This is a genomic window from Priestia megaterium (assembly GCF_046599315.1).
In the GTDB taxonomy this organism is placed as follows: Bacteria; Bacillota; Bacilli; order Bacillales; family Bacillaceae_H; genus Priestia; species Priestia megaterium_F.
The window spans coordinates 394180-624865 of the sequence record NZ_JBKIKC010000001.1 but is presented as its reverse complement, the minus strand read 5'-3'; the positions used below and the strand labels follow the sequence as shown (position 1 = coordinate 624865).

General features: G+C 36.0%; 240 protein-coding genes, 11 pseudogenes and 1 riboswitch (2 of these 252 running past the window's edge). Of the genes and pseudogenes, 163 read left to right on the top strand and 88 right to left on the bottom strand.

Features of this window, described 5'->3' with window-relative positions:
• Window positions 1-233: the 5' portion of a squalene/phytoene synthase family protein gene (locus ACLHDF_RS03530; protein WP_413917636.1), read on the bottom strand. It extends 586 nt beyond the left edge of the window; 233 of the gene's 819 nt are visible here — the first part of the coding sequence; it begins with the start codon at window positions 231-233; its stop codon lies off the left edge, out of view.
• Between the two features lie 325 nt (window positions 234-558).
• Between ACLHDF_RS03530 and ACLHDF_RS03525 the strand changes: the two genes are divergently transcribed.
• From ACLHDF_RS03525 to ACLHDF_RS03500, 6 genes are all read left to right on the top strand, one after another.
• On the top strand, window positions 559-1230 hold the full coding sequence (locus ACLHDF_RS03525) for a response regulator transcription factor (RefSeq protein WP_413917635.1): 672 nt from the start codon (window positions 559-561) through the stop codon (window positions 1228-1230).
• 1 nt (window position 1231) lies between these two features.
• A complete protein-coding gene (locus ACLHDF_RS03520; RefSeq protein WP_413917634.1) occupies window positions 1232-2266 on the top strand; it encodes a sensor histidine kinase in 1035 nt (344 codons plus the stop codon).
• 87 nt (window positions 2267-2353) lie between these two features.
• Window positions 2354-2710, top strand: coding sequence for a YxeA family protein (locus ACLHDF_RS03515; protein ID WP_413917633.1), 357 nt, complete (start codon window positions 2354-2356; stop codon window positions 2708-2710).
• Window positions 2707-3474 carry an ABC transporter ATP-binding protein gene (locus ACLHDF_RS03510; protein WP_413917632.1) on the top strand — a complete coding sequence of 256 codons (768 nt, stop codon included), beginning with the start codon at window positions 2707-2709 and terminating at the stop codon, window positions 3472-3474. The genes ACLHDF_RS03515 and ACLHDF_RS03510 overlap by 4 nt, the downstream gene beginning before the upstream one ends.
• Window positions 3461-5371 (top strand): FtsX-like permease family protein, encoded by a 1911-nt coding sequence (locus ACLHDF_RS03505; RefSeq protein ID WP_413917631.1) that lies wholly within the window; start codon window positions 3461-3463, stop codon window positions 5369-5371. Before ACLHDF_RS03510 ends, ACLHDF_RS03505 begins: the two co-directional genes overlap by 14 nt.
• Window positions 5372-5500: 129 nt before the next feature.
• Window positions 5501-6433, top strand: coding sequence for a patatin-like phospholipase family protein (locus tag ACLHDF_RS03500; RefSeq protein WP_413917630.1), 933 nt, complete (start codon window positions 5501-5503; stop codon window positions 6431-6433).
• 11 nt (window positions 6434-6444) lie between these two features.
• On the opposite strand, the gene ACLHDF_RS03495 is transcribed toward ACLHDF_RS03500, so the two are convergent.
• Window positions 6445-6810: a DUF3221 domain-containing protein gene (locus tag ACLHDF_RS03495; protein WP_413917629.1), complete on the bottom strand. Its 366-nt coding sequence runs from the start codon at window positions 6808-6810 to the stop codon at window positions 6445-6447.
• A gap of 174 nt (window positions 6811-6984) precedes the next feature.
• Between ACLHDF_RS03495 and ACLHDF_RS03490 the strand changes: the two genes are divergently transcribed.
• The 3 genes from ACLHDF_RS03490 (at window position 6985) to ACLHDF_RS03480 (ending at window position 8605) form a co-directional block, all read left to right on the top strand.
• Window positions 6985-7593 (top strand): hypothetical protein, encoded by a 609-nt coding sequence (locus ACLHDF_RS03490; RefSeq protein WP_413917628.1) that lies wholly within the window; start codon window positions 6985-6987, stop codon window positions 7591-7593.
• Between the two features lie 136 nt (window positions 7594-7729).
• Window positions 7730-7990: a hypothetical protein gene (locus tag ACLHDF_RS03485; protein ID WP_413917627.1), complete on the top strand. Its 261-nt coding sequence runs from the start codon at window positions 7730-7732 to the stop codon at window positions 7988-7990.
• A 276-nt stretch (window positions 7991-8266) separates the two neighbouring features.
• A complete protein-coding gene (locus ACLHDF_RS03480; protein ID WP_413917626.1) occupies window positions 8267-8605 on the top strand; it encodes a hypothetical protein in 339 nt (112 codons plus the stop codon).
• Between the two features lie 41 nt (window positions 8606-8646).
• On the opposite strand, the gene ACLHDF_RS03475 is transcribed toward ACLHDF_RS03480, so the two are convergent.
• Window positions 8647-9096: a YtxH domain-containing protein gene (locus ACLHDF_RS03475; RefSeq protein WP_413917625.1), complete on the bottom strand. Its 450-nt coding sequence runs from the start codon at window positions 9094-9096 to the stop codon at window positions 8647-8649.
• 326 nt (window positions 9097-9422) lie between these two features.
• Between ACLHDF_RS03475 and ACLHDF_RS03470 the strand changes: the two genes are divergently transcribed.
• Window positions 9423-10898 (top strand): glycoside hydrolase family 32 protein, encoded by a 1476-nt coding sequence (locus tag ACLHDF_RS03470; RefSeq protein WP_413917624.1) that lies wholly within the window; start codon window positions 9423-9425, stop codon window positions 10896-10898.
• Between the two features lie 45 nt (window positions 10899-10943).
• On the opposite strand, the gene ACLHDF_RS03465 is transcribed toward ACLHDF_RS03470, so the two are convergent.
• Both ACLHDF_RS03465 and ACLHDF_RS03460 read right to left on the bottom strand, forming a co-directional pair.
• Window positions 10944-11225 carry a hypothetical protein gene (locus ACLHDF_RS03465; protein ID WP_413917623.1) on the bottom strand — a complete coding sequence of 94 codons (282 nt, stop codon included), beginning with the start codon at window positions 11223-11225 and terminating at the stop codon, window positions 10944-10946.
• Between the two features lie 86 nt (window positions 11226-11311).
• Entirely contained in the window at window positions 11312-11500 is a 189-nt protein-coding gene (locus tag ACLHDF_RS03460; protein ID WP_413917622.1) for a hypothetical protein, read from the bottom strand.
• Between the two features lie 124 nt (window positions 11501-11624).
• Here ACLHDF_RS03460 and ACLHDF_RS03455 point away from each other — a divergent pair, with 124 nt between their 5' ends.
• Window positions 11625-11786 (top strand): hypothetical protein, encoded by a 162-nt coding sequence (locus ACLHDF_RS03455; RefSeq protein WP_413917621.1) that lies wholly within the window; start codon window positions 11625-11627, stop codon window positions 11784-11786.
• 180 nt (window positions 11787-11966) lie between these two features.
• Here the strand turns inward: ACLHDF_RS03455 and ACLHDF_RS03450 are convergent, their stop codons facing one another.
• Genes ACLHDF_RS03450 through ACLHDF_RS03435 form a run of 4 tightly spaced genes read right to left on the bottom strand, consistent with a single transcriptional unit; the run spans window position 11967 to window position 13950 of the window.
• Window positions 11967-12302 carry an MFS transporter gene (locus ACLHDF_RS03450; protein ID WP_413918254.1) on the bottom strand — a complete coding sequence of 112 codons (336 nt, stop codon included), beginning with the start codon at window positions 12300-12302 and terminating at the stop codon, window positions 11967-11969.
• A complete protein-coding gene (locus ACLHDF_RS03445; RefSeq protein ID WP_413917620.1) occupies window positions 12257-13201 on the bottom strand; it encodes an MFS transporter in 945 nt (314 codons plus the stop codon). The genes ACLHDF_RS03450 and ACLHDF_RS03445 overlap by 46 nt, the downstream gene beginning before the upstream one ends.
• A gap of 5 nt (window positions 13202-13206) precedes the next feature.
• Window positions 13207-13494 carry a hypothetical protein gene (locus tag ACLHDF_RS03440; RefSeq protein WP_413917619.1) on the bottom strand — a complete coding sequence of 96 codons (288 nt, stop codon included), beginning with the start codon at window positions 13492-13494 and terminating at the stop codon, window positions 13207-13209.
• Between the two features lie 60 nt (window positions 13495-13554).
• Window positions 13555-13950, bottom strand: coding sequence for a MerR family transcriptional regulator (locus tag ACLHDF_RS03435; protein ID WP_413917618.1), 396 nt, complete (start codon window positions 13948-13950; stop codon window positions 13555-13557).
• Window positions 13951-14154: 204 nt separating this feature from the next.
• On the opposite strand from ACLHDF_RS03435, the gene ACLHDF_RS03430 reads away from it, so the two are divergent.
• From ACLHDF_RS03430 to ACLHDF_RS03410, 5 genes are all read left to right on the top strand, one after another.
• A complete protein-coding gene (locus ACLHDF_RS03430) occupies window positions 14155-14301 on the top strand; it encodes a hypothetical protein (RefSeq protein WP_413917617.1) in 147 nt (48 codons plus the stop codon).
• 59 nt (window positions 14302-14360) lie between these two features.
• Window positions 14361-14882 (top strand): hypothetical protein, encoded by a 522-nt coding sequence (locus tag ACLHDF_RS03425; protein ID WP_413917616.1) that lies wholly within the window; start codon window positions 14361-14363, stop codon window positions 14880-14882.
• A gap of 72 nt (window positions 14883-14954) precedes the next feature.
• Entirely contained in the window at window positions 14955-15461 is a 507-nt protein-coding gene (locus ACLHDF_RS03420; RefSeq protein ID WP_413917615.1) for an N-acetyltransferase family protein, read from the top strand.
• Between the two features lie 13 nt (window positions 15462-15474).
• The gene (locus ACLHDF_RS03415; RefSeq protein WP_413917614.1) at window positions 15475-15957 is read left to right on the top strand and encodes a DinB family protein; all 483 of its coding nucleotides are present in this window, start codon (window positions 15475-15477) and stop codon (window positions 15955-15957) included.
• On the top strand, window positions 15941-16108 hold the full coding sequence (locus ACLHDF_RS03410) for a hypothetical protein (protein ID WP_413917613.1): 168 nt from the start codon (window positions 15941-15943) through the stop codon (window positions 16106-16108). Before ACLHDF_RS03415 ends, ACLHDF_RS03410 begins: the two co-directional genes overlap by 17 nt.
• A 10-nt stretch (window positions 16109-16118) precedes the next feature.
• On the opposite strand, the gene ACLHDF_RS03405 is transcribed toward ACLHDF_RS03410, so the two are convergent.
• A complete protein-coding gene (locus tag ACLHDF_RS03405; RefSeq protein WP_413917612.1) occupies window positions 16119-16760 on the bottom strand; it encodes an MSMEG_1061 family FMN-dependent PPOX-type flavoprotein in 642 nt (213 codons plus the stop codon).
• A gap of 124 nt (window positions 16761-16884) precedes the next feature.
• Entirely contained in the window at window positions 16885-17130 is a 246-nt protein-coding gene (locus tag ACLHDF_RS03400) for a hypothetical protein (RefSeq protein WP_413917611.1), read from the bottom strand.
• A gap of 265 nt (window positions 17131-17395) precedes the next feature.
• Between ACLHDF_RS03400 and ACLHDF_RS03395 the strand changes: the two genes are divergently transcribed.
• The 3 genes from ACLHDF_RS03395 (at window position 17396) to ACLHDF_RS03385 (ending at window position 19580) form a co-directional block, all read left to right on the top strand.
• On the top strand, window positions 17396-18406 hold the full coding sequence (locus ACLHDF_RS03395; RefSeq protein ID WP_413917610.1) for an aldo/keto reductase: 1011 nt from the start codon (window positions 17396-17398) through the stop codon (window positions 18404-18406).
• Between the two features lie 386 nt (window positions 18407-18792).
• Window positions 18793-19215, top strand: coding sequence for a phosphate-starvation-inducible protein PsiE (locus ACLHDF_RS03390; protein WP_328233506.1), 423 nt, complete (start codon window positions 18793-18795; stop codon window positions 19213-19215).
• Window positions 19216-19217: 2 nt separating this feature from the next.
• Window positions 19218-19580, top strand: a complete 363-nt coding sequence (locus ACLHDF_RS03385) for a DUF2294 domain-containing protein (protein WP_413917609.1) — start codon at window positions 19218-19220, stop codon at window positions 19578-19580.
• Window positions 19581-19770: 190 nt separating this feature from the next.
• On the opposite strand, the pseudogene ACLHDF_RS03380 reads toward ACLHDF_RS03385, so the two are convergent.
• From ACLHDF_RS03380 to ACLHDF_RS03370, 3 genes and pseudogenes are all read right to left on the bottom strand, one after another.
• Window positions 19771-20844: pseudogene (locus ACLHDF_RS03380) on the bottom strand (carboxypeptidase M32).
• Window positions 20777-21052 (bottom strand): hypothetical protein, encoded by a 276-nt coding sequence (locus ACLHDF_RS03375; RefSeq protein WP_413917608.1) that lies wholly within the window; start codon window positions 21050-21052, stop codon window positions 20777-20779. The pseudogene ACLHDF_RS03380 and the gene ACLHDF_RS03375 overlap by 68 nt, the downstream one beginning before the upstream one ends.
• Entirely contained in the window at window positions 21030-21266 is a 237-nt protein-coding gene (locus ACLHDF_RS03370; RefSeq protein ID WP_413917607.1) for a hypothetical protein, read from the bottom strand. The genes ACLHDF_RS03375 and ACLHDF_RS03370 overlap by 23 nt, the downstream gene beginning before the upstream one ends.
• A 203-nt stretch (window positions 21267-21469) precedes the next feature.
• Between ACLHDF_RS03370 and ACLHDF_RS03365 the strand changes: the two genes are divergently transcribed.
• Window positions 21470-23020, top strand: a complete 1551-nt coding sequence (locus ACLHDF_RS03365; RefSeq protein WP_413917606.1) for an ABC transporter substrate-binding protein — start codon at window positions 21470-21472, stop codon at window positions 23018-23020.
• Window positions 23021-23103: 83 nt separating this feature from the next.
• Here the strand turns inward: ACLHDF_RS03365 and ACLHDF_RS03360 are convergent, their stop codons facing one another.
• The 3 genes from ACLHDF_RS03360 to ACLHDF_RS03350 all read right to left on the bottom strand — a co-directional run bounded on the left by ACLHDF_RS03360 (window position 23104) and on the right by ACLHDF_RS03350 (window position 25616).
• Window positions 23104-23838: a class I SAM-dependent DNA methyltransferase gene (locus ACLHDF_RS03360; protein WP_413917605.1), complete on the bottom strand. Its 735-nt coding sequence runs from the start codon at window positions 23836-23838 to the stop codon at window positions 23104-23106.
• 432 nt (window positions 23839-24270) lie between these two features.
• Entirely contained in the window at window positions 24271-24993 is a 723-nt protein-coding gene (locus ACLHDF_RS03355; protein ID WP_413917604.1) for an AbrB/MazE/SpoVT family DNA-binding domain-containing protein, read from the bottom strand.
• Between the two features lie 467 nt (window positions 24994-25460).
• Window positions 25461-25616 (bottom strand): hypothetical protein, encoded by a 156-nt coding sequence (locus ACLHDF_RS03350; protein ID WP_413917603.1) that lies wholly within the window; start codon window positions 25614-25616, stop codon window positions 25461-25463.
• A 305-nt stretch (window positions 25617-25921) separates the two neighbouring features.
• Between ACLHDF_RS03350 and pgaC the strand changes: the two genes are divergently transcribed.
• From pgaC to ACLHDF_RS03330, 4 genes are all read left to right on the top strand, one after another.
• The gene (pgaC, locus tag ACLHDF_RS03345; protein ID WP_413917602.1) at window positions 25922-27178 is read left to right on the top strand and encodes a poly-beta-1,6-N-acetyl-D-glucosamine synthase; all 1257 of its coding nucleotides are present in this window, start codon (window positions 25922-25924) and stop codon (window positions 27176-27178) included.
• Complete coding sequence (gene pgaD / locus ACLHDF_RS03340; RefSeq protein ID WP_413917601.1) at window positions 27136-27597, top strand: poly-beta-1,6-N-acetyl-D-glucosamine biosynthesis protein PgaD; 462 nt, start codon at window positions 27136-27138, stop codon at window positions 27595-27597. Before pgaC ends, pgaD begins: the two co-directional genes overlap by 43 nt.
• Window positions 27594-28460, top strand: a complete 867-nt coding sequence (locus ACLHDF_RS03335; RefSeq protein WP_413917600.1) for a polysaccharide deacetylase family protein — start codon at window positions 27594-27596, stop codon at window positions 28458-28460. Before pgaD ends, ACLHDF_RS03335 begins: the two co-directional genes overlap by 4 nt.
• 379 nt (window positions 28461-28839) lie before the next feature.
• On the top strand, window positions 28840-30555 hold the full coding sequence (locus ACLHDF_RS03330; protein WP_413917599.1) for a putative bifunctional diguanylate cyclase/phosphodiesterase: 1716 nt from the start codon (window positions 28840-28842) through the stop codon (window positions 30553-30555).
• 272 nt (window positions 30556-30827) lie between these two features.
• Here ACLHDF_RS03330 and spoIIP read toward each other — a convergent pair whose 3' ends face one another.
• Window positions 30828-32012: a stage II sporulation protein P gene (gene spoIIP, locus ACLHDF_RS03325; protein WP_413917598.1), complete on the bottom strand. Its 1185-nt coding sequence runs from the start codon at window positions 32010-32012 to the stop codon at window positions 30828-30830.
• A gap of 150 nt (window positions 32013-32162) precedes the next feature.
• Here spoIIP and ACLHDF_RS03320 point away from each other — a divergent pair.
• Window positions 32163-32339 (top strand): annotated as a pseudogene (locus tag ACLHDF_RS03320) (YcxB family protein); the annotation flags it as partial.
• Window positions 32340-32401: 62 nt separating this feature from the next.
• Here ACLHDF_RS03320 and ACLHDF_RS03315 read toward each other — a convergent pair.
• The 3 genes from ACLHDF_RS03315 to pruA all read right to left on the bottom strand — a co-directional run bounded on the left by ACLHDF_RS03315 (window position 32402) and on the right by pruA (window position 35933).
• Entirely contained in the window at window positions 32402-33205 is an 804-nt protein-coding gene (locus ACLHDF_RS03315) for a YwqG family protein (RefSeq protein WP_413917597.1), read from the bottom strand.
• A 172-nt stretch (window positions 33206-33377) separates the two neighbouring features.
• The gene (locus tag ACLHDF_RS03310; RefSeq protein ID WP_413917596.1) at window positions 33378-34292 is read right to left on the bottom strand and encodes a proline dehydrogenase family protein; all 915 of its coding nucleotides are present in this window, start codon (window positions 34290-34292) and stop codon (window positions 33378-33380) included.
• Between the two features lie 72 nt (window positions 34293-34364).
• Window positions 34365-35933 (bottom strand): L-glutamate gamma-semialdehyde dehydrogenase, encoded by a 1569-nt coding sequence (pruA, locus tag ACLHDF_RS03305; RefSeq protein WP_413917595.1) that lies wholly within the window; start codon window positions 35931-35933, stop codon window positions 34365-34367.
• A 521-nt stretch (window positions 35934-36454) separates the two neighbouring features.
• On the opposite strand from pruA, the gene ACLHDF_RS03300 reads away from it, so the two are divergent.
• From ACLHDF_RS03300 to ACLHDF_RS03290, 3 genes are all read left to right on the top strand, one after another.
• Window positions 36455-37849, top strand: a complete 1395-nt coding sequence (locus tag ACLHDF_RS03300; protein WP_098602543.1) for an amino acid permease — start codon at window positions 36455-36457, stop codon at window positions 37847-37849.
• A 40-nt stretch (window positions 37850-37889) separates the two neighbouring features.
• Entirely contained in the window at window positions 37890-39278 is a 1389-nt protein-coding gene (locus ACLHDF_RS03295) for an amino acid permease (RefSeq protein ID WP_413917594.1), read from the top strand.
• 244 nt (window positions 39279-39522) lie between these two features.
• The gene (locus ACLHDF_RS03290) at window positions 39523-39636 is read left to right on the top strand and encodes a YjcZ family sporulation protein (protein ID WP_013058504.1); all 114 of its coding nucleotides are present in this window, start codon (window positions 39523-39525) and stop codon (window positions 39634-39636) included.
• Window positions 39637-39677: 41 nt separating this feature from the next.
• Here the strand turns inward: ACLHDF_RS03290 and ACLHDF_RS03285 are convergent, their stop codons facing one another.
• Window positions 39678-40352, bottom strand: a complete 675-nt coding sequence (locus tag ACLHDF_RS03285) for a hypothetical protein (protein ID WP_413917593.1) — start codon at window positions 40350-40352, stop codon at window positions 39678-39680.
• 639 nt (window positions 40353-40991) lie between these two features.
• Here ACLHDF_RS03285 and ACLHDF_RS03280 point away from each other — a divergent pair.
• The 3 genes from ACLHDF_RS03280 to sigH all read left to right on the top strand — a co-directional run bounded on the left by ACLHDF_RS03280 (window position 40992) and on the right by sigH (window position 42460).
• Window positions 40992-41192 (top strand): cold-shock protein, encoded by a 201-nt coding sequence (locus ACLHDF_RS03280; protein WP_413917592.1) that lies wholly within the window; start codon window positions 40992-40994, stop codon window positions 41190-41192.
• A gap of 77 nt (window positions 41193-41269) precedes the next feature.
• The gene (locus tag ACLHDF_RS03275) at window positions 41270-41425 is read left to right on the top strand and encodes a DUF3934 family protein (protein WP_181170506.1); all 156 of its coding nucleotides are present in this window, start codon (window positions 41270-41272) and stop codon (window positions 41423-41425) included.
• A gap of 384 nt (window positions 41426-41809) precedes the next feature.
• Entirely contained in the window at window positions 41810-42460 is a 651-nt protein-coding gene (sigH, locus tag ACLHDF_RS03270; RefSeq protein WP_413917591.1) for an RNA polymerase sporulation sigma factor SigH, read from the top strand.
• Window positions 42461-42480: 20 nt separating this feature from the next.
• On the opposite strand, the gene ACLHDF_RS03265 is transcribed toward sigH, so the two are convergent.
• Window positions 42481-42909, bottom strand: a complete 429-nt coding sequence (locus ACLHDF_RS03265; RefSeq protein WP_413917590.1) for a hypothetical protein — start codon at window positions 42907-42909, stop codon at window positions 42481-42483.
• A gap of 247 nt (window positions 42910-43156) precedes the next feature.
• Here ACLHDF_RS03265 and ACLHDF_RS03260 point away from each other — a divergent pair, with 247 nt between their 5' ends.
• From ACLHDF_RS03260 to ACLHDF_RS03250, 3 genes are all read left to right on the top strand, one after another.
• Window positions 43157-43609, top strand: a complete 453-nt coding sequence (locus ACLHDF_RS03260; RefSeq protein ID WP_413917589.1) for a MarR family winged helix-turn-helix transcriptional regulator — start codon at window positions 43157-43159, stop codon at window positions 43607-43609.
• Entirely contained in the window at window positions 43578-44777 is a 1200-nt protein-coding gene (locus tag ACLHDF_RS03255; protein ID WP_413917588.1) for an MFS transporter, read from the top strand. Before ACLHDF_RS03260 ends, ACLHDF_RS03255 begins: the two co-directional genes overlap by 32 nt.
• 178 nt (window positions 44778-44955) lie before the next feature.
• Window positions 44956-46206: a C40 family peptidase gene (locus tag ACLHDF_RS03250; RefSeq protein WP_413917587.1), complete on the top strand. Its 1251-nt coding sequence runs from the start codon at window positions 44956-44958 to the stop codon at window positions 46204-46206.
• Window positions 46207-46245: 39 nt separating this feature from the next.
• On the opposite strand, the gene ACLHDF_RS03245 is transcribed toward ACLHDF_RS03250, so the two are convergent.
• On the bottom strand, window positions 46246-46785 hold the full coding sequence (locus ACLHDF_RS03245) for a DUF2199 domain-containing protein (RefSeq protein WP_413917586.1): 540 nt from the start codon (window positions 46783-46785) through the stop codon (window positions 46246-46248).
• Window positions 46786-46937: 152 nt separating this feature from the next.
• On the opposite strand from ACLHDF_RS03245, the gene ACLHDF_RS03240 reads away from it, so the two are divergent.
• The 3 genes from ACLHDF_RS03240 to ACLHDF_RS03230 all read left to right on the top strand — a co-directional run bounded on the left by ACLHDF_RS03240 (window position 46938) and on the right by ACLHDF_RS03230 (window position 49003).
• Window positions 46938-47603: a sigma-70 family RNA polymerase sigma factor gene (locus ACLHDF_RS03240; protein WP_413917585.1), complete on the top strand. Its 666-nt coding sequence runs from the start codon at window positions 46938-46940 to the stop codon at window positions 47601-47603.
• A 29-nt stretch (window positions 47604-47632) separates the two neighbouring features.
• Complete coding sequence (gene clpP, locus ACLHDF_RS03235) at window positions 47633-48214, top strand: ATP-dependent Clp endopeptidase proteolytic subunit ClpP (RefSeq protein WP_413917584.1); 582 nt, start codon at window positions 47633-47635, stop codon at window positions 48212-48214.
• Window positions 48215-48358: 144 nt separating this feature from the next.
• The gene (locus tag ACLHDF_RS03230) at window positions 48359-49003 is read left to right on the top strand and encodes a Bax inhibitor-1 family protein (protein ID WP_413917583.1); all 645 of its coding nucleotides are present in this window, start codon (window positions 48359-48361) and stop codon (window positions 49001-49003) included.
• Window positions 49004-49295: 292 nt separating this feature from the next.
• Here the strand turns inward: ACLHDF_RS03230 and ACLHDF_RS03225 are convergent, their stop codons facing one another.
• The gene (locus ACLHDF_RS03225; protein ID WP_413917582.1) at window positions 49296-49532 is read right to left on the bottom strand and encodes a hypothetical protein; all 237 of its coding nucleotides are present in this window, start codon (window positions 49530-49532) and stop codon (window positions 49296-49298) included.
• A gap of 158 nt (window positions 49533-49690) precedes the next feature.
• Here ACLHDF_RS03225 and ACLHDF_RS03220 point away from each other — a divergent pair, with 158 nt between their 5' ends.
• Window positions 49691-50377, top strand: a complete 687-nt coding sequence (locus ACLHDF_RS03220) for a hypothetical protein (RefSeq protein ID WP_413917581.1) — start codon at window positions 49691-49693, stop codon at window positions 50375-50377.
• A 130-nt stretch (window positions 50378-50507) separates the two neighbouring features.
• On the opposite strand, the gene ACLHDF_RS03215 is transcribed toward ACLHDF_RS03220, so the two are convergent.
• The 3 genes from ACLHDF_RS03215 to ACLHDF_RS03205 form a co-directional block, all read right to left on the bottom strand.
• Complete coding sequence (locus tag ACLHDF_RS03215) at window positions 50508-50669, bottom strand: hypothetical protein (RefSeq protein WP_413917580.1); 162 nt, start codon at window positions 50667-50669, stop codon at window positions 50508-50510.
• 59 nt (window positions 50670-50728) lie between these two features.
• Window positions 50729-52045, bottom strand: coding sequence for a CitMHS family transporter (locus tag ACLHDF_RS03210; protein ID WP_413917579.1), 1317 nt, complete (start codon window positions 52043-52045; stop codon window positions 50729-50731).
• A 295-nt stretch (window positions 52046-52340) separates the two neighbouring features.
• On the bottom strand, window positions 52341-53201 hold the full coding sequence (locus ACLHDF_RS03205) for a LysR family transcriptional regulator (RefSeq protein ID WP_413917578.1): 861 nt from the start codon (window positions 53199-53201) through the stop codon (window positions 52341-52343).
• A 184-nt stretch (window positions 53202-53385) separates the two neighbouring features.
• Between ACLHDF_RS03205 and ACLHDF_RS03200 the strand changes: the two genes are divergently transcribed.
• The 3 genes from ACLHDF_RS03200 to ACLHDF_RS03190 all read left to right on the top strand — a co-directional run bounded on the left by ACLHDF_RS03200 (window position 53386) and on the right by ACLHDF_RS03190 (window position 56111).
• A complete protein-coding gene (locus ACLHDF_RS03200) occupies window positions 53386-54513 on the top strand; it encodes a 2-methylaconitate cis-trans isomerase PrpF family protein (protein WP_413918253.1) in 1128 nt (375 codons plus the stop codon).
• A 93-nt stretch (window positions 54514-54606) separates the two neighbouring features.
• Window positions 54607-55272, top strand: a complete 666-nt coding sequence (locus tag ACLHDF_RS03195; protein ID WP_413917577.1) for a cyclase family protein — start codon at window positions 54607-54609, stop codon at window positions 55270-55272.
• Window positions 55269-56111 (top strand): GNAT family N-acetyltransferase, encoded by an 843-nt coding sequence (locus ACLHDF_RS03190; protein ID WP_413917576.1) that lies wholly within the window; start codon window positions 55269-55271, stop codon window positions 56109-56111. The genes ACLHDF_RS03195 and ACLHDF_RS03190 overlap by 4 nt, the downstream gene beginning before the upstream one ends.
• Window positions 56112-56138: 27 nt before the next feature.
• Here ACLHDF_RS03190 and ACLHDF_RS03185 read toward each other — a convergent pair whose 3' ends face one another.
• A complete protein-coding gene (locus tag ACLHDF_RS03185) occupies window positions 56139-56717 on the bottom strand; it encodes a YjgB family protein (protein ID WP_413917575.1) in 579 nt (192 codons plus the stop codon).
• A gap of 509 nt (window positions 56718-57226) precedes the next feature.
• Here ACLHDF_RS03185 and ACLHDF_RS03180 point away from each other — a divergent pair.
• Together ACLHDF_RS03180 and ACLHDF_RS03175 are read left to right on the top strand one after the other, a co-directional pair.
• On the top strand, window positions 57227-57556 hold the full coding sequence (locus tag ACLHDF_RS03180) for a hypothetical protein (RefSeq protein WP_413917574.1): 330 nt from the start codon (window positions 57227-57229) through the stop codon (window positions 57554-57556).
• A 144-nt stretch (window positions 57557-57700) separates the two neighbouring features.
• Window positions 57701-57807: riboswitch (SAM riboswitch) on the top strand.
• Between the two features lie 76 nt (window positions 57808-57883).
• Complete coding sequence (locus tag ACLHDF_RS03175) at window positions 57884-58546, top strand: sulfite oxidase-like oxidoreductase (protein ID WP_413917573.1); 663 nt, start codon at window positions 57884-57886, stop codon at window positions 58544-58546.
• Between the two features lie 33 nt (window positions 58547-58579).
• Here the strand turns inward: ACLHDF_RS03175 and ACLHDF_RS03170 are convergent, their stop codons facing one another.
• On the bottom strand, window positions 58580-59092 hold the full coding sequence (locus tag ACLHDF_RS03170; protein WP_413917572.1) for a MogA/MoaB family molybdenum cofactor biosynthesis protein: 513 nt from the start codon (window positions 59090-59092) through the stop codon (window positions 58580-58582).
• A 12-nt stretch (window positions 59093-59104) separates the two neighbouring features.
• Window positions 59105-59593, bottom strand: a complete 489-nt coding sequence (gene moaC / locus ACLHDF_RS03165) for a cyclic pyranopterin monophosphate synthase MoaC (RefSeq protein ID WP_413917571.1) — start codon at window positions 59591-59593, stop codon at window positions 59105-59107.
• Window positions 59594-59707: 114 nt separating this feature from the next.
• Between moaC and glp the strand changes: the two genes are divergently transcribed.
• Window positions 59708-60973 carry a gephyrin-like molybdotransferase Glp gene (glp, locus tag ACLHDF_RS03160; RefSeq protein WP_413917570.1) on the top strand — a complete coding sequence of 422 codons (1266 nt, stop codon included), beginning with the start codon at window positions 59708-59710 and terminating at the stop codon, window positions 60971-60973.
• Here glp and ACLHDF_RS03155 read toward each other — a convergent pair.
• Window positions 60857-61096, bottom strand: a complete 240-nt coding sequence (locus ACLHDF_RS03155) for a YvrJ family protein (protein WP_413918252.1) — start codon at window positions 61094-61096, stop codon at window positions 60857-60859. The two genes, glp and ACLHDF_RS03155, sit on opposite strands and share 117 nt — an antisense overlap.
• 298 nt (window positions 61097-61394) lie before the next feature.
• A complete protein-coding gene (locus ACLHDF_RS03150; protein WP_413917569.1) occupies window positions 61395-61826 on the bottom strand; it encodes a terpene synthase in 432 nt (143 codons plus the stop codon).
• A gap of 249 nt (window positions 61827-62075) precedes the next feature.
• Between ACLHDF_RS03150 and ACLHDF_RS03145 the strand changes: the two genes are divergently transcribed.
• The 3 genes from ACLHDF_RS03145 to ACLHDF_RS03135 all read left to right on the top strand — a co-directional run bounded on the left by ACLHDF_RS03145 (window position 62076) and on the right by ACLHDF_RS03135 (window position 64090).
• Window positions 62076-62318 carry a hypothetical protein gene (locus ACLHDF_RS03145; RefSeq protein WP_413917568.1) on the top strand — a complete coding sequence of 81 codons (243 nt, stop codon included), beginning with the start codon at window positions 62076-62078 and terminating at the stop codon, window positions 62316-62318.
• A 179-nt stretch (window positions 62319-62497) separates the two neighbouring features.
• The gene (locus tag ACLHDF_RS03140; RefSeq protein ID WP_413917567.1) at window positions 62498-63361 is read left to right on the top strand and encodes a pentapeptide repeat-containing protein; all 864 of its coding nucleotides are present in this window, start codon (window positions 62498-62500) and stop codon (window positions 63359-63361) included.
• A gap of 135 nt (window positions 63362-63496) precedes the next feature.
• Window positions 63497-64090, top strand: a complete 594-nt coding sequence (locus ACLHDF_RS03135) for a hypothetical protein (RefSeq protein ID WP_413917566.1) — start codon at window positions 63497-63499, stop codon at window positions 64088-64090.
• Between the two features lie 123 nt (window positions 64091-64213).
• On the opposite strand, the gene ACLHDF_RS03130 is transcribed toward ACLHDF_RS03135, so the two are convergent.
• A complete protein-coding gene (locus ACLHDF_RS03130; RefSeq protein WP_413917565.1) occupies window positions 64214-64591 on the bottom strand; it encodes a winged helix-turn-helix transcriptional regulator in 378 nt (125 codons plus the stop codon).
• A 118-nt stretch (window positions 64592-64709) separates the two neighbouring features.
• Here ACLHDF_RS03130 and ACLHDF_RS03125 point away from each other — a divergent pair, with 118 nt between their 5' ends.
• Complete coding sequence (locus ACLHDF_RS03125) at window positions 64710-65282, top strand: NAD(P)H-dependent oxidoreductase (protein WP_413917564.1); 573 nt, start codon at window positions 64710-64712, stop codon at window positions 65280-65282.
• A 178-nt stretch (window positions 65283-65460) separates the two neighbouring features.
• Here the strand turns inward: ACLHDF_RS03125 and ACLHDF_RS03120 are convergent, their stop codons facing one another.
• The gene (locus tag ACLHDF_RS03120) at window positions 65461-65811 is read right to left on the bottom strand and encodes a winged helix-turn-helix transcriptional regulator (protein WP_413917563.1); all 351 of its coding nucleotides are present in this window, start codon (window positions 65809-65811) and stop codon (window positions 65461-65463) included.
• Between the two features lie 149 nt (window positions 65812-65960).
• Between ACLHDF_RS03120 and ACLHDF_RS03115 the strand changes: the two genes are divergently transcribed.
• Entirely contained in the window at window positions 65961-66545 is a 585-nt protein-coding gene (locus ACLHDF_RS03115; protein WP_413917562.1) for an NAD(P)H-dependent oxidoreductase, read from the top strand.
• Window positions 66546-66729: 184 nt separating this feature from the next.
• Here the strand turns inward: ACLHDF_RS03115 and ACLHDF_RS03110 are convergent, their stop codons facing one another.
• Window positions 66730-67065: an SPW repeat protein gene (locus ACLHDF_RS03110; RefSeq protein ID WP_413917561.1), complete on the bottom strand. Its 336-nt coding sequence runs from the start codon at window positions 67063-67065 to the stop codon at window positions 66730-66732.
• Window positions 67066-67258: 193 nt separating this feature from the next.
• Here ACLHDF_RS03110 and ACLHDF_RS03105 point away from each other — a divergent pair, with 193 nt between their 5' ends.
• The gene (locus tag ACLHDF_RS03105; RefSeq protein WP_413917560.1) at window positions 67259-67531 is read left to right on the top strand and encodes a DUF3973 domain-containing protein; all 273 of its coding nucleotides are present in this window, start codon (window positions 67259-67261) and stop codon (window positions 67529-67531) included.
• Window positions 67532-67577: 46 nt separating this feature from the next.
• Here the strand turns inward: ACLHDF_RS03105 and ACLHDF_RS03100 are convergent, their stop codons facing one another.
• Window positions 67578-68219 carry a DUF1232 domain-containing protein gene (locus tag ACLHDF_RS03100; protein ID WP_413917559.1) on the bottom strand — a complete coding sequence of 214 codons (642 nt, stop codon included), beginning with the start codon at window positions 68217-68219 and terminating at the stop codon, window positions 67578-67580.
• A gap of 119 nt (window positions 68220-68338) precedes the next feature.
• Here ACLHDF_RS03100 and ACLHDF_RS03095 point away from each other — a divergent pair.
• The 5 genes and pseudogenes from ACLHDF_RS03095 (at window position 68339) to ACLHDF_RS03075 (ending at window position 72091) form a co-directional block, all read left to right on the top strand.
• Window positions 68339-68920 (top strand): annotated as a pseudogene (locus ACLHDF_RS03095) (manganese efflux pump).
• 448 nt (window positions 68921-69368) lie between these two features.
• Entirely contained in the window at window positions 69369-69938 is a 570-nt protein-coding gene (locus ACLHDF_RS03090) for an MEDS domain-containing protein (protein WP_413917558.1), read from the top strand.
• A 197-nt stretch (window positions 69939-70135) separates the two neighbouring features.
• Window positions 70136-70633 carry an ankyrin repeat domain-containing protein gene (locus tag ACLHDF_RS03085; protein WP_413917557.1) on the top strand — a complete coding sequence of 166 codons (498 nt, stop codon included), beginning with the start codon at window positions 70136-70138 and terminating at the stop codon, window positions 70631-70633.
• 107 nt (window positions 70634-70740) lie between these two features.
• Window positions 70741-71234: pseudogene (locus tag ACLHDF_RS03080) on the top strand (DUF3267 domain-containing protein).
• Between the two features lie 338 nt (window positions 71235-71572).
• A complete protein-coding gene (locus ACLHDF_RS03075; RefSeq protein ID WP_413917556.1) occupies window positions 71573-72091 on the top strand; it encodes a YfiT family bacillithiol transferase in 519 nt (172 codons plus the stop codon).
• 104 nt (window positions 72092-72195) lie between these two features.
• Here the strand turns inward: ACLHDF_RS03075 and ACLHDF_RS03070 are convergent, their stop codons facing one another.
• A complete protein-coding gene (locus ACLHDF_RS03070; RefSeq protein ID WP_413917555.1) occupies window positions 72196-72402 on the bottom strand; it encodes a small, acid-soluble spore protein, alpha/beta type in 207 nt (68 codons plus the stop codon).
• A gap of 1025 nt (window positions 72403-73427) precedes the next feature.
• On the opposite strand from ACLHDF_RS03070, the gene ACLHDF_RS03065 reads away from it, so the two are divergent.
• The 3 genes from ACLHDF_RS03065 to ACLHDF_RS03055 all read left to right on the top strand — a co-directional run bounded on the left by ACLHDF_RS03065 (window position 73428) and on the right by ACLHDF_RS03055 (window position 75071).
• Window positions 73428-73697: a DUF1292 domain-containing protein gene (locus ACLHDF_RS03065; protein WP_413917554.1), complete on the top strand. Its 270-nt coding sequence runs from the start codon at window positions 73428-73430 to the stop codon at window positions 73695-73697.
• A gap of 18 nt (window positions 73698-73715) precedes the next feature.
• Window positions 73716-74102: a hypothetical protein gene (locus ACLHDF_RS03060; protein ID WP_413917553.1), complete on the top strand. Its 387-nt coding sequence runs from the start codon at window positions 73716-73718 to the stop codon at window positions 74100-74102.
• A gap of 333 nt (window positions 74103-74435) precedes the next feature.
• Complete coding sequence (locus ACLHDF_RS03055; RefSeq protein WP_413917552.1) at window positions 74436-75071, top strand: esterase/lipase family protein; 636 nt, start codon at window positions 74436-74438, stop codon at window positions 75069-75071.
• A 179-nt stretch (window positions 75072-75250) separates the two neighbouring features.
• Here the strand turns inward: ACLHDF_RS03055 and ACLHDF_RS03050 are convergent, their stop codons facing one another.
• From ACLHDF_RS03050 to ACLHDF_RS03035, 4 genes are all read right to left on the bottom strand, one after another.
• Window positions 75251-75409 (bottom strand): hypothetical protein, encoded by a 159-nt coding sequence (locus ACLHDF_RS03050; protein WP_413917551.1) that lies wholly within the window; start codon window positions 75407-75409, stop codon window positions 75251-75253.
• A gap of 84 nt (window positions 75410-75493) precedes the next feature.
• Complete coding sequence (locus tag ACLHDF_RS03045) at window positions 75494-75703, bottom strand: alpha/beta-type small acid-soluble spore protein (protein ID WP_013084404.1); 210 nt, start codon at window positions 75701-75703, stop codon at window positions 75494-75496.
• Between the two features lie 314 nt (window positions 75704-76017).
• Entirely contained in the window at window positions 76018-76224 is a 207-nt protein-coding gene (locus ACLHDF_RS03040; protein WP_413917550.1) for a hypothetical protein, read from the bottom strand.
• 42 nt (window positions 76225-76266) lie between these two features.
• Complete coding sequence (locus ACLHDF_RS03035) at window positions 76267-76431, bottom strand: hypothetical protein (RefSeq protein ID WP_413917549.1); 165 nt, start codon at window positions 76429-76431, stop codon at window positions 76267-76269.
• Between the two features lie 187 nt (window positions 76432-76618).
• Here ACLHDF_RS03035 and ACLHDF_RS03030 point away from each other — a divergent pair, with 187 nt between their 5' ends.
• The 8 genes from ACLHDF_RS03030 to ACLHDF_RS02995 all read left to right on the top strand — a co-directional run bounded on the left by ACLHDF_RS03030 (window position 76619) and on the right by ACLHDF_RS02995 (window position 80009).
• Window positions 76619-76825 (top strand): hypothetical protein, encoded by a 207-nt coding sequence (locus ACLHDF_RS03030; RefSeq protein WP_413917548.1) that lies wholly within the window; start codon window positions 76619-76621, stop codon window positions 76823-76825.
• Between the two features lie 97 nt (window positions 76826-76922).
• Window positions 76923-77105, top strand: a complete 183-nt coding sequence (locus tag ACLHDF_RS03025; RefSeq protein WP_413917547.1) for a hypothetical protein — start codon at window positions 76923-76925, stop codon at window positions 77103-77105.
• Window positions 77106-77276: 171 nt separating this feature from the next.
• Window positions 77277-78020, top strand: coding sequence for an HAD family hydrolase (locus ACLHDF_RS03020; protein ID WP_413917546.1), 744 nt, complete (start codon window positions 77277-77279; stop codon window positions 78018-78020).
• Window positions 78021-78174: 154 nt separating this feature from the next.
• Complete coding sequence (locus ACLHDF_RS03015) at window positions 78175-78363, top strand: hypothetical protein (protein WP_413917545.1); 189 nt, start codon at window positions 78175-78177, stop codon at window positions 78361-78363.
• Window positions 78364-78500: 137 nt separating this feature from the next.
• Complete coding sequence (locus ACLHDF_RS03010; RefSeq protein ID WP_413917544.1) at window positions 78501-78656, top strand: CotD family spore coat protein; 156 nt, start codon at window positions 78501-78503, stop codon at window positions 78654-78656.
• Between the two features lie 199 nt (window positions 78657-78855).
• Entirely contained in the window at window positions 78856-78963 is a 108-nt protein-coding gene (locus ACLHDF_RS03005; protein ID WP_413917543.1) for a YjcZ family sporulation protein, read from the top strand.
• A 285-nt stretch (window positions 78964-79248) separates the two neighbouring features.
• Window positions 79249-79401, top strand: a complete 153-nt coding sequence (gene yjcZ, locus ACLHDF_RS03000) for a sporulation protein YjcZ (RefSeq protein ID WP_413917542.1) — start codon at window positions 79249-79251, stop codon at window positions 79399-79401.
• Window positions 79402-79592: 191 nt separating this feature from the next.
• Entirely contained in the window at window positions 79593-80009 is a 417-nt protein-coding gene (locus ACLHDF_RS02995) for a helix-turn-helix domain-containing protein (protein ID WP_413917541.1), read from the top strand.
• 172 nt (window positions 80010-80181) lie between these two features.
• On the opposite strand, the gene ACLHDF_RS02990 is transcribed toward ACLHDF_RS02995, so the two are convergent.
• Window positions 80182-80730 (bottom strand): TetR/AcrR family transcriptional regulator, encoded by a 549-nt coding sequence (locus ACLHDF_RS02990; RefSeq protein WP_413917540.1) that lies wholly within the window; start codon window positions 80728-80730, stop codon window positions 80182-80184.
• Between the two features lie 210 nt (window positions 80731-80940).
• On the opposite strand from ACLHDF_RS02990, the gene ACLHDF_RS02985 reads away from it, so the two are divergent.
• From ACLHDF_RS02985 to ACLHDF_RS02975, 3 genes are all read left to right on the top strand, one after another.
• Complete coding sequence (locus tag ACLHDF_RS02985; protein WP_413917539.1) at window positions 80941-81696, top strand: carboxymuconolactone decarboxylase family protein; 756 nt, start codon at window positions 80941-80943, stop codon at window positions 81694-81696.
• Between the two features lie 135 nt (window positions 81697-81831).
• Window positions 81832-82695 carry an aldo/keto reductase gene (locus ACLHDF_RS02980; protein ID WP_413917538.1) on the top strand — a complete coding sequence of 288 codons (864 nt, stop codon included), beginning with the start codon at window positions 81832-81834 and terminating at the stop codon, window positions 82693-82695.
• An 81-nt stretch (window positions 82696-82776) separates the two neighbouring features.
• Window positions 82777-83187 carry a cupin domain-containing protein gene (locus tag ACLHDF_RS02975; RefSeq protein ID WP_413917537.1) on the top strand — a complete coding sequence of 137 codons (411 nt, stop codon included), beginning with the start codon at window positions 82777-82779 and terminating at the stop codon, window positions 83185-83187.
• Between the two features lie 129 nt (window positions 83188-83316).
• Here the strand turns inward: ACLHDF_RS02975 and ACLHDF_RS02970 are convergent, their stop codons facing one another.
• The 3 genes from ACLHDF_RS02970 to ACLHDF_RS02960 all read right to left on the bottom strand — a co-directional run bounded on the left by ACLHDF_RS02970 (window position 83317) and on the right by ACLHDF_RS02960 (window position 86889).
• Window positions 83317-84024 (bottom strand): SDR family NAD(P)-dependent oxidoreductase, encoded by a 708-nt coding sequence (locus ACLHDF_RS02970; protein ID WP_413917536.1) that lies wholly within the window; start codon window positions 84022-84024, stop codon window positions 83317-83319.
• A gap of 132 nt (window positions 84025-84156) precedes the next feature.
• Window positions 84157-85326 (bottom strand): MFS transporter, encoded by a 1170-nt coding sequence (locus tag ACLHDF_RS02965; protein ID WP_413917535.1) that lies wholly within the window; start codon window positions 85324-85326, stop codon window positions 84157-84159.
• Between the two features lie 459 nt (window positions 85327-85785).
• A complete protein-coding gene (locus ACLHDF_RS02960; RefSeq protein ID WP_413917534.1) occupies window positions 85786-86889 on the bottom strand; it encodes an alpha/beta hydrolase in 1104 nt (367 codons plus the stop codon).
• A gap of 190 nt (window positions 86890-87079) precedes the next feature.
• On the opposite strand from ACLHDF_RS02960, the gene ACLHDF_RS02955 reads away from it, so the two are divergent.
• On the top strand, window positions 87080-87982 hold the full coding sequence (locus tag ACLHDF_RS02955; protein WP_413917533.1) for a LysR family transcriptional regulator: 903 nt from the start codon (window positions 87080-87082) through the stop codon (window positions 87980-87982).
• 383 nt (window positions 87983-88365) lie between these two features.
• Here the strand turns inward: ACLHDF_RS02955 and ACLHDF_RS02950 are convergent, their stop codons facing one another.
• Both ACLHDF_RS02950 and ACLHDF_RS02945 read right to left on the bottom strand, forming a co-directional pair.
• The gene (locus ACLHDF_RS02950; protein WP_413917532.1) at window positions 88366-90429 is read right to left on the bottom strand and encodes a cation:proton antiporter; all 2064 of its coding nucleotides are present in this window, start codon (window positions 90427-90429) and stop codon (window positions 88366-88368) included.
• Between the two features lie 376 nt (window positions 90430-90805).
• Window positions 90806-91465, bottom strand: a pseudogene (locus ACLHDF_RS02945) (glycosyltransferase).
• A 450-nt stretch (window positions 91466-91915) separates the two neighbouring features.
• Between ACLHDF_RS02945 and ACLHDF_RS02940 the strand changes: the two are divergent.
• Window positions 91916-93511: an acetolactate synthase large subunit gene (locus ACLHDF_RS02940; RefSeq protein WP_413917531.1), complete on the top strand. Its 1596-nt coding sequence runs from the start codon at window positions 91916-91918 to the stop codon at window positions 93509-93511.
• A gap of 330 nt (window positions 93512-93841) precedes the next feature.
• On the opposite strand, the gene ACLHDF_RS02935 is transcribed toward ACLHDF_RS02940, so the two are convergent.
• Window positions 93842-94405, bottom strand: a complete 564-nt coding sequence (locus ACLHDF_RS02935; protein ID WP_413917530.1) for a hypothetical protein — start codon at window positions 94403-94405, stop codon at window positions 93842-93844.
• A gap of 423 nt (window positions 94406-94828) precedes the next feature.
• On the bottom strand, window positions 94829-96259 hold the full coding sequence (locus tag ACLHDF_RS02930) for a PQQ-dependent sugar dehydrogenase (RefSeq protein WP_413917529.1): 1431 nt from the start codon (window positions 96257-96259) through the stop codon (window positions 94829-94831).
• Window positions 96260-96404: 145 nt separating this feature from the next.
• Between ACLHDF_RS02930 and ACLHDF_RS02925 the strand changes: the two genes are divergently transcribed.
• The 12 genes from ACLHDF_RS02925 (at window position 96405) to ACLHDF_RS02870 (ending at window position 107477) form a co-directional block, all read left to right on the top strand.
• The gene (locus ACLHDF_RS02925) at window positions 96405-96779 is read left to right on the top strand and encodes a cupredoxin domain-containing protein (RefSeq protein ID WP_413917528.1); all 375 of its coding nucleotides are present in this window, start codon (window positions 96405-96407) and stop codon (window positions 96777-96779) included.
• A 929-nt stretch (window positions 96780-97708) separates the two neighbouring features.
• The gene (locus tag ACLHDF_RS02920; protein ID WP_413917527.1) at window positions 97709-97999 is read left to right on the top strand and encodes a type II CAAX prenyl endopeptidase Rce1 family protein; all 291 of its coding nucleotides are present in this window, start codon (window positions 97709-97711) and stop codon (window positions 97997-97999) included.
• An 84-nt stretch (window positions 98000-98083) separates the two neighbouring features.
• Complete coding sequence (locus ACLHDF_RS02915) at window positions 98084-98230, top strand: hypothetical protein (RefSeq protein ID WP_413917526.1); 147 nt, start codon at window positions 98084-98086, stop codon at window positions 98228-98230.
• A gap of 337 nt (window positions 98231-98567) precedes the next feature.
• Window positions 98568-99467, top strand: coding sequence for an AraC family transcriptional regulator (locus ACLHDF_RS02910; protein WP_413917525.1), 900 nt, complete (start codon window positions 98568-98570; stop codon window positions 99465-99467).
• A 385-nt stretch (window positions 99468-99852) separates the two neighbouring features.
• Window positions 99853-100794, top strand: coding sequence for a sugar phosphate isomerase/epimerase family protein (locus ACLHDF_RS02905; RefSeq protein ID WP_413917524.1), 942 nt, complete (start codon window positions 99853-99855; stop codon window positions 100792-100794).
• A 117-nt stretch (window positions 100795-100911) separates the two neighbouring features.
• Window positions 100912-102126, top strand: a complete 1215-nt coding sequence (locus ACLHDF_RS02900) for a Gfo/Idh/MocA family protein (protein WP_413917523.1) — start codon at window positions 100912-100914, stop codon at window positions 102124-102126.
• A 172-nt stretch (window positions 102127-102298) separates the two neighbouring features.
• Window positions 102299-102430 (top strand): Spo0E family sporulation regulatory protein-aspartic acid phosphatase, encoded by a 132-nt coding sequence (locus tag ACLHDF_RS02895; protein ID WP_413917522.1) that lies wholly within the window; start codon window positions 102299-102301, stop codon window positions 102428-102430.
• A gap of 422 nt (window positions 102431-102852) precedes the next feature.
• Window positions 102853-104274 carry a sugar porter family MFS transporter gene (locus ACLHDF_RS02890; protein ID WP_413917521.1) on the top strand — a complete coding sequence of 474 codons (1422 nt, stop codon included), beginning with the start codon at window positions 102853-102855 and terminating at the stop codon, window positions 104272-104274.
• A 234-nt stretch (window positions 104275-104508) separates the two neighbouring features.
• The gene (locus tag ACLHDF_RS02885) at window positions 104509-105231 is read left to right on the top strand and encodes a Gfo/Idh/MocA family protein (protein WP_413917520.1); all 723 of its coding nucleotides are present in this window, start codon (window positions 104509-104511) and stop codon (window positions 105229-105231) included.
• Between the two features lie 327 nt (window positions 105232-105558).
• Entirely contained in the window at window positions 105559-106482 is a 924-nt protein-coding gene (locus tag ACLHDF_RS02880) for a sugar phosphate isomerase/epimerase family protein (protein ID WP_413917519.1), read from the top strand.
• 302 nt (window positions 106483-106784) lie between these two features.
• Window positions 106785-106982: a DeoR family transcriptional regulator gene (locus ACLHDF_RS02875; protein WP_413917518.1), complete on the top strand. Its 198-nt coding sequence runs from the start codon at window positions 106785-106787 to the stop codon at window positions 106980-106982.
• Between the two features lie 15 nt (window positions 106983-106997).
• The gene (locus tag ACLHDF_RS02870; protein WP_413918251.1) at window positions 106998-107477 is read left to right on the top strand and encodes a DeoR/GlpR family DNA-binding transcription regulator; all 480 of its coding nucleotides are present in this window, start codon (window positions 106998-107000) and stop codon (window positions 107475-107477) included.
• A 397-nt stretch (window positions 107478-107874) separates the two neighbouring features.
• On the opposite strand, the gene ACLHDF_RS02865 is transcribed toward ACLHDF_RS02870, so the two are convergent.
• Entirely contained in the window at window positions 107875-110400 is a 2526-nt protein-coding gene (locus tag ACLHDF_RS02865) for an NB-ARC domain-containing protein (protein ID WP_413917517.1), read from the bottom strand.
• Between the two features lie 301 nt (window positions 110401-110701).
• Here ACLHDF_RS02865 and ACLHDF_RS02860 point away from each other — a divergent pair, with 301 nt between their 5' ends.
• The 3 genes from ACLHDF_RS02860 (at window position 110702) to ACLHDF_RS02850 (ending at window position 114380) form a co-directional block, all read left to right on the top strand.
• Window positions 110702-111763, top strand: coding sequence for an NAD(P)-dependent alcohol dehydrogenase (locus tag ACLHDF_RS02860; protein ID WP_413917516.1), 1062 nt, complete (start codon window positions 110702-110704; stop codon window positions 111761-111763).
• Between the two features lie 201 nt (window positions 111764-111964).
• The gene (locus ACLHDF_RS02855; protein ID WP_413917515.1) at window positions 111965-113359 is read left to right on the top strand and encodes an MFS transporter; all 1395 of its coding nucleotides are present in this window, start codon (window positions 111965-111967) and stop codon (window positions 113357-113359) included.
• Between the two features lie 40 nt (window positions 113360-113399).
• Window positions 113400-114380: a carbohydrate kinase family protein gene (locus tag ACLHDF_RS02850; RefSeq protein ID WP_413917514.1), complete on the top strand. Its 981-nt coding sequence runs from the start codon at window positions 113400-113402 to the stop codon at window positions 114378-114380.
• Between the two features lie 436 nt (window positions 114381-114816).
• On the opposite strand, the gene ACLHDF_RS02845 is transcribed toward ACLHDF_RS02850, so the two are convergent.
• Window positions 114817-115554, bottom strand: coding sequence for a sulfite exporter TauE/SafE family protein (locus ACLHDF_RS02845; protein ID WP_413917513.1), 738 nt, complete (start codon window positions 115552-115554; stop codon window positions 114817-114819).
• A gap of 601 nt (window positions 115555-116155) precedes the next feature.
• On the opposite strand from ACLHDF_RS02845, the gene ACLHDF_RS02840 reads away from it, so the two are divergent.
• Both ACLHDF_RS02840 and ACLHDF_RS02835 read left to right on the top strand, forming a co-directional pair.
• Window positions 116156-116344 (top strand): hypothetical protein, encoded by a 189-nt coding sequence (locus tag ACLHDF_RS02840; protein ID WP_413917512.1) that lies wholly within the window; start codon window positions 116156-116158, stop codon window positions 116342-116344.
• Window positions 116345-116612: 268 nt separating this feature from the next.
• On the top strand, window positions 116613-117251 hold the full coding sequence (locus ACLHDF_RS02835; RefSeq protein WP_413918250.1) for a spore coat protein: 639 nt from the start codon (window positions 116613-116615) through the stop codon (window positions 117249-117251).
• 213 nt (window positions 117252-117464) lie between these two features.
• On the opposite strand, the gene ACLHDF_RS02830 is transcribed toward ACLHDF_RS02835, so the two are convergent.
• From ACLHDF_RS02830 to ACLHDF_RS02815, 4 genes are all read right to left on the bottom strand, one after another.
• On the bottom strand, window positions 117465-118265 hold the full coding sequence (locus ACLHDF_RS02830; RefSeq protein ID WP_413917511.1) for a DUF2935 domain-containing protein: 801 nt from the start codon (window positions 118263-118265) through the stop codon (window positions 117465-117467).
• 432 nt (window positions 118266-118697) lie between these two features.
• Entirely contained in the window at window positions 118698-119471 is a 774-nt protein-coding gene (locus tag ACLHDF_RS02825) for an alpha/beta fold hydrolase (RefSeq protein WP_413917510.1), read from the bottom strand.
• Between the two features lie 673 nt (window positions 119472-120144).
• Entirely contained in the window at window positions 120145-120582 is a 438-nt protein-coding gene (locus tag ACLHDF_RS02820; protein ID WP_413917509.1) for a helix-turn-helix transcriptional regulator, read from the bottom strand.
• A gap of 326 nt (window positions 120583-120908) precedes the next feature.
• Window positions 120909-121856, bottom strand: a complete 948-nt coding sequence (locus tag ACLHDF_RS02815; protein WP_413917508.1) for a DMT family transporter — start codon at window positions 121854-121856, stop codon at window positions 120909-120911.
• 157 nt (window positions 121857-122013) lie between these two features.
• On the opposite strand from ACLHDF_RS02815, the gene ACLHDF_RS02810 reads away from it, so the two are divergent.
• The 3 genes from ACLHDF_RS02810 (at window position 122014) to ACLHDF_RS02800 (ending at window position 124157) form a co-directional block, all read left to right on the top strand.
• A complete protein-coding gene (locus ACLHDF_RS02810) occupies window positions 122014-122856 on the top strand; it encodes a TrmB family transcriptional regulator (protein ID WP_413917507.1) in 843 nt (280 codons plus the stop codon).
• Between the two features lie 425 nt (window positions 122857-123281).
• Window positions 123282-123434 (top strand): hypothetical protein, encoded by a 153-nt coding sequence (locus tag ACLHDF_RS02805; RefSeq protein WP_413917506.1) that lies wholly within the window; start codon window positions 123282-123284, stop codon window positions 123432-123434.
• Between the two features lie 633 nt (window positions 123435-124067).
• Entirely contained in the window at window positions 124068-124157 is a 90-nt protein-coding gene (locus tag ACLHDF_RS02800; protein ID WP_413918249.1) for a PTS glucose transporter subunit IIA, read from the top strand.
• A gap of 801 nt (window positions 124158-124958) precedes the next feature.
• Here the strand turns inward: ACLHDF_RS02800 and ACLHDF_RS02795 are convergent.
• The 4 genes from ACLHDF_RS02795 to bioF form a co-directional block, all read right to left on the bottom strand.
• A complete protein-coding gene (locus tag ACLHDF_RS02795) occupies window positions 124959-125219 on the bottom strand; it encodes a YnfE family protein (RefSeq protein ID WP_413917505.1) in 261 nt (86 codons plus the stop codon).
• Between the two features lie 491 nt (window positions 125220-125710).
• Window positions 125711-126535 (bottom strand): malonyl-ACP O-methyltransferase BioC, encoded by an 825-nt coding sequence (gene bioC / locus ACLHDF_RS02790; RefSeq protein WP_413917504.1) that lies wholly within the window; start codon window positions 126533-126535, stop codon window positions 125711-125713.
• Entirely contained in the window at window positions 126528-127274 is a 747-nt protein-coding gene (locus tag ACLHDF_RS02785; protein WP_413917503.1) for an alpha/beta fold hydrolase, read from the bottom strand. Before ACLHDF_RS02785 ends, bioC begins: the two co-directional genes overlap by 8 nt.
• On the bottom strand, window positions 127271-128449 hold the full coding sequence (gene bioF / locus ACLHDF_RS02780) for an 8-amino-7-oxononanoate synthase (RefSeq protein WP_413917502.1): 1179 nt from the start codon (window positions 128447-128449) through the stop codon (window positions 127271-127273). The genes ACLHDF_RS02785 and bioF overlap by 4 nt, the downstream gene beginning before the upstream one ends.
• Window positions 128450-128754: 305 nt before the next feature.
• Between bioF and ACLHDF_RS02775 the strand changes: the two genes are divergently transcribed.
• Window positions 128755-129273 (top strand): DinB family protein, encoded by a 519-nt coding sequence (locus tag ACLHDF_RS02775; RefSeq protein WP_413917501.1) that lies wholly within the window; start codon window positions 128755-128757, stop codon window positions 129271-129273.
• A 422-nt stretch (window positions 129274-129695) separates the two neighbouring features.
• Here the strand turns inward: ACLHDF_RS02775 and ACLHDF_RS02770 are convergent, their stop codons facing one another.
• Both ACLHDF_RS02770 and ACLHDF_RS02765 read right to left on the bottom strand, forming a co-directional pair.
• Window positions 129696-129833 carry a hypothetical protein gene (locus tag ACLHDF_RS02770; RefSeq protein WP_413917500.1) on the bottom strand — a complete coding sequence of 46 codons (138 nt, stop codon included), beginning with the start codon at window positions 129831-129833 and terminating at the stop codon, window positions 129696-129698.
• 289 nt (window positions 129834-130122) lie between these two features.
• Window positions 130123-130602 (bottom strand): hypothetical protein, encoded by a 480-nt coding sequence (locus tag ACLHDF_RS02765; protein ID WP_413917499.1) that lies wholly within the window; start codon window positions 130600-130602, stop codon window positions 130123-130125.
• A 164-nt stretch (window positions 130603-130766) separates the two neighbouring features.
• Here ACLHDF_RS02765 and ACLHDF_RS02760 point away from each other — a divergent pair, with 164 nt between their 5' ends.
• From ACLHDF_RS02760 to ACLHDF_RS02750, 3 genes are all read left to right on the top strand, one after another.
• Window positions 130767-131582 (top strand): DUF2935 domain-containing protein, encoded by an 816-nt coding sequence (locus tag ACLHDF_RS02760; protein WP_413917498.1) that lies wholly within the window; start codon window positions 130767-130769, stop codon window positions 131580-131582.
• A gap of 536 nt (window positions 131583-132118) precedes the next feature.
• Window positions 132119-132751: a TetR/AcrR family transcriptional regulator C-terminal domain-containing protein gene (locus ACLHDF_RS02755; RefSeq protein WP_413917497.1), complete on the top strand. Its 633-nt coding sequence runs from the start codon at window positions 132119-132121 to the stop codon at window positions 132749-132751.
• A gap of 145 nt (window positions 132752-132896) precedes the next feature.
• Window positions 132897-134609: an MFS transporter gene (locus ACLHDF_RS02750; protein ID WP_413917496.1), complete on the top strand. Its 1713-nt coding sequence runs from the start codon at window positions 132897-132899 to the stop codon at window positions 134607-134609.
• Window positions 134610-134870: 261 nt separating this feature from the next.
• Here ACLHDF_RS02750 and ACLHDF_RS02745 read toward each other — a convergent pair whose 3' ends face one another.
• The 4 genes from ACLHDF_RS02745 to ACLHDF_RS02730 all read right to left on the bottom strand — a co-directional run bounded on the left by ACLHDF_RS02745 (window position 134871) and on the right by ACLHDF_RS02730 (window position 136430).
• Window positions 134871-135089 carry a helix-turn-helix domain-containing protein gene (locus ACLHDF_RS02745; RefSeq protein WP_251390358.1) on the bottom strand — a complete coding sequence of 73 codons (219 nt, stop codon included), beginning with the start codon at window positions 135087-135089 and terminating at the stop codon, window positions 134871-134873.
• 10 nt (window positions 135090-135099) lie between these two features.
• The gene (locus ACLHDF_RS02740; protein WP_413917495.1) at window positions 135100-135576 is read right to left on the bottom strand and encodes a DUF2975 domain-containing protein; all 477 of its coding nucleotides are present in this window, start codon (window positions 135574-135576) and stop codon (window positions 135100-135102) included.
• 379 nt (window positions 135577-135955) lie between these two features.
• Window positions 135956-136180, bottom strand: coding sequence for a GerAB/ArcD/ProY family transporter (locus tag ACLHDF_RS02735; protein WP_413917494.1), 225 nt, complete (start codon window positions 136178-136180; stop codon window positions 135956-135958).
• Window positions 136181-136211: 31 nt separating this feature from the next.
• Window positions 136212-136430, bottom strand: coding sequence for a hypothetical protein (locus tag ACLHDF_RS02730; protein WP_413917493.1), 219 nt, complete (start codon window positions 136428-136430; stop codon window positions 136212-136214).
• 1171 nt (window positions 136431-137601) lie between these two features.
• Here ACLHDF_RS02730 and ACLHDF_RS02725 point away from each other — a divergent pair.
• Window positions 137602-139047 (top strand): DHA2 family efflux MFS transporter permease subunit, encoded by a 1446-nt coding sequence (locus tag ACLHDF_RS02725; protein WP_413917492.1) that lies wholly within the window; start codon window positions 137602-137604, stop codon window positions 139045-139047.
• A gap of 252 nt (window positions 139048-139299) precedes the next feature.
• A pseudogene (locus tag ACLHDF_RS02720) lies at window positions 139300-139767 on the top strand (hypothetical protein).
• A 640-nt stretch (window positions 139768-140407) separates the two neighbouring features.
• Here ACLHDF_RS02720 and ACLHDF_RS02715 read toward each other — a convergent pair.
• A complete protein-coding gene (locus ACLHDF_RS02715) occupies window positions 140408-141637 on the bottom strand; it encodes an MFS transporter (protein ID WP_413917491.1) in 1230 nt (409 codons plus the stop codon).
• A 393-nt stretch (window positions 141638-142030) separates the two neighbouring features.
• Here ACLHDF_RS02715 and ACLHDF_RS02710 point away from each other — a divergent pair, with 393 nt between their 5' ends.
• The 3 genes from ACLHDF_RS02710 (at window position 142031) to ACLHDF_RS02700 (ending at window position 146633) form a co-directional block, all read left to right on the top strand.
• Window positions 142031-143023 (top strand): LacI family DNA-binding transcriptional regulator, encoded by a 993-nt coding sequence (locus tag ACLHDF_RS02710; protein ID WP_413917490.1) that lies wholly within the window; start codon window positions 142031-142033, stop codon window positions 143021-143023.
• A gap of 317 nt (window positions 143024-143340) precedes the next feature.
• Window positions 143341-145062 carry a glycoside hydrolase family 13 protein gene (locus tag ACLHDF_RS02705; RefSeq protein ID WP_413917489.1) on the top strand — a complete coding sequence of 574 codons (1722 nt, stop codon included), beginning with the start codon at window positions 143341-143343 and terminating at the stop codon, window positions 145060-145062.
• A gap of 53 nt (window positions 145063-145115) precedes the next feature.
• A complete protein-coding gene (locus tag ACLHDF_RS02700) occupies window positions 145116-146633 on the top strand; it encodes a glycoside hydrolase family 32 protein (RefSeq protein ID WP_413917488.1) in 1518 nt (505 codons plus the stop codon).
• A 347-nt stretch (window positions 146634-146980) separates the two neighbouring features.
• On the opposite strand, the gene ACLHDF_RS02695 is transcribed toward ACLHDF_RS02700, so the two are convergent.
• On the bottom strand, window positions 146981-148132 hold the full coding sequence (locus ACLHDF_RS02695) for a lysozyme inhibitor LprI family protein (RefSeq protein WP_413917487.1): 1152 nt from the start codon (window positions 148130-148132) through the stop codon (window positions 146981-146983).
• 980 nt (window positions 148133-149112) lie between these two features.
• Between ACLHDF_RS02695 and ACLHDF_RS02690 the strand changes: the two genes are divergently transcribed.
• The 25 genes from ACLHDF_RS02690 (at window position 149113) to ACLHDF_RS02570 (ending at window position 172212) form a co-directional block, all read left to right on the top strand.
• A complete protein-coding gene (locus ACLHDF_RS02690) occupies window positions 149113-150546 on the top strand; it encodes a histidine kinase N-terminal domain-containing protein (RefSeq protein WP_413917486.1) in 1434 nt (477 codons plus the stop codon).
• Window positions 150539-151111, top strand: a complete 573-nt coding sequence (locus ACLHDF_RS02685) for an ANTAR domain-containing response regulator (protein WP_413917485.1) — start codon at window positions 150539-150541, stop codon at window positions 151109-151111. The genes ACLHDF_RS02690 and ACLHDF_RS02685 overlap by 8 nt, the downstream gene beginning before the upstream one ends.
• Before the next feature lie 214 nt (window positions 151112-151325).
• Entirely contained in the window at window positions 151326-152615 is a 1290-nt protein-coding gene (eutH, locus tag ACLHDF_RS02680; RefSeq protein ID WP_413917484.1) for an ethanolamine utilization protein EutH, read from the top strand.
• 41 nt (window positions 152616-152656) lie between these two features.
• Entirely contained in the window at window positions 152657-152998 is a 342-nt protein-coding gene (gene eutS / locus ACLHDF_RS02675) for an ethanolamine utilization microcompartment protein EutS (protein ID WP_195782307.1), read from the top strand.
• 24 nt (window positions 152999-153022) lie between these two features.
• On the top strand, window positions 153023-153520 hold the full coding sequence (locus ACLHDF_RS02670) for a EutP/PduV family microcompartment system protein (protein WP_413917483.1): 498 nt from the start codon (window positions 153023-153025) through the stop codon (window positions 153518-153520).
• Window positions 153521-153729: 209 nt separating this feature from the next.
• A complete protein-coding gene (locus tag ACLHDF_RS02665) occupies window positions 153730-155175 on the top strand; it encodes an ethanolamine ammonia-lyase reactivating factor EutA (RefSeq protein WP_413917482.1) in 1446 nt (481 codons plus the stop codon).
• Between the two features lie 17 nt (window positions 155176-155192).
• The gene (gene eutB, locus ACLHDF_RS02660; protein WP_413917481.1) at window positions 155193-156557 is read left to right on the top strand and encodes an ethanolamine ammonia-lyase subunit EutB; all 1365 of its coding nucleotides are present in this window, start codon (window positions 155193-155195) and stop codon (window positions 156555-156557) included.
• Between the two features lie 12 nt (window positions 156558-156569).
• Window positions 156570-157595 carry an ethanolamine ammonia-lyase subunit EutC gene (gene eutC, locus ACLHDF_RS02655; protein ID WP_413917480.1) on the top strand — a complete coding sequence of 342 codons (1026 nt, stop codon included), beginning with the start codon at window positions 156570-156572 and terminating at the stop codon, window positions 157593-157595.
• A 12-nt stretch (window positions 157596-157607) separates the two neighbouring features.
• Window positions 157608-158261: an ethanolamine utilization microcompartment protein EutL gene (gene eutL, locus ACLHDF_RS02650; RefSeq protein WP_413917479.1), complete on the top strand. Its 654-nt coding sequence runs from the start codon at window positions 157608-157610 to the stop codon at window positions 158259-158261.
• Window positions 158262-158295: 34 nt separating this feature from the next.
• A complete protein-coding gene (locus tag ACLHDF_RS02645; RefSeq protein WP_413917478.1) occupies window positions 158296-159825 on the top strand; it encodes an aldehyde dehydrogenase family protein in 1530 nt (509 codons plus the stop codon).
• A gap of 16 nt (window positions 159826-159841) precedes the next feature.
• Window positions 159842-160135, top strand: coding sequence for an ethanolamine utilization microcompartment protein EutM (gene eutM / locus ACLHDF_RS02640; protein WP_013058365.1), 294 nt, complete (start codon window positions 159842-159844; stop codon window positions 160133-160135).
• Window positions 160136-160160: 25 nt separating this feature from the next.
• On the top strand, window positions 160161-160814 hold the full coding sequence (gene pduL / locus ACLHDF_RS02635; protein WP_413917477.1) for a phosphate propanoyltransferase: 654 nt from the start codon (window positions 160161-160163) through the stop codon (window positions 160812-160814).
• Window positions 160811-161476, top strand: a complete 666-nt coding sequence (locus tag ACLHDF_RS02630) for a hypothetical protein (protein WP_413917476.1) — start codon at window positions 160811-160813, stop codon at window positions 161474-161476. The genes pduL and ACLHDF_RS02630 overlap by 4 nt, the downstream gene beginning before the upstream one ends.
• Window positions 161473-161757: a EutN/CcmL family microcompartment protein gene (locus ACLHDF_RS02625; RefSeq protein ID WP_413917475.1), complete on the top strand. Its 285-nt coding sequence runs from the start codon at window positions 161473-161475 to the stop codon at window positions 161755-161757. Before ACLHDF_RS02630 ends, ACLHDF_RS02625 begins: the two co-directional genes overlap by 4 nt.
• Window positions 161750-162163 (top strand): BMC domain-containing protein, encoded by a 414-nt coding sequence (locus ACLHDF_RS02620; protein WP_413917474.1) that lies wholly within the window; start codon window positions 161750-161752, stop codon window positions 162161-162163. Before ACLHDF_RS02625 ends, ACLHDF_RS02620 begins: the two co-directional genes overlap by 8 nt.
• 41 nt (window positions 162164-162204) lie before the next feature.
• Window positions 162205-163161 (top strand): malate dehydrogenase, encoded by a 957-nt coding sequence (gene mdh, locus ACLHDF_RS02615; RefSeq protein WP_413917473.1) that lies wholly within the window; start codon window positions 162205-162207, stop codon window positions 163159-163161.
• 808 nt (window positions 163162-163969) lie between these two features.
• Window positions 163970-165016 carry an FUSC family protein gene (locus tag ACLHDF_RS02610; protein ID WP_413917472.1) on the top strand — a complete coding sequence of 349 codons (1047 nt, stop codon included), beginning with the start codon at window positions 163970-163972 and terminating at the stop codon, window positions 165014-165016.
• 368 nt (window positions 165017-165384) lie between these two features.
• Complete coding sequence (locus tag ACLHDF_RS02605) at window positions 165385-165783, top strand: DoxX family protein (RefSeq protein ID WP_413917471.1); 399 nt, start codon at window positions 165385-165387, stop codon at window positions 165781-165783.
• 150 nt (window positions 165784-165933) lie between these two features.
• Window positions 165934-166872 (top strand): ring-cleaving dioxygenase, encoded by a 939-nt coding sequence (locus ACLHDF_RS02600; protein ID WP_413917470.1) that lies wholly within the window; start codon window positions 165934-165936, stop codon window positions 166870-166872.
• Window positions 166873-167027: 155 nt separating this feature from the next.
• The gene (locus tag ACLHDF_RS02595) at window positions 167028-167594 is read left to right on the top strand and encodes an NADPH-dependent FMN reductase (protein WP_413917469.1); all 567 of its coding nucleotides are present in this window, start codon (window positions 167028-167030) and stop codon (window positions 167592-167594) included.
• A gap of 192 nt (window positions 167595-167786) precedes the next feature.
• Complete coding sequence (gene ycaC / locus ACLHDF_RS02590) at window positions 167787-168431, top strand: isochorismate family cysteine hydrolase YcaC (RefSeq protein WP_013058356.1); 645 nt, start codon at window positions 167787-167789, stop codon at window positions 168429-168431.
• A gap of 258 nt (window positions 168432-168689) precedes the next feature.
• A complete protein-coding gene (locus ACLHDF_RS02585; RefSeq protein ID WP_413917468.1) occupies window positions 168690-169781 on the top strand; it encodes a low temperature requirement protein A in 1092 nt (363 codons plus the stop codon).
• A gap of 36 nt (window positions 169782-169817) precedes the next feature.
• Window positions 169818-170654, top strand: coding sequence for an alpha/beta fold hydrolase (locus ACLHDF_RS02580; protein WP_413917467.1), 837 nt, complete (start codon window positions 169818-169820; stop codon window positions 170652-170654).
• A 359-nt stretch (window positions 170655-171013) separates the two neighbouring features.
• Window positions 171014-171565, top strand: coding sequence for a hypothetical protein (locus ACLHDF_RS02575; RefSeq protein ID WP_413917466.1), 552 nt, complete (start codon window positions 171014-171016; stop codon window positions 171563-171565).
• Between the two features lie 20 nt (window positions 171566-171585).
• The gene (locus ACLHDF_RS02570) at window positions 171586-172212 is read left to right on the top strand and encodes a hypothetical protein (protein ID WP_413917465.1); all 627 of its coding nucleotides are present in this window, start codon (window positions 171586-171588) and stop codon (window positions 172210-172212) included.
• A 116-nt stretch (window positions 172213-172328) separates the two neighbouring features.
• Here ACLHDF_RS02570 and ACLHDF_RS02565 read toward each other — a convergent pair whose 3' ends face one another.
• Window positions 172329-173204, bottom strand: coding sequence for a LysR substrate-binding domain-containing protein (locus ACLHDF_RS02565; protein ID WP_413917464.1), 876 nt, complete (start codon window positions 173202-173204; stop codon window positions 172329-172331).
• Window positions 173205-173310: 106 nt separating this feature from the next.
• On the opposite strand from ACLHDF_RS02565, the gene ACLHDF_RS02560 reads away from it, so the two are divergent.
• The 5 genes and pseudogenes from ACLHDF_RS02560 (at window position 173311) to nfsA (ending at window position 176359) form a co-directional block, all read left to right on the top strand.
• Window positions 173311-173724: a tautomerase family protein gene (locus tag ACLHDF_RS02560; protein ID WP_413917463.1), complete on the top strand. Its 414-nt coding sequence runs from the start codon at window positions 173311-173313 to the stop codon at window positions 173722-173724.
• A pseudogene (locus tag ACLHDF_RS02555) lies at window positions 173724-173807 on the top strand (carboxymuconolactone decarboxylase family protein); the annotation flags it as partial. The gene ACLHDF_RS02560 and the pseudogene ACLHDF_RS02555, both read left to right, overlap by 1 nt.
• Before the next feature lie 85 nt (window positions 173808-173892).
• A complete protein-coding gene (locus tag ACLHDF_RS02550; RefSeq protein ID WP_413917462.1) occupies window positions 173893-174165 on the top strand; it encodes a hypothetical protein in 273 nt (90 codons plus the stop codon).
• Between the two features lie 276 nt (window positions 174166-174441).
• Window positions 174442-174834, top strand: a complete 393-nt coding sequence (locus ACLHDF_RS02545) for a hypothetical protein (RefSeq protein ID WP_413917461.1) — start codon at window positions 174442-174444, stop codon at window positions 174832-174834.
• 781 nt (window positions 174835-175615) lie between these two features.
• Window positions 175616-176359: an oxygen-insensitive NADPH nitroreductase gene (gene nfsA, locus ACLHDF_RS02540; RefSeq protein WP_413917460.1), complete on the top strand. Its 744-nt coding sequence runs from the start codon at window positions 175616-175618 to the stop codon at window positions 176357-176359.
• Between the two features lie 224 nt (window positions 176360-176583).
• On the opposite strand, the gene ACLHDF_RS02535 is transcribed toward nfsA, so the two are convergent.
• Window positions 176584-176943 (bottom strand): winged helix-turn-helix transcriptional regulator, encoded by a 360-nt coding sequence (locus tag ACLHDF_RS02535; RefSeq protein WP_053488288.1) that lies wholly within the window; start codon window positions 176941-176943, stop codon window positions 176584-176586.
• 224 nt (window positions 176944-177167) lie between these two features.
• On the opposite strand from ACLHDF_RS02535, the gene ACLHDF_RS02530 reads away from it, so the two are divergent.
• Both ACLHDF_RS02530 and ACLHDF_RS02525 read left to right on the top strand, forming a co-directional pair.
• Window positions 177168-177902, top strand: coding sequence for an NADPH-dependent F420 reductase (locus tag ACLHDF_RS02530; protein ID WP_413917459.1), 735 nt, complete (start codon window positions 177168-177170; stop codon window positions 177900-177902).
• A 129-nt stretch (window positions 177903-178031) separates the two neighbouring features.
• On the top strand, window positions 178032-178928 hold the full coding sequence (locus ACLHDF_RS02525; RefSeq protein WP_413917458.1) for a DMT family transporter: 897 nt from the start codon (window positions 178032-178034) through the stop codon (window positions 178926-178928).
• A gap of 785 nt (window positions 178929-179713) precedes the next feature.
• Here ACLHDF_RS02525 and ACLHDF_RS02520 read toward each other — a convergent pair.
• Complete coding sequence (locus ACLHDF_RS02520; RefSeq protein WP_413917457.1) at window positions 179714-180226, bottom strand: DUF3231 family protein; 513 nt, start codon at window positions 180224-180226, stop codon at window positions 179714-179716.
• Window positions 180227-180585: 359 nt separating this feature from the next.
• Here ACLHDF_RS02520 and ACLHDF_RS02515 point away from each other — a divergent pair, with 359 nt between their 5' ends.
• Entirely contained in the window at window positions 180586-181440 is an 855-nt protein-coding gene (locus ACLHDF_RS02515; RefSeq protein ID WP_413917456.1) for a manganese catalase family protein, read from the top strand.
• A gap of 722 nt (window positions 181441-182162) precedes the next feature.
• Here the strand turns inward: ACLHDF_RS02515 and ACLHDF_RS02510 are convergent.
• Together ACLHDF_RS02510 and ACLHDF_RS02505 are read right to left on the bottom strand one after the other, a co-directional pair.
• Window positions 182163-182372 carry a small, acid-soluble spore protein, alpha/beta type gene (locus ACLHDF_RS02510; protein ID WP_413917455.1) on the bottom strand — a complete coding sequence of 70 codons (210 nt, stop codon included), beginning with the start codon at window positions 182370-182372 and terminating at the stop codon, window positions 182163-182165.
• Between the two features lie 377 nt (window positions 182373-182749).
• Complete coding sequence (locus ACLHDF_RS02505) at window positions 182750-182977, bottom strand: small, acid-soluble spore protein, alpha/beta type (RefSeq protein ID WP_413917454.1); 228 nt, start codon at window positions 182975-182977, stop codon at window positions 182750-182752.
• 333 nt (window positions 182978-183310) lie between these two features.
• Between ACLHDF_RS02505 and ACLHDF_RS02500 the strand changes: the two genes are divergently transcribed.
• Entirely contained in the window at window positions 183311-185374 is a 2064-nt protein-coding gene (locus ACLHDF_RS02500) for a thioredoxin domain-containing protein (protein WP_413917453.1), read from the top strand.
• Between the two features lie 686 nt (window positions 185375-186060).
• Here the strand turns inward: ACLHDF_RS02500 and ACLHDF_RS02495 are convergent.
• The gene (locus ACLHDF_RS02495; RefSeq protein ID WP_413917452.1) at window positions 186061-187251 is read right to left on the bottom strand and encodes a DHH family phosphoesterase; all 1191 of its coding nucleotides are present in this window, start codon (window positions 187249-187251) and stop codon (window positions 186061-186063) included.
• Window positions 187252-187542: 291 nt separating this feature from the next.
• Here ACLHDF_RS02495 and ACLHDF_RS02490 point away from each other — a divergent pair, with 291 nt between their 5' ends.
• Window positions 187543-187767 (top strand): hypothetical protein, encoded by a 225-nt coding sequence (locus tag ACLHDF_RS02490; RefSeq protein WP_413917451.1) that lies wholly within the window; start codon window positions 187543-187545, stop codon window positions 187765-187767.
• Between the two features lie 157 nt (window positions 187768-187924).
• On the top strand, window positions 187925-188524 hold the full coding sequence (locus ACLHDF_RS02485; RefSeq protein ID WP_413917450.1) for a nitroreductase family protein: 600 nt from the start codon (window positions 187925-187927) through the stop codon (window positions 188522-188524).
• Between the two features lie 1128 nt (window positions 188525-189652).
• Here the strand turns inward: ACLHDF_RS02485 and ACLHDF_RS02480 are convergent.
• Complete coding sequence (locus ACLHDF_RS02480; protein ID WP_413917449.1) at window positions 189653-191086, bottom strand: amino acid permease; 1434 nt, start codon at window positions 191084-191086, stop codon at window positions 189653-189655.
• A gap of 628 nt (window positions 191087-191714) precedes the next feature.
• On the opposite strand from ACLHDF_RS02480, the gene hutP reads away from it, so the two are divergent.
• From hutP to ACLHDF_RS02455, 5 genes are all read left to right on the top strand, one after another.
• On the top strand, window positions 191715-192179 hold the full coding sequence (hutP, locus tag ACLHDF_RS02475; RefSeq protein ID WP_251390162.1) for a hut operon transcriptional regulator HutP: 465 nt from the start codon (window positions 191715-191717) through the stop codon (window positions 192177-192179).
• Window positions 192180-192492: 313 nt separating this feature from the next.
• Complete coding sequence (gene hutH, locus ACLHDF_RS02470) at window positions 192493-194004, top strand: histidine ammonia-lyase (RefSeq protein ID WP_413917448.1); 1512 nt, start codon at window positions 192493-192495, stop codon at window positions 194002-194004.
• A 216-nt stretch (window positions 194005-194220) separates the two neighbouring features.
• Window positions 194221-195879, top strand: coding sequence for a urocanate hydratase (hutU, locus tag ACLHDF_RS02465; RefSeq protein ID WP_413917447.1), 1659 nt, complete (start codon window positions 194221-194223; stop codon window positions 195877-195879).
• Between the two features lie 19 nt (window positions 195880-195898).
• Entirely contained in the window at window positions 195899-197194 is a 1296-nt protein-coding gene (gene hutI / locus ACLHDF_RS02460) for an imidazolonepropionase (protein WP_413917446.1), read from the top strand.
• A complete protein-coding gene (locus ACLHDF_RS02455; protein WP_413917445.1) occupies window positions 197169-198149 on the top strand; it encodes an agmatinase family protein in 981 nt (326 codons plus the stop codon). Before hutI ends, ACLHDF_RS02455 begins: the two co-directional genes overlap by 26 nt.
• Here ACLHDF_RS02455 and ACLHDF_RS02450 read toward each other — a convergent pair.
• Window positions 198140-198247, bottom strand: a pseudogene (locus tag ACLHDF_RS02450) (chitinase); the annotation flags it as partial. The gene ACLHDF_RS02455 and the pseudogene ACLHDF_RS02450 sit on opposite strands and share 10 nt — an antisense overlap.
• A gap of 67 nt (window positions 198248-198314) precedes the next feature.
• Here ACLHDF_RS02450 and ACLHDF_RS02445 point away from each other — a divergent pair.
• Window positions 198315-198518 carry a hypothetical protein gene (locus ACLHDF_RS02445; RefSeq protein ID WP_413917444.1) on the top strand — a complete coding sequence of 68 codons (204 nt, stop codon included), beginning with the start codon at window positions 198315-198317 and terminating at the stop codon, window positions 198516-198518.
• Between the two features lie 20 nt (window positions 198519-198538).
• On the opposite strand, the gene ACLHDF_RS02440 is transcribed toward ACLHDF_RS02445, so the two are convergent.
• The 3 genes from ACLHDF_RS02440 to ACLHDF_RS02430 form a co-directional block, all read right to left on the bottom strand.
• Window positions 198539-198727 (bottom strand): hypothetical protein, encoded by a 189-nt coding sequence (locus tag ACLHDF_RS02440; RefSeq protein WP_413917443.1) that lies wholly within the window; start codon window positions 198725-198727, stop codon window positions 198539-198541.
• A 592-nt stretch (window positions 198728-199319) separates the two neighbouring features.
• Window positions 199320-199958, bottom strand: a complete 639-nt coding sequence (locus ACLHDF_RS02435; protein WP_413917442.1) for a MarC family protein — start codon at window positions 199956-199958, stop codon at window positions 199320-199322.
• 164 nt (window positions 199959-200122) lie between these two features.
• Window positions 200123-201103 carry an NADPH:quinone reductase gene (locus tag ACLHDF_RS02430; RefSeq protein ID WP_413917441.1) on the bottom strand — a complete coding sequence of 327 codons (981 nt, stop codon included), beginning with the start codon at window positions 201101-201103 and terminating at the stop codon, window positions 200123-200125.
• Between the two features lie 129 nt (window positions 201104-201232).
• Between ACLHDF_RS02430 and ACLHDF_RS02425 the strand changes: the two genes are divergently transcribed.
• From ACLHDF_RS02425 to ACLHDF_RS02415, 3 genes are all read left to right on the top strand, one after another.
• Window positions 201233-201427: a hypothetical protein gene (locus ACLHDF_RS02425; RefSeq protein WP_413917440.1), complete on the top strand. Its 195-nt coding sequence runs from the start codon at window positions 201233-201235 to the stop codon at window positions 201425-201427.
• A gap of 76 nt (window positions 201428-201503) precedes the next feature.
• Window positions 201504-201770, top strand: a complete 267-nt coding sequence (locus ACLHDF_RS02420) for a L,D-transpeptidase (protein WP_413917439.1) — start codon at window positions 201504-201506, stop codon at window positions 201768-201770.
• Window positions 201771-202097: 327 nt separating this feature from the next.
• A complete protein-coding gene (locus ACLHDF_RS02415) occupies window positions 202098-202220 on the top strand; it encodes a hypothetical protein (RefSeq protein WP_413917438.1) in 123 nt (40 codons plus the stop codon).
• 70 nt (window positions 202221-202290) lie between these two features.
• Here the strand turns inward: ACLHDF_RS02415 and ACLHDF_RS02410 are convergent, their stop codons facing one another.
• The 4 genes from ACLHDF_RS02410 to ACLHDF_RS02395 all read right to left on the bottom strand — a co-directional run bounded on the left by ACLHDF_RS02410 (window position 202291) and on the right by ACLHDF_RS02395 (window position 205509).
• Entirely contained in the window at window positions 202291-202470 is a 180-nt protein-coding gene (locus ACLHDF_RS02410) for a hypothetical protein (RefSeq protein WP_413917437.1), read from the bottom strand.
• Window positions 202471-203129: 659 nt separating this feature from the next.
• The gene (locus ACLHDF_RS02405) at window positions 203130-203252 is read right to left on the bottom strand and encodes a hypothetical protein (RefSeq protein ID WP_413917436.1); all 123 of its coding nucleotides are present in this window, start codon (window positions 203250-203252) and stop codon (window positions 203130-203132) included.
• A 280-nt stretch (window positions 203253-203532) separates the two neighbouring features.
• Complete coding sequence (locus tag ACLHDF_RS02400) at window positions 203533-204795, bottom strand: glycosyl hydrolase family 18 protein (RefSeq protein WP_413917435.1); 1263 nt, start codon at window positions 204793-204795, stop codon at window positions 203533-203535.
• Window positions 204796-205146: 351 nt separating this feature from the next.
• Window positions 205147-205509 carry a hypothetical protein gene (locus ACLHDF_RS02395; RefSeq protein WP_413917434.1) on the bottom strand — a complete coding sequence of 121 codons (363 nt, stop codon included), beginning with the start codon at window positions 205507-205509 and terminating at the stop codon, window positions 205147-205149.
• A 514-nt stretch (window positions 205510-206023) separates the two neighbouring features.
• Here ACLHDF_RS02395 and ACLHDF_RS02390 point away from each other — a divergent pair.
• From ACLHDF_RS02390 to ACLHDF_RS02340, 11 genes and pseudogenes are all read left to right on the top strand, one after another.
• Window positions 206024-206287 carry a hypothetical protein gene (locus tag ACLHDF_RS02390; protein WP_413917433.1) on the top strand — a complete coding sequence of 88 codons (264 nt, stop codon included), beginning with the start codon at window positions 206024-206026 and terminating at the stop codon, window positions 206285-206287.
• A gap of 357 nt (window positions 206288-206644) precedes the next feature.
• Window positions 206645-207076 carry a hypothetical protein gene (locus ACLHDF_RS02385; RefSeq protein WP_413917432.1) on the top strand — a complete coding sequence of 144 codons (432 nt, stop codon included), beginning with the start codon at window positions 206645-206647 and terminating at the stop codon, window positions 207074-207076.
• Window positions 207077-207110: 34 nt separating this feature from the next.
• The gene (locus ACLHDF_RS02380; RefSeq protein WP_413917431.1) at window positions 207111-207671 is read left to right on the top strand and encodes an SMI1/KNR4 family protein; all 561 of its coding nucleotides are present in this window, start codon (window positions 207111-207113) and stop codon (window positions 207669-207671) included.
• 282 nt (window positions 207672-207953) lie between these two features.
• Window positions 207954-208376, top strand: a pseudogene (locus ACLHDF_RS02375) (hypothetical protein); the annotation flags it as partial.
• A 1238-nt stretch (window positions 208377-209614) separates the two neighbouring features.
• Window positions 209615-210379: an IclR family transcriptional regulator gene (locus tag ACLHDF_RS02370; RefSeq protein ID WP_413917430.1), complete on the top strand. Its 765-nt coding sequence runs from the start codon at window positions 209615-209617 to the stop codon at window positions 210377-210379.
• 72 nt (window positions 210380-210451) lie between these two features.
• On the top strand, window positions 210452-211345 hold the full coding sequence (locus ACLHDF_RS02365) for a fumarylacetoacetate hydrolase family protein (protein WP_413917429.1): 894 nt from the start codon (window positions 210452-210454) through the stop codon (window positions 211343-211345).
• A 104-nt stretch (window positions 211346-211449) separates the two neighbouring features.
• A complete protein-coding gene (locus ACLHDF_RS02360; RefSeq protein ID WP_413917428.1) occupies window positions 211450-211821 on the top strand; it encodes an aldehyde dehydrogenase family protein in 372 nt (123 codons plus the stop codon).
• A complete protein-coding gene (locus tag ACLHDF_RS02355) occupies window positions 211740-212915 on the top strand; it encodes an aldehyde dehydrogenase family protein (RefSeq protein ID WP_413917427.1) in 1176 nt (391 codons plus the stop codon). The genes ACLHDF_RS02360 and ACLHDF_RS02355 overlap by 82 nt, the downstream gene beginning before the upstream one ends.
• 175 nt (window positions 212916-213090) lie before the next feature.
• Window positions 213091-214020: a dihydrodipicolinate synthase family protein gene (locus tag ACLHDF_RS02350; protein ID WP_413917426.1), complete on the top strand. Its 930-nt coding sequence runs from the start codon at window positions 213091-213093 to the stop codon at window positions 214018-214020.
• Window positions 214021-214131: 111 nt separating this feature from the next.
• Window positions 214132-216114, top strand: coding sequence for a YjhG/YagF family D-xylonate dehydratase (locus ACLHDF_RS02345; RefSeq protein WP_413917425.1), 1983 nt, complete (start codon window positions 214132-214134; stop codon window positions 216112-216114).
• A 192-nt stretch (window positions 216115-216306) separates the two neighbouring features.
• On the top strand, window positions 216307-217779 hold the full coding sequence (locus tag ACLHDF_RS02340; protein ID WP_413918248.1) for a GntP family permease: 1473 nt from the start codon (window positions 216307-216309) through the stop codon (window positions 217777-217779).
• 335 nt (window positions 217780-218114) lie between these two features.
• On the opposite strand, the gene ACLHDF_RS02335 is transcribed toward ACLHDF_RS02340, so the two are convergent.
• Complete coding sequence (locus tag ACLHDF_RS02335) at window positions 218115-218357, bottom strand: hypothetical protein (protein WP_413917424.1); 243 nt, start codon at window positions 218355-218357, stop codon at window positions 218115-218117.
• A 127-nt stretch (window positions 218358-218484) separates the two neighbouring features.
• Here ACLHDF_RS02335 and ACLHDF_RS02330 point away from each other — a divergent pair.
• The 7 genes and pseudogenes from ACLHDF_RS02330 to ACLHDF_RS02300 form a co-directional block, all read left to right on the top strand.
• Window positions 218485-219101: pseudogene (locus tag ACLHDF_RS02330) on the top strand (damage repair protein); the annotation flags it as partial.
• Between the two features lie 232 nt (window positions 219102-219333).
• A complete protein-coding gene (locus ACLHDF_RS02325; protein ID WP_413917423.1) occupies window positions 219334-220629 on the top strand; it encodes a hypothetical protein in 1296 nt (431 codons plus the stop codon).
• Window positions 220630-220685: 56 nt separating this feature from the next.
• A complete protein-coding gene (locus ACLHDF_RS02320) occupies window positions 220686-222308 on the top strand; it encodes an amidohydrolase (protein WP_413917422.1) in 1623 nt (540 codons plus the stop codon).
• A gap of 350 nt (window positions 222309-222658) precedes the next feature.
• Window positions 222659-222856 carry a DUF3311 domain-containing protein gene (locus ACLHDF_RS02315; RefSeq protein WP_413917421.1) on the top strand — a complete coding sequence of 66 codons (198 nt, stop codon included), beginning with the start codon at window positions 222659-222661 and terminating at the stop codon, window positions 222854-222856.
• Window positions 222856-224334 carry a sodium:solute symporter family protein gene (locus ACLHDF_RS02310; protein WP_413917420.1) on the top strand — a complete coding sequence of 493 codons (1479 nt, stop codon included), beginning with the start codon at window positions 222856-222858 and terminating at the stop codon, window positions 224332-224334. Before ACLHDF_RS02315 ends, ACLHDF_RS02310 begins: the two co-directional genes overlap by 1 nt.
• A 37-nt stretch (window positions 224335-224371) precedes the next feature.
• Entirely contained in the window at window positions 224372-225583 is a 1212-nt protein-coding gene (locus ACLHDF_RS02305) for an amidohydrolase (protein ID WP_413917419.1), read from the top strand.
• A gap of 24 nt (window positions 225584-225607) precedes the next feature.
• Window positions 225608-226753, top strand: coding sequence for a M42 family metallopeptidase (locus tag ACLHDF_RS02300; RefSeq protein ID WP_413917418.1), 1146 nt, complete (start codon window positions 225608-225610; stop codon window positions 226751-226753).
• Between the two features lie 296 nt (window positions 226754-227049).
• On the opposite strand, the pseudogene ACLHDF_RS02295 reads toward ACLHDF_RS02300, so the two are convergent.
• The 4 genes and pseudogenes from ACLHDF_RS02295 to ACLHDF_RS02280 form a co-directional block, all read right to left on the bottom strand.
• Window positions 227050-227238, bottom strand: a pseudogene (locus ACLHDF_RS02295) (hypothetical protein); the annotation flags it as partial.
• Between the two features lie 174 nt (window positions 227239-227412).
• Entirely contained in the window at window positions 227413-229611 is a 2199-nt protein-coding gene (locus tag ACLHDF_RS02290) for an MMPL family transporter (RefSeq protein WP_413917417.1), read from the bottom strand.
• Window positions 229612-229799: 188 nt separating this feature from the next.
• Complete coding sequence (locus tag ACLHDF_RS02285; RefSeq protein ID WP_413917416.1) at window positions 229800-230453, bottom strand: response regulator; 654 nt, start codon at window positions 230451-230453, stop codon at window positions 229800-229802.
• A 2-nt stretch (window positions 230454-230455) separates the two neighbouring features.
• Window positions 230456-230686, bottom strand: the final stretch of a protein-coding gene (locus ACLHDF_RS02280) for a sensor histidine kinase (protein ID WP_413917415.1). The gene runs 990 nt beyond the window's last position; 231 of the gene's 1221 nt are visible here — the last part of the coding sequence; its start codon lies beyond the right edge, outside the window; the stop codon is at window positions 230456-230458.

Below are 230686 nucleotides of genomic sequence, written 5' to 3'. Positions count from 1 at the left end.
TCGTTAAAAGGCTTTTTTAACAGGTCACTGATGGCGTAAAGCAAGCGGCTTTTTACACCGGCCTCTAGCTCAGGGTGATCTTCGATTTCATCAATTGCCCTCATACATAAGTAAGCAGATCCTACCGCATCTTGCAATTCTGCTGGTAAGTGGCTAATTGGAATAAAAAATGTTCGGCTTGTTTCTTTTAACATCACCATTGCGTCGTCGCGTAATTTGTTGGGTACACTCATTGATAACTAGCTCCTTTTTACATATCCACATGTCAAATTAGTTTAAGTTTTCATCTTATATACTATAGTAACAAAAAATGAGCATTTAATGGAGTTTAAAGATTACTTATTAACGATATTGTCATTATTTTGTAGTATTTGAACAGGGACACTTGTATCATGTACAAGTTTACATTACGATAATACTCGTTCATTCTTCGTTTTAAACGAATAAATGTTTTATCTTTAAGAAAATCACTGTCATACTGATGGATTAGATGAGCTTTTAAGAAAATACTCAACAGTCGGGTATACATAATATATAGGACAATGCAGAGGTGAATGTATGAAAATTTTAGCTGTAGAAGACGATGGTAAAATATATGAATTAGTGAAAGAGAAATTTGAACAGTGGTCATTTGAAGTGGTTGGAGTAGAAGATTTTCAAAAGGTAATGGAAGTATTTATTACAGAAAGCCCAGAGCTGGTCATTTTAGACGTGAATTTGCCTGTATATGACGGATTTTACTGGTGTCAGCAAATACGTACAGTTTCAAAAACTCCTATCGTATTTCTTTCCTCTCGTGAACATCCAATGGATATTGTTATGGCAATGAATGTGGGGGCGGATGACTACATTCAAAAGCCGTTTAACTTAGATGTTCTTGTTGCTAAAGTGCAGGCACTTCTGCGCAGAACGTATTCGTATGGAGATACGATTTCAGACGTTATCGAGTGGAACGGAGCGGTGCTAGATTTAAAAAAAGGAAGCTTGCATTATAACGACCAAGAAATTCATTTAACTAAAAACGAATTTTTTATTTTACGGCTTCTTTTGGAAGAGCGGGGCAAGATTGTATCGCGAGAAGAGCTCATGCGAAGGTTATGGGAAGATGAGAAATTTGTAAGTGACAATACGCTTTCTGTTAACATCACACGCATTCGTACCAAACTGGAGGATATTGGGCTGAACAGTAAAATTGTGACCAAAAAAGGTCAAGGGTATTTGGTGAATTAAGATGTGGAAAAGTTTTTTAAGAGAAAGGTTAAGCTGGATCTTATTTGTTTTTATATGGCTGAGTGTAATCGATGCTCTGCTTTTGTTGGAGTATGATATTAAGGTATCGTCAACTTCGTTTTGGTATTTGAATCTTTTAACACTGTGTCTGCTGATTCTGTTTCTTTTATGGAGAGGAGTAAAAGAAAGAAGATTCCTAAAAAAATTAAGCTTTATGCTGCGGCATGATGCGTACGATTTACAAGAAATGCATTCATACGTTGAAACGAAAGCAGATGAAGAAATGCTGAGCCTGCTGCAGCATATAGATCGTGTGTATCGCAAGCAAACTCATGCTCTTCATGTACAGCAGCGAGAGCAGCAGGAATATGTAACGACCTGGGTTCATGAGGCCAAGACGCCGCTTACTGCTATGAAGCTACTTATTAATGCTCATCGTACGGAGCTTTATAAATGGCCTTGGCTGAAAGATATTGAAGATGAATGGATGAAAATTGACGGGTTAGTGGATCAGAATTTATATGCCGCACGCCTGCAATACTTAGAAAAAGATTACCAGGTACAGGCAGTGTCGCTAAGTGAACTTGTTTTTCCAAACGTTGCGTACTTCTCAAAATGGTGTATCGAAAAAAAACTGCATATTGATGAAAAAAATCTAGGCACGGTGGTACACACTGATCCAAAGTGGATGCAGTTTGTTGTGAGGCAAGTGCTGTCTAACGCCATTAAATATAGTCCTCTAAAAGGGAAACTTTCTTTTTTTAGTGAAGAAACGCCAAAGTATGTGAAGTTATTTATCGCTGACCAAGGAGAAGGCATTCCAACACAAGACCTTCCGCGGGTGTTTGAAAAAGGATTCACAGGAAATGTTGGAAGAAAAACGAAAGGAGCTACGGGGCTAGGGCTGTATTTTTCAAAAAAAATCACAGATGCTCTTGGTCATCGAATAGAGGTGAATTCACATTTACAGGAAGGAACCACGGTGACTATCACCTTCTACAAACCGAATTCTTTCGATAACCTTTCAAAAATGTAAGATTGCATGCTGAGATTGTCATCTGCTTCAAACGAATCTTTCCTTGTTTCAAAGTAAGATAGAGCTATACACAAGGAGGGAACGTACATGAAACGAAAGTGGATTATTCTCTTAGCTCTGCTTTTTGTCGCGGGAGCAGGTATAGGAGGAGTAACGATTTATCAAAAAGTCGCAACGGAGCATCAATACGGGATCATCCCAAAAGAAGCAAAAAAAGTGGACAACTATGGACGAGTTCAATATACAATTTCAGTAATAAATGAAAAAGGAAAAACAACGTTTCAAACGTTTACAACGATTAAACAGTTAAAAGAAGGAACGGTTATTGACCTTTTTGTACGAGGTAATGAAGTTCGGAAGTATAACATTTTAACAAAAAATGAGCTGCCGCAGCGAGTGAAAAGCGTGTGGCCTACAAAAGAACGAAAGGAGGAAGAAAAGTGAGTATTGTTCTTGAAGGGAAAAGTGTAACCAAAACGTTTGGGTCAAGAGGAAACATATACGAAGCGCTAAAAGGAATTGATTTTACAATCGAAGAAGGAGAGTTTGTTGGTATTATGGGACCGTCTGGAGCGGGAAAAACGACGCTGATGAACATTCTTTCAACGATTGACCGCCCCACTGATGGCGAGGTATGGATTCAAGGAGAAAACGTAGCGCTTATGAAAGATAAGAAGCTGTCTGCTTTCAGACGCACTCATTTAGGATTTATTTTTCAAGATTATAATTTACTGGATACGTTAACGGTAAAGGAAAATATTCTTTTGCCGCTTACGGTTACAAAAATGTCCAAGCAAGAGATGGAAACGAAGCTTAAAGACACCGCGACGCGACTAGGTATCTATGAGCTGGCGGATAAGTATCCGTATGAGATTTCTGGCGGACAAAAACAGCGTGTTGCAGCCGCGAGAGCGATGATTACTAACCCAGCGGTTATTTTCGCAGATGAGCCCACCGGAGCTCTTGATTCCAAAGCTGCTTCAAGCCTACTTGAAAAGCTATCGCAATTAAATCAGGAAGACCGTGCCACCATTATTATGGTGACACATGATCCGCTGGCTTCAAGCTACTGCAGCCGCGTGCTGTTTATTAAAGACGGACAAATTTACACAGAGCTGTTTAAAGGCGAACAAACGAGACAAGCATTTTTCAAACGAATTATGAACATTCAAGGCGCATTAGGCGGTGAAGGCTATGACCGTATTTGATCTTGTTAAAAAGAATATGCGCAAAAATATTAGCCGGTACAGCCTTTATTTCTTTTCAATGATTTTTAGCATTATTGTGTACTATGTATTTGCTACGCTTCAGTACGACCAATCAATTTCAAAGGTCATTGGAAAAGAGATGAGGCTGCAGGGGGTTTTTAACGCTTCCAATTACGTTCTACTTACCTTTATTGTCGTATTTATTTGGTATACGAACTCATTTTTTATCAGGCAGCGTAAGAGAGAGCTTGGGCTGTATCATTTAGTCGGCATTGAAAAACGTACGATTGGGAAAATGATTTTCTATGAGAATATGCTGCTTGGAATTGTTTCTTTGCTGATAGGTATTTTACTAGGTACCGTTTTTTCAAGGCTGTTTGTACTGTTTTTACTAAAGCTGATGGGTCTGTCGCTTTCTATTACGCTCACATTTTCTCTTCAAGCGGTTTTAAAAACTGCCGTAGTATTTTTGATTGTTACCATTTTCATTTCGTTGCAAGGCTATTTCATTATGTACCGCTATACGCTATTAGATTTGTTTCAAGCGGAAAGCAAAAGCGAACGAGTCAATAAAATGAGTTCAAAGCGCTCAATTGTAGTTGGAGGACTTGGTATTTTACTCGTTGGCTATGGGTACTACCTTTCATCAGGAAACATTGTGACGCCTAAGTTTTTTTTAATTGTAGCAGTTGTACTGTTTTCGGTCATTTTCGGTACATTTTTAATTTTTAAAGCCACAATCGAGTGGCTGATGGGACTTTACCGAGAGCGTGCAAACGGATATTATTCGTTTGCTAATATGTTAAGCGTTTCTACGATGATGTATCGAATTAAAGCAAACGCACGGGTGTTAACATTAATTACGATCTTATCCGCTACTACACTTGTAGCAGTTGGTGTTACGTATTCTTCATACTATAATACAAAAGCCGACGCCAGAAGTATGCAGCCGTATGACTATACGCTGCACAGCCAAGGCGCAGCGCACGACTTTATGGATGTGCTGCGTGAGTTAGATATCCAATCAAATCAGCATGTCTATCATGTTGTAAAGCACTCTGCTGATTTATCTGACTTTCGATTTATTACATCTGGTTATTATGGGGACGGTGAACGAATTAGCTTTTTAGATGAAGAAGAAGTGCGGAAAAATGGCATCTCAATTCCTGTGTTAAGCGCAAACGAGACCGTTATTTTTGATTCGATGGCAAAAGGAAAAGTGTTTAAGCCTAGTACAGGTAAAACGGCAGCTGTGCAGCTGAAGAAATCAGAACAGCTTGCTTTAAAAGTCGTTGAATCAGAACCTTCTCTTATTCTTGATTCTGAAAGTGCCGGCTATCAGTTTGTGGTCAATCACGACACGTTTATGAAGCTTTCAAAAACTGGACAAAAGCAAGCGGTGTATGTATTTAACACGAATGATGGAAACAAACAAAATGAACTTACTAAGAAGTATCATCAGATCGCAAAAGAGGCTGGAGAAAGCCGCACTTCATACTATGATGCTTTTCAGGCAGGCTTAATGAGTAAAGGATTGTTAATTTTTATTGGAGGATTTTTAGGGCTTGTCTTTTTGATGGCAACGGGCAGTATTATTTATTTTAAACAAATCTCAGAAGCCGAACAAGAGCAGAAAAGATTTGAAGTTCTGCGTAAGCTTGGTTTTTCAGTGTCTCAAATGATGAGTGCCGTTCGAAAGCAGCAGCTGTTTACGTTTGGTTTGCCTTTATTAATTGGCATATTGCACAGTCTATTTGCGCTGAACGTCATTACTAATCTAACCGGTGAAAGCCTGATAATCCCTGTTTTAATAGCGGATGCAGTATACGGGGTTATTTATTTTCTTTTTTACTGGCTGACAATGAATTACTACCGAATGGTAATAAAGCGACTGTAAAGAAGAGACTGTTTCGATGAAAGAAACAGTCTTTTTTTGTTGGGAAAATAAAAGGTATGGAGTAGCGAAAACCTGAATATAAAAAAAGGGTATATAAAACGTAAAGTATCGTAGGGGGAGGGAAAAGATGTGAAAGCAGATGCTGTATTTGAAGGGGGAGGCGTTCGAGGAATTGCATTCACGGGTGCGATTGAAGCGATGGAAGAAAGTAATGTAGAATGGCAGCGTCTAGCGGGTACGTCAGCCGGAGCGTTGATTGCGACTCTTTTAGCGAGTGGCTATAAAAGTGATGAAATTCGCAAGGAGCTTCAAAACATGGACTATGCCAAGTTTCGCGGGAAAACAATCATTAACCGAATTCCTCTGATTGGGAACTTGATTGAATTAATGATTCATTTAGGTTTTTATAAAAATGATTATTTGGAAAAATGGGTGCACGGTTTGCTGCGTAAAAAAGGAATCGAAACGTTTGCGGATTTGCCGGCGGATAAGCTGAAAATTATTGCATCAGATATTTCGAACGGACAGATGCTTGTGTTGCCCGACGACTTGCCTCGCTACGGAATGCAGGCGAGTGATATGAAGATTTCACAAGCTGTGATGATGAGTGCGTCCATTCCTTTTTTCTTTCGTCCCGTCATCTGGAAATCCAAAGGGTTCAAGAGGTCATATATTGTAGACGGAGCGCTTTTAAGCAATTTTCCGATTTGGCTGTTTGATACGGAGCACCCGCGTTTCCCGACGTTTGGTTTTCGGTTTGTTAAAGAAGAAATTGATACAGCCGCTATTATTCCCACGCCGGTCCATTTATTTAAAAGTATGTTTACGACGATGCTACAAGCGCACGATATGCGGTATTTGAATGAGGAGACAAAAGAACGAACTGTACAAATTCCAACGGGTGTGATTACCGCAACGGATTTTGAATTAAAGGAAGAAGAAATTGAATTTTTATATGAATCTGGTTATACATCGGCAAAGCACTTTTTAGAAAAATGGGATTTTGAACAGCATAAAGTGAATCGAACCGAACGTCCGCTGACACGAAGAAAGCTCCCGTAATAGGAGCTTTTCTACGGCTGTTTTAAAATGCTGACTTCAACGGCCTCACCTTTTGCCGGAACGGAATACTGAATGCTTTTGTCTTTTTTTAGCCATGCTTTGACAAGCTGTCCTTTTTTGTATGTTTGATCATCTGAAACTTTTACATAAATGGGCTGTACATCGCTAGAACCAAGTATTTCTTTTGTTGTATAGTCAAGCGCGGTATCTCGCGGAATGACGTTTGCAATGAGAATTTCATCCTGTTTCACTTCTAAAATTCGCCCTTGAACTAAATAGCCGGCCGGCTTTTTTGATTGCTCGGCGTTATCAGAACAACCGCTTAAACAAATAAAAAAGAGAAGAAAAAGTGCAGTTGATTGAACGGTAAACTTCATAAAATCTCCTTTCCGTTTCAACATGACTACCATTATAACGTGTTTGACCATTTCTTTTCCAGTTTTCGGAGAGAGAAAGAGGTAATCGTTGACGTTATTTCAGCGCTCGTGATATCTTTTAACTCATAAACGCTATTTTTACTAAACGCTACGCTTAGTACGGGAGGTCCTTATATGGATGTTACCTTTTTAACCAATGTTATTCGACATATATTAGAACGAGATAATTTTGTCATTGACTTTGAAGAATCGGATGAACAAAATATTCACTTTTGGCATCGAGACGAGCCGTTTCGCCTTTTTATTTCAGAACAAACGGAGAATTATTTAGCATGGATCGTGTTTGAAAATGAAAAAGAACAGTGGAGCGGCAAAACATTTCTTCAAGAAGTGACGAATAAGTGTAAAGACTGCAGTGAGCCAATCGTGCACTGGATTTATAAAGACGGAGGTAAAGTAGGGTATTGCGATCAGTGTCTTCAAACGTTTGGCAATGCGTATTTTACAAATGCTGATGACATTAAGCAAAACCTTCATTTAATTGATGGTTCGATTTGTTTTATTACCGATGAAACCGGGAGCGATTGGTGGATTGCATATGAAGGATTCAAACGAGTAATTGCAAGACTAGAAGAAAATCCTGATCAGCCAGTCCAAATGTATAAGCCTGAGTATCCCGTCTTTAAATGGGAAATACATTTTCTAACGGAAAACAATTCTGCTAGTTTTAAGTTCAAAGATGACTTTGCATCTGGAATTGTACCCAAAGGAAGAATACTCTAACATCCTTGTTATAAGGGTGTTTTTTCTTATAATGGGAAGTTTTTTTAAAAAAATTAATTAATTTAGGTTAGAAAGAAGGAATTAAAGGGTAAAGAATAGAAGATATATCACTATAGGAAGAATGGGGGAAATAATTATGACAACTACAACAAATTTAACACTGGGATACAAAATGTACACGATTGATTTTAGCCGTCCAACGCAGTCTAACGAGGCGCTGCTTGATTTCTTTAAAGATGTGCAGCACAGACAGGGGAATAACGCAGAAAACTTTTCTAAAACATTAATGGAAATTGAAGAAATCAAAACGAAATATGTAGATCACGAAATTGTACAGCTGGCTAAATCGCTTGAACAGCAAATAAGCCGCTCAAATGCAGAAAAACTTGAGGTCTGATAATCACCAGAAATGGTCGATTTATCAGACCTTTTTTATATTTTTATCGATGTAGCACTTTAGCCAAGGATAAAGTGCTAGACCTAAGCGGAAGTTGCCCTCCCTTGCGGGCTGCTAACTTCCGCTTAGGTGAACCTTTTGGGGTGAAAACAAGGGGACTGGATATCTGGTAGTATAGTTTCTTAGGTCGGGAAGGGAATTCTGTACATGTCACCGGATGTTTGATTTTATCAAAAGTTGTAGATGAATAGACTATCAAGTCGTTGGAGGCGTTATATGGTTGGAATTTGCAGCTGGAAGTGTGCAGTGAGTGGAATAAGTATTGCTAGTGTCTACAGTAAGCAGCCGTCGTGGCAGCGAGAGTGTTATTTGGTGACACCTGATGAAGTTTATTATGAATCGTGCTATCAAGGGCACGGAGAGTTTGCGGGACTGGATATTTTTCGTTTAATGAGAGAAAGCGAAGCGGGGAAAGAAGATGATGAAGGCATCGCTGCTTTTAAACCTAAGATTGTGCTGGCAAAGTACTACCGGGGGGAGCATTATGAGGAACTGCCGGAATCAGAGCCGTGTCCGTACGGCGGCTATTTCTTTGAAGGGTGGAAAGAAGGATGACGAACACGCAAAAGCTGTAGAGGTATCTCTACAGCTCGTTATTAATGTCTTGTTTCATCGACGGATTGTTCTAGTTCATTTACTTCTTGCACCGCTTCAGCTTTAAGAACAGGATCTTGAACGATTTCTGTCGTTTCAAGCTCTTCTGCTGCAGCCGTTTCTGCAAGCGGCTCTTCTTTAGCAGTGCGAAGAGACTTTACTTTGTTAACAACTTGCGAAGACTGTTCGGAGACTTTTTGTGAAAGACGAGCCGTGCGCTGTTTGAGGTCTTGGCCTTTAGCATATACCGTTTCTTTCACTTGGCCTGTTTTAGCAAGTGCTTGATTCGCTCCGTCTTGAATAGAGGCTCGCAGCTCTTTTCCTGACTTTGGCGCTACTAGTAACGCTGTTGTGACACCCACTACGCTACCTACTAACGTGCCGACTAATAACTCCTTGCTCCCACCTTTTGTTTCTTTACCTACTGTTTCTTTTACGTTTTCTTTTGTCATGACATTTCCTCCTTTTATAATATGTAATATGAAGGGTTTACCATTTTGTTGAATACTTCCTGTAAAACGCAAATGATTCGCTAAAAAAATCTGCAAGTGCCGTCGGACGCTCGTACAGGCTGTGAAATTTGATTGTATATAGTATTCAACTACCTGACAGAAAAACCTTCTTTTCTGCTATAAAAACAGAAAAAAACTTATCTGTAAAATCCGACACAAGAAAACGACAACATTCGTTCTTTGGTAGCATTTTCACCTGAAATTTTATATCATAGAATGCAAGGAGAACACGTTCTCTTTTTTAAGATGCTGGAGGGATTGAAAGAATGGCTGAATCGAAGTACAGAACGATTTTAGAAGCAAAATCTGGAGAATTAGAAACACTAAAAGAGAAGGCAATCAAAGACAGCTGGCAGCCGATTTATCATATTCATCCACAGTATGGGCTGATGAATGATCCAAATGGATTGATTCAATTAAACGGCGAATATCACGTGTTTTATCAGTGGTATCCGTACGGTGCAATGCATGGAATGAAGCACTGGGCTCATGTGAAATCTACGGATTTGGTAACGTGGGAACGCCTTCCAGTTGCGCTAACGCCAACGGAAGAATATGAATCGCACGGTGCATACTCAGGCGGCGCGATTGAAAAAGATGGTCAAGGGCTGCTGTTTTATACGGGTAATGTAAAATACGAAGACGGCTCACGTTCAGCTAATCAATGTATCGCGATGCTAAACGAAGATGGAAGCGTGGAAAAGTACACGCATAATCCAGCGGTACGAGGTGTTCCTGATGGGTATACAGGACATGTGCGCGATCCGAAAGTATGGAAAGAAAATGATACATATTATATGCTGTTAGGCGCTCAGCGTGAAAACGAAACGGGCGCATTAATTATTTATGAATCAAGCGATGCGCTTCAGTGGTCATTTAAAGGCGAAGTCAAAACATCGCTTCCTGACTTTGGCTATATGTGGGAGTGTCCGGATTATTTTAAGCTGGACGGAAAAGATGTGTTTGTCTTTTCACCGCAAGGAATCAAAGCGGACGGCCACGATTTTCATAATATTTATAATGTAATTTACGCGGTAGGAACATTTGATGTGGAAAGCTTAACGTTTGAAATGGAGTATTACCGTGAAATTGATAAGGGATTTGACTTTTATGCACCGCAAACATTTCAAGATGAAAGCGGACGTCGCTTGCTATTTGCGTGGATTGGAAACCCGGACGTTGACTATCCATCAGACGAATACGGCTGGGCTCATGCGCTGACGCTTCCTCGTGAGCTTTCTCTTGAAGGAAATGAACTTGTTCAAAAGCCTGTAGAAGAGTTAAATAAGCTTCGAGATCAAGCGGTTCATTTTAGAGGAACGTTAAAAGATGAAGAAGTGATCATTGATGAAGCAACAAATAATGCATATGAAATCAATATGACGTTCCGTGAAGTGGCTGCCAAACAGTTTGGCTTAGAGCTGTTTAATAGTAAAGAAGAAGAGCTTCGGCTCGTGTTTGATACAGAAAAGCAAGAAGTGAGACTCGACCGATCTTCATTCCACCATCAATATGCAACGGAATACGGTGTTGTTCGCTCTGAAAAATGGACAGCGTCAAATGAAGTCAGTGTTCGCGTATTTGTTGACAAAAGCATCGTTGAAATTTATATAAATGGCGGCAAAATTGTCTTTACTTCCCGCGTATTTCCGAAAAAAGATTCCAAATCAGCGGTAAATGTATTTGCAGAAGGAACTGTAGATTACCGTATTGATTATTACGGTATGTCGCGCAGCATTTAATAAATGAAAAAAGCCAATGAATATCATTCATTGGCTTTTAGGTTTCTATAAAAATAAGATACAAATACAAGAAGCAACTAAATGAGGAACAGCTGCAATAATAAAGCGTTTCATCCATTTTGTATCCTCTCGCTGCCGAACCGGTGTGAAGTAAGGCCCTCTCGTTTCAAATCGAAATGCATCCAGTAAGGTAACAAGTGCAATTGCTGTAAGTAATATGCCAAAAGGACCTGAAATATAGTAAATATACTGCCAGTTGCCTGCTGTAATAGAAATTATAATCACAATAATTAAAGATATAATGCCAGATAGTAACCCCGTTTTCAAACTAAAAATCTCCTTACATCCAGTTTTTGCTTATCTATTTTACCATAACCGAATGAAGGTTTGTATATACGGCTCCGGACGGATATTTACTTTTTGGCCGCTCTTCTATGTAAGTATCTTCTCGTATAAAAAGAGTTTCCTAGTAAAAGCAGTGTCCCTAAAATCCAGCCAGCTGCAGGGGAATAAGGAAAGATATTTTTTAAAGCCATTCCGAAAGAAATAGAGGCTGCTCCGAGTATAAATAAAAGCAGCGTGATTCCTTGACGTTTTTTCATATGTACCACCTCTCTTACTAATTTTACCATAAACTGTGAGTATAGTAGAAGAATATGTGAAATAACATACAAAAAAGGAAGTATATGATAAATCATGAAAAGATATGGAGAAAAGAGGGAGTCAATGATTAAAAAAGGGTTTATAGCAGGTATCGTAACGGTTGCGATGGTTCTTACGTTTGCTGTTTTTAAAGGGAAATGGAGCTATCTTTATTTTGTTTCAGGTACGTTCGGAACGATATCACTAGTTTTAGCCTTGGCATACCTTATTGACGTGCCCTATTAGGAAGTGAAAGTACATTCTTTTCAGCATAAAAGACGCGCAACACGAGCCGGATTGAAGGTGCAAAACGCTTTGCGGCTATTGCAGCGCCGAATGTGGCAGCCGCTTTAATTTATGTAGGGGCTGGATGACAATAAGGAATTCATAAAGAAACGACTTGAGGCTTGAGCTCAAGCCGTTTCTCTATGCGTCAATTTGTATGTTTCTTTCCGCTTTATTCCCTAGCGGCATCAGCAAGCTCACAAATCCAACGCTCACTACGATCATTGCAGCCGTTAAAAAAGTAGCTTGAGCACCTGCAAGCTTTCCGATTATGCCTCCAAGAAGAGGAGCGGTAAGTAAAACGGCGCTCGTTAATGTGTTAATGAATCCATACACTTTTCCGAGGTGTTCTTTGTCGCTGTATTTTTGAACGATATAGTTAAACAGCAGCAAATTAAGTCCAACTCCGGCGCCTCCAATAGGTGCAGCAATCAAAATAAAATAGCGCGACATAACGGCTGGATTAAAGCAGCTGATAAAAAATAAAGCACCTTCAAATAGAAGCAGTCCAAGTGATAAAAGTTTAAACGGATGGTGAGCCTGTTTTTTCTATTAAGATACACTCCTGTTGCGAGTGCTCCCAGTCCTATTCCAGAAAGTAGCCAGCCGAGCATTTCCGGATGATGAGGCAGCACATCTCGAAGGAAGATGCTGATTTGAGCGTCAACAAGCATGACTACAAAATATGAAACGTGAAACAAAATAACGACACGTAAAAGAATCGAATGCTGAATAACGAGTTTCCAGCCGTTTGAGAGCGATTCTTTTGGATGATGGGGCGTAAGAGCGGCTTGCCTCGGGCTTTTGTTACCTGCTTTTTTAAGTGAAAACAGCACGCCGATAGAAATTATACAAGCTGCCGCATTAACTAAAATATATACTTTTGGCGTTGTAAACGTCAGCGCGGCGGCTCCAAGAAACGGCCCCACAACTTTGGCAATTTGAAACATGATGTTTTGTAAAGTAGAGGCCTGCAGCAGTTGCTCTTCTTTGACCACTTCTCGAACGTAAGCGAGCTGTGCAGGCACTTTCATAACGGAACTCATAGAGCGCAGCGTCAGCATCGCTAGTGCCGAAAGCGGTTCATTTGTGAAGAATAACAGACATGTGAACAGAAGGCGCACGAGTTCAGACAGAAACATCAGCTGTACTTTATCGTACCGGTCCGCTAAGTTACCTGCTGCTTGACTCAGCAGGATACTAGGCAAAGCGTACGCGACAGGAATAAGTGTAATCCATAGAGAATTTGCGTGCCACACGTATGTAAAAAGAGTCATCACCGCAAACATATCAAATAAATCTCCAAAGCTTGCTGCAGTGCTTGAAATAAATAATTTTTTATAAGAAGAATTTGCAAACAGCTGTTCTTTTTTCAATATCTTCATTCCTTTATAGATTGTTCGTAAAAGATAATCGCATCTTCAATAAATTGAAGAACTTCGCTGCTAATAGGATAGAGATTAAGTGAACTTGATGCTTCAGGAAATTTGCGAATATCCCAAAAAACTTTCTCTAAAGCAGTATGAGGGCCAAACAGTTCACTAGATAAAAGCAGAGTGTCTGCCGCAATCAGCTGCCCGTCTTCGGATTGAGGTGCACGCTCATACTTTAAGCAAAGCAGAATTCGTTTTATGATGCTAATCCATTTATCGGCACTCGTATTTTCCATTTTAGGCAGATTGTGCTGCAGAATCTCACTTTCTTCTATTGAAAGCGACAGCAGATCAGTTCAGCTGCTTTGTGTATTTGGCTGGTTGTGAACTAAAGGAAGGAGCTGCTCCCAGTTTAATTCACCTTCTATTTTGATACTGTTGCGAAGAGTGTGAGTATGTTCTAAAGTCTGTTGAATTTCTAAAGCTTTTTGCTGAAGTTTATTCTGATGAATCGCTAGAAGTTCGTCAATACTCACTTGATGAAGAATAAGTTTAATATCTTTCAAAGGAACAGCTAAGTTTTTTAAAAGAGTAATTTTCTCTAATGTGATTAAGTCTGTTTCTGAATAAGAGCGCTTTCCTTTTTCGGCTTTTGAGGATGGAAGAAGTAAGCCGATTTGATCGTAAGAGCGTAGCGTACGTACCGTGAGACCTAATTTTTTAGCGGCTTGTCCAGTAGAAAAACAAATCATTTTTAACTCCTCCAAAAAATGCTTGCAGGTAACATTATATAACCCTTTACACTGAATAGAATACTTGTTATTTTAAAAGCGGCTGCTTGATTTAATTCGATAACGAGTGAGCTATGATTTATCTTACCATATTATGTCTATTAGAGAAGTGAATTGTAAAAAAATAGGCGAAGTACATAACGTGTACTTGAAGGTGTAGGCGTCATGGTATACAGTCTGCTAGAGCGTAGTATGCTTGCAGGTAAAGATAAAACACCAAATGACGTGTCGCCAGAAAGCCTCGCTGCACATGGTGAAAAGCTCTTTTTCTTCAAAGAGCTTTTTTTATTAATAAAGAAAGTAATAGTTTAATTTTGTTATTAATAGTATAATTAACCATATTTATTTTGAACAGAAAGGTTGATGAAAAAGTGTCAACATTCTTTTTAGCCGGCATGGTACTTGTGCTGGTGATAACTATTTTTTCGCGTACGCTGTGGGTGCCCAGCGGAATGGTAGAACGTCTTAGCAAGAAAAAGTGGTTTCAAAACCATTGGCTGAGCGGAGGATATTTGTTTGGTATTAACGCTTTATATTTTGGTACTACGATGCTTTTACTCTATTTTCTTATGTTTACAGATATTCCTTATTTGCACCTTGTTCTTATGTTTTTAGCCACGATTGTAAGTATTTTCACGTGGAGCGTCGTTAGTACAGCGTGGACAGGATCATTTAGAAACCGTCTTAAAATGGCTTTGACGGGAAGCAGCTTTTACTTGATATTAGCATTAATTATGGTAATACAGTGGCTAAGTGTTAAGCCACTGTATCCGTATGAAGATACGTTTATGCGAGCTTTAGGGTGGATGCTTGGCTTTTTCGTTTCAGCCGTCGCTTTTAGCATATGTTTCATCTTCACTGCGTTTCTTGGAAAACGTTCAGCGCGTGTGTAATAGTATCATTCGTTTTCTAACGTTCTTTGCTGTTTAACTAGCTAACTACTATTTACGAAAGCAGGGGTAAACGTGATTCGAGAAATTTCAGCTTCCGATGCGGCCGCTTTTTTAACGTTAAATAAAGAGCTTGATCGAGAAACAGCATATATGCTGTACGAGGAAAATGAGCGAGCGACTACGCTTGAACAGCAGAAAAAAATGATTGCAACTTTTTTAAAGATGCCGAACTCGACAATTTTAGTAGCGGAACAAGACGGGCAGCTTGTCGGGCATTTATCTGTGCTTGGTGGAAGCGTTAACCGAAAAAAACACAGCGCATACTTGGCAGTTGGAGTACTGCGTTCCTATGGAAACCAGGGCATTGGGACTTCATTGTTTCAAGAAATGGAGAATTGGGCAGCGCATAGCGGCATCAAACGAGTGGAGCTAACGGTTATGACACATAATGAACCGGCTATTTCGCTGTATAAAAAGATGGGCTTTGAAATAGAAGGAAAAAAAGTGTGTTCACTCGTTGTAGATGGAAAATCGGTCGATGAATATTATATGGGAAAGGTTTTTAAAAAACGTGCTTAAAGGGGAAATAAACATGGAAACTACGGTTGTTCAGTTAAACGAATGGATTATAAAGCTTCCTAAAAAGCTTGAGGTATTTTCTGAAGCAGCGGCGTCAAACCGTCCTGCGCCTAAGAAATGGTCACCAAAAGAAATTATGGGACACTTATGTGACTCCGCTATTCACAATTTGCAGCGGTTTATCAACGTGCAACATGAAAAAAAGCCTTTTGTACTGACTCCTTATAAACAGGATGAATGGGTAGAACTACAGCGCTATCAAGATACGTCGATGGAAGAAGTAGTTGTCCTATGGAGAGGTTTAAATAAGCAAGTTGCTTCCGTTCTTTCGCATATACCAACAGAAAAGCATATGTATCAATTCGATATAGGAGATGGAAAGTTCGTTTCGCTTGAGTGGTTGGCTAAAGATTATATCGATCATTTAGAGCATCACATAAATCAAATTGACGCTCAAATGCCACTAGGAGGCAAAGTGGATGAAACAAGAACATAAAAAAGAAGAATCCCAGGTGAAAATCGATTTTAGAGCAGGCCGCTCCTATGGTGATCATGAATACATAGGAACTTCGAAAAGAGGCGTGTTTCTTGCTTTTTTACCGGTTCTAATCATTGCCGGAGGTATACTTTTTGTGATGGTTAAATGAAAAAGCCGCGTTATAGCGGCTTTTTTTCATAGAGGTAATCAACTTTACTTTCTTTCGGATTGTTGCGGATTTCTATGGCGGTAATACTTGCGTGTTCTGCTACTATTTTAGCCACGGAAGGGAGCGCTTCAACCGTTTCCCAAGATTCTGGATCCCACAGCTGTGATCGTTTGAACGCTTTGCTGCAGTGGAGAAAGCATTCTTGTACTTCGACGCCGATAGCGAGTAGCGGAGTTTCGTTGTCAACCGTCATTGTTTTAAGGATTGCTTTTTCTTTTATAATACAAGCTTTGCCGTTAATCCGAAGTGTTTCTCCGATGCCTGGAATCAAAAAAAGCAGTCCTATTTGAGGGTTAGATAAAATATTTTCCAGTGAATCTACTTTTTGATTGCTGGGCCTCTCTGGAATCAAGAGCTTTTTCTCATCGACTACTTGTACAAAACCAGCATGATCACCCCGCGGAGAACTGTCACAAATTCCTTTATGATTAGCTGTAGCGATGATGACAAAAGGGGAATGTTTAATAAATTCTCGGCAGTGTCGATCTAAATAAGGAATTATTTTTTGATGTGCCAATTTGTTAGGTGCGCCGACTATACGACGAAGCTCTTCTTTCGTTTTTACTCGTTGTTTATAGTGACAGTTTTCCATTCCTCGTTTCACTCCTACTGTTTGCGTATACTGAAAATACCATTTTTACATATGAAATACTATATTTTTAAATTTAAAAAACAGAAAAGTCAGTATATTTAAATGGAGTAGAAGCATCGTGACGCTAGCTTCGATCTTTTTTTAAGTTTTTGATTGCGTTATCAAATATGTCATTAACGGTCTTCATATGTTCGCTGACAAGGTGATCTGAGTCTTTTTCTCGCTGGCGCATGTCTTTCAACAAATCATCCATATCATTTAGCAAACTTTGAAAATATTCATCTTTTTCTTCTTTCGAGTCATCCATTTCATCAAACATATCGAATTTATCTTCAATTTTTTTGAAGTATTCATCTCTCAAGAATCTCACTCCTTTTATAAAGTAGCTTTCTGCTTATTGTATGCAAAATGTTTGTTTGCATGAGTAAGAAGTAGAAAGTATATTTTTAGTAGGTTACTTTTTAGTTCCCATATTACTTTAAAGTGCGTACTTTTTTTTCTTGTTTATGTGCTTCATAATGAATTTTGTCAGGAAATAACATGACATTTAATGAATCGATCAGTCGTTGGTTTTACCTTCTTACTAATCAATTTCTAAAATAGAGTTAAGACAAATTTAAGGAGGTTTTATAAATATGAGAGAGATACTGCAAGGAAAACTAGGTTTTGGTACTGCACCGTTGGGTAATATGTATCGTAATATTCCAGAAGAGGAAGCCATCGCAACGGTTGATGCTGCTTGGGAAAGCGGCATTCGTTACTTTGACGCGGCCCCTCTTTATGGAGCTGGTCTAGCAGAGATGCGCCTTGGTGAAGCACTGTCAAAAAGGAATCGTAATGACTATGTGCTAAGCACGAAAGTAGGTCGCGTCATTTCAGATGAATTGGAAGATTCATCCTCTCGTGACTTAGGAGAAAAAGGCGGACTTTTTGAATTCGGTCGTAAAAATAAAATTATTAATGACTACAGTGCGGATGCAACTCTTCGTTCAATTGAGCAAAGTTTAAATCGTTTAAAAACAGACCGCTTGGACTTCGTGTATATTCATGATGTTGCGCAAGATTTTTATGGAGATGAGTGGGTAGGACAATTTGAATCTGCTCGAACTGGCGCATTTCGTGTGCTTACACGCTTGCGTGAAGAAGGAGTTATTAAAGGATGGGGACTTGGAGTAAACCGAGTAGAACCAATTGAAATCATGCTGGATTTGGAAGAAGCAAAGCCGGATGTATCGTTGCTAGCGGGCCGATACACGTTATTAGATCATGAGCGTGCGCTACAGCGAGTAATGCCTGCAGCGGTAAAACATAATATGGATATTGTTATCGGTGGACCGTACAGCTCAGGTGTTCTTGCTGGAGGTACTCACTTTGAATATCAAAAGGCATCTTCAGACATTATGGCAAAGGTAGAAAAAATCAAAGCTATTGCAGATCGTCATCACATCAGTATTAAAGCCGCTGCTGTCCAATTCTCACTGGCTAATCCAGCGGTAGCTGCTGTTATTCCTGGCGCTAGTCGTCCAGAACGTATTGCAGAAGACAAAGCTGCATTAAACGCAGTGATTCCAGAAGCCTTCTGGGAAGAAATGCGCGAACAGAAGCTTGTAGCTACTTATGCACCGCTGCCAATCAACGTTAAATGAAAAAGTAGTTAAAAACTATATCAGTGCAAACGCTAAGTAAATCTTTATTTGAAGTTTTGACGTATTGCGCTATAATTAATTGTAAAGAAGCTTATTGATAGGAATTCATCACATATGTTTTTTTATCTTTGGTGACTTGACTATATGTAGATATATGGCGGGCTGGATAACAAGTATTGAAAAATGCTGAGTCATTAACCCATCATAAAGAAATTTGTACAACTATGCACAAATTTCTTTATGATGGGTTTTTTTTGTGGAGGAGTGGAGATGTTGGAGACAACTAAAAAAGCAGCAAGCTCTATAGCAGGCGAATAGCTTTTGAACGTTTTGCTAGCATGAATAGAATCAATGCAAGGAAGTTAGATAAAAGGAAGGGATACAAAGTGTTTAAACTATTTTTATGTAAAAAAAGGCAGTATCTAATTACGACATATCAATTTATTTTAAATGTCTCGCTCATTATCCTTGGTTTTATACTCGTTTATTTTCTATTGAGAGAGCTTTTTTATATTATGAATGATGCCTTAACAGGAAATAATAACGTTCATAAAATTCTCGGAAAAGTATTGGTTTTCTTTTTATATTTTGCTTTTGTTTCGATGATTATGACTTACTTTAAGGAAAGCTGCCATTTCCCGTTGAGTTATCTTTTATACATTGGAATTACCGCTACAATACGATTTATTATTGTGAACAACAATTATCAAATTGGAAGTTTATTTTTATCATTAGGAATTATTGCCTTAACTATTAGTTACTTAATGTTAACGAAAAAAAGATTAGAAGATAATGAAAGGAGAATTTGAATATGAGTAGAAATAGGGAGCATGAATTTAGTAATTTAGTGCGCGAAATCCGTAAAGAGCAGGTTGGAAACGGACCGAGAGAAATCACTACTCGTTTTGTAGATACATGGGCTGTCAGCGAAATGAAAGGCAATCTTACGAATGTAGAAAAATTTATGATAACTTCTCCTGAAGGCAAACGGATGGTTCATGAGGCACGTACAGCATTAGTAAAAAAAATTTATGATTGTTCAGATATACGAGATAAGTTTGAAAAGCTTGTCCATGCAAAAATTATAAGAGTTTTTTCAGACATTAATATTGAAGAAGACGTTGCGATGACTACTTTTGTTTTTGATAAAAAGTTAGATGATCCACTAAAATAAATTCTTTTGGGGAAGGAGGAGTGGAGCTGCGAGAAACAGCAGAGACATAGCGCATATTTGCTGTTATGGTTTGAATGGAAAGATTAGCATCACTTTAAGAGGAATACTGTTTATTCACCACAAAAGGAGCTGTCGCTAAGTCAAACTTTTGACTTAGCGACAGCTCCTTTAAGCTTTTAGCCAGAAAGAGTTAAAGGTTGTATAAACCTTGATATTTCTTCTTCAAATAATTAATTAAAGGCTGAGCATCAATCTTATCTATAGAAAGGCTAGTTAATATCTCTCTTGGCGTTTTTAGTTTTCCGTACTGGTGGATATGCTGTTTTTGCCAGTCTGCTATAAGCGATAAGTTTTGACTTGAAATGATTTCATCAAAGTCAGGATGGTCTTTAATCACGGCTTCTCTTAGCTGAGCTGCATAAATAAAACCTAGGTTGTAAGAAGGGAAGTAGCCAAATGCTCCTCCGTACCAGTGGCCGTCCTGCAATACCCCGTTGCGGTCTGTTTCCGGTTTAATCCCTAAGTACGCTTCATATTTTAAATTCCACGCCAAAGGAAGATCCGAGACGCGAAGTTTGTCTGTAAATAAATCTCTTTCTAACTCGTAGCGAATGATAATATGCAGCAGATACGTAAGGTCATCTGCTTACAAACGAATAAAAGAAGGCGTGACTTCATTTAAAGCAAAGTAAAGAGTCTCAAATGAAATATCACCGTAGATAGCAGGCTCTAACTCTTTAAATAAGTGGGCATGATTTTTCCAAAAACCTTCGTGTTTTCCGATTATACGTTCCCAAAAAAGAGACTGAGATTCATGTAGGCCCATAGAAGTGTATGCACCTAACCCCGTGTCAAGCAAGTCAGGACTGATCTGCTGGTTATAGATAGAATGTCCGTCTTCATGTAAAAACATAAAAGCCGCCAATTTTACATTGTGTTCGTCGTATCTCACTGCAAGCCTTGCGTCATGAGGGTGAATGCCTGCGCTAAACGGGTGGGTCGTGGTGCCAATTTGTCCAGACTTAAAGTTATAGCCAATCGCAGTTAGAAGGTGTCTTCCGAGCTTTTGCTGATTTTCTATCGGAAACGGCCTGTTGAGAAACGATGTATCATACTTAACCGAAGAGCGTTAGATTTTTGTCAGCAAAGGAAGAATAGTCTCTTTAATTTGTTGAAAAAGCGAATCAATGGTTTCACTATAAATTTCGGGCTCGTATTCTTCTAAAAGCTGTTCGTAAGCAGTGAGGATGGCGGTAATCCGCAAATCTTTTTTGTATATCAATCAGCTGCTTCAGGTTGTCTTCAACGAGCTTAAAGTTATTTTGCTCTCTAGCCTGTGACCAAAGAGCATGAGTAGAGGCTTTTAAAACGGAAAATTGATGGTAGTCTTCCAGTGGTATAGCGGAAAGTTTTTGATAGATGTTCCAATAGTGCTGCACTTGTTTTTGTTCAACCTGGCTTAAATTTTGCATTTGAAGCTGCTGCAATTCTTTTGCGAAGTTTGAATCTGTTTGCAGCAAGCAAGTAAAGCTCTTTGGCAAGCGTACCTTGAATGTTTGCATGCTGTTTTTGACTGTTAGCGGGGGCGGATATTTTTGCGTCCCAAGATAGAAGAGATAAAGCCTGCTTGTAGTGTTCAATCGTCGAAATATGTTTTTTAGTATGAAAGCGGCTAGTAGAATTCATAATATCCTCTTCGAAAAATAACTTTACCTATAAACATACTGGGAATTGAGAGCTGAAACAAGATAAATTGCATCAGTAATTGTGAAGGAATAGTTTGATTTTTCCAATTTAACAAACGAATGGAAAGGTGATAGGATGGTTAATATTCGTACTAATCTTACAAAAATAGTGGGTTTTAAAAAGCGATCTTAAACATTGGGGGAATGACGTTGAAACAGGTTAAGGTGAAATGGTTATTATTTATTGTAATTGCTTTGGTTGTCGCGGGATGCAGTAATAATCAAGCAAGCTCAGGCGATAAAAGCACCAGTGCAGCCCAAAAAGACGGAGGTACGCTAAACATTGCGTTTCAAAGCGAGCCAACGACTTTAGATCCTCAGATTACAGGGAATTCTTCGGTTAAAGATGCGGCGCGAAATATTTACGAAGGACTTGTTATTTTCGATAGCAAAGGCAATATGGAGCCTGATTTAGCAGAAAAAATTGACATAAGCGATGATAAAAAAGTCTACACGTTTCAGCTACGAAAAGGCGTAAAGTTTCATAATGGAAAGGAAATGACGGCGGATGATGTAGAAGCTTCAATTAACCGCTGGATTAAGCTTTCTTCACTTGGCAAAACAAACTTTGTTGGTGCACAAGTTAAGAAAACAGGAGACTATCAGGTTGAGCTTCATTTAAAAACACCGAATGTAAACACGCTGGCATTACTAGCAGATCCAATTCCAGCAGCCGCTATTTTCCCAAAAGAAATCGTCGAAAAAGCACCTGCTGAAGGAGCTACTGAGTTCGTTGGTACAGGACCATTTAAAGTAAAGGAATGGAAAAAGAATCAATATATCACGCTAGAGAGATTTAAAGATTATTCTTCAAAAGGACGCAAAATTAAAAAGACTCCTCACGTAGACGAAATTAAAATTAGCTTTTTAAGCGATGAATCTACTAGAATTTCAGGTATTACAGCTGGACAGTTTGACATTGCGTTAGGTGTTTCAAGCGATAATGCCGCTCAGATTGAAAGTACGCAAAATATTAAAAATAAGCTGGCTCCAGGCGGATTCATCGGCTTATTTTATAACACGCAAGAGGGTTTTTTTAGTGATTTAAACGCTAGAAAAGCCGTAAATGCCACGATTAATGCAAAAGACATTTTATCAAGTTCATACGGTGATTCAGATTATTATGAACTGACTTCATCAATTGTGAATAAAAAGTTTCCGAACTACTACAGTGAAGCAGGAAAAGATGAATACAATCAGCATGATAAAAAGAAAGCAAAAAGTTATTTGAAAAAGGCCGGATACAGCGGAGAGGAACTGCGTCTTTTAACGTCACGTGATTATCAAGATCAGTACAATACGGCTGTTATCGTGCAGCAAGAGCTTGAAAAAATCGGTGTGAAAGTAAAGCTAGAAGTGTATGATTGGGCGACGTTTACTGATAAAGTAAATGACCCTAAAGCATGGGATATTTACCCGGTAGACTGGGCAGCGCGTTCAACCATTTTCCAAGGATTTTGGACGTCAGGAGGAGCTCCGGTTGAAAAATCAACAAAATACTTAGATAAAATCAAAGCGGCTGCTTCTGTAAAGGATGCACGACCAGCGATTGATGCTACGCAGAAATACGTATGGGATGAGCTTCCGTTTACGCTAATTGGTCATAAAGTCAATATCAACGCGGTATCTACAAATGTAAGAGGCTATGATTTCAACTTAGGTCCTGTATTTTATAACGTCAGCGTGAATAAATAACACACGTTAAATTCGAATAAAAAGCGGTTTTTATTCGAAAAAGTTGCGAAAGACCCTTTGCCGACAAGCAAAGGGTCTTTCGTTTATCTGTTCTTCACACCGCTCATCAGCAAAAACAAAGGAATGCGCATTCGACGCTCGTAGGTTTCATAGCTGTCGAAGTGTTCTTTTTGAGGACATGCTTCTTTTAAATTTGTGACGGTAAATCCGCTTTGCTGCATTAAAGTAAAGTATTCTTCAAGCGTACGATGATATTTTTGAACGTATCCGCCCATCCAGTGCTGCTGGCGGAATCCCATTGAGAAATAGTTGTCTACGATCCAGTTTGTGCGTAGAGCAGAAGGCTGAAGAGTAGACGTAATGACTGGGTGTTCAACGGAAAAAATAAATCTTCCTTCAGGCTTGAGTGTTTGATTCACTTTGACGAAAATGGAGGCTAAGTCTTCCATATAGTGGAGAGACAGTCTTGCGGTAACTAAATCGTATTCAGCCCGGGGTGGAGTATAGTGCTCCATCGATTTATGAATAACTTTTGCATTTTGATAGTTTGAAAGCTGTTGGTGAGCTGCGTTTATCATATTGGTGGAGCCGTCCACTCCCGTATACGAGAAACACCCTTGTGCAAGAAGCTCCACGCCAAATCCAGCGTTTCCGCATCCCAAGTCTAAAACGTTTGCATCTGTAACATCACCTAGAAGCTGTAGAATAGCCGGTTTTTCAATCGTATCATTCGCATTTTCTTTCTGCTGCCGGCGTTTTGTATATGCTAAAAACGTCTCGTCATTATCGTAAAACTCAGCACCTGTTGAGATCTTCAACTAAATCAGCCTCTCTTTATCTATGCAAAGTATCTCATTATACGCATACATTCAGGTTATTTGCAATTATTTTGATAAATATAGAAAAAATGTTTTATTTTAGAGGGAGTGCTATCAGGAGGAGTAACCGGTTTGTACACGCTTATGGAAGGAATCATTGAGTATGATAAGAAGACTATTATTATATAGCGTTAATCGTTGACAGTGACAAAGTAAAATTCTACACGAATAATCCGGCATATCGAGGTAGTATCACACTCACAGTAAAAGAGTGGATGAGTCGTTTTAGCGATTATCCTGTAAAGACAACATATAAAGAAATAAAAAGGTAAGTCTAAAAGCTAAGAGTTGAGTATAGAAGTGTGAAACAGATGCTAAACTCTTAGCTTTTTTCTTGAAGTTATAGGGAAGCATTTGTTTCGAGAGTCGTTCTTATTTCGATAATTTTTCAACAATTGCCGAGTCTATTTGCTGAGACAATATACTGCTAATTTCTTTTTCATTCTCTACTTTTTCTAAGATGAGCTGCTTATTGCCCGTCTTTATTTTTAACATCGTACCTGAGTGGATAGAAAAATTGTCTCGCAGCTTTTTAGGAATGGTAAGTCGAAAACGGTCATCAATTTTTCGAGATTGAGCCGTAAACATTAAAGTCGTTTTTTTGCCAAAATTCATTTCATATTTTTGAATCACGATGTTCTTTTTTTGATTAATAAAAAATTGAACTTCCATGTTTGCATCCAATTCAACTGACGTTAAAAGTTCAGAAGTGAGCTGAATCTGCCGTCCGGCTAATGTTACATAATAAGGAATTGCTGCAGCTTTTTGTGAAAGCGCTATCGATTTTTCGTCTCTTTTTTTCATAACAATTTGCTGTTCTACCACGTATAGCTCTACATAATCAAAGAGCTTAAGTTCATAGTCATCTCGCAGGGATCTCGGAACGACTATTCTACCTGCATGGTCAATTGTTCGAATGAAGGCATGAGAAAGCATGGGTACATTTTCATTATGATGATCAATAATAATCCAATCATCGCAGCTCCGTAAAAAAACCTTGTCGTTCGCCTTGAGTTTCGTTAGTTGCATAAACAAAGAAGGAAGGGATACTCTTCCCATTTCATCAATAATACACTCTTCTTTTTTTGTACGCATCTTGCTACTTAATCCTTTCTAAAACATTTTAGATGGGGTATGTTACTTAAATTACACAGCATTTATTTCTTTGTCAAATGAAGCAAATGAGTATTTATTCATTGTAAAGATTGCGAAATACAGGAAGTTTAACCCGGTCTATTATACGCATAACTATTCTATATAAACATTAATAATTGAAGGGGATAGCCAATCTATTAATTGGAAAAATGGAGAATAGAAGCGTTTTTTTTCTTTAAATAAAAAAATTAGGAAAAGGCTTAAAAAGGCCCAGCATCTCTTTTCTAAACAGTAGGTTTAGATGTTTAATTAAAAAATTGAGCTATACTTAGTCTGAATGATGAATAGATTTATGCATATTAAGCGCAGAAAAAATTTTAAACGGTACTTTTTTTACTAGGTTTGGAGATTGGTTATAGTTGAAGGATAAAGAAAAAAGCTCAAAGCAATAAGCTTTGAACCAGTTTTTATCGCTTTTCAACCAGCAGCAAGCTGAAGGTAGCAATTGGTCCTAAAACAAGGGATAACAAGAACCAATTCAACCCGGTTCGGTTTTTACCTTGCGCTAATCCGGCATTAATTAAGGCCAGCGTTCCCCATCCTACAACGTATTGATTATCCATATGACACCCCGCTAATAATGGTTTCTTTGTTTGAACAACAAAACCTGTATTAGCATATATATCTATATTTTTGGTTGAGATTCCTGAATTAGGATAGAAAAAAGTGAATGTCTTTAAGAAGTTTCATTTTCCAACTTAGTGAAGAATGATGCTTCTTATTTATATTTATAAATTCATAATGTAGGAAGAAAAGTAGTTTAAAAGACTCTTTTTAAGATGGTTAAAATTACTATGTTCTATTTAATCAATTTAGTGATAAAATTGTCACTCTATGCAATTTTAATTGGTGTGAAGGAGTCAGAAAAATGAATATGCAACACGTCTTAATACCTGGATTCGAAAAGCTTGCGAGCTTTGTTTTCTGGTATCCATTTATCATGTCTTTATTTTGGATTGCTGGCACGCTTATTTACATACGCTATCGAGACCGAGATCCTAAAGTTGATTTTTCAACAATTGACTGGCCGTTAGTGAGCTTTTTAGTGCCTTGCTATAATGAAGAGGAGACGATTGAAGAAACGCTTAAGCACCTTTTGGCGTTAGATTATCCGTCTAAAGAAATCATCCTTATTAACGATGGAAGCACGGATGGAACAGCTGAAATATTAAAGCAGATCAGCAAGGATTATCCTGAAGTTCGTGTGGTTCAGCTTTATGAAAATAAAGGGAAAGCCAATGCGTTACATTTAGGTGCGCACGCATCTAAAGCCGAGTTTTTAATCTGCTTAGATTCCGACGCTATTTTAGATCAAAACGCTCCGTATTATCTAATTCATCATTTTCTTCATAAAGGGGAACGGCTGGGAGCCGTTACCGGAAATCCGCGCATTCGAAACCGTAATACGCTGCTGAGTCGCATTCAGCTAGTTGAGTATTCTTCTATTATCGGTTCTATTAAACGAACACAGCGAATTTTAGGGAAAGTAATGACGGTCTCAGGCGTAGTAGTGGCTTTTCGAAAGAAAGCACTTGTGGACGTCGGACTGTGGGATCGTGACATGATTACGGAAGATATCGCCGTAAGCTGGAAGCTGCAGCAGCGCTTTTGGGATATCCGCTATGAACCGAGAGCACTGTGCTGGATGCTCGTGCCCGAGACCTTAAAAGGAATTTGGAAGCAGCGAGTACGCTGGGCTCAAGGCGGCCAAGAGGTAATGCTTCGCCACTGGAAAGTATTATTGAAATGGAAGCAGCGCAGAATTTGGGTTGTATATCTAGAACAGTGGATCAGTACCTTTTGGTCATTCGCATGGCTGTTTGTAACTCTGCTGTTACTTGTTACGGCGGGCAGTCCTCAAGACATGCTGTTTTGGTTTACATTTACCTCGTTTTCCCTTGTGTTTATGAGCTTAATTCAGCTGTTTATTGCGCTGAAAATTGATTCGAAATATGACAGAGTGAAGCGATATTACGTATGGGCCGCATGGTACCCGGCGCTTTACTGGATTGTGAATACGGTTGTGGTAATAAGTGCATTTCCTCGCGCCATCAGATCTAGAGTGAAAGGAGGCTATGCCACATGGAGCAGTCCAGACCGCGGCTTAACCAAGAGCAAATCATGATTCAAGCCAAACAGCCTCTTGCTCGATTGGTGATAAGTATCGTTATTTCATCTGTTTTTTGGCTGTATAGTGCTATGGTTTTTTGGTTTTTTCTTTCAGCTGTTATCGGAGTAAATGACCGTTACAGCGGGGTATTGAAAATTACGTTCAAAACAACAAACGGCGAGATTCGAACGTTTTTAGTGATTGGGCTTGTTATTTTTTGTTTCTTTTTCCTATCTCTCTTTTTATGGAGATCCTACAACAAAAAGCGATTTGGAAGCTTAAACCGACGAAAAGAGCCGGCGTATACGAATATAAAAGATTTAGAGCGCCTTGAGCTTTTACCTAAGGATCAAATTCAAGAACTTCAGCGTGCGAATTATATCGAGTTTGACGTTAATCCGTTAAAACATATTGAGGAGAGGAAGCACGCATGAAGAAATATGTATTCTTCCTTTTGGTTGCGGCAGCGGTAGTTGGCTTTATTTCCTTTAAGGTAGTGAACTGGGAAGACAAGGCGAAAGGAACAACGACCGTAGAGCCAACGTTTGAGACGAACGGATGCTTAGGCTTAAATTATCATCGCGTGCGTAAGCATAATTGGTTTAATCGAATTGTCAGCTCAGTTACAAAGTCTGACGAACTGACAGAGTATAGTGTCTACAGCAATGAGTTGGAACATCAGTTAAAAAAGCTGAAGGAACTTGATGCTACGTTTGTTACGCCAAAAGATATTGAAACGTATCAGCAAAAAGGGACGTTTCCAAAACGCTGCGTTTGGATTTCATTTGATGATATTGACCGTACAGTGTATCAAAATGCGTTTCCGATTTTAAAAAAGGAAAACATTCCGTTTACCTTATACGTGATCGCAGGACAAGTGGGAGCAACTGATTTTCAAAATTTAAATATGGCTTCGTGGGATCAGCTAAAAGAAATGATGGACAGCGGCCTTGCGACCATTGGTTCGCATACATATGATATGCATCGTTTGGAAGAAGACAAGCCTTTATTTCTGACGCCTGCTAAATACAGCGCGTTTGCTGAAGATTTACGAAAAAGCAAAGAAACGATCAAGAACCATTTAGGAGTGGACCCCGTTTACTTTGCGTATCCATACGGTAATACAAATGATGATGTAGCTAAAATTGTGAAAGATGCTGGATTTCACCAGGCAGCTATTTTAGCGCCGCATGTCATTACAAAAGATAACGATCCGTATTATATTAACCGAATCGTTGTATACAACAAAACCTTTCAAAATTTGATCCTTCCGTGGCTGACACGTGCGAATTCATAAGAAGAAAGCGGAAAAAGCCTCTGTTGAAGCAGAGGCTTTTTTTCTATTCACGATCAAAAGGTATGGCAATTAAGTGAAGAAAGTACACTTTCATTTCTATAAAAATCATTTTAATGTTACCATAGAAAAGTTGTGATAAACGACTTGGATAAACGAAACTATCTATCAATTCTTTTACAAACTTCGTGTAAGAAGCTTGTAAAGGTAAAAAGAGGAAAAAAGCGATTGTACGCTTACCATTTTAATAATGTAAGGCAATTGGACAAATCAATTCGTTGTCCGGTGCTGATTAAATTGTATTCATTATTCACGATTCCTCTCTATCATTCCATTATGGGTTTTGTTTTATCGTTAAAATTTTGACAAAGGTGTATAGGCTATGGAAAACAGGCATTTTGAATATAAATTTAAAGAAGCGCTGAAGAAACTAAATGATATTGAGCTTGCGTTAAATGAATCATCGATTGTAGCTATTACAGATAGTCGCGGATTCATCAATCACGTGAACGATAAATTCTGTGAAATTTCTAAGTACGAAAGACAAGAGCTCCTAGGTGAAGATCATCGTATTATTAATTCAAAACATCACTCAAAACGGTTTTTTAAAGAGTTATGGAACACGATCAGGTCAGGGAAGGTATGGCACGGAGAAATAAAAAATAAAGCAAAAGACGGTTCGTATTACTGGGTAGATACAACTATCGTTCCTTTTTTAGACGAACGAGGCAAACCATATCAGTACGTATCAATTCGTAATGATATTACAAAGCGAAAAGCGTACGAAGAAAAAATTAAGCAAATGGCTTATTATGATCCTTTAACCAATTTGCCTAATCGCTACTGGTTAAACAAGCAGCTGAAAAAACTGCTTATAGATGAAGAATCTCTTGAACTGCTGGCCATTTTATTTTTAGATTTAGACCGCTTTAAATTAATAAATGATACGCTTGGCCATCATCACGGAGATGTGCTGCTGAGGCGGGTAGCAGAAAGGTTGAGAAAATCTATTCCTTCCTCGGATTTTATCTCACGGCACGGGGGCGATGAGTTCATTTTAGTGCTGCATTCTCTGAAGACTGTTGCAGAAATTGAGGAAATGACCGAGCGGATTGTAAAAGAAATGTCGCTGCCTTTTTATATAGACGGAGATAAAGTGTTAACTTCTACGAGCGTTGGCATAAGCCTATTTTCGAAGGAGTGTCGGCAGCATATTATTCCAAAAGAAGCAGATGAACTAATCGATCGGCTCATTAAGCAAGCCGATATTGCGATGTATGTGGCAAAACGAAATGGACGAAACACATATGAAATGAGTTCGTCTTCATCAAATGAACGAATGATTAAAAGAATCAGTATGGAGAATGAGTTGAAATATGCGCTCGAAAGAAATGAGTTTAAATTGGTTTATCAGCCGTTAATCGATTTAAAAACGTCTGATGTCATAGGGGCAGAAGCGCTCATCCGTTGGAATAGCGCAAAATTTGGTACCGTCTATCCAAATGAATTTTTGCCCATTTTAGAAGAAGTAGGTCTGATTGTGCCGGTCGGGAAGTGGGTGTTAGAAGAAGCGTGTAAGCAAATGAGAATATGGACAGAAATGAATTCAAAAGCTAGTAAAATAGGGGTAAACGTGTCACCGATTCAGCTGAAGTCCTCACGATTTGTAACCGATATGGAACAGATCTTGAAAGAAACAGGCCTTGAGCCGCACTTTCTTGAACTTGAAATCACTGAAAGCGTTATTCAAAACAGTCAAGAATCAAAAAAAGTGCTAAACCGCCTGCGGAGTCTAGGGATAAAAGTGGCGATGGATGATTTCGGAACGTGTTATTCTTCCCTTAGCTACCTTAAGTACTTGCCGATCAATACGTTGAAAATTGATAAATCATTTATTGACGACTTAGACGAAGTCGGAAAAGTGTTAGTAGAAACAATTATTCAAATGGGGAAAAAGCTTAACTTTGACTTAACTGCAGAAGGAATTGAAAATGAAAAACAGCTGCAGTTTGTGACGGAACAAGGCTGTCATATCGGTCAAGGCTATATATTTGATAAGCCGCTTTCTCCTGAGGAAATGAGCCGTCTGTTGAAATGAAGGAGAAACATGTGTAGGGAAAGAAGCTCTTTAATAGAGCTTTTTTATGGTTTTTAATACTATGTGAGGAGTGAGAAAGTCGTGAAAGAGTACGTAGGAACCTGCACGGTATGCGAGAAGAAAGTGTACTGTTTAGAAGGATTTTTGAACGGTGTGGTTGTTGAAGGAAAGCTGGTGTGCTTTGCGTGTGAAGAAAAGGCGAAGTGCGACTCTTGTAAAAACAAACACTAGCTATCTTGATAGCTAGTGTTTGTTTTTACACATATAATCATTTACTGCGCATTCACTTTTTCAGCTTGCCAGTAATACTCGCTGAACGCATCTGAAAAAGCTTTGACGGTATTTGTGAGTTCTTCCATGTTGTTATCGACTCCTCCTACTTCAATCAAAATGGAGCGATCGGATAAGTCTTGATTATACAAGCCGTTATTTCCGCTTGTTTTCTTTTTGCTTAACACTCCGCGGCTAAGACCCGGGTATTTTTCTTCAAGCTTTTCATGAAGAGCTTTGGCCATTTTAACATTTTCATCAAATTTTGGGTTCGCTTCACCTAATACAATCATCATTTTAGCGTATGATTTGCCGTTAATAGTAGCCGTTGTTTTGTCTTGGCGCAGTGAATCGCGGTGAATATCAATTAAATAATCTACGTCTTTGTTTTGCTGAAGGGCTGTTTCTACTACACTGCGAGACATCGTATAGGCTCGTCCTGTACCCCAGCCTTTTTCATTCAGTTTTTGAGTCATGTTGGTTGTATCTACTTCAGAGCCGATTCCATCCGCTTTTAATTCCATTCCTAGCATTTGACCAACGAGCGTAATATTGGTTTTGTTATCAACTGCTTTATTTTCATTTGCTTCACCTTGCATACTAAGTAAAGGAAAATAAGATTCCCAGCTGTGCGTGTGATAGATGTACACAACTTTTTTGTCTCCCGTGCTTTGCTTGGCCTGTATTTGAGATTTCTTTTTGCTTTCTTCATACGTTTTGCTTTCAGCAGGATCCAAATCACGTTCCCCTGAAATGCTTTCGAGCGGAGGAGCCGATTCATGAGGAATGGTTGTATAATCCGTTCCTTCACCGGCTAATAGAATATGAGAATCAAAAATAGAAAAGCCGGGCAGTTCGGATCCAAATAAACTTCGTGCATCCGCCACGCGAATATTGGTCGCAAGCTGCAAGGCGACAGAAGAAAGAGGAGGCGGAGAGAAGTCTTCTTCAAAGGCATTTGAAAAGTGGTGGTTTTCCGTATGCATCAAGTAAAACAAACTTTGAGCTTTATAATTTGATAATGCTTGATAGACAACGTTTGAGCGCAGCGTATGCTGAAGAGTTGAATAAGTGACGGCAAAAATAGCAACAGATGTTAAAAGAACAAATAGTATGGCTATAATCAATGATTTATAAGAAAGTATCCAAAAAAGCTTTTTAGGCTTTTCAGTAAACTTATTTTTCATAAAATGAACCTCCTCTAATGAAATTTTAAAATCAACAGGTGAGAACTCTAAGAGGAGAATCTTATGTATCTACTATTTACTCTATTAAAAAGAAAAAGAAATATGATAGAAACCGTGATATTTAACAAAACATAAAAAAGTTCAAGAGGAGAAATGAAGACTCCTTGGTCAAGCATTACTCAAATTAGAGAAACTGATGAACATATCTTTATACTTGTTAGTGCAATGAGCGGCTACGTTATTCCTACAAGCACATTTGCAGATGTAAAAGCGCTACGGCAGTTTAAAGAAACGCTCAATGCCGCAAGGGCCGGAAAAAAAGGTTGAGTGGTAAATAACAGTAATATAAAAAACTCCCTCTTAGAACTACATCTAAGAGGGAGTTTTTTTCAACAGCAGTCCCAGTTGTATAAAATATCTGTAAAGTTACGCTTGCGAAGGTCTTCTTCTTTGATGAAGAAATTTGCCACCCCCGCATCACCAAACATAATATCAGCTTCGTTATCCATGGCGAATTGAAGAAGCAGAATATTGTATGCGCGCAGTGCTTGATCGTATTCTCGTGGGTCAGTTTGAGCGAAAAAGGCATATCCGCCCATTTTATGATACTCGCCCGTAAGCTCATCCCAGTAGATTTCTTCGGTTTCTTCATCGTCAAATAAATTTGATTCTATATCGTTGTATTGATAATCAGTAGGGGAAACGGGTTCACTTCGTACTTCAAACTGTAAGCCTACTTCTTGAGGAATAGGGAACATATCTCGATCAATGTCTTCTAGATACGTGAAATCTGTTGTTAGCTTGTTTTCGTTGGTTGTTACGTCTTCGTAGAAAACGACGCGAAAGTCTTCTTGAGCCGTAGGATGGTCAAAATCAAGACCGTACACATCACCTGTGTTTTCATTATCGGCTCCGCAAATAAAAAATTGAAGCATGCCTTGTGATGGCATATTTTCATAGGCAGGCACGTCAGAAAAATTGATTTGTGCCATCATCAGCATTGGTTTACCCTTGGAATCGAGAGGATGACTTGCTTCTAGAGGAAGGTAGGGGTTGCCGCCAAACTTGCTTTCATATAATTTTGGACTGCTCATGACGGTATTAATATGGATGTAAGGCTTACATGTTTTTTCGATTTTTTTTCGGTAAGGCTCCAGTGCAGGAGGCAGTGCTAATTTTGATATAGGATTCATATGTACTCTCCTTTTTGTTTATAGTAAAGGAACGTTTGTTCGTAATGTTATTTTATCGTAATACATACTGAAAGGGAAGAGAAATAGTATAAAAAAACCCTTTATAGAAGCATCTACAAAGGGTACAAAGAAATGATAGCGTTTTCATTATGATACTTACTAAATAGATTGCTTATTTAGAAAAGAATCCTTTTAAAGCAAATGCTACGTTTTGCGGTCTTTCTGCTAAGCGACGCATAAAGTAACCAAACCAGTCGTTGCCAAATGGAACGTATACGCGCATTGTATAGCCTTCTTTTGCAAGACTAAGCTGCATATCTGTTCGGAATCCGTACAGCATTTGAAATTCAAACTGCGTGCGCGGGATGTTGTTTTTGTGAGCAAACTCTTTTACTTTTGCAATAATGTTATGGTCATGAGATGCAATGGCCGTGTATGTTCCGCTGAGCAGATGCTCTTCGATAATTCGCATATAGTTTTCATCAATTTGGGCTTTATCTTGAAACGCTACGGTTGGTGATTCTTGGTACGCGCCTTTTACCAAACGAAGAGGAATTCCTTTTAACTCTTTTACGTCTTGTTCAGCCCGGAACAGGTAAGCTTGAATAACCGTTCCGACATTATCAAACGTCTCGCGAAGCTCTCGTAAAATATCTAACGTCATTTGACAGTGAGCGTAGTCTTCCATGTCGATTCGGACAAAGTTATCATATTTCTTCGCCGTTTCAAGAATGCGGCGCATGTTCTCAACGCAAAAGCTGCGGTCGATATCCAAACCAAGCTGAGTCATTTTTACAGATAAGTTGCATGTTACACCAGCTTTGCCCATAGCTTCTAGTGTTCTGACGTTATATTGAGTCGCTTCGATGGCTTCTTCTCTGCTTGAAACAAATTCCCCTAAATGATCAAGCGTGCAAACAAGTCCTTTTTCATTCAGTTCTTGCACTTTTTTGATTGCATGTTCAATTGTGTCACCAGCTACCACTTGAGCTGCACCAAAGCGAAGGCCCCATTTTTTCGCCGCTTTATTTAGCGCTTTATTTTGGGAAGCGTGAAGAAACACATTTTTAGATACTTCTGCTAACATAAATATCTCCCCCTATAGAAAAAATCCCTTGTTGTTTTAAGATAGAGCAGCCTAGGGCTGCTCTACTGAGTATTAAAGCGTTGTGCTTGTTGTTTTTGCTTGTAAGTGCAGGATTAAGTAATCAGGACCGCCAGCTTTTGAATCTGTTCCTGACATATTAAATCCGCCAAACGGCTGGTACCCAACAATGGCACCTGTACAACCGCGGTTGAAGTAAAGGTTTCCGACATGGAACTCTTCTTTTGCACGCTCGATGTGTTCAGGCGTATTTGAAAGAAGGGCACCTGTTAAGCCGTAGTCTGTATTGTTAGCAATCTCCATCATATGATCGAAGTCGCGTGCTTTGCAGAATGCTACAACTGGGCCGAAGATTTCTTCTTGCATTAAACGTGCCTTTTCATCGACATCTGCAAAGATTGTAGGCTGAATGAAGTAGCCTTTTGAATCATCTGCTTCTCCGCCAGTCATTAAACGGCCTTCTTCTTTGCCGATTTCAATGTACTTTGTAATTTTGTTGAAAGAAGCCTGATCAATAACCGGTCCCATATAGGTATTCACATCTTCAGGGCTGCCCATTGTTAATGTTTTTGTAAGCGCAACTGCTTTTTCAAGAACGATATCGTATACGTCTTGGTGAACAACCGCACGAGAGCCTGCTGAACACTTTTGTCCAGAGAAACCAAATGCTGAATACACAATAGAAGAAGCAGCTAAATCTAAATCGGCGTCTCTATCTACAACGACCGTGTCTTTACCACCCATTTCAGCAATGACGCGTTTTAGCCAGATTTGACCAGGCTGTACTTTTGCTGCGCGTTCATAAATGCGGCAGCCTACTTCACGAGAACCTGTAAATGAAACGAAGCGTGTTTTTGGATGATCTACTAAATAGTCGCCAATCTCGCTTCCGCTTCCTGGTACGTAGTTTAATACGCCGTCTGGAAGGCCAGCTTCTTTCATTACTTCTACAAATTTTGCCGCAATCACCGGTGTGTTGTTAGCCGGTTTTAATAGAACTGTATTTCCTGCTACGATCGCTGCTGCAGCTGTTCCAGCCATGATCGCTAACGGGAAGTTAAACGGTGAAATAATAACGCCGACACCAAGCGGAATGTAATTAAACTTATTTTCTTCACCTTCACGGCTTTCAACAGGCGCGCCGTCTTTTAGCTGCACCATTTGACGAGCGTAGTATTCAAGGAAGTCAATCGCTTCTGCTGTATCAGCATCCGCTTCTTTCCACGGCTTTCCTGCTTCTTTTACAAGGTAAGCTGAAAATTCATGTTTGCGGCGTCGAATAATGTCTGCTGCGCGGAAAAGAATATCTGCTCGTGCTTCTGGCGCTTCTTTTTTCCACGTATTAAATGTAGAAAGTGCCGCTTGCATTGCTTTTTCAGCCAAGTCTTGATCCGCTTTTGAGACGCGGCCGATAACTTCTGCTTTATTTGCTGGGTTAATTGACTGAATTTGATCTTCTGTTGTAATTAATTCCCCGCCAATTACAAGAGGATAGTCCTTTCCAAGCTCTGATTGTACAAGTTCTAATGCAGCTTCAAATGCATCTTTGTTTTCTGCAACCGTAAAGTCAGTGAAAGGTTCGTGTTTGTAATTTTTGATCTCGCTAAGATTCATTGTGTTCATTTTCATTACCCCTTTTTTAGAAAATTTACAACATAATTAATATTCCAACACCCTATACCTGTATTATAATCACGTTATTATCGTTTTGTACATAGTTTTTTAACAAAAATGTTCAAAAAGTTTAAAAATAAACACTTTTGTTTAAAAAACCAATCGATCTATGTTTTTTATAGTGATTTTGAACAAAAAGAATATGGGTAAGTATATGGAAAGATGGTTTGAAGTAAAGAATTACGATAGTAGAAAGAGTTTATTGTTAGTAAGCTAAAATAATCTTCCTTTCAAAAAAAACAATAGACAAAGTTGTTCAAGATAAATTATCATATAATTCGAAAAGTAGTTTTTGTCGAATGAAGCTGGCTTTTGAGCCAAGTGAAGGCTTCATTTGAATGTGCAGATAGAGGGAGGGTAGAAAAACAGCAGTTATTTATCCACATTTTTGTAAGGGCTTACATATCTAACGCGCGATGCGAAGAACGTGTAATTCTTTAAATGACGGTTTTTATGAGGAGGATTTTAACATGAGTCATCAACCGCCTGAGTTAAAAAAAGAATTGAAAATTCGACACATAACCATGATTTCTCTAGGAGGAATTATTGGTGCCGGTTTGTTCATTGGAAGCGGATCGCTCATTAACGCAGCAGGTCCAGGCTCCATCTTTTCATACGCGTTTGCCGGTTTACTGGTGATTTTAGTTATGCGGATGCTGGGAGAAATGTCTACAGCTAATCCTTCAAGCGGCTCGTTCGCCACATATGCCAGAGAAGCGCTTGGGCCGTGGGCCGGCTACACAATTGGCTGGCTATACTGGTTTTTCTGGGTCATTGTTATTGCAGTTGAAGCGATTGCTGGTTCCACTATTATTCAATATTGGTTTCCGTCTTTACCGTCTTGGGGTGTGAGTCTGATCCTAACATTTTTATTAACTTTAACGAACTTATACTCCGTTAAATCATTTGGTGAATTTGAATATTGGTTTTCACTCATTAAAGTGGTTAGTTTAGTGCTGTTTTTACTTTTAGGAGGAGCGATTATCCTCGGTTTAATACCGGGAGTAGAGTCTCCGGGAGCGTCGAACCTTCTTCATAGAGGCGGATTTCTTCCAAACGGCATCAGCTCTGTCTTTTTAGGAGTGGCGATTGTAATGTTTTCTTTTATGGGAACGGAAATTGTCGCAACAGCGGCTGGAGAATCAGCTCAGCCTGAACGAGCGATCACCATCGCAACGAATACCGTTATTTATCGTATTTTAATTTTTTATCTTGGGTCAATTTTAATCTTGGTTACCATCCTTCCATGGGATTCTTCAAGCTTGATGAAAAGTCCGTTCGTTTCGATTTTAGAGCTGGTAAACGTACCGGCAGCGGCTCAAATTATGAACTTTATCGTACTGACTGCCGTTTTGTCTTGCTTAAATTCAGGTCTATACACGAGTTCTCGTATGCTGTACTCAATGGCGCAAAAAGGAGACGCGCCGCGCATGTTTTTGAAAGTGAATAAAAAAGGCATTCCGTTTAATGCCATTGTAGGGTGTACCGTGATTTCTTACATCAGCGTTGGTTTTAACTATCTTTCACCTGATAAAATCTTTTTATTTTTAGTAAACGCATCGGGAGGCGTAGCGCTTCTAGTGTACCTTGTTATTGCTTTTTCACAGCTGCGCATGAGAAAAAAATACGAAAAAGAAAAGCCGGAAGCTTTAAAAATCAGAATGTGGCTGTTTCCTTATTTAACATATGGAACGATTGCGGCGATCACAAGCATCTTTATTGCGATGGCATTTATTGATTCACTTCGCACTCAATTTTATCTCACGCTGCTAATTGCAGTATTTGTAGTGTGTTCGTACTTTTTTATGAAAAAGAAAAAAGATAATAGTTCCCTATCAGGACAAGGGAACAAAAGAATTTCTTAATAGAAGAGAAAACCATCACGAGTGGCTAGGGGGAAGTGAATTGGCAAACAAAGAGTTAAAAAGAGGGCTTGAGTCTCGTCATATTCAAATGATTGCCCTTGGAGGAACGATTGGGGTAGGATTGTTCATGGGTTCAGCAAGCACAATTAAATGGACGGGGCCATCCGTCCTGCTTGCGTATGCCATTTGCGGCGTCTTTATTTTCTTTATTATGCGTGCAATGGGTGAAATGCTGTATTTAGAACCGAGCACCGGTTCGTTTGCGACATTTGGTCATAAATATATTCATCCATTAGCTGGCTATATCACGGCTTGGAGCAACTGGTTTCAATGGGTGATTGTCGGCATGGCAGAAATTATTGCCGTCGGGGCTTATATGCAGTACTGGTTTCCGCATTTGCCGGCGTGGGTTCCGGGAATTGTCGCTATGATCATTCTCGGTGCGGCAAATTTAATTTCGGTGAAATCTTTTGGAGAATTTGAATTTTGGTTTGCGATGATTAAAATTGTTACCATTGTTCTGATGATTATCGCTGGTCTTGGCCTTATTTTCTTCGGTCTTGGAAACGGCGGAGAAGCGCTCGGACTGTCGAATTTATGGGCAAACGGCGGTTTCTTTACAGGCGGATGGTCGGGATTTTTCTTTGCTCTGTCGCTTGTTATCGCTGCATATCAAGGAGTAGAGCTTATTGGGATTACAGCAGGGGAAGCAAAGAATCCTAAAAAAACGTTAACAAGCGCGATTCAAAGCTTAATTTGGCGTATTTTAATTTTTTATATCGGCGCCATCTTTGTTATTGTAACGGTCTATCCGTGGAACGAGCTGGATTCACTCGGCAGTCCATTTGTTTCTACATTTGCTAAAGTAGGAATTACAGCAGCTGCGGGAATTATTAACTTCGTGGTTATCACAGCGGCAATGTCTGGATGCAATAGCGGAATTTTCAGCGCAGGACGTATGCTTTATACGTTAGGTGTGAACGGACAGGCTCCTGCATTCTTTACAAAGGTTTCTCGAAACGGTGTGCCTATTTATAGTACCGTTGCCGTGATGCTTGGCTTAGCTGCGGGCGTTGTCTTAAACTATATTGCGCCTCCAAACGTGTTTGTGTACGTGTACAGTGCGAGCGTGCTTCCTGGTATGATTCCGTGGTTTGTGATTCTCATTAGTCAGATTCGTTTTCGAAAAGCAAAAGGAGCAGCGATGGATCAACATCCATTTAAAATGCCTTTTGCGCCTGTGACGAACTACGTAACAATCGCTTTTTTACTGATGGTGCTTGTAGGTATGTGGTTTAACGACGAAACGCGCATATCGCTTATTGTCGGCATTATCTTTTTAGCTATTGTCGTGCTGAGTTACTATGTACTTGGTATCGGTAAGCGCGCGGAAATGCTGTCTTCTGAAAGTCGTAAGCTAGTGAAATAAATCATTTTTTAAAAGAGCCCTTATTGGAAATAAGGGCTCTTTTTAACGGGAGAGGAAGAGGTACCAGCGCCTTTCTTATGCAGTTTTCTTTCTTTAATAACGAAGTGGAGGATAGGGGGAATAAAGAAAAAGTAAAAAAACAGAGTCAAAACGGCGTGTTCAGGCATAAGATAATCCAACTCAAGCGAAATGCAAGCAGCATTTTCCTTGAGGAAAGAGTAACTAAAGAAAAGGAAGTGTTCGTATGTCTGGAAACGCTGGATATGGTCATGGATCTGGTTTTGCTTTATTAGTTGTATTATTTATTTTATTAGTGATTATCGGTTGCAGCTGCTACGGCGGAGGCTTTGGCTGGTAATTCACTCATTAAAAAAGCCCTATAAGGGCTTTTTTCAATACTTATAAATAGCGCTTCTTTCCGTTTTGATAAATGTTTACATGAAAGCCATTCATATCACCGTTATAGGTTTTCGTAGGTAAATCAGGTATTTTGACAGATGCAGTAATTTCTACAATTTGATACCCTTTTGATTCTAACGTAACGGTATGAGGTCTAGGTTTGTTCATCATACGTAAAAAATACTGTTCATCTTCAAATGGAAAGCGCTCATCGAGTGCTACTTCAAACGTAACAGGTTTTGAACGGTGATTTTCAAATGAAAGGTCACAGGTACCTGTTAATACGGTTTCTTTTTTATTCAGCTCAAATGTACAAATGCTGTTTTCAGCGTCGTAGGAAACGGCATATATTCCTGGCAATACGGTCTTTTGCATGGCTTCAACCATATATACAGGACCGGACGCAACGATCAATGCAGCCAAAATCGTTAATTTTACTCGGTGCCGGTTCAAACTTTTATAAAGTAAAAAAAGACTTATTAAAAGTATGATTGCCCATGCATTGTTAGCATAGTAAAATCCCGTCATTGTTGCTTCATTTCCATAAATGGGGAGTCCTAAAAAAGAAAAAATAGAATTAATGAGCGGCGGTGAGTTAGGGAAAGGGATATTTAAAATAAAAACAACTAGTAAAAGGATGAGTCCCTTTGTAAAAAGTGATCGTTCACGAATCATGTTGTTCCTCCTTAGCTATAAATCACGTATCATTATATACTATTATTATCTTTTTTTGTAATTAATGGTTATATTATTGTGTTAGGGAGGGAAGCTGAATAAAAACTTTTTTAGTAGTTAGGCATTGTGAAGCAGAAGGATAGGAAGAAAAAGCATCACTCACAGAACAAGGTGTACAGCAAGCTCAGCAGTTAATAAATTATTTGAACGAGCTAGATTATAACATGGTTGCGTTTAACGAACCCTGATGTGTATCGAAGCGATCTTGAAAAGAAGAACGTTTCTATTACACGGCTATGGAATGAGAAGAAAGTAAATTGATTAAATGAATGATTTTTTTGCAGATGATAAACTTTGCTCGATATAAAAGCTTTATGCCGCATCGCGATTTAGAAATTTTGTTAGCTTCAAGGCTTTCACAGAGGCTTTTAGCAGATACATAATGAATATAAAATCTGTTTTAGAACAGAAATTTGCTATTTGGAAATTGATATGTTACACTAAGGTTAATTATTTTTGTTCGGTATGAAATTGAAAGAAGAGAAATATTCTTCAATAGAAATTTTTATCTGGAAATAGTACGATTGAGCAAGGGTAGTAATATATGCGTGGAGTAATTCCACAACTGGAGGAAATAGTATGACTGAAGGTACAGTAAAATGGTTTAATGCAGAGAAAGGTTTCGGTTTCATCGAAATTGAAGGCGGAGACGATGTATTCGTACATTTCAGCGCGATTCAAGGCGAAGGATTCAAATCTTTAGAAGAAGGTCAAAAAGTGACTTTCGATATCGAGCAAGGTCAACGCGGTGCACAAGCTGCTAACGTTGTAAAAGCATAATTTTATGCAATCCAAAAAAGACTCCGACTTTGGACGGGGTCTTTTTTTATTGTAGCAAACACGCAGGTAACGGAGGAATACTTATGAGTAAAGCAAAAGGCAAAGGCGGTACAGGGCGAGGTACCGGCAAAAAAGGGTGGAACCGCTGGCAGGCAAGTGCAAAAAAGAAGAAAAATGCAAAGCCTTATAAAAGCAAAGGAACAAAAAATGCTGATAAGCCAGAAGGTAACTAATTATATATGAGCAGCATCATCTGCAACTTCGACTTACTCTGCTTGAGTAAGTTTATTTCATATGGAATGATTTTTTATTGATTTTTTTCCGGATTGCTGTCACTATATGAAATAATAAAGTAATTTGTGTGAATTTTCTATAAAAATTGATTTTTTTTGCAAGCACTTTCATATTTCGACAACCTTTTTGATTTTTATCGGTTATACTCTTTTATAATAGATTATAGAAAGATGCAGGGGAGCATAAAGTGAGAGAGGAAAGCGACAGTTTACTCTGTACGCTTTTTGCGTTTCTGGACCGTATTGCAGTAGCATCGTAACAAGTAGATCATGCATCAGTTTAGAACACATCAAAACTCAACTAAGTGTAACGGGGGGATATGAGTGAGCGTAGGCATCGTAATTGAAAAAGTTCAAAATTATGCTATGTTAGAGGATCATGTTTTGGTTGAAATGGTTCATAGTGGAGACGAAAAATCATTGGAGTATTTAATCAATAAGTATCAAAATCTTGTAAGGGGAAAAGCAAGAAAATACTTTTTGATTGGTGCTGAAAAAGAAGATATCGTCCAAGAAGGGATGATTGGGCTGTACAAAGCAATTCGCGACTTTAATGAAGACAAGTTAACATCTTTTAAAGGGTTTGCGGAGTTATGCATCACAAGACAAATCATTACGGCCATTAAAACGGCTACTCGTCAAAAGCACGGTCCATTAAATTCGTACATTTCGTTGGACAAGCCTCTGTATGATGAAGAATCAAATTATACGCTGATGGATATGATTCCTGGAGATCAAATCGCTAATCCGGAAGCGGTACTGATTCATCAAGAAAAAGTGGAAGACCGCGAGTTAAAAATTGCAGAAACACTTAGTGAATTAGAAAGAAAAGCACTGGCGCTGTATATGGACGGCCATTCATACGCTGAAATTTCGAAAGAACTAAATACGCATGTCAAGTCAATTGACAACGCGCTGCAGCGTATCAAAAGAAAGTTAGGCCGAGACGTAGAAAGCAGACAAGCTATTTCATAATAGGTAAAAAAAAGCCGGAATCAAAGGGGTTCCGGCTTTTTTTCACGGTCTTTTAAAATGTCTTGAATAATTTCAATATGAACAGAAGCCCAGGATTGTTCACGGAAATGAAGAAACACGCTTGGAATGAGAATAAAAACATACAGCAGCACAAAAATAATCCAAAGCCAGCTGCCGTCTCGAAATAAAAATTGCTGCAGCCGCTGAGAAAATAAAAAAAAGAGCCAAGGCAAGGCAGAAACGAGAATGGGAATAACGCCGGAGCCGTTTTTTTCTTTGGTCATTCGGTAATAAACCTTCCGTAAAGTAGGGCTGTCTAGCGTAAGGTAAAGCTGCCAAATTTCTTCCATTTCCGCTAATTCATCAATTTCTTCTGCAGGTTGGTTGTGATGAGCCGCTTTTTTTAATTTAAGGTAGACTTTATGAGCATCGCCGCGCAGTGAAAACATATACCAGCCTCCCGCATAGTGTTTCGTCTTCTTTAACAGAGTTTGCAGGCGCATGTAAATATATACAAAAAGTTTCGTGCTACGAAAGAATAAGAAAATAGAAGTGAAAGCGTAAATCATTAGTAGAAATAAAGAGAAAATAGCTGTTTTTTGCTCTTTTTGGCCGTCTTTACACATTGAGCAGTAGCACATATACTAATAAAAGAGCAATTAGTTACCTAGGTAAATAAAATGCGAGGTGAGAAAAGTGAAGAATTTGGTGTTTCATGAGCTTCATCAAAAGTCGAGATTGTCTATTAAAGAAGTAAATGAAGTGTTAAAAGCGTACGGGCTATACAGCTCACAGTATTCGATTCTATTTTGTTTGAAGCGATTCGGCTCGATGACGCAAACAGAGATTTGGCAGTATTTAAATGTCGAGGCGCCAACGGTTACGCGCACGTTAACAAGGCTTGAAAAAAGCGGGTGGATTGTTCGGAAGGCAGGCAGTGATAAACGAGAGCGCATCGTTTATTTATCTCCTCAAGCGGAGAAAAAGCTTCCGGGAATTCAGCAAGAAATTGAATGTTTAGAAGAAAATCTGCTGATTCGTTTATCCGAAAGCGAACAGGATCAGCTTATTTCGTTATTAAAGAAAATTTGTAAATCTACAGAAAAGGGTGAAATGAATGACGAACCAGCAGGAGCCAATCTGGACTAAAAGCTTTATCAGCATTGCAATTACCAACTTTTTTATTTTTGTGGTGTTTTATGCATTGCTCACGCTGCTGCCGATTTATGTATTAGATGCCTTAGACGGCACAAGTACGCAGGCAGGGCTTGTTGTTACGATCTTTTTATTATCTGCGATTATTGTTAGACCGTTTTCAGGGAAAATCATTGAACAAATCGGAAAGAAAAAAACGCTTGTATTTAGTACCCTCATTTTTGCGCTTTCTTCCTTCTTATATATGCTCATCCACCATTTTAACGTGCTGCTATTACTGCGCTTCTTTCAAGGAATTTCATTCAGCTTAGCAACAACCGTCACGGGAGCGATTGCAGCGGATTTAGTGCCAGCTAAAAGACGAGGAGAAGGACTTGGCTACTTCGGAATGTCCATGAACTTAGCCGTTGTTGCAGGGCCGTTTTTAGCACTAACGCTTCATCAGTATATGACATATAACATTATTTTCCTCATATTTGGCGTGATTATGCTAGTTGGCTGGCTGTGCGGCATGCTTGTTAAAAATCTTCAAGAAAACGCTGCTCCGTCAGTAAAAAGATCATTTTCATTGAACGATTTATTTGAAAAGAAATCAATGCCGATTTCATCTGTGGGTATTCTTGTTTCCTTTTCGTATGCAAGTATTATTTCTTTTATTTCTGTGTACGCACAGTCGCTTGGATTGATTAAAACCGCAAGCTTTTTCTTTGTCGTGTTCGCAGCTGCGATGCTGATTTCACGACCGTTTACGGGAAGATTATTTGATAAAGCTGGTCCAAACATCGTGATTATTCCATCATGTATTGTCTTTGCAATTGGATTATTCAGCTTAAGCTTTACGCATTCTTCTTGGATGCTGCTATTTTCCGGTGCGTTAGTAGGACTAGGCTACGGTACTTTGCTTCCAAGTTTTCAAACGCTTGCGATTCAAGCGGCACCTACTCATCGAAGTGCATACGCAACCGCTACGTTCTTTACGTTCTATGATAGTGGTATTGCGGTTGGTTCATTTGTATTAGGAATTGCAGCAGGCGCTTTAGGATACTCAAAACTGTACTTTGCGCTAGGGATCTTTGTTCTCTTGATTACGCTTTACTACAAGTGGATTGCAAATTTACGTCAAAAACAACAAGCAGCGAATATCCAAGTGGGCATGAAATAAAAAAGCTCGGCGCCATAAGCGCCGAGTTTTTTTTCTGGATTTTTTACAGGACTTTGGAAGCTAAGTATATTTAAGCCAAAAGATACTAGCAAATTCCTATCCATCTGCATCATACTTTAACAGGAACCATCTACATATAAAACTTCTTGGGTGAAATAAAAAACAAAGGAGAGCAAATATGAAAGTAATGAAACCTCTTATGGTCACAGCGTTAGGGCTTAGTCTTGCTGCTTTTTATGAAGGCGCTTTTCCTGTAGAAAATGCGGTGCACGTACAAGCTGAAATGAATGACAGTGTGATTGCAGAAAAAGCAAAAACGTATGAAGGTGCAGATTATACGCCTGGAGGGGAGACGCAAAGCGAAGGTTTTGACAGCTCTGGCTTCGTTCAATATGTATTTAAGCAAGCGCTTGATACCATGCTTCCTCGTTCGGTGAAAGAACAGTCAGAGCTTGGAACAGAAATCGGAAAAAATGAGCTGCAGGCAGGCGATGTATTGTTTTTTGACACCAATGGAGATGGTGAAGTGAACATAGCCGCGATTTTTATCGGAAACGATGAGATGATTTATGCATCTTCTTCGGACGGAAAAGTCGTTGTTAAAAACCTTTCAAGCAGCGTGTATTGGTCATCACATTTTACAAAAGCAAAGCGTATTACAGGAGCACCGGAAATTGCAAAAGATAATGAAGTCATTGCAGAAGCGCTAAAACATCTCGGTACGCCGTATGTATTCGGAGGCGAGTCGCCAACGGACGGTTTTGACTGTTCCGCATTTGTTGCGTATGTATTTCAGCACGCATCAGATGTCTATCTTCCGAGATCAACCGATCAGCAGTGGCAAGTTGGAGAAGAAGTTGCCCGCGCAGATTTAAAGCCAGGAGACGTTATCTTTTTTAAAGATACGTATCGTGAAGGTATTTCACATGTAGGTATCTATGCAGGAGGCAATCAGTTTATTCATGCTAAGCGCAGTGAAAACGTGACGGTGGATTACCTCACGAGCAGCTATTGGACGTCTAAGTATGCAGGAGCAAGGCGCTACGATGACTTAGCGCTGTCAAAAGACAATCCATTTGTGACGGAATCTCTTAAATATGTTGGAGAAGTGCCTTACGCACAAGATGGGATGAGTCCTTCTACAGGCTTTGATACAGCTGGTTTCGTTCAATACATTTACAAAGAAGCAGCAGGAAAAGACATTCCGCGCTATGCGAGTCAGCAGTGGGAAAAAGGAGAAACCATTTCAAAATCTGACTTACAGCCGGGAGATCTCGTCTTTTTTGAAGGAAGTTCGCTTATTCCATCTATTTATATTGGAAATGACTATGTCGTTCACGTATCCACATCTGAGGGTGTAAAAATTACAAATTATAAAGTGGACAGCTACTGGGCGCCTAAATATTACGGAGCAAAGCGCATGCCATAAAGGTGAAAAACCAAGACAGTCTGAGGCTGTCTTGGTTTTTTAATACGTAGCTAATTGTTTTTGTATTTCTTTGATTCGTTCTAGAGTTAGCCCTTCCCGCTGCTCGACGGCTAAAGGGTGATCCGTCGGCTCTAACTCGATGAGCGGCCGTGTTCCAACGGATCTTGTATGCACATTTGTTTTTAAATTTAGGGTTTCAGGATACCCTGGTATTGAAACTGAAAACCAGCCGAAATAAGGTGGTTCATGTTCTCTTTCTTCACTTTCCCCTAAATCTATCATTCGGTGAAAATTTTCTTCGCTTAAAGAAACCCAGATGTTCCACATGAAAGGACTTTGTTCATTAAGAACAGGAATTTCAACACAGCCTCTAATGAAAAAATGTTCTTGATTCATGATACAAATTTCTGAATATAGTTCAAAATCGTTTTGTTTTTCATCTTCTGACGCGTCATAATAGTAAAAAGGGGCGTCACTTGTATAGCTCATAGGCAAAGCGGACTGAGGGTGTTCACAGGTCAAGTCTCTATAATGCAGTTTGTTCGTTTTCTTCTTACCGTATAATCTTCTTCTTCGCATATTATTTTAGACTCCTCAGATAAAAGTATCTTCATTATAATACAAAGAAACAGCTGCTTAAGCATATAATGTGTAAAAAAGTTTGATCCCCCGTATCTTTTGAGCTTCCTTTAATCGTTTACTAAATAGAGAGTGCAAAAGGAGTGAAAATCATGTCACATTCAAAAAAAATCGAAAAACAAAAAGAAAGCTTTGACGATGTATGCTGGAACGAGCATTACCCAAAATTGCAGCAGTACTGCCGCTTTTTAGCACAAAATGTGTGGGACGGAGACGATATTGCGCAAGAAACATTTTTAAAGGCTCAACGATATAAAGGTGAAGAGCACAAGCTGTCTTCCGCGCTGTTAAATAAAATCGCGTATCATCACTGGATTGACCTGCTGCGAAAACGAAAGCGTGAAGGAGTAGCTGAAGAAAAAGCTTTGGAACAACAAGCTGAAAAGCATACGTTTGATAATAAAGGACATTCTGTCGAACTGCTGCTTAGTCAATTTACGCCGAAGCAAGCAGTTATCTTTTTCTTAAAAGAAGGATTTCGCTATCAGCTGAAAGAAATAGCTTCGATTTTACAAATGTCAGAAACAGCGGTAAAAAGCAATTTACATCGTGCCAAGCAGCGGTTAGAAAAAGGCGGTGAGCCGTTTTCCACAGATTTTTTTTGGGATGAAAAAGAACAAAAAGAGCTGTCAGAGCTTTTTTATAAAGCGTTAGAAACGCAGGATCCCGCTTTTTTGATTCATGCACTTCCTTCATTAAAAAGCGTTATCCAAAAACCAACTTATACTCCGACATGCACTCTCTGCATGGCTGCATAGCCATATTACGTGTTGTAAGGAGGATATATATGAGTACCATTCCATATGTAATTGAACAAAGTAACCGCGGTGAACGTTCATATGATATTTATTCTAGGCTGTTAAAAGATCGAATTATCTTAATTGGAGACGAAATAAATGATCATATTGCCAACAGTGTGGTCGCGCAGCTGTTATTTCTCGCAGCAGATGATCCTAAAAAAGATATTTCACTTTATATTAACAGTCCCGGGGGCTCGACTTCAGCAGGGTTTGCCATTTATGATACGATGCAGTATATCGAGCCGGACGTTCAAACGATTTGCACGGGCATGGCCGCTTCCTTTGGCGCACTGCTTCTGTTAGCCGGAACAAAAGGAAAGCGCTATGCACTTCCTAATAGTGAAATTATGATTCACCAGCCGCTAGGAGGGGCTAGAGGGCAGGCAACTGAAATTGAGATTAGTGCCCGCCGAATTTTAAAGCTGAAGCAGCATATCAATGAAATCATATCACAACGAACGGGGCAGCCGGTTGAAAAAGTGGCGAATGATACGGAACGAGATTATTTTATGAGTGCTGAAGAAGCAAAGTCATACGGAATTATCGACGGAATTCTCTTGCCGAAATAAAGGTGTAAAAAGCAAGCATAGACGACGTCGTCTATGCTTGCTTTTCTATAAAATAAGAAAAAAGACCTTGGTATTATCTTTATTTTTCTTGAAAAGGTAGGTATTATATAAAATATAACAGATTTTAGAAAGAAGGTTTTACACATGCAAGAAGTGATTGGAGTAGAGCAGCGGTCTCTGTTTCAAAAAGTATTAGTAACATTTATTTTTTCGTTGTTTATTTCAACAGTTGGCTTATACGTGGGGCAATATGTGCCGCCGGCTTATTTTATTCCTTTAGCGATTGCTGAACTTGTTATGCTGATTGCGGCATTTATGTTAAGAAAGAAAAAAAGCGTAGGATACGGTTTTACATATGCGTTTTCATTTATATCAGGCATCACCTTGTTCCCGATTGTTAGCCACTATGCATCAGTAGCGGGCGCACAAGTTGTTCTTTATGCGTTTGGGAGCACGTTCGTTATTTTTACAGTGATGGGTGTGGTTGGCGCAAAAACGAAAAAAGATCTAGGTTTTTTAGGCAGCTTTTTATTAGTAGCGCTGTTAGCATTAGTGTGCATCAGCATTTTCTCGCTGTTTAGTCCTCTAACAACGCCTGCACTTATGGCATTTTCAGTAATTGGCACGATCGTTTTCTCACTTTATGTGCTGTATGATTTTAACCAAATGAAGCACGGTGAAATTACAGAAGAGCTTGTTCCGATGCTGGCACTATCGTTGTATTTAGATTTTATTAATCTATTCATCAACTTGCTTCGCTTTTTTGGTATTTTAGGAAGCGATGATTAATACGAAAGAGGCTGGGACAAAAGTGTTTTAGCTGAAGGAAGATCCGAACGGGGAAGATTCTTGATGGAGAATCAACTTCGTTCGGATTTTTTTATTGGTAGGGTGAAGGTAGGTTTAATCTATTTAGGTGCTTCTAGCTTTTGATTGGAGGGCAAGGCGGAGACTCCCGCGGAAAGCGAAGTCCTGCACGGAAATCAACAGCGGTGTAATAAGCAGTTCAGCTCATGTATCCAATTTGTTCGTCTTTAGATTGGATTGATGCAGCTATGTCTCAATCTCTTTTTTGTTTTAGTTATTCACCGCCGTCTCCATCCTCGCTAACGTCATTCTCTGTTTTTTCGTAGTTTGGACCGGTAGCGTAGGTCTCTTTAAAAAACTTGTCAAGCCACGTAGAACTCGTCGCAACTGCTCCGTTTTTAGCGTGAATAAATTCACTGACTGTATATATTTCAACGACTTGCTTGCGGTATTTCCGAAATAAAAATGCGCTGGCAACAACGCCAATGCTGATCATTACATACGTATTCATAAAGACCTCCTTATAAAAGGGTTAGTGTTATGTATGAAGGTTATAAAAAAGATATGCTTGAACCTAAAAAAGTTCGTTTAGTGGTGTAAGTCTTTGAAAAAATGATAGTATAGAGCATGTTTGGTACACAGAGAACGTAAACTTTTTTGGAAGGATGCATGTTAATAGTGAATTTTAAAGAGTTTTTTACTATTTCTTCATATGAAGTAATTGAACATTGGAGTCGAAAAAAAAACGAAAAGAATATAGATGAATATGAAGTGATGATGTATAACGAAAACATTAGTCAAACAGAAAATGTGATGATTAAATTTAAAAAGATTAACGATGAAATGATAGTTGAAAAGGTACAAACGCTCTCTTATTTTGATAAACAGCGTCCTAAACACCCCTGTAATATTTGCGGTAGCGAAGTGATGGTAAAAGAGAACAGCAATGAAGAACTAGAAGTTTACGTACATGATTGTTCATTTAACTACGAAGAAATAGAGTACTGTTTAAGGAAACTACTCGAAAATGAACTTTTACAGGATCAATTTACTCAAGAAGAATTTGAACGGAATTATGGAGTTAATTACCGTGATGACACTAATAAAGAATATGGCTTTTACGATGCGCAGCAAAGGGATACTTTTTACACCATCTTTAACGATACTGTCTATCACACATCCTATGCAGGGCCACAAGAGCTGCGCTGTAAGTTTTGTGGAATGGATGAAGAGCTGCTTGTTGTAGACGGAGCCTTCTATCAAAAATGCTCTGTGTTGACTCCCCATATAAACCGAATTATTCATATGATTGAAGCAAGGAAACAAAATGAACCAGACTTAATAAAAGGCTCATGAGAGGAAAGGTGCTAGCAGCTGTTCCATAATCCGCTTGGCCAGAGTGTACAAAAAACATAAAAAAAGAAGCTTCCTTTTGAGCGAAAGGAAGCTTATCAAGTTTGTACCTATAGGGTTGAGTAATACGTAATTAAATAGCTATCGGAACAACCGATAAATCATTAAAGTAAACAACTTCTGAAAGAATTGTGCAGCCCTTCAGCCTTTTTAGCTGAGAAAGCGCTTCTTCTTTACTGTCAAACTCGTACATTTTTATTTCACCTTTTTTTACATAACACGTAATTACATACATTTAAAAGGTTCCTCCAACCATATTTATTAATAAAAAGCCATAACAGCTTTTATTTCCTATTAAAATAACGTAAGTGCGCCTGTTACAATAGCAAGGACAATCAAAACAAGAGAGGTTAAAACCGCCCATTTAAATGCAAAGCGCTGATGTTCACCAAGATCAACACCTACCATACCTACAAGTAAGAAGGTAGACGCAACGAGTGGACTTAGCAGATGAACAGGTTGTCCGAGTACCGAAGCTCGTGCAATTTCCAGCGGGTTAATTCCGTAAGAAGCAGCGGTTTCAGAAAATATTGGTAAAACACCAAAGTAATAGGCGTCGTTGCTCATCACAAATGTAAACGGCATGCTTGTTAAAGCGACGATTGTCGGTAAAAATGAACCGAGTGAATCAGGAACTAAATGAATTAACAGGCTGGCCATTTCATCGACCATTTTAGTGCCGGATAAAATTCCTGTGAAAATACCCGCTGCAAAGACAAGCGCTGCAACGGTTAACGCGTTGCCTGCATGAGCCATTAAACGTTCTTTTTGATCCTCAAGTTTTGGATAGTTAATCATAAGAGCAAGTGCAAAACCAATCATAAATAAAACAGAAACAGACCAAATACCAGAGACCAATACGACCATTAGTACAATTGTTAGAGCTAAGTTAATCCAGATTTTTTTTGGCTGTGTAATATCTTCTTGAGAAGTTAAGGACGCGTCTTCAGCAAAAGCAAGTGAGCTTTTTAATTCAAACTGCTCGATGTCAATCGCACCAAGTCGTCTGCGCTCTTTTTTTCCAAGGATATAGCCTGTAAAGATAACCCATAAAGCGCCGCCAATTAATGTTGGAAGAAGCGGAATAAAGAACTCTGATGCATCGAGGTGAAGGGCAACAATCGCGCGAGTAGCCGGGCCTCCCCAAGGCGTCATGCTGCTCATAATACTAAGAGAAAGCATCGCAACTGTCGTTAACACTAACGGGCTCATATTCAGGCGTTTATAAAGTGGAAGAAGAGCAGAAACCGTAATCATATAAGTGGTTGTACCATCTCCGTCTAGTGCAACTAAAAGCGATAGAAGAGCCGTTCCAATCACGATTTTAAGCGGATCGCCTTTTACGATTTTTAACAGCTGTTTGATTAATGGATCAAACAGGCCGGCATCGATCATAACGCCGAAATATAAAATGGCAAACAGCAGCATCGCAGCTGACGGGGCTACTTGTTTTAACCCTTCTAGCATCATGTCTCCAACGCCTTTACCAAATCCTCCAATCACGGCAAAAAGAAGCGGAATGACCATTAAAGCTACGATAGGAGACATCCTTTTTGACATAATCAGATACGTAAAGACAATGATCATTGTAAAACCTAGTAGTGCTAGCATTCAAACAACCTCCTTTATTTTCCCTCTTTCCTTTGAAAGCGTTTACTTTTAGAGTAAAAAAACGTGACTAACAACTCTCATCCCCAAGTATGAGCAGTAGTTTGATTATTAAGAATTTTTAAAGCCGCTCTTTACTCCCGCTGATGTTTCTTGTTTTTATGTTAGTACATTTTAAAAAATAAAGGAAATATAGGTTTTTTTAGAAAGTTCATAAAAAATTTTTATAATGGTAGTCTGGAAAAAGCTTGGTCCAAAAGAGAGATTCTCTAAAGGCACAAACTTTTTAACGATTGTTTTACTTTTCACTTAGCTTCAAAAAATCAATAAATGCCTTAACAACAGATAGATTTAAGTAAGAGGGATCATACATGAGCCACGTGTTTCGAAGCAGAGGTGATTCATCCCGGTATGAAAGTCCATATGTATATAAGTTGTCGCTAGAGTGAAGGCAAATTTCAGGTAAAATCGCAAAGCCTAAATCATTTTTGACCATTTCTTTGGCTGTTTCTTGCCGGTCAACTTCCATTGCCACAAACGGAGGTTCTGAAAACTTGTCATGCCACCAGTCTTGAATGAGATCTTTTAGTGACGTATCGGTTTTATAGTTAATATAAGGTAAATTCGGCAGGTCATCGATGGCAATTTCTTTTTTAGAAATTAAGCAGAGCCGTTCTTTCGTCAGCAGTGATTTTTCTCCGTTCCACGGATAATTGCCTCGTAAAATACCAACGTGAACACGCGAAGAGTCCAATAGATTCATGACTTGCGTACTCCAGCCAGTATTAACGCTGAACTGCACGTTTGGGTAGTGAAGAGAGAACTGCTTTAAAATTTTAGGAAGCTTATGCTGTGCAAAGTTACTCGATACCCCTAAGCGAAGCGTTCCCGTAACGGTTTCGCTCATATTACGCATGCTGTCTTTTGTTTCTTGCAGCTGCTTCCACATATTTTCTGCATAGCGAACAAGGTGCTCACCTTCAGATGTAAACTCAATTCCTTTTTTTGTTTTAAAAAACAGCGTCACGCCAAACTCTTCTTCAAGGTTTTTAAGGCGGTAGCTTAAAGAAGGCTGCGATACATAGAGCCTTTCAGCCGTTCGCGTAATGTTCTTTTCCTCGTGAAGCGTTTTAATTAATTTCCAATCTTTTTGATCCATCCCAATTCCCCCTTGTATTTAGATTATAAAAAAATTTTTAAAAAGACAATAAATTTTATGTATTTTACTTATGACCACCTCTATTATACGATAAATGGCAAATGAACCGGTTCTAAATAGTAAAAAAATAAAATGCTTTGATGAACGCCTCGGCGTTTGTTAGTAGGAGAGAAAGGTGATTAATATGACGCGTATTCCTGTAACGGTTATGAGAGGTGGAACGAGTAAAGGAGTTTTTATCAATCATGAAGAAATGCCTGTGAACAAATCGGATTGGGAACCGTTTTTGCTAGATATAATGGGAAGTCCGGATCACCGTCAAATCGACGGGTTAGGCGGTGCCAATTCGCTGACGAGTAAAATTGCGATTATTAAAAAGTCAGATTTAGAAGAAGCTGACGTGGACTACACGTTTGCGCAGGTCAGCATCAGCGAATCTCTCGTTGATTTTAAAGGGAACTGCGGCAATATCTCTTCAGCAGTCGGACCTTATGCAATCGAACAAGGACTTGTCAAAGCTGTGGAACCGGTAACCAAAGTACGGATTTATAACACGAATACAAAAAAAGTAATCGTAGCGGAAGTAGAAGTAGAAAACGGAACGGTAAAAACAGAAGGGTCATGTATGATTCCTGGAGTGCCAGGTACAGGTTCACCTATTTATCTTTCATTTGAAAACGGAGAAGGAGCCGTTACCGGAAAACTGCTGCCGACGGGAAATGCTATTGATTTGCTGCACACATCCATTGGAAAGATAAAAGCATCAATTGTTGATGTAGGAAATCCGCTTGTATTTGTTGAAGCAGCGGATATTGGCCTAACAGGAACGGAACTTCCGCATGAATACACGGAAAAACAGCTAATGTTACTTGAAGAAATACGCTCAATTGCAGCGGAAAAAGCGGGACTCGCACCTCAAGACAAAGCAACTAAACTATCACCAGCCGTTCCTAAAATGACGATTATTGCTCCTCCTATGAACCACCGCGACGGAACTGGAAGAGAAAGAGCAGCTTCTCAAATGGATCTATTAATTCGGATGATGTCTATGCAAAAGCCGCATCAAACGCTTGCCATTACCGGAGCAATTTGTACAACAGCGGCGATTTATACAAAAGGCACGCTGCTGTCAGAAATGGTTCAGCTAAAAGGCGATACGGTTCGTCTTGCGCATCCAATGGGAATTATGGAAACCAGTGCAGATTTAAAAAATGGACAGGTTAAGGGAATCAAAGTAGTGCGTACAGCTCGCCTTATTTTTGAAGGCTTTGTTTATACAAAGCACACGTACGATGTGTGTTTATCAAGTTAGTAGCGTTCTCTAAAAAACCTCTTTCTATGAAACTAGGAAGAGGTTTTTTGTGTTAGAATATTTTTACTGAATATTTAAAAAGTAGGTGAAGGTATGAAAAAAAGAACGTATATTGATCTAAGTCACGTAATTGAAGATGGAGTTATCACACATAAAGGCTTGCCGGCACCAATTATTTGCGACTATTTAAGCCGAGAAACGTCTAAGAAGCTTTATGAACCAGGGACTGAATTTCAAATCGGTAAAATTGAAATGGTCACGAATACCGGTACATATATTGACGTGCCGTTTCACAGATACAAAGATGGAACCGATTTAGCTCAAACGGCTATTGATAAGACAGCCGGGTTAGAAGGAATAGTCGTTTCAGTTGACCCGAATTTAACGGCTATTGATGAATCCCATTTTCAACATGTAGACGTAAAAGGCAAAGCGGTATTAATTTATACGGGATGGGATCGCTACTGGAATACAGACGATTACTTAGAAAATCATCCATACTTAACAGAAAGCGCAGCAGCTTATTTAGTGTCTCGACAGCCGGCTCTTGTTGGGATTGATTCGATGAATATTGATGACACAAAAGGGAAAGCAAGACCAGCTCATACGCTGCTGTTAGGGGCGGATATTGTGATTGCTGAACACTTATGTCACTTAGATCAACTAACAGAGCCATTTTTATTTTACGCAGTGCCTCCTAAAATAAAAGGAGCCGGAACATTTCCAGTAAGAGCATTTGCGGAGGTACAAAGAAAATGATCCAGTTACATAGATATAGAGAAGTGCAGGAGTTTAAAAACCAAGTAGAGCCGCTTTTATCAAAGAATGAAGTTCTTCATAACTTAGCGCTTGGCATTTTACACAGCTTAAATGAAAGCATCAAGCCGAATTTTATGGGTGTTTTTTTGAAAAATAACCATGCTGCGCTTGTTTTGCTGCAAACGCATCCTCAGCAAATTATACTGTCTCAAATACAGCAGCTAACGGATCTTGAACTGAACGAAGCGGCTGAGCTATTACAAGAAATCGAAATACCCGGATTAGTTGGAGAGAGACAAACGGTTTTATATCTTTCTCAACAACTAGCAAACTTAAAAAATCAAGAAGCTTCTTTAAAAATGGATCAGCGCATTTATCGGTTAGACAAAGTGAAAAAAGCTTCGGATACTGACGGAGTGCTAGTAAAAGCAAGGTTGAAGCAACTTCCGCTAGTGACGGAATGGATAGAAAAGTTTATGGAGAACATTGGGGAGCCTGTGTCAAAAGAACAAGCTGCAAAAGCAGGAGAAGCCTTTATTGAAGCGGGAGGGTTGTTTCTATGGGAAGTAAACGGGAAGTATGTATCCATGGCAAATGCCACGCGTCCAACAGCCCATAACATTACGATTAACTATGTGTACACGCCCCGTGAAGAGCGTAAAAAAGGCTATGCATCAAGCTGTGTGTCCACGCTTTCGCAGCTTATGCTAGACAGCGGTTTTCAAACAACAAGCTTATACACAGACGTTACAAACCCTACGTCTAATAAGATTTACATAGACATTGGCTACGAACACGTAGCTGATTCAGCATTAGTTTTATTCCATGAAAAAAAGTAGCAGATTTTCTGCTACTTTTTCTATTACTCAAGGTTTTGCAACTAAGTTTACATGATTTAACGTTTTGGCATCATCAAAGATAAATTCAAGATCATAAGCGCCGGCGTGATACGTGTACTTTGTTTGAGTAGTACCATCACCTTTTACTTTGCTTGTAAAGTTCGGCTGACCTAATTCTTTCTTTAAGTTAGCTTGCGTGATGGAGCCTAGATTTGTTTGACGCTCTACATTTGTACCAAAATAGCGGATTTCGTTAATCACGTTATTTTGGTCATAGCCAAATGCATATCCAGGGTGACCCATTTCCGCATGATAGTAGTCAAAGTTGTTTGATGAACCTTCAGGCGGTGGGCCGAACTGATCACGGACATCTTGACGAAGGTTTTTGCCGATTTTTAAGTCTGCCGTTAAGCGTGGCACTTCACCTTGCACCGCCGCATTATAAATTTCATTAATGTTTTTTACAGCTGTTTGACTGCTTGTTTCTTGAGATACAGCTGCATGTGCTGGTGTATCAAACTGAGCGACAGGAGCAAATCCAAATGCAGCAATTCCTGTAATGGTTGCAGTGGCTGCTACTTTTGATAATCGTTGTTTCACTTTCATAATTTTTTCCTCCTTTATATATACATCGATTTATCACCCCTGACATACCAAAAGAGCAGGCATGTCGGGGGTGATAGACCTAAGCGTCTGCAGCCCCCCTTGCGGGGTAGGCAGCATCCGCATAGGTAAACCCTTGGGAGAGTAGTCAAGGAGTCTTAATTTCTATTTAGAATAAAAAGCTGTCGAGTTAGTAACTGTTATATATATAATTTAACACGCCTTTTAAAATGTAAACGTCAGTCGAAGTAAAAAGTAAAAAAACGATTCGTTTCTCATAGGCGAAACGATTTGTTTATATTCCTTTATTATGTAAAAAAAAGTAATATAGGAAGAATACTAAGTCTTTATAAAAAAGTAGATAATAATTGTAATTATAGGACAACAAATCAATTATTTGTTAAAAAGGTAATGTGAATTGCAGCCGTGTATCTAGGACTTGGGGTAAAAACAAGTTTAGGGCAATCTGTTGTGTTAAATAGAAGAAAAAGAATGTAAAGGAGAGAAAGGTAGTGTCGAAACGGTTCCTACTAACCGTAGCAGCTGGAGGATGTATAATACTCTGTGGCGCGCTGCTTCTATTAAATTGGGAAAAGGTGTTTGGGGATTACCGTCCCATTCAAACCGCAAAAGCCGTATATAAATTAGAAGTGCAAAGTCAAGATGTAGCAAAGACTACGGATCGAGATGATGCCCTCCATTATATGGTGAAAAAAGGCCATGTGTTAAAAGAAAAAGATATTGATCATAACCAGCTTGTTTTTAATGATGGACAAGGGAATCAACAAATTTACTATAAGCGCTTTGCCAGGAAGTATACGATGATTGATGGAGAAGGGTAAAAGTCTTAGTTTGTATTTTAGTAGATTAAAACCTTGTAACCCTGTCTGTTTTTAAAGTTTTTATGTGAAAAAGAAAAATAATATTGACAATTTTGAAAAAAAGCTTAATACTGACTTTATTACATAAAACAAATACAATTTGTTTCCTTATCAAGAGAGGTGGAGGGACTGGCCCTGTGAAACCCGGCAACCGCTGTCTATGACAGAATGGTGCCAAATCCTTAAGAGCGCGCTGCTCTTAGAGATAAGGAAGAAGCTGAAACGAAGCTCTTCCTTAACGATTTAAGGAAGGGCTTTTTTATGTAGAAAAAACAAAGAGGTGATATTTTGAACAAAGCAGACCGTATTAAACGAATGAAAATACCAGAAATTGATCCAAAATATGAAGGACGAGTGCCTCCGGGTCAGGTAGTGACGGAGCGCTTTCCCATTTTACATGAAGGCGACGTGCCGAAGTACAACCTAGAGGAGTGGACGCTTCGCGTGTTTGGGCTAGTAGACAAAGAAGTGACGCGTTCATATCAAGATATATTGGACATGCCGCAAACGACGGTGAAATGTGATATTCACTGCGTAACGAGATGGACGAGGCTTGATAATGAATTTACGGGCGTGCTGTTTACAGACTTTTTAAAAGCAATTGGCGTGGAGTTAAAAAGTAAATACATCATGCTGCACGGAGACAATGACTATACGTCAAACATTGAGGTGGAAGATTTACTCAGAGATGATATTCTTCTTGCCCATTCCTTTAACGGAGAGCCGCTTACGGCTAAGCATGGATATCCGTTAAGATTGATTGTTCCGCATCTGTACTTTTGGAAAAGTGTCAAATGGCTTCGAGGCTTTGAAGCCATTGATGAAAACCATCCTGGCTTTTGGGAGCAAAACGGCTTTCACCTTAGAGGAGATCCGTTTAAAGAAGAACGTTTTTCTGGAGAAGATTTAGGGATTCCAGAAGATGAGTGGGTACATAAAGACTATGATTAATAAAAATGCCTATGCGTGTGCATAGGCATTTTGTTAACGCTGGCGGTTTAGCTCCCACACAACGTGGCGTAGCTCAGGCAAAATCAGCTTGGTCATAGCTAGACGAACAGCACCGCTTGATCCCGGTGTAGAAAAAACGGCTTTTTCGTTAATCGTCCCAGCAATTGCTCGGCTCATAATCGCTGCGCTGCCAATATCTTCAGTGTAGCTCAGCATACGAAACAGCTCGCCAAACCCGACGATTTCTTTATGAATCAGCGCTTGAACGGCTTCAATCGTGACGTCTCGTTTTGTGATGCCTGTCCCGCCGTTTGTGAGGACAACGTCAATTCTGTCATCACTGCATCCGGTAAGTATCGCTTGTTGAATCGACGTTTGGTCGTCTTTTACAATTTCATATGAAGCGACTTGCATGTCGTGTTCTTTCAGAAGTTCAATCATTAGCGCGCCGCTTTTATCAGTTTCTTTTGTACGCGTATCTGATACCGTAATGACTTTACAGCGAACGGGCTGAGTTGCTTTTGATTTATGTTCGTGTACGCTCATTGTGTCCCTCCTTTAAGCTTCTGTGCGCTTGTAGTCACCGTTTTTGCCGCCTGATTTTTCAAGTAAATACGTTTCGCCGATAATCATGCCTTTATCAATGGCTTTGCACATATCATAGACAGTTAATGCACAGGCAGAAGCGGCGGTTAAAGCTTCCATTTCAACGCCCGTTGAGCCTTCTGTTTTAACAGTTGCTTCTATTAATAAACGGTATTGATCATTGCTTGTATCCCAGTCAAATGAAAGGTTCACGCCTTTTAATAGAAGAGGGTGGCACATTGGAATAATGTCAGACGTACGTTTTGCCGCCATGATTCCCGCTACTTGTGCAACAGCAAGGACGTCGCCTTTTCCAATTTTATGTTCTATAATGGCTTCGTGAATTTCTTTGTTAACAAGTATGCTTGAACGAGCTGTTGCAATGCGGCGAGTGATAGATTTTTCGCTGATATCGACCATATTGGCACGGCCTTGGTCATTAAAATGTGTAAAAGAAGACATCAGTGTTTTCATCCTTTTTCAGTAAATTTTGTTGTATGATAGAAATAGTGAGATATGCTATGATTTTACACCATAGCGCAAAAAGTGAACAGATGTAAAGGAAGTGAAGAATGTATGTTAGAAAGCAGAACACCTATTTCAATTCCTGAAGCAATTGAAAAAGTCATGGCATATAAAAGAAAAGGCAGCATCGAACGCGTATCGATCACTGAAAGCTACGGACGTTATTTAGGAGAAGATATTATCGCTGATCAAAACGTCCCTCATTTTAATAAATCGCTTTATGACGGCTTTGCGGTTCGAGCACAAGACTGCGTAGAAGTCTCAAGTGAACATCCTGTGGAGTTCGAAGTTGTAGGTGAAATCGGCGCCGGCTCTGTCTTTGAAGAAGAAGTAAAGCCGTTTCAAGCGGTGCGTATTATGACAGGAGCACAGGTGCCTCATTCGTGTGATGCAGTTGTGATGCTTGAAGTAACGAAGTCGTATGAAAAAGAAGGCAAGACGTATATGGCGTTAAGCCGACGGGCTTCAAAGTGGGAGCACATTGCGTTAAAAGGAGAAGAAACAAAAAAAGGAGACGTGCTGGTTTCACAAGGAACGCGCATTAATCCTGGAATCACGGCTTTTTTAGCGACGTTTGGCTATGCGGATGTGGCTGTAGTGAAGCAGCCGGTTGTCGGTGTGCTAACAACGGGAAGCGAACTGCTTGATGTAAATGAACCGTTAGAACCAGGGAAAATTCGCAACAGCAACTCTTATATGGTACTCGCGCAAATCGTAAGAAGCGGCGGGATTCCGAAACACCTAGGTAAGCTTGAAGACAACTTTGATCGCTGCTATGAAGCGGTAGAAAAAGCGCTTGAAGAAGTGGATATTTTACTGACAACCGGCGGCGTATCGGTTGGCGACTATGATTATTTACCGGCTATTTACGAAAAACTAGGCGTGAATGTGCTGTTTAACAAAATTGCGATGCGACCAGGAAGCGTCACAACAGTCGCGGAACGAAACGGACAGCTGCTGTTTGGGTTATCTGGAAACCCATCTGCTTGCTATGTTGGGTTTGAGCTGTTTGTTCGTCCGATTGTTCGTAGCTTTTTGCATTCACCGGCGCCTCATTTACATAAAACAACAGCCGTATTAAACGGCCGTTTCAAAGAACCTAATGCATTTACGAGAATGGTGCGAGGAGAAATTACAGACGAAGGCGGAAAGCTTGTTGTAACGCCAGTTGGAATGGACAAGTCAGGCGCTATTTCCTCTTTAGCTGCCGCGAGTGGCTTGATTGTTCTTCCAGGTGGAGATCATGGATATGATAAGGGAATAGAAGTGAACGTGCTGCATCTTGAAAAAGAAGGTACGAATTCGCTTTGGGTATAAAAACAGAAGTTGCTTATTGCTTGTCCTTTTTTCAATAAGAATTTGAAGCAGTTCTGTAATTCTATCTAATTTGCTTTCAATACGAACAAGTAAATAAAAAGATAGTGCAATTGGAAAGCCCAAATCTTTAATATAATTAACCAAGTCTCCTATAATAGTATACCTCGCTCAATTAGAAGGTACATTATGATATGCGATTTCTAAGTATTTGTTCGCAGGGAATACACCCATTTTTAAGACAAAAGTCCTTGTGAAATAAGAAAAAGCAGCCTCGGCATTGGCAAGCGAGGCTGCTTTTTGTAAGGGTTCATTCACACGCATTAAGCATGAACGATTATTGGAGCTAAACTATAACATATTTTTTGAGATAAATACTATTTTGGATGCGTTTTAATAGGTGTATAAAAGTATAGTTTATATTTTAATCTTGAGATAAATAAATCCAATTTATTTCATCAAATTCTTCAATAATATAATTTGAACCTATATTCTTTAAAATTTTATTGAAAAATTTTATATTAACTTCATGACCATACAAATCTTCTTGAATATACTCTATAATAATAAAGTTTGTTAAATTTGTATTATTAACAAAATCTGAAAAGAACGATCTTAGAAAGGTTGAATCTTCTTCATTTAATTTTTCATCATTAATTATTGAAATCCTAAAGACATTTAAAATCGCGTTAATATCTTCTTCATCCATATAACATAATGGATCTAGTTTTTTATCTTCTTCTGTAAATGGATTTCTAGTGTCTTCAATGACTGCAAAAGATATGATTTCTCCATTTCTTGCTACTTGGAAAATTTCTAAATCACGCAATTTTAAAATTCTATGAAGCGATAGCATAAGTTCCTCCTATTCAAATATTAATTTACGATATTTTAATAAATTACATACTGTTAAGCCTAAAGAGTATAGTATTCAGTTTACAGTAAGATAATCTTGTGTGCTGTTAATTAACAAATATATAACCATAAAAAGGAATCTATAACTATAGATTCCTTTTACTTTTCTGATATTTAACATTATGGCAACTAAGTTATTTCACCTAAACTATTCCTTTAATGTTATTTTTAATAATAGGGAGAGTGAGATATGAATTTGAAAAAGAGCCAGTCTTATATTGATTTGACGGTAAGAAATTGGGATAACACAGAGTTTGGCAGTACATTGAGGGAAATGTGTGAAGCAGCTAGAGAGTATGAAAATGATCATGTTGAAGTCCATCAAGTAGTGAATTTAGGGAAACGTAAAGGAGAATGGCATTACTTAATTATCTTAAATATCAGTCAAGATTTAGATAATTTAGGGACACCGGTAGAAAGTAATTATAGGTGATTAAAACTCTATCGTCTTATATAAGATAATGAAATTTTTGGTTCCTGTACAGCTGATTATGGTAACAAAATCCGGATCTTACACACTGAATATAACCTGAAAATTACCTTTATTTTCTCTTTAACTATTATTAATATAATAGTATATTGTGGTATTTAACATGGGAGGAATGGGTTGTTTTGTCTAATAAAGCAGAAATAGATAATGATACTCGAAATAATTTGCGTTCCGACTGTTCAAAGTGTTTTGGTTTGTGCTGCGTAGCCTTACCTTATGCAAGATCTGCTGATTTTGCGTTTGATAAAGATGGTGGCACTCCTTGCCGTCATTTACAGTCAAATTATTCATGTTCAATTCATAAAAACCTCATAACTACAGGATTTAAAGGTTGTGTGGGATATGAATGTTTTGGGGCAGGTCAAAGGGTTTCTCAAATTATTTATGAAGGAAATAGTTGGAGAGATAACAAAACGAGGGCTAAGGAAATGTTTGATGTGTTTCCAATTATTCAACAGTTGCATGAAATGCTTTGGTATTTAAGTGAGGCACTTGATTTCCAAGCAACGAAACCGATTCACAATGATTTAAAAATTACCTTTGAAGAAACTGAACATCTAATCGAACAAAGTCCACAGGATATTTTGAAAATTGATGTACATGAACATAGAATGAAAGTGAATGGCTTGCTTTTACGTACAAGTGAATTAGTACGCCCTAAAACAGCTACTAAAAAGTTAGGAAAGAAACTTAAGCGTAGCTGTGATTATATTGGTGCTAATCTAAGAAAAGCTAATCTCAGAGGAGCTAATTTAAGGGGAGCATTATTTATAGCTGCCGATCTTAGAGAGGCTGATCTACGATTAACAGACCTTATTGGTGCAGACTTTAGGGATGCTGATTTAAGTGGTGCGGACCTTGCAGGGAGTATTTTTCTTACTCAAGCACAGATGAATGCGGCAAAGGGCAATGTACATACAAAGTTGCCAGCTAATTTAGCTATCCCAAGACATTGGGGAAAAGAAGCTCAAGGGCTAGTTCGATAGTTCTTGAGCTTCTTTTTTGTGCCGAGAATTAACATTATGGTAACTAATTATGTATGAAGTATAAATACGTTTTTATAGGGATTTTGATATATAATTAAGGTTAAAGAAAGAATTATTTCAGGAAGAGGAAAGTGTGTGAAACGTAATCGATTGTTGCTTTTATCGTTAATTAGTAGTTTATTAGTTATTCTAGTGTCCTTTTTTCAGTGGAATCTGGTTGATATTGTAACGGAATTTTTAATGTTACCTATTTGGTTATTTGTATATGCTTTCTTTATCATAATGACTGTATGGGCACTGATTCATCTTTTTAAAAGTAGAAATTGGCAACCATTTTTTATTCAACTTATTACTATCGCATTATGGCTCTTCTTTCCCTTCAATCAAGTCAATTTAGATCTGAACTTTAAAATTCATCAAGATAAGAGAGAAGAGGTTGCAGCTAAAATAGAAAATGGTGTCATTAACCCTAATGTATCTGATAATCCATCACTTATTCAATTACCTAAAGAGTATACTCAGTTGTCTAAAGGTGGAGGAGCCATTGTATTAGAAACAAAAGGAAAGGCTAAATCAATTCTTTTCTTTACATACCGTGGGATGCTAGACAATTTCTCAGGGTTTGTATATGACCCAAACGATAATAAACCTTCAAAAAGCGATTTTGATGGGGATTTTAAACAAATAGAAAAAGTACATAAAAACTGGTATTATGTATCTTCTTATTAAAAAAGGGCTTTTAATTCTAATTAAAAGCCCTTTTTGAGGTTTCTGAGAACGTTGATTACGGTAAATGCTCGTGCATAGGTCATACATGAAATACACTAATCTATTAATAAATGTATTTCATGTTCAAATTTCTTCTTTTTCTATTGTTCTGGCAGTAGTAATTCTGTTTTTATGCTTTTCTCCCCAGTCTTTCATCAGTAAAATGATTGGTTCTAGAGATCTTCCGAATTCTGTTAAAGAGTACTCTACTTTTGGAGGGATTTCTTTATAAATTTCACGGTGAACAATCCCGTCTTTTTCTAATTCCCTTAATTGTAAAGTCAGCATCCGCTGTGTAATGCCAGGATAAAGTTTTCGGAACTCATTAAAACGTTTCTTTCCGTCAATGAGATGATAGAGTATAATTCCTTTCCATTTCCCGCCTATTACATCTAATGTGGTTTCAACTGGGCACCCGACTTTACTGGGTGAATAATTAAATCCTACTTTTTTGTTTCTCATCCATTTCCCTCCCTATAGTATACAGTTTTATACTATGTTTAATTAATGTGCGTACTTCCTCTAATTTATTACAAAATATACAATATAATCATATCAAAAATAACAAGGAGGTACATAAATGAAAACATTAGTGCTCATTGCACATCCAAATATTGAATCTTCTCGAGTAAATAAAATGTGGAAGGAAGCTGTTTTGAGTCAAACAGATTTAACTGTTCATGATCTCTATGACAAATATGATGATCAACCCATTGATGTGGAATTTGAACAACAACTACTTCTTGCCCATGATCGTATTGTTTTTCAGTTTCCACTGTATTGGTATAGTAGTCCTCCGCTTTTAAAACAGTGGTTTGATGAAGTGTTTACCTTTGGCTGGGCCCATGGTCCTGGCGGAACGAAGCTGACCGGAAAGGAGTGGGTATTGGCTATTTCTATCGGTTCGCCTGAACATTCTTATCAAGCGGGCGGTTATAATTTATTTTCAGTAAGCGAATTAACAAAGCCGTTCCAGGCATCTGCTAGTTTAGTTGGCATGATCTATCTTCCTCCTTTTGTTGAATATCGGTCAAATAAAATTAGTGACTATGATATCATGCAAAGTGCAATTCGATACGTAAAGCATATTACAAATACCGAATTAAATCCGAAAATTCGTCTTCGTAACTATTTAAAACAACTGGCTGAATAAAATATTGGAAACTGGCTTTGAAAAATTAGGATAAATAATTTAATATTATCGGGAATTTCTTTAAGGGACTAGTTTTTATATAGAAATTAAAGAGCACCCTATAGAATAGCAGGGTGCTCTTTAGCTTATTCCTATAAGGCACATCACGGTAACTCAACGTGCACTAAGAAATAGAAGCTTATTTTGATTGCCTTTTTAAATGCTTTTTGCTCCATTCACCCATACTATACAAAATAGGGATAAAGCTTTGTCCTAAAGGGGTTAAAGAGTATTCCACTTTCGGAGGAACTTCTTTATATACTTCCCTATGAACCATATTATCTTTTTCCAATTCCCTTAATTGACGTGTTAAGATTCCTTTTGAAATAGTAGGTAACAGCCTTTGAAGTTCATTAAACCTTCTTGTTTTTATACTTAAATGCCATAGAAGAATGATTTTCCATTTTCCTGCAATAATATCTTGTGTTTGGGTAACAGGACAAACTTCTTTATGTTCTTCTGGAGGATCACTAAAAAAAGCTCTTGCCACTATAAATCCCTCCCTTTCTCAATAGTACTATTTTTGTGACTATGTCATAAAAAAATGCCTACTTTTAAAAAAATGTCTAAAATTATACTATTAGATTAAAGCTAATAGGTAAATGAAAATTAAAAAGTTATAGATGGAGGTTCTTCATTATGAAACATCTTATTGTATATGCACATCCTAATCCTGAAAGTTTAAATCATGCTATTTTAGATACAGCAGTTAATACTTTAAAGAAAAATGGACACGAAGTTGTTGTACGCGATTTGTATAAACTTGACTTTCAACCTGTTTTAAAGCCGGAAGATACAGAAGCTATGAAGGCAGGGAAAATACCTAATGATATTAAAGTAGAACAAGAATTTATTTCTGAAGCGGATATCATCACCTTTATTTATCCTATTTGGTGGACAGGACTTCCTGCCATCCTTAAAGGTTATGTCGATCGAGTATTCGCATATGAGTTTGCCTATGCTTCTGAAGAAGAAGGAATTGTGAAGCTATTAAAAGGCAAAAAAGGGCTCATTATTAACACTCATGGTACCCCTAATGAAGTTTACGACAGCATTGGTATGACTGCAGGCCTGAAAGTGACATCTGACATTGGAATATTTGATTTTACAGGAATTGAGACGGTAGACCATTTACTATTTGGAAGTATTGGATACCTTGATAAGGAAGCGTATAAAGATATGTTAAGAAAAGTTGAAGATAAAATTCATTATCACTTCTCATAACCTAGAAAAAAGACTGCCAAATTAGGCAGTCTTTTTGAATTTATATTTTATAACGTTCCTCAAAGTTTTGTTGTATTGAATAGAACAATGTAGGCTTTTCTGCTACAAGAATTGCTTATCACATAGGTCGATGCGTTGCGGCATCATGAATAGTTTAAGTAAATGATGGAATATTATTCACTCTTTAACTGACAGCTTTTAGTTTTGATTTAGAGCTCAAGCTCCATAAGCTAAATATTACTGTCATTAACCCAAGTATGATGCTAGACCAAAGTACCCCATCTGTTAATGAATAAATAAAGGGAAAAAGGATAAACAACAATCCAGTAATGAGTGAAATCCAGTTTTGCCATGAATTCCATCCAGGTTTATTAGCTCCCCAAGAGGACATGATAACTTGAAGAATTCCAAATACAATACTTGATGAAGTAGCTCCTGCATCGTATGAAAACCCAAGCATCCAAGGGGCTAAAATAAACCAGATACCAATTACAGCGTTCACAAAACCTCTTGTTTTCATCATTATCCCTCCTCAAAGTATGCCACTCTTCATGCTGTCATTATTAAACTATATGTTTGTAAATGACGTGTGTTGAGTATTTTTCAACGTTTGATGAGGTTTTTTCAAATTTTAATGTAGGAACAAGCACTTCTTTTGATGAGTTCTCATAAGATGTTTCAAAATCAAGTATAAGAAAGAGAGTGGAAAACAAATGTACTATTGTGTAACTTGCTGCAGATTGCAAAATGAGAAATTTATTAAGAGTAAGTTGTTTGAAAATGGATTTTATATAGATCCATTTTTAGGAGAGAAAATCCCTTTAGGTATGTGTGCGCATAGGTGTAATCATAATCAATGCAAACCATGTGAAAAAGAAAAAGTTGTAGAAAAGATCATTCCAAAAGAATTATCTAAAGTAAAGAAAGCAATAGAATATTTACCCGCCCATCGTCGTGACCAAGAGAAAGTTCCATTTTCACACTAAATATAGATAACTACGCCGCCTTCAATTCACTTAACATCAGGCAGTTTTATTCTGTAAGTTGATTCATTACCAGCTGTACAGCTATTGCATCGTCTAAATAGCCGATTGGAAAGACATAGTCTGGAATGATATCGGTAGGCAAAATAAAATATAATAGCGCACTTCCTAATATAGAGCGCTTAGCAGCTGAGGTTTCTTCATGACAATATTCAAGATACATTTGCTTTAATTGGTCAATGAAGGTACCAACACTGCCTACTTGCTCTATTTTGGTTTGAAAGTTATTACAAATCATGTTGTGTCCTTCATCTGTCTGTGCATATTGCTTATATTTTGTTAGTTCTTGTTTTACACGTTCAATCGTAAAGTTTGTATCCACAATATTAAAAGATTTAAGTATTTCTTGAATTTTATCAATAGAGTAATAAATGTCTGTTTCTAACTCATTTTCTCGATTGTTTGAAGAAACTCCAGCAGGGTCAATTAATGCTTCAAGAGGAGTATTTAAATAATGCGCAAATTGCTTTAAATGATGTAGATTTGCCTGCTGCTTTCCATTTATAATCCGTGAAATAGTTGCCGTATCAATCCCCGTAAGTGAGCTAAGTTTCCTCATGGATAAAGAATTTTCCTTTAGTAAAGACCTTAATAACAAACCAAGACTTTGTTCATTTTGGATGTTAGACATCACTATTCACCTCTTTATATTTTTCAATGCGTAGTAATCATTTTATTGAAGGTTTATCAACAATATATGCAGAAAGTAAGCAAATTTCCTCAACATTATCATCAAAAGGAGAATGTAAAATGCAATGGTTATTCATATTAGGTTTTGCAATATCGTCAAGCGTAGATAATTTTGGCGTAGGAATATCTTATGGAGTGCGAAAGATAAGAATAAAGTGGCTTTCTAATTTACTGATCGCAACTATTTGTTTCCTGTTTAGCATGATGGGGATTATATTTGGAAGGTAGATTTCAACGATTTTACCAGGAGTGTTCCATGTTATTGTAGCCGTCGTATTATTAACGCTAATTGGGATTCGAATTATTTTATTAGTTGGATCTCAAAGAAATAACGGAATTGATGAATTAGGTAGTACGGGTCAAGAAAAAGTACGATATATTGGATGGATCGAAAGCAGTGTCCTGGGTGTTGCACTTTCAGCGAATGCACTTACGAATGGTCTAGGGGCTGGTTTACTTGGTTTATCACCTTTAGCTATTTCGCTTACATCAGCATTTGGTAGTTTTATAACAGTATGGTTAGGAGTAATGGTGGGGCAAAAAGCAGCAAATGTTCAAATTGGAAAGTTTACATTAGGTCAATTTGGAACGTTAATAAGCGGGATTACGATTTTAATCGTAGCCTTTACTCAAGTTTTCTAAAAGAAGAGACGCCGCTTATTAAAGTAAGTGGCGTTTTTTCGTAACTAGTTTCGCATAGGCTATACAAACTAAAAAATAGATATCTAATCTTCTTATTTATACATAGGAAGTAATGCTACATGAGAATTTATTTAATGAAAGGATAGGTAAACTTAATTTCGTAATCCTTTCTTGTTAGGGTTTAATCGTATTTGAAAATGGGTATGGTATTCCTTAGTAATGATAATCGGCTTGGTAGCGTACATGACGAACCGACTAAACTTTATACCATTTGCAATAAAATTGATACACGATTCTAAAAGAGAGCCGTCTACCCCAAAACAGAGTGGAAAACATCCAGTTTTGACAGACAAGAATGCAAAGCATAGAATTGTTCTAACGAATAGACACTTCACTATTTTAAGAGTCTTAAAATTTAGGTTGATTTTATATAAGGGAGCGTACACACTTGAAAAATCAGTTTGCTCAATTAATAGAGAAAAATGAAAGCGTTCATATTTACTATAATATTGACGATATGAGAAGTTACTTAGACAATCTTGTGTCTTATATTGGTTCAGGGATTGAACAGGAGAGACATACTTTAGTTATAGAAAGTGAAAGACTAATTCCGTTGATTTTTAAAAAATTAGAGGGAGTTCTAACTAAAGACCAATTAACATATATACATACCATTAATAATTTTGATTATTACTGTTCAAGTGGAAGTTTTCAGCCTGCTATAATTTTCGAACACCTTTCTAAAAATTTAGGGCTTTTCTATAAAAACAATATATCCTTTCAAATATGGGCTCATGTAGAATGGGGACAACAAGAAGGAATTATACCTATTTTAGAAGAGTTTGAAAATGAAGCAGACAAATTAGTAAATAAAGGCGGATTATATTTAGTATGCGCTTATGATGAAGAAAGAGTACCAGAAGTTCTTAAACTTGCTTTAATGAAATGTCATCCATACTTAATTTTAGAAAAAAAAATTACTCCATCCAGTTTATATATAACGACAGACGCAGTGTAATTAATATGGTGCCTAGCATTTACTTTTAAAAAGCAAATGTAAATAGAGAACAAATAAAAGAGCCTTTTTCAAGGCTCTTTTATTTGTTGGTTTCCAAACGGTGATTATGGTAACTAAGGGTGTATATCGTATTTATTCACTAACCTATGATAAAATGGAAATATAACGAAATTATTTCCATATATTGGGGGTGTGAAATGGAATATATTGATCAAATAACAAATGCTGCAGTGAATGGAGAGAGTAAAGAGATAAGAATTTTGTTAAATAAAGAGCCATCTTTACTTAACGCTTTTAATTCAGATGGATGGACGCCTTTACATTTAGCTTGTTATTTTGGACAAATGGATAGTGCCAGGTTATTGTTGTCATTGGGGGCTGATATTCATGCTAAAGCTAAAAATTCTAATGAAAACATGCCGCTTCATGCAGCAGTAGCAAATAAGCAAATTCAAGCTGTAGATTTGTTGCTTACAAAAGGTGCAGATGTAAATGCAAAACAAAGCGGAGGATGGACTAGCCTTCACGAGGCCTCTTTACTAGGAGATGAAGGTATGATTAAACTTCTTATAGAAAATGGGGCAGATATCAAAATACAAAAAGATGATGGTAAAACACCTTTAGAGGTTGCATTAGAGAAAAAACAAGAAAGCACAGTTCATTTACTTACTCAGTATTTAAATAACAAAGCTTAATATATTAGGAGATTTTATGTTAAAACAAACGTGAAATTAGCTGAAGTTTACATGAGGGAGGATGAACCCTTATCATTATTTGGTTTTGCCACTGACCACAAATAAATATGGACTTTTCTGAATGGACGCCTTTTATACAGAATACGTGATATCGAAAACATTATATGAAGTTTGTATATTTACTTCAAATTATTATTCTACTGATACCCTATTTCTTTGGAGCAAGCTTCACTCACATCAATCTATTTTATCTCATCGTAATAGGGGTTTTTGTCTTCATTATCCACGAATGTCTGCACATTTAGTCATACATAACAAAGGTGATACCAGCTTAACATTTAGCGGAATATTTTTCTGGTTAAATACAAATGCCATTCTATCCAAAACGAGATATTGGATCTTTATGAGTTTGCCTTTTATTGTAATATCGGTAGTCCCTGCTGTTATGTCACTCTATATATCAGGAAATGCTAAATCAATCCTATTATTTATATGTTGGATAAACGGATTCATTTCTGCTTCAGACATCTATAATTCATTTTTAATTGCCATTAAACCGAAGAACTCCGTTTTTTGCAGAGGTTATTATCAAGTAAAGTAGTAGTAAATGGGGTTATCTATAAATTTATATTAGCACCTAAGAAAAGGAGCTCTGATAAGTAAATAGATGCTCTTTTTGTAGAAATAGCTTTTATAATCACTGCTCATTGTACTCACCTCAACTTAATTTTACGGCAAGTTTATCTATATGTTTATTGTTTGAATTAAAAGTTCTATTGATTTAGAGAAATATTTATATGATAGATTTTATAGTAAAGATAAGATTTTTTACTTTATTTGTAACATTTTATTCGAATAGAAAATTATGAATACTTGGATTTATATATAACTAAACTTGCTATAATAGATATTAATACAAATAGAAAGGGATGAGGAAATATGTTTAATCAATATCCTATTGGGAAATTTATAGCGAAAGAAAATATTCAGAAAGACGATATTCAAGACTGGATTCGTGACATTGGAGATGCACCAAACCAATTAGCTGATGCTGTAGAAGGGCTGACAAACGAGCAATTAGCTACACCTTATCGAGAAGGCGGTTGGAAATTAAGTCAAGTTGTCCATCATTTAGCTGACTCCCATTTAAACGCTTATACCCGTTTTAAATTAGGTTTAACAGAGCAAGCGCCTACTATTAAGGCATATGATGAAGTGGCTTGGTCAACTCTATCTGATAATGATTTATCTATAGAAGTCTCTCTCCAACTTTTTGCGGCTTTACATAAGCGTCTTCATAAATTGTTAAGCTCGCTTAATGAAAAAGATTTGAAGAAAATGATCTACCATCCTGAAAACGGGGAAGTGACGATTGAGCAATTGATAGCTACTTATGCTTGGCATGGGAAGCACCATATTGCTCATATTACGACATTAAGAAATCAAAGAGGATGGTAGAAGCGCATCCAACGTATGCGACATTAAAAAAACTACGGAATTCTTTATGTGTAAAAGGAAGAATGGATACCCACTCTTCCTTCAGCCATTATTATAAAATTGTCTTAGAAACGTCCGCCGCCAAGTTGTTGCTCAGCCATTTGTACAAGACGTTTTGTGATTTCGCCACCTACTGATCCGTTTGCACGTGCAGTTGTATCAGCGCCAAGGTTTACACCAAATTCGCTCGCGATTTCATACTTCATTTGATCGATTGCTTGTTCAGCACCGTATACTAATAATTCATTGTTATTACCGCTGTTATTTGACATATTCTTTCACCTCCCCTGATTGTATGCCATTATCATGTGTATTAAGCAAAATCACATACAAGGAAAGTATTGACTGAATAAAAGATATTTCAATTGTAATAATAAAGACAGTAGTGATGGATATATTTCTCTCCACAAATTATCGAAATACCTCCTTCATTTCCTTGTTATCTAATATATAGCTGCCATGTGGAAAGAGGATTGCAATTGCAATCCTCTTTTTAGAAAAAATTAACTTATTAATTAAAAGATGATGGCCTCTACTTATGAAAGAGTACCTTCTTGTAATAAAAAAAGTTAAAATTCACAATTAAATCCAAGCTAAATATGGATGGGAATATTAATGAAAAAGCAAATTATTTACTTTATAAGGTACCATTTTATCTCTTTCAACATGCGTATAACTCTGCTCTTGGGGGAAAGGGGCATTTAAAAAACTAAAATAGAGAATAAACCTGTTTTAGTCAGTATAGGTTCATTTTATACTTGTGAAGACCATGCTCACCAGAAGCTAACCATAGCTATTCAACAAGGTGTTAAAGATTACCATAAACGAAAAGTGAAACAATCAATACAAGGAAATATATTAATGTTTATTTCTATACGGAGCATAAAATTAAAAAATGCAAGAGAGGAAGAGGTTGTATTGTCAAAGAAACGTCAGAAAAAAGAATATTGTAAAAAGTGTAGAAAAGAAACTATACATACTCTTACAGAAGATGCTTTAGAAATTAATTGTTATTGCCATGAATGTCATTCACAACAAGATATTATAAAAACGTTTTTTTAATCATTTCTTACAGTTGTACTCTCCAATAGACGAATAAATACCTATTTTCAGCTCTTTAAAAAAGTGACTTTATGCGGAGAAGAAAAGGAGATGATTTTTAAGAGATCTCCTTTTAGATATAGCATTAACGTAACCCAATACTCTCTTTTTGCTATTAAATCTCATTTTTATACTTATAGAAGCGAAAAAGAATGGATAAAGTAATCGGGAAGATTTTGATGGAGGTGAGTGAAAAGTGAACAGTAGGGAAAGAGACTATATAACAATTGAAGATGAAAAAGGTATTGAAAAACAATATGCGGTTGAGGCTTTATTTAACATGAGAGATCGGAATTATGCTTTGTTACAATCGAATGAGGATGAGGAAGCGCTGTTAATGCGTGTTGAAGATGATGATGGTGAACAATATCTTGTTGGACTGAATGATTCCGAGGAACGTGAATCCATTTTAGATGCTTACCAAATCGCCGTAGAGGCTACACCTGCTGATAAAGAATTTCGCTAATTTTATGAGGAGTACTTTATGAAAAAGAAAATTGTAGATGCAACTCATTTAGAGCAAAAAATGCAGATTGAAAAAGTTATCAACGGAATGACTTTTACGAAGAATTTTCGATCTGCTACAGCAGAAGAATGGTACGTATTTCTTCCAGGTTATGAAGATCCAAGAACGAGTGGAGCAGCAGGAAAAGCAATGATTCATTATAACCTTTATGGAAATAGAGATGTGTTTATTAACACCACAGTTATTTTAGATGATCCAGCACTGTTTAGAGCAGAAACCCATTCTCTTGTTTATGCAATTGCAGATGAGCTGGTCAATAGGCTTGTTGGCTATGCTGACACCTTGCTGTCGGTTCATGCAGGTGAAAACTCTTTTGATGCAGAGTATAAACAAAACAATAATTAACCTTAATTGCTTCAATAGATGTTTGGACGTAATCATTTTATTTGCAATGCTCATACATTTTATATTAATAAGTGCGATAAGGTTTTTTACAGGTTAATTTATAGTACGGATCTCTCAGAATTATTTCTGAGGGATTTTTTTATGCAATTATAAAAAGAAGCTAACATAATAGAAGTGGGCGTTGCTTTTTGTTATATAAACTATAAAAAATACTCGTAGATAACACATCGATATGGATATAAATAACCGAAAAGTATAAGTTTTTCATATTGAGGTTTGTATATATAATCTATAGATGTTGTTAATGACATATTTGTGAGGAGGAAATAAGAAATGAAGAAAACGTTTGTCTCGTTCATTTTTGCTTTATCCTTAATTGTATCGGCTTTAGGAATTCAGCCTTCGAGTGCTAAAGCTGAATCAACAAGCCATAATCCGGTTATTCTTGTTCATGGAATAAGCGGTGCGTCCTATAACTTTATTGCCATTAAAAACTATTTAATCGCTCAAGGATGGGATCGCAATAATCTTTATGCCATTGATTTTGCAGATAAGACAGGCAATAATTTTAATAATGGACCTCAGCTTGCTCGATATATTGATCAAGTTTTGAAAGAGACAGGAGCTAAGAAGATAGATATCGTTGCTCATAGCATGGGAGGAGCGAACACGCTGTACTATATTAAATATTTAGGGGGAGGAGATAAGATTGAAAATGTCGTGACGTTAGGAGGAGCAAATGGTTTAGTTTCTTCTACTGCACTCCCAGGTACAGATCCCAATCAAAAAATTCTTTATACGTCGATCTACAGCATAAATGATCAAATTGTTGTTAATAGTCTCTCTAGGTTGCAAGGAGCAAGAAATATTCAGCTTTATGGCATTGGCCATATTGGACTGCTTTCAAATAGTCAGGTTAACACATACATAAAAGAAGGGCTGAACGGCGGGGGACAAAATACAAACTAACTATTTTCTAGGTGTACAAGATAGGTTCGATTTTATATAGTAGACTTTTGGATTTTATTTTTCAAAAGCAGGTCTCGCATCGAATAGACTAGATTGCTAAAAGTACCTCGGTTAATCGGGGTACTTTTTTTAGGTTCTTGTATAAAAATTTCATGATTAAAAACCGCTCAAATTGGTTTTTAATCGCGCATTGCGCCCGCCTCTCGAGAAGTCATTGCGCCTTGTCCTTCACTTACATCTTTTTGGATTTCCTGTTTTACTTTTTGTGCATCTGTTTCAGAAGCTGCTGATTTTTCATTAAAACCTACATTTCCTTTAGCTGACTGATTCCCCTGCATATAATCTCTCCTTCCTTTTTTATTCGTACAAAAAGGAAGAATGGAAATCCATTCTTCCTTCAGCCATCACGTTATAAAGTTGTCTTAGAAACGTCCGCCGCCAAGTTGTTGCTCAGCCATTTGTACAAGACGTTTTGTGATTTCGCCACCTACTGATCCGTTTGCGCGTGCAGTTGTATCAGCACCAAGGTTTACACCAAATTCGCTCGCGATTTCGTATTTCATTTGATCGATTGCTTGCTCAGCACCGTATACTAATAATTCGTTGTTGTTGCTGCTTTTGTTGTTTGCCATGTTGTGTCACCTCCTTTTTTTTCTTAAGATTCCTATTGTGGAAGAAATATATTCATGGTAAATAGTGGATGTATATTTCTTTACTTCATTGGCATATTAATCTTTAGAAACAACCGACACTGTAAAAAGTGGGATTAGATGTTTCATTTCCTTGTGCTTAAAAACTAAACACTTGCCATGTGTAGAAGAGAGGATGACAGTTCGTTTGTCATTCTTTTTTCATGTTCATGTGTCTACTATTTGAATGACAAAAGACTAACTCTTTAAAGAGTTAGTCTTTGGCTTAATAAAAATGATTGCTTTTTATAGCTATTTTAAGAATTGTGTTTATTTATTCTACCCATTGCTTCTTGAACTGCATTTACAACAAATGGATCTTTTTCTTTCAAATCATTCACGCTAATTTCACCTGATTGTAAACCTCTGCAAATTTCATGGATGTCTTCTTCAATTGTAATCGGCAGCTTATTCTCTGTAAGCATGTTACTTAATTCATTTGCTAGCATTTTTTGTTGATCCATGGGACGTCCTCCTCGTCATATAAAAGTATAAAGTGATCAAACTTATTTATTTTCTCTTCCGTCTTGTTGATTCTGTACTTTTTCAATCCCAGTGTTTGATTCAAATCCGACTCTATAAGTTCCGGGCTTATGCTGCTTTACTGACTCTGGCATTTGATACTGCTTTAAATCATCCTGAAACTGTCGTGTGCTTGGATTTCCTTCCACTAATATTCCTCCTCTTTAAATTAGATTTTGACGGTTTAGTTTCCCCATTTAGTAAAACAATTAAGCATTTTAAATATGTCTCCCTTGTAACAAATATCTAATTAATTCGGATGAAATAAAAATATAACTTAACCTTCCACTTATTTTCTCTTCAAACTTTCGAATAATAGGACTAGGAGGTGTTTTTATGCCAAAGAAAGACTTTGAAGGCGTTGATAATTCAGGAAGTCTAGAAAGAGTTGATTATAACAACTATAAAAATAAAGATAGCAATAATAATCCTACACTTAATCGTATTGTCGAAGAAGATGGTCGCGCTCTTGATCCGCGAGAAACATTAGAAAATTTTTTTACGGACCTTGAAGGTGAAGATCCACAAGAAATTACAACCTAATAAAGACACAGGGAACGTATATATTTTCATTAGAGAACTTGCTGTTAACGAGTTGAAATAATTAAAAAAATGAATGCTATTAGTAGAGGTGCAGTTAATGTTGCATACAAAAAATGAACAAACAACGTATATGTATGATCCGTTCACTATACAAGGTCTTGAAATGACTATATCTAAAGAAGACGAAGACACCGAGTCACTAATAAATCGTTCAGGATTAAGTACTTCTACGTTCAAAACAAATATGAATAGAGAACATTTTGAACGATATATTTACTAGCAGGAATATCCTGTAGCTTTTTATTTTATAAAAAGATCCTTCTATTTTATATGCTAGAAGGGTCTTTCCCCTAAAATTTCACTTTAGTTTTAGGTATGGATAGTCAATAAAAATCGTTATTATTTTTTGCATATACTGCTTCGACATCAATTATAGAAAGGATTCAAAGAAATGCAGAGGCAAACATTAATTTTTAATTTAGACGATACGCTTGTTCACTGTAATAAATATTTTAGAGATACAATAAATCATTTCGTGGCTCAATTGCAGGAATGGTTTGAGAATCTAACTAAAGAAGAAATAAAGAAAAAGCAATTAGAGATAGATCTAAAAAGCATCGAAACATATGGCCTTCATTCTTCACGTTTTCCAGAATCATTAGTAGCTACTTATTTATTTTTTAGTGAACAAACTAATCAAGATATTCGTGAAGATAGAGTGGAAAAGGTCAAAAAAATTGGTCAAAGTGTATTTGAAGTGCCGGTAGAACCTTTACCAGATATGTATGAAGTATTAGATAATCTTAAAGAACAAGGCCATAATCTCTATTTACACACAGGTGGCGACGAGGAAAATCAGAGCAGAAAAATCGTTCAGCTAGAGCTGGCTAAATACTTTGAAAAAAGGGTGTTTATTTCTGAACACAAAAATACGCCTGCACTAAAAGAAATACTAAACCAAATTAATTACGACCCCAAAAAGACTTGGATGATCGGAAATTCATTAAAAACGGATATAAGACCAGCGGTGGAAGTGGGGATACATGCGATTCACGTACCTTCTGAACTAGAGTGGAGTTACAACCAAGTTGAAATTGATATTAAGCCAAAAGGCAATTTGATAACCGTTAATTCATTGATGGAGGTTCCAGAAATCATCCAAAAGCATGCTCAAAAAACGGTTTTGTCCACATAAGATTACGTAATATTTCAATAAAATGTGCGTGAGCAGTTAACCGATGATTTACAAGCACTTGGTACAATAGTAAGGAGACAGATTAAGATTATACGGAGAAAGTTCTTATTTTTTTTCTATACAAATCACATAATATACGGAGGAGGTGATTGATATGGCAGATCAATCCAAAAAGTCAGAAAAAATGATATGTGAAGATCATAGTTCTCCAGTGGATGAAAGAAGCTACGATCTATACGAAGCTACGCGTAATTCACTTTTACGGAATGAATTAGATGACCGAAATAAAAACATTTTAAATAATATAGATAACGCAGCGATTGATGTTAATCTTAAGGAATAATTGACATCGGAAAATCCTTTACTCCTGTCAGAGTGAACCAAAAAGCACCTCATTTTTACTATTACAGAGCATCTTAAAAAGGTTATAGTGCTCTTCCTTAATAAAATACATCATCTTTTATTGGTCAAGATGTATTGGTGCCAGTGGTGTACCCTAGTCATACTACAAATGTTTATCAAAAAAATTATAAATATATGCACTCATTCCCGCCTACAGAACCTGTTGTATGTCAAGAAACACATCAACATTTTTTTGCTCCAAGCTGTTACCCTAGACCTTGCCCTTGGTGCTGATAGTCAAAAAACCCTTCATTTTAACAATGAAGGGTTCTTAATAGTTCAAAGTCATTGTGTTATTTAGATATCGCTAAACAAAGCAGCCCATTTTAAGCTTAAATCCAATCGATATCAGTTATCCATACATATAATATCTCAACCCATGTATATTCAAAGTTTTTTCCTTTAGTTAAATACAAAGAAAGGAAGTGTTTATATGTCTAGTTATGGTGGATTTGGTTCTGGTTTTGCTTTATTAGTTGTTCTATTTATTCTTCTTGTCATTATTGGATGCAGCTGTTGCGGCCGCGGATTTGGCTATTAATAACAATAAAAAAGTGTTTCTCTAATTTGAGAAACACTTTTTTATTCTAGGTTGTGTAGGGGGCTTTTATACGCAATAGAACTGATTGGGTGGATTCGAACAGTCTATTGCAGAGGGAGTAAAGTTCATCTATGGGATCTGAGGATGCTTCATTGTATGTAAAAGAAACTAAAAGGTTATTATTTTTTTATTTATATTGATGTAAAACCTATTCTATTTACTTCATGGAGCAAATTTTTTTTTTTATCATATGCTACATGTATGAAGGGTAAGGAGGTGGAGTTTATGTTCTTTGGCGGTTATGGCGGAGGTTGTGGCTATGGTTATGGTGGCGGCTGCGGTTACGGCGGAGGCAGTGGTTTTGCTTTAATCATCGTGCTGTTTATCTTATTAATCATTATCGGCTGTGTTTGTTGGGGAGGATTTGGCGGCTGCTAATTATTAGACTGCCTTTATCTCTAACTTAAAAAAGTTAGCTTTATGCTAGCTTTTTTTATTTGTTAATGGTGTACATATACAGCGATTATTACTTATATCAGCTATGTTAACCAATAGTTTACATCTTGTTACTAAGCGTTTATGGAATTTTTTACATGTTTATTGTAAGCTAAGCCTTAGAGGTGATGAAGGTGAATTTAGGGGAACAGTTACAGAAGTTAAGAGAAGAGAAACAGATATCGAGGGAAGAGTTAGCTGGGGAAATGAATGTATCAAGACAAGCCGTATATAAGTGGGAGAACAATAAAGGGTATCCTGATATTGAGAACCTTATTAAATTAAGTGAGCTATATAATGTGACGTTAGATGAACTAATTAAGGGAGATCAATCTTTTCAAAGCAAAATAGCAATTGACCGAAAAAAGAGTGAGGATTTATCAGATCCTGGTTTTGTTATTGGAATCATCCTTGTATTTGCAGGACTATTTTTTGATTTGGGTACATTTTCAGCTGGTGTTACCATACTAGGTTTTCTAACGATGTTTTTTTATGATGATTTAAAGAAAACCATTTGGAGTGTAAAGAAGGATTTTAAGGAAGAAAGGTAAGTGAAAAGGCTTTAAGAAATCTTAAAGCCTTTTTTTATGCCTATAATTTTTGTGTTGGTAACGAAAAACATTGTAAATGGTCATCATTTTCTTTTAGAGCATTTATTAATATACACTAGCTTTATACTGCGAGGGAATTGTCATTTATGTGTACCTGTAAAAACACAGTAAATTATTCTAAATTCCGGTCTAGCAATATCCCAGTTTGCTCGGCTATTACATCGGTTGGAACGTGCATGCCATTTTTAAACCACCATTCTACTGTCCCTACAACAGCTGAGGAAAAAAATTGAACAACAACCTCTTTGCGTAATCCTTTATTTTCTCCTCCAGTTGTATCAACTTCAGGGCTATACTCTTGGATGACTAACTTGAGAAAACGACTGCGAAAATAATGAGCGCCTTTACTTTCTAACATGGTGGAAAAGAATAAGTGGTGACGCTCAAAATATTCAAACCAAATATAATTTCCTTCTTGAAACGTCATATCAGCAGCCGAATGGCATAGGTCTCTAAGGTTATTCATATGCTCTTCAATCATCTTATCCAATAAATCGTATTTATCCACGTAGTGAAGATAAATAGTTCCTCGATTAACATTTGCTCTGTCAGCAATATCCTGAATGGTAATGTCATCAAATCGTTTTTGGGTCATTAATTCAGTAACTGCTTTTTTTATAGCCTCTTGGCTTTTGAGTATTCTTCTATCCACTTTAGCCACTTTAAAAACCTCACTTTTTTTAAAGATATTCAACAATATATCTTCATTTGTTGAGTAATCAACGAATCGCCTTCAATTAACGATTGAAAGGATCTTATTTACTTTTATAATTATAGACAGTTGTTGATTAATCAATCAATATTGATTTTCAGCAGACAGATAGATATTTTCAAAATTGTAGAAAAATGAAATTCAATAGGAGGAATGTTTATGGACCGTATTGACAAGAGTATAGAAAAATACAAGCAGCTGTTTGGGGATAGTGTTCCAGCTACACATGTTACCGATCCGGATTTTCAGGACATTCTGAGCCATTTTATTTTTGGAGAAGTTTTTTATCAAGGTGATCTAGATGACAAGCAGCGCGAGCTAATTACATTGGTAGTTCTGGCTATTAACCAGACGCTGCCTCAATTAAAAGCACATGTTAGCGCAGCACTGAATGTTGGGCTAACACCTGTAGAAATTAAAGAGGCTGTTTACCAGTGTGCACCATATATTGGATTTCCAAAAACGTTAAATGCCATCAATGAAGTTAATGAAGCTTTTAAAGCGAAGAATATCGCTTTACCGCTTGAAAGCCAAAAGACGGTAGATGAAAATAATCGTTTGCAAAAAGGACTTGCTACTCAAGTAGAGATTTTTGGAGATGTTATAAAAAAAATGCAGGAGACTGCTCCATTGAATCAAAAGCATATACAGGAATATCTTTCTGCTTTTTGCTTCGGAGATTTCTACACTCGCAGTGGACTTGATTTGAAAACAAGAGAGCTATTAACTCTCTGTATTGTAAGTGCGTTAGGCGGTGCTGAAGGTCAAGTGAAGGCACATGTACAGGGTAACCTGAACGTGGGAAATGACAAGGAAAGGTTGATTGATGCAATCACTCACTGTCTTCCATATATGGGCTTTCCAAGAACACTGAATGCATTAACTTGTATTAATGAAATTATTCTTGAAAACTAAAAAGAGATAGTAAATAGAGTAGGGGAGTCAAGACTCTCTGTTTTGTGTGAAAAATTTCCTGATAAGAAATGGGAAACCAAAGTATATAGGACAAGTTACTATAAAAAATAGAACGATTTAAAGGAGATAAAAAACATGTTTAACGAAACTTATAAATTATCAAACGGTATAGAAATTCCGCTATTAGGTCTTGGTACTTGGCTGCTTGATGATGAACAGGCAGCACAGGCAGTGCGTGATGCGGTATCTTTGGGATATCGCCATATTGATACTGCTAAAGCTTATATGAATGAAGCTGGTATAGGCGAAGGGATCCGTTCCTGCGGTGTTGCAAGAGAAGAACTTTTCCTTACAACAAAGGTTGCGGCAGAAGCGAAGACCTATGATGCAGTTACCGAGTCCATTGACGAGTCTTTAACAAAGATGGGGCTGGATTACATTGATCTTCTGATTATCCACAGTCCACAGCCTTGGAAGGAGTTCAGGGAAGAAAATCGTTATTTCGAAGAAAACAAAGAAGCATGGAAAGCAGTGGAGGACGCTTATAAGACAGGAAAGGTAAAAGCAATCGGCCTTTCTAACTTCCTTCAGGATGATATAGAGAATATTCTTTCAAGCTGTGAAATCAAGCCTATGGTCAATCAGATATTGGCACATGTGAGCAATACGCCTTTGGAATTAATTGAATTCTGTCAGAAGAAGGGCATCCTGGTAGAAGCATATTCACCAATTGCGCACGGTGCGGTTCTTGATAATGAAGAAGTTAAGGTAATAGCTGATAAGTACGGAGTATCTGTTGCTCAGCTTTGCCTACGCTATGATATTCAGCTTGATCTTGCAGTAATTCCTAAGACGGCAAATCCAGATCACATGAAAATCAATGCAGATCTTAATTTTGTTATCAGCGATGCAGATATGGAGATTTTGAAAAATGTAGAGCCCATTCAAGATTATGGTGAGCATAGCTACTTCCCGGTATTTGGTGGGAAATTAAAATAAACAAGTAACGAATGGGGACTTTTTATAGCAATGAATGAGCCAAAGAATACAACTATTAATAGTATTATTGGAGGAATCAAAATGGCAAAACATGAAGAAGTAAAAAATGGCGTTATTTTCCCAGTAGGCGAAAAAAATGAAGCATATGCACAATTTTTTGTAGGACAAAGTTATCTTCAAACATTAATCGCAGATCCTAAAGTGAATGTTGGAGTTGGAAATGTGACCTTTGAACCTGGATGCCGCAATAACTGGCATATTCATCGTGATGGATTTCAGCTTTTATTAGTAACAGGTGGCGAAGGTTGGTACCAAGAAGAAGGAAAACCTGCACAATTCTTAAAAGCTGGAGATGTTATTGTCACGCATGATGGTGTAAAACATTGGCATGGTGCTACGAAAGACAGCTGGTTTGAACACATTGCCATCACTGCAGGTACGCCGGAATGGTTAGAGCCCGTAAGCGATGAGGAATATAACAACATAAAATAATTGATTATATATATCTTAACAAAAAACCTACTGCCCAATGGGCAGTAGGTTTTTTGTTGTAAAATTAAGGTGTCATAAGAGATAATCTAACGTTTTTGTAGACGGGAATACCTTTAACTCTATAAAAATTCACCAATCGATTTGTTTTCCATCTTTAAAAAAGCCTCCGGAAGGTCCTTCAGGTCCAATCGTTGCTAACCAAAGGATAGAACTAGCAGCTTGCTGTGGATTTCTTGGAGCCGATGGTCCACCCATATCTGAGCTTACCCATCCCGGATCGACCGCGTTTATTTTGATATTATTATTACTTTCTGCAGCCACCAATTGTGTTAAGCCATTTAGAATAAGCTTAGACAACTTATAAGCGCCTACTCCTGGAGAAGACATTTCGCTCATAGCCCCGTATTCTGAGGAAACATTAATAATTCTTCCGTAGGCTTGCTGTTCCATAAGGGGCATAAAGGAACGGATCACATGGTAAGCACCAAAGAAATTCGTTGCCAGCGTTTTCTCTAGAACAGAAGGATCCATATTCACTAATTTTGTATGTTCATCGAGATATATGCCCGCATTATTAATCAATACATCTAATCTTCCGTATCGTTCACTTACTGTATTCACAGCTTGGAGGATACTTGTTTGATTATTTACATCCATCATCACAAACGAAACATTAAGATTAGATTCCTTCAGTTTTTGTGCGGCTTCATGACCAGTTTCTGAATTGCGACTTGTCAAAATGACTTTAAAACCATCCAACGCCAATTGCTTCACCAATTCATATCCAATACCGCGATTTCCGCCGGTGACCAGTGCAACTTTAGTGTGTTTTTCCATTTCAAATCCTCCATTTTTTATTTATTAATCCTGTAAGCATTGACTAGAACAGATTTCTGCTCTTCGTACATGTAATAAAAGAAAACAAAGGGATCCTTATTAGGGATCCCGAAAGAAAGTTGCGTTGATGTCTTATTTTGAAAGTTGACTCACAGGACGTTGCATGTAATTTCTTAGTAAAATAAATAATACGCTTAATACTAATGACAATATCCCAACTAGTACAACGTATTGTGTACCCATTTCTGATATAAATAATCCACCTACAGCTGTACCAATCGTTGTTCCTAAGTTAACGGATGATAAAAATAATCCATTGGCGAAATCAGGAGCTTCTGGAGCTGCAGATGAAATCCAATATTGATTAATATTCGTTCCTATACCAGCAAAGATTCCCCAAACTAAAGTCATGATAGCCATAGGCCAAGTAAACTGTCCTGTAAAGAATAAAATGATGTAAACGACTCCTAATGCAAAAGGAAAAACTACTACAGTTTTGATGGCATTTTTCGTAAGTAACTTCCCTGCGATAATGTTTCCAATAATATTTGCCACACCGAATAGAATTAACATGAAACTAATTAATTTTCCAGAAATATTCGTAACGGTTTTAAGATACTCGGCAAGATAACTATATACCCCGAATACTGCTGAATTCAATAAAAGGACAGCAATAATGGAAAGCCAAGTAACGGGTTTTTTTAATACGATTAACTGTGCTCCGTATGAAAGTCTTTCTTTAACAGGCATAGAAGGGAAGAATATCCATGTAGCAATAAATACTATAGCGTTAATGATAGCAAAAAACGTCATTGATATTTGAAACGAGACTGTACTTGCAAGAAAACTTGCGATTGGTACACCAAGTACCATACCTGCAGATACTCCAATAAAGACTTTGGAAACAGCTTTTGGAGCATCTTCCTTGCTAACTGAGTTAGCAGCCATTGTAAAAGCTGCTGAAAAATAGATTGGATGAAAGATGGCTGGAATCACACGCGCAATTATGGCAATGGCAAAGTTAGAAGTAAATATAGAGATGATGTTACCTAGAACGAAAATACCAAGTACAAGTAACATTGCCTTCTTACGATTGATTCCCAAAAATAATAACGGCATAGTTGGACCGGATATTGACACAGTAAGTGCAAAGAGACTCACCAGCCAACCGGCCTTCGATACACTGATATGAAAGTGATCAGCAATGTAGGGTAATATCCCTATAACTCCCATTTCAGCATTTATAATACCGAAAGCCCCTAAGGTTAGGACAAATATAAGGAACGTATTTTGTTTACACATAAAATAAATTTCCCTCTTTCTAAAAAGTGTTGTGTTCTAGTTGCTTTAAAGTGGGCTGTTTAAAGAGCTATTGTAATGTTTTCACTTAGTCACTTTTTCAATTGTAACTGTAAAATCACCATGAATATTTTCAAAGTTTTCTTTCCCTGATTCAATTTGACTTAGGATGATAAGATCATTTGTAGCATCCTCAAAACCATTATTAGTTGATTAACGTTAGTCTATTATTTCTAACTAGATACATAGCTGGGTAGAAGAATACCCGAAATCCAAGAAACCACTACAATATTTTTATTAAAATGACGAATGAAAATAAAATCCAAAAATTTATTTGAGCGGCTTTATCTTTAAAGTTTCGGATTCTATTTAGAAAAAAAGTATGAACCCCGACCATATAGGCCGGAATTCACACAAAGTACTATTAGCATGCAATGCTCTTTACAATCTTTAATACCAGATTTATTTTTTCTTCAGATTCTCTTTGAAGAAGGATTCAAGCTTGTCAAAAGGAATTAAATTCACTCGATCATACAAGTCCACATGACCTGCGCCTGGAACAATATAGAGCTCCTTCGGTTGGCCTGCTAGCTTGTAGGCGTCTTCACTGAACTCTCTAGAATGAGCATTTTCACCCGCGATGAACAGCATTGGACGAGGAGAAATCGTCTCTATGTCTTCGAACGGGTAAAAATTCATGAATTTAACGTTGCTGGTAAGTGTCGGATGAGTCGTAAGTTTTGGCGACGAACCTTTAGGCGTGTATTCACCTCTTGGAGTACGATAAAAATCATAAAACTCACGTTCAACGTCCGTAGAGTTTTCATTTAATTCATGTACCGTACCACTGGTGTATTTGGTTTTACCGCCGTTAAATTCCACATAGCGTTGCTCTGCTGCCTTTTCAAGAATCTTCTTTCTCTGCTCGACAGTCTGAGAGTGTTTAAGCCCGTTACGGTTAGCAGCCCCCATGTCGTACATGCTGACTGTCGCAATGGCTTTCATACGCGGGTCGAGCTTAGCTGCGCTAATGGCAAAGCTCCCACTGCCACAAATACCGAGAACACCAATTCTATCTCTATCAACAAATTTCCGGGTGCCTAGGAAATCCACTGCAGCACTGAAATCCTCTGCATAGATATCTGGTGAGACAGCGTTGCGAGGCTGGCCTTCACTTTCTCCCCAGAAGGATAAATCTAATGATAAAGTAACGAATCCTTTTTCAGCCATCTTCTGTGCATACAAATTTGCACTTTGTTCTTTCACTGCACCCATAGGATGTCCGACAATGATTGTAGGGTTTCTCGTTTTTTTATTAAGACCTTTTGGAATAAAAAGATTCCCTGCAACTTTCATGTTGTATTGATTTTCAAACGAAACCTTCTTTTTGATTACCTTCTTGCTTTTGTAAAAATTGTCTGCTCCATTGGACATATCTGGTTTATACGCAGCGGCGGTCTTCGATGCAGCGCTAACGTCGGTCTTTGATGAAACAATGGTCGCGGATACAAGCAAGCACAGGGCTATGACTTTGAATACACGTGTAATCATAGATTTTTTTTTCATTTTAAGCTCCTTTCAACTTTGAATAATTAAAGGCTTGGCTTTGGTGGTATAAGTCACCAAATAAACTCCTTTGTTGTTTATTCTAACTGTTCCTTTTGGGTATAAAAAATACTTATATCTTATAGCGTGATATGCTTGTTAAGCATTTCTAGAACATATACACTAAAACTTATGAAAGGAGGAAGGTTACATGGAATTTCGAGTTTTGCGGTATTTTCTTACGGTTGCAAGAGAAGGAAACATCACGAAGGCTGCTGATTTTTTACACGTTACACAGCCAACCTTGTCGAGACAATTAAAAGACCTTGAACAAGAGTTAGGTAAAAAATTATTTGTTCGCAGTAGTCACAGTGTCATTCTTACAGATGAAGGAATGCTTCTGAGAAACAGGGCAGAAGAAATCGTTAATATGGTCGATAAATTAGAGGCAGAATTTAGTTCCATGGAAGAAACAATAGGTGGTGATGTCTATATAGGTGGTGGGGAAACAGAAGCAATGAAACACATTGCACGAGTAGCAAAAGATGTACAGTTACGTTATCCCACTATACGATATCACCTCTACAGTGGAAACGAAGAAGATATAACGGAACGGCTTGACAAGGGGCTGCTTGACTTTGGTATTTTAATTCAACCAGCTGATATTTCAAAATACAATTATCTTAATATCCCTGCTAAAGATGTTTGGGGCGTTGTTATGAGAAGAGACAGTCATCTTGCCGTCAAAGAAAGCATTCAAGCTGCGGATTTATTAAAAGTTCCACTAATCTGTTCACGACAGGCAATGAAACAGACATTTTCAAAAAATGAATTTGCGGATTGGTTTGGTGAAGACTTTCATAAATTAAATATCGTCACTACATACAATCTTGCATATAATGCTGCTATTATGGTTGAAGAAGGCATTGGGTATGCAATAACACTTGATAAGATAGTAAATACATCTAATAGTAGTAAGCTTTGTTTCAGACCGTTAAAGCCAAGACTGGAATCAGGCTTAAATATTGTGTGGAAAAAGCATCATTTTCTTTCAGCTGCTGCTGATACGTTTTTAAAAGAACTGCAGGCAGAATTTTCACACTCTCCAAACTGACAGCAGCATCCGTCTCTGTTGGGTCAGTAATTTCCATTTTTACGTAGCAGAAACAAACATAATCAGTCTCTGGCTCAAATATATAGATTTAAAGCAGCTCCCACCTGAGACATTTTAAAGAGAGTTAATGTTGAAAACCGAGGACAGTAAAAGTATCTGCTCAATTAAAAAGGAATGTGAGGTTGAGGATTCTTTTAACTGTCTGCTAAATAGAGGGACTGGCATCTTTTAATGACTTATTATAAATCAAGTACCTTTTTTGTCCCTTAATAGCATAATCACGTATAGCAGAAATAAAAACCCTAGCCACAGATGTTGATGTGACAAGGGTTTTTGTTTTTAATTCAGTCTAATTTTTCAAGAATACATTAGACCCAATATTATTAGTCCTCATAATCACTTTTAAAAAGTAATTCTTTCGGGATTTCTGTACCACGTGAGCCTCGAATATCTGTTTCCTTCATTTCCGTGGGGTAGAACACGATGAAGTTCTCAAGATTCATTGAAGCTAATTTTTTCGGTGAAGTTTCTAATTCTGGGTGCCATGCCACAGTTCCTTTTCTAGCACTTAATAAAATCACAAGATCAGTGGACTTAATATTATTCAAAGCATTTTTATAAATGGAATTCCAGCAATCAATGGATTGGAACTCGACTTGGACATTAGGATGTACCTGTTCCGAAGCCTTTCTATAAGCTTCCAGGTCATCACGAATAACAAGGCCTTGAATGGTCGCATTGAGTTGGGATGCAATCCCTTTAATAATTGAAAGTGAATCTTCAAAACCCGGTTTGTGTACGATATTATTTGGCAGAATAAGAATCACTCGTTCCATCGTATTCAACGGCTGCTTGATCGTTGTTATAAGTGAGCGTTGATAGGTATGTTCAAGGAAATTATCAATAACTCTACCGAAGACCTTTTGACTTCCTTTACCTGAGCCATCCCATCCCACGATAATTGTTGTGATTCGTTCTTCTGTAGCAGCACGTTCAATGCCCCAGCCAATATTATGATCTACCCGTGTCAATAACTTAACGGGAATATCGGCCCCTGATGCATACGTAAGAGCGTGTCCAAGCATTCTTTCAGCTTGTGCTACGTCATTACCTGCTTGTTTTAAATCCTTTTGAACGACTGTTAAGGGATAAATCGGTTCTTCTGTCTTTTTCGCTTTTTTAAGAACAAATCCTAAATCAAGTAAAGATTCCATTGTATTGGAATTCGTAATTGTGATTAATATACGTTCCGGAAGCGTGTCGTTCAGTACTTCTTTATCCTGTGAAACAGCCAATTTTCTTCCATATTTTTCACACAGATAGGGTCCCAGAATACAAGTAACTAAAATAACAATAATTACAGCATTTATGATTTGCTGGTCAAATAATCCAAATTGATACCCAACCAACGTTATGGCTAATGTTGCTGCTGCATGTGTAGTGGAAAGTCCAAATATTACCTTGCTTTCAGTCTTAGAATAACCATATACTTTACTCGTAACCCAACTCGCAAGTAGTTTACTTCCGATTGCTACAATTGTAATTAATACAATAGTTAATAATGCTTTAGGGTTCGAAATAAGAACACTAAGATCCATTAACATGCCTACAGATAATAAGAAAAATGGAATAAATAAGGCATTTCCCGTAAAACGAATTCGATTCATTAATGGCCCATGATCGTAAATGTACCGATTTAAGGCTAGACCGGCTAAAAATGCACCGATGATTGGTTCTAATCCTACAAATAAGGAGATTGCTCCTGCAACGAATAAAATGGCCAGAACGAAATTAAATTCTGTTGTTCCTTCATTATTAGAACGTTTAAAGAACCACTTTGTCAGATAAGGGGTTAAAAGTAGAACAACTACAGCAAAAAGGGCAGTTGCAATAATCAAGTATACAAAAAAGCCAACTGTTAAATGGCCTTCAGAGGCACCTGTTATTACCGCAAGGAAAAGTAATGCCAAGCTATCTGTTAACAATGTACCGCCAACTGCTGTGGTGACAGCCTGGTTTTTCGCAACGCCAAGTCGGCTGATGGCAGGATATCCTAAAAGCGTATGTGTAGAGAAAATACTACCGAATAGAATCGCTGATAGCATACTGAGATCAAGCCATAATCCTACTAGTATCCCAAGAATTAAGGGGATTAAAAACGAGAGGAGGCCAAATAAAATACTGCGATTTCGGTATTTTTTGAAACCATCAAGGTCTAACTCAAGCCCTGCTATAAACATAATAAATAATAATCCAACTGTCCCAAGCAATTGAATAGTTGAATCTCGTGCTAATATTTCTAGCCCATTTGGTCCGACGATAATACCTGCAATAATGGGACCAATAATAGCAGGTATCCTCAGTTTCCCCATGAGTATAGGGAATAACAAAAAGATTAATACAGCAAAACCAAATATGAGAACTGGTTCTTTTAGAGGGAAGTGCATAGATATCCCAACCTCGCTTTCTACTCGCTAATTTTAGCATGAGTTTTTTTGCAAACGTCAATGGTACTATATATAATTTAAAAATTCTAGTCTCAAAACCTATTTGATAAACATTCCTTTTTTCTTTTTAAAATATCCTAAAAGGATAATTTTATTTATAAAATGAAGTATCTTGAGCAAACCACTCAAGACACCGTGAGGCATCATATTGTTATTTCTTCAGGCTCCTTACGAGAAAAGAAAGAAGCTGTATGTAATATATACTCTTAGTTCACATCATATTGCCTTCCGGAACACATGAAAAAGAACCCTTCTGCTAAAGGGTTCTCATACTGACTTTTTAAAAGAGCATCTTTAAAAAGTTCCTCGTCTTCTACTAGATATTCCTAAGGTTACTGAGTGAATTTCCCTGAAACTGCTTCACAACTCCTGCAGATATAGTATTTGCCATTAAGATGATATGTGAGACTCCTTCATCAATTGCAACGATTCTGGCTTCCCAATCTTTTGCTAAGCTTGTAGATAAATCATTTGTCACTAATTTTAGATGCATATATAGCAATTTTTTCAGATCTTCATTTTTTAAATAAGGGTTAGCCTGGCTAAGGAACGCTGCTATATCATCAGCATTTCGATACCATTCTTTGTTTAACTGATTTACCAAGGCTTTCTTTCCCGCTTTAGCTGCGTCTACAATCTTACCTGCAATCACGATATGTTCCTTAAGCAAATCCGTAAGTTTGTTCCCGGCTTTTTCTCCGTATATCGGCTTCACAGCATTTCCAATATCATCTTGATTTTTTAATAATCTTGTCAATACCTGTTTTTGGTCTTCTGATCCTGCTGTTGTTGCACTTGTAATATAATTACTTGTCCACAATACATGATCAATTCAAAGTCTCCTGAATTCATTTTCAAACTTTACCTGAGACTGACTAATACGATGTTCTTGTGCTTCAGCGCGAACAATATTTGGTCCAGCCAGCATATTTAGCGAAAATAACAAAATAAATCCCATCGATAATAATTTTTTTATGAAAACTGCTCCTTCCAATTTAAACGAGTGTCGGCTTTATTATTTATAGATGGAATTTTTTACATTCCGGAAAATGTTACTTTCTGATAGTAATTTTTATAGGGTACTTCTACACTTCCAATCAGCCAGATTGGGCGCAGGGTTACAGAGGGTACTTCTCTATAAAGGTATAGTAGAGAAAATGAAGACTTTTTTGTTAACTAACAAAGAAACAGGTAATGAGGAGTACTTTCATTACAATTTTTTTGAACCATCTAATTATTTATATGTTCTCTAAAAAATGTACTTAACATAGGAGGCTAATGGTAACACTATAAACAATCATTAGTGAGTATTGTTTATATTTAGGATTTTGGTTAGTTAAAACTAGAAAAGAACGAGATAAAGTTTAATAAGCTATTCCTTTTACATAAGCTTGGCACAATACTATCTAGAGAGGGGTCGAATAATATGAAAGTAACGGATACACTTGTTCAATGTTTAGAAAATGAGGGGGTTGAATATATTTTCGGAATACCTGGTAAAGAGACCTTGGATTTTGTTGATTCTTTATCTGACTCTAAACAGATTCAATTTGTGAATGTTCGGCATGAGCAAGGAGCTGCTTTTATGGCAGATGTATACGGAAGGTTAACAAACAAAGTAGGAGTATGTTTATCAACATTAGGCCCTGGAGCTACTAATTTATTGACAGGTATATCTAGTGCAAAGCTAGACCATTCCCCAATTGTAGCATTAACCGGACAGGCTGCTTTGGGAAGGCAGCATAAAGATTCGCATCAGTATATCGACATTATCAAAATGGTGGAACCGGCAACGAAGTGGCGTGTTCAGATAAAAGATTCACAAACGCTTCCTGAGGTTATTCGAAAAGCATTTAAAATTGCACAAATGGAAAAGCCAGGACCCGTAGTAGTAGAGTTGCCAGAAGACTTAGCAACTCAAATCGTTCCACTTAAACCTATTACACCTACACCTATACCAGTAAGCGTACCTCTAATGGAGTCAATTCAGGCTGCCAATACTCTTATTAAGCAGTATGAGAGACCTTTTGTTGTTGTCGGCAACGGCGTTGTTAGACAGGGAGCCGTGGATGAGCTTCAAACATTTATTAAATATCTTCAATCACCTGTTACACATAGTTATATGGCCAAAGGTATATTATCTAAGCATCATCCACAAAATTTCTTTACGTTTGGGTTTAATGAGAAAGATGAAGTGTTAGCAGGTATAAAGGAAGCTGACCTACTTATTGTAATTGGGTTTGATTTGGTCGAAAAGTTACCCAAAGAATGGAATGCGAAAAAAACATCAATCTTACATATAGATACTTTACCGGCAGAAATAGATGAGTATTATCCAGTGAAGGTAGAATTGGTAGGAAATATAAAGGAAACCCTAAGACTGTTCAATCAACTTGATATCCCACCTAAATCATGGGTTCCTTCTAAAAGTCTTCGGAGTCAAATTAAACAAGTTTATAACATTCAAGAAAAAAAGATAGATAGTAGTTTGCTGCCTTTAACAATCGAGAATATCTTGCATATTATTGACAAGCTATCTTCAGAGGAAACCATTGTGATTTCAGATGTGGGAGCTCATAAAGTATCTATAGCCCGAACTCATCAACCTAAAAACCCTAACAAGCTCATTATATCAAATGGCCTGGCTTCCATGGGTATTTCCTTACCAGGCTCAATTGGAGCTAAACTAGCCTGCCCTAATGGTCCAGTTATTTGTATTACTGGAGATGGAGGAGCTTTAATGAATTTTGCTGAACTAGAAACAGCTAAGCGCTTAGGGCTTTCATTCATCGTGGTTGTTTTAAATGACTCTACATTAAAAATAGAGCAGGAAATGATGAACAAAATGTTTGATAAGAGCTATGGAGTAACTTTTACAAACCCAGATTTTGTCCAATTGGCAGCCAGCTTTGGAATTAAAGGAGAACGGGCAAATAGTTTAGTCGAATTTGAAAATATAATAAAAGGAGCCTTAAAACATTCAGATGAGATTGTCCTAATTGACGTTCTTCTAAACAGCTGATTGCGATTTTTCCGTTATTTTAAAGAGGATTGGAATGGGAATTTTCTTTTAAGAGTAAGTAAAAATAAAGACATTTACTAGATACAACAGGTGGCAAGCTTACATTAAAAGTAGGTCACTGTGTATCTAGGAGTAATCCTAAAACGGGAAAGATTACGTAACTTATTATAAAAGAGACAGAGCTTATTGATTTTACAACAGAAGGGGATGTATTAAGACGCCAATTGATGTTAGCTTTTGAAAATAAAATGGATATTATTTACTCTTGAACCTATAAATCAACTGGAAGAACTAAACGAGTTATTTCTGTTACAGGATTGATTTGGAGATTTACAATGAAATAAATATTTTCAACCTTTTAAAATAAGCTAAGCTGAGTTCAACCCAGATCCAACTATAAAGGAAAGCAAATAAAAAAAGAAAGCAAGTAGTAGAAAGAGAAAAATTTTTGGAAATCATGGGACCTAATACTGGGAATTTGAAAACGTATAATAAGGTAATAATCCCAATAGTTAATAGAATGGCACCACTTATAATAATGTACAATCTCTGTTTAAAAAAGTAAAAAGCAACTCCTATGCCTATTCCCAATATCCCTGTTGTAAAAGGAAAAATAATAAGTTCACTTGGCTGGATAATCAGAAGAGTCAAATTTGTTAGGATATAGGTAATAATCCCTAGAGGGAGCGAAAGTATAAAACAAAAAAGAATAGGTGCGGTAGATAATGGACTAATGAAAATTCCTATTCCGGGTAAGAAACCTCCTGCTGACTGGAAGAGGGCTGCTAAGCTAGTAAAAAGAGCGCCTAATACAAGCTGCCTAGTTTTAGATAATTTCTTAAAAAAAAGCTGCCCAGATTTTACTTCATTCGAAATAGATTTTAAAAAGTACATGAATTTCACCTCGGTTTATTGTTTTTACATTATAGAGGGTTAAAAAGAGATTTAGACCATTGCCGAGATGTTAATTCTTACATGCGATATATCTATATGATTCTTTTTAAATATACGAGGAAAGTAAGTAGGAGGACTAATAAGTGCCTTTTACTTTTACAGAAATAGGTTATCCTAACCAACAAAATGATTATCTTAGTGCTATCCACAGTGAATTAGAAAAGGGGTGGCTCATAAATAGGTCAGATCCGTTAAAGTGAATCTCTTTATCTTGCTAAAGATCCATACTGCAGCCCATAAAATGAATTATTTTATGGGCTTTATTAATTAAATAAGTTTTATTTTCTAGAAAATTTATTTGCTCATCTCTATAAAAATAGCCGTTGAAAAAATCAATATCCAGTCGAATTTTATAAATATAAATCAGGGAACAATTTCAAAAACAGTACCCTGGTTAGAATCAGACACTTTCATAGAGCCATATACTCCTAAATAAAGCCTGGTTTGGTCCATGTTTGTTCCCAAACTAACATAATAAGCTGATTGAGACCCAAAATCATAATCAATTTCAACAACACTAAAATCATTTAATTTACAACCTGTACCTGATCTTGTATAAGCTAAAACTCCTCTAACTGGGGATTGAGATTCCTTAATCTGAGCAATATCGGTAAATATAACGCTTCCTGTTAAGTTTGGGATTCTATCTCCCATATATGATTGAACTCCTGTAAGTGAGGTTCCTTCAAATTTATCCGGTCGGGAATCTTTGTGAAAATAACTAATTAAAGGCTGAATGCGCTTTACCGAAGTTTTTACTGCTTCATTGTAATAAGCAATTGTTTTCTCTTCCAAGGTCGGGTTTTCAGGGCACCGTCTTATAAATGAAGTAGGGAAATTCCCTTCCCAGCCCCGCCAGCCGAGGTTAATAAATCCTTCCTGGCGAAGTTTAGATCTCATTAAAGAAGCCTGAATAATTTGAGTAACAGGTATTGGTTTATAATGAACGAATGAAAAAATCGACTCTACCAAATCTTGTCCAACATTCCCCACATATTTGATATATTGATTATAAAATCTTTGAAATGAAATGCCCGTTATATTACGAACTCCTTTAGCAATAATTGTAAGCGTCTCCTGAATAGGTCGTGGAAGCTCACTAAACCGTGTGATTACGGGGGGATTATTAATGAATGTATTCTTACTTACATCAATTTCAATTATTTTCCCGTAAATCTCCATATCATTCTGGCTTAAATTAAATGGATCATATCCTGATCCACCATCCCCGGTTGTTAAGACAAGTTTTCCAGTTTCAGGTGAAAAGTTTAAGCTGTTAACGCCATTATGATTAAAAAATGGTCTTCTTAAGTTGAGCAATGTCCTTCTTTTTTGAGATTGTCCATTTGATTGTAAAATCCATTCTTCTACTGTATCAATATGATCATATTTAGTTTCTCTATTTAGCCACTTTAGGTTTAAGGTTTTAGGATCACAGGAATTAGGCTTAAAATGCTCAGAAAGAGCACCTGGTCCTTGTGATCCAGCTACGGAGTAATGAAGGTAAAACAGACCGTTATAGTAAAATTCTGGATGAAACGCTAACCCTAGCAAACCTCGTTCATCATATCCCCCGCGAGAAACACCTGGTTCAGAGGTACCTAATTTTATGACTCGTGAGCGAATATCTAAAAAAGTCTTTATATATCCGTTTCTTATATAAAAGATCTCTCCTACTTGGGTTGCAATAAATAAGCTCTCAAATGAGTCACCGGGAAGTATAGTTGTTTTCAAAACAGTAGGTAAATTTATTTTATTAACAATGGGTTGCAGACTAACCTTAGCTTTTATCAACTAATTTTACACTCCTTTTTAGTGTTTTCTCTTATAAAAATATGATTAGAAATGTTCTATTAGTATCAATACTATTTCACAAAAAAATATGGATATTATTTTATGTATTGGAAAAGAATATTTCTTAGGAAAGGAGTGATTGCAAATGTCTGTGAAAAAGTGTTTAACGGGATTGGTCGTTTTATTCACGATGGTTATGGTTGTGATAATTCCAGGTTCTCTCGATGTTCTGGCTGAATCTGATGTGGTAACACGGGAAACGATTGAGGTTAAGTTGAACGATGATTACTTCAACCCGGAAGTCATCACTATCCCGAGTGGAACAATGACAACATTGATATTGAAAAATGAAGGTCAGAAAGAGCATACCTTCACAGTGGAAAAGCTCGGAATTGATGCTGAAGTCCAACCGGGAAAAGAAAAAAACATTACTGTGAAACCACAAAATCCAGGTACATATGAACTGGTGTGTAGGTACCATTTCAACAAAGGAATGGTAGGAAAAGTGATAGTCAAATAACAAGCAGGGACAATCGGTCTCTGCTCTTTTTATAGGTAATTACTCCAGTAAGTTTGCTTGTCTACTCAAAAAAGTACAATTACTTCAGTAGACGACCATTAGGTGGTCATGGAATATGTGCTCTTTTTTATATACTTACCGTAGTAAGGATTCTAAACGGGGCACTTTTATACAATCTAAAGATTCTGATACAATGCGCATTTACATGAATAATATTAAATTAGCGATTTTATCTATTTTCCTAGCTGCTTCATATTGATTATCCTATTTTTCTTAGTTATAATGTTATTGTTACATTTGTAACAATAATGTAATGATTTTGTAACTTATATACATTTTTAGAGTGTTATATAAGTTGTTGGCTAATTTAAAAACTGAAAAGTTGTTTATAGATAAACTTTTAGGTGTTGTGGTAACAGCAATGAGGGTAAAAGTTTGAATAAAAAGGTGAGGAAAATGTGGAAAAAAATATTTATTTTAGTCGTTCTAGGATATATATTCTTGAGTAGCAAGTACTTTCTTCAGAATTATGTTTATGCTGCCACAGCTGAGCAAAACATAACTGTGAGAGATGACTCGCTTTCTAGTCATCTCTCAGAAAAAGATAATTTTTAACGGTTTTTATAACGAACGGTATTGATTAAGAGAAGAAGAAAGAAGCTTAAGTAAAGGGTAAGAGAATAGCTATGCTTTACAGGCATTATAAGTTCCTTTAGTTTTATCTCCTAATCCAGCAGCATTTGAAAAAGGCTAAGCCAAAGGTAAAAAACAAAAATAAGCGGTATTTGAAATATTTTAAGGCTTCTCATTTTAAAGATTGAAGTAGGTATACACCTATACATTATTCGGGCAAAAAAAAAAATAGAGAAGAAGTGTTTGGTTTAGAAAAGAACACCGAGGGGTTAAGAATGAAATGAAGAGCTATTTAGATGTGGAAGAAAGAAAAAAATGGCTGGAAGCATTATTTAAGCCCAAAAATACTGGCTTCTGCGCTCATGCTACTAGGATCGATTATTTATAGTGTAGCTGGGTTTGCTCTTACTTATATCGCCATTAAAACAAAAAGTTTAGAAACTACCATTGGAGCACATGCAGCCAATAATATGTTTTTGGCTCTACACCAAGTTTGTTTAAGGTGGTCAACGGTGAACCAAGAGCTAACCTTATTTGGCCGATTATTACCCTTATTGTTTTTAATATCTTATATAGAGGGAAAATAAAAAAAGAGGAAGTAGCTAACAAAGATCAGCTTATTGCTTAAATTAGTGGAATCAATAACTATATAGGATAGGAGATGTAACATAGTGAGCGGAAATAGAGATGAAAAGCAGCCATTGACTCGGGCAGAAATGAAGCAAAACCACTTAGCTACCCAACATCGTATTTTAAATGTACTTATAGTTCTTGTATCGATTGCTGTAGTGTACCTAGCTATAAAAACTATATTTTAAAAGAGCAACCTTAAGAGTTGTTCTTTTTATTTCTTGATATAACTCTATTTATATTATTTGGGGAAGTTTGGAGGGATTCAACTTTAACATTAAAAGAAAGAAGTTTTAAGAAGGGATTTCTCTGGAGTTATAAAAAACTAATCTTCCCCCAGATCTCATACAATAACTTACACACATTAAAAGATTTCTACTTAGCTTTTTATTTAAACCTTCTTCAATTTATTGTTTTATCGCTCCTTACTTTCATTTAGAGCCTTTATAGACAAATTTTTTTATTTAAATTATAGTGTGTATTAATAATTAATGAATAAGTTTTCTAAAAGGGAGGGGCGTTTTGTTGGATAAGTTTGTCTCGGGGAAAATCACTTTAAATGAATATATTCAGCGTACAGAAAGCAATGGAGTAGCTTTTTATATTCACTACTGGGGAGTTATGCCCCAGCATTATAATAATTTACTTCATAAACATTCATTCTTTGAGGTGTGTTACGTTTTAGAAGGAGAAGGAACTTATATAGACCAGGGATGTACATATCAAATAAAAGAAAATACAATGTTCCTTTCAAGACCCGATATTTTGCACCAAATAAAAAGCGACACAGGACTTTTTCTCTTATATGTGGGGTTTGAACTAATTGAATCAGATTCAAGTGAAAAGTGGGTAACACTAATTGAAGAGGCAAAACAATGTTCGGAAGTAGTCATAGAAGTAAAAGAAGATGAAGCTGCACCGTTAATGTGGAAGTCTCTTTTGATTCAAGCAGCAAAAAGTGAAAGCGCTCTTTTTGAGGAAATACTATCAAATTTAGCTCATTCCCTTATTCTTTTATTAATACAAAACTTTGTTGCGACTTCGAATTATCATAGTCAGAAGACTGTTCAGAAAAAGTCTTCTTTAGTTCTTACCCTTGCGAAATTATATATTAAAGATAATCTATCAAATTCTATTAAACTTACGGATACAGCCACTTATTTACATCTATCGAGCCGACACCTCTCTCGGCTATTTAAAGCTGAATTAGGTATAAGCTACTCAGAATATGTACAAAATGAAAGGATTCAAAAAGCTGCTACATTACTCAAAACTACCGATTTATCTATTAGAGATATTGCGCAAGAAACAGGATTTCCAGACGTTCACTACTTTACACGTGTTTTTACCGCTTCAATGCATAGTTCACCAGGACGTTTTCGCGCTCTATATACAAAGTTAAAAACAGTTATATATAAAGATTAGTTAACTCTTCTCTACTTAATGTCATTTATGAAAAAGTAGAGAGGGGTTATTTTTATTAAATAAAATTAGTAATGTTTCGATAAAATTGTCCTTAAAAGATAAAAAGTAGTCCTCTTAAAACAAAGACGATTAAGGTTTTATATTTTATACTATTTACTATAGAAACGAAATTTATTGAATACTCAATTAAATAAAAGCGTTTCCAATCACTTGTTTTTCAACATATTAAGATTATCTTATAAAAATGGATAAGTTTAGTTAACCAACAACGATATCGCTAAGTTATAAACAAAGTTGTAAAGTGATAAAAATTGTTGAAAAGATTTGTCTTATAATTATAATCTTAATGAGTGATTTTAGACAGATTTTTTAGGAGGAGAAAATCATGAAATTATCTTATGTAACAGACAGTTTAGGACATTTACCTTTTGAAGAAATGTTAGACGTGATAGCAGAGATGGGAATCGATACGATCGAAATGACTACAGGAGGTTGGTCACCAGCGCCTCACTTGAGATTAAATGAACTTTTAGAAAGCGATTACAAAAGAGCTGAATTTTTAAATGAATTGGAAAAACGCAATATTAAACTTTGTGCATTAAATTGTTCCGGGAATCCACTGGACCCAGGTGAGTTGGGCAAAGAGCATCGAGAGGTGACAGATAAAACATTCGAACTAGCCAAATTGTTAGGTGTAAAAAAAGTAATTATGATGAGTGGATTACCAGCTGGAAGCCCTGAAGATAAAATTCCAAACTGGATTACCTATACGGTAAGCTGGCCTCCAGTGTTAAAAGATATTTTAGATTATCAATGGAATGAAGTAGCTATACCTTACTGGAAAGAACTAGTTAAGAAAGCGGAATCCTGCGGTATTGAAAAAATCGCTCTTGAAAACTTCAGTTCTCAATTAGTCTATAATCCTGAAACGTTATTTAAATTGCGTAATGCGGTAGGGCCTATTGTGGGACTGAATTTAGATCCAAGCCACTTAATCTGGATGGGCGCAGACCCAATTTTGTCAGCTAGAGAATTAGGGGCAGCTATCCACCATGTTCATGGAAAAGACGTGCGCCTTGAGAGACATCTATCAGGAGTTAACGGAGTAATGGAAACAAAAGAAGTGACGGATGTAGCAAATAGAGCTTGGAACTATGTAGCAGTAGGCTGTGGACAAGATTTACAGTGGTGGAAAGAATTTTTCTCTGTTGTTAAGATGATGGGCTATGATGAGGAAGTTTCTTTAGAAATGGAAGATTTAACAATGTCGGTTGAAGAGGGGGTTCAAACTTCAATTGATGCATTAAAACAAACACTTAGCTTTTAATTAAAAGAGCTGATTGCTTTGGATAATTGAAGTTATTTATTTCTGAATATTTAAATTATTTTTACTGAAATCAGAACTAACTAAAATAAATACTACGTGAAAGAGAGGAATTCTACTATGTTAAATGGAGAGAAAAAAATTGCAAGACCGTTACGGTGGGGTATGGTTGGTGGAGGGAGACTAGGGCAGGTAGGCTATAAGCATCGAATTGGGGCACTTAGAGATAACACGGCTTTTCAACTGGTAGCTGGGGCATTCGATATTGATCCTGCTAGAGGAAAAGACTTTGGTGTGAATATTGGAGTATCTGAGGAGCGTTGTTATCCAAATTATGAAACGATGTTTGCAGAAGAAGCGAAGCGAAAAGATGGCCTTGAAGTTGTATCAATTGCTACGCCTAATGGTACTCATTATGAAATTTGTAAGGCGGCATTACACGCAGGTTTACACGTAATTTGCGAAAAGCCTTTGTTTTTTACAAGTGATGAGGTGTTAGAGATTAAAGCATTAGCTGAAGAAAAAGGGAAAATCATTGGGGTAACGTATGGATTCTCTGGTAATCAGCTGCTGCTTCAAATGAGGGCAATGGTTGAAAAAGGAGAAATAGGCGATGTACGAGTAGTTGAATTACAGTATACGCATGGATTTAATGCTACTGATGACGGAGACAAAGTAAATGCTGCACAAAAGTGGCGCGTGGATCCAAAGATTGCAGGACCAAGCTATGTGTTAGGCGATCTTTCTACCCATACGTACTATATGTCACAGTTAATCATGCCACAAATGAAAATTAAAAAGTTATTATGTGATCGCCAGAGCTTTATAGGCAGTCGTGCTCCCCTAGAAGACAATGCTTACGTTTTAATGCACTATGAAAATGGAGCGGTAGGTAGACTGTGGACATCTTCTATTGATGCGGGTTGTATGGATGGTCATCGAATTCGCATTGTGGGTTCAAAAGCAAGCTTGGAATGGTGGGACAGCAAGCCAAATGAATTACGATATGAAGTGCAAGGACAGCCAATCCAAACGTTAATTCGATCAATGCCTTACTTAGATGAAAGCTGTAATGCGGATGAGCGTTTAGGCGCTTTACACCAGGAAGGACTTTCAGAGGCATGGTCAAATATTTACCTGAAGTTTGCGATTGCAATTGATGCAAAAATGCGCGGTGATCAAAAAACGTTAGATACACTTGTTTACCCAGACATTAATGCAGGACTGGAAGGCGTTCGCTGGATCGAAAATTGTGTACGTTCAGCAGATCAAGGATCCGTATGGGTAGATTTTGAGAGTAACAAAGAAGCTACATTGGTAGGAAAAACTCTTTAAAGTTAGGCGGGGTTGAAGGCGATTAAAAACACAAAAATAGTGATGAAAGCCGTGGGATTGGTTTTGAAAGCTAATGTCACGGCTTTTAATAAAAGGATATATAAAAGAATCATGAATTTTTTAGTGTTTTAAAGAAAATAGCGAATTAAAATAGTAGAAGGAAAGAGTCCTGATGATTTTGAGGGAAGTACTAGATTTAAGTAAAAGCATAGCAAACTATCGTGTGGATATGCACGAACTAGCAAAGAATAAAGGTTTCTCTGATCCAGATGTATTAAAAATCAACCAACAGTTGGATTTTTAAATTCAGAATATTGAAAATATAATAAAGAGATAATCATTCGTTCTACACATATACCCTCGGTTAAAGAGACAAAAAACATAATTAAATCTTGAAACTATGACTTCAAAGAGCTTAACAAAATAAATGTATATATTCTGTTCTATATTGGAAATTAAGCTAACAATATTATCTTTCAGACCAATATTTCATAGGTTAAAGTGTAGTCGAAGAGTAAAATGAAAGCGTTTTAAAGGTGCTGGTAAATCGAGAAAAGGATTTTATTTACAATATATCTCGGTTGATGGTTTTTATTTAAATGTAAGAACATTTGTTATCAATGTTTGTTAAAAGAGAGGTATTTCTTTTGTACTTATATTTAGTAAAAAGCTTAATAGATAAGGATTTTGTTAGAAGAAATACAATGAATAAAGGGGGAATTTAACGTGGAAAATCTCAAATTGCCTAGTGAGTACTCAGCCCAAACGGAACAGGTAAAGGAAAAGGACTCAAAAAAGTTCTTGAAATTAGTCACCATTGTGTCAACGTTTGGCGGGCTATTATTTGGATATGATACAGGGGTTATTAATGGTGCGCTTCCATTTATGGCTCGTCCTGATCAATTAAACTTAAATCCTTTTACGGAAGGTTTAGTAGCAAGTTCTTTAGTATTAGGTGCGGCTTTTGGTTCGATATTTGGTGGACGCTTATCTGATAACAAAGGACGAAGGAAGGTTATTTTGTACCTTGCGATATTATTTTTCTTTTCCGCAGTTGGTTGTGTTATAGCGCCAAATACAACTATAGTGGTTGTTTTCCGCTTTCTGTTAGGACTTGCTGTTGGCGGTTCTTCTGTGGTCATCCCCTCTTATCTTGCTGAAATAGCGCCAACAGACAGGCGCGGCATTTTGGTTACACAAAATGAATTGATGATTGTTACTGGACAGTTCCTTGCTTATATATTTAATGCAGTTATTGGTAATGTTTTTGGGGATGCAGGACATGCATGGCGTTATATGTTAGTGATTGCGACATTGCCAGCCCTGGCGCTTTGGATTGGAGTGCTCATTTTACCTGAAAGTCCTCGATGGTTGGCATCAAAAGGAAAAATGGCCGACGCATTGAAGATTCTTCAAAAGATTCGTAGCGAAAGTATCGCTCAACAAGAATTAAAGGATATAAAAGCACATATTTCAGAAGAGCAAAAAATAGAAAAAATGAGCTTCAAAGATTTGAGAACTCCTTGGATTCGCCGGATTGTGGTTCTTGGTATTTTTATTGGCTCAATCTCACAACTAGTGGGTATCAACTCTATCATGTATTATGGAACACAAATTCTTGAAAACGCTGGTTTTGGAACAAAAACAGCGTTAATTGCAAACGTAGCAAACGGATTAATTGCTGTTGTAGCAGTTATTGTTGGTATGTCACTACTAAATAAAGTGAACAGAAGACCTATGTTGCTTACAGGTTTAACAGGTGTTACAGTCGCACTTCTCACGATTGGTATTTCTGCTCTACTACTTACAGGATCTCCGGTGCTGCCATATGTAGTATTATCAATGACGGTAGTATACTTAGCCTTTTTCCAAGGAGCTATTGGTCCAATGTCATGGCTCATACTTGCTGAAATCTTCCCTGTTCGTTTACGCGGTATTGGTATGGGATTAGCTGTATTATTTTTATGGCTTTGCAATTTTTTAGTAGGATTATTCTTCCCTCTTCTACTAGATGTAATAGGTTTATCATCAACATTTTTCCTATTCGCCGTGTTTGGTATTGCAGGAATAATATATGTGGCAAAATTCTTACCGGAAACTAGAGGGCTGTCATTGGAACAGATAGAGACTAACTTTAAAAAGAGTTAATTTACTAAATGTGTAGAGCTTTCACAGTTTGAATCCAGTTTCAACTAATTAGATATACTTCACTTAATCCTGTGAAAGCTTGCCCTTACAGTGAGTAGAGTTTGACTTATATATAGATAAAAAAATAATAGTCAAAGGAGTTGGAATAAGTGAACACTTACGTACGGTGGGGAATCTTAAGTACCGTGCAAATTGCATGAAATGAATTACTGCCTGCTTATATGAAGGCTATGAATGCAGAAGTATGACTCCTACGATAGATTATTGGAAGATCCAGACATCGATGCTGTTTATATTCCAATACCAAATGCACTTCATTCACATTGGGTAAAGAAAGCTGCAAAAAAAGGGAAGCACGTACTTTGTGAAAAGCCAGCAGCATTAACTTTCAAAAAAGCTGAGGAAATGATTGAGATATGCAAGGAAAATGGCGTTATGTTTATGGCAGCACTTATGTATCAGTTTCATTCACAGCATCAAAGAGTAAGAGAAATTATAGATTCCGGAGAAATTGGAGAGTTAAAAATGATGAAGGCAAGTCTTTCATCCTATCTTGAAAACCAGGATGGAAATATTCGTATGAATGGTGAATTAGGTGGGGGTAGCTTATATAATATGGGCTGCTACTGTATTCATGCGATTCAAACTCTATTAAGCTCGAATCCTAAGAAAGTTTTTTCTTCTATGCGGAAAGATCACGATGGTCAAGTAGGTATTTCTGTAACTTGGGTGTTGGAATTTAATAATGGTATCACAGCTATATTTGATGCTGCCATGGACCGTACGCGAATAGATTATTACGAAATTATTGGAACAAAAGGTAGTATTCGAGTGCCAAGAGCCCTTGCACCGCAATTGTTTAATGGCGAGGCTCTTATTTTGACATATACAGAGAAGAAAAGGTCTTTGGAGAGCAGTATAAGCTTCAAGTTGAATATTTCTCTCGTTGTATATTAGAAAGGAAAATACCTACCTATTTTGCATAAAATACGAGCTATAACATGAAAGTTATTGATGCCTGCTTTAAATCTGTTGAAAAGGGATCTTTTGTAGACATTTCATCAGAGGATTTAAAGGTTTCTCATTAAACAACCAATTGAACGAAACGAAAATATGTTAAAGTGTGTTTTCCAAATCCCATCGCTTATATATTGGTTTTTACATAAGGAAAGTATGTTCCTTACAGTTGGATTAGAAGGAATAAAACATCGAATTATTTCAATGGCCGTTTTTTTAATTCATTGAGAATTATCTATTTTATTATGGGAGCTAGGAGTGTTGTAGATGAGTATAAAAATTTCAGGAGCGCCCTGTTGCTGGGGCGTTGATAATCCCGAAAATCCTTATCTACCACCTTGGGAAAGGGTTTTACATGAAGCCTCACAAGCTGGTTATAAAGGGATTGAGTTAGGTCCTTATGGATATATACCTATGAATATTGAAAGAGTGCAAGCAGAGCTATCTGAAAATGATTTAACGATAATAGCAGGGACAATTTTTGATGATTTAGTATCAGAGTCTAATTTAGAAAACTTACTGCATCAAGTAGATGATATTTGTTCATTAATAACAAAGCTGCCTTCAACTCTTCAAGAAAAAGGACAAAAATTTCCAACTCCTTATTTAGTAATTATTGATTGGGGACATGATAAGAGAGATTATGATGCAGGGCATCCGGAGAAAGCGGTACGATTGTCTAAAAGAGACTGGGACAATATGATGGCTCATATTCGTGCTCTAGCAGTAAGGGCATGGGAAAAATATGGAGTGCGCTCGGTTATTCATCCGCATGCGGGCGGTTACATTGAATTTGAAGACGAAATTGAAAAACTTTTAGAAGATATACCTTATGAAATGGCTGGCCTTTGCTTAGATACAGGGCATTTATATTATTCAAAAATGGATCCAATAAAGTGGCTTCAAAAGTGTGCAAATCGACTAGATTACATTCACTTTAAAGATATTAACCCCAATGTATATAAACAAGTAATGGAAGAACGTATTCGCTTTTTCGATGCTTGCGGTAAAGGGGTTATGTGCCCGATTGGAAAAGGTATTATTGACTATAATTCGATTCATAAACTATTAAAAGAAATCGATTACCATGGATACATCACAATTGAGCAAGAGCGAGATCCTAGAAACTCTGACACAAGTTTACGTGATGTTAAACAAAGCGTTGATTATTTAAAGAGCGTCGGCTATTAATCAGAATTTACGCTTAAAAAGTAAGTTTGAATCTCGTTTGATGATTAAACAAATGATAAGTAACAATGTCTAACTGTGCTTTACTTCAACTAAGAGGTAAAGCACTTTTTAATCTTTTATTCTTTGGAAAAACTGAGCATTAACCTCACCACTCGTTTTCCCTAAGTTACAAAACTGCCATGTTAAATAATAAAAGTTAGAGGCCTTCAGCAAATTTAACGAGAGATTCATTCCAAGAAAGGTTTGAAATTTACAAGTTAAGGATGAGGATGGGAATGTTAAAAGTAAAGTGAATTCAACAAATGCAGGAATATGTCTTCAAACACCAATCTGTCTCGTTAGACGATCTCGGTACCGTTTTTGGTGTCTCTAAGACCACAGTAAGACCTGATATTCAAAAGCTTATTAATAAAGGGACTATTAAAAAGGGATATGGCGGAGCAGCTATAAATAATCATGCAGAACTTAAATCATTTAACGAGGGAAAAACAAGAAATTAGTTTCAAAATCATTTAATTGCTAAAGCTGCAGCTAATTATGTAGAAAATGGAGACGTAATATTTATAGATTCAGGAACAATCACATTAGAAATGATTACATTTCTAAAAAACAAACACGTAACTATCATTACCAATAGCTTAGATATTATAGTTCAAGCCTTGCCTTTTGAAAATTCAAACGTGATTTCAACTGATGGTGTACTTGAACGTGACACGAAATCATTTTCCACTTATAATAAACAAAATTCATTTGGAAAATATAATTTTGATAAGGTATTTATTGCTTCCACGGATGTTTCAATATTAAACGGAGTCACGAATTCATCACCTATCGAAAGTGGAATTAAAGAAACAATAGTAAAAGGAAATGCAGAGGTTTTTTTATTAGTAGACCATACTAGATTTGAAAAATATGCTATGTTCACTTATTGCGGATTGAAAGAGATTGATTATTTAATAACAGATGATTTCCTGAATGAAAGTTATCAAGATTAGGCTACAAAAAATAATATTGAAATCGTCATTGTTAATCATTGTGTAGCAAGAAAGCAAAAGTTTCTAGAACGCTGAACTTTAAATTTGCATTGGGTGACCAGTTATCAAGAATAATTTCCTTAGAGAGTGTTTCTCTACCTATTTAATCAGTATAATTGATTTTTTTCTTCATGAAACGAGTTGATTTTCATTTAATAAACAAATTGTGTCTTGCCCATTCGCCGCTATGCCAGAGCAATATGGGATTACAAAAACTAATAAATAAGCAAGCGGCAGTATCTCAACCTCTCTTAACAGAAGAGTAAATGGAACAGGTTCATTTTACCTTGATTGAAGCAACATATACAAACAAAAAGCCACTTTTTTCATTCAAGTGGCTTTTTGCTACTTAATTCTTTCAAATATTATGTTTAATGACGTCATTGAATTCTTCTACTTCTTTTCGAATACTAATGGTTGGTCCCCAAGAATCGATAAGGTTGATAGCTTTTTGGCTTGATTGTAAAGCCTCCATATGCTCTCCTCTTCGTAATAACAATTGGGCCATCCCATAGTGGTAATATATTAATTCAATTTGGTTGGCTTTATCTTTTTGATAAAGAAGGCTATTAAAGCATTTTTCTGCTTCCTCAAGCTTATCACAAATGACATAAGCTACTCCTAAATTGAAGTAAGCTTCAATGGTCTTTTCTCCTCCATAGATTAAACTGATTTCATTAGCTTCTTCATATAACCGGATGGCTGCTTCATAATTTTTATACAGCATAAACAAATCACCGCGCACTAGCAAGATTCTATGCTGAATAACTGGTGTAGTAGAAATCTCCCTAACTTCTTTAAGAATACGTTCTGCTTTCTTAGGATTATTCTTCTTTAAAAAAAGCCTTGCTTTTAAGGCAAGTCCCCAAGCCTTCAAATCGAAAACATCAGAATTGTCTGAGCTTAACTGATCTAGTGTCTTTAAACCGGAATCTATTTGTAGTAGGGAATCATCTAGGTTATTGACCTCCATCAGGGCCCACCCCAATGTGTCGATTCGAAAAAATGCTTCATGGGTATGTTTTCTAAGTTGTTTTGCATAATCAGCTGCTATTTTCCCATATTTAATCCTTAAAGGTAAATTAATTCGACTTAGAAAATGGCTTATACGAATTACAAGTTCAATCAAAAGCTCTTTTTGGTCGGATTTGTTTGCCCATTTTATAACCTTAAGTATATTTAGCCATTCTTTCTTAATTTCCTCCAAATCACGACCAAGCAAATAACTCCAATAAATAGAATCAGGAAGATCTCGTTTTAAATGGTTGTCTAAATACTCGATATAGTATTGGCTCCAACGCTTACGTGCTATATTTTCGAGTTGTTTATCTTCTAACAATCGTTGTTCACCATACGCTACTACGGTTTGATGCCCTAAATAATGAATTTTTCCTTCTATACGTTCTCCTTGAATAAGTGCAAATAGTTTCATTTGATCAACAGCAAAATGGAATCTTCGAGCGTCTAGTCCAGCCACTGTTGCCCAACTTTCTTCATCAGGAGGTTTACTGAAAAAACATAGCACTTTCCATAAAAGTAAAGTGTCCTCATTACATCGCTCCCACGTGCGTCCGAAAAGAAAATCAAATAATTCTAACAGAGAGTAACCTGCTTTGCCTAGTTCCTCAATGAGTTGCTGAGCAGGAATGTCATCATCTGCAATATAAGCTATACTGAGCGCGATAGCTTTAGGATTTCCAGCAGTAGCCGAAATTAGCTCTTCGCGAATTTCACGAGGACTATTTAATAACTGTTCCATTTGTTCTTGTTTATTTGAAGAATTAGACATTTTCATATGTTGTTGCACTTCATAAGAAAGATAGCTAAGAGCGTCATCTTTTTCCAGACCCTTTAGTTGAATGGTTACCATATCTCTAAAGTTGTTTCTATATTTTTGTTGTAGATTCTCACGAGAGGTGAGTAATACTTTAACACCTTGTGGAAGATTAGTAATAAATTCATAAATTTCACTTTCAGCTGTATCGATGCTATCTATAACAAGTAATACGGATTCTTCTTTTGCATAATTAGCCAGTGCATTACGAACCACAAAACGTTTTTCATCAATTGATCGGTTTATTTGTTCTATCCGTCCAAGTTGGTAAGCAATTGTATTTAGAAAGTCACTAAAGGTTAGTCCTTTCCAATCGGCACTAAACCATATTATAGAGTTGAATTTTGGCCAATCCATTTCAAGGTTTTCTATTTCCTTATAATGCTCCTGAACACATGCGTATGCTACTTTAAGAGCAATGGTTGTTTTTCCAATACCAGCCCATCCGGCAATTAAACATAATGGAGAAGGGGAAATTACCCACTGACGAATTGCCTCTAGGTCAATGTGTCTTCCAATAAAAATGCCTGACCAGCGTGTTGGTAAGTTATGTATTGTAGAATGTTTTTTTGGATTAGCATCTTCAGTCTGCTGTTTATTAGAAAATAGTTGGTTAACTACTTCCTCAATATCTCCATTAAGAGGTGCGCCAAATGAGTTGTCTGCCCCTAATATTTTCGCCTTTTCCAGACATGAAGATACCCAAGCAGGTAAAGCAGGTTTAAGAATAGGTATAGAAGTTGTTTCCATCAGTTTTGAGAACCAATCTATATCTAAATCCGTTTTTTTTAGTATGATCCATATGATACCGAAAAGCTTCCCATCATCAATACGGCCAGGAATATATTTCAAACCCATCTGGCCTATCCAACTTTTAATTGTATTGGACGATACACCTAATTCATTGGCGACATTAGCTATATAAGATTGTCCTAGTGAACTATTTTCTTCTTTTTTTCTTTTAATCTTATAATGAGGGTGCAGTTTTAGCTCTTTAACACCCAAGGATAACAGTTCCGCAAATTTCTTCTGATCTTCAATTTCAGCCATACGAACTATACACCTCCTATTAGCTTTATTTTAATGCTATATTCTTTTTTGTATATAAAAAAGAAAAGTACAGTGCTGCTGTACTTTTATACAGTACAAAAAGCTATTGATAACGCAATGTTAACAGGTAAAATTAGCTCATGTAATAAAACATTTGAAAATGTATGCACTTACATAATAATAGAAATATGTTTAAGGTACAGTCAAGTAAATTAGAGATTTATGAGTTGAAAATAAATTCATATTAGTTTTTACGCTGTGAATTTATATAGAAATTCTATTAAAGAAAGGAAAATTATTGATGAATAACAACTTACCTAAAACTATGAAAGCAGCTGTCATGCATAGCATAAGAGAAATTAGTATTGAAACATTGCCTGTACCACAAATTGATTATAATGAAGTTTTAATTAAAGTAAGGGCTGTAGGAATTTGTGGATCAGATTTACATTATTATACCCACGGTAGAATTGGTAAATACAAAGTAGAGAAACCATTTATCCTTGGACACGAGTGCTCAGGTGAGGTTGTAGCCGTTGGATCATCTGTTGAAAGATTTAAAGTAGGGGACCGTGTAGCTGTTGAACCAGGAGTAACCTGTGGACATTGTGAAGCATGCAAGGAAGGACGATATAACCTTTGTCCTGATGTGCAATTTTTAGCAACACCGCCGGTAGATGGTGCTTTTGTTCAATATATAAAAATGCGTCAGGATTTTGTCTTTTCAATCCCAGATTCCCTCTCCTATGAAGATGCTGCCTTAATAGAACCTTTTTCAGTTGGCATTCACGCAGCGACGAGAACAAAACTTCAGCCGGGGTCAACAATTGCTATTATGGGAATGGGCCCGGTAGGTCTAATGGCAGTGGCCGCAGCGAAAGCATTTGGAGCAAGTACAATAATAGCAACAGACTTAGAACCACTACGCCTTGAGGCAGCTAAACAAATGGGGGCAACTCATGTTATTAATATTAGAGAGCAAGATCCTCTTAATGAAATTAAAAATATCACTGATAACATAGGCGTTGACATTGCGTGGGAGACAGCAGGAAACCCAAAAGCATTACAATCTTCATTAGCTTCACTTCGTCGTGGTGGAAAATTAGCAATTGTAGGTTTGCCTCCTCAAAGTGACATTGCACTCGATATACCATTTATTGCTGATAATGAGGTTGATATATATGGTATTTTCCGTTATGCCAACACTTATCCAAAGGGAATTAAGTTTCTTGCTTCTGGGGCAATTGATACAAAACATCTTGTAACAGATAAATATGCGTTAGCTGACACACGTGAAGCGATGGAGAGAGCACTGAATTTTAAAAACGAATGTTTAAAAGTTATAGTGTATCCAAACGAATAAAAAACATTAGACTTGAAAGCTAGGTTCTAGTTGGTATTTATAACGGGATTCTTGAACCTTTAATTTTCAGATGCGGATTTAAAATAAAACAATTGCAACTAAACCGCATCTGTTTTTTTCTTTAAGATTAATGTTGATAATACGGACTTTCTACTGTCTTTCTTAACATATTTTTGAAAACGCATTCTGGGGGTATTACCTATGTTAAACGCAGAACAATCACAAATATTAGAGATTGAAAATAAAGACAAATCTAGTTCTACTACTAGGTTGTCCTGGTTAGAACGGTTTGGATATGGATCGGGAGATATGTCATATAATATTGTTTTTCAATTTGTTAATGCCTATCTACTTTTCTATTACACTGATGTTGGAGGCATCCATCCTGCAGTTGTTGCGACCTTGTTTTTAGTGGTACGAGTTCTGGATGCTATTTGCGATCCTATAATGGGTATTATTTTAGATAAAACTAATACCCGTTGGGGAAAAGCAAGACCATACTTATTATGGGTTTCACTTCCTTTTGCTCTATTCACTATTCTTTGTTTTACTAACCCTAACTTAGGGTCAACGGGCAATGTTATATATATGTACATTACCTACATCTTACTGGGGATGACTTTTAGTATGCAAACGATTCCAGTTAATAGCTTAACAGGGCGGATTACCAATAATGTTCAGGAACGTACGGTTTTAACTACTACTCGTATGATATTGGTTTATGTAGGAATACTCCTCTCCATTTCATGCGCAACACCTCTTGTGACAGCTCTTGGAGGAGGAAATCAAGAATTTGGATTCCAAATGACTGCGCTAGTCTATGCTGTTGTAAGTATAATTTTAAATCTATTTAGCTTCTTTACGGTACGAGAGCGTATTGTTCCTAAAAAGAGTAAAAAATACGGACTTAAAGTAACTTTATCTGTTTTGTTTAAAAACAAGCCACTACTAGTATTAGTTTCAGCTTTCTTGGCATTTGCTATCGGTTTTAATATTAAACTTAGTACAATGGTTTACTATTTTACTTACAATGTTCACCAAAAAGAGTTAGTATTTTGGGGCACTGTTTTATTTTTTGGAGCTGCACTAATCAGTAACTTATTTATTCCTTTATTCTCTGATAAATGGGGTAGAAAGAGTGTAATGATTGTATCAGCTAGCGTATCTCTTATTTCATATGTAGGACTCCAATTTACTTCTTTTGATTCAGTTACTTTGATTTTATTTTGGCTGTTTGCTTCAGGATTTTTTACAACCCCATTAAACACCCTAGCTTGGGGAATGGTTGCCGATTGTGTAGATTATGCTGAATGGAAAACTGGAGTTCGAGCAGATGGCGTTGTTATTTCCTTAATGAGTTTTACTAATAAGTTGGGAGTTGCACTTGCTGGATCATTTTCAGCCATCTATTTGGGTATAGCAGGTTATGTAGCTAATGCAGAACAAACCGTAACTTCCCTAAATGCTATTAAAAATATGAATGCGTTAGTACCAGGGATTTTCATTTTACTTTCTGTATTAATAATATGCTTTTATCCTTTAACTGAAAAAACATACAAGAAAATGATTTTGGATTTAGAGAAAAAATCTAAGTAGTTAATTCAATTTTAAAATTAAGTAAATGAGTGTGATATAAGTGCAAAATAATATAAGGGAAAATGCTCCAGTTGTTTGTATAGGAGAATTATTAATTGATTTCTTTTGTAGCGATATTGATTCTAATTTAATAGAAGGACGCCAATTTTTAAAAAGTGCCGGCGGAGCACCAGCAAATGTATGCGCAACCATAGCAAAACTAGGAGGGAATGCATCATTTAGTGGTAAAGTAGGCAGGGACCCATTCGGTTACTTTTTAGAAGTAACCTTAAATTCATTAAACGTAGATACTTCTATGCTTGCTTGGGATGAGAAAACAGCAACTACTCTAGCCTTTGTGTCACTGCAAGAAAATGGTGAGCGAGACTTTGTGTTTCATAGGGGAGCTGACGCTTTAATGACAATGGATGACATTGACCTAAATGAAATAAATAAAGCTAAAATCCTTCATTTTGGTTCAGCCACGGCTATGTTAACTTCTCCATTCCGTGAAACTTATTTAAGCCTTATATCTAGTGCTAGAGAAAAAGGAAAATTTATTTCTTTTGACCCTAATTATCGAAGGGATTTATGGAAGGAAAGATTGGTTGATTTCATTTCAATGGCTAAGAAGGCTATTTCTTTAAGTGATTTTGTGAAAGTAAGTGAGGAGGAATTAGAGATTATCACAGGCACTAAGAATCATGAGTTAGGTGTTGATATTCTTCATCACATTGGAGCTAGAATTGTAGCGGTTACGCTTGGGAAAAGAGGAACATTAATATCTAACAGTAGCAAAAAGAAACTAGTAAAAAGTATTCCTGTTATGTCAATTGACTCTACAGGGGCAGGGGATGCTTTTGTAGGTGCAACTTTATTCAAATTATCGAATATACATGATATCAAATTCATTGAAAAAGATTTTAATCAGTTACTCGATATTATCACATTTGCAAATCGGATTGGAGCGCTTGTGTGTACAAAAATAGGCGCAATTGAAGCACTTCCAAGTATTGAGGAAATAGAAATTAGTACTGTATAAATATCTTAGTCCTAACAATATAATAACTAAAACACGCACGGTACAAAAGCCACTTGTCATTATATAAGTGGCTTTTTGCTACGTTAAATATATCAGGTCATTCACGTATTATTCCATAGCTTATATAGATGATTTAGAAGCACCTATAGGAAAATAAATCTAAATAATGAAAAGCTCTTCATGACCTATTTATCTAGGCTAGAAGAGCCTTTTTGCTCTAGGAAAGAACATATAACTAAGAATGTGCACAACATTAATATGTAAAATGAGGAAAAAAATATTATTATATAGTTATAGATTAAGCGTAATTTATTATAAGTAAGTTTACGTAATGGATTTTCTAGGAATATGTAAAGAAGCACCTAACCAGTCTTTTTAGGTGCTTTTTAATCATCACTCTCTTATTGGTTTATATTTTTTTATATCTTTCACTTCTTTATGTGTTAATCAGCAAAAGTACTCCAGAAATCAGGATAATAATACATACTAACTTTTTAATAAGTGTACGTGGCAGATGCTCGAACCATCGAAGTCCTAATTTAGTCCCAATCAATATAACAAATAGGCTAGGGAGTAAATAGAACCCAAAAGAAGGATTATAATCTCCGTTTATTCCATGCAAAGTTAAGGTAAAACCGTTTGTAATGATAAAAGAAGCTTGGAGATTTGCATTGTATTCATTTTTTTCTTTATAACGCATTAGAAAATAAAAAGTAAAAAACGGTCCCCCAACCGCAAATACTCCTCCAATAAAACCACCTATTAAACCGATAAATACGGTGAAAGGAACTTTTTTATAAAGAGGTGATGGAGTTGTTTTCTCTTTTGTAGTTAGCAGATAAATAACCATTGCAATAAGAATGAAACCAAGTATTTTTTTTACCCAGTCCATATCTCCATATGTATTTAGAAAATAAAATGAACATACACGACCAGTCAAAGCTCCTATTAAAATAATAGTTATATTTATCCAATTAATTAATTTTAAAAAACGAAATAAAATCGTAAGCGAAATCACAATGGTCAAGGCTAAAACTAATAGTGTACTGTCTTTTAAAGTCAGAAAAAGAGGTAAAAAACCCATTGAGAATAATCCAAAACCGAATCCACTTGCTCCTTGAATAAAGCTCCCTATGAATAAAATAGACAAAATAAGAATTAATTCTTCTAACATATCTATGCTTTCCCCTTATTACTTAATCATTGAGATATACTAATTTTATTCTTTGGAACATAAAGTAATGTTTCTTATTTATTTCTGCTAAAAGGTTTTTATTTGTTATACTGTTTTTCTAAATGTATATGATCTGTCAACCTAGTCAATATAATCATTCTTTCCCAAATGCTGAAATTTGCACAGAGTGATCAGTTACTAACAAAACTAAAGTTAATTTCCTCAGATTTACAGGGAATAGTTCGAACGCTAGGTAGAAGAGGGGTTAATACATATTAGTTTTATTTCCTGAGAAAACTATTCAAGATGGATGAACCATCATTTTGCGAATACCTTTCAATAAACATAAAAATCACTGATTAAGCCCAGTGGTTTTTATGTTTTAAAGATGTATATCTTATCCACCTTTAGTTACCATAATATGCTTTACAGGTACAAATAAATCGTTCACAATTTTAAAAAAGTAATAAATATTGATTTGAAATATATACTAAATGAAGAAAAGGCACAGGAAAGTATAAAACAAAAATAACATTTATATCTAGGTTGTTAAAAAACTTATCCTTAATGAGCATTGTTTAATTAAAAGGAGGAATTTTATATGGGTAATAATCAATCAAATGATTTAGAACAGGTATTAGAGAACAATACAGATGAAACTGAATTAGGTAAATCTGAGAAAGAGTTTGTAACAAAGCCTAATAAGCCTTCTGATCCTTATCCGCACAAGTATTATACTGGGGACATTTCTATGGTTTCTAACGCTGTGCCAAGAAACGAGAAAGAATAAAAAAGTTTCTTTTGATATCCTGATAAAACCACCTTAGTTACGATAACAAAGATTATATACATTTTTTTCTTATAGAAATATCTTACTCAATAGAGGATAATATGTTATAAGGTATTTCTCACTCCATATATTAAGCCCTTGAAATTTATTTCGAGGGCTTTTTTGCTGCATCTTCATCATCATAGGTTAGAAATATGAATAAAGTTCCTTCCTTTATACAAACTAATGACGATATATAATCTAGTACAAGCAGGAGGAATTTTAAATGATGGAAAATCAATCAGGTCAAACACATCAAAATATGCATACGGGAAATATCCCTCCCCAAATGAATCACGGAGGACATGAGGTGTTTGATGTACAAGAAGTACTAACAGGAGCAATCGATACATTAAACACATACACATTATTAAGCCCACACGTAAAAGATCCAGAATTAAAGGATATCCTGAATCGCCAATTTCAATTTATGCAACAGGAATATAATACAACTGTAGAATGCTTCAAAACAGGGCAAGACCCTTCAACACCTACACAGAGTTATAAAATGAACCAAGGTAATGACTTTGTATATGGACTTAAGCCTTCTCAGCCTAAGAAACCATTCCAATCTGCGTCAGAAATGACAGATGAGTGTATTTCTAGCCTTATGCTCGGTGCCGTAAAAGCATCAGCACCTATGAAAACGATGGCGGCTCTTGAAATAACCAATCCTGTTGTACGCCGTGTGTTAGCTGATTCTGTTCCAAATTGCATTGAGATGGCGTATGAAATTTCTCTCTATCAAAACAAACATCATTATTACCAAGTACCACAGCTTGCGCAACAAGATATGCAGCAAATGGTAAATGCATTTGCACCTGCTCAAGGTCAACCGCAAATGCCAAATAACAATACCACTCATTAATATAAAAGAAGTAATTATAATGTAAGACTGGTTCATTTTATAGTGCTAGAAGCTTGATATTTCGAATCTTCACCGAATGAAGAAGAATTAATAGTGCTCAAGCTTGTCAAAGCTATCCTTTTTGTAAAATAATCAAAAGGATAGCTTTTCTTATAAAATCAGATATATTTCTCCGTTTAAATCGTTCACAAATATAAAGGGTAAAATTGGCACCTATTTATAATGAGATGACGTAGGGTCACACGATGGTTTTGCGGTATTCGTTGATTGCGCTAACTTAGTTAAATAGTAGCATTCTTCCCTCATCATATGATCGGCCATTAAAGCAGAAAATGTACTAAGCATCTCGTTTGATAGTTCTAATTCTTCGATCTCATGAAGAAATACTTGAAATAACTCTATTTCTAACTTAACGTCTTTGTTCATTTTTTTTAATGCTGGAAAGGATTCAAGGTTCGTTCTTAAATAACCAGTTAATTCTACAGCCTTCAGATAAAAATGTTCAAAATGGGTAGAAAATTGCATACTCTTTTGTTTTAGTTGCTTTTCTACTGCATCAAGACTATCGGAAATAGCTCCAGCATGTCCCGCAGCATCTAATGTCCATAATAAATGATGGTGAAGCTCATGAAAGATGGGTGGAATTTGTTGTTGTTCTAAATAGCTAAGAATTAATAAATACTCATCCAGCTCATTGACCATATGGTTTAGAAAAGTAGGTGTAAGATGAATCGTAAAGTCAGTTGTTAAGTGCTTTTTTAATAAGGATAGTTTAAATTCTTTGAGTGCTATTGTTTGAGCTTTAGCTTTCATTGTAATGCTTTCTAGGTTATTATGGTCTGCTTTAACTTTTTCTAATAAACTATTAAAAGTTTGGATGAAAGTTTTAGCCGCCTGTATTTCCTCTTGCTCTTTTTCTGCCAAGGCATCTAAGATAAATTGGGAATGGTCTTTCAAAATTTGAATCCAAAATGTATGTTCAAAAATTGCATTTTGAGTATAGCTACTATTCATTGTTTTCCTCCTTTAATAAGATAGTCACTTTCCATACATATTAAAGAAAACCTATTTATATTAATATATAAGAGGAAATCTAGCACATTTAAGGTAAATGTTTTATCAAAACCAAAATACATTTTATAAAAAACAGTTATATTTCATTTTTTATTTTCGATTATAAGAGTAAAGTATAAAGAGACTTTCTAATCCTCATTGCTTCAAGTTGACAATACGCTAAAAGAAAGCCTACTGATTCATTCCGTATCAGTAGGCTTTCTAATTTATTATCATTTGAGCAAACTACTCTAGATGAACGAACCATCATTTTACAACTACCTTTCAACAAACAGAAGAACCGCTGATTAAGCTCAGTAGTCTTTTCTGTTTGTTATGTATTTCATAATAGTTAAAAAAATCCACTTAAAGAAAGGGTTTTTTCGCTTTGTTTTATAAATGAGATCTATTTAAGACAAATCCTGTAATTAACTCATTAAACTGAGTCCACTGTTTGGTAGGCAGTTGGTGACCTTGATTTGGTAAAACAAAGAATTCAGCATGCTTACACTTATTTTTATACTCTTTCATATAGTGAGTAGTCCAATCCTTTTTTCCACCATATATAAACAATAAAGGCATCGTTAAGCGATGAAGCTTGTCTACACAGTTATAGTGTAATGAGTGATTATAATACTGATACCAGGATTCCGGGTCTGATTTCCTCATGTAACTAACTAGATTCTTTCTTAATGTTTTGTCTTGAGTATGACTTATAGCAAGGCTTGTTATTAATATATTTGGATGTTCTTTTACCATATACATTCCTATTTTATGTAATAGCCGTCCAGGTACATCTCTTACTATAGGATAAGCTCCTGAAAGTATTAATAATTCAATTCGATGGGGGTAGTGAATAGCTAGCTCTTGAGCAATTAGACAACCAGCAGAGTAGCCACATATAATCACCTTGTCTAGATGCAGCGAATCCATAAAACGTACTAATTCGTTTGCATAAAAAGAAATTGATACAGGCTGTTTAGATTTTGAGCTTCTTCCATGCCCACTTAAATCTGGAAAGATGACTCTCATATGTTTGGATAACTCGTGTTGATATTGGAATACTTTATATCCAAGTCCAGGGGGATGAATAAAGATGACAGGGGAGCCTTGTCCATACTCTTCATAATACAAATAGTGATTAGTGTTTGTTTCAGTAAAAGTCATTATTTCTCACTCCAAAATCAGTTAATGAGTACTTTTTAGTTAAGTCTAATCTAATTTACAAAAGGTATAATCCTTTACTATCTTACAGCTAATTCAATATAGTTCCTTGTTGATTCTCGACCGTTTGAGATCAATAAAATTTTTATTATTTATTATGAAGAGACTACGTTCATTATAAAAAAGTGCTGTATTCTTGCTAATAAGATTTCTAGTAACGTTAATCGTGACGATTAAAAATGTATGAAATATATCATATAAAGAGAAAAACTTCCCCGGTCTGCCTAAGGGAAGCTCTTTTCATGGGTTGCTTATAGTACACAATGAGAAATTGAGAATGAACACCTCTCCATTTATTCAATAGTTTGATCAAGTTTTCGTGCTTTATTCATGTTAAGTGTATTTGTTGTCTTATTTCTAATAATTGTGAGTACACTAACTAAATTTATATATTATATACAGTTTAAAAATAGAAAAAGACCATCTCTTCCCAATCAAATGAGATGGTCTTCTCCTATTCGTTGAATTGTAGTCGTAAATGACTCTATCACAGCGTCTTTTTTAGTTTGTTCAAGCTCTTGATAACTTATGTATAAAAAAAGAAAAGTTTCTGGTGCTTAATCAGGAATCTTTTGCGTACATAGTGAGTACAACTCCTAGCAAAATGGAGTTTTTTCTAAAATTGAATTTCTCTGAATTGTTTGGGTGTTAAGTTTATGTGTTTTTTAAATGTTGTCATAAAGTGAGTATCGGTATTGAATCCTGATTCAATAGACATCTCCTTGATCGAAAGCTTTGTATTCTGAAGCAGTTTTTTTGCATGATTTATTCGGAAATTAATTATATATTCATACGGGGAATATCCGGTATATTTTTTAAATAAACGTGAAAAATGGAAGGGTGTTAAGTTAACCTGTTTTGCTAACTCTTTTAAATTAATATCCATCTGAAAACGACGTTCAATATATGAGATTGTTTTAATAATGATTTTTTCGTGAATATCTGTGGCATCATTTGAAATTTCATTTAACTCGTACATAATTTTATGAATGTTCATAGAGATAAAATGTTCGTTAATATTACCCTCTTTTGCTCTGACAAGAACTTGATCCATGCACTCTGAAATAATAAGACTTTCCTCAATCGAAAAAACACATCCATTTTTTTCAGAAAGAAAATCGAAATAGTGTTGAGTAGAAATTGCCGGTATATCTAAATCCTAGAAGGTGGACGTATGACCTTATTCTACGGACCCAATGATGAACTCTTGCAATTAGTAGAAAGGGTAAAACGATAAACAAAACAGAAGCATTTATCGCCGGAAACTCAATGACTAGGTCAGTGAGTTTTCGGCTTTTTGAGTTACCATAACTCTTATTATATTATCAGAAATAAAAAAGCCCTACTTTGACTGAGGACTTTTTTTTAGGTTTATACTTTTTACTTATTTTCTGAAACCGGCTTTTCACTCGTTTCCCTCATACTTAAAACTACACCCAAAAGGACAATGACTCCACCAATAAATTGGTTTATGCCAACTACTTCATTAAGTAGCAGAACAGAAAATAATACACCAAAAATAGGAACAAGATTCATTAAAGTCATAGCAGAACTAGAAGATAATTTGCGTAATCCAAAATTATATAATAAAAAAGCGATAACCGAACAGAAAACGCCTAGGTACAATAAGGTTAGAAATGATCTTATATCTGGTGTTTGCCAACTTGACTTCTCTATAAGGGCTAATGGAATAAACGTAATAGCTCCTGCCAAAGTTTGATAAAAAGAGATAGTAATCATGGAATATTTTTTGACAACTTTACGAGTTGTGAAGTTATAGAGAGCAAAAATAAAACCTGCCACAATTAATATAATATTACCAATCAATTGTTTATCATCTGCCTGAGTTTCAGGACTATAGGATATTTGATATACACCTATCATCGCTACTCCAATTCCTATGGCCTTTACCCATGATGTTTTTTTTCTAAAAAAGAGAAATTCCATTAAAACCGTTATAGCAGGATACGACGCTACAATAATAGCGGCATTAGATGCTGTTGTTAGTTGAACTCCTATGTTCTCCAGAGAAAAGTAAAGGGTAGTACCTAGTACACCACTTATAGACATTAACCCTATATCTTTGAATGAAGGCTTTATTTTATCTTTCTTGATTAAGAGAATAAATCCTAAAATAACAGCAGCTATAACAAAGCGAGCTGCACCTAATGTAAGTGGTGGAAAAGAGGTGTAGGCTATTTTTGTCCCAACAAAAGATGTACTCCATAAAAGGACGGCTATTATGGAAGCGCTTATGTATAAATTATTTCCTCTTCTAATCCTCTTTGCCTTTAACCTTTCTTGTTGTTTCGCCATCATTGTATCCATTATTACACCTCCAGGCAGTATTAAAAATTATATAGTAGCTACTTTTGTAGCAACTAAAATTAAATTATAATTTTTAATTCAAATTGTCAAGTATAGTAATGGTATACTTAGTTTAAAAACATTGACTCTATCCCCGTATTATTAAGGAGGAATAACCATGACACTCGATATAATAAAAATTTTGAAAGATGTAAATTTTACTGAATATGAGGCAAAAGCATATTTAACTTTATTGGAAAAGTCGCCTCTTTCAGGATATGCTATCTCCTTAAACTCTGGAGTTCCAAGGTCTAAAATTTATGAAGTATTAGGAGGTCTAGTAGATCGCGGAGAAGTTATGGTCAGTCATGAAAATCCAGCTCTATATACACCGTTACCTCCTAATGAATTAATCAATTTGAAAAAACGTAAAGCTGAATCTTCTTTTGAAGTAGCTGGGGAAGCTCTCGAAAAATATTCTTATGTATCCTTAAACAGAGAAAATATATGGAACATTACAGGTTATGAACCTATACTAAATCGTACGAAGGAAGCTATAAAAGAAGCTACAGGGCGTATCCTATTGGAAATATGGTCAGAAGATGCTCAGGAATTAAAAGAAGAATTACAAGCAGCAGCCAAAAGAGGCGTAGAAATTTTAATTGTTTCTTATGGAGATTTAGTATTGGATTTTGCGCAGGTTCACCAGCATGATGCAAGCGAAGAAATAACCAATGAATATGGGGGACGATGGATTGTTCTGAGTGCTGATGATCGAGAAGTAGTTGCAGGTATATTATCACTTGGTGAAGATAGCCGTGCTGCCTGGACGATGCATCCTGGATTAGTTATGCCAATTACGGAAGTTATCATTCATGACTTGTATATCTATGAAATGATGAAAAAACATCGAGATATACTAGAGTCAAGCTTTGGTCCAAATCTTATTGAACTTCGTAATCGATTTAAATTCGGCTCATCAGGTTATAGCGTAGCAGCAAAATTAGGATTAATTAAATAACCAGTATCACGGCATATATACTGATAATAAAATTACTTATCATAATCACCGTTAGCGGTAGAACAAAAATCCTAATTTTTTTAAATTAGGATTTTTGTTTCATACGTGTATATTAGCTATTTTTATTAATATCTATCTTTTAGTATTTAGAAAAGCATAACTAACGGAAGAGAAGGAGCATAAACTCGTTGGAGACCAACAGGTTTGTATTTTTTTGTTAGCTGTAAGATGTTTTACGCAAACTAATTTCGTGTAGGGTATGTCTTCATAGGTAATAAGAGCGTTTATTTCCTGGGACTTTGAATATGACCATAATAACTTATGTTAGACAGTGAAATGAACTCTGTCTTGATATTATCAAATCAGAAACATAATTCTTGATAAAGTGGAAAATGATAGTAGTAATCTTATAAGGAGGTTAGATGATGAGAGATCATGATGATCAAACGAGCGAGGGATTAAATCAAATATTTGAAATCATCAATGCAAAAGGGGACACAGGGGAATTAAATCAAATAATAAAGAAATCCAATAACGAGCTCAATCAAGACAAAGACGGTACTAAACCATACAATTAAGTAAGTTTAAGGAATCACTCTTAAAGGAACCGATTAAGTAAAAGAATTCTTGGAGCAGTAAACTTTTGCCAAGGATTCTTTTTTAGATTATGAGGTTTTTATAAATCATTGATATGACTCATTCTTTGGATAGTTAAAAGAAAAGAGAATGTATAAAAAAGCCCGCATTTTATATTAAAAATCCACCTATCCTGCAAACAATGGGTGGCATTTTAATAATTACTTTAACATATTATAATTGATTTAAATAGCTTGTCCGTAAACGTATAAGAAAGGGCAGCTTTCTATTGAGAAAAGTGTCCTTAATGCAAGATAACGTGTGTGCAAATTAATTGTAGCATGATGTTTCTCTGAAAATTAATACATATTATGTAATATTTAGAGCAAACTACTCAAGATAGATGAATCATCACTTGACTACCTTTCAATAAACAGAAAAACCACTGATTAAGCTCAGTGGTTTTTCTGTTTTTAAGCCGTGTATCGTATACATCTTTAGTTAACATAATGACCTATCTAGGAACGTATGTAAAAAAGAACTCTTACTGCAGTAGGCAAGGAGAAAGTATGGGGATAAGATATGCTTGATTTTTATACGGTGAGGGTGGTCATATTTACTAAGAGTTAGTCTTAATTCACGTAGGGTTAGAAACAGTGAACTTGAATGGGAAAGGGTTTACATGTCTAATTGAAGAGGGAGAAAAGGTTACACAAGGAACTTAGCTTTTAAAAATAGACCTAAACTACATTAAAGAAAATGCGAAATCATTTGTTACACCAATCATTTTTACAAATTTATCTGAACGTAATCAAATAGAGTTATTAAAAACAGGGTACAATGAGCAAGGTATAACAAATATTATTAAGTTAGTTTCTAAAAAACAGTAAGTTAATTAAATCTAATTTATCATGTTAAGGGTACTTTTCTAAATAGAAGAGTATCCTTTCTTTTTATTTAATGAGCAAATTATGCTCTTGAAAAGTCTACTCAATCAAGCTTGTTACTTGTTTTATCCCATTCATTCAATATTTATTAGAAAGTGGGTTGAATAATGATGAAATACAACAATAAAATATCAGCTGTATGTTTTTTCGTAAAGTTTGAAACGATAAATACAAAAAGACTTGCTTTAGGTGAAAAGCAAGTTAAAAGAAAGATAATCATGTTGGTAATTCCATTATAATCCATAAATGGTGAGTGAATATTAAAATATAGCTAAAATCAAATTAAAAGTGAATTAATTCATAAAAAAGATCAATTGACCTTTTTTAATTGGTAGCAATTGCATAACGTAAACACTAGCCACCTGAAAGGAACTAGCTAAAAAATTCTATTACTGCTTTCATAAGAATTATACATTAAAATAAAAAACACCCGTGAAGGCGAGCGTTTTTATAAACTTAACGTGTTAAAGGAGAAACGATTCGTCAGCAAAGGGAGCAAGCTGATTAGTTACAGTACGTACTCGTTTTTTGTAGTTATACGTATTTAATGTAATTCAACAAACATCCATTATCAAAGTACTATTTAGTTAATTGATTATACATTTCTTCTAGTTCTGAAAAAGAGATATCTTTAGATGCATAACCTACAGCAGCATCCACAATTCTATCAAAACTTTCAGATGAGATACTTTCTGCTTTGAGGTATCGCTCATACTGCTCTAGTTGCTCTTGCTGGTTTTCTAAATCCCTCTCTTTGCCTTCGTAATCAGGAGCTTTCATTGTTTCAATATTTTTCTTAACAACATCAACATACCGTCTTAATTCTTCCACACGTATCATTCTCCTTACATTTTTGAAGTAACACATAGATCAAAAATATGAAACATCAGTAAAGGGAAAGCGGAACTCTCCCTCTATAAATATTGCATTAAACATCCAAAATTATACATTTAAAAAACAAAAGCACCCATAGAGGGTGCTTTTCGAAAAAATTCTTCATTGAAAGGAGAGACCATTCACCCACAAAGGGAACGGCGGATTGCTTATAGTATGTGTTATTTTCTTAAATTTATACGTAAAACAGAAGAGTATTACACTACCGGAAAAGGTGCTGTCTTCACAACTTAAATCCTGCGGAAACTAGCTATACTTTGCGTCTCTCAGATTGAGCAAAAACCTATTAAACAAAATAACAGTATGAAAAAGCGTGCTCTTTCACATAGAAATTGATATGAGAGGATGCGGGGTTTTACATGAAATATTTTCTTGTTTTAAGCTTTTTAATTTAATGGCAATCCATTACTTCTAGAGAGTAACCAGGGCTGGATTGGCTATTGGTTCGTTTTTGTAATATTAAATATTAAGTAATGATAGGTTACTTTTACTCCATTCTCATCACGATAATCATTTTCATATAGACTGATTAATTTACGAAAAAAAGAAGGGCGTTGACAGTAGCTTTCCTCGTTACTATTACTTGCTCCAATTTTTTTTATTGATGTAAAAAATGCCTGAACCGTCCGAAAGTATTGAACCTCTAGTTTCTCCATTTTTGATAGTTTAAATGGATGCTCTCTCAATGAAACTAATACTCGTTCACAAATTTGAGACAACTCTTCAAGAGAAAAAAACGATTGGCCAGGTGAACTGTTACTGGAAAGACCAAGCTTTTGTTTCGCATCACTATAGCATGTATGAAGTTCTTGAAATGTATGATTTCCAAAGGTTGAAAATATCAGGCTGCCTTTAGGCTTAAGTTGTGTATACAATTTTTTTATTGTCGTATGAAGACTATTGAACCACTGAAATGTTGCATTAGAAATAATAAGGTCATAATGTCTTTCTATACTTATTTCTTCGATATCTCCGCATATGAAAGAAACTCGATCTTCAATTACTTTTTTCTTTGCTAACTCAATCATTCCTGATGACAAATCAACTGCTGTAATAGTAGCCTTAGGAAATTTTTTGTATAACAATTGTGTTAAATAACCTGTACCGCAGCCAATTTCAAGAATAGTTACTTCCTGGTTAGAGAAATTGGTGGAAAGTTGATCTATTAATCGGTTTGCCATACTTTTTTGTACATCGGCGTAAGCATCATAGGTTTTAGCATGATTATTGAACCTTTTTTTTAAGAGTTGCTTATTAATCATAAATGAGCTCCTTTTCGAGAAATTTCTCTATAAGTTGCGTGCATTGTTGGGGCTTTGTAAAAAAAGGAATATGGCCAGCCTTTTCTAGAATACATAGCTGCGCTTTTCCACCAATCCTTTTAGCTATGAAAGAAGAAGACTCAGGAAAACATATTTGATCATCTTTTCCATGAATTAACAAACAAGGAGTTTGAATTTGATTGAGGTGCATTCTAACATCTTTTTGAAGTAAATAATCCAGCCCTGTAAGGAGGGAGTACGTACTGTCTCCTTGATAATCACGCTGAACAACTTCAATAAATTGGTGATGAAACTCTTCTTCTTTTTCAGATTTAGTGAACAGAGCGCTATAAAATGTAATAAGTGTTTTTTCTTTATTACGTTGTAGCTGCTTTTTCATACGTTCAACGATGCGTTGCTCCCATCCAAATATATAATGCACGTCGTTTGTAAAGCGACTAGTTCCACCAATTAATATAAGTCCCTCTATCTTTTTAGGATACAAACTTGCAAGTTCAAGCGTTATAAGAGAACCTAATGACCAACCAATTAAATAAACAGTACCTTGAGTGGAAGTAAGCATTTGTATCGCTCGTTTTTTAAAGTCACTTAGTTTTTTTACACCTCTCCAGTCTGTACACAAAACGTTACATATAGTAGATAATGATTTTATTATTGGGTGAAACGCTGCTTTTTCCATTCCCCAACCGGGAAATATTATAATAGTGGACTGTTTCATTGAATCACACCCATTTCTTTTCCAATTTGAGAAACTTTCTTTATGGCCCAGTCTAAATCTTCTCGAGTATGATCTGCTGTTACGGTAAAACGAATTCTCGCTTTATTTTGAGGAACAGTAGGTGGCCTAACTGCAATAGCAGCAATTCCTTCTTCCTGTAAACGCTCTGCAAACTGCATTGTTCTTTTGTTTTCCCCCGTCACAATTGGAATGATTTGAGATTGACTTTTACATGTGTCAAATCCTTCATATGTAAGTGCCTTTCTAAAAAATGTTGCATTTTGTTGAAGCAGTAGGCGGCGGTCTGTATCTTGTTGCACCTTTTCAATCGCAGCCTTTATTGCACCAAGTATAGCAGGGGGAAGTGCAGTTGAATAAATGAGCCCTCGCATTCTATTTTTCAAATAATCTATAAGCCACTGTTTCCCGGTAACATAAGCTCCAAATGACCCTAGCGCTTTACTAAACGTGCCCATTTGAATGTCGATTTTATCTTGCAGGTCAAGAAAATATGAGTAGCCTTCACCGTTTTTACCGTATACACCACTTGCATGAGCTTCATCAACCATTAATAGTGTGTTATATTGCTCTTTTAATTTAACAAGCTCCTCGAGTTTGGCAAAATCTCCATCCATGCTGAAAACAGTATCTGTTACAATTAACTTCCTTGACTCAAATGGAACTTTTTTTAATAAGCTTTCTAGGTGATTCACATCGTTATGGCGATAGCGTTGCAGTTTTGCACGGCTTAGTAGTGCTCCATCAATGATACTTGCATGATTTAACTTGTCGCTGAAGATGAAGCCATTACGAGGAACCAAGGCAGAGATAATTCCTAGGTTTGCATTATACCCACTATTGATAATGAGTCCTGCTTCAGCTTCCTTCCAATTGACAAGTGCTCTTTCTGCTTTCTCATAAAGTGAGTGATTTCCTACTATTAAGCGTGAAGCTGTTGCTCCCACTCCATACGTCATTACAGCATCACTCATTGTTTTCTTCAGCTCTTCATCTCCTGCGTAGCCTAAATAGTTATTAGAGGCAAGGTTTAACATCTTACGTCCATTGACTGTAAGCCATGGCTGTTCAGCAAATTCTGTAATAACAAGGTGTCGTTTTTGAAAAATATCATCTAAATAGGCAAGTTCGTCCTTAATATCTTCTTCCCAATACAATAAACTTTCACCACCTAAAACAATATTTGTTAACTTTGTTTAAAATATAGTTAACAAATATATCTAATCACGCCTTTAGAAGGGTGTCAAGATAAAATAATTAAAGAAGAGATACTATATGATTGTCTCCATATAGCCTACTATAGTTCATTTTTTGCTCTCATGAGTAGACATACAACCTTACTTCGATACCTAAATAAAACCTAAAGAATCAATTCTTTGTTCCTTAATCATTTGAAGGTATTTTAAAAACAATGGGGAATACCTAATATTGGTTATGAATTTAGAATAGGGAGGAATCTCAAGTGAAGTGTCAGAAATTACAGTTTTATAACTACCACTTATGGGCAAATCAAAGAATTTTTAGTCACTTAAAAGGCTTGCCTCAGGATATTTATCACAAGGAGATTAAAAATGTTTTTGCTTCCATATCGGAGGTGCTAGGACATATTTACGCTACTGATACTATATGGTTAAGTGTCATGTCAGGTTATAAATTTGATGAGATTGTCAAATCTGGAAAACAACTAAGAGAGAATACAAAAGATAAAAGCATTGAGGAAATGGAGGTAATGTTTCTTAAATTATCGGAGCGATTTAAAGCATTTTTTGAACATCAGGATAACCTTGATCAAGTTGTTTTCTGTGAACATCCTAATTTTGGTCAGCTAGAAACTACTCTATTTGAATTAATCCAGCACGTAGTTAATCATGGAACATATCATCGTGGAAATATAACAGCTATGTTACGACAAATGGGACATCCTGGTGTTATGACTGACTATGTTGCTTATTTATATGCAATGAGGATAAATAACAGTTAGATACTTTAAGCTCACTTGCATAACTATGTTTTCTGTAACAAATTTTCTTATTACCGTGTTTTTTATAGAGTATTATTGTTTAATAGATTGCATGTGATTAATATTTTAAAGCGTTCTAAGTTAAAAATGCCCCCAAAAATAATTTTAATAATAAGTTAAGAGGGCGATGTGACACCTGTAATTCATCTTATTTCAAAAATTCTGGAAAGGGTCGCGTAGTCTTGAGGGGATTTTGAGAATGCGGATGAAGAAGAGTATATAAGTAGAAATGAAATAGGATTTTACATCATCTAAGTCCCAGCATTTTTATTAAAAATCGTATAAAAACTTAAGAGTCTTACTATACTTTTGTTTATTAATTAAGTCCTTTTTTAAAAGGAAGCTGCCAAACAGGCAGCTAACAAGACAGCTCTAATTTTCTTTTAAGGTTTTGCGTTCCCAGGAGGCTTATTAGTTGGAAAAATTGCTTTTTCCATATCTTCTGCTGCGATTACTGGATCTACCGTATTGCTACTTGGTTTGCCTTTCTGACTATTGCCTTTATCGCGTTTCTGACTCATTTTCACATCTCCCTTCAAATTTTGTTACATTGTTAAGATGAGTTAATAGAGGGAAGTTTATTCAAAGTATTAATACTTTGGATATAATGTATTGGGGCATTATCTAAAGAATTCAGCTGGAAAATAGAAAATTAAATTCCTTGTCTCTTTTAATTATATTTATTTTATTGGTGTAAACAGGTGTGTAAGATTCTAAAGAATCAGTATCTATTTCATTAATAATGTTCTTCTTTGATATTGTCTCATTTATAGCCATTTTACTTCTCTTTTGTATCTCAGACGGCAAAATTTATAAAGACGAATTCTTTGATAGAAGGTAACACTTTTCATAAATAATTTGAAATCCATACAGCACTAACGTTTTTATTAAAAAAACAATGGATAATTGGAATCTAGTCAGCCGGGCTAAAGACACATATCCTATTTTTTTCAGCCATTTTAATCCGAAGTAAGTAAAAAAAGAATCAATAAGTATATTTACTAAAAGATATAAGTTAAACTTTCCGTAAGTATATTTTAATATCCACAAAGATCCAACTAAAAAGGGACCAAATATTAATGGTAATTCTGCTAGAACATTTGGCTTGATAGAGTACGGAAACCACCACCATTTTTTCTTCTCTGCAAACCTTCCTTCCGCAATAAGATATAAACTCATAAAAATACTTCCTGGAAGAAACCTTTTCAGAGTTCTTCCACCAATAAACGGAATAGTAAACCAAGGTAAAATCGTCATTAAAATAATTAGTAAGTTATCTTTTTTCTTCAAATGATATTCTCCCTTTTTAAAAATATGGATATGTATATATATTCCCTTTTTCATGAACATTTATGTCATTGAATGAAGGGTATGTTTTTCATTACTTTGGTTCATTTCTTCTGGAGCTTCTAATAAATATTTATTAGTAAGGTAAATCGAAGGGAGAGGCAGTAATGATTTCATTATGGGAAGAGCATTTATTTTGGTTAGAAATAATTCAGGACCATGCTTATTTTGTTCGGGATCATTTATCAGTGAACGAGGCCGAATATGTCCGAACAGCTAAGCAATATATTCATTTGTTTGATGACTTACTAAAACAATTGAACTACTTATCGCCTAACCTTTTGCATAACGATCCTGCATTAATCGAATTTTCGACAAAGGCTTGGCCAATTGCCAAAGGATATTTTGATTTTGAAGGGTCTCTTCAGGCTCTTCGAATTGAAAACGCAGTGAATCTAAACTTATCTCCCACCTATCTTAATGGTACGTTAAGTGAAAATCAGGAATATTTAAGGTTTTTATCTTATTTAATAAAAGGAAAGGAGCCGGTTCCTCTTAGCCTAGTCAAATTAATGGATTTATGGCTGGAAGATCAGCTCGGACATGCTGTTTTGTTTAAAAACCTGCTTGATCCGATTGAGATTATGATATCTAAGCAAGCAGATTCATATATCGGAAAATTTCAGGCATTCATTGTACAAAACCATCATTTAAAGGGGTATTTGCGATTTAAGCAGCCAGGTTTTGCAAGACAAGCAGAGTTTGCCTTAGAAGTAGGGAAAACAACTATTGAAATGAGCCGGTTTGTTTATGCTATGACCGAAAAATACAAGGAGAACAAGCTTTTAAATAAGGAAACACTAAGGTTTCTGATACATCATTTTCCCGAGACTTGTTATTTTATTAAAAAATTGAGTTATTATGCTCCTGAATTGCAGCAAGAAGCCAACCAATGCTCATTAAGAAGAATTTCTTATCTTTAAGATAAGGTAAACCATTTCATAGGATCTAGATTCATTTCTATATTGTACTTCTGTATGCTTTATTTATATGTATATAAAAAAGAAAGGTCTACCTTAGAAGGTAGACCTTTCTTGAGAAGGATTAATTACTGAAACCAAAGGGATGGGGTTTGTATTTTATTAATTTGCTATGTGAAAGCTACCCGGATAGTACATCCAATCCCCAGCATATAAAAGCTAAGCATATCTTACATCACTGGTTACATCCTCCAGTTCTTTTTCTTTCATTTAAAAAAACTTCAACCTTAAGTTAATGTAATCCATATACAACCATTAAATAATTTAACCTTAACCAATTTTGATATTGACAGGTTGGCTATACTTTGTGAGACTTAATATACATAATGTTCATTAGTTTACATCGTGTATAGAACGTAGTTTGATGGTACAGCATATTTTAAATGTTCCATGATTCAGAAAAGATCTAAATGTCTGCAACTGTGAAAGTCACAATCCCATGTCTGACACTCAATATAAGTTATACAAGGAGACGAACTATGTCTAAAAAAACAAAAGTAGATCCGAGGATAAAAAGAACAAATAAATACTTAAGAAACGCTTTAGTAGAACTTCTTAAGGAGAAAGATGTCACCTCCATTACGATTCAGGAAATTACGGAAAAAGCAGAATTAACACGAGGAACATTTTATTTGCATTATCAGGATAAGCAAGACTTTCTCTTTCAGAGCATGGATGAAGTTCTAGAAGATCTAATAGAGCAGGTAAAGCCCAAACAAAATAATGAGGATTCCTCAGAATCAGAAGACAAAGATGAGTCTGTTTCATTCTTAAAACTTTTTGAATTCATCTATGAACATGCCGATTATTTTAAAGTTATGCTAAGTGATCGAGGATTACCTCAATTCAGAAGTCATATGACGGAAATTGTAAAGAAGAGAGTATATGGAGAGCTAATCTCTTCTATAGGAAAAGCAGAGGATGAACTTGATATTCCTAAAGATATTCTTATTAGTTATATTACATCAGCTCATATAGGTGTAATTTGTTCTTGGTTAGAAAGTGATATGAAATTTAGCCCCGCATTTATGGCTGATAAATTAACTAGGCTAACACTTTTAGGACCAATTCGAGTGGCAGGTTTAGAAAATAAAATAAAGCTTCCTTACTGAAGCTTTATTTTTTAATTTGTCTTACCTGTAGACATGCATAAGGATAATTATTTTTTCTTCTTTAACCGAGTGTAATGGTTTGGAGAAATATTGACTCCATATTTTTAGTTTTTTAAAAACATGAAAGGCAGAAAGGAATTGTAGTATGAAAATAGAAAAACATTGGGGGATTTCTTTACTTGCAGTTTTAGCTATTGGTCCTGGTTTAATGTTAAACACTGCATTAAATTCTATACATGAAATTCTTCAAAAAGCGTTTAACAATCAATCTTATATTTCTATAACACCAGTTTTAATAGGGGTTATTAGCTTTGCATTTTGTATTCCATTTGGACCTATCCTTCGACATAAGCTAGGTGAGAGAAGGACCTATATTCTTTCGATGTGTTTATTTCTTATAGGAGCTATCGTAAGCATTATTTCCAACAGTTTCTTAGGAATGGGAATTGGGCGTTTTCTACAAGGGACAGGAACTGGTTTAGCACTAATGATGATGGTTCCAATGCTGGTTCTTTCTTTCCCTATTTATAAACGTAACTTTGCATTATTTATCCTTATAGGCGGATTTTATGGATCTAGCGTTACGGGTATTTTTCTGGGAATGTTAGTGAATAGCTACGGACATTGGAGATGGCTATTCTATATAGCGATTATACTTTCTTTACTGGGAATATGTTTAAGCTATAAATTTTTAACAAATGATCATTCTAAGCAACAGCAAAAAGATCATTTGCCTTTTGACATAATAGGTTTAACGTTAATGTTTATTTTCACAGCATTTATTGCTTTTACATTACTTAATCTTCAAAAATCAGGATGGACATCTACTTATGTCTGGATAGGTATAGTAGGAAGCATCACTTTTTTATGCTTTTTATTTATAGCAGAGTGGCATATTAAAAACCCTTTAATTCCCTTTAGATTAGTGGTTTCGCCAAAACCAGCTCTCGCTATACTGATAGCTATTATAGGCAACATTAGTATGAGTTTAACTCTTTTATCATTGCAGGGGCTGCTTAAGAATGGATCTGTTTTTGATAAAGGAGGCATTTCGCTAATATATATAGGGCTTTTTGCTGGGATAGTGATTGCGGCCATATTAAGTACCCTATTATATGATAAAGTCGGACCAGGCGTATTAGGTATTATAGGAGCCATCATTATTATGGGAGTTAACATACAATGGATTTATTTAAAAGGTACCGTTCCAGCTTTCCTCTTTGTTAGTAGCTTTGCAGCTTTAATAGCGGGAGTAGGTTTAACAGTCGCATCTGGACTAATGGGTGCAGCTTTAGGCGGACCTTTACCAAGTTTAGTACCTAGGATGGTCACTGTTCAATTCATGAGAGTCATAGTATCTGCAGTAATCCCTGTAAGCAGTAGTATAGTCTTTGAAAAGGTGTATAAAGATAACCTTATGACGGTGAGTGCAGAAGGTCAGGTTGCCAGTAAAGAAAATTTCACTCAATCTCTACATTTAAAATCTGAAATCATCACCTATCATACTTTTTCTGCTTTTTCGTGTTTATTGAGTGTTTTGGTATTAATTCTTTCGTTTTTGATGTTCCTAACAGGTAAGGGCCACAAGCTAGCTCATAAGCCTCATGATAAAGAAAAAAATAAAGAAAAGCTGAGTACAGAAGAGATTTATAGTAAAAGAGCTAAAGAAACTACTCTGCTTTCGCCCCTTAAGAGGTTATCTAAAGAGTCTTTTTCTAATCAAGTAATTGGTGATAGCGAGTATAGAGAAGCTTTGAAAAAGTTTGGTCAACCTAAATATTCTCCTAATAAAATACTGCATATGAGAGATCAAGAATATAGAAAAGCTCTTAAGAGGATTAAAGATACAGGAAAATAAGTTAAAAGTTGACCTAAAGAAATTTGAATAAAGAACAGAAAGAGCAAACTCTAATAATAGGCAGTTTGCTCTTTTTATTTATGCAGATGATTCGGTTTTACTAACAACTGTCTTTCTTTACATGCATCAAAAAACTCCGTTTATGGTACATAGAGTTTGATACAAGTTTTGGAACAGAAATAAAGTCTTATTTAGGCAGAAATTAATTAGCGGTAAAAACGTCTCAAAATCATACTTTTGCTGACTAATCTTTATTGCATCTCATTCACTATCTGTATCATTTCTGTATTCTAAAATATCTCCAGGCTGGCATTCTAAGGCTTTACAAATGGCTTCTAAAGTTGAAAAACGAACGGCTTTTGCCTTTCCGTTTTTTAATATAGAAAGGTTAGCCATTGTGATTCCAACTCTCTCTGAAAGTTCTGTTACACTCATTTTCCTTTTAGCTAACATCACGTCAATATTAATAATAATTGCCATGTTAACCACCTTAGACCGTTAAGTCATTTTCTGATTTTATATCAATCGCTTCTTTTAACAATTTTTGAAGAACAGCAGCGAAAACGGCAATGACCATAGATGCAAAAATAGGAACCATACCGATAATGATGAGACCTGGAGCATCATCTTTCTCCGCTACGAGATAAACAAACGGCATCATAATTACATATAAAATGCTAATTGTGATAGCACAGTATTTTATTTTCTTCAAAACTCTCACAGACATTTCAGAGAACGCTTGATTCTTATCGATGTAGCATAGAAGACGGAACGCCTGATACAACGCAATAAAATATGGAATCACGGATATATACATAATGATGACACCAGGATAGAGTAGATACGAATAATCTGGATTAACGGGATGATGAGCTAATTGGATGATGCTCAATACGCATAAAGCAAGAACAGGAATTCCCATAAGACCAACAGCTATTTTTAAAAAGAAGGTTGAACCTTGTTTCATAAAAAGCACCTCACTTATTTATTATCCCTCTGAATTTAACATATGATTTATCGTTTTGCAATAAATTATTATTCCTTAGCAATATAAAATTATTGTTAAAATTCTTAAATTATTGGAGAAAGGTTAGGCTATTTTATATAATATGCCTTTAAATATTATCAGGAGTTAAAGCATATATATTTGTTGCGATGAGGAAAACAATAAGGTATTACATAATGAAAGAAGGAAGGGATATATGCAACAGGATCAACAATCTAAAAGTAATAATAGTAAAAAGAGAAGGTTTGAATCTTCCCCATGTTTAACAATTCTATTTAATAATTGTTAAAATATTTAATATATGATTGTAGTTGGTAATAAGGAGAAGGTAAGCATACTTTCAAGACACACTATCCATTCGAGACATATAGTTCTTACGAAATAACCCAACTACTAAAAGAACAAGTGGATAAATAAGTCCAATAATTAAGCTGTAAGGAAGCCAAGCTTCTTGCTTTGCTTCAGCAGTCATAGCAGCTGGTACTACAATGATGGTACTACCAATGCTGTACAAAATAACTAATACCCTAAACTGATGAGGAGATATCTTGCTTTTATTCAGCATCTTTTCACTTCCTTTTAATTCAATATATTAGCTAAAAGCTCAGCAATGGTTTTAAGGTAAGGGCAACCCAGCCAGCAGGGTTAGGGAAATTACTCCAAAACTTTTTAGCCAGTACAATTACAAAACTAAAGAGAAGAAGCAGGATAAATGCTCGAAATTCTTTCTTCATCTTAGCCTCTATAAGACGAGGACCATCTATTTTTATAAGTATTGCAGATATGATTAACATGCTTACAACCAAAGTCATCATAATTATTTATACACTCCAAAGGCATCCTTTTGTTATAAATAATTATGTTCTTTACTGTTTAATTTTATTTAATGGGAGGTAAAGAAAAAGAGCAAGTGGAGCAGATCAATTTCACCTTAATTTTTGAAGCCTTACATACAAATTAACAAGTATATCTTATCTACTATAAGCACGGCTAGTGCATCATGGATTCATTTAGTTGTAGACTCTCTTGGGGATGGATTTATTTTCAGTGATGATACATTAAGTTAAAGAATAAAATGAGGTTAAGTGAGCTAATCGATGATCGTTTTGTTTGAAAAGAAAAAAGCTACTCATTTGAGTAGCTTTTCTAAAAAACACATACTTAAAGGAATATAAGGGATTGGGGTTCCTATAGTTTTAGTATGCTCTAAAAAATAATATTTATTCCTGTATTTTACGATGATATATGTTTCATATCAAAAGAATAAAATACATACTATGCTTAACAGTGGCAACTTCCAATTGTCACAAGAGTACCGAGAGGTAGGTATATGGTTATTGTTATTTAGTATATTTTAGATAGAAACGGTACTTATAGTTGTGTTACAATATTCCTGGTATACAAAGTGAAATTCATTTTTCCTTTGTGAAGGGGAACGGTATAAACATGTGCCTTTCCTCTTTTCATTTTTTAGTTCTATTTCGTTTTGTTTTATCCTGCTTGCTGAAAAAGGAAAAAGTCCATATATAAATGGAAATTAGTTTACATACAAAGATTTCTAAAGCTAATTTAGAAATGAAATGGAGAGAGAGGTAACTATGGGAAGAAGCGAACTTAGAAAACAAAAAGCAATCCGGTCAAAACGGAAGAGAAAGCAAAAGCTTAGTCAACATAATGTCTTAAACATATTACTAATCTTTGTATCGGTATGTATTGTTTGTCTACTAATCAACTTATCATTAAGGTAGGAAAAACTCCATTAAGTTCCGGGCATTCAAGTTTTTCTCTCGTGGAGAGTTAAAAAGGCCAGTATAGAAGAACTATTAAAAGAAAAGCATAAGTCTTAATTTAAAATAGACTCTTTCTAAAAAACGTTCACCAAAGAGAGGGGCTATTAGTGAATTATCTTAAACTATGGACAAATGCTGCTTAACTTTGTTTATTAATATGTAAAAAGAGTAGTAAAAGGGAGGAAGACAATTTAATATGAGTAATCAACAAACAGTAGCCGAAGGCTCTAACATCAAAGTGCTGCCGATTATTACATCGTTTCTTATTGCCGGATTTATTGGTTTATTTAGTGAAACAGCTTTAAATATGGCATTAAAAGAGCTAATTTCTGGATTTGGCATTCACGAAACAACTGCACAATGGCTGACAACAGGGTACCTGTTAACATTAGGAATTCTGGTACCTATTTCAGGTTTTATTCTTCAACGGTTTACGACCAGACAACTTTTTATAGCATCTCTGGTTTGCTCTATCATTGGAACATTTATTGCCGCTATCGCACCAACGTTTGGTGTACTAATGATTGCCCGTGTAGTTCAAGCCGTGGGAACTGCTTTGCTTTTACCGCTTATGTTTAACACTATTCTTGTCATTATTCCACCGCATAAACGTGGAAAGTCAATGGGTATTATCGGCCTCGTTATTATGTTTGCGCCAGCTGTTGGACCAACAGTATCAGGCTTAATCTTAAAAACATTAACATGGCACTGGATTTTTTGGATTTCACTTCCACTCTTATTTGTTGCTTTAATATTTGGAGCTTTCTTTATGCAGAACGTTACCACACCAACAAAGCCAAAAATCGATATTATTTCTGTTGTTCTTTCAACAATAGGTTTTGGAGGAATTGTTTTTGGATTTAGTAGCGCTGGAGAAGGTGGAGGCTGGGGAAGCTTACAGGTTATTCTAGCTCTTGTGATTGGAGCCATTGCATTAGTTGCATTCTCTATTCGTCAAACGAAGATGAAAGAGCCGATGTTGGACCTTAAAGCCTTTAAGTATCCAATGTTTACAATTGGTCTTCTATTAATTCTAGTCTGCATGATGGTACTACTGTCTGCGATGATGATTTTACCCTTGTACTTACAGACATCATTAGCTTTATCAACCTTTGCCGCTGGTCTAATGCTTCTTCCTGGAGGAGTTATTAACGGAATTCTTTCACCAGTTATGGGCGGATTATTTGACCGTTTTGGTCCCAAATGGTTAGTTATTCCAGGCCTTGTGATTGTAGCCGGCACAATGTATGGTTTCTCAACCGTAACGCTGGAAACTTCAACAGGGTTTATTGTTGGATTACACATTGCGCTTATGATAGCAATTTCAATGATTATGATGCCAGCTCAAACAAATGGATTAAACCAGCTTCCACCTGAGTTGTACCCTCATGGAACAGCAATTATGAACACCTTACAGCAGGTTTCTGGCGCAATTGGAACAGCTGTTGGAATCTCCATTCTTTCATCGGGTTCAAGAAGCTTCCTTGAGACTGTATCAGATAAAATGGATCCATTAAATCAAGTTCTTGCCTTTACCAATGGTGTTCAACATGCGTTCATTTTTGCAATTATTGTTTCAATTGTTGGATTGGCTATCTCGTTCTTTATCAAAAGAGTCAATGTTGAACAGAAAGCACATTAATAAAAAACACAGACCATTATATATGGTTTGTGTTTTTTTTAGGTTTACGAGAAAATTTTAAGGTTCTGTATTAGCCGTATTAATTTTTAAAATCTGAGGCATGTGATTTATCCTGCTGCGACTCACCTCCAAGCATATTTTAAACAAAAGTGAAGGCCTTTAAATAGAAATTGATTGCTTAAAAGACGTTTTTTTGTAATAAGCGGACACTATAAGAAGAACTAGATAAAGTACGTTGAGGTGAGTTCACTTATGATATCAAGAAGACACTTAGGGTTTAATCTATCTATAATAGTAATTCCGTGGCTATCATTGTTGTTTATAGAAAAACGCAGCATAAAACGTTATTCTTTAGCAGGAATTTTTATTATTCTCTTTGAAATTATCAATCATTTGTATGGGCATCAGAGGAAGTGGTGGAAATTTTACGATAAAAAAAATTCATTTATAAAAGATGAACTTCCTTTTAGCATTGGGCATTATATGCCTCTTTAAATGTGGTTACTTAAATGTTCATATGGAAACTTTAAGAAGCTTTTATTACTGAATATTATGGTTGATGGAATCTTTGCTTTTTTCTTCATTGATGTTCTTAAAAAGTTGAAAATTGTAAGTCTAAACCAGTTAAATCATTATCAATTTTTTATCTACCTTCACTACAAAGCATATTTGTTATATGGAGTGCAGCACTTATTTGAAAAGGCAAAAAAATTTAGTTAAACTTATCATTTTCTTTTAAATTCAGAACTCACGATATAAGCTATTACTAACGAAATAACAGCAGCAATACTAATCTTTATGTAAGAAATCTCTAAAGCCCAAGGACCATATTTGTTCGAATTCAACTCGTACATAGACCACCATTGTCCACTTTGACCTTTAAAAAGAGAGATGATAATCCATAGAAGAAACAAAAACAGAAATCACACAAAAAAGATGATATTATTAGCGATTTTCTTATCCATTGGTCAACCCTCCATCTCACTATTTATAGGGAATGTGATTCTCTTTTATTATAGTAACAGTAATTGGGAAAACATAAATATTTTTTATTGAGTGAGGCTAAGTAATCTAATCGATGTTCTCTTTATGTAGTACTAAAACTAAACGTAGCAAGCTAAAAGCATATTTCTACATAAGTAGTTAAAAAGTAGAATAGAGGGTGAATAAATGAATCGTTTTGAGCTCTGTGAACAGAACTATACACTCTCTAATTTTAAACATAATAGAAGAAACTCATCAAAAAGAAGCCCTTGCTATCATTAGCGAGGGCTTTCAAAATTATGAGAATCACAATTAATATGATTAGTCTAAAAGGTATTTTTTAGTTTTAGGACTAGTTATTATATTTTTCCCGTGTCTAAGCAGTAAGTTTTGAATCGTTACAATCTTTAGATGCTTGATCCTTATTTCTTAAGAGGAGTGCACCAAATAGAGTAAAGATAGTGACGATAATCCCCATGATTAAGTACGTGTGACGAAAACCAATTGAATCGTATAGATTTCCTACAATAGGAGAGAGTATAACAGCCCCTAGCTGCATCGCGAATTGATATCCAACCAAATATAAGATTGAAGAGAATTTTGTATCAAAATGTGTAGCCAGATATTTAAAAACAGAAACTATGATAATTGCAAACTCTGGTGCGTTAAGAAGCTTAATAAATGAAATGCTGTATGGATCTGATACTAGCCCTGAACCTGCCACACGTAAAATCATAATGATTCCTGCTAAAATTAAACCTCCCTTGGGACCTACTTTACGGACAATTAGCGGAGCAACTAATAACATACCGGATTCTAAAAAGACCTGACCTGCATTCAAGTAACCAAATATTTGATTTCCTAATTGTTCGGTTGGGAACAGAGAGGCATAATATACAGGAAATTGCTGGTCAAAAACATTATAAATACAGCCCGTCCCGAGCATAAAAATCATAAAAATCCAGAAATCTTTTCGTTTAAATAAACTACCCAAATCTTGAATAGAAAGGGACTTTGCCTTCTTTTCTTCAATAGCGGATACTTCTACTTTTGTAAGGAAGATAACAAGTAATAAGATAACGCCTGATCCGGATGCAATCCAAAAGTTAATATCAGGGTTAATATTAAGCATTTGTCCCCCTATGGCAGCTGCAACGGCAGCCCCTATTGATCCCCAAAGTCTTGCACGACCGAATTCAAAGTTATACTTTCTACCAACTTTTTCGATATATGACTCGATGGCTGAGATACCAGCTAAAAAGGTAATTGCAAGATAAGCCCCACCTGTCAAGGCTCCTACCCAAAAATTCCAGTTTAAAAGAGGTTGATAGATAAAAATTAGAAATGGTCCAGATAAAATAACTAAAATTGAAATAAAGTATAATAAATTCTTCCGTAACCCCAATTTATCGGAGATATATCCATACAGAGGTTGAAAAAGCATAGTAAAGACAGCGTTTACAGAAAAAACAATACCCGTTTGTGCTCCGGAAAGTTGAAGACTTTGTCCCAACCAGATAGCAAAAAAAGTAAAAATAGAGGCAATAGATAAGAAGAATAAGAAAAAGAAACTGCTTAGCTTCCAGTAAAGTTTATTGTTTTCCATATTTAAATCCCCTTTGCTGTTTATGTATCTAAATATTATTTAGAAAGCGTTTTCGATTTGATTGTATTATATATGGTACCGATTTCATATGTCAATAAGAAAATCATTAACAAAAATACCTTTAAGAAAAGGATTATTGAAGTATAACGTGTTTTTCTAGTATGGTACTGATTTCTTACTTATGAAATAAACACTTTTATATGTACTGATTTATTAATCATGAAACATTCTATATACAAAGGTTCTGTTTTAAAGAGTCACAGCAATTCTACTGGTATTCTTATTGAATAGATGGTATAGAGTTGCAAACGAATTCATTCATTGCATTTTGTCTCTTTTTTAACGTAAAATAAGTATGAAACTGATTTCAGTTAGTGATGGAGTGATAAACAAATGCCTACCATATACGACGTAGCAAAATTATCGGGGTTATCAAAAACTACCGTTTCCCGCGTTATAAACAATCATTCATATGTTTCAGAAGAGAAAAAAAATCTGGTGCTAAAAGCAATGAAAGAGCTTAACTATACCCCAAACCCTTCGGCAAGAAAGCTAAGAGGGCAAGTAACGACTACAATTGGTGTCATTGTACCAAGAATCGTAAATCCATTTTTCTCTTATTTAGTAGATTCAATTGAACAAGTTGCTTATAAAAAGGGCTATCATGTATTAATTTTTCAAAGTAATGAAGATAAAGAGAAAGAATTAGCTTTTTTAAATTTACTAAAAACAAAGCAAGTTGACGGAATTATTATGACTTCCATTGAAAACGAGTGGAGCATCATAGAACCGTTTACTGAATATGGTCCTATTTTGTTGTGCAACGAATATGTAAACAACGCAAATGTTCCAATCGTTCGATTAGATCAATATAAGGGTGCGTATATAGGCGTAAAGCATTTACTTGAAAAAGGCCACCGAAAAATTGGATACTGCACAGGTGGATTGTTCGCTGAGGAAGGTAAGGACAAGGACCGGAATCAAGGTTATCAAAAAGCACTTCAAGAGGCAGGAATTGAGCCAGATCCCAAATGGATTTTTGTCAATCAACATAGCATTGAAGACGGAAAACAAGTAGTTAAAAAAATCCTGTCAATGGAGGATCGCCCAACGGCTATATTTACAGGAAGTGATGAAATTGCTGGGGGAATGATGATTGAAGCCAAAGAGTCTGGTCTAAGTATACCTAATGATTTGGCGATTATTGGCTTTGATGATCAACCTCTTGCACAAATGTTAGATCCAAAGCTAACAACTATACGACAACCTATTGATCAAATGGGGATCAAAGCAATAGAAATCCTTATCGATATGTTGACTGATTCTGAATCAACAGTAGAAACTTTTGAACTCCCAATCGAGCTAGTTGTTCGAAGCTCAACGTAATAGAAGATCGCAGATGAAGGTGAGAGCTAAACTTATTAGTTCTCACCATTTTTGAAAAATTTTCAGAAAAAACGATTGAAACCGTTCCCATAATGTAATACAATAAATCTACCTTAAGGGAGAAGACATTTACTCTATACTTAAAAACATCGCAGTACGATTTCTTTGAATATTTAGCTATTTATCGCACACGTAGAGTAAAGAGCTATCAGGATTTTTAACAATATAAATTTTTTTCGTCATTTGTGGTACCGATACCATATGAGTCGAAGAGTAAGTACATAATTTTAATATAAATATATTGGAGCTGATGAGGAATGGTTCAACTGAGTGAAAGAAAGAATGAAGAGAGTGCAATAATAACGAATAGACAATGGTGGAAGGAAGCAGTTGTATATCAAATTTATCCGAAAAGTTTTTATGATTCTAATGGTGACGGAATTGGTGACTTAAAAGGAGTTATTCAAAAATTAGATTACTTAAAAGAGTTAGGTATCGACGTTATTTGGCTAAGTCCAGTTTATCAATCACCAATGGATGATAACGGATACGACATCTCTGATTATCAAGCAATTGCAGAGGAATTTGGCTCTATGGAAGATATGGATCTACTAATTAATGAAGCTAAAAAGAGAGAGATAAAAATTATTATGGACTTAGTAGTTAACCATACTTCGGATGAACATGAGTGGTTCCTAGAATCAAAAAGCGATATAAATCATCCGAAAAGAGATTGGTATATTTGGAGAGATGGAAAAGAAGACGGGAATCCTCCCAATAATTGGGAATCTATTTTTGGCGGTTCGTGCTGGGAGTATGATGAACCAACAGGACAGTATTATCTTCATGCATTTTCTAAAAAGCAGCCTGATCTTAATTGGGAAAACCCTGATCTTCGAAATGCCGTCTATAAAATGGTCACATGGTGGCTAGAAAAAGGAATTAGCGGTTTTAGAGTAGATGCCATTACGTTTATAAAAAAACGACAAGACTTCGAAGATATACTTGCTGATTCGGATGGCGGGATGAATGTAATTGAAACAAATCAAGAAGGCATTCATGAATTTTTAAGTGAACTAAGTAAAGAAGCTTTTTCTTCCCATGATATCTTAACTGTAGCCGAAGCTCCTGGAGTATCACACAAAGAACTGCCTATTTATGCAGGAGAAGACGGGCATTTTAGTATGCTTTTTGAGTTCGATCATGTGGACCTAGACGTAGGAAAAGAAGGGAAATGGTATGAACCGTACAATTGGAATCTACTTGATTTTAAAAAAGCCATTTCTGACAGTCAAACGTTCTATAACCATACAGGGTGGGGGGCGCTTTATTTAGAAAACCATGACCAGCCTCGTTCTTTAAACAAATTTATTAAACCAGAAAATATAGGGCCTATTTCAGCAAAAATGTTAGCTACGGTCTATTTCTTACTAAAAGGCACACCATTCATCTATCAAGGCCAAGAAATCGGAATGACAAATGTAGAGTATCCATCGATTGAGCATTACAATGACTTAGCTTCAATCGATCAATATCACTCTGCACTGAAAGAAGGGTTTTCAAAAGAGGAAGCATTAGCAGCAATTTGGAGACGTAGCCGTGATAATTCTCGAACACCTATGCAGTGGGATCATTCTGAATATGCAGGGTTTAGCAAAGGCGAACCATGGATAGAGGTAAATCCTAATTACTCTTCTATTAACGTCGATAATGCTTTAAAAGATAGTAATTCTTTATTTTATTTCTATAAAAATTTAATTAGATTAAGAAAAAGCAGTCCATATTCAGAGGTTATTGCTTTTGGTAAATACGAAGATCTGTTTGAAGATAGTCTGCAAATCATGGCCTATACAAGAGAGTTTAACGATAAAAAAATAGCCGTGATTGCTAACTTTGATAATAAAGAAGTAAATCTAAACTTAGATTTTAATATTAAAAAAGTTATTTTATCTAACTATGATCATTCGGAATTACACATAAATCAGATAAAATTGCGACCTTACGAATCCATTGTTTTTGAAATTGATTCATCATTTTAATCTCTTTTTATTACAATTAACTCATTTACGTATAGAAAGGCAGGGGAAATTGCTTGAAAACATTAAAGAATCAACATCAAGAAAAAATTTTAAAGGCAATGGAATCTGTGTTAAACGAGCAGGAGGCCGTTAATCAGAATCATTGGCGATTACAATACCATGTGTCTACACCAGCCTATTGGATGAATGACCCAAACGGATTCAGCTTTTACAAAGGTGAGTATCATTTATTCTATCAACACCATCCTTACTCTTCCCATTGGGGGCCAATGTTTTGGGGACATATAAAAAGTAAGGATCTTACTTACTGGGGACATCTCCCTATCGCTCTTGCTCCGAATGAAGAATACGATCAAGATGGATGTTTTTCAGGAAGTGCAATTGAAAAAGACGGAAAGCTTTATGCAATGTACACAGGGAATGTGTGGACAGGGGATAACTATGATAGGGACTTACGACAGGTTCAATGTCTTGCTGTAAGCGAGGACGGCATTCATTTTAATAAGGTAACTCAAAACCCAGTTATTGACGTAGCTCCTCCGGGGGATATTCACCTCTATCATTTTAGAGATCCAAAAGTATGGAAGAAGAGTGACTATTATTATTGTGTTCTTGGATCACGTACGAAGGATCACGAGGGCCAAGTTCTTTTATATCGTTCAAAGGATCTTATGAATTGGGAGTTTATAAATGTACTTGCCAAAAGTCAGGGAGATCTTGGTTTTATGTGGGAGTGCCCGGATCTCTTTAGTCTCGGCGGGCAGGATGTGCTTGTCATGTCACCTCAAGGGGTAAAACCAAAAGGGGATCTCTATCATAACTTGCATCAGGCTGGATATATAAAAGGAAAATTAGACTATAAAACAGGGCTGCTTCAGCATGAAGACTTTCAGCTTTTGGACTACGGGTTTGACTTTTATGCTCCCCAAACAACAGAAGACGAAAAAGGGAGACGAATTATGATAGCATGGATGGCCATGTGGGAAAGCAACATGCCTGAACAAAAATACAATTGGGCAGGAGCAATGACTATTCCACGGGAGCTTTCTACTAAACAAGGGAATATAATTAGTAAACCGATTTCAGAGCTTAAGCAGCTTCGTCAACATCACGTGCAGCATAAAAATATTACAGTTAACGGAGAACAAGAACTTGCAGGTATTTCGGGTGATTGTTACGAACTTGAAGTGAAATTTAACGCAAAAGCCGCTTCAAAATTCGGAATAAAATTAAGAACGGATAACGAAACTCACCAGGAAACGCTCTTAACTTATGATAGGCTAGAACATTTGTTTATCTTTAATCGCGATAATTCAGGTGAAGGCGATGGGGGAATTAGAAAAGCATCTGTTCAATTAAATGATAATCAACTACATCTTCATCTGTTTGTCGATAAATCGTCCATTGAAGTTTTTATTAATGAAGGTGAAAAGGTAATGACAGGCAGAATCTATCCTGGAGATAATACAAAAGGTATTTGTTTCTTTGCAGATCAAGAAATTGAATTGATTACCTTAAATAAATGGAACTTAAGCAAGGGCGTTTCCCCATTGATTTTTGAAGGGGAATAGGAATTACAGAAAACATAAATTAAGGCTCGTAATAACAAACTATTAGAATAATAAAAGCAGTTACTTTACAAAATAGAGAAGCAGGCTCAAAAAGGGCACGCGACCAGAGATAATAATATAAAAGAAAGAGAGAAGGTTATTCCTTCTCTCTTTTATTATTGTACCTTTATTTAATTTATGATTTACCCTGTTGATCTTTATCAACATCCTCTTGTTCAGAAGAATTATCCTCAATAAGCGTTTTAATATGCGAGGGGAATTTATTCATCATATAAGTCATATGACATGTACACACATAATAAAGATGATAACTAACATATAAAGTTCTAGATAATAATATTTACTCATTATTTCATATAATTATTAACTAAATCATAGCAACGGTCTCTTGTAACTTCCCATAGTGTACGTACTTGTTCAGCTTGAGATAAAGTACCGCCACCTTCTTCATCAAAAGTGCCTTGAGCAGTTGCATCTCTAGACTTGATCCATTGACGCTGCTCCGCTTGAAGTTTACTCATTTCCGAGGCAGACAATTGCGTCTTTAAAACACCATAAATTTCATTCAACAAACCATCCCACAATTGATAATTCTGTCCGTACTGCTGCTTTCTTTCAAAATCATTTTCAGAGTTGGCACTAACTTCTAACATATCTTTGGTATGATTTAATTTATATACATATTCTTCTTTTTTACTAGTAGGTGCTGGGCTGTTTGTAACTGTTTGATTATCTGTAGACTGATTTTGGTTATTCGTTGCCTCGCTCTCTGAAACAGTTGTTATTGGGCCGTTTTTAGCGATATCTGTTAGATATAGACTGTTATTAGTAAAGGTTGCAGAGTACATCCAATTATATTTTTTAGTAGTTTTAGCACCACTAGGCTTAATAACAGTCACAGTTTCTTTAGTTGCAATTTTGTATAGTGCTCCTTCTGAAGATTCTCCTGTTTTAGTAAAGCTAACTACAGAAAAGTCTTCCCATCTTTCCTTGATACCTTGTTTGTATAACTTACTTACTAATGATTTCTGTTGATCATAAAGGGAGCCTTTGAGACCACCGCCAACATAGTATTCGAATCTTCCCGTGTTAATTGCTTCTGTTAGTCCATTTATGTAATCACCCATAAAGAGGGCTGCCGTATCACTTGATGGAACAAATGTATTAGTAGGTGCTGGATGGTTACCCCCTGAATTACTTTGATCGCTAGAATCAGTTTGTGAATCATTTTTATGAGTAGCAGTCGCATTATTACTACCTTTCACATCTTGATTATTATTTACAGGAGTGCTAGTACTTGCTTCAGTTTTCTTTTCAGACATGTTGTTGCTAGTACTATCGCTATCGTGCTTAGTCTTAACAGCAGTACTATTTTCAGCTTCCTGATTACTACCTTTCTCCGTTTCTGCTGTTTTTGAATCTGCTTTTTCGTCTGATTGGCAACCGCTAACTAAAAATGTAGTTGCTGCTACTAATGAGATTAAACCTTTTTTGTACATGATTGTTCCTCCAAATTAATATGTATATTGTAGGTGTGTTTAATAGTATAGTTAGAATTTCGAATCGTCTCATCCTACTTCAGCAGCTTTAGCATCTTTCAAATCCATAAGATAATCCCTGTCTGCATATTAGCATTTACAGCCTTTTGCAGCTTATTAGACTTAGTACGTAGCGTGCTAGGTGATACTTTTTTAAAAGTATCTGTTTTACCTTTAGAAGTTTTTTAGTGTGTACTGCTGTTTCTGACTTGGTTTTTCTTGTCGAGATGCTGTTTCACTATTTTCTCGTCCACAAGCTGTTAACGTTAAAACTAGCAGAGGTACTCATAAAGGAAATTTTAACATTTTTATAGTTGTATTTCCTCCATATTTCTCTTTTTTTACTTTTTTATAATTCTTAAGGATCATGAAAAGCCTTTCTTATTATAACAAAAATAACTATTAGTGCTTATATTTTCTTGAAAGTTCCGAAAATAATAATTCTCTTCTATATCATGTTGCAGCCTTTTTCGTACCAAAAAAAAGCTCCTAGATAAACTAGGGGCCTGTGTATTCATATTGAAATGGGTAAATTCTTATATAAGTCATTTGGCATTTCTCCCTAAAAGATAAAAGCTAGGTTAGAAACTCCCTTTTATCAAGCAGCACCTTAGTTGATCTTATCTTTTTTTGTGAATCCAAAACTTACTATATGAGCTATTACTAACGAAATAACAGGAGCAATAATAATCTTTATGTAAGAAATCTCTAAAGCCTCAGGACCATATTTATTCGGGTTCAAACGGTGCAAGACCACCGTTGTCCACTTTGACCTTTAGAAAAAGAGATGATGATCCAGAGAAGAAATAAGATTTCCTTCATAAAGTAAATATTTTCGCGTCAAAATGAGTCATTGACAAAGAAAGTTCAGAAAAATATAATAGTTATTATATTCTAATATTTTGGTGCTTAAATGTTTAAAAGCAGCTAGGAGTTTACATATGACTCATACATTATCCTTAAATTCTTTATGCAGGCTCCATACAAATCTAGCAGAAGTAGATATTCAAAAAATCAGTGAAGTTGCTAAAACTTTGCCTCTTATTGCTGATTTAAACCGAGCAAATGTGTTTATTGATTGTTTAACAAAAGAAGGACAACATGCAGTTGTAGTAGCAGAAGCGGCATCAGAAACTGCGCCGTCAGTTTATGAACATCCAGTCGCAGGGAAATTTGTGTACGAAGCGTTCGAACCAGCAGTATTTTATACACTGCAAAACGGAAAACCCATGTCTTTAAATCGTGCCTTAACACAAGAAGGAAAAACCGTAGAACAAAGTGTAGTTCCTATTAAAGGATTTAATAATCGTGTTATTGCTACATTGATTATGGAGAAGGATATTAGTGAAGTGGTTGAACGTCAAGAAAAAATGAAAACGCTATCAAGCGCAAATGACACGTTAAGCGAAATTTTAATGGAGATGACAGAAAATGCTTCGCTTATTCCAGAGTTTATTGGGGAGGCACTTTTCTTTATTGATCCTAATTTAAACATTCTATATTTCAATTCAGCTGCTTTCAATTTGGTTTCTGAAGTCTGTTCCTCAGAGTGTAAGGTAGGAAATCAAATTATGGAATATTTCCCTTGCTTAGAAGAGTTATTTCATCATCCAGAAAAATTGTTTATGCAAGAAGTTACTATTTTAAATAAGGTGTTTCAAGTCAAAAAAGTTAGTTTAAAACAAGAAAGCCCAACGAATGGCGCTTTTATTACATTTCGGGATATGACTGAACTTAGAGAAAGAGAAAGAGAACTTGTTGTCAAATCAGTGATGATTCAAGAAATTCATCATCGCGTCAAAAATAATTTACAGACTATCGCTAGTTTATTGCGTCTTCAGATGAGAAGGGGCCTTCCTGAAGAAAGCAGGACTCATTTTATTGAAAGTCTTAACCGAATTTTAAGTATTGCTTCCGTGTACGAGATTATTCTTTCTAACTCTAGTGTAGATAATGTAGATATTCTTAGTTTGATTGAGAAAATTGGTAATATGCTAGTGTATAGCGCTACTGATGAAAATAAGAATATTACGATTGAATACTCGGGCACTCAGCTTTTTACAAAGTCTGATAAAGCTGTTTCCATAGCATTAATTATTAACGAGCTCATTCAAAATTGTATTAAACATGCGTTTAAAGGGCGAGAAGAAGGTGAGATTCACGTTTTTTTCCAAAAGAATAACTATGAGATAGAGGTTACAATTAAAGATAATGGTATTGGATACTCAAAAGAAGCCAAACCATCTTTAGGGTTGGATATAGTCACCATGATGGTTACTCACGACTTATCTGGTCAATTTTCGATTGAGAGAACTTCAAATGGCACCATGGCATCAGCTAGGTTCCCATTAGAAAGAGGGGGATACCGTGACTAAACGAATTATGATTGTTGAAGATGAGTCAATTGTACGATTAGATTTATCAATGATGCTCTCTGATAATGATTATGAAATAGTAGGAGAAGCTGGGGATGGTGAAAAAGCCATTGAATTAGCTTTTGCATTAAAGCCAGATCTGATCATTATGGATATAAAAATGCCTAAGTTGAATGGGCTGAAAGCAAGTGAAATTATTTCAAATAGATATAATATTCCTATTCTCCTGTTGACAGCATACAGTCAGAAGGAGTTTATTGATAAAGCGAAGAAAGCTAATATAGTAGGCTATTTAGTAAAACCGATTTCTGAATCAAATTTAATTCCAGCAGTTGAAATCGCTTTACAACAAGCAGAAAATGCAAAAATGTATGAGCAAAAAGTTCAGGAAATGAATAATGAACTGAAAAAAAGAAAAATTGTTGAAAAAGCAAAAGGGATTTTAATGAATAAATATAATTTAACAGAAGATAGTGCTTTCAATAAAATGCGAACTATTAGCATGAAAAAGCAGGTTACACTAGAGAAATTAGCAAAACACATCATTGAGAAATATGGAACTTAACCTCACTGTACAAGTAAATAATTTGAGCAAAGGTGCTTAGTGGTTTTAAGTGATAAAAAACCACCTGGCACCTTTTTGTCTTTTTTAGAGGAACAATCTTAATCCGTCTCTAGTAGCAAAGCTCTTAACAGGTTACTTCATACGCTTTAAATAGATAGAAATAGTTAAACTATTATCTGTTTAAATAAAAATCATCATATAGGGGGAATTGGGTGTGGTTATCATTGGGAAAATCGTGATTTATATTATCATGACTTGTGCAGTGTGTGGGGCTATTGCTGCAATTAGAAATAGTGATCAAGGATTAGGAAAGCAGTTTATGGAAGGTTTACATTCTATCGGATACATTTTTATACCAGCGGCTGGTATTATGGCTGCAACTCCATACCTTTCTTGGTTTATTAGTACTGTATGCGGTCCTTTTTTCTCAGCTATTGGAGCAGATCCTGCTATTGCTGCCACCTCTATCTTAGCAACGGATATGGGAGGATATCAATTAGCACACGTATTAAAAGAGTCGTATGAAGGATGGGTCATGGCCATGATAGTAGGATTTATGGCTGGGGCAACAATTGTATTCTCTATTCCAGTAGGGCTTGCCATGCTTGATAAACGCGACCATAAATATATGGCGCTAGGTGTTATGTCAGGTGTGTTAACTATTCCTATTGGAGCTTTTATTTCAAGTGTTTTAATTATGGTAACCAATTCTGATATACGTAAAATCATTTCCACTACAAGTGATTCTACATACGAATTTACGATAAGTTATTTGAAAATTATTTTAAATTTATCTCCACTTTTATTATTTGTTGTTTTATTAGCAGTAGGGCTATATTTCTTGCCTGATTTAATGATTAAAGGGTTTATGTGGTTTGGACGTATCATGGATGCTGGAATCAAGCTAGTTCTTGTTTTCTCCATTGTTGAAATTTTTACAGGTTTATTCTCCCATCTATTTGGAAGCTGGGGGTTCCATCCTATCATGGCAGATAAAGCTGATCAATTCCGTGCACTAGAAACGGCAGGTTATATCGGCATTATGCTTGCTGGTGCATTTCCAATGGTTTATTTACTTCAAAAATATGCAGGAAAGCCGCTTGAAGCTGTAGGGAAAAAACTTGGATTAAGTAAAGAAGGAAGTGCAGGTATTTTAGCTACAATTGCTAATATTTTAGCGATGTTTAAGCTAATTCGCAGTATGCCTCCAAAAGATAAAGTTATTAATATTTCGTTTGCAGTTTGCTCCGCATTTTTATTAGGAGATCATTTATCTTTTACAGCTAATTTCCAACCGACATTAATTCTTCCGGTTATTATCGGGAAGTTCTCTGCGGGTTTAATAGGCATTGGTTTAGCATATTGGCTATCTGTTCCAAAAGCCTTAGAGCTAGAAAGAAAGGATCGCGAAGCAGGCATTATTGGAAAAGGCGAGTACTTAAGTTCAGCGTCTGAAGAAAATGAAAAGATAGAAAAGAAAAGAAGTAAGACACAAGTGATGTAAGCAATGTATGGAATTTGTACGATAAGGGAGAGGTAATTTTTATGAGTGAAGAAAAAAAGCGTTTTATTCAAGAGTTTGTGCCTGGAAAACAAATCACACTGAGCCATTTAATTGCAAATCCAGACCCAGATATGTTTGATAAATTAGGTATACAACAAGAAGGAGCGCTAGGTATTCTAACATTAACTCCAAGTGAGACGGTTATCATTGCAGGTGATTTAGCTACAAAAGCTGCACACGTTCAATTAGGGTTTTTAGATCGCTTTACAGGAAGTCTTGTTATTGTGGGGAGCGTTTCAGAAGTAGATATGGCAATGAGAGAAATCAATCGTTTTCTCTCCGAAACATTAGGTTACACACCTTCAATTATTACAAAATCTTAATTGTATAGTAGGGAGTGGAGACTTATGCATAAAAAAAACAGAGCAATGCTCATTGGCTCAATTGGTGCTGGCAAATCGACATTAACAAATGCTCTGCTCGAAAAACAGGTGGAGGCAGTTAAAACACAAGCTTTAATCTATTATGATTGGATCGTTGATACACCAGGAGAGTATGTTGAAAATCCTTTTTTTTATAAAAATATTATGGCAACCGCTCTTGAAGTTACACATGTATTATATTTGCAGGACGCTACAAAGCAACAGACAGTCTTTCCGCCAAATTTTAGTACGGGTATTAATAAATTAGCTATTGGAGTAATTACAAAAAGTGATGCGGAAGATGCTGATGTGAGCTTAGCTATTAAAAAAGCAAAACAAGCAGTTGTAAATGGGCCTATTGTTGTCACTTCTTCCCAGAATAAAGAAGGGCTTGAAGAGATTCGAGCTTTGGTACAGTGTCAGTCTTTAGAAGAGATGAAACAGTATAGTGATAACTGGAAATCAAAATATATTATTTTTTAATGAAAGCCTTTACAATTTGTAAGGAATCAGTTATATTCTAAATATACAAAAAAATCACGGGCAAAGGCGCCTTATACAGCTATCTTTCAGTAGATAGTTCGTATGAGGTGCCTTTTTTATTTGGCTAAAACAGCCTATAAAATCACTACTAATTAGCAATCAGTAGAATAAAACCTTTTGCTGATTAAAGGTTGATGAGGTGGAGGCGTATGAAACGATATGAACCGCTAAAAGAGGAGATTATCAGTGCAGGAATTGATATAGGAACAAGCACAACCAAAATTGTGTTAAGCCAATTTTCTCTGATGAATATGGCAGGAGGAACACACTTGCCGCGTATTGAGATTATTGATAAAGAGATCATTCATCGCAGCCCAATTTATCGAACGCCACTTCTCACATCAACAGCAATCGATATTGAAGCGATAGAGGAGCTTGTTAGAAAAGAGTATGACAAAGCAAACGTTGGCCCCGAAGACATTAAAACAGGTGCAGTAATTATTACAGGCGAGACAGCAACTAAGCAAAATGCAGAAGAAATGATTCATCATCTTTCAAATCATGCAGGTGAATTTTTAGTTGCAACTGCAGGCCCCGATCTAGAAGGAATTATTGCAGCAAAAGGATCAGGAGCTTACCAATACTCTAAAAAAACGAACAAAACTATTGCCAATATAGATATTGGCGGGGGAACAGCTAATGTAGCAGTTTATCGAATGGGAAGGCTGTGTGGAACCTGCACATTACATATAGGCGGCAGGTTGATAGAGTTTTTAGAAAATAGAATCAGCAGCATTTCACCACCCCTTAGAAACCTATTAAGAGAGTGGAATAGTACTCTTGCAAAAGGTGATGTAATGGTTGAAGAAGAGGTAAAGAAAATAACAAATTATATGACTGATGTGATTAGTCGAATGCTGACACGTACCATGACAGCAGAAGACAGGGTTCTACTTTTAGGTCATGAGCCGAATTGGAAAGAAGAAGTGGATGTCATTATGTTTTCTGGTGGCATCAGTGAGTGCCTTTATCGATATGAAACTAAAAATGTTGAGCAAGCTCCTTACCACGACATTGGAATGATGCTTGCAGACTCTTTAAGAGATAGTCAGAGTTTGAAGAGATGGTCATGGATTCAGCCTGAGGAAACCGTTCGCGCAACCGTTCTTGGTGCCGGTACACAAACGACTGAAATTAGTGGAGCCACTATTCAGGCAGAAAGCAAAGATTTGCCTATACGAAATATACCTGTTTATCAAATTTCCTTTAAAGCTGGGTTTCAAAAAGGCGTTCATCACTTAAAGGATGCTGTAAAAGATGCGATCGAGATACATGATCCTCAACAGGAGGGGCAAAATTTCGCTTTGTACTTATCTGGACTTCCATACGTAGGATTTCGAGATATTCAACAATTGGCAAAAGGTCTGTTAGAAGCGGTTAAACAAAAAAACAAAACGGATCAGCCGTTGATTATTGTTCTTGAGAGCGATCATGCCAAAGTATTAGGCCAAACGCTTATTGCTCAAGATTCGTCGCAAAGCATTATTTGTATTGATCAAATTAAGGTGGAACATGGTGACTACCTAGATATTGGCAAATTGCTACAAACAAGTGTGGTACCGGTAGTTGTCAAAACCCTTACGTTCCATTCATAAGAAAGGGGGCTTCAGTGTTGAAGTTACATACACATTATTTAGGTGCTGTCTATCAATTTTCTGATTTAAAAGATTTGTTTGCTAAGGCAAACGAAGAAAAGTCTGGTGACCGTCTGGCAGGTTTAGCTGCAGAAACGGTTCAAGAGCGGATTGCCGCAAAGGAAGTGCTTAGTGAATTGACACTTGCTGATATTCGCGAAAACCCAATGATTTCACCTGAAGAAGATGAAGTATCTCAAATTATTGAGAGTCAAGTAAATGAGCCTATCTATCAATCCATGAAAAATTGGTCCATAGCAGAACTTAGAGAGTATATCTTAAGCGATAACACAACGGGTGAGGATTTAAAGAGGATTAGTCGGGGGTTAAATAGTGAAATTATTGCTGCAGTAGCAAAGCTAATGTCAAACCTTGATTTAGTTCACGCGGCAAATAAGATTGAAATTTTAACAAAATGCAATATTACTATTGGCCAAAAAGGAGTCTTAGCTTCTAGACTACAGCCTAACCATCCTACAGACAATGTAGAAGGCATGATTGCTTCTTTAAAAGAGGGGCTGTCGTACGGAATTGGAGACGCAGTTATTGGTATTAACCCCGTCGATGATTCGGTTGAAAGTGTGAAAAGGCTATTATATGCTACAAAAAATTTTATGAATGATTGGGAGATTCCAACTCAAAACTGCGTCTTAGCTCATGTTACGACCCAGATGAAAGCCATTGAACAAGGAGCACCAGCGGATATGATTTTCCAAAGTATTGCTGGAACAGAAGCGGCTAACCGTTCATTTGGCATCAGCGCTGCCTTACTAGAAGAGGCAAATCAATTAGCTAAAAGTCACGGAACAGGAACAGGGCCTCAGCGCTTATATTTTGAAACCGGACAAGGTTCTGAGCTATCAGCCGAAGCACATTACGGAATGGACCAGCTAACGTTAGAGTCTCGTAACTATGGATTTGCACGTCATTATGACCCATACATTGTAAATACCGTGGTTGGCTTTATTGGACCTGAGTACTTATATAACAACAAACAAGTTATTCGTGCAGGTTTAGAAGATCATTTTATGGCAAAGATGCATGGAATTCCGATGGGTGTAGATATTTGTTACACCAATCATATTAAAGCAGATCAAAATGATATTGAAGATTTGGGTGTATTGCTAACAGCGGCAGGTGTTAATTTTATCATTGCAACGCCGATGGGTGATGATTGTATGCTTAACTACCAATCAATGAGTTACCATGATGTAGCGACTTTAAGACAAACGATGGGTAAACAGCCTTCTCCTTTATTTGCAGAGTGGCTCGAGAAAATGGGGATTTTTGAACAAGGAAAATTAAGTAAACATGCAGGGGATCCAAGTATTTTTACAAGGTAGGTGATGAAGAGGATGAATCCTGAATTGATTGAAAAAATTACACAATCCATTGTTGAAAAGCTAGAAAAACAATCTAGTTCCGAACAAAGCTCTTCTACTGACGACAGTCAAAGCAGCGTAACTTTTTGGGCTCATACATCCAATGCAAACAAGAAAATGGTTAATAGTCCTCTAGTTGAAGTAGTAGAAGATAATTCAATAAAGGAATTAATTAAATTTCCGAATATTCACGAAACGAATTCAACATCTTTACCTAGAAGTGAAATGACTATTCAGCAGGAAGAAGATATTGAATCAAAACAGCGGGTGGCTGGTATTAAAAATCCAGTGAATCAAGAAGAATTAGATACATTGATTCAGAAAACCCCTGCTCGAATCGGGATTGGCAGAGCAGGCTTACGTCCACGAACAGAAACATGGTTGAAATTTCGCTATGACCATGCAGCAGCCGTTGATGCTGTGTATGGCAATGTGAACGACGATCTCTTAAAACGATTAAATCTATTTAAAGTAAATACTCAGGTAACAGATAAAGAAGTATACATTCGTCGACCAGATTATGGACGAAAGTTATCAGACGAAGCAAAAAAGTGCATTCAAGAAAAATGCACCAAATCACCAACTGTTCAAATTATTGTTTCTGATGGTTTAAGTTCCAAAGCCATTGAGGAAAATGTCGAAGATGTTTATTTATCTCTTCAACAGTCTTTAAAAAGCGCAGATTTAGATGTAGGAGTTCCATTTTACATAGAAAAAGGCCGGGTTGCTGTAATGGATGATATTGGTGAACTTCTGATGCCAAAAGTGGTGGTACTTTTAATTGGAGAACGCCCGGGACTAATAAGTGCAGAATCTTTAAGTGCCTATTTATGTTATGAACCGAGAAAAGGAATGATCGAAGCTGAGAGAATGGTGGTTTCCAATATTCATAAAGGCGGCATTCCCCCAGTTGAAGCGGGTGCTTATCTCGGTACATTGGTTCAAAAAATTTTAAAATATGAAGCTAGCGGAGTATCGCTTGTTCAAAAAGAACAATAGAGGTGAATAGGAGTGGCTTTAACACGTATCCATGCTGACATTTTAGCTGTTCGTTTGATTCCAAATGCGGATGACGCTTTAGTTCAACAGTTTAACTTGCAGCCTTATTACAGAAGTTTAGCCATGTTTACATCAAGTATTGATGACGTGGGCTATACAGCTTTGGACGAAGCCACCAAAAGAGCAGATGTTGAGGTAGCTTATGCCCGTTCCTTTTATGCTGGCGCTGCTCATGCGTCAGGTCCGCTATCAGGTGAAATGATTGGAGTATTAGCGGGTTCAAGTCCAGATGAAGTTAAAGCGGGCATTGATGCCGTTTTACAAGTGACGAAATCAGATGCCTATTTTGAAGCATTAGATGAAGAAAAAAATCATGCGCTGTATGCACATGTGGTGGCAAGGACAGGTTCTTATCTTTCTAAAGAAGCAGGAATTGATATTGGAGAACCACTAGCTTATTTAATTGCCCCTCCACTAGAGGCTATGTATGGACTTGATGTAGCGCTTAAAGCAGCTGATGTAGAACTTGTGAAGTTTTTTGGCCCTCCTTCTGAAACAAATTTTGGCGGTGGGTTTTTAACGGGATCCCAATCAGCCTGTCAAGCAGCTGCCGATGCGTTTCGTGAAGCTATTTTAGACATCGCAAGAAATCCAGTTCATTATTAAAAAGCTTATAGACAGTAGAAAGGAGTTGTTGTATATGCAGTTTGATCAAGATCTTCAATCTTTACAAGAGATGCGAGATGCAGTGGAAAAGGCAAAAGCCGCACAAGAAGTATATTTAGATTTTTCACAAGAACAAGTAGATCGCATCGTTGAACGAGTTGCCGAAGCAGCCTATTCCAAAGCATTGGAACTAGCAAAAATGGCAGTCGAAGAGACGCGAATGGGTGTTGTAGAACATAAGAAAATCAAAAACGAGGTAGGATCTAGAGCTGTTTATGAATCAATCAAAAATGAAAAAACAGTAGGTATTGTGAATGAAGATAGAGCAAACAAAGTTGTAGAAGTCGCCTCTCCTTTTGGAGTTGTTGCTGGAATTATTCCTACAACTAACCCAACTTCAACGGCTATTTTCAAGACATTAATTAGTTTAAAAACTAGAAATGCTCTAGTGGTCAGCCCTCATCCCCGGGCAATGAATTGTACAGTGGAAGCGCTTAAAATTTGTGCGCGTGCAGCAGTTGAAGCGGGAGCTCCAGAAGGACTTATTGGCTGGATTTCCAATCCTTCTATGGCAGCAACTAATGAATTAATGAAGCATAAAGATGTGAATTTAATTTTAGCAACGGGTGGAAGTGGTCTCGTTCGCGCAGCGTATAGTTCTGGGAAACCAGCTTATGGTGTAGGTCCAGGAAATGTACCTGTATATATTGAGAAGACTGCGAAGGTTGATCAAGCAGTGAAAATGATTGTCGATAGCAAAACGTTCGACAATGGCACGATCTGTGCAACCGAACAAGCTATTGTTGTCGATCTTAATATTCAACAAATGGCTATTAGAGAATTAAAGAATAATGGAGCCTACTTCTTAAATCCAGAAGAGAAAGCCAAGATGGAGAAAGTAATTTCACCAATTCCAAAGAAGCTCAATCCAAATATTGTTGGTCAAAGCGCTGTGAAAATTGCTGAAATGGCAGGTATTACAGTACCTTCTGATACACGAATTTTAGTTGCTGAAGAAACAATGGTGGCAAAGGATGTACCATTTTCTATTGAAAAGCTAGCACCTATTTTCCCATTGTATACAGCTAAGAACGAAGAACAAGCAAGGGAACTATGTTTAAGCTTATTAAATCTTGGAGGAAGAGGTCATAGCTTATCGCTTCATACAAACGATGATGCTGTAGCTAAAGCGTTTGCTCTTGAAATGCCGGTTTCAAGACTGATGGTCAACACACTCTCGTCAGTTGGAGCTGTGGGGGGTACGACGGGACTTAAGCCTTCCTTTACTCTAGGATGCGGTTCGTTCGGAGGCAACATTACGTCAGACAATGTGACTGCTCGCCATTTATTAAATATTAAGCGAATGGCTTATGGTACAAAAGAGGTGGCAATTCCAAAACCATCTGCATCTTTTACCTCTGCTTCATCAGATATAAAAGATCATCAAGATGTACAGGAAATTGTCAACGAAGTTATGAGTCAATTAAAACCACAGGGACCAATTGATTCGGCAGCAATTTCTGAAATGGTTAATCAAGCACTTCAAAAATATCAAACAAACTAATTAGGGGGAATTAAAAATGGCAAGAGAATTAACAGCATTAGGAATGATTGAAACAAAAGGATTAGTAGCATCAGTAGAGGCAGCAGATGCAATGGTAAAAGCAGCAAATGTACATTTAGTTGGTAAAGTTCACGTAGGTGGAGGGATTGTAACGGTTTTAGTACGCGGTGACGTAGGTGCGGTAAAAGCAGCGACAGATTCTGGTGCGGCAGCTGCACAACGCGTTGGAGAACTTATTTCCGTTCATGTTATCCCTCGTCCACACAATGAATTAGAAAGTATTTTACCAAAAATTGATAGTGAACTATAAGCTTAAAAAGTTAGGAGCATAACGCATGAATAAGCAGGCCATTCAATCGATTGTAGCAGAGGTTGTTCAGCAGTTAAGTCAAACAACCAAGCAAAGCAATACAGTCCCAATGGCTGTATCTGCTAGACACTGTCACTTAAGTATAGAAGATGTAGAAGCTCTTTTTGGAGAAGGGTATGAACTAACAAAAAAATCAGACCTGTCTCAGCCTGGTCAATTTGCAGCGAATGAAACAGTTACTATTGTTGGGCCTAAAGGAAGTATCGAAAAGGTGCGAATCCTTGGCCCAGCAAGGAGTATAACTCAAGTGGAGGTCAGTAAAACAGATTCAATTAAGCTTGGCGTTGTTCCTCCATTACGTGAGTCTGGAGATATAAAGGATTCAGAAGCTATTACATTAGTTGGACCAAAGGGGAGCATTTACAAGAAAGAAGGCTTAATCATTGCACGAGCTCATATTCATATGACGCCAGATGATGCTGAAGCTTATGGTGTGAAAAATGGTCAGTGCGTTCGAATTACATCTCAAGGAGAAAGACCAACTACGCTCGAACATGTACTAATTCGAGTTTCACCAAAGTTCAGGCTTGAAATGCATATTGATACAGATGAAGCGAATGCCGGGCTAATTTCTAACGGAGCTACAGGGATTCTTTCTCGATACGAGGAAGCTTTATGAACAATCGCGCTCTGATTGAACAAATTGTAGTAGAGGTTTTAAAACGATTAGATAAATCAGATACGCAGCATTTAAACGTAAAGCCCAAACTGCTGCTCGTTAAAGAGGAAGCAGCAATTGATCCAATTCAACTTAAAAGGTTAGAAACAAGCTGGACACTGGTTTATAGCGATGACCAAAAAGAAAATCTTCCAAAAGATATACAAAGTATTTTATTTGTAGAAGCAAAGCAGGACCTGCTAGTAAAAGGGGCGCTTGGTGTTACAGATACATTAGAAAGTTATCTTTTGGCTGAGGCTTTGCTAGAAGGAATTTCTGTTTCACTCATTCCTTCTGTAACTCTAGGCAACGTCCTACTATCCAGTAATCAGAAACAGACAATAAACAATCGATATGCAGCTCATTTAATCGCTTATAAAAATACATTAGAAGGCTTTGGTGTAAAAATCCAATCATTTGAGAGATTTTTGCAATCGGGCTTAAACAAACATTCTTTATCATTTACAGAACGAGTGCTAACTCAAAGACATGTGAAATTATTAGAAGAAGAAAAAATTACTGTTTCACCTCAAACGATTATCACTCCTTTAGCACGCGATACAGCAAGAGAATTAGGAAAAGAAATTTGCGTGATAGACGTAGAGGGAGCGGATGCTTTATGAAAATAGGGACGGTAATTGGCAACGTCTGGGCAACAAGAAAAGAAGATAATTTACGCGGTTTAAAGTTTTTAGTTGTTCAGCCTGAGCTTTTAAATAAATCGAATAACGATTCGTCTTTTATTGCAGTTGATCGTATTGGAGCTGGGATTGGTGATAAGGTGATGGTTACCCAAGGAAGTGCCGCAGCACATATGACATCTGACGCTCCATTACCCATTGATGCGATTATTATCGGGATTATAGATTCTGTTGATATAGAAAGAGGTGGAGAGAATGGCTAAAGCTCTTGGCATGATTGAAACAAGAGGTTTAATAGGTTCGATCGTCGCAGCGGATGCGATGCTAAAATCAGCTGATGTTCGCTTGGTGAAGCAAGAAAAAGTGGACGCAGCTCTTGTAACAGTGTTAGTTGAAGGAGATGTTAGTGCAGTCCAGGCAGCTGTAGATATGGGGAGAGAAGAAGCAGCTCGCGTTGGAGAATTAGTATCAGCACATGTAATTCCCCATCCCGATGAAGAGGTTGGAAATAGCCTATTAAAAGATGAAACTAAAGAATCGCAGTCAAAGGCGACACCTAAAGACAAGAAAGAGACTAACAAATCATCTGCTGCTAAAACAAAATCCAGTATTCAATATAAAGCAAAAGCAGATTCTGCTGCTGTAGAAGAGGACCAAAAAGTAGAATGAAAAATAGTACATACAAATGACGAGGAAATGGGGGATAAATCATGGCATTTAAGCGTAAAAAAATAGCTGTAATTGGAGCAGGATTTACAGGGGCCACAGCAGCATTAATGATGGCGCAAAAAGAACTTGGAGATGTAGTATTAGTTGATATTCCTTCGCAGACTAACCCAACCAAAGGAAAAGCACTTGATATGTTAGAGGCAAGCCCAGTTCAAGGGTTTGACGCTAATATCAAGGGAACATCTAGCTATGAGGACATTCAAGATGCAGATTTAGTATTAATTACTGCAGGGCTTCCAAGAAAACCGGGAATGAGTCGTGACGATCTAGTCTCAACAAACGCAAAAATTATGAAAGAAGTATCGGAAAATGTAAAAAAACATGCACCAAATAGTTATATTATTGTATTGAGTAACCCAGTTGATGCAATGACATACGTTTGTTATAAAACCACGGGGTTCCCTAAGAATAGAGTGATAGGCCAATCTGGTGTATTAGATACAGCCCGCTTTAATACATTTGTTGCTCAAGAATTAAATATATCTGTTGAAGATGTATCAGGGTTTGTTTTAGGCGGCCATGGAGATGATATGGTACCATTAGTTCGTTATTCGTATGCCGGAGGAATTCCACTTGATAAAATCATTTCACCTGAACGTATAGAGGCTATTGTAGAGCGAACACGCAAAGGTGGAGGAGAAATCGTTAACCTGCTTGGAAATGGAAGTGCCTATTATGCTCCCGCTGCTTCTATAGTTCAAATGGCAGAAGCTATTCTAAAGGATAAGAAGCGAATTCTTCCTTCTGTAGCTTATCTAGAAGGTGAATATGGCTGTAACAATCTTTACCTGGGTGTACCAACAATCCTAGGAGGGGATGGAATTGAACATATCATTGAACTTCCTTTAACGGAAAAGGAAAATGAAGGACTAAAACGTTCAATCGAATCCGTACGCAGTGTTATGGCTATTTTAGAGTCTGCAGAAGTATTCATCTAAAATAACTTCTTTATAGACTTAATAAAAAGGAAAACATCTTATAGAGTTTTCCTTTTTATTTTAGCTCCCTAGTATCAAAATTTAGAGATGTTTTCAAGTTGTGTACTTGAAAGAGTTGTACCAATAGAAACTGCTGGATATTTTCGAATCATTTGAGTATGCGAAGGAATCTTTTAGCAGAAAAAATAATAATCATACAGAAAACTAAGTAAAATGCATCCTGCTACATTTGTAGGATGCATTTTTGTATTAATAAGTGATAATTACTTTATGTTTACTTATTGTACTTGTAGCTTTAGTCATAAATGATTTACGAAGTAATAGGGCTTATCCAGCTTTTTGCTGGTGAAGTTGGAGGGAGATTAACGATAGAACATTATAATAGTTTCTTTGCACCCGGTACGAAAAAGCAGAATGATCGATGGAACAGCTTTAGTTGAAAGGTTAAATAAATCAGCGGGTGAATCTCCGAATGTGAAAAATAGGTAAAAATAACTTGCATCTATACATACCCTCTAATGATCTAAAGCTAATAGATATAGTTCGAATTTCAAGCTCTTTCTACATCATATTGATATGGTTAACAAATGAATTTTTTGAAGATTTCTATGTATGTACAACAACCGTAAAGTTTTGACCAAAGGATATACAATCACCTATTAATCCAATCAACTTCTTATATATGAAAGCGGCTTTGTTTGTAATAAAGTTATGTTCTCCAGTCAATAGTAAGTAACGGTAGGAAGTAACTGTAAGTCGACTGACATACATAGGTGTAGAAGAGCACTTTTTAAACAAAGGAGTTTTTATGGATATAAATAAGAGAAAACAAAAATTCGAACTAATAAAAGGATTAATACTCATAACAAAAATATCTTTAGCTTCTGGTGTATCGTGGGAATTGGCAAAAATGTTAGGCTCTAAACATCCCTATTTAGCGCCTTTAACTGTGATTCTTTCCATCCAAGAAACCATTCAACATTCTGCTGTGTATGCTTTTTATCGGATCACCGGCACTCTTTTTGGAATCGCTGTTACGATTTTTTTCATTAAACATTTAGAAGTAAATGGGTGGACGATAGGGTCATTATTAACAATGGGAACGGTGCTTCCTGTGGTACTAAGGCTACATAAGACAATCATTCATCAAATTTCTCTTACCATTTTATTAGTTTTTGTATTTGTACATAAAACAAATTATTATGTTTCTGATCGAATAAGAGACACTATTATAGGAGCCCTTGTCGCTATTATTATCCATATCATAATTGTTCCTCCAAATTACGTAAAAGAAGCTCGTAGAACAGTAACTCAATTTGGAATAGACCTTGGACAATTATTGAAAAAGGTGGCTTACTGGGTAAACAATAACTGTACATTTGTTGAGGGAGAAAATTTAATAGAAGATACAACCAACCTGCTTCAGGAACTTCATGAGGTCGAAAAGGAATTCAGAAAGGCGGAAAAGAGTTTAAGGTTGAACCCATTTGTTAGGAATAAAAAACAGCTATTAAAACAAAACGAACAATTCCTTTTTCAACTAAAGCATGGGTATACCTATATTTCGGGTGTACTCACTACATTTAATGAATGGTCCGAAACAAATTCTCTACCTACAGTTGATCGACAAAAATGGGCTGTTCAACTACAAGCATTAGGAGAATACATAACAGAACAAGCTAATAAAAACTTAGAAAATCACTCTATAAACAAATCGTCTTTGGATTTACTGGATCTGTCTTCAATACCTTTACAAATCAGTATCCCACCTGAATTAGAGTCCCCCAGATATCAATTAAGTCTATATAATGATACGCTTAAATTCATTGAAAAATTAGGAACAAGACGGTACTAATTCAAGTGACACAGATATCCCTTTGAAAAGTAAGGTGATAACTTCTGTATCCGGTTGTATTAATTATACATGCATAGTAGAAGAGGGAAAGAAGTTACTAAGGAGTGACTTCTTTTTTTATTCAATCCTGTTTTTCCTTTTTTAATATGATCAATAAATAATAAAGTTTAGATTTTATATTTTCCGCACTCATGTTCATATCCATATAAAATAATGAATATGTTTTTAATATGTTGCTATGCGCTTCTATAAAAAAATATAAAATTTATATTGACGGTGGAAACATATGTATTTTATAATTACTTTTAATTAAGGATATTTTAATTCGAGATTTTAAAGTGTTGAAGAAAAAATAGGAGGAATAAAAAATGATAAGTATTGGTTTGTTATTAATACGTTTAGTAATTGGATTATCTTTTATGGCCCATGGAACGCAGAAATTATTTGGATGGTTTGGCGGCCACGGGTTAAAAGGAACAGGAGGATGGTTTGAATCCATTGGAATGAAACCAGGTGTTAGAATGGCTTTAATGGCTGGATTATCAGAGCTAGTAGGCGGGGCTTTATTTGCTGCAGGACTTCTTACACCGCTTGGAGCGCTTTTGATTGCAGGAACAATGGTAATGGCTATTGTGAAAGTACACGGTCCGAATGGATATTGGGCCACACAAAATGGGTATGAATATAACCTTGCGCTTCTAGTTGTAGCGATTGGTATCGCGATTACTGGACCAGGATACTATGCGATAGATACTCTTATTTTCTAAAAGAGAAAATTGATTCAAATAAAAAAAATGCGTTATTTTTTGTATAATATCTCGAATTCGAGATATATAATATAAATATAACTATTTATATTCATTATAAGAGGGATAAGGAAACGAATGACGAAAAATGTATTAAAGGAGATGGTAGTAATGAGTAAAAAAACAGCGGGCATTCATCATATTACGGCGATTGTAGGTCATCCTCAGGAAAATGTTGATTTCTATGCGGGTGTTTTAGGGCTACGTTTGGTCAAACAAACGGTGAACTTTGATGATCCAGGAACGTACCACCTTTATTTTGGAAATGAAGGCGGAAAACCTGGAACAATCATTACCTTCTTCCCGTGGGCAAATGCTCGACAAGGAAAAATAGGTGACGGGCAAGTTGGCGTCACTTCCTATGTGGTGCCAAAGGGTGCGATGGGCTTTTGGGAACAAAGATTAGCTAAGTTTGGAATTCCAGCTACGAAGATGGAGCGATTTGGAGAACAGTACTTAGAGTTTGATGATCCACATGGTTTACATCTAGAGATTGTTGAAAGAGAAGAAGGAGAAAAGAATACGTGGCAAGTTGGTGAAATTAAACCTGAGGTAGCTATTAAAGGATTCGGAGGTGCTACGTTATTATCCGTTCGACCTGATGAAACAGCTCAATTACTAGAAAACGTAATGGGCCTGAAAAAAGTAGGGCAAGAAGGAGATTTTATACGTTTTCAATCATCTGCTGAAATTGGAAATGTGACTGATTTAAAATTAACAACCATTGGACGCGGGCAAATGGGCGTTGGAACGGTTCACCATATTGCATGGCGAGCAAAAGATAATGAAGATCAGTTAGAATGGCAGAAATACGTAGCAGATAGCGGATACGGAGTGACGGCTGTTCGAGATCGAAATTACTTTAATGCGATTTACTTTAAAGAACACGGAGAAATTCTATTTGAAATTGCAACAGACCCTCCAGGCTTTGCTCATGATGAATCACATGAAACAATGGGAGAAAAACTCATGTTGCCTGAGCAGTATGAAATTCATCGAGATAAAATTGAAGAAACTTTGATTCCTTTTGAAGTGAGAGACTTAGATTAGATCTTAATGAGAAGGTTCTCTTCATAATAGTAAAACTCTAGTTTAACCATAATTTAGGTATAAAGAAGGAATTAATTTATCTATATATAAAACTGATATCTATATTTGAAACATCATGTTAATATGAAATTAATTCCAAACGAGGAAGTGAATATATGACGAAAACCATTGGTCTTATTTGTGGAAGTTTACGAAAAGATTCGTATAATCGAATTATTGCTGAATCATTAACTAAATTAGATGATTCAGCTCAATATCGCTGGATTGAAATAAACAGCCTTCCTTTTTTTAATGAAGACCTAGAAGTTGACGGAGCACCAGAACCTGTAGCATCCTTTAGAGGTGCTATAGAAGATGTTGACGGCGTCATCATTGTAAGTCCAGAGTACAATTCCGGAATTCCAGGGGTGTTAAAAAATGCCTTGGACTGGGCATCAAGACCTCGCACCTCTTCTGTTTTAAACAGAAAACCAGTTGGTCTAATTGGAGCAACCCCTGGAGGCTTTGGTACTGCCTTTGCTCAAATGCAAACTAAAGAAATATTGGAAGCTATGCAAGTTAATGTTCTACCATTTCAAAAAATGCTGATTTCGCAAGTTCATGAAAAAATTGATGCTCATCAAAAAGTACTTACCGATGAACAAACGAAACGTTATCTTCAACGCTACTTACAGCAATTCATCCATTGGATTGATCAAGTGCCTGTTTCTGTTTTAGATTAATAGAGAGATAACAGACCTCACGAAAATTCACCTCAGAAATAGCTTCTCTTTCTATACATGTTATTACCTAACAAATCATAAATGAAATCCAAAAACCGTTCAAATTATAGACCGCTTGTAAGGAATGGAAGAGGTACATTTATCTTTTCCAAGCTGTTAACTTACTTGCCTTAATTTAAGGAGGATTATAAAATGTCTGATCTTTATTCTCGTCTGTCAAAAGATGATGCTGCCGTTCTTTTAGTTGACCATCAAACTGGTCTTATTTCCGGTCTCGTGCGTGACTATGGGGTTGATGAATTTAAAAACAACGTATTGGCTCTTGGTGATACGGCTAAATTCTTTGATTTACCGGTTATTTTAACAACTAGCTTTGAAAATGGACCCAACGGCCCGCTCATGCAGGAACTCGTTGATCTGTTTCCTGATGCGCCAAAAATAGCTCGTCCTGGACAAATTAACGCGTGGGACAACGAAGACTTTGTTAAAGCCATTGAAGCAACTGGCAAAAAACAGCTGATCATCGCGGGTGTAGTAACGGACGTCTGCGTTGCTTTTCCTGCGCTTTCTGCCATTAAAGCAGGTTATGAAGTGTTTGTTGTGACAGATGCTTCCGGGACATTCAATAAGCAAGTGGCGGATGCAGCGTTAACGCGTATGGCTCATGGCGGTGCACAGCTTATGAACTGGTTTAGCGTAGCGTGCGAGCTGCAGCGTGATTGGCGCAACGACGTTGAAGGTTTTGGCAATTTAATTTCTAGTCATCTTCCTGGTTATCAAAACTTAATGGGCAGCTATAGAGGAGCTCAGCGCGATTTCAGCAAGCAGAGTGTGTAACGTAGCCAAGCTTCATTTTGGCATAGGTCGTTCTCTTTACATATAAGACATGAAAGTAGAATGGCATCTGTGGATCATTTATGTGACGGAGAAAATGTAACGACATAAGAGCAATTGTTAGCTAGGTGAGCCGACTGATGAACAGTTGGCTCATCTAGCTTTTACTAAGCTACCTGTCATGAAGTATGCGTCTCTTGTATATAAAATAAAAGTATTCATTAACTACAGCCTATAAATGATAGGAAGGGATGCGGAGTAGTGGAAGAAAAAAAAGTTACGTGGCTGGAACTTTTTTATGATTTGTTATTTGTGGCAGCTGTTGCTACTGCTACTCATGTTTTACTTCACGTTGAACAAGGGCATATTCATGCGGAGTATTTGTTAAAGTTTGTACTGATCTTTATTCCCATATGGTGGGCGTGGACGGGACAAACGATGTTTATCAATCGGTTTGGACAGGATTTTTTGCATCAACGCATCTTTATGATTCTTCAAATGCTATTTGTCCTTATTATGATCTCAAGCTTATCTGTAGATTTTGATCAATATTACGTCTCTTTTCTAATTGGCTATATCGGACTAAGAGCGTTAACCTCCGTTCAATACCTTGTTGTTCAAAAATTCGAACAGGATGAGAGAAAAAAAGTTGCTGGGTTTTTAGGATCATGTTTTGGAATTGGGATTGTTCTTTCGCTTCTTTCGCTCTTTTTTGATTCATGGGTCCGATACGCTGTGTTATATACAGGAATTGCAGTGGACATGATTTTACCTATTTTAGGACATAAACGGCTCGCGAAATTACCGACTAACACCGCTCATTTATTAGAACGCTTTGCTTTATTAACATTAATTTTGTTTGGAGAATCTGTTGTCAGCATTCTCGCTGTAATACAGCCTCAAAAAGGGGATTGGAACACAATCTTATTTTCTGTTATTTCATTTGTCCTGATCATTGCAATGTGGTGGCAATACTTTGAGAACGTAGAAAGGAAAGTAAACAAATCCATTCAAAGAGCGGGACAAACGATTATTTACGGACACTTAATCATCCTCATGTCTCTAAGCATGATTGCAGCATCTATCAAACTGATGTTTTTACATGAAGTTCATTATACATTCAGCTTATATTTTGTATTTGGCTCCGTGCTGCTTTACTTCACGGCAACCACTCTTGTTTTTCATCAATATAGATTCGAAGAACATCGTTTGAAAGTTTATCATTTAGGATTGTTTTTAGGAATTTTAGCGCTGTTTTTTATTGTTAACTTAATACTGATTGTTCCGAGCACTTTCATCATAGGAGAATTAGCGATATTTTTTATTATCTATGCTAGGTTTACAACCACTTAACCAAATAGAGAAGCACTATATATTGGAGGTAGCAAAATGGCAAAAATTACGGTAGGAACAGAAAATCAAGCACCTATTGAACTATATTATGAGGATCACGGTACGGGGAAGCCGATTGTATTAATTCACGGCTGGCCATTAAGCGGGCGGTCTTGGGAATATCAAGTTCCTGTTCTAATTGAGGCTGGATACAGAGTAATAACGTATGACCGTCGAGGATTCGGAAAGTCTTCTCAGTCATGGGACGGTTATGATTACGATACATTCGCAGCTGATTTACATCTGTTGCTAGAACATTTGGATTTAACAAATGTTACACTAGTCGGATTTTCAATGGGTGGCGGAGAAGTAGCTCGCTATATAGGAACTTACGGAACAAATAGAGTAGAAAAAGCTGTATTTGCAGGAGCTGTACCACCATTTCTTTATAAGTCAGAAAATCATCCTGAGGGAGTATTAGATGATGCAGCCATTCAAGAATTTGAAAACGGCGTAAAAAATGATCGCTTAGCTTTTCTCGATGGGTTTACAAGAACATTTTTTGCAGCTGGAGACCGAACTGATTTAGTCAGTGAACCATTTCGACTTTACAATCGGGATATTGCAGCTGCTGCATCGCCTAAAGGTACACTAGATTGTATAGCTGCTTTCAGCAAAACGGATTTTAGAGAAGATTTAGCTAAGTTTACTATACCTACTCTTGTTATTCATGGTGATTCAGATGGCATTGTTCCATTTGAATATAGCGGAAAGCGAACGCATGAAGCAATTTCTGATTCTAAAGTGTCCTTAATAAAAGGTGGTCCACACGGCTTAAATGCAACACATCCAAAAGAATTTAATGAAGCGCTGCTGTCATTTTTAAGGGACTAAATTCTAGGTGAAAATAGTTAGGCTGATGACATATGAATATTAAAAGAGAGAAAGAAGTTACCGAAGGGTCGCTTCTTTTTTTGTTGCTATATAGAGGTTTGAGTTGAAATTGAAATAATAGAAAATTAGCATATACAATAACGGTTTACAACAACTATTGCCATTGCTTAAGTGAATAAAAAGAGCATCTAATTATTCGTGTAGATGCTCTTTTTTGTATCTAGAACGGTAACTATGTTAACTGACACAGTATATTCTATACATTAGAAAAAATCACTTAAACTAGGCATATCTTATATAATATGTTTCTATAAGTGGAATCGTATAATTTTAGGGAAGAATAGGAGTAAAAAGATAACATGAAATGGACGAAAGTGAAGAAAAATATAGAAAATTTATTCTGTGATAATTTAAGGCATAGATTGAGTATTCATTTGACTAAATATAAAGTTTCTCTTGGAGAGCAGACACGTATTTGGATTACTCTAGATAAGAAGGAAGTTTTTAATGCTTCTTCAGCAGAATATTTAATGGAACATGATAAACTTTGGGAGGAAGTGAAGCGGAAAACAAGTAAAGCCTTTCCAGAGTGCTTATATGAATGTTTCCCAGAGTTCATTGGCAAGGTAGAGGTTATGGACTACACTGCACGTGTTCTAGAACATAGAGGTGTTTTTAACGTTGATCATGTTTATGACGCCGTTATCCAGTATCCTCAGCTATCCATCAATCCAGCATTGAATTCTGAAAATATTATTCTTCAAGCTCTTGCTTTAGTAGATAGAAGATTAGGAAAGAGGACGTTGAAAGCATTAAGATACAATTCGAATGTGCACCCCTTAATCATGCAATTTTATGAACTAAGATGCGCGGTTGATAACATCACACCGATAAAACATACGTCTAGTTAATAAAAGAAGGAGGCTATACTGTGAAGCCCAAAGATTTCTTCATTAAAAATATCCAAAACTTTCAATTCATTAATAAAAATTTAAAAAGTATCTTTAACCCAAATAAAGAATTGCCTGATCAAGTATTTAACAAACGGTGTGACTATTACTTATTTGAAGAGTTTTATTGGGTTATGTGTGAGGATTTTTGGCCTACAGTACAATATTTAACAAAAATCTTTAATGAAAAAGAAGTTACAGTTGCTGTCTTAGATCCACATCCCACAGATTATTTTTATAAAGAGTTTGGCTATTTTAATTATTTGCAGCTTCCTACCTTTTTATCAAGTGAAGATTATAGGAATGCCTTAGAAATTGGACCTGAAGATAGTCCTGCTGATGCTCCTTACTATAATTCAGAGAAAGTGGTATGGTTTTCTTCTTCTAAGCAGTGGGCGATATGGGGAGAGCGGAGCTTAGATATATGTGTCATAGGCTTTAATGAATCCCTCTTGTTAGACCATTTACTGAAACTACCATCTAATTGGTCATATTTAAATAAAGGAGTAGAAGAATTAATTGATTTAAATTTTAGAGACATGACTCTTCCTCAAGATTTTAGAGAAAGCTTATCAAAAAACTATGCTCATGATAGAGATAGTGGATGAGTATTATATTAATCTGTAAATCTGATCAAAATGATAACCTATTCTCTCTATAACTATAAATTTAAAAATCCTTTGCTCTGGAAGCAAAGGATTTTTTTATAAATGAATTCATTTGTCTACGATAATGAAGATTTAATTACCTCTATGATCTGCTTTTTTGTCTGGCTCAAATAGCTTCTTTTTTCAGAAGAAATTAATAACCCAATAGGCATTTGAGGATCAAACCCTTGTACTTTAAACGAGATATTACTTGGTTTTAAACTAGTTCCTCTAGGGATAATCCCTACTGTATGTCCAAACATCATTTCTGGAATGAGGTGTAGTGCACTACAGTTGTAGACTCGTTTAAAGGCTAAATTATTCTCTGCTAAAAAATGATTGACGGATTGGTAATAATAACAGCTATTTTCTCCTATTAAAATGGGATAGTGAACAATATCTGCTATTTCAACTGATTTCTGTTGTAGTAGCGGATGGTGAGGTGTATTAACGATAAATTCGATTTGTTCTTTACCAAGCGGAGTAAAAGTCACGCCGGAAAGGTTTGTATTCTGTCCGCAAACAGCAAAGTCAATTTTGTCTTGATGTAATAGTTCCGATAAAAGGGCCGTGTTTCCAATAGTGAAATCGCAGTGTATGTACGGTTTTTCAGCATTTAAATAGCTTAATATAGCTGGCATTAGCTTTTGAGCAATCGATTCTGATAACCCTATTTTGATTGTTCCTTTTTCCTCTTTGCTTATACGCTGTGCTTGAGATATTGAATACTCCCAATGCTTCAACAGGCTATCTACTTCTTCTACAAATAATGTACCTTCCCTTGTTAATTTTGCTTCCCAGCCTCGTTCAAATAAAAGAAATCCAAGATCTTTTTCTAACTTTTTTATATGAGCTGTGACGGTAGATTGAGCATAGTTCAATTTTTTTGCTGCAGATGAAAAAGTACCTTCCTCCACAATTGCTTTAAACGTCTTTAACTCTTTAATTTCCACTTCATTACCTCATCTCTATTGGTTTTTTCGATAATTATTAAACTTATTTTCAATTATACAAATGAAGATTGTGGAAGTACACTGAATATAGAAAGGAAGATGATAGATGCCATTTGTACACGTTTATTATCCAGAATATCAGTTAAACGATAAGGAGCTAAAAAAAAAAGTAAGCAATTGTATTCATCAGTCTTTAATTGCACATTTTCATATCCCAAAAGACGATTATTTTCAACTATTTTTACCATATCCGTCTCGGCATTTTTTCTATGATTCAAAGTACCTCTTAGAAAATGGAGAAAAAAGAACAAATCAAATGATTTACATCTCTATTACATGCGGGAAGGGAAGAACGGTCGAGCAGAAAAAGAAGCTATATCAATCTATTGCAGAAGGGCTTTCCACTCACTTAGCTATTTCTACAACCAATATCTTTATTACATTAAACGAGACACCCCTTGAAAACTGGTCATTTGGGCAAGGAATCGCTCAAATGGTGAATCCAAAGGAGGAAAAGTAATCATCGCCTTAATAACCCATATGGCTTTTTACGTGGGTTGGCCAAAAGCGTCTGCAGCCCTAAATATAGTAGCGAAGCAATAGTAAAAGAGGTGTAAAAAACATATTTGAAAATAAGGTAGCGCTTGCTGGTAGCCACTGTAGGTTTATCGAGACGAGAAACAGTCATATGTATTGGTATAAGGGGCAAAGTGCTTCGGAAACAATGGTGTATATGAACTTAAAAAAAAGAATAAGAGCGGAACAGGAAGAATTAAAGCCACTGTCTAAAGAAGAGTTTATAGACATAAGAAATCAATTTTCTAACATGCTCAATCCTTTTATCTTTCCTAATAAAGCAATTAAGAGTGCTTACGCTTATGAACCAGAATGGAATGATAAATTTTTTGTAATGGAAACGGATGAAATTTATTTTGGCGTGTACTGGTTTACAACAGCTTGATGATAAAACGCAAAGGATATTAATACCTTTGTGTTTTATAATGGAAATTTTATTGTTTAAACGTTGATAGTAGTCTCTAAATAGTTTTAATTGGTCTAGGTATTTGTAATCTCCGTATATACTATAAAAATATATTCTTTTTTGTTTTTCTATTTTTTCTTTTGAAAAGGAATATTTTCTAAGATAATGCGATACTATTTCCTCATACGTCCTACCTCTACAACTGGAATTTTCTTCATATTACCTATAAACCACTATTGAAAGGGGCAAAAATAAATGAAACGAAATGTTATGTATGGATTGTTACTAACAGTATCTTTAGTATTTGCGATCTTTTTAATTGATGATTGGCGCCAATATGAAAACGAGTTAGAACACGCTATTAAACCTGCTGATAAGAACTATGAGAACAGTGAAAACTATGTCTCTGACGAACATATGATAGATTTAATTGTAAAGCTAACGGAAGAAAGCCCTGCAAAATTTGGAACGAGATTAAAAAGTGCACAAAGAATAGACGAGAAAAGTGTCCATGTGAATACCAATAAGTTAGAGGGCATTATTGAGTTAAAAGATACAGAAGGTAAGACCTTAGTGTGGCGTGTACTAGACGACAAGTCAAATCATTTAATTATGGAAAGTAAGAGCTGGGAAGATTACTCAGAATAGCAGATATACAGATTAAAAAAGCGGTAATTTAAAATTGTACATTGTAGGTACTAAAAAAGCCTTATATTTCTCAGGAATTATTGAATTTAAAACAAGGATCGGACATTTAAGAATAATTCCTACAGAAGCTGGGAAAAAGCGTTCGAACTTATCAATCAAGGAAAAACAGAAGAGGCCTGTAAGTATTATGGAAAGGGCTTTAAAATTGGTATGTTAGATGGGGATTTAGTCAATGGCGCTATAAGTTTATCTGAAGCTGCAGGTGGAATAAAAGAGAGTAAGAGTTGCGCGGAAGTAATTAATGAAATAGTGAATACCCTTGAAAAATAATAATTGACGTTTCTTTTTCAATGAAAGAGAACTTTAATAGAGTAAAGAAAAAAGTCCAATCTCTCTACTTTAATACACAGGGATTGGACTTTTTTTATCGGGAATTTCTTAACGTTATAAATCTAGATTTTTCCTATGCTATTACAATAACGGACATAAGAGCTCTCTTTAAAGGTAGTGAGTATTACCATACGTTGTGTTATCCACTCATGAAGTTTCTTGAAAAACCATCTTTATATAATTTAAACGTCTTTAACTCCTTTTACCACTGTTAAGTACAAAAAATCGTACTAGAGCAATTAAAATTGCCCTCTTCATAAATTAGAGTGAGGATTTTATTATTGTCTATGCAAGTAAAATTAACTTTTACAAATAGTTCTAGCCCAGCTCGATAATTATGAAAAAATTAGTTTTTAATTTAATATTTAGGAAAGAAAGGAAGAATGTCAATATGAATAATACAATAGAATTACTTTCTAGTCATGCCTTTATTCGTTCTTTTACAGATCAACCCTTGACAGAGGAACAACGGGATGCAATCTTTAAGGCAGCTAATCAAACTTCATCATCTTTTAGCCTTCTACAGACCGTTTCTATCATTAGGGTTACAGATCTAGATCTTCGGAAACAAGTGATGCAGCTATCCGTCAATCAACCATATATAGAAGAAGCAGCAGAGTTTTGGATTTTTTGTGCAGATTTTAACCGAAATCATCAAATTGCTCCCAAAGTAGATCTCGACTATATTGAATACCTTTTGACAGGTTCATTTGATGCTGGGCTAATGGCTCAAAATACTTTAACCGCAGCCGAATCAATGGGGCTTGGTGGTGTATATATCGGTGGAGTAAGAAGTAATATTACAGAATTAACTGAGGTATTAAATTTACCAAAGTATGTGGTTCCTTTAGTAGGCCTATGCATAGGCCATCCTGCTGGGGAGAAACCTGGACTAAAACCACGTTTACCTCAATCAATGGTCATGTTTGATAATCAGTATCAACCACTAGATGAAGAAAAATTAGCACTGTATGACCAACAGATGCGTGACTATTACCAAAATCGTCCTGTTAAAGCTCCTTTCACAGTAAAGAAAGTAAAAGGATGGAAAGCTCATATTGAGGATCATCTTGAAAGAAGTAAACTGCCTTTTATGCTTGATTATTTAAACAAACAAGGATTTGCTAAAAAATAAACTAAATTTGGTATTGTTATCTACTTTTTAATGTTGTCTGGATTAGGAACTTACTCACATTAAAGTAATAGATTTTTTTACAAATATAATTCGTTTTCCATAAAACGATACCTAAAGGAAAAGAAAGAGCGTAAACCTAATGAACGCCAAAGGGTTACGCTCTTTCTTCTAACATTTTTATATAAATTAGCATTCCTGCTTACACCTATAAGGCTCTTGACATTTCACTCAGGTTTTTCTCCGAATTTTTTGCCGAAATTCTCCATCATATCAAGTATGGGAATAAATTCTCGCCCCTTAGTTGTTAAGGAATATTCAACACGTGGAGGCACCTCTGGAAAAACTTCTCGCTTAATTAGTCCATCTGTTTCTAGTTCTCTCAACTGTTTTGTAAGAGAACCTTGGGAAATGTCCCATAAAAAAGCTTTAATTTCACTATAACGACGTTCTTTTGTTTTTAAAAACCAAAGGATAATATACTTCCAGCGTCCTGAAAGTATATTTTGGGTATAAGCTATGCCATATACTTCTCTTTGTTCCTTTATACACTCTTTGTCAAATCCATCTTTACATATTCTAGACATCTTTTCACCTGCTTTCTACTCTTAAGTACAAAAAAATGTACTACGGCAATTTTTATTGCCTACTTCAAAAAAATGAGAAATGATTTTATTCTAGTATATGTAACAGAAATACTCAATACGTTTTTAATATCTAATAAATATATGTGTACGGTTTAAAAACATATCATTGTGCAACTTTAAGTAAAGCAATTCTTTTATATGCAAATTTTTGAGGAGGAACAGTAATGAGGTTTGGAATTATAGGTGCAGGACCAATTGGGTCAACTATTTCTAAAAAATTAGTTAAGAATGGGCACGATATCAAAATTGCAGATGCAAGGGGAATGGAATGTTTAGAAGGAAAAGAGCTTGCTGCAACACCTGTACGTGTAGAGGATGCAATTAAGAATATTGAAGTTCTTATAATATCTCTCCCTATAGAAGTAATGCCAAGCATTCGGAACATTATCAATCAAGTCGAGAAGGAAGTAATTATTGTAGATACTTCAAATTATTATCCTTTTAGAAACGGCAAAATTGAAGAAATCGAGAACGGAATGGTTGAAAGTGTTTGGGTTTCAAATCAATTAGGCAGACCTGCCATTAAAGCTTTCAACAACTTATTAGCCTATACTTTAGAAAGTGAAGGAACATCCGAAGATTCTAGTGGACGAATTGCGATAGCAGTTGCTGGTGATGATCCAGCACAAAAACAAGTAGTCATGGACATAGTGTATGAGCTAGGCTTCGATGCAGTAGACGGTGGTTCTTTAAGTGACTCTTGGAGACAACAGCCAGGAACTCCTGCTTACTGCACAGAGCTAACAAAAGATGAACTCAAGAAAGCGTTGGGAAAGGCAAATAAAGAAAAAGCACCATTATTACGGGACAAGGTGATAGAAAGGATTACGGAAGGAAAAGAAGCTGAATTTTCACATAAGGATGTTGTAAATTTAAACAGAGAAATATATAATTCATAAAAACAAAAGGTGCACTCAGTTAGAGCGCACCTTTTGTTATATAAGACACATCATAATTATTTATCTTCTGGAAAATATCTATTTAAATTAATTTTATATCTAGTAAGTATCCGAAGGAGGAAGAAAGAAATGCTTTTTGGCATTTTATTTACGACTCTATGGGCATCTGGAGCAGTATCTGTTAAATTTGGTCTTTTATCGGCTCCGCCATTAATAATGGGGACTATTCGCTTTCTTTCAGCCGGGAGTTTATTGTTAGTATATGTTTATTTGTTTAGAAAAGGTAAATACCGCATGCCCCAAAAACATGAGTGGAAACCACTGATACTATTAGGTTTATTTAATACTTCTTTGTACCTTGGTTGCGGTTTTTGGGCACTAAAAACCGTATCATCTGGCTTTTTTAATTTAGCCGTCGTTGTTAATCCATTTCTTGTTGCAATTCTGTCCTCAATTTTCATGAATCGTTTCATTCAAAAGAAAGAGTGGATAGGGATGCTTGTTTCAGCCATTGGCTTAGTAATTGCTACATATCCTTTATTGCAAGATGGACATTCCACATTGAGCGGAATAATCTTGCTACTAATTGGCATGATATCCATGGCCATTGGCAGTGTTTATTTTCAAAAACAAAAGTTGCAACTTCCCAGCTTAGTAATTAATGCCTGGCAGGTTTTATTTGGTGGAATTATTTTAATTATACCCTCTATGCTTTTAGAATTAGATGAACCCGTCTTATTTGATATGAATCTGATTTTATATCTAGTGTGGTCCGTTTTAGGTGTTTCAATCTTTGCGATGATCCTATGGTTTTATTTGCTTAAACAAGATGCCGTTAAAGCAAATATTTGGCTATTTCTAACACCTATTGCAGGTTACCTTTTAGCCTCTATCTTATTAGGTGAAAAGGTTACAATATACGATGCCATTGCTTCCCTTTTTGTTTTTACTGGATTATATTTATCAGGTAATTTACGGCTGAATAAATCACCTAAACCTCCATTGGAGAAAAAGGTAGAGGTATAAAAATCTAATAATAATTTACTTTTTGAATAAATTTCGTAACTTAAACCTTTTCCTGAAGGGATATCAGCGAGGGGTTATGATTTATGTTTTAAATAAGTATTTTAATAACAAAAAATTACTGAAGTTAGTATAATAGCCTTTAACTTATCTTCAAATGTACGTCTTGACATATAACACCCCAATTATTAGAGTTTTCTTGTCGAACAATTGGGGGCAGTTCATTTTGACTGGAAAGAAGTAGCCTTTTCTATTTTTAATGGGAGTGGATTAGTTTTTCTTTCATGGAGCATTCTATTTTAGTATATAAAGATTGATTTACTATCCATGAATCATAAATTACATAAGGGCTTTATCGCGTAGTTCGTTTTTTTGATTGTTCCCTTTGTGATTCTCTTTTTCGCAAATTATTTAGTCCGAACAACTTATAAAAAATAATTTATACTCTACTCTTATACAGATGGATAATTAATTGTATTTTGAGCAAACTAATTACATGTACAGTTTCTAAAAGAAAACCTACCTCTGACAAATCGGGTGGGTTTTCTTTTTAATACATAAGTTAGTGATAGCTTGAGCAAACTGCCTCAGATGTGTTAAACGTCAAAATAAATCTTTAGGGCAAGGTTTAGAAAAAGAAGACTACTGTCCAGGGAGCAGTAGTCTTTTTCTGTTTTCAGTCTGTATATAATATACAACTTCATTCACCGTAATTTTCCTTATGAGAAATACAAAAAGGTGCTCCTATTTGCTAGCAAACATCTTTTTTAATGATAAAAAGCTAATGGTTAACAATCTGTCTGTTTAGACTTATGAAGGGGTGGGGGAACTAGCCAGCCTTTTTCTTTATTAAGTCGTAGGAACTTTCCACCAAGGGCTACTTTTTGCATGTGAATTTGACCAAACATCGCTGCGATATCTTCACGAATAGATTGGCCAATCAATTGGCTACATGCAACTAGACCAGCAGCGATATCCATTGAGATAGCCGCAGCGACTTCTGGATCTTGGACGCGTGCACCTACCGGAATATCATCTAAACAGGCTTCTGGACGTTCAGGTGGAGTTGGGGGTAAAGCTACACCGTTCTCTTTTAATAGCTTTTCTACGCCTTTCATTTCTTGTTGACACTGTTCAATCGTTTCTTGTACTAACTTATGTAGATCCTTATCTCCTACATGATTTAGAAACGTTTGATAGCCAGCTACTAATCCTTTTGAGGCAGAAAGAAATGACCATGTTCCAAACACCTCGCCATAATGCATCGGTTCATCTGTAGGATTTCCACTTAAAATACCCATTGTTATCCTCCTTACCATATTCATAATAATGTGTTACCTTTCTTACCATGCACATCCTTAACGTCTCCATATCTTGTGTTATTATTCTTTTATATAGACAAAATGAAGTTGAGCCAAGAATACCCTTCAGTATTTTAAGCATACTATTCAAGATGCATAGACGAGCATCAGCCACAATACCCTTGTTATAGAGAGAGCTGCCTTCTTAGGCAGTTTTTTTGTTTTGATTTATCTATCTTATGGATTTGGAGGTAGCTAAGCATAATCCAGGCTCTCTAATCCTTTGCTAAGGGAATAAATAAAAAAATAAGTGGAAAGATAGATAACGTTATAAACTCTATAAACGAAAGGGAATGGCTATGTATTACTATAAAGAAGAGCTAATTAACATTATTAAGCCAGATAAACCAGATCCAGCAGCCGCAAAAGTTCTACAAGAAATTCTAGGAGGACATTTTGGGGAAATGCGTACGATGATGCAATTCTTTTTCCAAAGTTCTAATTTTAGAGGAAAAGAGAAGCAATTTCGTGATTTACTAAGAGGCATATTCCTAGAAGAAATCAGCCATGTAGAACTCGTACAAAATACAATTAATCAGTTATTAAATGGATCAGGTGAAGAGATGCCAGGGAATGCAGGCGTTGATCAAGCACCCCTAGATGAAGCAGTTAAACATGCGAATCCTCATCACTTTATTATGGGGGCTCAGAGCTCTCTACCTGTAGATGCAGGAGGGAATCCATGGAATGGCTCTTGGGTATACAGCCATGGAAACCTAATTAGTGATTTACTAGACAACTTAGTACTCGAGTCAACGGGTGTGCTTCAGAAGACAAGAATTTATGAAATGAGTTCCAATCAAACCTTCCGTGAAACGCTTGCGTTTCTAATTGTTCGAGATAATGCCCATCAAAATGCATTTGCTAAAGCATTAGAAACATTAGGCGTGAATTGGGGCAAACTTTTCCCTATTCCTAATTATGACATTAACAAATATCCAGAATGTCGTAAATATGTAGAGATGGGCTATCATAACATGCAGTTTAACTTTAGATTAGACCCGACGAGAATTGGTGAAATTATTCAAGGCGAATCTCCAAGTCGAAATAATGGAACATTATCGGTAGCACCGCCACCAAAAGGCTTCCCTGTTCCTGAATTACCAGAAATGCCGAACGAACATAGCCCAGGTTTACGAGATATGAATTTTTGAATGTCTATAAGTAAAGTAGGAAACCAAAAGTCCTTGGTACGGCCATACCAAAGGCTTTTTTCCTTTTTTATTTAAATAGGTGAATGGCATTTACATCTTAATTAAGCCACAAGCTAAAGAGGAGAAGTAACTTGTTCTCTTACACAATACATTACTTACTCTCTATGTAGATGTTTTTTGTTTTTTCCTATATGTTTATTCTCTGTATAAGTAGGTTTTTTTTCTGCAAAACGATGGGGATCCCCTGCTTTATAGTGTCCGTTCTTTGGTCTTTCGAAAGCTGACTGTTCCCAATTTCCTTCGGCGTTTTTATAAGTAAGTCGTACAAATTGGCCATTATTATAAATATCAGCTCGTACATTATTAGAGTCAGTTTAACGTTTCTTGTGGTATTATCTTTAGTGGATATTGCTTTATTTGCCTCTTGAATTGCTTCCCTAATCTCTTCTCTATAAACTGTTCTAAGGTTGCTTTCCTCTCTATTGCATCCCATAATGATAAAAAGGCTAAGTGTAAAAAAGCCATAAAAGAACCTGATACTTATTATTTACTCTCATTAACTCTACATCCCTTGATGAATTTTACTCGCAGCATCATGGCTTAAAATATCCGTTTATAGCGATGCTTTCTTTGGCCTTTTACTTATGATAATAGAAAATTTCTATAATAAAAGGAAGAATGGTTTCCCATTCTCCCTTTAGCCATCACGTTATAAAGTTGTCTTAGAAACGTCCGCCGCCAAGTTGTTGCTCAGCCATTTGTACAAGACGCTTTGTGATTTCGCCACCTACTGATCCGTTTGCACGTGAAGTTGTCTCAGCACCAAGGTTTACACCAAATTCGCTAGCGATTTCGTATTTTAATTGGTCGATTGCTTGTTCAGCACCACGCACTAATAATTCGTTGTTGTTGCTGCTTTTGTTGTTTGCCATGTTGTGTCACCTCCTTGTTTTTCTTAAGATTCCTATTGTGGAAGAAATGTATTCGTGGTAAAAAATGGATGTATGATTCCTTATTTGTTTGCCATATTAAAGAGTAGAAACAAATTACGCTGTAAAAGGTGGAATTACATGTTTCATTTCCTTGTTATAAAATTTATGCACTTGCCATGTGTAGGAAAAGAATGACAACTTGTTTGTCATTCTTTTTTCATGATTTTCTGTAAAAATTTATTTCTTCTTGCACACTACTAGAGCTGAATCCTACTTCACATTTCATAGGAAAATGAAATACGGAGAAAAAGCTACCTGCCTATGAAGCAGGTAGCTAAAGCCATAAATGGTATGAAATTTAAGTGTACATCTCAAAATTAGCGAGAAGTACCTGATTGTCCTGAAAAACCACCAGCTAATTGTTGTTGAGCTGTAGCTACAAGACGTTTCGTGATTTCGCCACCTACTGAACCGTTTGCACGTGCAGTCGCTTCAGCACCAAGGTTTACACCAAACTCACTCGCGATTTCATATTTCATTTGATCGATTGCTTGTTCAGCACCACGTACTAATAAATCATTGTTATTACCACTGTTGTTTGCCATATTGTTTCACCTCCCTTGTGTGTATGCTTTTATCATTTGTATTAAGCGAAAATAGATACCAGGAAAGTATTAACTGAATAAAAGGTGTTTCAACTGTGATAATAAAGAAAGTGATGGATATATTTCTCTCCGTAAATAATTGAAATACCTCCTTCACTTCCTTGTTATCTAAAACATAGTTGCCATGTGGGAAGAGGATTGCAATTGCTATTGCAATCCTCTTTTTAGAAAAAAGTTAACTTATTAATTAAAAAATAAAAACCAGCCTTTACTTATTAAGGGACATTTTTTACACGAAAAAGTTAAAATTTATGATTAGAGTGAGGGAAAAATATGGATGGAAGTATTGGTAAAAAAGCGAACCGTTTACTTTATGAGAAGTCACCTTATCTCCTCCAACATGCTTATAATCCTGTGGACTGGTTGCCTTGGGGGAAAGAGGCATTCGAAAGAGCTGAAATAGAGAATAAACCCGTCCTAGTGAGTATAGGCTATTCTACTTGTCACTGGTGTCATGTTATGGCACATGAGAGCTTTGAAAATGAGAAAGTTGCCCAACTTTTAAATGAAAAATTTATCTCCATTAAAGTAGATAGGGAAGAAAGACCTGATATTGATTCAGTGTACATGAGAATATGTCAATTAATGAATGGGCATGGAGGATGGCCATTAAATGTATTTTTAACCCCTGACCAAAAACCTTTTTATGCAGGTACTTATTTTCCGAGAGAAAGTCATGGCAACAACCCAGGTTTTATAGAAGTAATTGAAAACCTATCAGATATTTTTATAAAGAAACGTCAATATGTAGAAGAAATTGCAAGAGATGCTACCAATAGTTTGAAAATAGATGTAAAAAGAGAGAAGGGAAAATTGTTAGGAGAAGAAGTACTTCATCGTACTTTTCAGGAATTATCTGATCGGTTTGATCCTTATTATGGAGGGTTTAGCGAAGAACCGAAGTTTCCTATTCCTCATATATTAATGTTTTTACTTCGTTATTATAAATTTACTAATAAACAAGATGCTTTAGATTATGTTATTAAGAATCTCAATAGTATGGCTAATGGAGGAATATATGATCATATAGGATATGGGTTTTCTAGATATTCTACTGATAAAAAGTGGTTAGTTCCGCACTTTGAAAAGATGCTATATGATAATGCCTTACTGTTAATTGCTTATACAGAAGCATACCAGGTTACAAAAGATGAGCGTTACAAAAGAATTTGCAAACAAATTATCCTCTTTATTCAAGAAAAAATGACTAATGAATACGGTTCTTTTTATTCGGCTTTAGATGCAGATACAGAAGGAGAAGAAGGGAACTATTACGTATGGTCAAAGGATGAAATTATAAATACGCTGGGCAATGAACTTGGAGAGCTATATTGTATGGTCTACAACATCACTTCTTCAGGTAACTTTGAAGGTCGTAATATTCCTAATTTGATTAATACTCACTGGGAGAAAGTAAAAAAAGAGTTTCGGTTAACCGAAGAGGAGTTATCTATCAAACTTGAAGAAGCAAGAAAAAAATTATTCAAGAAACGCACTGCAAGAAACTATCCCCATACAGACGATAAAATTTTAACATCATGGAATGCTTTAATGATTGTAGGGCTTGCCAAAGCATCCAAAGTATTTGAAGAACCTGATTATCTTCAAATGGCTCAAACTGCTCTTCTATTTATTGAAAAAGAGTTAATTATAGAAGAACGTATTATGGTGCGATATAGAGAAGGCGAGGTGAAAAACAAAGGCTTTATTGATGATTATGCATTCTTATTATGGGCTTATATAGAACTGTATGAGGTATCATTTAATCTTAGTTTTTTAAAAAAAGCCAAGAATTTATGTTCCAAAATGTTAGATTTATTTTGGGATTATGAGGAGGGAGGCTTTTACTTTGTAGGAAAAGATGCAGAAAGCCTAATTGTTGAGGAAAAAGAAATATACGATGGCGCTCTGCCTTCCGGAAACAGCGTAGCAGGTTTGCAAATATTAAGATTAGGCCAAATGACTGGGGATTTTTCTTTGACTGATCAAGGAATTAGAATGTTTTCAACATTTGAAAGAGAAGTTATGGAATATCCAAGTGGTCATACTTTCTTTATGCAAAGTTTATTAGCTTATGTCATGCCTAAGAAAGAAATCGTTATTTTCGGAGATAAAGATGATCAAGAAACAAAAAAACTTATTAAAGGAATTCAGAAAAGTTTCAAACCCAATTATTCACTACTAGTGGCGGAGAAGCCCGAAGATCTTAAAGGTCTTGTAGACTTTGCTTCTCAATATAAAGTGATTTCTGGAAATACAACTATTTATATCTGCGAGAACTATGCTTGTCAGCAGCCAATTACAGACATTCAACAAGCTATAAAGAAATTATTATAAATACAGAATGAAATTATCAATGCTATATTAATACTTCTTCTTATAACAAACATAAAATTAAAAATGTGGGAGAGGATGAGAGTATATTGTTAAAAACATGCCAAAAGAAAGAATACTGTAAAAAGTTCAGAAAAGAGACGATGCATACCCTCAGAGAAGATGCCTTAGAAATTAGTTCTTTTTGCCATGAGTGTAACTCACAACAAGAAATCGTAAAAACATTTTTTTAATCATTGCTTATAATTTTATTCTTGAATAAAAGAATATATCATTATCTTTAGATATTTTGAAAAATATGGTTTAGAATTCGGAAAATAAAGCTAGCCAATTATAAAATGAATAATAAATAGTGAATTGAGCAAACTACTCAAGATGGTATTTTTCATCAAAATCCTTATTTGTAAGATACATGAATTCCAATTTTAAACAGAAAAAGCTCCCTACAGGCTGGGGAGTTTTTTCTGTTTTGGATATATATATGACGTAAAAAGGTAGTTAGCATAATCACTGTGACATGAATACGTAAAAAAGATAGGGAACTCAAATATTTCTTCACTTTTTTATTGCCATGATTATTTAGGTTTTTATTTTTTTTTAATAAACAAGTGTGGATTTTTTAGAATTATAAAAGGCTGCCTAGCTTTCATAGGCAACCTTTCATTCATTAGATTATTAAAACATGGAGCTTATTCTCCATGTTTTAATTTTTTTATATACTTTATTAAGTACTTTACAAAGATATCATCTCTTACTAACCAAGCTGCATAATTCCTCTTTAAAAAGATTTCTGCTTCCTCAAAACTTTTAAATGTATGAATCGATAATCCTTTGCTATTTTCAACTATCCATTCATCCTCATTCTGCGGAGAAATAAGGAACATATCTTCATTTTGAGTCTCGTAGAGAGAACCATAGGAAGATCCTTTCAAATTATATCGATTTCTCTTTGCATCCTCTCGCACAGGATCCAGATGAAATGTATTCGTTACAAATTGTTTATATGCTTCATTCGTTAACGAACATCCAGCAGCTTTGGCATGACCTCCGCCTCCATAGTGACCAGCTACTTCCGATACATCCACATGATCATGAATAGTCCGAAGGCTAATTCTCTTTCCTCCCATATTCAACATGGCAATGTAATCAAGGTGAGGATATTCTTTTCCTAATTCATTGCCAAGTTCTGAATGATATGATTCAGCGTATACAATTCCTGCTAAATATTCATCTACAGAAGTTTGCACCAATTCCCGTCTTTTTCGACGAATATAACGTTCTACTTTATCTTCTTCCATATCTAATATCTTCTGTTCAAACTCGTCAAAAAAGAAATGATCATTGTTTTGAAGCCTGTTAACCATTTTTTCTTCAAACTCGTCGATAGATATTAAAAAGAAGAGGGCATTTAACCTATGTGCCTCTTGGTTATTGTTCTTTTCCCATTCCCAAGTATCATACTGTCTTACTAGTTCTACAAATTCATTAACAGCATCTGAAGTCTTTATAAGCTCATTTTCTATAAGGTATTCATAAAACAAGGATGTTCCTGAGGCTAAATTCCCTTCGTCATCTTCCACGATAACATGTCCCCATTTATATTTGTTAAAATGAAGAGCTGTTTTATGATGATCAAGCAGCTGGACTTTTCCTCCTGTTTGGTAAAATTCTTCAAGTCTTTTTTCATTCTCTTCGTTTACTGATAAATCTGTAATAATTAAATGTGTGTTTTTTTCCTCATTTTCTAAAAACCATTCTACTTCACGGTTAAGTGATGCAATAGAGTTATAACGAATTTTTATTTGGTCTCCAAAAGCTAACCGTGCTAAAATTCCGCATCCAACTCCATCTAAGTCGGTATGTGATAACAATTTATACATGTCTTTCACCTCGAAATTATTATGATACGAGAGACAGGTTTTTAATCATTAAAGCTTTAGATTGCCGAAGAGAACTTAATAGAATTAACGGTTCTTTAGTTAGCTATGTGAGCCTCCAAGGAGTATAATACATAAACATTCCTTCCAATTGGTCTGTTTGAATACAAGTTTCTTTAGGTTTTAATCACATTATGGGAGTTTTTAATTCATATAATGTGTCTTTTAGGTATTAAAATAAAATAAAAAAGTACTGAAATGCTGTCTATTCTTGATGGAATCATTACTTACTTTATGGATAAGCTTAAAAAAAGAATTTGTAAAAAGGAACCAAGTTTAGAAGACTGTCGAGCTTCAAATGTAATTCTAAATGAAAAAAGTCAAAGTTTATTTAAAGGAATCTTTCCTCAATACGCAGAATTAATATCTGAGAATTTGTCTTTTATAAATAATGAGAAGAAATTACAATTAGCCAATCTTTCTAAAAAGCTCGGCCTAGGTGATAGCCAGATTAAATAATTGTTAATATTCAACGGAGTACATGGACAAATTACTTAAATACAATGAAAAAAATGTAAAAATCCAGGGAAAGAACGAATCTATACGAGGAAGTAATGTATAGGCTTCCTTAAAAAGTTTAGTTCTGGCGTATTACATTGCAGGAGGAATGATCACAATGTCAAAAGATTTTTATTCTGTTTTAAAAGAAAGACGCTCTTATTATGGAATCAATAAAGATGTACAAGTATCAAATGAAAGAATTAAGGAAATTGTAGAGTTTGCTGTAAAACACACTCCATCTGCATTTAACTCACAAACGGCACGTCTTGTCGTATTGACAGGTAAATCACACGATCAATTGTGGAATATTACCACGGAGACTTTGAGAAAAGTAGTGGGGGATAGAGATTTTACTGGAACGCAACAAAAAATGGACGCATTTAAAGGTGGTTATGGGACTGTATTATTTTTTGAAGATGAGGCAGGAGTAAAAGGTCTTCAAAAACAGTTTCCTTCCTATGCTGACAACTTCCCAATTTGGTCAAACCAAGCCTCTGGCATGCATCAATTAGTAGTATGGGCTGCGTTAGAATCAGAAGGTTTAGGAGCATCTTTACAGCACTATAACCCACTTATTGATGAAAAAGTAAAAAAAGAGTGGAATATCCCTTCTAATTGGAAGTTAATTGCCCAAATGCCGTTTGGTAATCCAATTGCACAGCCGGGGGAGAAAGAATTTCAGCCTGTTGAGGATCGTGTAAAATTCTACAACTAAAATTGAGATAAGAAAAGAATGTTCAAAAAGCCTGGTGGTAACTGTCAAACCCTCAGGTTTTTTCATTCTAATTATAAGAAACAAAAAATAGCTTACAACATATAAAATATTGTAAGCCAAAGATAGTCTGATACAAGTGATTACTTACATTTTAACAAACATATGTTCTGATGTCAATTGACAGGGAGCAAGGGACAGTGTCACTATCATTTAGCTTCGTAACAGAAAAACAAGCTTACAGCTACAGGGTTAATTGTGCCACTAAATTCAAGATCAACTATCCGTTGCCATTGTGCCTTACTCAACTCGGAAGTACGGTGAAATAAATACGTTGCCTAACGTATCTCAGAGCGATGAGTTTTCACCGTACCTTTATTATTAGAACTATAATAATTTATTATGTGTAAAAAAATTATTCTTTCATCTCAATCACTAAACGATATTCAAGCTAATGAGATAGTAAAAAGAAAAGCCGATGTGTTTCATAAAAGTTATTTTATACAAAACGTATAAGATAACACTCTTTTTGTGTTTTTAGAGAACTTTATTATGGCATTTAAATTTGGATTAAGTAGAGATACTAAGCAAAGTTTTCTTTTTCAAGGGAAACCGACGATAGCAAGAAATCGAACGTTTCTAAAGCTCTGAAATTCGCATTGAATCATCCATTATCTAGCTCCAAATAGATAACAGAATTACATTTAAAAGCTTTTTCATTTGTCATTATTAACAGTAAATATCTAAGCATCTCTTTGGTATCTACACTTCTAAAAAAGAATTTGCTGCTTTTGATCAGGTTACAGAGTTAAGATATATTTATCGCTAAAAAGAAAGATTAATTTTGTAAAATCAATATAATAATGTAAGTTTAAAATAGCTTCATTCAGATAATATAATAAATACGCCAGATATATTATAGGAGGAAGTAAAAATGGAACAAGGCAAAGTGAAATGGTTTAACGCTGAAAAAGGCTTAATGGATTAATTCTCGTATAATGTTTGTTATTGTAATTAAAAAGCAGATTCATCCAAGGACAAAATCTGCTTTAAATCAAAAAGAAGTAAAGAAAGTGTCGAGATTTACTTAATGATTCATTAAGTAAAGGAAGAATTTCATCCCTATTAGGTTTATTCCCCAGAACTTCTTCTTAATATTATTTTATCTTTTTCCTTATCTATTTTCTTATGAATACGTAGGTAATAGTAAGCATAGCATCCAATTGCAAATGGGATACCACAATATAAAGCAGCCCTGAGAGAATCAACAAAAGCCATACTAACAATGACTACTAAACAAAGTATAAAGCAGGTAATTGGAACAATAGGATACAGAGGTGTACGAAAGTTTAATTGATTAATATCATTCCCTTCCGCAATATAAGCTTTACGGAAATTTAATTGTGATAAGGCAGTTAACATCCAAACAGTGATACCAGCTAGGCCAGCAATCGATACTAAAATTAGAAAAACAGTATTAGCAGCAATGAAGCTTGTTAAGAGGGACAGACATGCTACTAAAAAAGTTACACTTAATGCACGTAAGGGAACTCCTTTTTGGCTTAATTTTGAAAAGGATTTTCCAGCAAATCCTTCGCGGCTCATAGCCCATAACATTCGTGTGGATGCATATAATCCTGAATTTGCAACTGATAAAACCGCAGTAAGAATAACAAAATTCATCACATCTGCTGCATACGGTATCCCAACATTGTCGAAAACATAAACAAATGGGCTATCCACTGATCCTGCTTTTTGCCAGGAGACTAAACTAACGAGGATAAGCATGGAAATTACATAAAAAAATACTGTTCGCCAAACTGTATTTTTAATAGCTCTAGGGATTTCCCTATGTGGATTTTCGGATTCTCCAGCTGCAATACCAATCAATTCGGTTCCTTGAAAAGAAAAAACAACTCCAATCATGGCAAAGAAAACACTACTAAATCCATTTGGAAAAAGTCCTCCATTATTCATTATGGTAGAAACACTTTGAACTGGATTTTTTGCCCCATGAGTATCAAAAAATCCAAAAATTATACCTGCCCCAATTATAATAAATAATAAAATGGTTACGATTTTAATACTTGAGAACCAAAATTCTGTTTCTGCAAAACTGCGAGTAGACAGAGAGTTAATAATAAACAAAGAAGTTCCAAAAATAGCACACCAAACCCAAACAGGAATATCAGGAAACCAGCGCTGCATTAATAATCCAGATGCTGTGAATTCAACACTTACTGTAACTGCCCAATTCAACCAGTACATCCACCCCACAGTAAAACCTGTTCCAGGTCCTATATATTTTGTTGCATAGGCTTGAAATGACCCTGTCACCGGCATGGATACGGTCAATTCACCAAGGCAAAGCATAACTAAGTACATCAGGAAACCCACAACGAGGTAAGCTAATATAGCCCCACCAGGACCAGCCTCATTGATAATATGACCTGAATTTAAAAAAAGTCCTGTTCCAATTACTCCACCGATTGAAATCATAAATAAATGTCTACTTTTCATATTTCTTTGAAGCTCATTGGATACTTCTGTTTTTTTACTATGCATGCATGTATAACCCTCTTCCTAATAGTATGATTTAATTATTTTGGGTTCTCTTTTAAACTTAAAATTTAAACGAGCAGATCGGTTCGAGATAATTTAAAATATGATTTGAATGAATATAGTTTTTTTATGATTTTTAAAATATCAAGTAAAATCTCAAAAAAATATAATCTAACTTTCTTTTCCAAGTTACTATAATTTTTCCCAATACAAAAAAACTTCGCAAAAATACTAATTTCCTTTTTGCCAAGTTCCATTCTATAAACTAATAACTAAATTGGAGTCTTGTTTTATTTACTTAACTACACCTAAATAAACTTATATAAGTAATATTTTTAAGTTTGATAGGTATTTGATCTACTCTTTTGGAGAGAACCCTATTCTAAAAAATAACATCATACCTGCTTTTTATATTTCCATCTTTTTGTTAAGATCCTCCATTAACTAAAATTTAATTCATCCACTAAAGGCTATATTATCTAGAATTTTCAGAATTATATTCAGTATATCTATCGAATAAATAGTTGTCAACGCAGAAATGTATGCGTTATCAAAAGCTAGATTGACAACTAATATACCTTTCATTATATACTAATCTAGTAATAAGGGAAGCACAAAGGGGGAACATCTTATGAGCAATCAGGTCAAACAAAAGAATAATTTTTCAATGGGTAAGTTAACTTCTTTATTAGTTCTGTTGCATAATACCGAACTGGTGAAAGAAGTTGAACAAGAACTGAATTCAAGAGGTTATAACTATACAGTTGGAAAAGTTGGGGCTATGGAGCTATCAAAAGTAGTTGCTGCCGTTGAAACAAGTGCTAAAAATAACCATATCATAAATGCTAATTCCTATAGAGAAGTCCATGCTCTTTATCATGCCATATTGGAAGCAATTCAGGGAGTAAGTAGGGGGACTTTGCAGTTAGGGGATATTTTACGTACAGTTGGTTTAACTTTTTCAATTGTCAGAGGAAATATTGACTCCTCTGGTTATGGTGGAGAATGGATTAGTGTATGTGTTTATGGGACTATAGGTGCCCCAAAAAAGGGTTTTGAACATGATGCATTAGGTTTTGGTTTTAACCATATCTAAAAAGATCTATTCAAAGTAATTTAAATAATAAAATTTTTTTTATTTTTCAAAAAACAGTTGACAAAGTATTTAGATAAAGAGATACTAGTTTCAGATACATTAGTTGCTTTAAGCTTTAGATCTTAAAGTATAGATTGGTTTAGCACTGTTAGTTATGTTTGTTTTAGATATCTAAAATTGTATTTAAAGCCCATAGTTTATTCAGTTTAGTTTATAGGGGGCTATATCAAAAAAGATTTGTTTCTTTTTTGATATAGCCCCTTTTTATGTGCAAAAACAACAAGACTTTTAAATTTAAAAAGGAGTGATTAGAATGTTTGTTCAAATAGATGGTAACTCATTAACGTATGAACAAATTCATCAAGTTATTTATGAAGGTTATTCTGTTAAAATTGGTGATCACGCGCTAGAAAATATCAAAAGAAGTAGAGCATTAGTGGAGGATAGTATTACCAATAACAAGGTAATTTACGGTGTAAACACAGGATTTGGGAAATTCAGTGACACAGTTATTTCTAAGGATGATTTAGCTGATTTACAAATCAATTTAATTCGAAGCCATGCTTGTGGGCTCGGGGAGCCATTTCCTGTAGAAGTAAGCCAAGTTATGTTACTTCTAAGAGCTAATGCATTAGCGAAAGGCTATTCAGGAATTCGGCTAGAAACACTGCAGTTGTTAATTGATTGTTTAAATCAAAATATCGTTCCAGTCATCCCTAGTCAAGGATCGCTAGGGGCAAGTGGTGATCTAGCTCCTCTATCGCACTTAGCCCTACTATTAGTTGGAGAAGGAGAAGCCGTTTTTGATGGTAAAAAAATGTCAGGTTCAGAAGCACTAAAATTAGCAGGCCTTCAACCGATCAAATTGCAAGCTAAGGAAGGGCTTGCTTTAATCAATGGAACCCAAGCTATGACTGCTGTAGGTGTGGTTGCTTATATGGAAGCTCAAAAGTTAGCTGACCTTTCAGATGGAATTGCTTCCTTAACTTTAGAAGGTCTACAAGGAATTGTTGACGCTTTCACATCAGAATCTCATTCTGTAAGACCTTACCCTGAACAGAAACAAGTGGCTGAACGAATTCTTTCTTACCTTGACGGTAGTCAATTAACCACTACTCAAGGACAAATTCGAGTTCAAGATGCGTATTCATTACGATGCATCCCTCAAGTTCATGGTGCTATTCAACAAGTCTTAAATTATGTAAAAGAAAAACTATTGATTGAGATAAACTCAGCAACAGACAATCCACTAATCTTCTCGGACAGTGGAAATGTTATTTCCGGTGGGAATTTCCATGGACAACCTATCGCTTTTGCAATGGACTTTCTTGGAATTGCAATGTCTGAAGTAGGAAGTATTTCTGAAAGACGTATCGAACGATTGGTAAATCCCCAACTAAGTGATTTACCGGCGTTTCTAAGTCCAGACCCTGGTCTTCAGTCAGGCTTAATGATTACTCAATATGCTGCTGCTTCATTAGTTTCGGAAAATAAGACATTAGCTCATCCTTCTAGTGTAGACTCTATTCCATCTTCTGCTAATCAAGAAGATCATGTGAGTATGGGAACAACTGCTGCTCGCCATGCTTATCAAATTATTCAAAATAGCAGAAGGGTTCTTGCCATTGAAGCTATCTGTGCTGCTCAGGCTGCTGATATTAGAGGTGTAAGTAAGTTAGCTCCAGAAACAACGAAACTTTATTCGAGAATTAGAAAAGTTGTTCCAACAATTACAAAAGATCGAATTTTTTCACGTGATATTGAAAAATTAGCTGCTAATTTAAAAGGGGTTGTAAAAGAAGTTAATTACGAAATGGTACGTTAATGAATGTGTGAAGTCGTTTTTATTATAAAAGTTTAGTAAAAGCTTATTGAAATATTTTGGTATAAATTTTTCTTTTTCTCAATGAGGAAGACTTAGGAAATTTTCTTTGTAAAGTAAACCCATTTGAAATATGAATAGATTATAAGCAATTATCTATAAGGATAAATTTAAAAAACAGTTTGAAATTATTTGAATCTATTTACAGGAGGAAAAAATATGACTACTGAACAAAAAGTAATTAAGGCGCCTCATGGAAAAGAATTAAATACAAAAGGTTGGGTCCAAGAAGCTGTTCTTCGTATGTTAATGAACAATTTAGATCCAGAAGTGGCAGAACATCCAGAGAAATTAGTTGTATATGGGGGAATAGGGAAGGCAGCTCGAAATTGGGATGCATTCGATCGTATCGTAGCCACTTTGAAAGATCTAGAAGAGGATGAAACACTATTAGTACAGTCTGGAAAACCAGTAGCTGTTTTCAAAACTCATAAAGATGCACCACGTGTACTCTTAGCTAACTCCAATATTGTTCCGGCCTTTGCAAATTGGGAAAAATTCCATGAACTCGATAAAAAAGGATTGATGATGTATGGGCAAATGACAGCCGGTAGCTGGATTTATATTGGAAGCCAAGGCATTGTACAAGGTACGTATGAAACATTTGCTGAATGTGCAAAACAACATTTTAATGGTAGTCTTGAAGGTACCATTACCGTAACAGCTGGATTAGGAGGCATGGGAGGCGCTCAGCCATTAGCCGTTACAATGGCAGGAGGGGTAGTCATTGGAATTGATGTTGATCGAACACGTATTGAAAAACGAATTGAAACACGATATTGTGACGTTGTATTAGAAAGCTTAGATGATGCTATTGCTTTAGCCCAAGAAGCAAGAGACTCAGGAAAAGCGCTCTCGATTGGTTTGGTTGGAAATGCAGCTGAAGTGCTTCCTCAAATGATTAAACGCGGCTTTATTCCAGACATCGTAACGGATCAAACCTCGGCACATGATCCATTAAATGGTTATCTACCAATTGGATTAACTCTATCGGAAGGAGAAACATTACGTAATCAGAATCCAGAGGAATATGTAAGAAAATCTAAGGCTAGTATGGCAGTTCATGTTCAAGCTATGTTAGATATGCAGAAAGAAGGAGCCATTGCTTTTGACTATGGAAATAATATTCGTCAAGTAGCATTAGATGAAGGCGTAAAAGACGCGTTCAACTTCCCAGGTTTTGTACCTGCTTATATCCGTCCTCAATTCTGTGAAGGAAAAGGGCCGTTCCGTTGGGTAGCTTTATCAGGTGATCCAGAAGATATTTATAAAACAGACGAAGTTATTTTACGTGAATTCTCATATAATACTCATCTTTGTAACTGGATTAAAATGGCGAGAGAAAAAATTGAATTTCAAGGATTACCGGCGCGTATCTGTTGGTTAGGATATGGAGAACGTGCACGATTTGGAAAAATTATCAATGAAATGGTTGCATCTGGAGAACTTTCAGCCCCTATTGTTATTGGTAGAGATCATTTAGACGCAGGATCTGTTGCTTCGCCAAACCGTGAAACAGAAGCGATGAGAGATGGCAGTGATGCTGTAGCAGATTGGCCTATTTTAAATGCACTAGTTAATACAGCTGCAGGGGCAAGTTGGGTATCCGTCCACCACGGTGGTGGCGTAGGTATGGGATATTCTCTTCATGCAGGTATGGTTGTAGTAGCAGATGGCACGGAAGATGCAGCTAAACGTCTTGAACGCGTATTAACAACAGACCCTGGTATGGGCGTTGTTCGTCATTTAGATGCAGGCTATGAACTAGCAATCAAAACAGCCAAAGAAAAAGGCATGAACATTCCAACATTAAACTAAAGGAAACGGAGTGAGCATTATGTCATCTATTACGTATATTAAACGTGCCTCACAACTGATTACAGTTAGAGGTGGAAGTAAAGAACCAAAACGCGCTCAAGATATGTCCGATATCGGTATTATCGAACATGGCAGTGTTGTAGTGGAAAATGGAATGATTACATTTGTTGGATCAGATGTTGAAGCAGAACGATATGTCCAGACTTTAAATGGACATATCAATACGATTGATGCTTCAGGAAAAATTGTTACTCCAGGTCTAATCGATGCTCATACTCATATTGTGTTTGGGGGAAGTCGTGAAAAAGAGCTAGAGATGCGATTAAACGGAGCTAAATATATTGATATTCTAAAGGCAGGCGGAGGAATTCTCCAAACAACAACAAGTACAAGAGAAGCTACAGAAGAGCAATTGATTCAAGAAACCTCCAAACGCCTGAATCGTTTTCTACAATATGGAGTTACGACGGTTGAAGCGAAAAGTGGATATGGTTTGACACTGGAAGATGAATTGAAACAGTTACGAGCAGCAAAAAAGCTCGATGAAAGGCATCCTATAGATTTAGTTTCTACTTTCATGGGAGCTCATGCTGTTCCAGTTGAATATAAAGAAAAACCAGACGAATTTGTTCGTTTAGTGATAGAGGAAATGATTCCAAGAGTAGCAGAAGAAAATTTGGCTGAGTTTTGCGATGTTTTTTGTGAAGAAGGAGTTTTTACAATTCAACAGTCGGAGCAAATTCTTGAGGCAGGAAAAGTCTACGGATTAAAGCCAAAAATACATGCAGATGAAATTGTTCAATTTGGCGGTGCAGAGCTTGCAGCCAAGGTGGGAGCTGTTTCGGCCGATCATTTATTACAAGCATCGGATGAAGGTATTAAACAAATGGCGAAAAGTGGTGTTATTGCAGTCTTGTTACCAGGTACAGCGTTCTTTTTAATGGAGAAGCCTGCGAATGCAAGAAAGATGATTGAAGCTGGAGTTCCGGTTGCCCTTTCAACTGATCGTAATCCAGGGTCATCACCTACTGAATCGTTACCTTTTATTATGAATCTAGCGTGTCTTACGATGAAGATGACGCCAGCGGAAGTTCTAACAGCATGTACAATTAATGCAGCTCATGCCATTGGAAGAGCTGATGAAGTGGGAAGTATCGAAGTAGGAAAGAAAGGGGACCTTGTTTTATTTGATGCACCGAATTATCAAACGTTGCAGTATAACTATGCAGTGAACCTTGTAGATACTGTCATTAAAAAAGGACAAGTGATTGTGGAAGGTGGGGCTTTACGTGACGTACCCGTACCCACAACTTAATCGTCCCTCTTTTCATTGGGAAAGACAGCGTTCAACTGAACCTAAGGTAAGTGATTGGATCGAGACTTTTGAAGTCCAAGATGAAATAGATTTTCAAGCTGTAGATGTAACCGTTCTGGGAGTCCCTCTTTCCAGATCTTCTATTAGTGCATCAGGAGCAAGTGAAACTCCCCTTGCCATGAGACAACTATGGAAATCGTTTAATCCGTATCATATTGAATATGATACGGATTTGACCCCCTTATCGGTTTTAGATTTAGGCGATGTCAAACAGCATGTAACAGATATTTCACTTTCTCATCAGTATATTAAAGAAGCCATGATTTCAATGCGGAAATATCACCCTCATACACTGCCTGTCATGTTAGGGGGAGATCATTCGATTACGGCTATGTTAATAAAAGGCTGGAAAGAGTCGCATCCAGAACAACGTATAGGAATTCTTCAATTCGATACACATTTTGATTTACGCAGTTTAGAAGATAACGGACCATCAAATGGAACACCAATTCGAAACCTGATTGAGAGTGGTACGGTTGAAGGCAAAAACGTTTGGAATATTGGCCTGCATGGGTTTTATAACTCCAAATCTCTCAAAGAGTATGCAGATACCCACAAGGTTAATTATGTGACCTTACTTCAGGCCAGAAAAACAGGGATTTCTTGTATAGTTGAAAGAGCCTTAGCTGATTTAGCCAAGAAAGTGGATGTCATCTATCTAACAGTAGACATGGATGTTCTTGATGTGGCTTATGCCCCTGGTGTACCAGCAGGAACAACAGGAGGAATGAGAACAGATGAATTATTTGAAGCGATATATATTGCTGGTTCACATCCATTAGTCCAAGCAATGGATATTGTATGTTTAGACTCTCTACGTGATAAAAGTGGAATGACTGTTAAAGCAGGAGTACATGTATTTTTAACCTTTCTAACAGGTTTTTTAAATAGGTAATTCTCATCATTACTCTGTGTCAGCCATTGATTCATTTCGTGAACCCAAAGCCCATCGCCGCCTTGATTATATAATTGAGTGCAAACTAAATTATAATACCAATTATAGATACAAAAAAGCTTAGTCCTTAGTTAAAAGATCAAGCTGTTTGTGTAAGTCGAAGAAGTGATTGCATGGGCAAAAAACGAAAAAGATATTAATACAGATAAAGTGATACTTTTGGGAGCAAGTCAGGCAGGATGGGTTATTCCTAAAGTGCTCGTTAATCGTAATGATATCACAGCTTCCATATTGGTGGCACCAGCTATCAATTGGTTGCGTCAGGGCAAATATCCTAGCTGCCATAATCAGCGTTATAAGAACTCATAAAAAAAGAGAAGATCTTATTTCTAATCTTCTCTTTTTCTATATTTCGACTGTTCCTCTTTATAAATGAAATTCATTATTAAACAAAATCCTGCTAGAAGCCAACCAATAATAGGGGAATAAATAAAAACATTTGTTAATAATAATCCTCCACAAATAGAGATCACCGAAAATATTAATAAAAAAACGTTAGTACCTTCATTTTTATTCATATAAAACACCTCTCTAAGTAATCAACTAAGTGAAAAAATAAAAACTTTTGAAAGAATTCCATAACATTTCCTAGCTTCTAAGAAATATTCCTCAAGCAAAAAAGGACATTTCTTTTATGCCCTGTTTCCTCGTATCAGCCCCACCTACGCTAAATACTATGACAGCCACTCATGCCATCCAACCTAATTTCATTATAAATGAAAGCGATTACAAAGTAAAGTGATTAGTATAAATATTCTGTCTATTAATTTTGTATACTTTGAATGATGTCAAATATCATAAGCAAACCAATTACATATAAAGTTCCTAAAAGAACAATCACCCTCTGACAAATCAGGTAGTTTTTTTCTTTTTAAAATGGATATGATAAAACAATCATAGTTAACATCGTGTCTCTTTCTGGAAACAAAAAAGTAAAAGAACCCTTGGGAAAGTATGGCTTCCGCCAAGGATTCTTTTATCAGAGTATGCAGCTTTTTATACATCGTTGATATGCCTACGCTTTTTGGGTAGTTGAAAGAAACGAGAATATATAAAAAGCACCTCTTTCATAGGTATGCTCGTTCCGATAAGAATAGTCTTCTTGAATGATTACAGATGGGGAAATAACCCGTGGACACCTTCTGCGATCATCTGTATGGCCATTACCGCCAGTATTAATCCCATTAACCTTGAAATAACATTTAAACCATTGTGTCCGAGCTTGTTGATAATAGATGTAGAATAATAGAAAAGGAGAAAAGTAACTCCTAATATAAGGGTGTAGCTGATGAGTACACTTCCTAGATTTATTACCGAATAAGAACTATGAGACATGACTGTCGCAATTGTTCCAGGTCCCGCCATAATCGGAAGAGCAAGGGGAGTGATGGAAATATCATTTTGAGAAGCTGCGGCTTTTTGTTCATGCGAATGAGGGCTTTGAGCATTAGAAGGTTTAGCATGAAGCAAGCTATATGCAATGCCAAAGATTAAGATTCCTCCAGCCACACGAAAAGCATGTATGGTAATTCCAAATGCGGAAAAGATAAAACTTCCTAAAAGTAAAAATAATGTAAGAATAATAAAAGAGATAAAGACAGCCTTCCTTGCACTATGGCGCCTTTCTTGAAGGGAATAATCGTTCGTAAGGGTAATGAAAATAGGTATGTTTCCTAATGGATTCATAACAGCAAAAAATGAGATAGTAAGTTTAAGAATTAAAGCTAACACAGTAAAAACTCCTTTCATCTTAATAGTACAAAGAATACCCGTTTAGCTTACTTCTTTAACCTATCCACCTATATTTTCACTTTTTAATAGAAAAAAGGACCCTATAAGGTCCTTGTAGTATTTACTTAGTTGACTCATGTAGCCTTTAATTTAAGTGAATGCCTTAAATTTGTGTAGATTAATTAATCAATTATCAAAACAAGTTTACCATTTCCTATACCTTTTTCTAGCTGTTCAAAGCCCTGCGATACTTGCTGGAGTGGCAAAGTTGTACCAATAATCGGACGAAGTGCACCACTTGTTAGCATGCCAATTACACCGTGAATACTTTGTTCATATTCATCCTTTGGTGCATTCCAAAGAGCTGTTGCTAAAATATCACATTCCTTTTGCATTGCAAGACGTGGGTTTATGTCTATTGAACCACGGTTTCCAACAATTACAATTTTACCAAAGGGTGCAATCAGCTTCAAATCTGTTTCTAAATTCTTATTTGCTAAAAACTCAATAATTACATCAGGTCCATCGCCATCCATTAAGGCAAGAGCATCTTCAATCGTTGCTTCTGTCACATGATCAATAACATAATCTGCACCAGCCTGCTGAACCATTTTTTTACCCTCTGGCTTGCTTGCTGTTCCAATTACTTTAGCACCGTGAGATTTCGCCATTTGTACGACCTGTAATCCAACTCCGCCACTGGCTCCATGAATAAATACGGTCTGACCAGGCTTTAGACAAGCACGTTGAAATAGTGCACGATATGCGGTTAATGCCGGTACCCCTAATGCCGCACCTTGTTCAAAAGATACATGGCATGGTAATGGATGCACCAACGTTGCATCACATACTACTTTTTGTGCAAATGTGCCTGTACTTTTACTTCCCATTAAAGACGCAATAAATACACGATCACCAACGCGAACATTTGTGACTTCTTCTCCAATCGCCTCCACAATCCCTGCACCATCTAAGCCTGGTGTATAAGGCAACTGAGGTATACAAAACGCATATGTACCTGATAATGTATAAGTATCACTTGGATTGACGCCCGCCGCATACAAACGAACACATACTTCTCCCTTTTCTGCTACTACATCCTTAACATCTGTAAATACTAATTTCTCAGGTCCACCAAATTGTGTAACTTGAATTGATTTCATGTTCCAAACCTCCTTGTTAATTATTATATATCGAAGGGTTAGAAATTACAGTAGTATCAAGCTTTGAATTATTAACTTCCAATTAGGAGGTGATTCTTTCGTTTCTTATAAAAGTATAAAAAGAGGAAAGTGTTTAAGAAATTACTGAACGTTCTTACGCTATTAATGGGCGCATTGTGTGAAGTTAATGGAGTGAAAATAGAAGCAGCAAGCAAAACAACGAATAATGATTTAATCATTATCAATAAGTACTATAACAAGCTTGCTTATTTTCATAATGGCTATATTGAAATCGTTGATCCAGTGGCAACGGGGAAAACATGAGACAAAACACCAGTTGGCTTTTTTAAAGTAGTGAATAAGGTTAAAAACCGTCCTTATTATAGTACGGCATATTCCCGTGGGCAATCCTCATAATCTGTTAGGAAAACGTTGTTTAGAATTAAATGCAAACGGTATGTATGGTGCTACATACGGCATTCATGGTAACAACAATGAATGCAGCATTGGAAAATACGTGAGTCAAGGTTGTGTCAGAATGCATAATGCAGATATTGAAAAGCTTTATGATAAAGTTCAAGTAGGCACACCGGTTGTGATTACGGATTCATATAAGAGGTTTGGCGATTTGACGAGCGTGTATGGCTATAAATTCAAGGGTAGTTAAAGGTTAATTAATAACTAAGCAATATTCCATATTTTATTACAGAATGTTGCTTCTTTTGTGACTAATGTGTCGGTAAGACTACAACATATGTCATTTTCTATACAGGAGCGTATCAAAGGTTATAGGTCATCATTCTCATGTTATACTATTGATTAATGACAAAACATTGTATATGCAGCATGTTTTGTTCATTTTCTGCTGAGGCCAAATAATTGTTATTGTTTGGCCTTTTTATTTTACAGGAAAACCATAAGAAAAGTAAAAAGGTTGTTTTCTCATGGCTTTCTAAAAATCCACATCCCAATTAACATAGGGATAACCATCAGCATGCCAACCGTTAAAGTAGGCATAGGGAATTTTGGAGTAAAGATGGCACCTATTTCTCCTAAAAATCCTCCTATGAGAAAGGGAATGGCTGTAGTAGTCTTATTTGCATTTGGTTTTGCATAATACCATGCATTCCACACATAATAAACATAAAATCCAGGATAAAATAGCATATATTCAAAATTAGTTTCATCTATGGCTTGACGTGACGGTGTAATTCATTAAAATCAAGGTAAATGGCTTGATTTACATGGCCAAACGTGTTATTAAAATGTTCAGCTATGAGAAAAATAACTCCTTTACCAAACTGATGATTATATATCTGCCCAAAACCAGGCATAAGCATGGAGAAAAAAGCTGCAATGTTCCTCATATAATCTCCTAATATAGAATCACTTTTTATTTGTAATATTATCCATATTGTCGCTCTTTTTTATTCATTGATAACATTATTATTAATATTTTTTATAGAGTGAGTAATATCAAAGGTTAATAGGGGAAATAAAGAGGGTCTCTAAATTATATCTCTATACATAGTTAATCATTTTCAGAAGAGACTTTCCCCATAGTTATCCCTTACAAGCAGGATGAAAACTTTGTTTTAAAAATCATTTCTCGGAGGTAGAATCCTCTCTAAAAACCATCTAACGACTAATGAGATGAGGGCAAAGCCAATAAGAGAAACCCAATGTGAAAAATGATGATTTCGATACATATCTGCCCATTCAAATATTGGTTCAATTACATACGAAAATAAAAATGAAACGATGATAATATATCCAATATAGCTTTTCCATGTATGTTTATAGTAATAGACCAAGCTAAATATAACCGGAATAATCGTTAAATCTGCAGGAAATAAAGGAGGAACCATAAAAAGTAATTTTATGGGGTATCCTTATAATAAAATATCAGCTCCAATGACATCCAAAACACTTGATATAATACCTATTAATAGTGCAAATCCTAGCACGTGTAGACGATATTGTTTTTTAACAAGACGTCCCCATATAAATCAAGGTAAAATAGTGGCTATAAGCAGAATCCACCATTGCCAGGTAAATAAATTGTCATGTCATGAAGCCAATATTGATAGCCAATCTCCTTTAATTCATGTCGAACTTTTTGTACATCATCATAAGAGGGCTGGATCACAACTATAAGTTCTCCTCTCTATATACGCTAAAAAATGTTATTTACTTTTATCTTTCCAAAAGCTCTTAGGATTATAAATTTTTATAATTTGAACAAACTACCCAAGAAGCTGCTGTAAGGTTTCAATGCTTTAATCAAATAAATGTAGCAGAAAAAACTCCCTCTCGCCTGTGGAGTTTTTTCTGTTTTTAAGCTGTATATGATATAAAGCTTTAGTTAACATAAAACATTTTATAGGAAATGAAAAGGCCTTTAGATTAACCATATTTACTATTATTATTTATACCTTTCTAATAGTGAAAAATTTTCTTAAAAGCCAAGGTCCTGGTGTAAACCCAAGTGTTAGTTGCCAAGCCCCTATTGCTTGTAAACCAAATTTACGAACTAATACCATTTTTTCACTCATACTTCTTACATCTTCAAACCATACTTCATGTGTCTGTCCAGCCTGATCTCTATATCGAAAAAATGGCGATTTATATTCCTTTGAATATTGTATAGATGACTGATACCTCATTGCCGTTTTAATTGCATCTTGATTAGATATAGCCGATGCGACTGTACCTGGTTTATAGGGAACCGACCAATTATATCCGTATAAGGGAACGCCAATTATAAGTTTTCTTCGTGGTACACTTTCTATAGCAAATTCTATTGTTCTCCTTACCTCAGTAATTGGTGCGACTGGCCCTGGCTCGCTACCTGCATGATGCCAGTCATATGCCATAATGAACATATAATTGACAACGGCACCTATACCTCCATAATCATATCCCCTTAACCAAGAAATATCCTCACTTGTTTTAGCTGGAACAGCTATTGTCAGAACATATCCAGAAGGTCTTAAACGCTCCCCTAATTGACGTAAAAATCCTGTGAAAAGATCTCTATCCTCAGCCCTTACACGTTCGAAATCAATATTTACTCCACCATATCCTTTTCTAGATACTAAATAAAAGATATTATCGACAAGATTCCTTCTTGCTGTCGGATTATTTAAAACTTGATGAGCAAGATCAGGACTAAATCCCCCTGCAGTTAGATTAGTAATAGTAGCTAATGGTGTAACCCGGTTCCTCCAAGTAGTTTCAATCGCCACTAAATCGTTTAAATCATTTACTATATCCCCGTTATTTCCAAAATGATATTCAAAAATGGCAATAGAAGAGGAATAAGTGGCGAAATCATTAATTAAATTTCGATCCAAGTCTGGACTTCGAACGGCATAATATTGCAATGTACCTGCAATATAGTTCGATATATCAGGGATTCTGATTTTCATCCCTACCTGCAAATGGTTAGGATGTATAGAAGGATTAGCTCTCTTCAATTGTTCTAAAGATACATAAGCTTTTTTAGCAATATCATTAATTGTATCATTAGGTTGAACTGTATATATATAAAGGGGTATGAGCAACGCTTGACCTGGAACAATATTCGTTTCCTCTAAACCATTCACACTTCGTAACTGATTGATAGAGGAACCATATCTGTTACTTATTAAGAATAGAGTTTCACCAGGTTGAACTACATGAACAAACATATTTGCCCCTCCTACTTATCTTTTATTCACCCATGTTTTGTTACATAATAACTTTAAAAAACCCATTGAGTAAATATATATAGATACAAGCTTGTCTATATAACCTATTTAAAGAATGCTGGACATACATTTTCCTTTTATATGCCTCGTTCATAATGAATAAATCTGATGATTTCGAATAAACTACCCATGATGCCGCAACGCATCAACCTATGTGATAATTCTTGTAGCAGAAAAAACTCCCTGCCATCCAGGGAGTTTTTTCTTTTTTAAGCTGTATATCGTATACAAGGTTAGTTAACATAATTCCAAATATCGGAAGTAATAATCTCATAGAAACGACAATATTGCTTATAAGTCCCTTATACGTTTTTTAATATCTGCTGCCACGCTAGTGGGATCATCAATTTCAAAAAAGACATACTTGTATCTTTCATGTCCTTCAAGTTCAATCATCACAAGGGGTACTCTGTTTTCATAAGAAAGAAAATACCATTCATCGGCGTATTTAAAACTTCCCTCAAAAATATTAAGAGAAGAAATTGATGTTCCAGGCATACGAAGCATCCATTTGGGAGCATCAAAATAGTCAACATATACATTTTTGATAGTGCTATAGGGCATTTTTAATTCGGACTTTAATGCAAAGAATCTTGTTATTCCCTTTAATTTTAGAATCATACCTTCATCATTAAGCTGTACTTCTTTTCTCATAATTCTTCTCCCCTAACTTTATTAATTAAATTCAGTTTTCTAAATTTACACCTATAATTAAGACGATTTATTTCATCAAAACGTTCATTATTAATTATTTTTTCTTTTGCATATTGTATTCATTTCTAGTTTACATAACATCTCTTTCCGGTACACATTAAAAAAAAGAACCCTTGCGGCAGTAGGGTTCAGCTAAGGGTTCTTTTTCCGGAGTATGCAGCTTTTTATACATCGTTGATATGACTACGTTTTCTCAGTAGGTGGTTGAGAAACTAATGTATAAGAAGTGCACCTTTTATACATATGCCCAATCGGAAAAATATAGTCTTTACAGAAAAATATGTTATTATTTATTTACTAATATTTCTACCTTATGATAAATATTAGCTGTAAAAAGCAACCTCGCTTGCCAATTGTAGAGGTTGCTTTTTATTTTGGTTTTTATAATAAGAGTTATGGTACCTATAGAGTATAATTATGTAGTATTTTTAATGGATTTAGGAGCGTGTAATGATTGAATTCTTGGAGAGTAACAAAGTATAACCCTTTACATAGAAACACCGAGGGAAGTTACCTTTATGATGATTGGACTTCTTTTCATGAAGTAGGAAACAAGGTGAGCTTATCCAATTATTTAAGGATAGAAGAAGCTTATATTCACGCGATTGAAGCTTTTATGAACGATATGAACATTAATACCGTTTATGTACATGCTTTAGAGCTCTCTTCAAACGAAATACAGAACCAACATGTATCTGACTTCGCGTCAAACCTATAGATTGGAAAAGGTATTTCAATTGAAGAAGTTAAAGAATTAGCTAAACTAACTCTACGGGAGGCAGTTTGGTGTAAATTAGGGATTAAAAATCTCTTCTTTGTTCATTTTGGATACGACTATTATATGTATATAGGGGCAAATAGCAATTGCCACGGAGCTCGTAAAAACGTTGAATCATTGGGTTTATATGTAGAAGAATTCGAATCACCTTATTAAAATAATTTATATCTATACTCGGCACTTTGTTTGTTAAGTGGGCCAAAGAAAGTTGTAGTCAGTTAGTTATTTTAGGAGCTCAGAGCTGATAGGGAAGTAATAAGGTAAGTAAAGAATAGCTAAAAATAAAGGAGATACTTCATGTCTGAGTATAGAGTTAAATTAAGGAAAGTATGGGAAGATGAAACCCTACTTGAATTAAATATGGTTGTCACTTCTCCCCATTGCAAAGTAAATATTCATTTTTACACCACAATTGAAGATTGTAAAGAGTTGAAAGATAATCTAACTTTATTTTTAAACTTAAAACGAAAAGAGTATCAATGGATTCAAGGGGAAGATAATGAAAGTGCTGCTCACTATGTACAAGTTAGATCCTTTCATTTTAACAATCAAGGACATATCGGAGTCGAGTTTGTACTTGACAATAAGCTAGATATTCCAGATAGAACACGCATGAATTTTTATCTTATTACTGAATTAAGTCAAATTGATGATTTTGTATATAAACTAGAAGGATTAATTGAGGGGATTACAAATAATCTAGAAAGTATATCCGAAGTAAGAGTATGAAGTTTATGAACATTAGATTGAAGGAGGTGAAGTTTTGAAAAAAGAATTTTATCAGGGAGATAGTTTTTGGAGCGACGATAGTGAATATAAGTGTATAGATTATCCGATAAATGATGAAATCATAAAGCAAGCTGAAGTTATTTTAGGTGTTAAGTTACCTAGTTCATTATTGGATTTAATGAAAATAAGAAATGGTGGGGGATTAAACTACCCATACTTTATGTTACCTGATGGAGATGCAGAAAGTATTCCTTATGGAGGAAGAGCAAGCATTGATGCAATTGACCCTATACATTTTGAAAATGATGATATAAGTATCTTATCTTCCAAAGAACTATTAGAAGAAGTCAAACTCACCGGTGAATTTGTGGTTTTGTGGACGGATTTTCATTATTGGGTCGTGTTGGATTATCGTAATAAATCACAAGATCCTACTGTTATGTATATCGCAGAAAACTATTCAGCTTCAACATACGATACTACAGAATGGGAGTATATCAAAATAGCAGACACTTTCGATGATTTTCTAAAGCAATTATTTCGTGTACCCCCATTAGAGCCAAAACAATTAAAAAGTAGTTATAGTCGCAAATAATGATTAAGCTAAACCAGCTTTTTAGAAATTACATTTTTTTACTATAATGCTATTTTCATCGGTTAAAATATATATTGTTTAACCTCTACAGGATATAATGCAGTTTATTGTTTACTTTTGATGTAATTCATGGAGGGAATTTTGTATAAATTAAAGTGCATTCCATTTTTTGTATTTATTATTTTATTACTACAAGGTTATGAAGATTCGTTAAATAAGAAAAGTAGTCGTGAACAGAAAAAAACTATCTCAATAGAAGACACAGAGAAAGAGGAAGAGGCCATGACAACCGTTTATGATAAAGCTAAATGGCATTATGAAGGGGATTTCCCAAATAACTTGAGTGAAAAGCAGGCGTTCGTTCATACAGGAATGTATCTCGGTTGGATTATTGAAGAAAACTTATATAGCAAAGAATTTAAAGAAGAAGCTGCGCAGGAGATTATAAAGTTTAAACAAAAGAACATGACCGGAACTGAAGTATACATGGAATGGGATGGCGTCTTTGCCAGCGATATGCTGAATGCCGAAGGAAGGGCCTTTACAAAAGATTACTTTGATTTCGATAAAGGAACTTATTTAGATGATTATGAAGCTATATTTCCTCATATAGAATCCCTTTATGAGCTAGAAGATACGTGGAATAATTATGAGGCTATTAAAACAAAGATTACTAGGCGTTTTGATACTTGGAAGCATACAAAAGAAGAAAATAAAAGTGATAAGTTATTTACGGTTGATTCATATATTGGTTTATTAAAGAAGATACTTGAGCAAAATGAAGATAAGTTAATTAACAATATCAAAGAAGTACATACTTTTCATTATTATACAGGCATTGATTTACTGGATTTTGAAATCTTTATCCAGCCATTTGATTTGTCTATTATGATGTTTTCTATGGACAATGAAGCGAACGAAGTTTTCTATGAAGGGAACGATTGTGCCATTTTTTCAGGAAGTTATGAGTTACTTGAAGAATTTGAATACTATGAGCTAGCCGATGAGCATTTAGAGGAGTTTTGGGCTTTTTATGAACAAAATGAAGAAGAAATATCTGCAGCTGAGAAAGAGTTGATTACAAACTGGTTTATTTCTTGTTGGAATAAAGCTGGTGATCATGGAATAAAGCTGCCTGTTTATCTAGATTATTATGATGATATAGAATCTTTTGATTTAAATGAAAACAAATGGATCGATAGTGAAGAAAAATGGTCTAATGAAAATAGTAACTAAAATTAATATAAAAAAGAAGCCACTGCAATAGTTTGGCTTCTTTTTTATATTAATAATTATATTACATGAATGGAAATTATATCGTTCGTAAAAGCATACATATATGGACTTTTCTTTTGTATAGAAACTCTATCATTTTTATTGTTTGTTTAAGTTTAAAAACAAATTACGAACGTCTTATTAAATCAACATACTTTTGCGAACGTTTTTAACATAATAAAAGGAGGAGAAACAAAAAATGAATATTAAAACGAACAGAAGTTGATATAAAACATCTATTTACTTATAAGCGTATTTTATGAACATGAAGATAGTCGAGACATCCACTTTATGAAGCTGTGCAAAGTAGTATCGACAATTAACCATATTGACGAGCTCATCTTGTTCCACTTCACTTTGCTTTCCTTCTTTTATGTATGATGTGGTATTTCCAACAACCGCCCTTTTTTAGGTATATCAAAAACCTCTGTTTATGATACATAGATTTTGATATAAGTTTTAAAACAAAAATGCGGTGTAATTGAGTTCAAAATACTGAATTATAGTTATTCCTCAAAAACCATCATTCGTAATGTAATACTTGACATTTGACTCAATGAAAAAAAGCGGTTGACTTTTCAGAATAATTAGTATTATAGTTATATTATAAAATTGTTTGTAATAATAAAAACGAGTTTTATAATATAAAACAAAAAGGGTGAAACTTCATGCCTATTATTCAATCAGTAGATCGCGCCCTTCGTATTCTAGACTTATTTGATGAACATACAACAGAACTAAAAATAACAGATATAAGTGATCAGATGGGTCTTCATAAAAGTACTGTTCATTCATTGTTGAAAACGCTTCAACAACGTGGCTATATTAACCAAAACCTTGAGAATGGAAAGTATGGACTAGGGATGAAACTTTTTGAAAGAGGAAACTATGTTATTCAGTCTTTAGACATTAGGCAATTAGCCAAAAAATATCTGATAGACTTATCAGAAAAAACGGGACAAACTACACATTTAGTCATCTTAGATGGTAAAGAAGGAACGTACATTGATAAAGTTGAAGGTCCTATGGCTGTTATTCTGTATTCTCGAATAGGAAAAAGAATCCCACTTCACTGCTCTGCAGTGGGAAAAGCTTTGATAGCTTTTAAAGAAAAAGATGAAATAGAAACAATTCTAGCTGGGTATACGTATACCCAGCAAACCGAATTCACTATTACAAACAAAATTCAATTTTTGGGGGAACTTGAAAAAGTTAAAAGTCAGGGATATGCAGTTGATAACCAAGAAAATGAACCAGGTGTCCGTTGTATTGCAGCACCTATTCGAAACCACGAAAATAAAGTTATTGCTGCTATAAGTCTTTCTACGCTTATAGCAGGAGTAGATGACATTGAGTTAGGGATTTTTATTCAACAATTGAAGCAAGCAGCTTCCGAATTATCAGAGCAGATGGGACATGGGATACCGATTTAATGGAGGGTCCCTTCCCTTTTGTCTATATTAGAAAACTAAGTTTTATATTATAAAACAAATGGAGGTTTTTATATGCGTATTATTCGATATTTAAGTGAAGATTTAAAGCCTGTTTTGGCAGCCCTTACATCAGAGGAAACAGTTTACCCTCTTGAGCAGGAAGGGTTTATGGAACTAATCCACCAAGCGAACGCACAAAACATCTCTCCTCTTTCTTTTGTTCAAAATATGATTTCTAAGTCAAAGCCTATCCCACAATCTATTGAGGAACTTTCATTACTTGTACCTATTGTCGCTCAAGAAGTATGGGCTTCCGGAGTTACTTACGAACGGAGCCGCTATGCCCGAAACTATGAAGCTACAGATGGAAAATTAGACGCTACCACATTTTACGACAAAGTATATGACGCAGAACGTCCAGAAATTTTCTTTAAATCTACAGCTGCTCGCACAGTTGGACCTAATCAGGAAGTTTATATTCGTAGTGACTCTAAATGGCAAATTCCTGAACCAGAACTAGGGTTGATTATTAGTCAGGAAGGCGAAATCCTAGGTTATACAATTGGAAATGACATGAGCTGCCGTGATATTGAGGGAGAAAATCCTCTTTATCTACCACAGGCAAAAATATGGAAGCACTCTTGTTCTATTGGACCGGCTATTCTTCTCACCGAATCCGTAGAAGATCCATATGATTTTGATATCATATGTCGTATTTATCGCCATGGAAACCTTGTAGTAGAGGGAACAGCTAGTACGCGTCAATTAAAAAGAAAATTTGAAGAATTGGTTGCGTTCTTAATTCGTGATAATGAAATTTTCGATGGCACCGTATTATTAACTGGCACATGCATTGTACCACCAAATGACTTTACATTAGTAGAAGGCGATCAGATTGAAATTGAAATTCCTAGTATTGGTATATTAAAAAACAGTGTAATGTTACCCAATAGAATTTCAGTCTAATTAAATGAATTCAAACTTAATTATTAAACTACTTTTCTGGTTTTAAATATCAGAAATTTATGAATTGAGTAACTTTTAAATTGGATAATATGGAGGGAAATACAATGAGTATAACAACAGAAGAAAAAATGTATTTAAATTATATTGATGGCGAATGGGTACCTGGTTCTGTTGAGAAAGTTGATATCAGCATTAATCCTGCCAGTCGGCATGAAGTAGTTGGGTATGTACAACATTCTGGAAAAGAAGATTTAGATAGGGCTGTCATTTCTGCTAAAAAAGCTCAGGTTGCTTGGCGTAAACTGTCCGGGGTTACTCGTGGTGAATATTTGTATAAAGTAGCAAATATGCTTGAGCAGCGCCTAGATGAAATAGCAAAGACAATGACCCGGAGATGGGAAAAACATTTCCAGAAGCAAAAGGTGAAACAGCAAGAGGAGTTGCAATTCTACGCTACTATGCAGGAGAAGGGCTAAGGAAAGTTGGGGATGTCCTACCTTCAACAGATTCTGAAGCTTTTATGTACACAACTCGTGCTCCTCTTGGGGTAGTGGGTGTTATTACACCTTGGAATTTCCCAGTAGCTATTCCTATTTGGAAGATTGCTCCTGCTCTTATTTATGGAAATACTGTTATTTTGAAGCCAGCTCGAGAAGCAGCAGTTACTGCTGCAAAAGTTATGGAATGTTTTGCAGAGGCAGGTTTGCCAAGGGGTGTGGTGAATATGGTAACGGGTTCTGGTTCTGTTATCGGACAAGGTATTATTGATCATCCAGATATTAATGGAATTACATTTACAGGGTCTGATGCAGTCGGTAAACAAGTTGGTTTAGGCGCACTAAAACGTGGTGCAAAATATCAATTAGAGATGGGTGGAAAAAATCCAGTTATCGTTGCTAACGATGCCGATATTGAACAAGCGGTAGAGGCAACTATTAGTGGAGGATTGCGTTCCACTGGACAAAAATGTACAGCTACAAGTCGTGTAATTATACAAAATGAAATTTATGATGAGTTTAAAGAAAAGCTGATTGAACAAGTGAAAGAAATAAAAGTTGGAAATGGCCTTGAAAAAGATGTTTGGATGGGGCCTTGTGCAAGTGAGGACCAGCTTAACACGGTACTTGCCTACGTGGAAAAAGGTATCGAAGAAGGGGCTTCGTTAATTTATGGTGGTAAACGCCTAGATGAAGGGAATTTAGCGGCTGGTTTTTATGTGGAGCCTACTATATTTGAAAATGTAACTAGTGAAATGACTATCGCTCAAGAGGAAATTTTTGGTCCAGTACTTGCCCTTATTAAAGTTGAAACGTTAGAAGAAGCATTAAGCGTTGCGAATGATGTAAAGTTTGGGCTTAGTGCTTCCATTTTTACTAAATCAATTGGGCGCATGCTTTCATTCGTAAATGAGATGGATGCTGGTCTTGTGCGCATTAATGCAGAATCTGCTGGAGTAGAATTACAAGCACCATTTGGTGGAATGAAACAATCTAGCTCTCACTCTCGTGAACAAGGCCAAGCTGCAATCGAATTTTTCACTTCCATTAAGACCGTATTCGTGAAACCATAACTTTATTTTTAAATTATTTTAAGAAATTTTATAACCTATCATTTTATCATTTCTCCTTATTAGAATAGCTCTTAATAGATAAGAATTGCCTAGTAAGGAGAAATGCTTTAGTGATGTCCCAGTATCTAAATCTTACGTATTTCTAATTCATCGTTTATAGAAAGGAGCAGTCATAATGAATACCTTAACAAAATTTCATGGGGTTATTCCTCCCGTATCCACCATAATAGATGCAAATGAATGCTTAGATGAAAAAGGAATGAAAAATTTAATTGACTTTCTAATTGAGTCTAAAGTAAATGGGCTGTTTTTTTTAGGGTCGGGCGGAGAATTTAGTCAAATGTCGACTTCTTTAAGGAAGAAAGTGGCGGAATTTGCAGTTGAGTATGTAAATGGACGTCTGCCAGTTTTAATTGGCACTGGTACTCCAAGCACAAAAGAGAGTATCTCACTAAGTATGCATGCAAAAGAAATAGGGGCGGATGGAATCGTAGTCATTAACCCATATTATTGGCCGTTATCCGAGGAAAATCTCTTTCAGCATTTTGCTCAAATTGCTGAAAAAGTAGATATGCCCACCCTTTTATATAATTTTCCAGCATTAACAGGCCAAGATTTATCGCCGGAATTTGTTCTTAAATTAGTCGAATCTTATCCTAATATTGTAGGCATTAAAGAAACTGTTGATGCAGTCGCTCATACAAGGGAAATGATTTTAACTGTAAAGGCTACCCATCCTGATTTCGCGGTTTTCTCAGGATACGATGATCATTTTTTAAACACGTTATCTCTTGGTGGAGATGGTTCCATTCCTGGCACTGCAAATTTTGCACCAGAGCTTTCTATAAATATTTATCAATCTTTTATGGAAAAAGATTATGCTCGCGCAATTGAAGCACATCGTCTATTATCAGGTTTGTTATCTTTATATCAAATAGATAAGCCTTTTGTAAGTGTAATTAAAGAAGCTCTTTCTTTAAGGGGGATAAAAATTTCTACAAACATGATAGCTCCAGCTCGCGAACTTAGTGAAGGAAAAAAGGAACAAGTAAAACAAATACTAGGTCAGGTATTAGGGACAGAAAAAATTTTTATAAATTATTAACGCAAGATGATTTTTTCGAGGAACCTATATTCTCCAATTAATAGAGGATGGTATGAGCAGCATAAAAATATATCTTTTTTAATAAAAAATCTTATTAACGGAGGAATACATATGTCATTGCAATCCATATTTGGCGAAGAGGATGTATCTCTTTATAAAATTCAAACTCATTCGAAGGGAGCAGATGGTTCACTCCCACTTACACCCGAAATGTTGCTAGATTCACCAAGTGGTGACCTCTTTGGATTATCCCAAAATGTTGGTATGGGCTGGGCACCTTCAAACCTACTGGGAAAGCAAGTTCTAATTCTCGGTACTCAAGGTGGAATCAGGAATCATGATGGTACTCCAATTGCATTAGGCTATCATACTGGGCATTGGGAAATAGGTTTATTAATGAAGGCATCAGCCCAAGAGATTAGCAGACAAGGTGGAGTGCCCTTCGCAGGGTTCGTAAGCGATCCATGTGATGGGCGCTCCCAAGGAACTGCTGGTATGTTTGATTCCCTTCCTTTTCGAAATGACGCGGCTATAGTTTATCGAAGATTAATTCGCTCATTGCCTACTCGCAGGGCAATTATTGGAGTAGCTACATGTGATAAAGGTCTTCCAGCAATGATGGTAGCTCTGGCATCAATGCATGACTTGCCAACTATCATTGTCCCTGGAGGTGTTACTCTTCCACCTACAAATGGAGAAGATGCAGGAAAGATTCAAACAATTGGGGCAAGATACGCAAACAACGAAATTACTTTGCAAGAAGCTGCTGATCTTGGATGTCGTGCTTGTGCTACACCGGGAGGAGGATGCCAATTTCTTGGGACAGCTGGTACTTCTCAAGTTGTTGCGGAAGCTATTGGAATGGCTTTACCACACTCAGCACTATCACCTTCAGGTCAGTCAGTATGGATGGAAATGGCCAAGCAATCAGCACGTGCGGCTTTAGAAATGGAGAAGAAAAAGATTTCCACCAAAGATATTATTACAGATAAGGCTATAGAGAATGCTATGGTCATTCATGCAGCTTTCGGGGGTTCAACAAATTTATTACTTCATATTCCAGCAATTGCTCATGCAGCTAATTGTAAGATACCTACCGTTGAAGATTGGACTAGAATCAATAAAAAGGTTCCTCGTTTAGTCGATGTACTACCAAATGGTCCTGTAGGTCATACAACTGTTAAGGTATTCTTAGCAGGTGGAGTGCCGGAGGTAATGCTTCATTTGAGAAAATTAGGTGTCTTGCACGAAGATGTACTAACAGTTACTGGAGAAACTCTTGGTTCAAACCTAGATTGGTGGGAAAAATCAGAAAGACGTGCAATGATGAAAAAACAATTGTTACAAGCTGATGGAATCAATCCTGATGATATTATCATGGATCCAGCCAAAGCAAAAGAAAAAGGTCTAACTTCCACAGTTACATTCCCGAAAGGAAATATTGCCCCTGAAGGGTCAGTAATTAAATCAACTTCTATTGACCCATCCGTGGTAGGGGAAGATGGAGTATATCGACATATAGGAAAAGCAAAGGTCTTTACTTCAGAAAAATCAGCCATAAAATCTATTAAAACAGGAGGCATAGAAGCAGGAGATATAATGGTAGTTATGGGCGGTGGTCCTTCAGGAACCGGAATGGAGGAAACATATCAATTAACATCGGCATTAAAACATTTATCTTTTGGAAAACATGTCTCCTTAATTACAGACGCGCGTTTCTCTGGTGTTTCTACTGGTGCATGTATCGGACATATTGGACCTGAGGCATTAGCTGGGGGACCAATCGGAAAATTACGTGATGGAGACATAATTGAAATTATTATTGACCGTAATCAATTAGTCGGTTCAGTTAATTTTGTTGGAACTGAGAATACAAGACTTTCTTTAGAAAAAGCAACTAAAGTCTTGCAAGAACGTGACCTTCATCCAGAACTAAAACCGGATCCGGGTCTCCCAGATGATACTCGTTTGTGGGCTGCGCTTCAATCGGTTAGTGGAGGAACGTGGCGTGGAAATATCTATGATACAGATCGAATTATTGAGGTTCTAAAAGCAGGGGTAGAAGCATTAGGCAAAGAAAAAACACTAGTCTAGAATTAACCTATTAATATATTAATTTAAAAAATATTTAAGGTCTTAATTGAAAGCGTTTACTAAAGGGCGTTTTTTCAAACAATCGTACTTTATGACTAGTAAACAAAATAGAATAAGCGTCCTAGAGTTACTTACTAATTAAAATATAGGGTTAGTGTTTCAGTAAGTGGAGCAAGTGAAAATATTTTAATTATTTTTTGGAGGTATATCATGCCATTATTTATAGTAGCGATTGGGATTATCTTGTTGCTAATTTTGATTACTGGATTTAAATTAAATACATTTGTTTCATTAATAATTGTATCTTTTATTGTATCTTTAGCACTTGGAATGCCTATGGAAAAGGTTGTCACATCAATTGAAGCTGGATTAGGAGGTACACTTGGTCATATAGCTTTAATATTTGGACTTGGTGCAATGCTTGGTAGATTAATTGCTGATGCAGGGGGAGCTCAGCGTATCGCCATGACTCTAATTAACAAATTTGGAGAAAAGAGAATTCAGTGGGCCGTTGTAGTTGCTTCGTTTATTGTAGGTATAGCATTATTTTTTGAAGTAGGATTAGTTTTATTAATCCCAATTGTATTTTCGATTGCGAAGGAATTAAGAGCCTCTATCTTGCACTTAGGTATTCCTATGGCTGCAGCTTTATTAGCAACTCATAGCTTCCTTCCCCCACACCCAGGACCAACAGTAATAGCTGGTGAGTATGGTGCAGACATTGGATTAGTTTTACTCTACGGTATTATTGTTGCAATTCCAACCGTCATTATAGCAGGTCCTCTATATACTAAGATTGCTAAAAAAATTGTACCTAATGCATTCAAGAAAACGGGCAATATAGCTTCTTTAGGTGAACAAAAAACATTCAAACTTAAAGAAACACCAGGTTTCGGTATAAGTGTATTAACTGCAATGTTCCCTGTTTTATTAATGTCTATATCTACAATTCTTGATATGATTCAAAAATCAGTAGGGTTTGAAGGTAATACAATAATTGAAATAGTTCGTCTTATAGGAAACCCTTCATCCGCAATGTTAATATCTTTAATTCTTGCATTTTATACAATGGGAATAGCAAGAAATACTCCTATAAAAGAAGTCATGAACTCTTGTACGTCATCAATTGCTGCAATTGGTATGATGCTATTAATTATTGGAGGTGGGGGTGCCTTCAAGCAAGTACTAATTGATGGTGGTGTAGGGGATTATGTAGCAGAATTGTTTAAAGGAACTTCAATGTCACCTATCATACTTGCTTGGGTAGTTGCTGCATTATTACGTATTTCTTTAGGATCGGCCACAGTTGCAGCTATATCCACTGCAGGATTAGTTATTCCAATGCTGTCTCAATACGATGCTAATTTAGCCCTAGTAACTCTTGCAACGGGAGCAGGAAGCTCAATTTGCTCACATGTTAATGATGCAGGGTTTTGGATGATTAAAGAATATTTTGGATTAAGTATGAAGGAAACATTTTCAACCTGGACAATACTTTCAACTATTACTTCCGTAGCAGGATTAGGGTTTATTTTATTATTAGATACATCCCTAATTATCTCGATAATATTAATAATTTCCATTAGCATAATAGCAATGTATTTCAGTATTTTTAACCAGCCTTTCAAGCAATCTAAGGATAAAAGTGACATTTTGGATGTATAAAGGTATAAGGTTTTAAAAAACAAATAGTGATTTCATATTTTTTGAAGATAAGGAGTTAAAAAGGCAGCCATATATTTGGCTGCCTTTCTAGTAAAATTGAACAACTGCAATTACATTTTATTATCTCTTACGACTAGTTGCATTTGAAATATATCTGATTCTGCATTGCCTCACTTTTTCAACTCTTCTTGAAAGCTCATTCCCTCTTTAATTTTTATTTCTTTCTTCATACCATTTCTTAATGTAGATCCTCATGTAATTCATTCGTCATTTCTCCCTAAAATATAAAAGCTATGTTATAAATCCTTTTTTATCAAGTAGCACCTTAATTGATCTTATCTTTTTCTTTTGAATCCAAAACTCACCATATAAGCTATTACTGACGAAATAACAGCGGCAATACTAATCTTTACGTAAGAAAACTCTAAAGCCCAAGGACCGTATTTGTCTGTATTTAAACGATACATAGACCACCACTGTCCACTTTCGCCTTTAGAAAATGAAACGATAACCCATAGAATAGCTAAAAACAAAAACCATGAAAAAAAGATAATATAGTTAGTCATTTTTTTATCCATTGGTCACCCCTCCGTCTCATAATTCATATGTATTGTCCTTCTCTCTTATTTATAGTAACAATAATCGGGAAAACTTTAGAGTTTTTATTGAATTGAGAACATTCGTTCTTATATAATGTAAGAACAAATGTTCTTTGCTTCAGTTTCCTGTGTCATACGAGGGTTAGATCCGTTGAAAACAAAGCTTGCAGTCGTAGGAGATATCAAACGGTTGGAATCTGTTGTGTTGGCTGCCACACCTTTATTAAAGAAAGAAGGGATCAAAACAGGAAGTCGTCTTTTCGACATTCCTAAAAGGAAAGATATCCATGTAGTGAATCCATCCATGGAGAGATATATCAAGGCTTCGAACTATATTTCGAGTTTGGTGTTACAGTATGTGGCTCCTGAAGATTTTCATGCGTATAGCATTGATGAGTTGTTTATTGATGCGACAACTTCTTTGCATTTATTCGCTGAAACACCAGAAGAATTAGCTCATAAAATCATTAATGAGATTTATCGCAAAACACGGCTGACAGTTACCGCAGGAATCGGCCCTAATCTCTTACTAGCTAAGGTTAGCTTAGAACATGAGACCAAGAATAGCCCAACAAGGGTTGCGTATTGGCGATATGAGGATATTCCCTTTAAGTTATGGTCAATTCATCCAATGAAGGAGTTCTGGGGGGCTCGTCAGCTACAGAAAGACGCTTAAACCATTTAGGCATCTATACCATAAAAGAACTCGCTCTTTCTTCTAAGTCTTTTTCATGTCTTTATTAAGATAGCTCAATTAAATTTTTAAACTGTAAAATACATAATATTCATAAAATTTTGTTTATTTTTAATTTTGTTTGTGAGAAAATATAACAAACTCCTTTTCTAATTAATGAAATTCAGGGAGTATACTTCTTAAGCCACTTTTTTTATTCTATTTACATTATTAGTCTGTTTAATTACAGACATATTAAAGACATAAGATTGGAGTTGAAAAATGAAACTTAAAATTGCAATCGTGGGACCTGAAGCATTAGTTCATGATATTTGTAGTGTAATCAATGAATTTGATGAAGTGGACCCTCTTCCAATGATTTACGATTCAGAACAACAATCTTCATACTTATTAGCAGAACCCGCAGAATTTATTGATTCGTATATCTTCAGTGGACCAGCACCCTTTTATTTATCCATGGAAAGCCTACCTCCTGAGAGCAATTCCCTTTATATTCCTTTCGAGGGTGCAGACATTTACCGTGTATTACTTCGTATTTATGAACATTATCATTTTTTTCCTGTAATTGGATTTGATACTTTAAATCCTCAACATTTATTTGAAGTATATAAAGAAATTGAAGTTCCTCATATTCCATTTTTCATTAAAAGCATGGAAGGTTACTGGGATAGTGAAGAATTGTTTAACTATCATTTAGATTTGTGGAAAGAAAAAAAAGTTCAAGTTATTGCTACTGCCCTATATTCAGTGTATAAACGTTTGAAACTTCTTAATATACCGGTGTTTCTAATAAAGCATACAAAACAGACAATACGTGACACAGTTGGTAAAACGGTTCTTGCTGGATTAAAGCAAAAAAAGGCAAATGCTCAAATTACGGTACTTCAATTTCAAATAGATGAACCGAGTGATAGTTCAGACGGAACGAGCAAGGAACTTACAGAAATAAAAGAAAGAATACTTGAGTATGGAAATAGACTCTTTTCTAGCTCCAATGTTTTAAGTAGAAATAAAATCACCCTTTATACTACAAGGGGAGCACTTGAAAAAGTAACAAAACAAGGAAAAGATTTAACCATTTTAAACGAAATTTCTTCTATCTATTCCTGTAGGTTAAGTCTTGGAATTGGAATGGGGTATTCTGGAGAAAGCGCAAATTCCAATGCCGAAAAAGCTCTGTTATATGCTAATGAGAAAGGAGAAAGTTGTGGATTTTTAATTGATGACGAGAAAAGAATACATGGTCCATTAGGGACCAATCGATCTATTGAATATTCACTTGTTCATATTGAGAAAGGAAGCAGTAACTCTTTAACTTTACGAAAATTTTATGCATGGATATCTATGATGAAAAAGGAAAGGGTGACAGCTAAAGAAGTAAGCATTGGAATGAATGCAAGTGACCGTCATGCATCAAGAATTTTAAAAACACTCTATGATAAAGGAATTGCAAAGATATGCGGGAAAGAATCGATGAACCAGAAGGGAAGACCCCGTCCTATCTATGAAATTAATTTAATCAAGTTAGCAGAGGAGATATATGAGAGAAGTCCTTAAAGTTAAAAGAGTTAGACAAATAGAGATTTATAAAATAATAGAGGAGTGAGCAATTGATGGAAGCTAATTTAGTGTTCTGGAATGGTCAAGTGATCACAGTAGATCAAGAGCTTTCAATTGTTGAAGCTGTTGCAGTTAAGGATAATAAAATTCTAGCTGTAGGAAACAATGCGGAAATTAAAGCATTTGTGGGTGATCAAACACAGATAATTGATTTAAAGGGGAAGAGTTTACTTCCAGGATTTATTGACTCACATATACATTTAACTTTATATGGAACTAATAAGCTAGGGGTAAGTTGTAAAGAGTCACATATTCACTCTATTAATGATGTACTCGCTGATTTGGGGAGGAAGGCTAAGCAGACACCAAAAGGTGAATGGGTCCGAGCTTGGGGGTTCAATGAGACAGTGATAGATGAAAAGCGTTTCCCATCCCGACACGAACTGGATCAAATCTCTATTGAGCACCCAATTATGATTATACGTACCTGTGCTCATATTTCTGTAGTGAACAGCAAGGCTCTTGAGTTAGCAGGAATTAATGATACAACACCAGATCCAGAGGGAGGGAAAATTGTTCGTGATGTAAGAGGGAAGGTTACTGGGGTTTTAATGGAAACTGCCCATATGAATATGTTTGAGAAAGCAAAATACTCTGATGAGGAACTAAGAAAAGGGATGTCCCTAGCATCAAAGGATTTTATTTCAGCAGGCATCACTAGTATCCATGATGCAGGTGGATATGGGCCTAACAATCTTCGTATTATGCAGGAAGCTGTTCGCTCAAAAGATGTAAAGCTTCGAGTATATGCCATAGTTGGAGCTTTAAATAATTCTGAAGACTTTGTAAAAAAAATGACGCAAGCAGGCATTATAACAGGATTAGGAGACGAAAAGTTCCGAATTGGACCAGCTAAGGTATTTACTGATGGGAGTAGCAGTGGACCAACAATTGCAACTAGGCAATCATATACAAGCGATCCGAATAATTATGGAATTCTTTATTTTAGTCAAGAAGAATTAAACCACATTCTTGGTGAGGCTCATCGTAAGGGATTTCAGATTACAGCTCATGCTCAGGGGGATCGTGCAATTGAGTTAATGCTTAATTGTATTGAAGAGGCTCTTCGACAACATCCGAGGGATGACCATAGACATCGGATTGAACATGCTGGAATTACCCCACCAGACTTGTTAAAGCATATGAAGAAACTTGGAGTTATTCCGATTCCTAACCCTTCTTTCTTTTATGAATTTGGCGATGGATATATCAAGAATTATGGGGAAAGAGTTCATCATATGTTTCCAGTGCGTAGCTTTATTGATGAAGGAGTAATCGCTGCGGGAGGGTCAGATAGTCCTGTTACTACTCATAACCCACTAATGGGTATTCATGCCGGTGTCAACCGCGAAAGCAGATCTGGTCATGGAGTCGGTACTAACCAACGGATTAGCGTGATGGAAGCTATTAAACTCTATACATGGAATGGTGCATATGCAAGTTTTGAAGAGGATATCAAGGGTAGCATTGAAATTGGGAAGCTAGCCGATTTTGTTATACTAAGTGACTCGATTCTAGATGTATCCTCCAAAAACATTAAGGATATTCAGGTAGATATGACTGTTATTGATGGAGAAATTGTATATCAACAAGAAAAGAAAGAGATTTTATCTTAGATTATAAGAATATAAAAACTATTCATGTAATTTAAAAGATGAAGGCTATGAGAATCAATAAAAAACGTCTAAAAAGACATTTTGAGTAATTGAGTCGAATTGGAAAGATCGGAAAGACAAGTGTATGTCGCCCAGTATGATCAGCAATAGAAAAACAAGCATTTGAGGTTGTTGCAGAATTTTAGTTATAGGCACTGAGGTGCTATATGGAACGATATTGAAAATGATGAAAGACCAAAATAGGGAGTTAATTAAAGGAATAGTTTTTAGTTTTACTCAATTACGTTGTCTTCTCCCTCACAGTATCTAAAATAATAGATTTAAGAGCCGCATTTTTAAGGAGGATTTCTATGAAACTAATTCATGTTCTTTCTTTACTTCCATTCATAGGTATTTTAGGATTTTTACCATTTGTTAATAAAGTAACTCCCTTTATCTTAGGAATGCCTTTTTTTCTCTTTTGGATTGTCATGTGGGTTGTTCTTACTTCTTTTATCATGGCAATAGTATATAAAATGGATCCTGCAAATGAAGGAGGAGATGAGTAATGAATGCCGCGTTATTTGTTATTTTTAGTTTCTTAATTTTAGCTATTTATCTAGGTATTCGTGCTACAAGAGGTAAAAATATGGATCTTGAACAATGGAGTGTTGGCGGTCGAGGATTCGGTACTATCTTTGTTTTCTTTTTGATGGCGGGAGAAATTTATACAACTTTCACCTTTCTGGGAGGCAGCGCCTGGGCATACGGAAAAGGAGGGCCAGCGTTTTATATTTTAGCTTACATTTCATTGTCTTATGTACTTGGCTATTGGATAGCTCCAAAAATCTGGAAGTATGCAAAAGAAAATAAATTAATGTCACAGCCTGATTTCTTTGCTACAAAATATAAAAGTCCATTTTTAGGAATCGTGGTTTCATGTGCTGGAGTACTTGCTATAGTACCGTACATCATTCTTCAATTTAAGGGATTGGGGATTATTGTATCAGAGGCTTCCTATGGAGCAATTTCTCCAACTGTCGCTATTTGGATTGGAGCAATATCGTTAACTGTCTATTTAATGATATCAGGTATACATGGGTCTGCTTGGACAGCAATAGTAAAGGATATTATGATATTTGTCATCGTTCTTTTCTTAGGAATTTATATGCCATTTCATTATTATGGTGGGTTACAGCCGATGTTTGAAGCAGTGCATCAAGCTAAACCAGATTTTCTTACTCTACCTAAAACGGGCCTTAGCATCTCTTGGTTTATTTCTACCGTTTTGTTAACCGTATTTGGATTCTATATGTGGCCGCATACCTTCAACGCAACATATTCCGCGCAAAATGAAAGAGTGTTTCGAAGAAATTCCATTATTAGTCCAATCTATACCTTAATGTTGCTATTCGTCTTCTTTGTTGGATTTACAGCTATTTTACAAGTTCCTGGTCTAACAGGGGCAAATGAAGATCTTTCTTTACTCCGACTCTCAATTAAAACGTTTGATCCATGGATGGTAGGATTTATTGGAGCAGCAGGATTGCTAACAGCACTTGTTCCTGGTTCAATGCTTTTAATGGCGGCTTCTACATCGTTATCTAAAAATGTGTATGGAGTCTTAGTACCTTCAGCTACTAATGAACAAATCTCGAAATCAGCTAAATTCTTAGTACCTGTCATAGCACTTATTTCCGTCTATTTCACACTTAATGGAGGAAATACAATCGTTACTCTATTATTAATGGGTTATAGCATTGTAACTCAATTATTTCCTGCTTTTATCTTTAGTTTAATGAAAAATAATTTTGTAACAAAATATGGAGCTTGCACAGGTATAGTTCTTGGTATTGTAACAGTTATGTATATCACAATTAGTGAAACTACAGTTGGGACTCTATTTCCTGCATTACCAGAAGTAGTGAAAGATTTAAATGTTGGTATCATTGCATTAATTGTAAATATTCTCTCGCTTGTAATTGTTAGTTTGTTTACGAGAAATTCCTCTATGGTTTCAAAAGTAGAAAAATCGCATTCTGCCTAATTGGAAATAAAGTGGCAAGGAAAAGGAGTGTTTTACGATGATTGAAAATTTGTTTCAAAAATTAGAAGAATTATATCCCAAACTAGTGGGATTTCGCCGAGACCTTCATATGTATCCAGAGCTTTCCTTTCATGAAAACGAGACACCCCAAAAAATTGCTGGATTTTTAATGAGCTTAGGAATCGATGTAAAAACAGGAGTCGGAGGCAGAGGAGTAGTAGGTACTCTAAAAGGAGGAAAGCCAGGAAAAACAGTAGCTTTTCGAGCAGACTTCGATGCTTTGCCCATTCAAGATCAAAAACATGTGGATTATAAGTCTCGTATTCCTGGTGTAATGCATGCTTGTGGCCATGATATCCATACAGCAGCTTTGCTTGGTGTGGCAAAAGTGTTAAGTGAAGTAAAAGATGAACTCGAAGGAAATGTTGTATTTATTCATCAATTTGCAGAAGAAGTTATCCCGGGAGGTGCTAAGCCAATGATTGAAGATGGGTGTCTTCAAGGAGTGGATGTGATTTACGGGGCTCATGTGGCTTCTCATCTTCCATTAGGCACAGTAGGCGTGAACGAAGGGTACCTGATGGCAGCTGGTGATAAATTTGAAATCGATATTATTGGAAAGGGAGGCCACGGGGCTACTCCAGAATTAACGATAGATGCCGTCATAGTTGGTAGTCAACTTACTTTAAATCTCCAACAAATCGTAAGTAGACGCGTTGATCCACTCAAACCGGCTGTTCTCACAGTTGGTTCACTTAATAGTGGTGATGCCTATAATGTAATTGCAAATACAGCAAAAATTAGAGGAACAGTTCGAACATTTGATGAGGATGTACAGGATTTAATTGAGAAAGCAATTCAGCAAATCACAAAGTCAACCTGCGAAGGTGCTGGGGCTACTGGGGTCTGCACTTACGAAAGAGGATATCCTGCTGTGTGGAATCATCCAAAGGAAACCAAAAGAGTTGAAGTATCTGCTAAAAAGATAGTAGGAGAGGAGAATGTAACAAAAGAGGTATTACAGATGGGCATGGAAGACTTTGCTTACTACTTAAAAGAAGTACCTGGCTCTTTCTTTTGGGTAGGTGGAAGAAATCCAGACATAGAAGCAATTTATCCTCATCATCATCCAAAATTCGATGTAGATGAACGATCAATGTTACTTATTGGAAAATTATTTATTGCAACGTTTTTAAATGAAGTTGCAACTAAAACGATAAAACAGACTTCCGAAGAAAGTCATGTGTAAGTAATTAAAAAGGAGGAAGAGTAAATGAAGCATACTATGGGCAAAGAGATGGAGGCGTCATCAGAAGAAAAGCAGATAGCAAAAGAAAATATAAAGAATTCTCTAAGAGATTTAACAGGACTAGTTGGTGTATCTGGCTCAGAACAAGATGTTGTAAAATATCTAAGAAACAGTCTGTTACCTTATGCTGATGAAGTAAACATTGATGCTTATGGAAATGTTATTGCTATTAAAAATGGACGTACATCAGGGCCAAAATTAATGATTTCCAGCCATTCCGATGAAGTGGGTTTCTGTGTTAAAAATATTTTGCAAGATGGTTTTATTATGTTCGATAAAATAGGGGGAGTTTCTGACCAGTTGTTATTAGGGAGGAAAGTGTGGGTAACTAGAAACAAGCTACCGGGCATCATCGGAATTAAAGCAGGCCATATGCAAACCCCTGAAGAGAGCACTCAGGTTAAAACAATCCGTGAATGCTATATTGATGTGGGGGCCTCATCCAGAGAAGATGTAGAACGGATGGGCATCAAGATTGGCGATCCGATTGTTTTTCAGAGTGATTTTATGGAAATGGATAATAAAGATTTAGTATGTACAAAATCTGTGGACAACCGCATACACTGTGCTATTTTAATTGAACTATTTAAAGAATTAAAAAGTATGGATTTTTCAGGAACTTTATTTGGAGTTATTACCGTTCAGGAAGAAGTTGGACTTCGAGGTGCTATGATGGTGGCAAATGCAATTGAACCGGATTATGCGATCGTGTTAGACACCATTCCAGCTGGTGATACACCTGACATTCAAACAGAAAAGGCCTTGCCGGTATATTTGGGTAAAGGACCAGTGTGTCCGATAGCAGATGGTGTCAGAGGCAACATGAATTTTCAATACATTCATCCTAAAGTAAGGGAAATAATTGAAGAGCAGGCCTTAGTAGCCAGTGTCCCTTTACAAGTCCTTACACTCATTGGGGACGGATATACGACTGACGCAGCAAGCTTGAGCTCATCAAACAAAGGTATACCAGTAGGCATTCTATCAACGCCTCGCAGATACTCACATTCACCTGTAGAGTTAGTTAATCTTAATGATGCAGAAGGTGTATTAAGAATTGTAAAGGGGATTGTGTCTCAGAACGGTAAGAAGAATTTGAGCTTTATCTAATTTACAGAAGATAAGATTACGATCAAACCTTATTTTCATTCCCTTTAAGTAAGAAACAGATAGAAATATGGGCCCTTTTTCTACAAGGTGTGTAATGGGTAAATAATTTCTAATTCAATATATTAATCATTACTTATAAAACAGTAGATAATAATTGTTTTTTAAATATATGTATATAAAATAATAGTTTATTGTCAGAGGGGAGGCCCTTATGAGATTGCAAGGGCCTTTTTACTGTTCAATCTCTGTAATATCCATTATGTTAACTGGGAATATATAGGAGAGACTTTGATAACTTAACAAAGTACCTCAATTGGAAATCCTCCAAGTGCCTCTACATAAAATGTATACTTATGTAATTGTTTTGAAGGTTCGACATTGAACCCATCTTCTTTTAACCTTTGATTAATTTTATTTACCTGCTCTTCATTGTCTTGGGGGAATCCAATATGGAAGATCTTTGGACAATTAACTTCGCCCCCCTTTCCTGAGTTAAATTGGTTCCTATAATCAAACTTATGTAAACTCGAAAAAAATCCTGTATCTAAGGAGATACAGGATTTTTCCCATACTGTTTAGGATTTTATTCGTTTGCCCTTGTGAGGCTCTTTCGTTACGTATATCGGTTCATAACCAAAGTGCCTTGTGTAAGATACGAGTTAATATTTTCGAACTTTTTTATTGATAGTATCTTCTATATTGTTCATAAGTGATTCACCCTCAACATCGATAGTCGGTAAGGCTTTATCTAGCCATTTAGGTAAATACCATGCAGATTTTCCTAAAAGCGTCATAACTGCAGGCACAAGTGTCATTCTCACCACGAATGCATCGAATAATACACCAAAAGCCATTGATAACCCTGTCGCTTTTATCGTTGAATCTTCTGCAAAAATAAAGCTAGCAAAAACAGAAATCATAATTAAACCAGCTGCCGTTACTACTGGACCACTATGTTTCAGGCTCGAAAGAATGGATTTTTTTGCGTCTCTCAGATGGGTATAATCTTCACGCATGCGACTCACAAGAAATACTTCATAGTCCATAGCTAAACCAAATAAAATCCCTGTCGTTAAAACTGGCATGAAGTTTAATAACGGACCAGCTTCAGGAATACCAAAGAAATCGATGAAATGACCATCTTGTAATACAAAAACAGAAAATCCTAAAGTAGCGATTAAAGTCATTAGAAACCCTAATACAGCTTTGATAGGTACAAGAATAGAACGGAAGACAACCAAAAGTAATAATAAAGCAAAAATAACAATTAAAGCCGCAAATTGAGGTAAGGCGTCTGAAAGTTTATCAGAGATATCAATGTTGACAGCTGTAGATCCTGTAACCATTAATTTGACTTTTTCGTCTTTGGTTACGCTTTTTGCTTTTTCTCGAATAGTAGTCACTAAATCTTTTGTTTTAGAGTCATTAGGTCCCGTTTTGGGTAAAACAGTTATCATTGCAAATTTGCCAGATTGATTTGGAGTAGGGGGAGATATACTAGATACATTTGGCAAGTCACTTAGCTCTTTTGCCACCTTTGTAAAGGATACTCGTGTATCTGGACTTTTAGATCCATCTAGTACAACGACAAGAGGTCCATTTATTCCGTCCCCAAAGCCTTCTGCCATTAAATCGTACGCACGTCTTTCAATAGTTTCTTTTGATTTCATTCCGTTATCAGGTAAACCTAGTTCCATATGAAGAACTGGAGAACTAATAATACCCATAACAATTAAACATACTAGAACGATTTGTACAGGATAACGAATAACAAAACGTCCCCATATATTTGAGTCCTTGTTTTTCTTAATTACAAGAGACTTTTTAAAATCCACTCGTTTTTTTCGTTTAGGATTGAGGCGATGGCCAACCATTCCTAATAGAGCAGGAACCAATGTAATGGAGACTAACAAGACAATTAACACCGTAAAAGCTGCAGATAACCCCATTGATGTTAAGAATGGAATACCTACCACAGATAAGCCACACAGAGCAACAATAACGGTTAGTCCAGCAAACACAACTGCACTACCGGCAGTCGCAGTTGCACGGGCAATGGACTCTCTTACATCAAGCCCCTGTGCTAACTGTTGGCGATGCCTTGAGATAATAAATAGTGCATAGTCAATCCCAACTGCTAAACCAATCATACTTGCAAGTGATAAACTTGTGGCTTGGACAGAGAAGAAATTCGAACTGATTAGAATTCCCATAGCACCGATACCTAGGCCTATAATAGCCGTAATAATTGGTAATCCTGCTGCAAGGAAAGATGCAAAGGTAAAAACTAAAATACCAAAGGCGATAACGATACCTACTAGTTCAGATGTACCACCAATTTTCACGTGTGAGAAAGCAACTGTACCGCCTATCTCCGTTTGAACACCACTTTTCTTAGCTAATTTTGCGATACCTTTTATCTTGTTTTTTGAAGCATCTGTTACTTTATCTGCGCTTACCTTATACGTAATCGTTGCATAACCAATCTCCTTGTTATTACTGATTGTTCCTGTTTGGTAAGGACTTGCGATAGATTCAACGGCTTTGTCGTTAAGAACAAGCTTTAAGGTATCTTGTACTCTTTTATGCGTTGAAGGTGATTCTAGGGTCTGCCCTTTGGGTGCTTTAAAGATAAGTTTGATTTGCCCACCACTATCATCACTATGAGGGAACTCCTTATTTAAAACGTCCATTGCTTTTTCTGCTTTTGTTCCAGGAATCGACATATCATCATTAAATGTTATGCCCATAGTTCCTACTCCTATTGCTGCGACTATTAGAATAGCTATCCATCCAAAAACGACTTGGCGGCGTTTTCGAGAAGCCCATTCACCTAATTTGTAAAGATACTTTGCCATATAATCTCCCTTCATTCTTCAATTCAATATAGTAAAACGTGATGTATACAACCTCATTTCTTAAAACAAAAGGAGGTTTTTGTGAATACTTTTGTATTCTAATAAAAAATTAAGCAAAAAAAATCGTACATAAGGGCAACCTCCCTATGTACGTTTGGGCAAATTTCTATGTGCTTTTCTAATTTTAGTTAACGATGAAGGATTCCTTGGTCAATTGCAACTGCTACAGCCTCTGATCTTGAAGCCACTCCCAGCTTTGTATAAATGTTTGTCAGATGGGCTTTAACAGTTCGTTCCGAAATTCCCATCTCCAAGGCAATTTTTTTACTTGTTGCTCCATTTGCTACAATTTGCAATATACTTACTTCTCTTTCTGTAAGAATGGACTCCTTAACAGTTGAAGAAGGTGATAAATTAAGTTGCTTTTCTTTATAAGCAAATATTCTTGATGTGATTTCTGGCTGTAAAAGAGTTTCTCCTCTGATGGCAGATTCAATCGTTCTAAATAAATTTTCACGGCTTGTATCTTTTAATAAGTATCCCTTTGCTCCTAAGCTTAAGCCTCGAATCATTAATTCATCCTCATTGTATGTCGTGAGAATAATAATAGGGATAGTTGATTGTTGCTCTTTTAACCTTTCAATAGCTTCAAGACCGCTCATTCTTGGCATATTTAAGTCCATCAAGATCACATCAGGTTGTAATTCCTTGATAAGATCAAGTGCCACAGCTCCGTCTTCTGCCTCTGCAACTACTTCATAGGTATCACTAGTTTCCAAAATTAACTTTAAGCCTTCCCTCACAACAAAATGATCATCTACAATCAAAACCTTATATTTCACATTTATTCTCCTTTTTGTATCGGCACTTCTATCTGAATTATAGTTCCTTCTTGAGTTTTACTTTGAACATTTATGGTTCCTTTAAGGAGACGAACACGTTCTTGCATACCAATTAATCCATAATGACCTACTTGCTTACCGATTTTCTCCGAATCAAACCCAATCCCATCATCTTTTATCTCTAGATATAAGATACTGTTCATTTTTTCTTTAACCGTTATCCATGCATGTTG

Bases quoted from the DNA above. Each gene is read 5' to 3' on its own strand.
- ACLHDF_RS03100 (WP_413917559.1), bottom strand. From the start codon at position 68,219: ATGTCTAACATCCAAAATGAACAAAGTCTTGGTTTGTTATTAAGGTCT.
- ACLHDF_RS02385 (WP_413917432.1), top strand. From the start codon at position 206,645: ATGTCTGAGTATAGAGTTAAATTAAGGAAAGTATGGGAAGATGAAACC.
- ACLHDF_RS03195 (WP_413917577.1), top strand. From the start codon at position 54,607: ATGAAAAAAAGAACGTATATTGATCTAAGTCACGTAATTGAAGATGGA.
- ACLHDF_RS02745 (WP_251390358.1), bottom strand. From the start codon at position 135,089: ATGGCAATTATTATTAATATTGACGTGATGTTAGCTAAAAGGAAAATG.
- ACLHDF_RS02735 (WP_413917494.1), bottom strand. From the start codon at position 136,180: ATGCTGAATAAAAGCAAGATATCTCCTCATCAGTTTAGGGTATTAGTT.
- ACLHDF_RS02835 (WP_413918250.1), top strand. From the start codon at position 116,613: ATGGAAAATCAATCAGGTCAAACACATCAAAATATGCATACGGGAAAT.
- ACLHDF_RS02290 (WP_413917417.1), bottom strand. From the start codon at position 229,611: ATGGCAAAGTATCTTTACAAATTAGGTGAATGGGCTTCTCGAAAACGC.
- ACLHDF_RS02535 (WP_053488288.1), bottom strand. From the start codon at position 176,943: ATGTCTAGAATATGTAAAGATGGATTTGACAAAGAGTGTATAAAGGAA.
- ACLHDF_RS02975 (WP_413917537.1), top strand. From the start codon at position 82,777: ATGGCAAAACATGAAGAAGTAAAAAATGGCGTTATTTTCCCAGTAGGC.
- ACLHDF_RS02980 (WP_413917538.1), top strand. From the start codon at position 81,832: ATGTTTAACGAAACTTATAAATTATCAAACGGTATAGAAATTCCGCTA.
- ACLHDF_RS02620 (WP_413917474.1), top strand. From the start codon at position 161,750: ATGGCTAAAGCTCTTGGCATGATTGAAACAAGAGGTTTAATAGGTTCG.
- ACLHDF_RS02360 (WP_413917428.1), top strand. From the start codon at position 211,450: ATGAGTATAACAACAGAAGAAAAAATGTATTTAAATTATATTGATGGC.
- hutI (WP_413917446.1), top strand. From the start codon at position 195,899: ATGTCATCTATTACGTATATTAAACGTGCCTCACAACTGATTACAGTT.
- ACLHDF_RS02305 (WP_413917419.1), top strand. From the start codon at position 224,372: ATGATTGAAAATTTGTTTCAAAAATTAGAAGAATTATATCCCAAACTA.
- ACLHDF_RS03505 (WP_413917631.1), top strand. From the start codon at position 3,461: ATGACCGTATTTGATCTTGTTAAAAAGAATATGCGCAAAAATATTAGC.
- ACLHDF_RS03105 (WP_413917560.1), top strand. From the start codon at position 67,259: ATGTACTATTGTGTAACTTGCTGCAGATTGCAAAATGAGAAATTTATT.
- ACLHDF_RS02315 (WP_413917421.1), top strand. From the start codon at position 222,659: ATGAAACTAATTCATGTTCTTTCTTTACTTCCATTCATAGGTATTTTA.
- ACLHDF_RS02840 (WP_413917512.1), top strand. From the start codon at position 116,156: ATGGGTAATAATCAATCAAATGATTTAGAACAGGTATTAGAGAACAAT.
- ACLHDF_RS02595 (WP_413917469.1), top strand. From the start codon at position 167,028: ATGACGAAAACCATTGGTCTTATTTGTGGAAGTTTACGAAAAGATTCG.
- ACLHDF_RS02300 (WP_413917418.1), top strand. From the start codon at position 225,608: ATGAAGCATACTATGGGCAAAGAGATGGAGGCGTCATCAGAAGAAAAG.
- ACLHDF_RS03385 (WP_413917609.1), top strand. From the start codon at position 19,218: ATGAGTAGAAATAGGGAGCATGAATTTAGTAATTTAGTGCGCGAAATC.
- ACLHDF_RS02310 (WP_413917420.1), top strand. From the start codon at position 222,856: ATGAATGCCGCGTTATTTGTTATTTTTAGTTTCTTAATTTTAGCTATT.
- ACLHDF_RS02530 (WP_413917459.1), top strand. From the start codon at position 177,168: ATGAGGTTTGGAATTATAGGTGCAGGACCAATTGGGTCAACTATTTCT.
- ACLHDF_RS02435 (WP_413917442.1), bottom strand. From the start codon at position 199,958: ATGAAAGGAGTTTTTACTGTGTTAGCTTTAATTCTTAAACTTACTATC.
- ACLHDF_RS03205 (WP_413917578.1), bottom strand. From the start codon at position 53,201: ATGGATCAAAAAGATTGGAAATTAATTAAAACGCTTCACGAGGAAAAG.
- ACLHDF_RS03520 (WP_413917634.1), top strand. From the start codon at position 1,232: ATGTGGAAAAGTTTTTTAAGAGAAAGGTTAAGCTGGATCTTATTTGTT.
- ACLHDF_RS02520 (WP_413917457.1), bottom strand. From the start codon at position 180,226: ATGGGTATTTTAAGTGGAAATCCTACAGATGAACCGATGCATTATGGC.
- ACLHDF_RS02985 (WP_413917539.1), top strand. From the start codon at position 80,941: ATGGACCGTATTGACAAGAGTATAGAAAAATACAAGCAGCTGTTTGGG.
- ACLHDF_RS03525 (WP_413917635.1), top strand. From the start codon at position 559: ATGAAAATTTTAGCTGTAGAAGACGATGGTAAAATATATGAATTAGTG.
- ACLHDF_RS02935 (WP_413917530.1), bottom strand. From the start codon at position 94,405: ATGTACTTTTTAAAATCTATTTCGAATGAAGTAAAATCTGGGCAGCTT.
- ACLHDF_RS03405 (WP_413917612.1), bottom strand. From the start codon at position 16,760: ATGGAAAACTGTCACTATAAACAACGAGTAAAAACGAAAGAAGAGCTT.
- ACLHDF_RS03185 (WP_413917575.1), bottom strand. From the start codon at position 56,717: ATGAAAGTGAAACAACGATTATCAAAAGTAGCAGCCACTGCAACCATT.
- ACLHDF_RS03060 (WP_413917553.1), top strand. From the start codon at position 73,716: ATGAAAAAGAAAATTGTAGATGCAACTCATTTAGAGCAAAAAATGCAG.
- ACLHDF_RS02505 (WP_413917454.1), bottom strand. From the start codon at position 182,977: ATGGCAAACAACAGTGGTAATAACAATGATTTATTAGTACGTGGTGCT.
- ACLHDF_RS03455 (WP_413917621.1), top strand. From the start codon at position 11,625: ATGATTAAAAAAGGGTTTATAGCAGGTATCGTAACGGTTGCGATGGTT.
- ACLHDF_RS03085 (WP_413917557.1), top strand. From the start codon at position 70,136: ATGGAATATATTGATCAAATAACAAATGCTGCAGTGAATGGAGAGAGT.
- ACLHDF_RS03025 (WP_413917547.1), top strand. From the start codon at position 76,923: ATGTTGCATACAAAAAATGAACAAACAACGTATATGTATGATCCGTTC.
- ACLHDF_RS02365 (WP_413917429.1), top strand. From the start codon at position 210,452: ATGCGTATTATTCGATATTTAAGTGAAGATTTAAAGCCTGTTTTGGCA.
- ACLHDF_RS03350 (WP_413917603.1), bottom strand. From the start codon at position 25,616: ATGGATAATCAATACGTTGTAGGATGGGGAACGCTGGCCTTAATTAAT.
- ACLHDF_RS03040 (WP_413917550.1), bottom strand. From the start codon at position 76,224: ATGGATCAACAAAAAATGCTAGCAAATGAATTAAGTAACATGCTTACA.
- ACLHDF_RS02960 (WP_413917534.1), bottom strand. From the start codon at position 86,889: ATGAAAAAAAAATCTATGATTACACGTGTATTCAAAGTCATAGCCCTG.
- ACLHDF_RS02740 (WP_413917495.1), bottom strand. From the start codon at position 135,576: ATGAAACAAGGTTCAACCTTCTTTTTAAAAATAGCTGTTGGTCTTATG.
- ACLHDF_RS02525 (WP_413917458.1), top strand. From the start codon at position 178,032: ATGCTTTTTGGCATTTTATTTACGACTCTATGGGCATCTGGAGCAGTA.
- ACLHDF_RS02970 (WP_413917536.1), bottom strand. From the start codon at position 84,024: ATGGAAAAACACACTAAAGTTGCACTGGTCACCGGCGGAAATCGCGGT.
- ACLHDF_RS03220 (WP_413917581.1), top strand. From the start codon at position 49,691: ATGTTAATAGTGAATTTTAAAGAGTTTTTTACTATTTCTTCATATGAA.
- ACLHDF_RS02955 (WP_413917533.1), top strand. From the start codon at position 87,080: ATGGAATTTCGAGTTTTGCGGTATTTTCTTACGGTTGCAAGAGAAGGA.
- ACLHDF_RS03240 (WP_413917585.1), top strand. From the start codon at position 46,938: ATGTCACATTCAAAAAAAATCGAAAAACAAAAAGAAAGCTTTGACGAT.
- ACLHDF_RS02645 (WP_413917478.1), top strand. From the start codon at position 158,296: ATGCAGTTTGATCAAGATCTTCAATCTTTACAAGAGATGCGAGATGCA.
- ACLHDF_RS02550 (WP_413917462.1), top strand. From the start codon at position 173,893: ATGTATTGGTATAAGGGGCAAAGTGCTTCGGAAACAATGGTGTATATG.
- mdh (WP_413917473.1), top strand. From the start codon at position 162,205: ATGGCATTTAAGCGTAAAAAAATAGCTGTAATTGGAGCAGGATTTACA.
- ACLHDF_RS03300 (WP_098602543.1), top strand. From the start codon at position 36,455: ATGAGTCATCAACCGCCTGAGTTAAAAAAAGAATTGAAAATTCGACAC.
- ACLHDF_RS02410 (WP_413917437.1), bottom strand. From the start codon at position 202,470: ATGAGGAACATTGCAGCTTTTTTCTCCATGCTTATGCCTGGTTTTGGG.
- ACLHDF_RS03375 (WP_413917608.1), bottom strand. From the start codon at position 21,052: ATGCAAAATTTAAGCCAGGTTGAACAAAAACAAGTGCAGCACTATTGG.
- ACLHDF_RS02820 (WP_413917509.1), bottom strand. From the start codon at position 120,582: ATGGATCAAGTTCTTGTCAGAGCAAAAGAGGGTAATATTAACGAACAT.
- nfsA (WP_413917460.1), top strand. From the start codon at position 175,616: ATGAATAATACAATAGAATTACTTTCTAGTCATGCCTTTATTCGTTCT.
- ACLHDF_RS03515 (WP_413917633.1), top strand. From the start codon at position 2,354: ATGAAACGAAAGTGGATTATTCTCTTAGCTCTGCTTTTTGTCGCGGGA.
- pruA (WP_413917595.1), bottom strand. From the start codon at position 35,933: ATGAACACAATGAATCTTAGCGAGATCAAAAATTACAAACACGAACCT.
- ACLHDF_RS03145 (WP_413917568.1), top strand. From the start codon at position 62,076: ATGAATTTGAAAAAGAGCCAGTCTTATATTGATTTGACGGTAAGAAAT.
- ACLHDF_RS02755 (WP_413917497.1), top strand. From the start codon at position 132,119: ATGTCTAAAAAAACAAAAGTAGATCCGAGGATAAAAAGAACAAATAAA.
- ACLHDF_RS02705 (WP_413917489.1), top strand. From the start codon at position 143,341: ATGGTTCAACTGAGTGAAAGAAAGAATGAAGAGAGTGCAATAATAACG.
- ACLHDF_RS02510 (WP_413917455.1), bottom strand. From the start codon at position 182,372: ATGGCAAACAACAAAAGCAGCAACAACAACGAATTATTAGTGCGTGGT.
- pgaD (WP_413917601.1), top strand. From the start codon at position 27,136: ATGGAGCAGTCCAGACCGCGGCTTAACCAAGAGCAAATCATGATTCAA.
- ACLHDF_RS03015 (WP_413917545.1), top strand. From the start codon at position 78,175: ATGGCAGATCAATCCAAAAAGTCAGAAAAAATGATATGTGAAGATCAT.
- ACLHDF_RS02430 (WP_413917441.1), bottom strand. From the start codon at position 201,103: ATGAAATCAATTCAAGTTACACAATTTGGTGGACCTGAGAAATTAGTA.
- ACLHDF_RS02810 (WP_413917507.1), top strand. From the start codon at position 122,014: ATGACACTCGATATAATAAAAATTTTGAAAGATGTAAATTTTACTGAA.
- eutC (WP_413917480.1), top strand. From the start codon at position 156,570: ATGAATCCTGAATTGATTGAAAAAATTACACAATCCATTGTTGAAAAG.
- ACLHDF_RS02395 (WP_413917434.1), bottom strand. From the start codon at position 205,509: ATGAGAAAAGAAGTACAGCTTAATGATGAAGGTATGATTCTAAAATTA.
- ACLHDF_RS03460 (WP_413917622.1), bottom strand. From the start codon at position 11,500: ATGAAAAAACGTCAAGGAATCACGCTGCTTTTATTTATACTCGGAGCA.
- ACLHDF_RS02725 (WP_413917492.1), top strand. From the start codon at position 137,602: ATGAGTAATCAACAAACAGTAGCCGAAGGCTCTAACATCAAAGTGCTG.
- ACLHDF_RS02625 (WP_413917475.1), top strand. From the start codon at position 161,473: ATGAAAATAGGGACGGTAATTGGCAACGTCTGGGCAACAAGAAAAGAA.
- ACLHDF_RS03030 (WP_413917548.1), top strand. From the start codon at position 76,619: ATGCCAAAGAAAGACTTTGAAGGCGTTGATAATTCAGGAAGTCTAGAA.
- ACLHDF_RS02610 (WP_413917472.1), top strand. From the start codon at position 163,970: ATGGATATAAATAAGAGAAAACAAAAATTCGAACTAATAAAAGGATTA.
- ACLHDF_RS02605 (WP_413917471.1), top strand. From the start codon at position 165,385: ATGATAAGTATTGGTTTGTTATTAATACGTTTAGTAATTGGATTATCT.
- ACLHDF_RS02325 (WP_413917423.1), top strand. From the start codon at position 219,334: ATGAAACTTAAAATTGCAATCGTGGGACCTGAAGCATTAGTTCATGAT.
- ACLHDF_RS02370 (WP_413917430.1), top strand. From the start codon at position 209,615: ATGCCTATTATTCAATCAGTAGATCGCGCCCTTCGTATTCTAGACTTA.
- ACLHDF_RS03365 (WP_413917606.1), top strand. From the start codon at position 21,470: ATGACGTTGAAACAGGTTAAGGTGAAATGGTTATTATTTATTGTAATT.
- ACLHDF_RS02630 (WP_413917476.1), top strand. From the start codon at position 160,811: ATGAACAATCGCGCTCTGATTGAACAAATTGTAGTAGAGGTTTTAAAA.
- ACLHDF_RS03230 (WP_413917583.1), top strand. From the start codon at position 48,359: ATGCAAGAAGTGATTGGAGTAGAGCAGCGGTCTCTGTTTCAAAAAGTA.
- hutP (WP_251390162.1), top strand. From the start codon at position 191,715: ATGAGCAATCAGGTCAAACAAAAGAATAATTTTTCAATGGGTAAGTTA.
- ACLHDF_RS03475 (WP_413917625.1), bottom strand. From the start codon at position 9,096: ATGACAAAAGAAAACGTAAAAGAAACAGTAGGTAAAGAAACAAAAGGT.
- ACLHDF_RS02830 (WP_413917511.1), bottom strand. From the start codon at position 118,265: ATGAATAGTAGCTATACTCAAAATGCAATTTTTGAACATACATTTTGG.
- ACLHDF_RS03190 (WP_413917576.1), top strand. From the start codon at position 55,269: ATGATCCAGTTACATAGATATAGAGAAGTGCAGGAGTTTAAAAACCAA.
- ACLHDF_RS02885 (WP_413917520.1), top strand. From the start codon at position 104,509: ATGCAGAAGTATGACTCCTACGATAGATTATTGGAAGATCCAGACATC.
- ACLHDF_RS03250 (WP_413917587.1), top strand. From the start codon at position 44,956: ATGAAAGTAATGAAACCTCTTATGGTCACAGCGTTAGGGCTTAGTCTT.
- ACLHDF_RS02760 (WP_413917498.1), top strand. From the start codon at position 130,767: ATGATTTCATTATGGGAAGAGCATTTATTTTGGTTAGAAATAATTCAG.
- ACLHDF_RS02575 (WP_413917466.1), top strand. From the start codon at position 171,014: ATGAAATGGACGAAAGTGAAGAAAAATATAGAAAATTTATTCTGTGAT.
- ACLHDF_RS02695 (WP_413917487.1), bottom strand. From the start codon at position 148,132: ATGTACAAAAAAGGTTTAATCTCATTAGTAGCAGCAACTACATTTTTA.
- ACLHDF_RS02715 (WP_413917491.1), bottom strand. From the start codon at position 141,637: ATGGAAAACAATAAACTTTACTGGAAGCTAAGCAGTTTCTTTTTCTTA.
- ACLHDF_RS03050 (WP_413917551.1), bottom strand. From the start codon at position 75,409: ATGCAGGGGAATCAGTCAGCTAAAGGAAATGTAGGTTTTAATGAAAAA.
- ACLHDF_RS02920 (WP_413917527.1), top strand. From the start codon at position 97,709: ATGTGGAAGAAAGAAAAAAATGGCTGGAAGCATTATTTAAGCCCAAAA.
- ACLHDF_RS02845 (WP_413917513.1), bottom strand. From the start codon at position 115,554: ATGTTAGAAGAATTAATTCTTATTTTGTCTATTTTATTCATAGGGAGC.
- ACLHDF_RS02545 (WP_413917461.1), top strand. From the start codon at position 174,442: ATGAAACGAAATGTTATGTATGGATTGTTACTAACAGTATCTTTAGTA.
- ACLHDF_RS03075 (WP_413917556.1), top strand. From the start codon at position 71,573: ATGTTTAATCAATATCCTATTGGGAAATTTATAGCGAAAGAAAATATT.
- ACLHDF_RS02345 (WP_413917425.1), top strand. From the start codon at position 214,132: ATGTCATTGCAATCCATATTTGGCGAAGAGGATGTATCTCTTTATAAA.
- ACLHDF_RS03255 (WP_413917588.1), top strand. From the start codon at position 43,578: ATGACGAACCAGCAGGAGCCAATCTGGACTAAAAGCTTTATCAGCATT.
- ACLHDF_RS02495 (WP_413917452.1), bottom strand. From the start codon at position 187,251: ATGTATAAATTGTTATCACATACCGACTTAGATGGAGTTGGATGCGGA.
- ACLHDF_RS02965 (WP_413917535.1), bottom strand. From the start codon at position 85,326: ATGTGTAAACAAAATACGTTCCTTATATTTGTCCTAACCTTAGGGGCT.
- ACLHDF_RS02355 (WP_413917427.1), top strand. From the start codon at position 211,740: ATGGGAAAAACATTTCCAGAAGCAAAAGGTGAAACAGCAAGAGGAGTT.
- ACLHDF_RS02440 (WP_413917443.1), bottom strand. From the start codon at position 198,727: ATGAATAAAAATGAAGGTACTAACGTTTTTTTATTAATATTTTCGGTG.
- ACLHDF_RS03280 (WP_413917592.1), top strand. From the start codon at position 40,992: ATGACTGAAGGTACAGTAAAATGGTTTAATGCAGAGAAAGGTTTCGGT.
- ACLHDF_RS03265 (WP_413917590.1), bottom strand. From the start codon at position 42,909: ATGTTTTCACTGCGCGGCGATGCTCATAAAGTCTACCTTAAATTAAAA.
- ACLHDF_RS03170 (WP_413917572.1), bottom strand. From the start codon at position 59,092: ATGAGCGTACACGAACATAAATCAAAAGCAACTCAGCCCGTTCGCTGT.
- ACLHDF_RS03055 (WP_413917552.1), top strand. From the start codon at position 74,436: ATGAAGAAAACGTTTGTCTCGTTCATTTTTGCTTTATCCTTAATTGTA.
- ACLHDF_RS02670 (WP_413917483.1), top strand. From the start codon at position 153,023: ATGCATAAAAAAAACAGAGCAATGCTCATTGGCTCAATTGGTGCTGGC.
- ACLHDF_RS02925 (WP_413917528.1), top strand. From the start codon at position 96,405: ATGTCTGTGAAAAAGTGTTTAACGGGATTGGTCGTTTTATTCACGATG.
- ACLHDF_RS02860 (WP_413917516.1), top strand. From the start codon at position 110,702: ATGAATAACAACTTACCTAAAACTATGAAAGCAGCTGTCATGCATAGC.
- ACLHDF_RS02880 (WP_413917519.1), top strand. From the start codon at position 105,559: ATGAGTATAAAAATTTCAGGAGCGCCCTGTTGCTGGGGCGTTGATAAT.
- ACLHDF_RS02825 (WP_413917510.1), bottom strand. From the start codon at position 119,471: ATGACTTTTACTGAAACAAACACTAATCACTATTTGTATTATGAAGAG.
- ACLHDF_RS03210 (WP_413917579.1), bottom strand. From the start codon at position 52,045: ATGCTAGCACTACTAGGTTTTACAATGATCATTGTCTTTACGTATCTG.
- hutH (WP_413917448.1), top strand. From the start codon at position 192,493: ATGTTTGTTCAAATAGATGGTAACTCATTAACGTATGAACAAATTCAT.
- ACLHDF_RS02320 (WP_413917422.1), top strand. From the start codon at position 220,686: ATGGAAGCTAATTTAGTGTTCTGGAATGGTCAAGTGATCACAGTAGAT.
- moaC (WP_413917571.1), bottom strand. From the start codon at position 59,593: ATGTCTTCTTTTACACATTTTAATGACCAAGGCCGTGCCAATATGGTC.
- ACLHDF_RS03335 (WP_413917600.1), top strand. From the start codon at position 27,594: ATGAAGAAATATGTATTCTTCCTTTTGGTTGCGGCAGCGGTAGTTGGC.
- ACLHDF_RS03495 (WP_413917629.1), bottom strand. From the start codon at position 6,810: ATGAAGTTTACCGTTCAATCAACTGCACTTTTTCTTCTCTTTTTTATT.
- ACLHDF_RS02350 (WP_413917426.1), top strand. From the start codon at position 213,091: ATGAATACCTTAACAAAATTTCATGGGGTTATTCCTCCCGTATCCACC.
- ACLHDF_RS03125 (WP_413917564.1), top strand. From the start codon at position 64,710: ATGAAAACATTAGTGCTCATTGCACATCCAAATATTGAATCTTCTCGA.
- pgaC (WP_413917602.1), top strand. From the start codon at position 25,922: ATGAATATGCAACACGTCTTAATACCTGGATTCGAAAAGCTTGCGAGC.
- ACLHDF_RS03020 (WP_413917546.1), top strand. From the start codon at position 77,277: ATGCAGAGGCAAACATTAATTTTTAATTTAGACGATACGCTTGTTCAC.
- ACLHDF_RS03485 (WP_413917627.1), top strand. From the start codon at position 7,730: ATGACAACTACAACAAATTTAACACTGGGATACAAAATGTACACGATT.
- ACLHDF_RS03430 (WP_413917617.1), top strand. From the start codon at position 14,155: ATGGTATACAGTCTGCTAGAGCGTAGTATGCTTGCAGGTAAAGATAAA.
- ACLHDF_RS03370 (WP_413917607.1), bottom strand. From the start codon at position 21,266: ATGAATTCTACTAGCCGCTTTCATACTAAAAAACATATTTCGACGATT.
- ACLHDF_RS02515 (WP_413917456.1), top strand. From the start codon at position 180,586: ATGTATTACTATAAAGAAGAGCTAATTAACATTATTAAGCCAGATAAA.
- ACLHDF_RS03310 (WP_413917596.1), bottom strand. From the start codon at position 34,292: ATGTTAGCAGAAGTATCTAAAAATGTGTTTCTTCACGCTTCCCAAAAT.
- ACLHDF_RS02600 (WP_413917470.1), top strand. From the start codon at position 165,934: ATGAGTAAAAAAACAGCGGGCATTCATCATATTACGGCGATTGTAGGT.
- ACLHDF_RS02665 (WP_413917482.1), top strand. From the start codon at position 153,730: ATGAAACGATATGAACCGCTAAAAGAGGAGATTATCAGTGCAGGAATT.
- pduL (WP_413917477.1), top strand. From the start codon at position 160,161: ATGAATAAGCAGGCCATTCAATCGATTGTAGCAGAGGTTGTTCAGCAG.
- ACLHDF_RS03395 (WP_413917610.1), top strand. From the start codon at position 17,396: ATGAGAGAGATACTGCAAGGAAAACTAGGTTTTGGTACTGCACCGTTG.
- ACLHDF_RS03490 (WP_413917628.1), top strand. From the start codon at position 6,985: ATGGATGTTACCTTTTTAACCAATGTTATTCGACATATATTAGAACGA.
- ACLHDF_RS03290 (WP_013058504.1), top strand. From the start codon at position 39,523: ATGTCTGGAAACGCTGGATATGGTCATGGATCTGGTTTTGCTTTATTA.
- ACLHDF_RS02690 (WP_413917486.1), top strand. From the start codon at position 149,113: ATGACTCATACATTATCCTTAAATTCTTTATGCAGGCTCCATACAAAT.
- ACLHDF_RS03150 (WP_413917569.1), bottom strand. From the start codon at position 61,826: ATGCTATCGCTTCATAGAATTTTAAAATTGCGTGATTTAGAAATTTTC.
- ACLHDF_RS02770 (WP_413917500.1), bottom strand. From the start codon at position 129,833: ATGAGTCAGAAACGCGATAAAGGCAATAGTCAGAAAGGCAAACCAAGT.
- ACLHDF_RS02490 (WP_413917451.1), top strand. From the start codon at position 187,543: ATGGATAAGCTTAAAAAAAGAATTTGTAAAAAGGAACCAAGTTTAGAA.
- ACLHDF_RS03005 (WP_413917543.1), top strand. From the start codon at position 78,856: ATGTCTAGTTATGGTGGATTTGGTTCTGGTTTTGCTTTATTAGTTGTT.
- ACLHDF_RS03480 (WP_413917626.1), top strand. From the start codon at position 8,267: ATGGTTGGAATTTGCAGCTGGAAGTGTGCAGTGAGTGGAATAAGTATT.
- ACLHDF_RS02480 (WP_413917449.1), bottom strand. From the start codon at position 191,086: ATGCATAGTAAAAAAACAGAAGTATCCAATGAGCTTCAAAGAAATATG.
- ACLHDF_RS02785 (WP_413917503.1), bottom strand. From the start codon at position 127,274: ATGAAACAGTCCACTATTATAATATTTCCCGGTTGGGGAATGGAAAAA.
- spoIIP (WP_413917598.1), bottom strand. From the start codon at position 32,012: ATGAAAAATAAGTTTACTGAAAAGCCTAAAAAGCTTTTTTGGATACTT.
- ACLHDF_RS02580 (WP_413917467.1), top strand. From the start codon at position 169,818: ATGGCAAAAATTACGGTAGGAACAGAAAATCAAGCACCTATTGAACTA.
- ACLHDF_RS02730 (WP_413917493.1), bottom strand. From the start codon at position 136,430: ATGATGACTTTGGTTGTAAGCATGTTAATCATATCTGCAATACTTATA.
- bioC (WP_413917504.1), bottom strand. From the start codon at position 126,535: ATGATTAATAAGCAACTCTTAAAAAAAAGGTTCAATAATCATGCTAAA.
- hutU (WP_413917447.1), top strand. From the start codon at position 194,221: ATGACTACTGAACAAAAAGTAATTAAGGCGCCTCATGGAAAAGAATTA.
- ACLHDF_RS03115 (WP_413917562.1), top strand. From the start codon at position 65,961: ATGAAACATCTTATTGTATATGCACATCCTAATCCTGAAAGTTTAAAT.
- ACLHDF_RS02895 (WP_413917522.1), top strand. From the start codon at position 102,299: ATGATTTTGAGGGAAGTACTAGATTTAAGTAAAAGCATAGCAAACTAT.
- clpP (WP_413917584.1), top strand. From the start codon at position 47,633: ATGAGTACCATTCCATATGTAATTGAACAAAGTAACCGCGGTGAACGT.
- ACLHDF_RS02855 (WP_413917515.1), top strand. From the start codon at position 111,965: ATGTTAAACGCAGAACAATCACAAATATTAGAGATTGAAAATAAAGAC.
- ACLHDF_RS03410 (WP_413917613.1), top strand. From the start codon at position 15,941: ATGAAACAAGAACATAAAAAAGAAGAATCCCAGGTGAAAATCGATTTT.
- ACLHDF_RS02900 (WP_413917523.1), top strand. From the start codon at position 100,912: ATGTTAAATGGAGAGAAAAAAATTGCAAGACCGTTACGGTGGGGTATG.
- ACLHDF_RS02500 (WP_413917453.1), top strand. From the start codon at position 183,311: ATGGATGGAAGTATTGGTAAAAAAGCGAACCGTTTACTTTATGAGAAG.
- ACLHDF_RS02560 (WP_413917463.1), top strand. From the start codon at position 173,311: ATGCCATTTGTACACGTTTATTATCCAGAATATCAGTTAAACGATAAG.
- ACLHDF_RS02875 (WP_413917518.1), top strand. From the start codon at position 106,785: ATGCAGGAATATGTCTTCAAACACCAATCTGTCTCGTTAGACGATCTC.
- ACLHDF_RS03215 (WP_413917580.1), bottom strand. From the start codon at position 50,669: ATGTATGTAATTACGTGTTATGTAAAAAAAGGTGAAATAAAAATGTAC.
- ACLHDF_RS02485 (WP_413917450.1), top strand. From the start codon at position 187,925: ATGTCAAAAGATTTTTATTCTGTTTTAAAAGAAAGACGCTCTTATTAT.
- ACLHDF_RS03200 (WP_413918253.1), top strand. From the start codon at position 53,386: ATGACGCGTATTCCTGTAACGGTTATGAGAGGTGGAACGAGTAAAGGA.
- ACLHDF_RS02710 (WP_413917490.1), top strand. From the start codon at position 142,031: ATGCCTACCATATACGACGTAGCAAAATTATCGGGGTTATCAAAAACT.
- ACLHDF_RS02950 (WP_413917532.1), bottom strand. From the start codon at position 90,429: ATGCACTTCCCTCTAAAAGAACCAGTTCTCATATTTGGTTTTGCTGTA.
- ACLHDF_RS03245 (WP_413917586.1), bottom strand. From the start codon at position 46,785: ATGCGAAGAAGAAGATTATACGGTAAGAAGAAAACGAACAAACTGCAT.
- eutM (WP_013058365.1), top strand. From the start codon at position 159,842: ATGGCAAGAGAATTAACAGCATTAGGAATGATTGAAACAAAAGGATTA.
- ACLHDF_RS02795 (WP_413917505.1), bottom strand. From the start codon at position 125,219: ATGATACGTGTGGAAGAATTAAGACGGTATGTTGATGTTGTTAAGAAA.
- ACLHDF_RS03315 (WP_413917597.1), bottom strand. From the start codon at position 33,205: ATGAATCCTATATCAAAATTAGCACTGCCTCCTGCACTGGAGCCTTAC.
- ACLHDF_RS02905 (WP_413917524.1), top strand. From the start codon at position 99,853: ATGAAATTATCTTATGTAACAGACAGTTTAGGACATTTACCTTTTGAA.
- ACLHDF_RS02750 (WP_413917496.1), top strand. From the start codon at position 132,897: ATGAAAATAGAAAAACATTGGGGGATTTCTTTACTTGCAGTTTTAGCT.
- glp (WP_413917570.1), top strand. From the start codon at position 59,708: ATGTTAGAAAGCAGAACACCTATTTCAATTCCTGAAGCAATTGAAAAA.
- ACLHDF_RS02865 (WP_413917517.1), bottom strand. From the start codon at position 110,400: ATGGCTGAAATTGAAGATCAGAAGAAATTTGCGGAACTGTTATCCTTG.
- ACLHDF_RS03470 (WP_413917624.1), top strand. From the start codon at position 9,423: ATGGCTGAATCGAAGTACAGAACGATTTTAGAAGCAAAATCTGGAGAA.
- ACLHDF_RS03130 (WP_413917565.1), bottom strand. From the start codon at position 64,591: ATGAGAAACAAAAAAGTAGGATTTAATTATTCACCCAGTAAAGTCGGG.
- ACLHDF_RS03225 (WP_413917582.1), bottom strand. From the start codon at position 49,532: ATGAATACGTATGTAATGATCAGCATTGGCGTTGTTGCCAGCGCATTT.
- ACLHDF_RS03045 (WP_013084404.1), bottom strand. From the start codon at position 75,703: ATGGCAAACAACAAAAGCAGCAACAACAACGAATTATTAGTATACGGT.
- ACLHDF_RS03285 (WP_413917593.1), bottom strand. From the start codon at position 40,352: ATGATTCGTGAACGATCACTTTTTACAAAGGGACTCATCCTTTTACTA.
- ACLHDF_RS03330 (WP_413917599.1), top strand. From the start codon at position 28,840: ATGGAAAACAGGCATTTTGAATATAAATTTAAAGAAGCGCTGAAGAAA.
- ACLHDF_RS02815 (WP_413917508.1), bottom strand. From the start codon at position 121,856: ATGGATACAATGATGGCGAAACAACAAGAAAGGTTAAAGGCAAAGAGG.
- ACLHDF_RS03070 (WP_413917555.1), bottom strand. From the start codon at position 72,402: ATGTCAAATAACAGCGGTAATAACAATGAATTATTAGTATACGGTGCT.
- ACLHDF_RS02940 (WP_413917531.1), top strand. From the start codon at position 91,916: ATGAAAGTAACGGATACACTTGTTCAATGTTTAGAAAATGAGGGGGTT.
- ACLHDF_RS03110 (WP_413917561.1), bottom strand. From the start codon at position 67,065: ATGAAAACAAGAGGTTTTGTGAACGCTGTAATTGGTATCTGGTTTATT.
- ACLHDF_RS03355 (WP_413917604.1), bottom strand. From the start codon at position 24,993: ATGCGTACAAAAAAAGAAGAGTGTATTATTGATGAAATGGGAAGAGTA.
- ycaC (WP_013058356.1), top strand. From the start codon at position 167,787: ATGTCTGATCTTTATTCTCGTCTGTCAAAAGATGATGCTGCCGTTCTT.
- ACLHDF_RS02805 (WP_413917506.1), top strand. From the start codon at position 123,282: ATGAGAGATCATGATGATCAAACGAGCGAGGGATTAAATCAAATATTT.
- ACLHDF_RS02400 (WP_413917435.1), bottom strand. From the start codon at position 204,795: ATGTTTGTTCATGTAGTTCAACCTGGTGAAACTCTATTCTTAATAAGT.
- ACLHDF_RS03440 (WP_413917619.1), bottom strand. From the start codon at position 13,494: ATGGAAAATACGAGTGCCGATAAATGGATTAGCATCATAAAACGAATT.
- eutS (WP_195782307.1), top strand. From the start codon at position 152,657: ATGAGTGAAGAAAAAAAGCGTTTTATTCAAGAGTTTGTGCCTGGAAAA.
- ACLHDF_RS02335 (WP_413917424.1), bottom strand. From the start codon at position 218,357: ATGGATAAAAAAATGACTAACTATATTATCTTTTTTTCATGGTTTTTG.
- ACLHDF_RS03415 (WP_413917614.1), top strand. From the start codon at position 15,475: ATGGAAACTACGGTTGTTCAGTTAAACGAATGGATTATAAAGCTTCCT.
- ACLHDF_RS03435 (WP_413917618.1), bottom strand. From the start codon at position 13,950: ATGATTTGTTTTTCTACTGGACAAGCCGCTAAAAAATTAGGTCTCACG.
- yjcZ (WP_413917542.1), top strand. From the start codon at position 79,249: ATGTTCTTTGGCGGTTATGGCGGAGGTTGTGGCTATGGTTATGGTGGC.
- ACLHDF_RS02415 (WP_413917438.1), top strand. From the start codon at position 202,098: ATGCCAACCGTTAAAGTAGGCATAGGGAATTTTGGAGTAAAGATGGCA.